A 222696-nucleotide genomic window follows, 5' to 3' on the forward strand; every position below is an offset into this window, starting at 1 on the left:
GCTTTTCCCTCACCGATCTCCGGGTAGACCCCCTTTGTCTGGATTGCTCACCGCGACGAGACTCTTGACGCCGCCACTCGCGCGGCGGAAGAGGAGGGAGGCTACTTTGCACCGGAAACCACGGCTAGGCCTTCGCCTCCTTCGCCGCTGCCTTCGCCGCACGCTTGGTTTCACGCACCTTCGTGAGGGATTCGGGGTCCACGATGTCGGCGACTGAGCGGTAACTGCCCTCCTCGCCGTACGCGCCCGCGCTCTCACGCCAGCCGTCGCCGTCGTACCCGTATTGCTTGCCCAACAGTGCAAGGAAGATTCGGGCCTTCTGTTCCCCAAAACCGGGCAGTGCCTTGAGCCGCTTATAGACCTCGGCACCGTCGGGGTTGTCCCTCCTCCAGATTTGGGACGCGTCGCCATCCCAGTCGTCGAGCAAAGTGGCGCACAGCGTCTGGATTCGCGCGGCCATGTTCCCCGGGTAGCGGTGCACGGCGGGCGGCGTGCGGCAGAGTTCAACGAATTCGTCGGGATCCTTGTGGGCGATCGTCTCCGCGTTGAACGCGCCCAGCCGGTCCTTGATCTTGGCCGGGCCAGCGAAAGCCGTTTCCATCGCCACCTGCTGGTCCAGCAGCATCCCGATCAGCAGGGCTAGAGGCTCCTCGGAGAGCAACCTGTCGGCGGCGGGATCGTCGGTGATGTTCAGGTGCGCAGTCATAGCCCCGAGTTTAACGCGAGAACCCCCGGCAGGAGTAGCTCCTGCCGGGGGTTCACTAACGCGAAACGCTAGTTCAGCGTTGAGGTGTCGATGACGAAGCGGTAGCGGACGTCCGAGGCGAGGACGCGCTCGTAGGCTTCGTTGATCTTGTCTGCGGAGATGACCTCCACCTCGGCGCCCAGGTGGTGCTCGGCGCAGAAGTCCAGCATTTCCTGGGTTTCCCGGATGCCACCGATCAGGGAGCCGGCGAACGAACGGCGGCCACCGATCAGGGCGAATGCGTTGACGGGCAGCGGCTCGGCCGGCGCTCCAACGTTGACGAGCGCGCCGTCGAGAGCCAGCAGACCCAGGTAGTCACTGATGGGGAGGGTGGCACTCACCGTGTTGATGATCAGGTCGAAGGAGCCGGCGAGGTCGGAGAAGGTGTTCTCGTCACTGGTGGCGTAGTAGTGCTTGGCCCCCAGACGCAGCCCGTCTTCCTGCTTCTTCAGTGACTGCGAAAGCACCGTTACCTCGGCGCCCATCGCTGCGGCCAGCTTCACGGCCATGTGGCCGAGTCCGCCCAGGCCTACGATTGCAACCTTCTTGCCTGGTCCGGCGCCCCAGCGTTTCAGAGGCGAGAACGTGGTGATGCCAGCGCACAGGAGCGGTGCGGCGACGTCGAGGTCGATACCTTCGGGAATCCGGATAACGAAGTCCTCGGTGACGACAATGTGGGTGGAGTAGCCACCCTGGGTGATGGAGCCGTCGCGGTCCTTGGCGCCGTAGGTGCCGGTGTTGCCCTTGAGGCAGTACTGCTCCTCGCCGGCTTCACAGTTCTTGCACTCGCCGCAGGAGTTGACCATGCAGCCGACGCCCACGCGGTCGCCGACGGAGTGCTTGGTGACGTTGGAGCCGACCTCGGTGACGATCCCGGCGATCTCGTGTCCTGGCGCCAACGGGTAGGTCTGGGGTCCCCAGTCACCGCGGACGGTGTGGATGTCGGAGTGGCAGATTCCTGCGAACTTGATGTCGATCAGCACATCGTCGGGGCCGACGTCGCGGCGCTCGATGGTGGTGGCGATGAGGTCCTCGGACTCGGATGGCGCGGCGTAAGCGTTGACGGTCGTAGGCATAGATAAGCTCCTGCAGAATTGGTTGCGGAAAAATTTGGTCCCCCTCACCCAACGCCAGTGGACGGCGACGTATTCCTCAGCGGTGGCGTGAAACGATCAGGGCAACCGTGAAGGACGCCGGATCGTGGCCTCCCCAGCGCGGTCCGGTTCCAGTAAAACCGGGCTCACCAGTACCGCCGGACCGCGGTGCAGCGCCCCGTCCGCCAGCACCTGACAGCGCACTCCGCCTCGGCCGCGCATCGCCGCGTGGGCTCCCGGCGCCAGCATACGATCCATCCACACGCATGGATGCGCGGGCCGTCCGGCTTTCAACCGCACGACGTCGCCGGCGGACTCCAGCTCAAACTCCAGACCCAGCAGCGGATGCAGTTGGGCACCCCGCAGAATCACGTTCCGCCGGGCCAGCAACGGATCAAAAGGTTCAGCGGCCAGGCCACTGGCAATATCCTCGAGCGCTTCCACCGCCATCACCGTCACCGCGGCGTCCATGTGTGCGGCCTTGCCGAAGAACCGGTCCCCGACGATTCCCTTCCCGGCTACCAGGGCTACCCGGTCGGCGTCGGTCGTGGGCACGTCGGCGGCACCGTCGCGGGCGCGGCCAAAGTAGGCGTGGGCCGGTGAGACGAGCAGGTGCAGCACCTCGACGTCGTACCGGTAACGTTCAGTCATTGTCCAAGGCTACCGCGGAGTTGTTTTGACCTAATCAAAACAACTCCGTACAGTAGAGGTATGCCACAAGGTACCGCCTCGCAGACCCAACCCGATGCTCTTCGGGCCATTATCAGCGAGTCGGGACTGAAGGTGACTGCGCCTCGAGTGGCGGTGTTGGAGATTCTCCAGAGCGCACCCCATTCAAGTGCTGATCAGGTTTTTAATGAAGCACGAAAGAGCCTGAGCAAAATATCGGCCCAAACTATCTACGGGATTCTGGCGTCGTTCACCGGTGCCGGATTGGTCAGACGATTCGACCCGCCCAATTCTCCCGCCCTGTTCGAGTGCAGGGTGGGCGACAACCATCACCATCTGTCATGCGTTGGCTGCGGGTTGGTGCAGGATGTTGACTGCGTGATCGGCGAGGCACCATGCCTCACCCCCTCCGATGATTCAGGTTTCACCATTTACTCGGCCGAGGTCACTTTCAACGGCCTGTGTCGCACTTGCCAGACCAACGGCTCACCCGAAACCGGCTAAGCCACTTCTCATTCTCACGGCCCGCTGACGCGGCATTCCGTGATCAGTTCTGCCCAAAATCACCACTTCAACGCTGAACCGTTCGGCAATTTCGCCGCGCCCAAAAATAGGAGCTTCACCATGTCATTGATGAACCGCACCACCACCACACGCCCGGCCGCCGCCCATCGGGCAGCAGTCACCCCCGCCCGCCCGATGCCCCTGCTCGGTGGGCGCTACGTGACGACGCCGACCTCCGGCACCCCAGCCGAGGGAACCTACGTCACTACCCGTAGCGGCGGGACGGTCCAGGTCCGCGGCACCTACGTAACCTCATCAAACCGGTCCATTCAGGAACATTCAGAGGGCCGCTACACCGACCGCGGCTAAGAGCCAGGCTCGGGAGGCTCACCCCCTACCACCTAACCCTTCAACAATCCTCGGATGATACTGCTCTATCAGGCATCATCCGAGGATTACTGGTTTCAGCGGACCCCCGAGTGGCCGTCGTCCGCGCCGTCGACGACGGCCACCTCGCCATCGTCACTGCCCGGCGCCACTACTTGCCCAAAGGTCCCCTCCGCCGGAAGCATGCTAGCCTGACTGCGTTGCAGGACGCCTGCCCGCGAGTAACCGTTCCCCCATTATTGGGATTGATCAGCGGCGAAGATTGCAGAGCACCTGCCCCCGTATGGGTACAAAACACCCACGAATCGGTTGGCCGCGCGCCGCCGAAAGACATAGCTATGCGCTCTGTTTGATTGCCTCAGGTAATTTTCTACGGGATTGACGCGCTTGCGCCCTCATTCGGGGCTCGGTCTCCGCGCCTGGAACGCTTGCGGAGGGGACGGCCCACAGGAGGCCAGCGTGATGACGATGTCGAGTTGCAAGCGTTGCTCGTCGTGACGAAGGGATCACAGTGCCTAACGATGCTGAGTTGTATCAACTAAGTGGATGGATGGTGATTCTGCTTCTTGTACTCCTCTACGGTGGCACCCTGCTGGTGTCCGCCTACATTGGTAAAAAGAAGGAGAACGCCGACGGCTACATGACCGCCGGCAACAAGGTGGGTTTCGGTATCTCCGCTGCGAGCATGACTGCCACCTGGATCTGGGCGGCTTCAATGTACGCATCCGCCACCTCGGGCTACACCTACGGCATCTCCGGGCCAATCCACTACGGGCTGTGGGGTGCCTGATGATCCTGTTCATCTACCCTTTCGGGAAACGCATCCGCGCAGTAGCGCCGAAAGCCCACACTCTGGCCGAGGTGATGCACGCCCGCCACGGCCGGTCCAGCCAGTTGATGCTCGCCGGCTCCAACATCGTTGGCAGCGTGATCAGCCTGACCTCCAACTTTATTGCCGGAGGCGCCCTCGTAGCATTGCTCTCCCCCTTCAGCTTCGGGCAGGGTGTACTCGCCGTCGCCGTCGGCGTCCTCATGTACACGCTGTGGTCCGGCTTCCGCGCCTCGGTACTGACCGACTTTGCGCAGGTGGTCGCCATGCTGGGCGCCGTCGCGATCATCATCCCGGTGGTGTTCTTCGCTGCCGGAGGTCCCGGCATGTTCACCCAGGGGGCCGGTAACCTGACCCCCGAGCAGTCCAACTTCTTCTCGAGTGACGCGTTCCTGAACCAGGGTGCTCCCTATATCGCTGCTGTGCTGGCCTACGCCATCGGCAACCAGACCATCGCGCAGCGGCTGTTCGCTGTCCGCGAGGACCTGATCAAGAAGACCTTCGTCACCGCGACAGTTGGTTACGGTGCCACCGTGATCGGCATCGGCATGATCGGGGTGATGGCCCTGTACCTGGGTATCAGCCCCACCGGCGGCGACGTCAACAACCTGATCCCGCAGATGGCATCCACCTACCTGGGCCCCGTACTGCTGAGCCTGTTCTTTGTGATGATCCTCGGCGCGCTGTCCTCCACCGCCGATTCGGACTTGTCCGCACTGTCCTCGATCATGATGGCCGACGTTTACGGCAAGAACATTGCGACGAAACCCAACCCCAAAACCATGCTGCTGGTCGGCCGGATCACCATGATCGTGGCGACTGCCGCGGCCTTGATCTTCGCCAGTCAACAAATGGACATCCTCGACCTGCTGGTCTTCGTGGGAGCCCTGTGGGGGGCCCTCGTGTTCCCGGTCATCGCCAGCTTCTACTGGAACAAGGTGACCAACAGGGCGTTTACGACGTCGGTGGTCGTGGCCTTGGCCGTCTTCATCCCCGTCAGGTTCTCCTGGTTCTCGATGGACGGCGTCACCGGGATCCTGTTCGACATCCTGTCGGCTGCCGGAATTGGCATTGTCCTGGGCCTGATGGTGTTTGGCTTCTTCGGCCTGAAACCAGCAAAAATCGCTGGCGCCGTCGCCGCGCTTGCCTCGGCCCCCTTCGTCATCGGGTTCCTGCACGATTACACGGTCCTCACCGGTTCGCTGGTGGCCTACGCCGTGAGCACCATCGTCTGCTATCTGATGTCCGTCAGGAGCAAACAGGACTTCGACTTCGCCCTGATCAAACAGCGCATCGGCGACTATGACCCCGTGGCCGACGACGCCAGCAACACCCCTGACGACGACCTGGACGGCGCCACGCTGTCCGCCCGAAAGTAGGAGATCACCATGGAAACAATCCTTCTCACCGTGTATGTGCTGATCTGGCCGGTCATCGTTGCAGGGGTCCTCTGGACCGTCTGCCGTGGCTTCTTCAAGGACTGGTCTGAATCCCGGAAGGCCGGTCGAAACATCATCTAGTCGCTCGGTCGGGGCGATCCCTCTGGACGAGCAGCGGGAATGCGTCGGGACCGCAACGGGTTGATCCGGGTATGAAGCGAATAGGTTTTCTATCCTTTGGTAACTGGTCCTCCGCGCAGGGATCGCGAACCCGCACCGGAGGTGAGGCGCTGCTGCAGGCCATCGACCTGGCGGTGGCCGCGGAGGAGATCGGCATTGATGGGGCATCGTTCAGGGTGCACCATTTTGCCCGGCAGCACGCTTCGCCGTTTCCGCTGCTCGCCGCCGTCGCCGCCCGCACCAGCCGTATCGAGATCGGCACCGGCGTCATTGACATGCGGTACGAGAACCCGCTCTACATGGCGGAGGAAGCGGCCGCGGCGGACCTGATCAGCCGCGGCCGGCTGCAGTTGGGCATCAGCCGGGGATCGCCCGAGCCAGCTGTTAATGGCGCCGCGACCTTCGGCTACGTTCCGGTCGACGGCGAGGAGTACGCCGACCTGGCACGCCGCCATACCGAGGTGTTCCGCTACGGAATCAGCGGTGCCGGCATTGCCGAGGCCGATCCTCGGATGGGCAGCGGTCTGCTGCCCATCCAGCCGCAGTCTCCTGGTCTGAGTCAACGGATCTGGTGGGGCGCCGGCACCCGGAAGACCGCTGTCTGGGCGGCCGAACAGGGCATGAACCTGATGAGCTCCACCCTGTTGACCGAGGACACTGGCGTGCCGTTCGACGAACTGCAGGCCGAGCAGATCCAGATGTTCCGTGACACCTGGGCCGAACAGGGCCACACCTTTGAGCCCAGGGTGTCGGTCAGCCGCAGCGTCATTCCGCTGGTCAGCGACGAGGATCGCCAATACTTTGCGCTGAGCGCCCTGCGGGAAACCCGCGATCAGGTCGGAGTGCTCGACGGCGCCCTGTCCCGGTTCGGGAAGAGTTACATCGGGGAGCCGGACGTCATCGCTGAACAGCTCGCCAACGACGCCGCCGTCCAGTCGGCAGACACGCTGATGCTCACCGTCCCCAACCAGTTGGGCGTGGACTACAACGCGAAGCTGTTGGAGAACGTTGCAGCGCATGTGGCCCCAGCTATCGGGTGGCGGCGCTCCTCACCTCTTGAAGCTGCCGCCCGCCGCTAGCTCAGGGGATGAGCTTGTCCGCACGGTAGCGCTCGAAGAGGTCGGTGAACGCGTCGAGCGTGCGGCGGTAGCCGGTAAAACCGGCGATGCGGCTCTTGCTCATATCGGCGACTACCTCTAGGTTCCTGCCGAGGTCGCCGTCGGTGTGCCACCAGGAGGCCACCCGGTCCAGGCGCGGTTCCGCCAGCCCGTGAGCCGTGACGAGTTCCTGCCACTGCGCGTCGGCTCCGGCCATCTGGACCTCGAGTGGCCGTGGCTGGTCTCGGAACCCTTCGGCTTCGACCCCAAAGTGTGCAGCGAGTTGCTGCCACATCCAACGCCACCTGAACACGTCGCCGTTGACCACGTTGAAGGCTTCGTTGGCCCCGTTAGGCGACGTGGCTGCCCAGACCATGTGGTCGGCGAGGAGTCCGGCGTCGGTCATGTCAGTCAGGGAATTCCACTGGGTTTCAGAGCCCGGGAAAATGAAGGGGCGGCCGGACTCCTTACACAGCGCCGCATAGGCTGCGAGGGTCAATCCCATGTTCATCGCGTTGCCAACAGCGTGCCCGATAACCGTGTGCGCGCGGTGCACCGACCAGGTGAAGCCCTGCGCCGCAGCGGCGGCCCACAGCTCGTCCTCCTGCGCGTAGTAGAAGTTGTTGACCGGCAACCGTGGCTCTTCTTCGTGGAACGGCGTGTCCGGCATCTCGCCCTCGCCGTAGGCTTCGAACGGCCCGAGATAGTGCTTCAGCCCGGTCATCAACGCCACGTGCGCCACCGGCTTTCCGGCCAGAGCCTCCAGGAGGTTGCGCAGCATCGCGGCGTTCACCCGGATGTTCGCTTCCTCGGTGTCCTGGCGGGCCCAGGCGGTAAAGAACACCTGGGTGGGTGCAACATCAGCGAGCGCGTCCTTCAGCGACTGGGGCGAGGATAGGTCGGCCGGAACGTACCGCACGTTGGCTTTCGGGGTTCCTTCGCTCCGAGACATGGCGAGCACCTGCCATCCCTCGCCAGCGAGTTTCTCTACCAGGGCTGACCCAGCAATGCCGGAGGCGCCGACCACCAATGCGATACCGCCTGTTTGCGTGTCGGACAGGGGCGCCTGTTCGTTGTGACTCATCGGGTCTCCTTGTGGTGCAATTTGTGTGACAGCACCCGCTCGAGTGAACTGTCCTATCTACGGCAAGCCAGTGGTCCACCGAATAATTCCGCACCCATTCCCGGTGGTCGGGTCTTATGGCACTGCTGTTCGAGAGTGTCGCCACCGATGATTGAACAACTGACCGATGATGAAAGACGATGATGACGCTAGAAACGCCCGAGCCAACCCGACCGGTCACGGTCTTCCTTCTGGATGACCATGAACTGGTCCGACGTGGGCTTCGGGATCTCCTGGAGGGCGAAGGGTTTGCTGTCATAGGCGAAACCGGGTCTGCTGCTGAGGCAGTTCGCCACATTCCAGCCCTGGCACCCGATGTGACCATTCTGGATGCCCGCCTCGCCGACGGAAACGGGATCGAGGTGTGCCGTGATGTCCGGTCAGTGGACCCGTCGCTGCAGTGCGTGATCCTCACCAGTTACGACGACGACGACGCCGTACGGGGCGCCATCCTGGCTGGCGCTGCCGGCTACATTCTCAAGGAAATTGTCGGATCGGACCTTCTGGAGAAGGTGCGTCGTGCAGCCAACGGGGAGTCGCTGTTCGATGAGGACGTCAAGGCACGGGTTATTGCCGGTTTCACCGCCGTGCAGCCCGAGGACCCGCGCCTCGCGGGCCTGACCGTCCAGGAGAAGAAGGTGCTGGCGCTGATCGGGGCCGGGATGACCAACCGGGAAATTGGCGCCGAACTGTTCCTGGCCGAGAAGACCATCAAGAACTACGTGTCCTCCGTGCTGGCAAAACTCGGGTTCCAGCGCCGGACACAGGCGGCCGTCTACATTTCGCGCCCGCGCACCTAGCCCGCCCGGCCCTCCAGTCCCGGTCAGCCCGACTGTTCCGCGCGCCGCGGTCCTCTAACCCGTTCCGGTGGGCAACCTGGACATCGGTGCCCACAATCTCCACCCAAAACGCCCAGGTTGACGCGGTCTGTCCAGGTTGCTCACCGGATCGTCAGCTCAGGGGCAGTATCACGTCGATGGTGGTGCCGTGGCCCAGGGAGGATTCGATCCTGACCTCTCCGCCGAGTTCCTCAGCCCGCTGCTGCATGTTCCGCAGCCCACTGCGACGCCCGGTCTGCTCGAATCCCTGGCCGTTGTCAGCGATCCGCAGGTTGACTGAATCCGTGCTCGCAGACAGCGTCACCATGATGGTGGTGGCCTGAGAATGTTGCAGCGCGTTGGAGAGTGCTTCCCGAAGGATTGCTTCCACATGGGCCGCCGTCGCCACCCGGACCACGGTGTCGAGTGGTCCGGAGAAGTGGATGACCGGTTCGACGTCGGAACCGTCGAGGGACCGGCGGACAAGCGCGAGGATCCGTGAGCTCAGACTGTCCTCGCTGTTCGTCACCGATTGCAGCGAGTAGATCGTGGCCCTCAGTTCACCGATGGTCGCGTCGAGCTCAGTAGTGACGGAAGCGATCCGGGCGAGGGGCTCATCCCCGACCACATGCTTTCGAAGACTCTGGATACTGAGTCCGGCGGCGAACATCCGCTGAATGACCAGGTCGTGGAGGTCCCGGGCAATCCGGTCCCGGTCTCCGAAGACGGCGTCCTGTTCGCGCTGGATCTGCATCTGGGTCAGTTCCAGGGCCGTGGAAATCTGGGAGGCGAACGCGGCAACCATTCGCTGATCCACGGGCGAAAACGGCGGATCATCCTTGGTGCGGGCAATGACCAGGAACCGGGCGTGGCTGCCCCGGTCGGTGATCCGGGTGTACATGGCGGCGTCGAACACATCGGGCTCTGAATTGGGCAGCACGTCCTGGAGGTCGCGCCCGTTGAGAACTGCTGTATCCCTGAACGGAAGCGTTACCTTGCGGAGGGCCGTCCCGTCACCCACAAGCCGCCCGCGAAAACTGTCGCCGTGCAGGCCGAGAGCCACCTCGCAATACAAGGCCTCGTCGGGCGCCATCCGGGTAAGGATGAGGATTAGGGATGCGCCGGAGGCAGCCTTCGCGTGTTCGGCAACGATCTCCACATCGCTGAGGTTCAGCTCCGAGGAGGAGTTCAGGAGCGCCTGAACCGCATCCTGTCCGCATTCCAACCATCGGGAACGTCTCGTCTCAGCTTCGAAGAGGCGCATGTTTTCGATGGCCACCCCGGCCGCCGCCGCGAGGGCAACCGTCAGATCCTCATCGGACTGGGAGAAGTCCCCACCGCCGTTCTTTTCGGTCAGATACAGGTTGCCGAAGACCGTGTCGCGCACCCTGATCGGCACACCGAGGAAGGACGTCATCTGGGGATGACCCGCTGGGAACCCGAAGGATGCGGGGTGTTGGCGGAGGTCTTCGAGGCGAAGTGGTTTCGGCTCGCTGATAAGCAGCCCGAGCACCCCGTGTCCTACGGGCAGTGCACCGATCTGGCTGATCTGGTCCCCGTCGAGGCCCACGGTGATGAAATGACTCAGTACTCCGTCCGGACCGATAACACCAAGGGCCGCGTACTTCGCGTCCACCAGCCGGCAGGCCGCCTCCACCACCCGTTCCAGCACGGTCTGCAGACCCTGGTTTTCCGCGATGGCAGCGAATCCTGCCAGCAGATGGTCAATTTCCCCCGCGGACTTCAGCGGAGGGGGCACGTCATCGGGATCTGTGACTGGGGTGGTTCGGATGGGACTCATTGTGCGACTCCAGTGAGTTGAACCCTGGCCTTCGATTCGTTGTCGTGGTGAAAATGAAGGAGCATACGGAGGCTGACCCGGCGGATTAGGTCTTCCGGCCCTAGTGGTGCGGGGCGTCCGACCTTACTGTCGGGCTATGGACTCCGAGAATACACCCACATCCGTTTTACCGGCCCACACCTGTTGGGAGCTATTGCGCGGCACCGCCTACGGTCGGATGGCCCTGTGCGTCGACGGACAGCCCGAAATTTTCCCCATCAATGCGCAGGTAGACCACGGAACGCTGGTGTTCCGTACCTCTGAGGGATCAAAACAGCGGGCAGCCGAAGGCGCTCCGGTGGCGTTCGAGGCCGATGGTGTCCTGCAGGACGGGTCACGAGCCTGGAGCGTGGTCATCAAAGGGAATGCATCAACCATTCAACGCACCGCCGAACTGATGTCCACGATCCACCTTCCTCTACACCCGTGGGAGCCCGGGCGGAAGGACCGCTTTATGCGGATAGTGCCCACGAGTGTCACCGGTCGGAGCTTCGACGTTACGCCTGCCCCCCAGCTGCAGGAGATGCCGGTAGCGAGCGAAGAGTAACTACCAGGGTGGGGCACGGTGGAGCTAGCAGCAGCGTGTGAGTCACTGAGCCCAGCATAATTCCCGGTCGGGCACCCCGACCGTGCCGCCCAATCACCAGCAGGAACGCGTCAGCGGCGTGGAACAGGAGGGACTCCACGGGTGGCCGCTCGTCATCGAGAACCCTTGTTACGGTGAGCGACGGATAGGTTACCTTCAGTTGCGCGAGCACCGAAGCGGTTCCGCTGACCTCCGGAGCTGTGGTATCTGTCGCTGAGGTGACGACTTTGAGCCCGTGACCCGACCGGCTGGCTTCGGCCGCTGCCACGCGCAACGCGTCGTGCGATTCCGCCGAGCCATCGACACCCACCACCACGTCGCCGTCGTTGTCGGAGCCGGCGCTGGGGTCACGCGGGATCACTGCTACCGGAGAGGTGCTGCCGAGGGCTACCTGCTGCCCGACGGATCCGAGGTATTCGCCCGTCTTTCCGTCCAGCCGGTCAGCACCAACAACGAGGAGCGATGCATCCTCGGAGAGGCTGACCAGGGCGTCCACGATGTCGCCGCAATGCACGTTGGCGGTGACGTGTGCGTCGGGATAGTCGGCGCACACCTTCCGGGACTCCTCATCGAGCGCCTGGCGAGCCGCAGCGATCAGGCTGCCGTACGGTGTCCCACCCGCTGCCACGGGGAGCATGAGTGACGGGTCGGGAAGGGCATGCAGCATCGTAATGTGCTGCCCGGTTTGGTGGCCGCGCCGCACGGCCCAGCGCAGAAGCGCCGGGCCGGTCAGCCCGTCCCGGAAGGCGACGACGATGGGCCGGTCCTCGGCGAAGTCAGCGCCTGCTGTGTCGCTCACGAGGTGGTGCTTTCGGGGACGATGACCGCGCGGCCGCGAAGCGTTCCGGCCCGGAGCCGCTCATAGGCCGTAGGTCCATCGGACAAAGAAAACTGCTCGTACTCGACGTGGATTTTCCCCACTCGAGCCAGTTCCACCACTTCCATCAGCTCTGCTCTGGATCCCCAGTAGGGGGCACGTGCCTGGGCGTCCCACGGCGTGGAGAAGAAACCGACGTCGACGGTGCCCACTCCAACCCCCACAACGGCAATGTCCCCACCGATTCCGACCACCCGGGACGCGAACCCCGTGGTGACGGGAGTACCCACAAAGTCGAAGACCGCGGTGGCACCCTTGCCGCCGGTAAGAGTCCGGATCTGCGCCTCGGCCTCCTCCCCGGGGGCCAGCACATGGTCGGCGCCGACGTCGAGCGCGAGAGCACGTTTCTGCTCTGAGGTGTCAATGGCGATGATGGTCGCCGCGCTCAGCGCCTGAAGGATCTGGACACCGACGTGGCCGAGCCCGCCTACGCCGATGACCACCGCCGTCGAGCCTGGGACCAGTTTCGGCAGGCTCTGCTTGATGGCGTGGTACGGGGTCAACCCGGCATCGGTGAGTGACACGCTGGCCACCGGGTCGAGGTCGCCGAGGGGCACCAGATGCCGGGGGTCGTCGACCAGGATGAACTCGGCCATGGCGCCCGGCGCGCCGAGGCCCGGGGGTGCGATCCCCTGCTCTGCCGCTACCTCGCAGTAGTTCTCGTTGCCTTGGGCGCAGGTATAGCAGCGCCCGCAACCCCACGGACCGTAGACGAGCATGGAGTCACCCACCTGGAGCCCGGTTACCCCGGCACCCCAGGATTCGACGGTGCCTGCGCCCTCGTGGCCAAGCGTGAGCGGCAGACCATAGATGTACTGGTCCGCGGGAAGATCCATGATGAATTGGTCGGAATGGCAGACACCGGCCGCGGTTACGCGCAGCAGGACTTGTCCGGGTCCGGGGACTGGGGTGGGAATGTCAACGAGTTCAGGGGCCGATCCGACTGTGCGATAATGCAGCGCCCTCACGCGTGATCCTCGGGCATTTCCCCTGTTGAACCCTCGACCACGAGGACAGGGCATTTTGCGTGGGCCACGCAGGCGCCACTGACCGATCCCATGAGCAGGCCTCTGAAAGTACCGTGCCCACGGCGTCCCAGGACGAGCATCACCGCTCCCTCAGCCGCCTTGACCAGCCCTTTGGACGGGTGGGAAAAGAGTACGACCTTCTCCAACCCCTCAGGCGGGTCATCCCCGAACGCTGATTGCACAGCAGTATCGAGGTGTTTGTGGGTGATTTCCTCGAAGTTGTCGCTACCGATCGGCACATAGCCTGCGTACTCTGGCGGGTAATCCCAGGTGCTGACCGCCTGGATCACCGCGTTGAATGGTGGTGCAAGTTTCCGGGCGAAACGCAGTGCGGCAATCGATTGCTCGGAGCCGTCAACTCCGACGACGATGCGGGGTGAGGTAGATGCTTCCATGATGTGCCTCCCGTGTCAGCGCGGCAAGGTTGCAGCTGCTTCCTTCAGTCTCACCCGCACTTGCTCGTGAGCGTTAGGGTCTTAGGGCCCGTTCTGGGGTGTCATCGGGCGCGGCGAGGAGCCGCCGGTGGTGCCGGAACAGGATTTCAATAGCTATTCCACCCAGCAGTGCGACGACGCCCGACGCCACGAGATGGTTCCACCCCGGCACGGTGAAGTCGAAGAAGTCGCTGAGCAGGGGCACCGTCAGCACCAGCCCCAGCCCCACGAACATCGCCCCGATGATCAGCACCCGCCAGCGGTTCAGCGGACGTGACAGGACAACCAACACCCATAGTGCGATCAACGCCAAAACCAGAGCGGCGGCGGTCCGCACCTCAGCGGTGGTGCCGGTGTCTGTCCACCGCGAATAAGTGTTGATGGCGACGACGGCGAGCGCAATGATGAGCCCCGCCGGTATGGCAAAGGACAGGGAACGCTTCAAGAATCCGCTGCGGTAGCGGCGGGTGTTGGGCATCAACGCCAGGAAGAACGCAGGAATACCAATGGTGATTCCATCAGTGGCCGACAGCTGCCGGGGCAGGAAGGGGAAGTCCCAGAGCAGCGCTCCGAAGGTTATCGAGAGAATGACCGCGTAGGCCGTTTTGGCCAAAAACAGCATCGATACGCGTTCAATGTTGGCGATCACCCGGCGCCCCTCGGCGACGACGCCCGGGAGCCGGTCGAACCGACCATCCAGCAGCACCAGCCGTGAGACGGCCTTTGTGGCGGCGGCGGCCGAGTCCATGGCAATACCAATGTCGGCTTCCTTCAGGGCGAGCGCGTCGTTGACGCCGTCGCCGGTCATCGCCACAACGTGCCCGCGACGTTGCAGGGCAATGACCATGCCCTTCTTCTGGGCCGGCGTCACCCGGCCAAAGACCGTGTGGTGCTGCATCACTTCGGCCAACTCTTCGGGATCTTCGGGAAGCTCCCGGGCGTCGAAGCCTGCGTCCGTGGCCACGCCCACCTCCCGTGCGACCGCTGCGACGGTTCGGGGGTCGTCACCGGAGATGATCCTCAGCGAGACGCCCTGCTCCGTGAAGTAGGCGAGCGTCTGGGCGGCGTCTGACCGGACCTGCTCACGAAAGGTCAACAGGGCCACCGGGGCGGGGTCGGCTGGAAGCACCGCTTCATCATCATTCTGGACCGCTGGTGGAGTGGGTGCATAAGCCAGAACGAGGGTGCGCAGACCGGAACCAGCAAGACGCGAGGCGGCGTCCAGCGCTTCCCGTGCCGCCGGGGTGCTCGACGTGCTCGACTCCAGCACGATCTCCGGGGCGCCCAGGAGCCACGTTCCGGCTGCTGGTGTGCCGTCGGGAAAACTGACCGCACTCCATTTCCGTGCAGAGGAGAACGGCACCGATGCGACCGGGCTGAGCGAACCGTCGTCGTCGAAGGCGTCGGCCAGACACCGGGCGGTGGCGTTGGCGTTCGGGTCTGCCCCGAACCAGCCAAGAGCCTGTTTCCATCCCTCTTGGGGGGCGGTCCCAATTTTGTGAACCTCGTCGAAGACGATCTTCCCCGCGGTCAACGTTCCTGTCTTGTCGAGGCATAGGACGTCCACCCGGGCCAGTCCCTCGACAGCCGCCAGTTCCTGAATGAGCACGTTCTGCTGGGCCAGGCGCACGGCTCCCACGGCAAAGGCGACGCTTGTCATGAGCACCAGCCCCAAGGGGATCATGGCGATGACGCTGGCGACGGCACCCACCGCGCCTGTTCTCCAGGCGCCGGTGGTGATCGCCTGTTCCCATCCGCCCTGGCTTTGCATCTGACCGTTGACCACAATGGCCATCACGGGCAGCAGCGCGAAGGTGATCCAACGCAGGACCTGGTTCAGGCCCTGCCTGATTTCTGAGTGAACCAGGGAGAAGCGTTTGGCTTCGGCGGTCAGACGGCTGGAGAAGGAGTCAGCGCCGACTCGGTTGACTATCGCCCAAGCCTGCCCGCTCACAACGCTGGAGCCCGACAACACCTCATCATCGATCACCTTGTCGACAGGTTCTGATTCTCCGGTCAGCAAAGATTCGTCGATCTCAAGACCCTCGGCCTCCAGGATCACCGCATCGGCGGGGACCTGATCCCCGGCGCGGAGTACCAGAATGTCGTCCTTGACGACGTCTTTGACGTCGACGTCCTGGACCGTGCTGTCCCTGAGGACCCTTGCCCGTGGGGCGTTCAGAACCGCGAGACGGTCAAGGGATTTCTTGGCTTTGAACTCCTGCACGACGCCGATCAGCGCGTTGCCGACTGCAGCGAACCCGAACAGCGCATCCCGCCACTGTCCGAGGAAGAGGAGCAGTAAAAAGCTGCCCGCAACAATGGCGTTGAAGAGCGTCAGGACGTTGGCCCTGAAGATGTCCCAAAGGCTACGGCTCGATTGGTCCGGGACGTTGTTGGTCTGACCGGATTCGACACGGACAGCGACGTCGGCGGCGGAGAGCCCTGTTCGTTCGGCGACCTGCGCCAAGTGTTTGGGGCCCGATTGGCCCTTGTGGCGTTGATCCACTGCTTCAGCTGCTTCCATGGGGTACCTCTCTCGTCAGCACGGCAGGATTGCAGCAGCTTTCTCCAGTGTGCACTCTGACTGCCTCGCTGAGTAAGGGTCTTTGTACCCCTCTTGAATGATAGAATCATCAAATAGTCAATTAGTTGGAGTGAAGGTCAATGAAGGATTCACCACCGGAGTACGCCGACTTCCGCGCACCCCTCTACGAAGTAAAGGCGAACCTCTTCAAGGGACTCGCCCATCCCGTCCGGATCCGCGTCCTGGAACTTCTCTCAGCCGCACCCGAGGTCTCGGTCTCGGATCTGTTGACGGCGACAGGCTTGGAGGCCTCTCATCTCTCCCAGCACCTATCGGTGCTGCGACGCTACCGACTGGTGAAGTCGGAGCGGCGCGGACTCCAGCAGTTCTACACCCTTGCCGATCCGCTGGCGGCGGAACTGCTCGCGGTAGCCCGGGGACTCCTCCAGAACGTGCTCAACGCCACGAAGGAAGACCTTGAGTACTCGACGGCCACCGGATCCACCACTGTCGACGGAGACAACAGATGAGGATCCTCCCGACAGTCCGGGCACTGCTCCCTTCGGTCCGGGACTACGCCCAGCTGCCCCGGACCTGGCGGGGTGACCTCATCGCTGGCCTGACGGTCGGAATTGTGGCACTGCCGTTGGCGCTCGCGTTCGGGGTCAGCTCCGGCGCGGGCGCCGCCAGTGGCCTCATCACCGCAGTGGTAGCGGGTCTGGTGGCGGCAATCTTCGGAGGCTCCCACGTTCAGGTGTCCGGTCCTACCGGTGCGATGGTCGTGGTGTTGGGTCCAGTCATCGCCTCGCATGGGATCGAGGCGCTGGCCTTGGTGAGCGTCCTCGCCGGCGTGATGGTGGTCGCGGCGGGTGTGTTGAAGCTGGGACGGGTGGTCTCGTTCTTGCCGTGGCCCGTCATTGAGGGCTTCACCCTCGGCATCGCCATCATTATCTTCCTGCAGCAGGTGCCAGCCGCCATCGGTGAGGATGCGGGGCCAAGCAGCAATGCGGCCGTTTCTGCACTTCAGGCCGCAGGGACCGCCTCAACGGCCGAGTTTCTGGCAGCCGGGGCGCTCGTTGCGGTGGTGGCTCTCATCATGATCGGCGCACCGCGGCTCCACCATCGCCTTCCGGGCTCCCTTATCGCCATCATCGCAGCGAGTGTGATGGCTGAACTGCTGGCGATGCCGGTCGCGCGGATCGGGGCCCTCCCCGATTCCCTGCCGGCACCCACGGTGCCGGGCTGGGACTGGGAATTGGTGATTGTACTGACCGGACCGGCAGCAACCATCGCCATTCTCGCGGCGATCGAGTCCTTGCTTTCCGCCCGGGTTGCCACCTCGATCTCCGACACCGGCTCCTATGACGCGGACCGGGAGCTTTTCGGCCAGGGCCTGGCATCGGTGGCGTCCGGGTTTTTCGGCGGCATGCCCGCCACCGGTGCGATTGCCCGCACAGCCGTGAATATCCGCTCGGGAGGGCGCACCCGGTTTGCGGCAATCACGCACGCCTTCGTTTTGCTCTTTGTGGTCTATCTGGCGACCGGCCCCGTGGCGCGCATCCCCCTGGCTGCCCTGGCTGGAGTGCTGATGGTGACGGCCGTCCGGATGGTCTCACTTTCCACCCTGCGCAGCGTGGTGGGCTCAACCCGCGGAGACACTGTGGTCCTGATCGTGACAGCAGTCGTCACGGTTTCCTTCGATCTGATCCAGGCGGTGGGAATCGGCGTGCTGGTGGCCGCGTTCTTCGCCCTACGTGCCCTGGTCAAGTCCGGCGGGGTGCACCGGGAGGAAATCTCCGGTCCAGTCCAGGACGGCGACTCAAGGATCGCCGTCTACCGGATCGAGGGAGCTCTTTTCTTTGCTGCCGCCGAGCGGGTCCTGGAACGGGTCAGCGACATCGAAAATGTTGAGGTGGTGATCATTCGAATGTCTCAGCTGCAGTCGCTGGATGCGACCGGCGCAAGGGTGATCGCGGATCTCGTCAATACCCTGGAGCGCCGCGGCATTACAGTTCTGGTCAAGGGAGTCCAGGATCGTCATCTGCGACTCATTACCCGGGTTGGCGTCCTTGAATCTCTTCGTCACCACAACCACCTCTTTACCGCCCTGGAACCCGCCGTGGAACATGCCCGCAGCCACGTCGCCCGAAACCGGGAGGCGCCGGACACCACCCCCTGAGGCAGCGTCCCTCTGAGGCAGCGTCCCGCAGTATTGAAGGCCGGGACCAAAGCCTCTGGCCCCGGCCGGCTTCCTGATGCATGGTGGGAGGACAACAAGAGGGGGCAACCATGGAAGACAAGTACATCGTCGTCGGGGTCGACGGCTCACCATCGTCAGTTCTCGCACTGCAGTGGGCGGAGCGGCTTGTACCAACCGTCGCCACCTCGATCCGGGCTATTGCCGCCTGGCAGGTCCCCTTCACCTACTACGAATTCCCGGTCTCCGGGTGGGATCCAAAGAGCGTTGCCAAAACCATCCTGTCCAATGCGTTGGAGAAAGCGTTCGACGGCGAACCGCCCGCCCATGTCACGGCACTGACCCGGCAGGGCCCACCAGCCGGAGTGCTGATTGACGAGAGTCGTGCCGCGCAGATGCTGATCGTCGGGAGTCGGGGACACGGCGGTTTCGTCGGACTGCTTCTGGGATCCGTGAGTTCGGCCGTTGCCGAGCATGCATCCTGTCCGGTACTGATCGCCCATGGCCCGGAAACATCACCCCCTAATGAAAGTAGTAATGAATGAAGAACAGCATCGTTGTTGGCTACGACGGTTCAGCTCAGTCCCGCACAGCACTCGAGTGGGCGGTGGCGCAGGCGATGCTGGAACACCGCACCCTCCATCTGGTGCACTGCTGGATCTGGCCCCTGTTCACTGACGATCTGGGGCCGGTCGAGGGCGTCGCCGACAGCGGATTGCGGCATGCGGCGGAGGCGATCGTCGCAGAGGGGGAAGCCGAAGCGCGACGGCTCGCTCCCGAGCTGGACCTGAAGGCGAGCCTCATCTCGGGGGTTTCATCGGCAATCCTGGACCGGATGTCACGCAACGCCCACCTGGTGGTGGTCGGAAGCCGCGGACTGGGTGGGTTCATGGGCCTGCTGGTCGGTTCGGTCAGCCTCAAACTCGCTAATACGGCGTCCTGTCCTGTGGTGGTGGTGCGTCAGCAAACCGATGCAACCGGATCAGTGCTGATCGGCCTTGATGGCTCCCCGAAAAGCGATACTGCACTGGACGACGCCATCGCCCTCGCCGCCCTATGGAAAGCTCCGCTCAAGCTCATACACGTGCGCGACGACATCCGCCTGTTCGGACGGAATCACTCCTACCCCGGCTCGGATGTGAGAGCTATGCAGATCCTCGCCGCCGCCGCGCTTCGAGCCCGCGCCGCCGCCCCGGGCGTGGAGATCGAATCCGTGCTGGTGACTGGCCATTCGGTGGCCGGCACAATCCTGGAAGCCGCCGAGTCCGCGCGCATTGTGGTGGTAGGCGAGACGGGGCAGGGCAATTTTATGGGTGCTGTCGGTTCGACGGCCCAAGCCATTCTTCATCATGCCAAGGGGAACATTCTGATCTCCCGGCGCCCCCGGACCTAGGGCGACGGGAGATGGCCCACCCTAGCCAGGGTGGGCATGGTCCACCCTGACTAGGAACCAGCCGTCCACTGCCAGTTCCTGACCTCCGGCAGATCCTCACCAGCCGTCCTGATGTACTGATGGTGCTGGATCAATTTGTCCTTCAGCTCTTCCCTGACATGGGAGGAAACGTCCCGGAGCCGGGGCACCCGGTCGATGACGTCGATGGCCAGATTGAACCGGTCAATCTGGTTCATCACGCACATATCGAATGGCGTGGTCGTGGTGCCCTCTTCTTTGTAGCCGCGCACGTGGAAGTTGTTGTGGTTCGTGTGGCGGTAGGTCAGTCGATGGATCAGCCAGGGGTAGCCGTGGTAGGCGAAGATGACAGGTTTATCCTGGGTGAATACGGCATCGAACTCCACGCTGGAGAGCCCATGCGGATGGCTGCTCTGGTCCTGGAGCCGCATCAGGTCCACCACATTGACCACCCTGATCCGCAGGTCAGGGAAGTGGTGTTGCAGGATCTCGACGGCGGCAAGGGTCTCCATCGTCGGCACATCCCCGGCGCAACCCATGACGACGTCGGGTTCCTGCCCTGCGTCGGAGCTCGCCCACTCCCAGATACCGACGCCCTTGATGCAGTGCTGGATTGCTGACTCCATGTCCAGATACTGCAGTTGAGGCTGCTTGCCTGCCACGATGATGTTCACGTACTGGCGGCTGCGCAGGCAGTGGTCGGCGACGGACAGCAGGGTGTTGGCGTCCGGTGGAAGGTACACGCGGATCACGTCGGCTTTCTTGTTGACCGCATGGTCAATGAAGCCGGGGTCCTGGTGCGAGAAACCGTTGTGGTCCTGACGCCAGACGTGGGACGTCAGCAGGTAATTCAACGAGGCGACGGGCCGGCGCCACGGGATGTCGTTGGTGGTGCTCAGCCATTTGGCGTGCTGGTTGAACATCGAATCGACCACGTGGATGAATGCTTCATAGCAGGAGAAGAAGCCGTGCCTGCCGGAGAGGAGATACCCTTCCAGCCAGCCCTGGCACGTGTGTTCGGACAGGATTTCCATCACCCTGCCGTCCGGCGCGAGATGGTCATCCCCGGGGACGACGTCGGCGTTCCAGGTCCTGTCCGTGGCTTCGAGCACGTTGTCCAACCGGTTGGAGTTGTTTTCGTCCGGGGCGAAGACCCTGAAGGACTCCATGTTGCCGGTCATGACGTCCCGGAGGAAAGTTCCGAGCACCCTCGTCGATTCGACGGCCCCGGTTCCCGGCGATCCGATGGAAACCGCGTAATCACGGAAGTCTGGCATCTGCAGGTCCCGGAGCAGAATCCCCCCGTTGGCGTGGGGATTGGCGCTCATCCGTCGCGCGCCTTCTGGGTGAAGGCCGCGGATGGCGGGAACCGGCACGCCGTCGTCGTCGAACAGTTCCTCCGGCCGGTAGCTGCGCAGCCACTTCTCCAGGATCTCGCGGTGCGCCGGGTTTTCGCGGGCGCCGCTGAAGGGCACCTGGTGTGCACGCCAGGTGCCTTCCACCTTGACGCCGTCGACGTCGGCGGGTCCGGTCCAGCCCTTCGGCGAGCGCAGCACGATCATGGGCCACAGCGGGCGCTCGGTTTCACCCTCGGTGCGTGCCCGGCTCTGAATGTCCCGGATCTCATCAAGGCAGGTATCCAGCACGCGGGCAAAGTCCTGGTGCATTTGTTCCGGGTCGGAGCCTTCCACGTAGTACGGGGTGTGGCCGTAGCCGCGCAGCAATCCGTCCAGTTCTGCATGGCTGATTCTGGCCAGAATCGTGGGGTTGGCAATCTTGTAGCCGTTCAGGTGCAGGATCGGCAGCACCGCCCCATCCCGTCGGGGATCGACGAACTTGTTGGAGTGCCAGCTGGCCGCGAGCGGGCCGGTCTCCGCTTCGCCGTCGCCGATGATCGCCGCGACCGTGAGGTCCGGGTTGTCGAATGCGGCTCCGTAGGCGTGGGACAGGGCGTAACCCAGCTCGCCGCCCTCGTGGATTGAGCCAGGGGTTTCCGGAGCCACGTGGCTGGGGATCCCACCGGGGAAGGAGAACTGGTGGAAGAGGCGCCGCATCCCGGCCCCGTCCCAGGAAATATCCGGGTACGTTTCGCTGTACGTCCCCTCAAGCCAGGCCGATCCGACAGCCGCAGGACCGCCGTGGCCTGGCCCCATGATGTAGATCATGTCCAGATCCCGGGCCATGATGGCCCGGTTCAGGTGCGCGTAAATGAAGTTCAACCCCGGGGTGGTCCCCCAGTGGCCGAGCAACCGGGGCTTGATGTGTTCGGGCTGCAGTGGCTCCCTCAGGAGCGGGTTGTCCATCAGGTAGATCTGCCCCACCGAAAGATAGTTGGCTGCACGCCACCAGGCGTGGATGTTCGATAATTGGGCAGGATTCAGGACCGGCTGCTGGCTCATGAATTTAAGCCTGCGCCCCCGAATGGCACCTGATCCAGTGCCGAAAGACCCTTATCCGTTGGTAGTCCCTGAGACTACGGTGGGCAGATGGATACCAAGCACAAAGGTAAGAAGTCCCGGAAGTGGAGCGACCTCACCGCCCGGCAGCAGACGGTCACCCTGGTGATGGGTTCCATCCAGCTTTCACTCGCGGCCACCGCGTGGACTGACCTGGCCAAACGGCCAGCAGCTCAGGTGAACGGGCCCAAGCTGATGTGGACTGCGATCATCGCGATCAACTTCATCGGCCCGGTCCTCTACTTCCTCAAAGGGATCCGCCGCTAATTCCTGAACCCGATCAGCCCTCGCGAAAGAAGGCCCTCATGAGCATGCCCACCGTTAACGACGAGTTCTGGGACACCCCCGGCCTCTTGCGTGCGTCCGAGCAGCTGAACGCCGACGAATGCTGGGCGTTGATGGCGGGGCAGACAACCGGGCGGATCGGGTTCCTGCATGACGGGTTGGTCACCATTTTTCCGTTGAACTGCATCATTCATGACCGCGCCGTGTACTTTCGTACCGCCGAGGAGGGGGTCATTGCCACCAGTCAGCTGGAGCGGGCGGCATTCCAGCTGGACCACATTGATACCGTCACGCGCCGCGGCTGGACCATTCTGGTCAACGGCACTCTGGAACGCATCAACGATCCGGAGCTGCTGAAGACCCTTTGGGGCAGCCGGGCCGACGAGCCCTGGGCGCCCGGCCAACGGAACGTGTTCTTCGGCATCACCGCGCAAAAGGTTAGTGGGCGGCGGGTCCACCCGGCCCACTAGCTAGTCAGCGGTCCTCGCGGGGTCCAGCAACTGCGCCAGGTGGATGCCGCGGCGCTCGCTGAGGTCCTCCAGCTGGGTCCGGCAGGAATAGCCGTCAGCCAGCACGACGGCGTCGTCCGCTGAGGCCCGCACGGCAGGCAGGAGTTGCTGCTCCGCCACGGCCACCGAAATCTCGTAATGCCCCCGCTCCACACCGAAGTTGCCTGCCAGCCCGCAGCACCCGCCGAGTTTCTGAACCGTGGCACCGGCACCTTCAAGGAGTGCTGCGTCGGGGCTCCAGCCCATCACCGCATGGTGATGGCAGTGCGGCTGCGCAACAACAGTGGTTCCTTCCAATGACGGTGGGGTGTAGTCGGGGGTCTTCGCGAGGAATTCTGCGAGGGTGTGGGTGGCGGCGGCCACCCGGCCGGCCGCCGCCTGCCCGAGCAGCTCGACGGCGTCGGACCTAAGTACGCCAGTGCAGGACGGTTCAAGACCCACGATCGGAATCCCCTGGTCCACCGACGCTCCAAGCACGGTGACACTTGACCGCAGGATCTTCCGGGCCGAGTCGAGCTGGCCGGTCGAAATCCAGGTGAGGCCGCAGCACACCGGTGCGTCGGGGATCCTGACCTGGTAGCCGGCGGCTTCCAGGACGCGTACCGCGGCCTGTCCCACTTCCGGGGAGAAGTTGTTGGTGAACGAATCCGCCCAGAGGAGCACCGGTGGCCGGTCACCAGACGGAGCGGCGGGACGCGCGTTGAACCAGGAGTGAAAGGTCTGCGGTGCGAACGCTGGGATGGACCGCCGCTGGTCGACGCCCGCCAGCCGGAGCCCCAGCTGGCGGGCACCGGGCAACCGGACCAGAGCGTTTACCAGGCGCGGGGCGAGTGATGCCAGTTTCGCCCACCGGGGCAGCCAACCCAACGAGTAGTGCGAGGCCGGCCGGATCCGACCCTGGTAGCTCTGATGCAGCACCTCGGCCTTGTAGGCGGCCATGTCGATACCGGTGGGACAGTCCGAGGCGCAGCCCTTGCAGGAGAGGCAGAGGTCCAGGGCATCGTGCACCTCTGGCGCACGCCAGTTCGGTGCCCCGCCCTTGGCGCCACCCGTGACTGACCCGTTGATCATTTCCTGCAGCACCCGTGCCCGGCCGCGGGTGGAATCCTTTTCCTCACGCGTCGCGAGATATGACGGGCACATCACCGAGCTGTTGTCCGCGTGCGAGGCCCGGCACAGCCCCACCCCGGTGCAGCGGTGCACCGCCTGGCTGAAATCGCCGTCGTCGTGCAGGTAACCAAAACCGAGCCTCGAGCGTAACGGCCCCGCTTCCGCCACCCGCACGTTCGCGTCGAGTGGCTCAGGGTTGACGAGGATCCCGGGGTTGAGGATGTTGTCCGGGTCGAGAATGCCCTTGACCTTCCCGAAGAGCGCGATGGCGGCGGGCGAATACATGTAGGACAGGAGTTCGCTGCGGGCACGGCCGTCGCCGTGTTCCCCGGAGAGCGAGCCGCCGTAGCGGGCCACCAGCTTCGCCGCGTCGGTGAGGAACTCCCGGAACACCGTGGTGCCATGGCGTGCCAGCGGGAAGTCGAGACGGATGTGGACGCAGCCGTCGCCGAAATGCCCGAACGGGAACCCGGTGAGGTGGTGGGTCAGCAGCAGTTCGTCGAATTCGCGGAGGTAATCACCCAGCCGTTCAGGCGGGACGGCTGCGTCTTCCCACCCGGCGTGGGCGGGGGCGCCCGCCGGTGAGCGGCCGGCGAGTCCGCCGCCGTCCTCGCGGATCCGCCACAGCGCCAGCGCCTCCCGCGGGTCGGTGATGATGCGGGCATGTTTAGCCTGCGCAATGGCGCTGAGGCGACCCGCGCGGTCGGCGACGTCGACGGCGTCGTCCCCGGAGATTTCGACGAACAGCCAGGCCGCGCCGCCGGGCAGTTCGGGCACCGCCTGCGGGCCCTTTCGGGTGCGAACCACGTCGACGATCCGCGAGTCCAGGCCCTCGCAGGCGGTGGGCTTGAAGGGTAGGACGCTGGTGACGGCGTCGCCGGCGTCGCCAATGGTCTCGAACCCGAGCACCACCATGGTCTTGTGCGGTGCGTCAGCGACCAGCCGCACTCCCGCTTCAAGCACGACGGCGAGCGTCCCTTCGCTGCCGACCAGCGCCCGGCGGAGATCGAACCCACGTTCCGGGAGCAGGTGTTCGAGGGAGTACCCGGAGACCTGCCGGCCGAAGCGGCCGAGTTCAGTTCTGATGGTGCCCAGTTCTGCGGCCACCAGCGAGCGCAGCGCGTCGGTCTCCGACGACGACGGCGTGCCCTGCGCGCCGAGATAAAGCCTGGCGCCGGACCCGGTAACCACGTCGAGGTGGGTCACGTTGTCGGCGGTGCGTCCGTAGGCGAGCGCGCGGGACCCGCAGGCGTTGTTGCCGATCATCCCGCCGACGGTGCAGCGGGTGTGGGTGGACGGGTCGGGGCCGAAGCGCAACCCGTTCGCTAGGGCCACCTTCTGTAGTGTGGCGTGGACGGCGCCGGGTTCGACGACGGCGGTGCGGGTTTCGGCGTCGAACTCCAGGACTCTATTGAGGTGGCGGCTGAAGTCGATGACCACTCCGGTGCCAATGGAGTTGCCAGCCAGGGATGTGCCGGCGCCGCGGGAGGTGAAGGGGATGCCGCGCTCCCGGCAGACCTCGAGCGTCGCGAGGACCTCGTCGAGGTGCCGGGGAAAGACCACCGCCGTCGGCTGCACCCGGTACAGGGACGCGTCGGACGAGTAGGTCGCCCGGGACGTTGCGTCGATCCGCACGTCGGAGACTCCCCTGGACTGAAGTTCAACGACCAGGGAGGTGGGTGCTGTGAGCGTCATTGCCATGAGTAACATGTTACTCATCATTCAGGGTCCCATGATTCATGGCGTAGAAGTTCTCACAAAGCCATTCCAGTCCGGATAGGTGAACGTCACGGAGCGTTTACGTGGCACGCCATGAGTGGAAACGCGGGCTCCGTATCGTCAGGGGAAGTAGGAACACCAACCCTGGAGGTCTCCGTGAGCATTGACGAAGCAGCACCGGCGGACCTGAGTGCTCGACCCGCCACGACCGCGCCAACACTCCTGCACCGGCCCGGCCGGTGGATCGACAACTGGGACGCCGAGGACACCACGCAGTGGAACACTGTGGGCAAGTCCATTGCCAAGCGCAACCTGCAGTGGTCCATCATGTGCGAATTCCTCGGGTTCGTGGTGTGGCAACTGTGGTCGATCGTTGTCGTGTACCTACCGGCAGCCGGTTTCACCCTCTCGACCTCGCAGATCTTCTGGTTGATCTCCATGCCGTCTCTCGTCGGGGCGACCCTCCGGATCCCCTATACCTTTATGGTGCCGCGATTTGGCGGCAGGAACTGGACGGTTATCTCCGCCCTGCTTCTCCTGATTCCCACCATCGGGTTGGCTGTCTGCGTCTCGAACCCGGACACGCCCTTCGGCGTGCTGCTCGCTGTCGCAGCACTGGCAGGGTTTGGTGGTGGCAACTTCGCCAGCTCGATGGCGAACATCACCTATTTCTACCCTGCCCGTGAAAAGGGCTGGGCGCTCGGCCTGAACGCCGCCGGAGGAAACCTGGGTGCCGCCGTCGCACAGCTGGTGGTACCGATCGCCGTCGCGCTGGGCGCTGCCGCTACCCTGAACCTTCCGCTGGCCGGCTGGCTCTGGGTGCCGCTAATTCTCATCGCGGCCTTCTGCGCCTGGAAGTACATGGACAACCTATCCAACGCGAAAAGCGACATTGCGGGTTCCCTCGCGGCCCTTCGCGAACCGCACTTCTGGATCATGTCCCTGCTCTACATCGGCACCTTCGGATCCTTCATCGGGTTCGCTGGGGTGTTCCCGAAACTGATCGTCGACTCGTTCCCCGCCTTTTCCACCCTCGCGATGGGACCGGTGACCCTGTCTCTGGCGTTCCTCGGACCGCTGGTTGGATCCCTCGCCCGGCCCTTCGGCGGCCGCCTCGCCGATCGTTTCGGCGGAGCATTGATCACCGTCGCAGCCTTCGCCGTCATGGCCGCGGTCGCCCTCACGGTTGTCTGGACTCTTCCGCTCGCCAACTTCTGGCTCTTCCTCGGCCTCTTCCTCGTCCTCTTCGCCGCTGCTGGAACCGGCAATGGCGCCACCTACCGGATGATCCCCATAATTTTCGCGGTGAGGGGAGCCGTGGCAGGACAGACAGACCTGCGCGAATCAGTCAGCACCGCGCGCAAATCCGCGGCAGCACTCGGCCTCATCTCGGCGATCGGCGCCTACGGAGGCTTCCTCATCCCGCAGGTCCTCAACGCATCGAAGGGTGCCTCCGGCAGTTACGACTTCGCCTTTTACGGTTTCGTCGGCGGGTATGTGCTGATGCTCGTCGTCACCTGGTTCTTCTACCTTCGCCGCTCCTCGACCCTCGGCAAGGTTTGACCACCATGGAGCAAACCGGCCCCGGACAGCAAACGCACTGCCCCTACTGCGCACTGCAATGCGCGATGACTGTCAGCGCGTCCACCGCCGGCGGTGGGGCTACGGTCGCCGGCCGCGATTTTCCCACCAACAGGGGCGGCCTGTGCCGGAAGGGCTGGTCGGCAGCCGACCTGCTCCGCCACCCGGATCGCCTGACCGCGCCGCTGCTCCGCGGCAGCGACGGCGTCCTGCGGGAGGCCCCCTGGGATGACGTCCTGCAGCTCATCAGCAACCGCGTCCGCACCATCCAGGCTGCTCATGGACGGGACGCCGTCGCGGTGTTCGGCGGCGGAGGCCTCACCAACGAGAAGGCCTACACGCTCGGCAAGTTCGCCCGCCTCGCCCTGCGCACCTCCCGCATCGACTACAACGGTCGGTTCTGCATGTCGTCCGCTGCGGCAGCCGGGAACCGGGCGTTCGGCGTCGACCGCGGCCTCCCCTTCCCTCTCGAGGACCTCGACGCTGCCTCGGTGATCCTCCTCCTCGGTTCGAATGCAGCTGACACGATGCCGCCCTTTGTGCAGCACCTCCGCGGCGCCCGGGGTGCGGGCGGGCTCGTTGTCGTCGACCCCCGACGGTCCGCGACGGCCCGCCTCGCTGACCAGGGCAAGGGCATCCACCTGCAGCCCACCCCCGGCACTGACCTCGCCCTCCTCCTCGGACTCGCCCACGTGGTGGTCGCCGAGGGCCTGGAGGACCGCGCGTTCCTTGAGGAACGGACCATTGGGTACGACGACGTCGCCCGCGGGCTCGCGCGCTGGTGGCCCGAGCGCGTTCAGAGCCTCACGGGCGTTCCTGCTGCGTCCATCCGGGCGACTGCACGGCTGCTGGCGCGCGGCGCACGCAGCGGAGCCGACGGCGGTCCGGGCGCCTACATTCTCACCGGCAGGGGCATCGAACAACACGCTGATGGCACGGACACCACGACGGCGGCCATCAACCTCGCCCTACTCCTCGGGCTGCCCGGCACCTCCCACAGCGGCTACGGGACGCTGACCGGGCAGGGCAACGGCCAGGGCGGTCGCGAGCACGGCCAGAAAGCCGACCAGTTGCCCGGCTACCGGAAGATCACCGACCCGGCCGGCCGCGCCCACATCGCCAACGTGTGGGGAGTGCCCGAGGATGCGATCCCCGGGCCGGGACTTCCCGCCGTCGAACTCCTCGCTGCACTGGGCCGCCCGGACGGCGTCAGGTGCCTCTTCGTGCACGGGGCAAACATTGCCGTCTCGGCGCCGAACGCGACGACGGTCATCGACGGTCTGCGCTCACTGGACCTGCTCGTCGTTTCCGACTTTTTCCTGTCCGAGACCGCCGCGCTGGCCGACGTCGTCCTTCCGGTCCTGCAGTGGGCCGAGGAAGAGGGCACTATCACCAATCTTGAGGGCCGCGTCCTCCGCCGCAGGGCGGCCGTGGCACCTCCGGAAAGTGCCCGCAGTGAGCTCTGGATCATGCAGGAACTCGCGCGGCTCCTGGAGGCCCCTTCGCTGTTCAGTGAGGACCCCGAGACGATGTTCAACGAGCTCGCCCGTGCCAGCGCCGGTGGCTTGGCCGACTACTCAGGGCTTGACTACGATCTGCTCGACGGCGGGACAGCTGCCTACTGGCCCTACCCGATGGGGGGCACCGGCACGCCCCGGCTCTTCCTCGATGCATTCGCGCATCCGGGCGGCCGCGCCGCCCTGGTCCGGGTCGCTCCGCAGGCCGCAACGATCGGCTCCAATGTTCCCGCGCCGCTGCTCCTCGCGACCGGCCGTCTCCTTGAGCACTACCAGTCCGGCACCCAGACGCGGCGGGTGTCCGAGTTGCTGTCGGCGCAGCCCGAGCCGCGGCTGCAACTTCATCCCGTCACGGCTGATGGCCTCGGTATTGCCCAGGATGATCGTGTGGTCGTCACGAGTGAGAACGGCGAAGCCCACGCTCTGGCCGATCTGACGGCCGACATCCGGCAGGACACAGTGTTCCTCGCGTTCCACTACGCGGAGGCAGGCAGCGCGAACCGACTCACGGGCAGCGCGACCGACCCCATCTCCGGCATGCCGGAGTTCAAGACAACCCCGGTACGAGTAGCGGCTCTGTCCGCCCACCCGTCCCGGTCATTGGCAGACAAGCTGGAGGTCAACGCATGAGTAACCCTGAGTCCGGCGCTCCGGAGCGGATTGTCATCGTGGGTTTCGGCCCGGTCGCGGCCCGGCTCGTTGAACATCTTGAGCCTCTCGTCGCCGCTGGAAAGGTCGCCGTAACGGTCATCGGCCAGGAGAAGGAGGCCGCCTACAACCGGGTGCTCGTCGCCGATGTGGCCGTCGGCCGTAGCCGTGAGGCCGCCATCGGGTTGGCCGACCCGGCGGCGTTGATGGCCCTGGGCGTCGATGTTCGTCTCGACACCCGGGTAGCTCAGGTGGACCGCCCCGCCCGGCAGGTACTGCTCGACGACGGAGAGGTGATCACCTATCACCGGCTGGTTTTCGCGACCGGTTCGCGGCCCATCCTGCCGTGCCTCGAGGGCATGGACGACGGCGGATCACAGGCGTTACCCGCAGGGGTCGGTTTCCTGCGCGACCTCGACGATGCCCGCGCCGTGGCAACCGCTCTGGCCTCCCGGGAACGCATCGTGGTGCTGGGCGGCGGTATCCTCGGCATCGAGGCGGCGATTGCCGCCGCCGAGGAGGGCGGCCGGGTCACCCTCGTGCATCATGGCCGCTCCCCGATGGAACGGCTTCTGGGTGAAGGGGCTTTGGTTCTCGCGGCGGCGCTGCGTAACGCAGGCATCGCCGTCGTCGCCGGCACCTCGACCGGGGTACACCTCGCGGACGGCCGATTCGCTGGCCTGGACCTCGCGGACGGGACGAGGATCGACGGTGGCAGACTGGTCCTCGCGTGTGGTGTGCGGCCGCGGACCGAACTCGCCGAGGAGTGTGGCCTCGACGTCGCCGATGGCGTGCTGGTCGATCACACGTTGCGCGCGGTCAATGCGGAGGGTATCTGGGCGATCGGGGATTGCGCCGAGGTGCGCTGCCGGGACAGTTCCTGCCCCGCCTGCACGGAGGACACCGCCCCACAGGGGTTGATCGGTCCCGGCTGGCAGCAGGCGGACTACCTCGGCATGGCGTGGGCTGCTGAATTCGCTGGTGTTCCAGCCTCCGTTGTCGGGCTTCCCGAGCGACGCGACGCCGTCCTGGTGTTGAAGGCCCGCGGCGTGGACGCCGTGACGGCGGGCGAGACGGACGCGGATCCCTGGGCCGTTCAGCCGGGGCTGGCCGTGGCCGTCTGGGCAGACCCGGGGCACGGACGCTACGTGAAAATAGTTACCCGCGACGGTGTCCTGACGGGTCTGGTCTGCGTGGGGATGCCACGAACCGGCGCGGAACTGGTCCTGCTTTTTGAACGCGGTAGTGAGCTCCCGGCCGACCGCTCCAGCCTGCTGCGGCTCGACAGCGCCGAGGGAGTTGTGGCGGCGATTCCTTCCGGACCCGACGCGACACTCTGCCGTTGTGCGGGCGTCACCCGGGGCGCGGTGGCGGATTCAGTGGTGAACGGCTGCACGTCTGTCCCCGATGTCTCGGCCAGCACCAGGGCGGGAACGGGATGCGGCGGATGCCACGAAGACATCAAGGCCGTGATCGAGCAGCACTTCGCCGTGGCGGTCTAGATGTGTAACCGGTACCCGCGTTTGACCACTGTTTCGATCAGGGCAGGATCGGGCAGGGATTTCCGCAGGCGGTTCACATTCATGTCCAGTGCGTGGCTGGCGCCGGTTCGGGCCAGGAGTTCCACCAGGGCGTCACGGCCGAGGACAGCACCTCGCGCGGAAACGAGGGCCTTGAAGAGGACGAGTTGCGCCGGGGCGAGGTCCACCTCCACCTCATCCACCCGGACGGCCCGGCCCCGCACCTCGACGCACCCGGACGAGGTGCTCAGCTGTTCCACGTAATTTTCCGAAAGGTGGTCGCAGACCAGGCGGATCAGTGCACCCATCCGGAAGCGTTCCGGCACGAGCGGCTCAATTCCCGCCTCGATCAGCGGCTGCGCGGTGACCGGTCCCACGGCGGCAGTCAGGACGGTGGTGCGAAATCGCTGCACCAGTTCCGCCTGAAGGCCCTGCTCCGCGGCCGTGCTGAACAAGGCGTCAACGGCCGGCGCGCTGGTGAAGGTTACACAATCCAGCTGGCCGGTGCAGATGGCCTCAATCAGGCGGGGCAACCGTTCGGAGCCCTCGGGTTTAACCCAGCGATAGGGCGTGACCGTCAGCAGGGTAGCGCCGGCGGCCTGCAGCCGGTCCAGCTGATGGGCGTCGGCATACGCGTGCAGTTGAACGCCAATGGTCAGTCCCGAGAGATCCTGCTCCAGCAACTGGTCGACGAGGGTCGCCGTGGTCTCATCGGAACTGATGCCCTCGTCATCCAGCCCCGCTGCGCGCACCGCTCCCCTGGCTTTGGGCCCGCGGACGTAGATACGGCCATCCCCCAGCACCTCAAGGAGGTCGTCGCCCAGCCCGGCGGCGTCCGCGGCCTCGAACCAGCGGCGCATCCCGTAGGCGGTTGTGATGATGAACAGGTCAGGGCGCGCGGCCACCATGGCTGCGGTGTCCGTCAGTAACGCCAAATCCTCAGCGATCGGAGCGATCTTCAGCGCCGGGGCATGGAACACCGTAGCGCCGCGTCGTTCGAGGGCATCGATGAGGTCACCCGAGCGGCGGTCGGAGGTCACCCCGATGCGGAAGCCCGCGAGTTGTTTGCTGGCTCCATCCATGCGGATCGCCCCGGTCACGATGCCAGGGATTCGGTCAGGTGCGCCAGGTGCGCGGCGCCGCCCTGCAGTTCGAGTCCGACACGCACCACCTCACCGATCACAAGGACTGCGGGTGACTGGCACCGGCTGACGCCAGCGGCCGTGACGATCGTTGAGAGGGTACCCGCCGTCGTCCGCTGGGATGGGCTATACCCGCGTTCGACGACGGCTACCGGCATGTCCTGCCGCATTCCGGCCCGGTCGAGTCCGGCCACCAGCTGCGGAAGCGTCGAGACCCCCATGAGGACCACAATCGTGCCGCCCAGCCCCGCGAGATGCTCATGTTCCTCATCAGTCAAGGGAGCGTGCCCGGACACCACAGTGAACAGGTGGCTGACCCCGCGATGTGTGACCGGGATGCCCGCGGCGGCGGGCACCGAAATCGCCGAGCTCACGCCGGGGACCACCCGGCAGAGGATCTGCGCCTCAAGGCAGGCCGCCAGCTCTTCGCTGCCGCGCCCAAACACGAAAGGGTCGCCGCCCTTTAACCGGACCACGTGCCGTCCCGCACGGGCACGACTGACGAGGAGGTCGTTGATCTCGGTCTGCGGCACCCGGTGATGGCCTGGCAGTTTCCCGACGTCGAGCAGTTCCGCGGCCGGAGCAAACTCGGCGAGGGCCTCGGCGGGAGCCAGCCGGTCGTACAGCACCACGTCGGCCTCCCGGAGCTGCCGCGGCGTCGAGCGTCAGCAGCCCCAACGCGCCGGGTCCACCACCGATCAAAGTCACATGGCCGGTATCCGACGGTGCTGCCTCCCGGGTGAGGAGCGCGCCAGCGCTGCGGCACCGCACCCGGAGTGCATCGCCGCACGGGTTCGGGCCAGCGGTGGGCGCCGCGGCTGCGGGCGCCCCCTCCACGACAACGACGAGTGCAACACCCTCGAGCACGGGTGCTGTGCAGTCGCCAGGATTGGGATACCGCTCGACGACGGCACCCGCGGACCGGTACCGCGCGAGGGCCCGGCGGGCGGCCCGCTCACTTCCGATGACCACCACGCGGCGTCCAGACAGATCAATATCGAGATGCACGGCTCAGCCCTCCACGGTTTCTGCTGCGGCGCGGACGGGGATCTCCGCCCCGAGGCTGACGCGTCCTGCGCCGGCCTCAATCTCTGCCGGGGTGGCCGGGCGCCGCTGGCCGCGCTCCTCGACGAGGACGATCGACTGGTCTGCGGCGTCCGGCGCGTTGACGAAGGACCTGAAACGCCGGAGCCGGTCAGGGTTGTTAAGCGTCGCCGCCCACTCGTCTTCGTAGTGCTCCACATGGCGGGCCATCGCGGTTTCGAGGTCGGCGGCGATGCCGAGGGAATCGTTGATGACGACGTCGCGCACGTGCTCGAGACCGCCGTCGAGATCGTCCATCCAGCGGGCAGTCCGCTGCATGCGGTCCGCGGTGCGAATATAGTACATGAGGTAACGGTCGATGTACTGGATCAACGTTGCGTCGTCAAGGTCCTGGGCGAGCAATTGGGCGTGGGCGGGCTGGAAGCCGCCGTTGCCGCCGACGTAGAGGTTCCACCCCTGGTCGGTCGCAATGACACCCACGTCCTTGCCGCGGGCTTCGGCGCACTCGCGGGCGCACCCGGAGACCCCCATCTTGAACTTGTGCGGCGCGCGTAGCCCGCGGTACCGGAGTTCGAGGTTGATCGCCATGGCCACCGAGTCCTGCACCCCGAACCGGCACCAGGTGGACCCGACGCAGGACTTCACGTTCCGCAGGGCCTTGCCGTAGGCCTGCCCGGACTCGAACCCCGCCTCCACGAGAATCTTCCAGATCTCCGGTAGCTGCTCCAGCCGGGCCCCAAACAGGTCGATCCGCAGGGCGCCGGTGAGCTTGACGTACAGACCGAACTGCTCGGCGACCTGCGCGATGACGGCGAGCTTCTGCGGCGTGATTTCTCCGCCGGGAATCCGCGGCACCACCGAGTAGGTGCCGTTACGCTGCATGTTGGCGAGTGCACGGTCGTTGGTATCCTGCAGGGTGCCGCGGCCGCCGTCGAGCACGTACTCCCCGCGCTGTGTGGCGAGGATGGAACCGATGGCCGGTTTGCAGATGTCGCAGCCGTGCCCGGTTTTCGCCTCGTCGGTCGCCCCAAAGCGGAGGATGATGTCCTGGAAAGACGCCAGATCAAGAGCCTGGATGGCTTCGAACAGCTCGGGCCGCGACATCGCGAAATGTTCGCAGATGCCCTTCGAAACGGTACGGCCCGCCTTGGTGAGCTCGGCGTCGAGCAGCTTTTTGAGCATTGGCACGCAGGATCCGCACTGGGTTCCTGCACGGGAACACGCTTTGAGTGAGGGCATGTCCAGCGCTGGGTCGGTCGCCTCACCGTTGGCGTCCAGACCGTGCACCGCTGAGCGGCACGTCCCTGCGGTGATGTTGTTGCAGGAGCAGAGGACGACGTCGTCGGGCAGCTCCGACGGTGGGGCGTCGCCCGTGCCGGCCGAGGAAAGATAGGCGCCCGGCTCGGCGGGGAGTTCGCGGCCAAGCAGCGGCCGAAGCGCCGAGTAGGGTGCCGCGTCCCCTACAAAGATGCCGCCGAGCAGGGTCCGGGCATCGTCGGTGACCACGAGCTTCTGGTAGAGACCCCGGGCGGGGTCGGCGTAAACAATTTCGAGGCTGCCTTCCGACTCCGCGAGCGCGTCCCCGAAACTCGCGACCTCGACGCCGGAGAGCTTCAGCTTGGTGGCGGTGTCGAAACCGGGGAAGGTGGACAGCCCGCCCAGGATGCCGTCCGCGCAGACCTCGGCCATCGCGTTCGCTGGCGCGACCAGCCCCATGCTGACCCCCTCGTAGCTCGCCACCTCACCGATCGCCCAGACTCCAGGCCGGGCCGTCTTGCAGGCGTCGCTGATGACGATTCCGCCGCGGGGTGCCACGTCGAGGCCGGCCTCCCGAGCAAGCTCATCACGGGGCCGGATGCCGACCGAGAAAACCACGAGATCGGCGGGGAGGGCGGTGCCGTCGCTCAGGGTCACGCCGGTGACGCGGCCGTCGTCGGTGGTGATGCCGGTCGGCGCGCCACCGCAGTTGATCCCCAACCCCTTTCCCGCGATGAGGCGACCGAGCGCCTGGCCCCCGCCCTGATCGAGTTGCGCGTTCATCAGCCACCCCGCCCTGTTGACGACGGTCGACTCAGCGCCGAGTTGCTGAAGGCCTCCCGCAGCTTCAAGGCCGAGAAGGCCGCCGCCAATGACGACGGCGCGCGGCGCCCTCCCGAGATCGGCGGCGAGCCGTGCCGTCTCCGAGCGGAGCCAGTGCATGTCATCGACCGTGCGGTACACCGCTGCGTGCTCGCCGCCCGGCAGAGGCAGCCGGACGGCTTCCGATCCGGTGGCGAGGACAACGTCGTCGTAGGGGTAGCGCGTGCCGGAGGCACTCATCACGCTTTGGGCGTCAAGGTCCAGGTGGATGGCGCGCTCGCCGGTGACGAGGTCGATGGCGGGTTCACGCCACATGATGGACTCGCCGAGGCTGAGGTCGACGTCGTCGATCAGTCGCCGGCTCAGCGCCACCCGGTCATACGGAGCATGGGCCTCCTCCGTCAGGACAGTGAGGTGCAGGCCGTCAGTGCCACGTCGCCAGAGCGCTTCGACGAAGCGGTGCGCCGCTGGCCCACCGCCGATGACGACAACGCGCCGCTCCTGCGGTGTGGTGGCATCCTCAGCGGGCCGGGATGATCGGGTCTCGCTCATGTGGTGCCTCCCGTCAGGACCAGGCGGTCCCGTCTTTCGCTCCACAGTATGAGGGGGGAGTGTCGCTTATGTGTCGTGAATGTATCGCAACGTTAACAATCGACTCACGGAGCGGCCGCTGACCTGTGAGGTGGTCGTTACGCGGGCGCAACGAACCCGGGACGTGGGCGACATGTCCGCAGCCTAGCGTTGTCCCCAGTGCACCATCCGCGATCGAGGAGAACGTCATGACCGAGCTCATCCTGCACCGTCCCGCCATCTCGGAGGCCGCCGTCGAGCTGGCCTGGGAACAGGTCTGCCGTCTCGACGACCTTGAGGAATGCTGGGGGGAGGCGGCGCTGGTCGGAACGGTCCAGGTTGCCCTGTTCCGGCTGCCTGGTGACCGGCTCCACGCCGTCGGAAATATCGATCCACGAACTGGCGCAGCCGTGATGGCCCGCGGCATCATAGGGTCTCGCGGTGCCGCACCGACGGTCGCCTCGCCTCTTCACAAGGAGGTGTACGACCTGGCCACCGGTGCCTCGATCTCCGGCGGCCAGGGGCTCAGGACGTATCCGGTGCGGTGCGTCGATGGGGTGGTGGAACTCTTCATCGAGGTCGGGTTTCGCGCCTGAGCGGGCGGTAAGAGTTCAATCAGTGCTTCAATGGCTGGCATGACTTCGCATCTGACGGACGTGGGCGCACCGGTCCTCATCGCCTGCGCGCACGGCACGGACAACGCCCAGGGGCGCCGCGAGATCAACGCGGTCCGGGCCGAGATCTCTGCACTGCGTCCTGAGCTTGACGTTCTTGAGGCCTACGTCGACGTGCAGGATCCCGATCTGGTGGACGTAGTCGCCGCGCTTCCACCGAACCGTCCCGCCGTGATCGTGCCGTTGCTGCTGTCGGTCGGCTATCACGTGAAGGTGGACATTGCCCGGGCGGCGGCGAGCCGACCGGGGACCGTATCGGCGCTTCCGCTCGGCCCGGATCCACGCCTGGCGCGGGTGCTGCAGCAGCGATTGGTGGAAGCCGGTGTGGCCGAGGGCGACGACGTCGTCCTGTCCGCAGCAGGCTCCTCCGATGCCTGCGCTGCCGAGGACGTCGCCGAAGTTCAGGCGAGCCTCGCGGAACTCAGGACCGGCCCGGTGCGCCCCGGGTTCGGCGCGAAAGCCTCGCCCTCCGTGCCTGACGCCGTCGCGGCCTGCCGCGAAGGCACCCCCTCTTCGCCGGTTGCGCTGGCGTCCTACCTCCTCGCGCCCGGGTTCTTCCATGACCAGCTCGCGAAGGCCGGGGCCGACGTCGTCAGCGCTCCCCTGCTCCCGAGCCCCGCGATCGCTGAGATCGCGCTATCGCGGTACGACGACGCCGTCGCCCGCCTGCTGAGTGGGTCGCGGCCGGACGCCGGCCCGTGCCTCCGCCCGTGTCGGGCGCGCGTGGCGACGTGTGTCAGGAGCGGGCTGGCACAGCCGGTCTGACGCTGCCTAATCCGTGAACTGACCACCCCCTGCAACTCGCACTACTCTTGGAGTCATGTCACCCGCCGTCGACGACGCCCACGTCCCCGCCGCCCGGCCGCCGTCCCTGACCGAGCGGACCATTGAGGCCGTGCGGGAGGGGATCCGGAACGGCAGCTTCGTCCCCGGTGAGCTGTATTCCGTCTACCGGTTGGCGGATGAGTTGGGCGTCTCCCGCAGCCCGGTCCGCGATGCGCTGCTCCGGTTGGCGGAAACCGGGATGGTGGCCTTCGAACGCAACCGTGGTTTCCGCGTGGTGCTGCCGGGAGCGCGGGAGCTGACCGAGATCATCGCCGTCCGGCTTGCCCTGGAGGTCCCCGCAGCGGAGCGGGCGGCGGTCCGGGCCACCGACGCCGACCGCTCCGCGTTGCATGACGAACACTCGGCAATGCAGGCGGCTGTCCTCGCGGGCGACGAATCCGCGTTCATGCTGCATGATCAGCGGCTGCATGGGTTGCTGCTGGATCTCGCCGGCAATGCCCACGCCGCCCGGATTATCGAGAACCTGCGCGACGCCACCCGGCTGGTTGGCGCTTCCACGATCAAGAAATCCCGTTCCCTGGAGGATGTCTACCGGGAGCACCGGCCCATTCTGGACGCCATCGACGACGGCGACCCCGTGGCCGCAGGTTCCGCGATGCGCCGCCACCTTGAATCCACCGGAAGGCTCCTGCTGCGGGAGGCACCCGATGGCAGCGGCACCTCTCTCTGGGCGGACCTGATCGAACCAGTGGCCGACGAGCGCGGCGGGTAGCCCGGTGACGCAGGAGACAGAAAACCGCCCCCGGGGTGGGCTTGCCGCAATGTGTATCGCTCAGACCACGAGTTGGGGGCTGTTGTACTATTCATTGCCCGTGGCAGTGGTACCCATCGCTCGGGACACCGGGTGGAGTGCTGCGGCGATCACCGCCGCCTTCTCCGCCGGTCTGATCGTTTCAGCGGTGGTGGGGATCTGGGTGGGTCGGTTGCTGGACCAGACGGGGCCGCGGCGCCTGATGGTGACCGGCAGTCTGATCGGCGTCGCGGCGTTGCTGCTGGTAGCGGCAGCCCCTAATCTGCCGGTGTTTGTCGCCGCTTGGCTGGTGGCAGGTCTGGCCCAGGCTGCGGTGTTCTATCAGCCGGCGTTCGTGGTTTTGACCCGCTGGTATGGACCGGCCCGAGTGAAAGCCTTGACCACCCTGACACTCGTCGCCGGGTTCGCGTCCCCCATCTATGCCCCCCTTACGGCACTGCTGATCGAGAGCATCGGCTGGCGGTCCGCCTATCTAGCGCTCGCGGGTGTCCTGGCGGTGGTCACCCTCCCGCTCCACTGGTTTTTCCTGAATGCCCACTGGACGGTTCCGTCACCGGCGCAATCACGGCAGGCGGTCACGAAAAACGTCCGTACGACAACCCGCAGCCGCCGGTTCATCATGCTGCAGGTGGCGGTTGCCGCGGCGACCCTCGCCCTATTCGCGGTGACCTTCAACCTGATTCCCCTACTGCTGGAGCTGGGTTTTGATTACCGGACCGCGGTACTCGCCTTCAGCCTGATCGGCGTGGGCCAGGTGATCGGCCGGTTGTTCTTTGCTGTGCTGCCTGGCCGGTCCAACCCGGTGCGGCGGGCTGTGCTCCTGTTGGCGGCGGGGGCTACCTGCCTCTGGTTGCTGGGGTTGCTGCCCGGTCCGGCGTTCGTCCTCATCGGGGTTACAGTCCTGACCGGCGCGGTCCGCGGGTGTATCACCCTGCTGCAAGCGACAGCCGTCGCGGACCGGTGGGGCACGTCGAACTTCGGGGCGGTGCAGGGCGTATTTGTGGCGCCGGTGACAGCCGTCGGTGCCCTGGCTCCTGCGGCTGGACCTCTCCTTGCAGGGCTCCTCGGAGGGTATCCGGCAATGGCACTGGCCATGGCCGGGGTGGCGACGCTGGGAGTGCTGGCTGCGGCACGCTCCTGATTGACACCCGTCAGACCGGGAGGTCGGGCCAGGTGACTATCAGGTCTGGTTCGCCACTTCGGCGGACAACCGCGACCGGTTCAGACAGGCTGACCCGGATAAGCGATCCTGCAGTTCGGACTTCTTGCCACCCCATTGGTTCCTGTGTCATGGGCCCAGTGTTACAGACAAGCCGCCATCCGGCCGGATACTTAAGCCACGCGGCGCCTCACACTCGTCGGCCTGCGGCGCGACTTCTGACACCATGGGGTGGTGGAATCTCAATCTGTTGACCCCATCGACACGCATGCAGGCATTCGGATGTGGCAGGACTATTCCGCCGCTCATCCCGAGGCAGTAGCAGCGTCGCCCGAATACACTGTCGAACACTTCGGTGACACCCGTCGACTAGCGGATGAGCTGCTAGCCCTCGTCCTCAGCGGACGGAAGCGGGCGACGGCGGAGCTGGTTCGTGATTTCATCTCTCGAGGTGATCAGGTGCCCCGCATCGGATCCCATTGGATTGCCTGCGCTGGAGATGGAACTCCTCGCATCATCATTCGCAGCCTGGAACTCCGCATCGGTGATTTCGCCAGTGCAGATGCCGCGTTCGCCATCGACGAAGGCGAGGACGATCTAAGCCTGGAGAGTTGGCGGCGTGAACACCGCCGGTACTGGACCCGGGTAGCAGCAGCCCAGGGTCGGCGCTGGTCGGAAAGCGAAGAGATCGTGTTCGAGCGTTTCGGTGTCGTGTGGCCGCCAGAATATGCGGACTCGGCCCTAGGCTAGCCAGCTGGCAGCCTCTGCCAGGTACAACTCACACATTGCGTTGTAATAGTCTTTCGTTGCCCCCTGATGCTTCATCCCGATACGCCTACACACGCTTTGAGATGCTGTGTTCGCAGCCGAGGTTACTGCGATCACCCGGTCCAGGCCTGCGCTGAAACCATGTGCCAGCACAGCTGACGCTGCTTCGGTTGCGTATCCCTTCCCCCAATAATCCGGATGGAAATGCCACCCAATTTCCGTGTCACCTGATAGTTGGAGCGGCGCCTCACCCGATGCAGGAATCCCCTTCAACAGGATGGTCCCAACCAATTGGGAATCCTTTACTCGCTCCACCGCCCAAAACCCCTGGACAGGATGGTGGAAGCCCCGGCATTTCTCGATCAGCCTGTCAGCCTCGGATCGGCCCTCCATTACCCGTGGAACCAACCCGATAAAGCGTTGGACCTCCCAACGGGAGTAAAGGTCGTAAACAAATTCAGCGTCGGTTGGCTCCCACATTCGGAGCAGCAAACGGTCGGTCGCTAAAGGCCGCACGTGGCCCCCTTGTGCCGAAGCCATCGGTTGACCTGCACTGAGACTCCTCCCTGAGATCCCCGGTAAGAGGCCGTCTGCCGAAATCCCGCACGCTCGGCGACTCTTTCACTTGCGGTGTTGCCTGAGACAATTTCCAAAGCCACCGTTGGAAAGCCATTGTCGAAAAGCCAAGTTGCCACGAGTTGAACAGATTCGGTCGCTGTCCCACAGCCTCGGGCGACGGGCTTCAGGGCATAGAAGACTTCCGGTTCGCCGCCATCGCACCATCCCATCCCAACCGTCCCCACCGCCGAGCCATCGATTACTATCGCATACCGGGCAGCAAGCTGACTCCTGTGACGTTCCTGGGTTCGGACTATCCGGCTGCGGGCAGCTTGTTCCTCGAGATTCAGCGGATAGTAGGTCCACTGGGGAACATCTGAAACCCGGCTCAAGTCGTATTCCAACTGCCAGTCTTCTTCTGTCAGGCATCGGAGCAAGAGATATTCGCTGCGGAGCTCTTGCGGGAATGGGATAGGAAACGCCATCACCTGATGATGGCATAGGAATCAGGACAAAAGGCCGCGCTTCACCACCCGAAGAGGATTCCAGGAGTGACCGCCGCTATTGCCGTTCCCACGACCCACACCGCGCCGTTTCGAAATCTTGCCCCTCCGACAGGGTTACAGTCGGTCTCCCGCCTCCAGGAATATCATTTGCCTGAATGTCATCGCCGTTGGTCCCCGAGGTGTAAATACCCCAGTAGCACTTCGAGCCAACGTTCTCGGTTGTTCGATAGGCACCCGGCTCCACGTCAACGCCGACCGTCCACGTACCTTCCGCAATCGTGTTTGCCGCCTTTTCTTCCTCCGCGCCGGACACAGCGTCTTCCCGCGCCTTAACCGCGTCAGCTGCAACTTCCACCTCGCCCCGCAGGGTCTCAACTTCGGCCTCGCGCTGCTCAACTGCCGTCAAGGCTTCCTGCAACTCTGCGTCGTTGCCCTCTACTTCACTAGACAACTTCTCGAACCCGGTCTTCATGTCCGAATACCGCGACTGCAACGAGTCCCGTTCAGCTTCCAACTCTTCGGACTGCAGCGCCAGAGAAAGGTAATCGTCACTCGATTTTGGGTCGGGCAGGACCGTGCCTAGTGCGATCCCTCCCCCAAAGAGACCTACACCCAATACTCCCGCGGCAATCCGTGTGGTGCGGCGAGATAGATTCAGAGGACTCTTCGTCCGCTTCGCTTCGCTGATGGACATTGACTGTGATTCTCCCAAGTTAGCGTTGGTCAGCTATTTCAATGACGACATTCATGCCGCTGTCGGGGTGGTACCCCCAGGACGCCGAAAAGTCGCCCCACTCCCCAGATAGATTGCCGTCGAGTGCGCGGGTGCTGTCCATCCGAGACACGATGCTGTCCGAAACTTCAAGTTCATCCAGGACACAAACGAGCGCAGCATAGGGTGCCCCCGAAGACTCAGCGCCTTCGGTACTTATCGAGATACTCCGTCCCTCATCTCCGACTTGCACGCCTTCAGTTCCATCGACTCCGCACGCTGACACCGCATCGTCGATCGGGCTTGAAGCAAAGGTCTCGGCGGGTTCGGCGCTTGGGCTGGAAGGCAGCGACAGAACGCCGTAGGACAGGACCGAGCCGATTGCCATGCCAATCACCAATCCAGTGAGACCGAAGACAAGCGGTTTCCGGTCCGGTGCCGGCGATCGGTTGGGCCCGGACTTCGACACCCCTGGAGGTGCATCCGGGGGTGGAAGCATGGGTTTCACTGCGGGTTGGACTGACCCCGGTACTTGGTCGTGCGGCATTACTGGGTCCTGTCTGTGGCGTCGATGTCGGGTATGACTATCGGCCGATTCGTTTCCTGCGTTAGAGCTTGGCGATGGACCAACAGATCGGGCGCCCAATCCGCAGCTGCGTCCTTCCCTGTCCGCCGAATTCGTCGCCGGGTGACCGTATGATCAGTTGGTCATAGGTGGTAACGGTCTTAGTAATTTGGGGAATCAATGCAGGAAACCAGCCCGTCGTCGGGATTTTTCGCTCGGAAGCGTCGTCGTTATTCAACAGCAGTCATCCTGGCGGTGTCTGTCGTTGCAGGAGTGGCGGGGTGCGGTACCGCGAGCGCAGACGCCCAAACCGGCGAGGTGGTCCGGGTCATCGACGGTGACACATTGGTCATCAACTTCGAAGGTGAAGACCAGAGGGTCCGGCTCCTCAACGTAGACACCCCTGAGACAAAGCACCCAGATAAGGCGATAGAGTGTCTCGGCCCTGAAGCGACGGCCTTCCTGGAGAGCATGTTGCCACCTGGCACCACGGTGGGCCTGGACTTCGACGTCGAAAGGACCGACCAATACGACCGTGTGCTAGCTGCCGTCGCCTTAGAGGACGGCACATTGGTCAATGCGGAGATTGCCCGTCAGGGGCTGGGCATAGCAGTCCTCTTCGAACCGAACAGCAAGTATTTCGACGTCGTTCGGGACGCTCAGGCTGAGGCCACCGCCAACGAAACGGGTCTTTATGATCCTTCGGCGGAGTGCACTGTCCCGGCCGAAATTGAGCAGGCTGCGGCGGCCGTCACCGAGGCCATGGAGCAGCCCGCCGGGGCAACAGCCGCGGCAGCCGCGGCGACGGTCGGGAGCCTGGCTGCGGCCCTGGTCGCAGCCAAGGCCCTGCATAGCGCTCTGAAAGCGGGTGAACAATCAGTTCGCTGGCTCGCGCATTCGACGGCCGCCGGAGTTTCTCTCCTGTCCGGGCTGTCGGCAACGATCGATTCCGGGGAATCGAGGCTTGCCTCAATTGAAGCGGAGGCCGAGACGCTTAAGTCTGAGGAAGCACAGGCCAGGGCAGACGCTGCAGCGAAGAAGGCGGAGGCAGCCCGTGTGGCGGCGGAGCAGAAAGAACGGGCAGCAGCTGCAGCAGTGGCTGAGCAGGAACGAAAAGAGGCGGCCGAGCGGGCCGAAGCGGATCGTCTGGCAGCCGAGGCTGCCGCTTTGGAAGCTGAAAGGCTCGCCGAAGCCGAACGGGAGCGCGTCCGAAACCTTCCCGCGCCCTACGTTCCGCCAGCTCCGCAACCCGCCCCTCCGGTCGTGCAGCCTCCACCGCCGGCGCAGGAGCCCTTCCCGGGTTATACCGGTCCCCGGTGTTACGCCCCCGGTGGGAAGACCTGGAAGCCCTGCCCCTAACGGGTCAGGTGGTTGGGCAGCCGGTTCCCCGGCGCGCGCCCCCGGATTTCCAGCAGCTCCCGCGCATGCGCCTCAAGTCGGCGGTCCTCTTCGGACCGGGGTATCCACCCCGGGACGGCGACAGCTGTGCCGTTCGCATCCCTGGCCACCATCACGGTGAGGCAGTAGGTGGTCAGATTCATGTCCTCGTCGGTCGGTTTTCCGGACCTGACGTGGACGGCGATGTGCATTCCCTTGTTGCCCGTATAGACCAGGCGGGCTTCCACCTCCACCACGTCCCCGATCAGCAGCGGCCGATAGAACCGCACCCCACCGGAGAACACCGCCACGGTGTCCTGGCCGCAGTACCGGGCCGAACAGACGTAGGCGGCCTCATCGATCCAATCCATCACCGTGCCGCCGTGCACTTTGCCACCCCAGTTCACGTCGGTCGGCGCCGCGAGGAACCGCAGGGTAACTTTTTCGGCGGTCCCTTCGTCGGTGTAGACCTGTCCGCGCATTGCCTCGACAATTTCCTCGCGCACAGCGATCCGGGCCTTCGCCGCGTCCCGGCGGCTGACCTCTTCGGGGGTTGACGGTTCGAACGGTGGTACTGGAACAGGCTTGCCATCCGGTCCGACCGCTACGAAAATCACCAGGCATTGGCTGCGCATTGACGCGTCGCCGCCTTTGACGTCACCGGAGGACACCACGGTCTGGATGTGCAGCGACGACCGCCCGGTGTACACAATGGTTGCCTCGACCTCCACCATGTCGCCCACATTCACCGGATCAGCGAAGTGGATATTGCCGACGTACGCGGTGACGCAGTAACTTTTCGCCCACCCGACGGCGGCAGCGTAGGCTGCCTTATCCACCCATTCCAGCACCGTCCCGGCGTCGACGGAACCACTGTGTCCTAGGTCGGTGGGAGCAGCGAGGAAGCGCAGGGTTACCGAGTTGGTCTGATTCATTGAGTCAGTATTGCGCATCTGGAACTGGCGCTCATCGGTGCAGGACCGAACCTAGTCAAATCAGGTGGTCTCAACGGGGCACAGATCCGGGCCGCCGCTCGGGTGGTTGGCGTCAGCACCCTGCTCCGGCCCGTCACTTCGCTGATTCAGCCAGCTATCTTGGCGCAAGCCGCGGACATTATGCGCGCTCAGATGTCCGCTTTGGATTGCCCCACACATCGGTGTGGAACAGCGGTCCGAGCAGGCAAAAGTTGACCACCCCAGCCGCGATCATTACGAAACCGACCAGCACCAGGGCTATCCCGCCGGCACCCTCCACGGCAAAAACACCCACCAGGGCCAGTACCACTCCAGCCGTGATGCGCAGGATCCGACCGCTGCTGCTGCGCATAAACTTCACGAATTCCATCGTCTTTCCTTTCCTCTGTCCTTCGCGGATACTCTGTTAGACGGTTCACCGAGCGGAACTGGACGTAGGAGCGTGCGGCAATGCTGTCATCCGAAGAATTTCTTACCGCGCTTAGCGCCGAAATGCCGCGACTTCGACGATTGGCGCAACGGACTGCGCCGAAAGGCATCGACGCCGACGACCTGGTTCAGGACACTCTCGAACGGGCGTGGCGTGCCCAGGGCACGTACCGCGGCGACGCCTCGTTGGCCACGTGGCTGCACCGCATCCTGATCAACCGTAGTAAAGACCTTGCGGGGCGGAACGCACCCCTGACTGTGCCAGCCAATGAGGATCTTCGGGCAATGACGGTCCCAGATCCGCTCGCCGTGATTGAACAGGCAGAGGACGAACAACATCTCCGCGCCGGACTGGCGCAACTCCCCGTACAGGACAGGATGATGCTCGTTCTGCATGACAGTCTGGATTGGAGCGCAGCTGAGATCGCCGATCTAGGAGGCTTTTCTGAAGCAGCCGCACATAAACGCCTGCAGCGGGCGCGATTACGCATGGTCCAAATCCTGGCAAAGACCAGCGGGACGATCGAACGACAAACCGCCGACTGCCGGCAGGCCCGGGACTCCCTAGCCCCTTACCTTGAGGGGACCCTCGCCGACGAAACTCAGCGGCATATCGAAGCGCACCTCAGACACTGTCCGCACTGCCCACCCCTGGCCCAGGCCCTCGTTGGCTTACGCTCAGCCCTGTCCCACCCATCCCCCAAGTCCACGCCAGCGCCTCGACTGATCAAAGCACTCGCTTCTTTCCGTCAGGAAGTCGACGAATACGACCGTACGTCCGAAAGGTGAAGCCCTCGGCCGTCGCCGCATGGGACAGGGGTCGCTTCATGGCTCCAGCATGCGCGCTGGCTGTTTCGGCTGCGTTGCGTCGCCGTGACCATTTACCGCCAATCGGTGTCGGGACGATATTCTTGACCTATCACCCGCGCACCATCCCCGCCCCCGACGCCGTCGTCCGGGCGGCCGCGCGCATGAGCCAGCCGCGCCAGACCTATTCGACCAGGTCCGCGGCGGGCCGCACACAACGCTGGAGAACCCAGCGGCAGGAAGGGATTGACAGTGCACCGCGACCCATCGGAATGCCTTGACACATGGATGAGCCGAGAGGCTCTTGCGGAGGGAATGATCCCCGTCATCGGGCGGCTGTACCGCGAAAACAACGTGGTGATCAGCATCCACGGCCGCAGCCTCATCAATAAGTCGGCCATGAACATCCTCAAAGCCCACCGGTTTGCCCGCCGGATCAGCAAGGAAGAGTTGTTCCTCGAGGAAACCGCGCCGCTCCTGCGCACCCTGGTGGACCTTGATCTGGGCGCCGCGGCCATCGATATTGCCCGGCTGACCCAGAAGTTCAAGGCCGACGGCGGTGGCGCCTCCCTGGAGGACTTCCTCCGCGCGGAGCTGGCCGACGTCGTCGACAAGCGCGGGGCCGACGAACGCACCAGCACCGACGTCGTGCTCTATGGTTTCGGGCGCATCGGCCGCCTGGTGGCACGGCTCCTGATCGAGAAGGCCGGCGGTGGCCACGGGCTGCGGTTGCGCGCCATTGTGGTCCGTAAGGGCGCCGACAACGACCTGATGAAGCGGGCCAGCCTGCTCCGCCGCGACTCGGTGCATGGCAGCTTTGAGGGCACCATCCGGATCGACGAAGAAGCCAACACGATTACCGCCAACGGCGTGCACATCCAGGTGATCTACTCGAACGACCCGTCCACCGTCGACTACACCGCCTACGGCATCAAGGACGCCCTGCTGGTCGACAACACCGGACGCTGGCGCGACGAGGAAGGGCTGTCCAAGCACCTGCAGAGCAAGGGCATTGCCCGGGTGCTTTTGACGGCGCCGGGCAAGGGTGCGCTGAAGAACATTGTGCATGGCATCAACCACAACACCATTCTGCCCACGGACCAGATCGTCACCGCCGCGTCCTGCACCACCAACGCCATCACCCCCGTGTTGAAGGCCATCAATGACCGGTTCGGTGTGGTGCACGGGCATGTGGAGACGGTGCACTCGTTCACTAATGACCAGAACCTGATCGACAACTTCCACCAGGGTGACCGGCGTGGCCGTTCAGCGGCGCTGAACATGGTCATCACCGAGACCGGTGCGGCGAAGGCCGTCGCGAAGGCGCTCCCCGAGCTCGAGGGCAAACTGACCGGCAGCTCCATCCGCGTGCCGACCCCCGATGTCTCGATCGCAATCCTCAACCTGACCCTGGCCGACGGGACCAGTAAGGACGAGGTCAACACCTACCTGCGCGAAACGTCGCTGCACTCCGATTTGCGCAAACAGGTCGACTACATCGACTCGCCCGACGTCGTCTCCACCGACTTTGTCGGCTCCCGCCGGGCCGGGATTGTCGATGGACTGGCGACCATCGCGAACGGCACCAACCTGGTGCTCTATGTCTGGTACGACAACGAGTTCGGCTACAGCTGCCAGGTGGTCCGGGTGATGGAAGAGATGGCCGGCGTGAACCCGCCGTCGTTCCCGGCCAAGGAACCCGTCGCCGCGACAGTGCGGTCCTCGGCCTCGGCGGGCTGAAACACGCCGCCCGCACGAAGGCGCCCCTCGAGGCGACCTGTGGGGGCGACCATAGAACCGCCGGTTGGGCACAGAGTCGCCGCTTGCAAGCGGCGACTCTGGACCTAACCGGCGGTTCTGTGTGGAGGGGCGCCCTGGTGCTGCGTACCCCCGGCGTGTTTGCGTGCAGGTCCGTACGCTGTGCGAGCGCCGTCGGGACATGACCGGGATGTCTGGCCTCATCAGACCGAGCGCAGGCGCAGCCAGGCCTCGAAGGTCAAGCCGTTGACGGCCGAGTCGCGGGCAAGATTCTCGCCGCTACTGAAGAACTTCCCGAGAGCACCCGGCAGCGGCAGGGTGATCTGGCGGCCGGTTGCTCCTGTGACGTCGCGGTAGATGCGAGCCAGCTCGGCCATTTCCAGCACTTGTGGGCCGCCGACGTTGATGGTCCCCTGGGGTATCGGCTGATGGGTTGCCGCGTCGGCCAGCGCACCTGCCACATCCTGAACGGCGATCGGCTGAAACACGGCGTTCTTCAGGACAGGAAGTACTCCGGCCTTGCGCCCGCCGTCGAACACTACCGTCAGAAAGTTGTGGAACTGGGTAGCCCGGACCACCACTGATGGAATCGACGAATTCTGGTAGATCTTCTCCTGGCGCACCTTGGCCCGATAGTAGGAGAACGCCGCCAGGTCACAGTTGACAATCGAGAGCACCACAGCCCGCGCGATTCCTGCCTCTCGGGCTGCGGTAAGCAGGTTCAGAGCGCCGTCGTCGAGCGCCCGCTGACCTTTTCCGAACTGTCCGTCGAGGACGTCAATCAGGACATCGGCCTCGGCCAGCGCATCCGTCAGGCCCTCCCCGGTGGTCACATCGGCTGCCATGTGCTCGGCACCGGCGACCCACCGCGGCGAGTGGTGGGCGGGAAGGTGACGGCTGACCGACCGCGTTTGGTGGCCTCGTCTCACGCATTCGTCCACCAGATGGTGTCCCACCAGACCAGTACCCCCGACCACAACCACTCTCATCATGGCCCCTAGGCTACGCCTGCCCGCTCCGACGGACCAGAGCGCAGCGGACCGGAATCCGGGGATTGCCGCGCCAGACGCTCGGCTGGCTAGAGTCAGTGGATGGAACAACGAACTCTTGGTAAGACCGCACGCTCCGTTTCGACCGTAGGGCTGGGCACCTGGCAGCTCGGCGCCGACTGGGGAGACGTAGACCCCAACGATGCCACGGCCATCCTCCACGCCGCCGTGGATTCCGGCATCACCTTCTTCGACACCGCCGACGTGTACGGCGATGGCCGCAGCGAACAGACCATCGGCGCCTTCCTGGCGGATAACCCCGGCCTGGACATCACCGTCGCCACCAAGATGGGCCGCAGGGTGGAGCAGAGGCCGGAGAACTCCACGCTGGCAAACTTCCGCCAGTGGATCGACCGGTCCCGCACCAACCTCCGTGTGGACACTCTTGACCTGGTGCAGCTGCACTGTCCGCCGTCGTCGGTCTATTCCGACGCCGAGGTCTACGATGCCCTCGGCACGCTGGTCAGCGAAGGCGCCATCCGCAACTACGGGGTCAGCGTCGAACGCACTGATGAGGCCCTGGCCGCCCTCAAACACGGCAACATTGCGACCATCCAGATCATCCTCAACGCCTTCCGCCTCAAACCACTGGACGAGGTGCTGCCCGCGGCCAAGGAGGCTGGCGTCGGAATCATCGTGAGGGTTCCGCTCGCCTCGGGGCTGCTCTCCGGCAAGTATTCAAAGGACACGACGTTCGCCGAGAACGACCACCGGAACTACAACATCAGCGGTTCAGCGTTCGACGTCGGAGAGACCTTCTCAGGCGTTGACTTCAATACCGGCTTGACGGCCGTCAAGGAGTTCGAGGGCTTGGTTCCCGACGGCGTGACCACCGCCCAGGCCGCGATCGCCTGGATTGTGGCGCAGGACGGCGTCAGCACCGTCATCCCCGGCGCCCGCACCGTGGAGCAGGCGCGCGCCAACGCAGCAGCAGCGGACACCGGGGATCTTGGGGCCCGGTTGAACGACGGCGTCCGTGATATCTACGACCGCCACTTCCGTGAAGCGATCCACCCCCGCTGGTAAACGGCACACCGGCCCTTTGGTCGGAGAGCTGGTCGACCGACGACGACGGCTCGTTAACGACGGCGCCCCACCCTGCAAGGGGTGGGGGCCGCCGTCGTTGGTGCAGCACTACAAGCTGCGGGTGGTTAGCCGCCGAACAGTGCTGACACGCGGGTCATGGTCTGGAAGATCCCATATGCCAAGGGAACGGTCACAAGGGCCCATACGAACGTGGTGCTTGCTACCTTCATCTCATGCCTCCATAGCGGATTCTTTGGTGGACGTCCCGGATTCGGGAGCCGCCTTTGGTTCGTGGAACTTCGAGTCGACCGGCTTGATCATCAGGTTGGCGATGAAACCGATAACCAGCAGACCCACCATGGTGAGCAGTGCCGGCTGGTAGGCGGCTGCGGTGAGCTCGCCTGGTGTGCCCTGAGCATCGAGGAAACCGTTGACGATCAGTGGTCCGGCGATACCCGCGGCTGACCAGGCGGTCAGCAACCGGCCGTGAATGGCGCCGACCTGGTAGGTGCCGAAGAGGTCACGCAGGTAGGCAGGAACGGTAGCGAAGCCGCCGCCGTAGAAGGAAATGATGAAGAAGGCCAGGAACACGAAGAGGATCGTGGTGCCCGCGCCGGCGAGCGCCAGCGTGGTGTACAGCAATGCGCCAACACCCAAATAGATCATGTAGATCCGCTTGCGACCAATGATGTCTGAGGTGGAGGACCAGACGAAGCGACCGGCCATGTTTCCAATCGACAACAACCCAACGAACCCACCGGCGACAGCAACGGTGACCGCGGTGGAGCCGTCTGCCTCGCGGAAGAAGTCCTGGATCATTGGGGACGCCTGCTCAAGGATGCCGATACCTGCCGTGACGTTGCAGAAGAGCACGATCCAGACCAGCCAGAACTGCTTGGTCTTGATGGAGTTCTTGGCCGAGACGTTATCGGAGGTTACGAGCGCTTTGGTCTTGATTGTTGAGGGGTCGAAGCCTTCTGGCTTCCAGTCAGCTGCGGGGACCTTGATGGTGAACGCACCGAACATCATGTACACGAGGTAAATGGCTGCGAGGGTGAGGAAGAGCATGCCCACCGAATCGCCGCTGGCTACCCAGCCCTCGACGTCGGAGTTCGGGTCATACATCCGCAACAGCTGGGTGGAGAGGGGGCTGGCGATCAGGGCGCCGCCACCGAAGCCCATGATGGCCATACCGGTAGCCAGCCCTGGCCTGTCCGGGAACCATTTGATCAGGGTCGAAACCGGGGAGATGTAACCGATGCCAAGACCGATGCCACCGATGAAGCCGTAGCCCAGGTAGACGAGCCACAGCTGGTTGGTGAAGATTCCGAGTGAGCCGACAAGGAAACCACCGGTCCAGAAAAGAGCCGAGGTGAACATGGCCATGCGGGGGCCGTTCTTATCTACCCAGGTGCCCATCACTGCGGCCGACAGGCCCAGCATCACGATGGCGATCGAGAAGATCACGCCGATCTGCGTCAGGCTCGCATCGAAGTGCTCAACCAGGGCGTTCTTGTACACGCTGGTGGCGTATGCCTGGCCGATACAGAGATGCACCGCCAGGGCTGCGGGGGGGATCAACCAACGGTTAAACCCGGGCGGGGCGATGGTGTGTTCGCGGGCAAGCCAACTCATCAATGTCTCCTTCGTGCTGGAACGGTGGGTACTGTCAGGACCGCGGGCGCTGACGCTGCGTGAAATTGTTCAATATTCAACCTCACTAAGGGTAGACGAAGATCACATAATAGTTTGAACGGGCAACCGATGAGTTTTGACGACCTGGTCGACTCAGGAACGGGGCGCGAGCGCTGCGTAGTAGCCCGGGATCTGCTCCGGCTCGCCCTTCGCCCGCATGGCAACAGCGTTAATGGTCACCGGACCGTCCTCGAGCACAGCCCAGGACTCGTCGTCGAAGGCTGACTGACGTTCGGCGGGGCCGAAATGACCGGGTTTCGGCAGACCGCCGATGGCGAGCTCCAACGGTTTGGGAATCCTGCCGGGCGAGGCGCCAAGGCGCGAAATGTAGCTGAGCGCGTCGCCTCGATAGTTGGTTTCCACCAGAAAAACCCGCCCCTGGGGCCCGACCAAGGATTTGAGCGTGGCGGCCAGGGCAGTGCGGGCCGCCGGGTCGAGGACGTGGAAGACGCCCCGGACGAAGACGTTCGAGTGGCCAAAGTCGGCTGCCAGGAGCTCGCCGGCCCCCGGAGCGGTGCAGTCGGCGGTGCGATAGTCCACGTTGCTGAGGTGAGCCGATTCGGTCAGCGCACGGGACGTGGCACTCGAGGCGACGTCCACCCCTACAGCCAGGGGGAAGTGGGCGGCCAGCAACCGGGTGAATGCACCGTTGCCGCAGCCGATATCAATGACCGGCAGCGCAGGGTTCAGGGTGCGGCTGAGGCCGGGAAGGTAGCTATTGAACTCCTGGTCCCCGCCAGCGTCCCACAACACGTCGCCGTCGGACCCTGTGCTTTGAATCCGGTGCCAATAGTTTTCCCAGGCGACATTACGATCCCTGGGCACCCCTGAGGAGAGCCTGATGACCGCAGGCAGCAGGAGGTATTTCTTCGGGAATGTCGGCACGCGTCAACACTAAACCCTCAGCGAGGGCAATCCTTTACCGATTAGCCCTGCCATTACTGCCGCCTCTGCCGCCGGCCGAAAAAGTAACCCTGACCGTAATCGCAGCCCATTCGGTTCAGTAGCCTGGCCTGGTCAGCCGTCTCAATTCCCTCCGCGACCGAGAGGAGACCAGCCGCTTCGATCAGTTGCAGGACGGCAGCGACAAACTTCAACCTCGGATCATCGACAATGTCTTCGATCAGCGAGCTGTCCATTTTCACCGCCTGGGCGGGAAGTTTCCTGAGGTAGCTGATGGACGAGTAGCCGGTACCGAAGTCATCGATTTCGACACCGACGCCAAGCTCCCGCAGCCCGAGCAAATTGGCGGAGCTCGCCTCCGGATCAGTCATCAGGGAAGTCTCAGTAATCTCGACGATAAACCGATCGGTGGGAACAGCATGCCTGGCGAGGGCCCGATCGATGAGGTCAGCCAGACCGGGGGCCCTGCTTTCAGCGGCGGACAAGTTGATTCGGACGGCAAAGTCCCGACCATCCAACACATCCCCCCAGTCTCCGAGCTGAGCAGCGACCGCGTTAATCATCCATTCACCGATATCGACGACCAGTCCACTCTCCTCCGCTATCCCAATGAAATGGTCCGGATAGAGCAGCCCACGGTCCGGGTGCTGCCAGCGCACCAGAGCCTCGGCGCCAATAATCGTGGAGGTCTGAAGGGAGACCAGCGGCTGGTAATGAACTCTGAGCTGGCCTGCTGGGATGGCCTGACGCAGCTCCTCGAGAATGGTGAAACGCTCGTGCGTCGCTTGCAGCATGGCTGGGTGAAACACCTGGACATTGCTGCGGCCAAGGTTCTTCGCCACATACATTGCAGTATCGGCGTCGCGCATCATGTCTTCGCCCGACTGCCCGGCTTCACCGCACCGGACACCGATACTCGCCAGGATGCGGATGCTGGTTTCGGAAACGATCATCGCCGGCCGCAACGCGTAAAGGATACGCTCAGCGATTTCACAGGCGATCTCGTCGGCAGTTTGCGGCAACAAGACCGCAAACTCGTCGCCGCCCAGCCGTGCCACAGTATCGGATTCCCGGACGGTCGATTCAAGACGACGTCCCACTTCGATCAGCACCTGGTCGCCGGCAGAATGGCCGAGGCTATCGTTCACCGCTTTGAACGCGTCAAGATCCAGCAGAATCAATGCCGCAGGTTGCACCCCTGCGGCCGCGGCCAGCGTTTCGTCGTCAATCCGTCGGCGCAGCAAGGTTCGGTTCGGGAGACCGGTGAGACTGTCATACATAGCCATTCGTTCCAACTCGACCTGGGCCGCGTGCAAGCGGGCGGTCCGGTCACGGACCCGCTGCTCCAGGTCTTCATAGAGAACTTCGAGTTCCTCGGCCAGGAGATTCACACCGCTGATCACGGCGTCCATTGAATCCCGGGCGGGAGAAACTTCCATCCTGGCTGACAGGTCTCCGGAGGAGAGCCGGACAATTCCCTCCACCAAGGCGTCGAGCCGCTTGTCCACAAACTCTTCCGCCACTTACCTCTCCTTCAGCCAGCCAAGCGCGGCCGGTTCGGAGGTGAAGAATTTTGTGGGGCACGGTAGCGAGCTCACGCCCAGAATGAAGTTGGCAATGACCTTATCCACCTGCGAGGAGCCCAGGAGCGCAATCCGCGAGGCCGAGCACGGCAGACCGAACACCGTTCGCGCTCCCCGGCTGACGGCCTTCGTTGTCGCCATGTCAACGAGCATGGGGAGGCTTTCCCCAGCGCACAGCTTGTTCACCTGATCCATTGCCAGGCGGGCGTCGGCTTCAGTGATTGAGATGCCTCGCGCCCACCGCAGCCTCAGGATGTTGTCCGCACCGCGACTGAGGGTGGCGTCAATCCCCTGCACGCCGTCCGGCGGGAGCTCACCCACAACGGATCCTTCGGTAGCCCAACGCGCGCGACCAGGCGGAGGGGAGAGGGAAATATAATTCGGCGGGGGCCATGGTTACAGCATAGAACCTTCGGGGCGCCGCCCCGGAATGAGTCGGTCCCCCCGGATCAACCCGCCATCACCCGCGCCAGGGCGGCAAACCGCTCATTGTCCGGCAGGTCCTCGAGGAGCACTGACTGGCCGTCAGATCCGGCGAGGGGGATCCGCCAGTTGGGGTACTCGTCCTTGGTCCCCGGTTGGTTCTGGGTGCGCCGCTCCCCCACCGCATCCGTCAGCGCGACGCCGAGCAGCACCGAAGGAGTTCGCACAATGAACCGGTGCAGCGCTTCTACAGTTGATTCCACCGTGTCGGCGGCGCCTCCGGCAGTTGGTCCCGTCACTGCACGGACCAGTGCCAGCACCGAGTCCTGGGCGGCCTGGTCGGCCGAGCGTTCTTCCTCAACCGGTCGGTTCAGCAACCCAAGTGACTCCCGCAGGTCAACGTGTTCGCCCGCCAGGTACCCGGCGGACGGCGGCAGGTCGTGGGTGGTGACGCTGGTCAGGCATGCCTGGCGGTAGCTTTCGGGACGGCGCGGGCCGTCGTCGTCGTGCTCGAACCAGAGGATCGAGGTGCCCAGGATGCCGCGCTCGGCCAGGTAGTCCTGCACCCCGGGCTCAAACACGCCGAGATCTTCGCCGATGACGACGGCGCCGGCCCGCTGCGCTTCGAGGGCCAGGATGCCGATGAGCGCCTCGTGGTCGTAATAGACGTAGGTGCCGTCGCCGGACCCGCCGCCGGCGGGGATCCACCAGAGGCGAAACAGGCCGAGGATGTGGTCCACGCGGATACCACCGGCGTGTTTGAGGACCGTGCGCAGCATGTCCCGATAGGCGGTGTACCCGGATTCGGCCAGGCGGCCAGGATGCCACGGCGGCTGGCTCCAGTCCTGGCCCTGCTGGTTGAACATGTCTGGTGGTGCGCCGACGCTAATCCCTTCCGCGAGGACGCTGCGCAGGGACCACGCGTCGGACCCGTGGGAGTGCACGCCGACGGCCAGGTCATGGATGATACCGATGGTCATCCCGGCGTCGAGCGCGCCCTGCTGCGTTGCGGCAAGCTGCTCATCGCAGAGCCATTGCAGCCAGAGGTAGAACCCGATCCGGTCCGCCAGGGCTACGCGCCGGGTGTCGAGGTAGGACTGGTCGTCCCATTCGGGTGCTCCCGCGGGCAGGGTTTCTGCGAGCGCGCACCAGAGGGCGAAGCTTTCCAGGCCCTCACCTTCCTGCGCCCGAAACTCATCGAAGGAACGTTGTCTTTCGTCGCTCAGTGGCACCTGGTGGATGCTCTCCAGCGCGCTGAGCTTCGCGGCGTAGCTGCTGTCCCGGTCCAGAATGTCAGCGTCGCTGTTGGCCTGCCGCAGGGTCACAGCATCGTGTTCGATGGCATCCCGCGCCCCGGCAGTCAACGCCGCGTACTCGGGGACGTTCTCCACCCGAAGATAAAGCGGGTTGAAGAAGCGCCGGGTAGACGGCAGATACGGTGAGGGTTCGACAGGAGGAGCGGGTTCGGCGGCATGCAAGGGGTTAATCAGCACAAACCCCGCCCCCCTGCTCGCCGAGAAGGCTGCCAGCTGACCCAAGTCAGCGATGTCCCCGACCCCCCACGAGTCCTTGGACCGCACCGAGTACAGCTGGGCCATCAGCCCCCAGGTTCGGTTGAGCCGCGCCGTGGTGTTCAGCCGCTGTGGAGTCACAACCAGTGTGCACTCTGCGACGGCGCCATCGGCCTGGACCGCGTGCAGGGTATGCCACCCGAGCGGCAAATCACCCGGGAGGGTGAGGTGCAGGCGTTCCAGGGGGACGCCGTCGATCTCTGACTGCTCAACGGCGCTGCCGGACAGCTCCAGTTCCCTCAGCTGTCCGTCTTCGAGCAAGAGGCGAATGGTCGGCCGGCTTCCCGCTGGGGTAATAATCGGAACGTCCTGGACCACCGTTTCCCGGCCGACGACGACGGGAGGGAGCGTCCGCCGCCAGGGAGCCGTTTCGGCGTCGTGCAGCGCCCGGACGGCGTCGTCGTTCGTTTCGCAGGCAACACCGAGCGCGCTCAGCACTTTCGTCAGGGTCTGCGGGCTGACACTCTTTTCCTGGCCGTCCCAGCCCCGGAACGCTGTGCCCACGCGGTGAGCCTCGGCGAGGCGGATCAGGAGGTCTGGCTCGGGTGGTCTGGACGTGCTGGATGTTTCGGTTGCAGGCATACCCTCAAACCTAGGGGGTTGAGAGGTGGTTCGCTACGCTGAACCGATGAATGAACAGCAGCAAACCCGGCTCACAGCGACCGTGACCGGAACCGTGCAGGGTGTCGGGTTCCGCTATTACACCCGCAAACGGGCTCTGGCGCTGGGGCTCTCAGGCATCGCCTCGAACCGGGCAGACGGGTCAGTGCTGATCGTGGCCGAGGGCGCCGACCGGGCGGTCCATGAACTGGCCTCCTGGCTTGGCTCCGCCGCCGCTCCCGGACGGGTGAACGACGTCGACGGGTCCTACGGTGCTCCGACCGGCGAGTTCACTGATTTCTCAACCGAATAAGTCCCGCTGGGCGGCCGGCTGGCACCTTCCGCGTGCGGGAAACTCGAACCAGGCCTACCGGACCCAGACGTGCGGGGCGGGGCGCCTGGTGCTGGGCAATGAGTTGTTCAGGCGCCACTCGTGGATCCATTCCGGCAGGACCAGGGCGGCAGGGGGCTGCCCCAGGGCGGCGAAAATGTCTTCGTTGCTGACCGGGCCGTTCTTGGAGACCAGCCGGGTGGCGATGACCGCCTTGGCGTAGATTTCGCCACCACTGACCATCCGCTGCTCGAAGTAGATGGCACGCTCGTCGAACCCGACAATGCGGGTCTCGATGGTGTACTGCTGACCCAGGGTCAGGGATTTGCGGAAGCTGATGGTCTCGCCGTTGGCTACCGGGCTCCAGCCCCTACGCCGCATCATTGACCAGGTGCCGCTGCGGATCATCAGGTCGAACCGGCCCAGGTCCATGAGGGAGAAATACATGCCGTTGTTGACATGCATTGCGATGTCAATGTCCGTGGGCAGGACGCGGAGCGGCAATGAAGACTCTCCCCAGATACTCAACTTTGGGCGGCGTCTGGAGGTGAACAGGGTCAGCAGGGTCCGAAACAGAAGGTGCATGAACCTATATTACCGGCCAGTAACATTCGGGATGCAAGCACGCGATGAGTCTTTGCGGCCGGACGAGCCCCGCACCGGTTCCTGGCCGCCGGGCTCACGGCCTTCCGCCGGCATTGTGCCTAGACTCGGGTAATGACAGCTCCGTATCCGTACGCCCTTCCCTTCGACCGGTACCGTGCGCTGCTGGCCCGCGACCACTCCCGGATGGTTGAGTTGGCACCCTCGGCCCTGATCTCTGCGGTATCCGCCTGCCCGGGCTGGACCGGGGAGGACCTGATTCGCCACACGGCGATGGTGTACCTTCACAAGTCCGAGTCCATCCGGACCGGTGCCAGGCCGACCGGGACCTGGCCGCCACCAGAGCTGGACCAGATGCAGCCGATCCCCGCGCTGCAACAGTGCTACGCGCGGCTGATGGACCAGTTCGATGCCCACGCACCAACGGATCCGGCTTTCACCTGGGTCAAGGACGACCAGACGGTCGGCTTCTGGATCCGCAGGCTCGCCCACGAAACGTCCATCCACCGCTATGACCTCGAATCCGCGCTGGGCCATCCCCACCCAATCGACCCCGACCTTGCGGTGGACGGCATCGATGAAATCCTCACCGTGATGCTCGTCCGGAGCAAGCCCGACGACGACGCCAGCGGCGCCACCATCACCCTGCGGAGCGCAGGACTAGCCTGGACCCTGGCTATCGCCCCGGACGTCGTCACCCTTGAACGCCAGGTCAGTGACCGGGCTGATGCCCAGATCAGCGGCAGGCCCGCCGAGTTGCTGCTCTGGCTCTGGGGCCGTGGACCACTGCCGGAAGGAAACCCGCAGAGCGGCGCGGCGGACGAACTCCGACGACGTCTGGCTTCAGCCACCTAGGGCAGCGACCCTGGGCCGCCACCTCACCGTAGTGATGCCGGAGGACGACCTGACAACGGCAACACCCCGACGGCTACCCCGGGTTCCGCCGCGACCGCGAACAACGTCAGACCCTGATGTCCTCTGACTGGAAGAGGGCGCTCACCGATTCTCCGGTGTGGATACGGCGGATCGCTTCGGCGAAGGCGTTGGCCACCGAAATGACTTTCAGTTTCGGATGAGCCTTGTCTTCCCCGATGGGAACGGTGTCGGTGCAGAGCACCTCAATGACGTCGTCGCGCTCGGCGATCCGCTCGACGGCTCCGTTGGAGAAGATGCCATGGGTGCAGACCACCCGCGCCTTCCGTGCTCCCATTTTCGCCAGGTGATCCAGCAACTCCAGAACGGTGCTGCCGTTGGCGATCTCGTCGTCAAGCACCACGATGTCTTTGTCTCTGACGTCGCCGATGATGGAGGTGATTCGGACTTGGTCATTCTCAAACCGTTCCTTGGCCCCGGCGGCGACCGGCGTGCCCAGCAGTCGGGAGAACGCGGTCGCGGCCTTCGCGTTGCCCAGATCAGGAGACACCACGATGGCGTTACTCAGGTCCAGGTCCTTGAAATGGGCGGCGAGTTCCCGCAGGGCGTGCAGCTGATCCACGGGAACGCCGAAGAACGCCTGCACCTGCGGCGCGTGCAGGGTCATGGTGAGGACCCGGGATGCGCCAGCGGTGGTGAGAAGATCCGCCACCAGCTTGCCGCCGATGGAGATGCGCGGTGCGTCCTTCTTGTCGGAACGCGCGTACGAATAGTGTGGCATCACGGCCGTGATGCGTCCCGCGGAGGCCCCGCGGGCGGCGTCGATCATCATGAGCAGCTCCATCAGGTTCTCCTGCACTGGCTTGACCAGCGGCTGCACAATGAATACGTCCCGTTCACGGCAGTTTTCCAGCAACTGCACTTCCAGGCAGTCGTTCGCGAAGCGCTGCAGCCGTGACGGGAGCAGCGGCACACCCAGGTGCCCGCAGATCTCCTCGGCGAATCCCCCACTTGCTTGTCCACTGAAAACGGCGATCTCTTTGATCAACGGCTTACCTTTCCACGGCAGTTGGTGGGGATGATGCTGTGGACACCATTGTCGTACAGATTGACCCGCGGCGGTTGCCGGTGAAGTAACGTTGGTGCCGGATCGGAGCCCTACCGAACCGACAATGACGTCTATTCACAGGAGAACCCAGCCATGCCGACCTCCGGTCCCCCAGCAAAACAAAAAACATCAGCGGTGTCGGCTGCGATGCGTCCGATCAACTCGGTGGTTGAACGCTTCCTCCCCAGCGCGCTGGTGTTCGCCGTCGTACTCAGCCTCGTCGTCGCTGTCGCCGCGCTGATTTTCACGGATGCGGGGCCGGTTGACGTCCTCAACGGGTGGGGCGACGGCCTGTCAGGGTTGCTCGCCTTTATGACCCAGATGGCTCTCATCCTGTTGCTCGGCCACGCGCTGGCCCACACCGGGCCGGTCCGGAAACTGCTGGCCCGTCTCGGCGGGATCCCCCGAAGCCCGATGCAGGCCTATGTTTTCGTGTTCGTGGTTGCCGCCACGGCGTCGCTGATCACCTGGGGGCTGGGCCTCGTCGTCGGCGGCCTGCTCGCCAAAGAGGTTGCCGCGCAGGCCCGCGAGCGCGGCATGGCACTGCATTTCCCGATGCTGGTCGCAGCAGGGTTCTCCGGTTTCGTGGTGTGGCATATGGGCTACTCGGGGTCCGGCCCCTTGACCGCGGCGACCGAGGGTTCATTCATCGCCGAGCAGCTCGGCACCACCATCCCCATCACCGAAACCACCTTCTCCTGGTGGAACATCACTGCCGCCATCGCCACGATTGTCCTGGTGAGCGCGGCCCTGGCACTGGTGTCTCCCCGCTCCGGGGACAGGATTTCCGAGCTGCAGGTCGACGCCCGGCACACCGATGACGTCGCGCTGAACGACGACGTCGTCACCCCCGCCGACCGCATCGACGCCAGCCGTATCCTCACCACGTTGTTGGGCATGGCGCTGGTTGCCTACCTGGTGGTCCACTATGTGCAGGGCGGCACCGCCACCCTGGACATCGTCAATTGGACGTTCCTCGCCCTGCTATTCCTCCTGGTCCGCAGCCCCTTCGAGCTGATCGCGCTGACCAAGAACGCTGCGTCAAACGTCGGCGAAATTCTTCTCCAGTTCCCTCTCTACGCCGGAATCATGGGCATCATGACGACGACGGGCCTCATCAACGTGGTTTCGGACGCGTTCGTGAGCATCGCCAACCCCACCACGTTTGGTTTGTTCGCCCTGCTCTCCGCAGGGTTGGTGAACTTTTTCGTACCATCAGGTGGCGGACAGTTCGCGGTGCAGGCACCGATCATGCTCGACGCAGCCGAACGGCTGGGCGTAGACCCCGCAGTAGCGATCATGGCCGTGTCCTACGGCGACCAGTGGACCAATATGATCCAGCCCTTCTGGGCCCTGCCGCTGCTGGCGATCGCTGGCCTGAAGATGCGCGACATCCTGGGCTACACCATGGTTACCCTGATCGTCTCAGGTGTGGTGTTCGCCGGGATCCTGCTGATTGTGGGGGCAAGCTAGGGCACGCCGGGACCGCCCAGCACCGCAGGCAGGCCCTGGTCCTTCACGAGGCGGCGAAGCCCGCCTTTCGGTGGCACCACCACCGGGGTGGGCCAGCGCGGGGGCAGGTTGTCCCCGAGGGTGACCCGGCGGATCTTGCGCCCCGCCAATGGCAGCACCCAGTCGTGGATCCATCGGCGCTGGGCGCGTTCCCACTCCCTGAATGTCCTTGGGACCGCTGGCTCCCAGTCCTTCAGTTTCACTGAGTGCTGCACCTCCAGGAGGTCCAGCACTCGGGTGGCCATGTATTTGTGGCCAGCCTTCGACATGTGCAGCCGATCCGGCCCCCACATGCGCCGGTCCTCATAGGCTTCGAAGCCCCAGTAATCCACCAGGTCCGCGCCGTACCGGTCCGCGATCTGGCGGACGCCGTCGTTATAGAGCTGGTGGCGCTTGCGCAGCAGCCGGAGCGCGGGGGACACATCGACGTCGTACCCCGTGAACAGGAGCACCCTGGCCCCGGTCGCCGCCAACGGTGCCACCAGCTCCTCGTACGCCGTGAGGAGGAGCGGCACCGAGGTTCCGGCGTCGAGAATGTCATTGCCTCCGGCGTAGAGGGTGATCAAGGTGGGGCGCAGTGCCAGCGCTGGTTCCAGTTGCTCGGCGGTGATGTGGCGCAGTCGTTTGCTGCGCACCGCCAGGTTTGCGTATTCCCATCCCGGCTGGTCCTTCGCCAGCCGTTCGGCCACCCGGTCGGCCCAGCCGCGGACGCCGTTGGGCAGGTGTTTGCTCGGATCCCCCACCCCCTCGGTGAAGGAATCGCCGAGCGCCACGTACCGCCGTGTGCGCTCGCTCATACCGCGGTGGCGGCTACACCGCCCTGTGCCTCAGAGACGAAGCAGCGCATGTTCCTCCATGACCTCTTCATAGTGCTGGACCAACAGCTCGCAGAGCACCGGCCAGGTGCGGCCCTGCACGCTCGCGAAGGCGGCCTCCGCGAACGCCTGACGTTTCGCGTCATCCCCGATCAGGTCCATCACCTGGCCGCGCATCTGGTCCAGGTTGCCGGCCGTATAGAGCCAACCGGTACGGGAGATATCGACGAGGTCCAGGGGTCCGCCCCGGCCGGTGGCAACGACCGGCACGCCGGAGGCCATGGCCTCCTGGATGGTCTGGCAGAAGGTTTCGAGTTCGCCGGGGTGCACAAAGAGGTCAAGGCTGGCGACGGCTGCTGCCAGTTCCTCCCCACCGAGGAACCCCGTGAAGACCGCGTTCGGGAGGGCCTCCTCCAGGGCGCCCCGCAGGGGGCCATCGCCGATGATCACCAGTCGGGTGTTTTCGATATCAGCCAGGACCCGCAGATCCTCAACCTGCTTCTCGGCGGCGAGCCGGCCAACGTACCCGATCAGGCGTTCCCCTCCGGGGGCGAGCACCGACCGCAGTTTGTGGTCCCGCCGACCGGGGTGGAACCGTCGCGTATCGACCCCCCTCCGCCACAGATGCACCCGCGGAATACCGTGCCCGCGCAGCTGGTCGACAGCTGAGGTGGACGGCGCCAGGGTGCGGGCGGCGCCTGAGTGAATGTTCTCCACCCGCTGCCACGCCCAATTGGCGAGGAATGGGACACCGTAGCGGGCGGCGTAGCCGGGGACATCAGTCTGGTAGACGGCAACCACGGGAATGCCAAGCTGCTCGGCAGCACGCACCGCCCGCCACCCCAGCTCAAAGGGCGAAGCGAGGTGGATGATGTCCGGTGCGAAGTCCGCCAGAATATTGCGTACCCGGGTGACACCGCCCAGCGCCACCCGAACGCTCCCGTACCCGGCCAGGGGCACGGCGGGCAGCCGGTGGATGCGGACCGTCCGTCCACGGTTAGGCTCAGCCCCGCCGGCCCCGGAGGGGGCGATCACCAGCACCTCGTCGCCTCGCGCCGCGAAATGCTCGAGCATTTTCTGGACGGAATGGGTTACCCCGTTCACGGCGGGCAGGAATGTTTCAGCAACAATCACGATCCTCACACCCCCACGGTGCCACCGCCGGATTGGTCAGAGGTGACGGGCGGGTGTCCCCGATCCGAAGGGTCGGTGAACAGCAGGCGACGACGACGACGGGTAGCGGCGGCCCGACCGACCCTACGGCCAGAGCAGGGCCCGTGACCAGCCGTCGCCGTCACTGGCATAGCGCAACCGCAGGTGCCGACGTTCGGGGTCGGCCTGCCAAAACTCGACGGTGTCCGGGACCACCGTGTAAACCGTCCAGGTGGCCGACCCGGGAGCGGCAGCTTCACCGTCGAGGGCGTCGAACCGATCCAGCTGGGCAGCGACGGCGGCGTCGAGTTCCTCCCGATCGCGCAGGCGGCTGCTCTGCTCACCGGCGAGCACCAGCGCTCGCGCCACCGGGTGGCGGCGGCGGAAGTCGGCGTCGTTCTCCTCGACGCCCGCGGGGCGAACCTTGCCCCTGATGCGGATCTGACGGCCCATCGTGGGCCAGAACAGGGCCAGGGCGGCCGCCGGGGAACCCTGCAGTTGGCGGCCTTTGGGACTGTCGCTGCTGCTGGCGAAGGAAAACCCCTGCTCAGTCACGTCTTTCAGGATCACCACTCTGGCGTCGGGGAGGCCGTCCCGATCCACCGTTGCAACGGTGACTGAATGCGGTGCCATCACCGCGGCATCGACAGCAGCCGCCAGCCATTCATGGAAGAGGTGCACCGGCGAATCCGGCACGGCTGCAGGATCGAAGTGAGGCAGCTCATCGGGGAAGACCGCGACCCCGTGCACCAGGTCGCGCAGTGATTGGTGATCATTCATCCCCTCAGCCTAGGCCCCGCCGTCGCGTTAGAGTCGACCAATGACATCCGACAAGGACCATTTCGTTGGCGGCAGGGATTACACCCGCTGGACCACCCCGGTGGGACGGGTCACAGTGCGCTGGGTGCGTGCCCTGGCCCGCTGGGTCGGACCGCGCTGGGCCATGCTGCTGATCCTGGCGGTCGGCGTCGGCATCGCGGTGTCCCTGGCCCTCGCGTCGGCCGAAGTGTATGAGGCGGTCGCGGAAACGGATGGGATTGCCGTCCTGGACCAGCCGGCCCTTGATGCGTCAGTGCAGCTACGTAATCCGGTCCTCGTGGCGCTGGCGAGCGGTTTCACGTTCCTTGGCGGTCCGATCATGATGCCGCTGCTTACCGCCGCCGCGATCGCCGGCCTGTGTTTTCGACGCCGGTCCCTGACACCGCTGGTCCTCGTGGCGGTCGCAGCCTCCGGGTCGCTGCTGATGACCGTGCTGGGGAAAAATGCGATCGGACGGCTGCGCCCACCGCTTGAGTTTGCGGTCCCACCGTACGAATCGTCGCCGTCGTTCCCGAGCGGACACACGCTGAACGCCATGGTGATCAGCGGCATCATCGCGTACCTGCTCGTGCTGGGGGCGCACCGCAATCGCTCACGCGCCCTGATCATCGCTGGCGCTCTGATATTCACCCTTTTGATGGCCGCCACCCGGGTCTATCTGGGCCACCATTGGGTCACGGATGTGGTGGTTGCTGCCACGCTCGGCCTCGGGTGGCTGGCAGTGGTGATCACCACGCATCGGCTCTGGCTCACAATCTCCGACCCGCGTGAGCCCACCTAGCCGGACCGCTACGGGGTGGTTGGTCCGAGTGGCCAGCGCAGGAGTGCTGCAATCCGGTGCGGGTCGAGCGCCCCGGGCGGGAACAGCACGACGTCGGCGTCGGTGAGCGCGGCGGCGCGAAGGAGAGCCGAGGGCGCTGAAAGGGTACCGATCAGACGGGCGCCGGAAATCTCGTTCGTCGAAGCCGCGATCCAGGGTTCGGCGGCGAGCGCCAGCAACCGCTGCTCGTCCCAGGCGGAACGCTCAATCAGGAGAGTCCCCACCTGACCCTGCTGAAGCGCATGAACCACAGCACCCAGTCCTGCCACAGACTCGGGATGCTCCCTTCCCTGCTGGTTCTCGAAACGCTCCAGCAGTTGCTGCTGCTCTCCAGCGACACAGGCAGCCACCCGCGACGACACCTCCCGGGCAAACGCATCCCGGTCAGCCCCATCCGTCCGGGTGTGGCTCTCTACCACGCTCAGGATGGCCCGGCTCGCCTCCGACAGCTGTTCTGCCACGAGGTTCCGCGCCCGGATATCGCCGGCGAGGATCAGCAGTTTCGCGCGGCTATTCCGCACCACCCGATCAATTTCATCGGCAATTTCCCCCGCGTTGGCGCGCCAGATGTTTTCGGTCCGGTGCAGATACCCACCCTGTGACGTGCCACCGCCCGGGATCTTCTTGAGGTTTTCGGTGGACCCTTCCACCTCGGTGCTTTCGTCGTCGGACCTGTTGACCCGATGCAGGTGGATGGTTCCGCCGTCGCGGCCCGCCTCCGCCACCACATAGGCAAACTCCTGGGGGCGGTGCCGGACCAGGGGCACCAGGTTGGGGACGGGGCCGACGTCGTGCACCTCCTGCATCACCAGCCGGCCTGGGAGGAACTCGTCAAATGCCACCTCGCCGTCGTTGACCAAGAGGAATCGCGCCACGGGGTCTGGCAGACCCTTTGCCGAGCTGCCGAGCGCGGCGCCGACCGCCTGGATATCCTGCCGGCCTGCACCGGCCTTGTGGAGGGCCGCGGCGATCGCGTCGGGGCGTGCGTCATCGGCGTGGAGGGAGTCCCCGGACCCGGTACTGGCGTCCATATAGATGGTGCACCATGGGCCGGGTCGTTTGTACAGGGCGCTATGGGAATGCAGTGCTGCAGTCATCTCACCCCACCCGATTTCCACTCGCGACGGCCGCGCTGCGGCTCCCATGACGGTCTTCCTGTGGTGTCCCGCAGCTTCATGGCGGGCCTCCTGGTTCCTCCGGTGATCGACTTTGACCTCGCCGGAAATGTAGGGTTGCATTCGGTTTACCACTCTTCGCCTCTGATGAACAGACCCAGACGATGCGCAGCAAGTCCGCAACACCCCGAAAGTTCGACGACAGGCAGGACGCCGGCCGCCAACTCGCCCACGCTCTCCTGCCGTTCGCCGGTTCCCCCGGGCTGCTGGTCCTTGGGCTTCCCCGCGGAGGCGTGCCGGTCGCCGCCGAGATTTCGGCGGCGCTGAGCTGCCCGCTCGACGTCGTTCTGGTCCGCAAGATCGGAGTGCCGGGGTTCGACGAGCTGGCCATGGGTGCTGTCGCAACCGCCGGCGGTAGCCTCAGCACCGTCCGCAACGAACGAGTCATTGCGGGCCTGACCGGTGACGGCAACGCAGCCTTCGAGGCGGCGATCGCCCCCGAACTGGTTGAACTGGCACGCCGGGAGGAACTGTATCGGGCCGGGTTGCCGCCGCTGGAGATCGCTGGGCGGACCATCGTCATCGTCGACGACGGCGTGGCCACCGGCGCCACCCTCCGCGCTGCCCTCCACGCCGTCCGACAGCTCCGCCCAGCCCAACTGTGGGTGGCAGCCCCGGTCTTCCTCGGACACTCCCTTGCCGGAATCCGTCCGCTGGCCGATCAGACGTTCTGGCTGTGGGACGCGGCGTCGCTCGGATCCGTCGGGCAGGCGTACCACCAGTTCGGGCAGGTGCCCGACGACGAGGTGCAACGACTCCTGCTGCGGCCCCCGGAATAAAAACTACCCATCGAGGGGTTGACATAACTAGATTGCTGGCAGTGGCCAGCCCCCTCCCGCACGTCACAACCTAAAGGACCAGCATGCCCACGGCCAGCATCAACGCCGAACCCTGCCGCACCGACCCCACCCCCGGCGGTGGCAGCCGCATCCGCAGCCTGCGTTCCCTGAAGCGGGGTGACCGCATCGAGGCCCGGCTCCAGCGCGAGGTGCTCTACCGCGGGCAGGTCGAGGAAACCGCCCCCGGACTGGGGACCGTCTGGATGCGCGACGACGCAGTGGATACCCGGTTGGCGCTCAGCCAGGACGACTTCACCTTCTGGACCACCTAACCCGCCACCTTCCTCGGCGCCCCGTTGCCCGGAGCCCGTTACCCAGCCCGTTGCAGAAACGGCCGAAAGGCCAAGACCTGCCGCTTGCACACTGCGGTTTCTGGTCCTCCGGGCCGTTTCTGCTAATGATCGGCCACAATTGAGGCATGGATTCCTTACTGCCGCGGGAACGAATCGAACCCGCTCCGGGCGCCGTCCACCTACCCGGCTGGCTCAGCCTCGAGCAGCAACGCGAACTGGTTGTCGCGTGCCGCGGGTGGGCGGCAGGGCCCGTCCCGATGCGGGCCGCCCGCATGCCCAACGGATCGATGATGTCGGTCAAGACCGTGTGCCTGGGCTGGCACTGGCAGCCCTACCGGTACACCAAGACCGCCGACGACGCCGGTGGCGGCCAGGTGGCCGAGTTCCCGGAGTGGTTGGCCCAGCTGGGCCGCGATGCAGTGACCGCTGCCTACGGCGGTCCGAACAGTTACGCACCCGACGCCGCCCTGGTGAATTTCTACGATGATGGGGCGGCGATGGGAATGCACCAGGACAAGGATGAGCGGTCCCCCGCCCCAGTGGTTTCCCTGAGCATCGGCGACTCCTGCGTCTTCCGCTTCGGCAACACCGAGACCCGAAACAAGCCCTGGACCGACCTTGCCCTCGAATCAGGTGACCTGTTCGTCTTCGGAGGCCCTTCCCGTTTTGCCTACCACGGTGTACTGAAAACCCAGCCGGGAACCAGCGATCCGGCACTTGGCCTCAAAGGCAGGCTGAACATTACGCTCCGCGAAACCGGGCTCACCGCACCCCGCGCCTAGTCCGGATCCAGACCCTAGTTCTCGTCCTGGGTCAGCAAACCCCGCACATAGGCCGCCTGTCCGACGTGCTGCATGCAGTCTTCGATCACGCTGACCAGTCGGACCTGAAGCGTCACGGGAGGGTTCCAGGAAGTGTCGACGATCCGGCTCAGGTCCGCCTCGTCGAGCCCGGTAACAAACTCCAGCGTGCGTGCGTGCACGGCGTCGAAATAGTCGACCAATAGGTCAGCACTGGCGGGGCGAACTTTACTGACCTGTGCCGAGGAATGTCCGTACCCCGTGTCCGATTCATCGAGGTCCAGGGCGAAACGTCCAGCCCAACCGCCGACGACCCATAATTCCGGGAGCGCTGCGGCGTCGGCAATGTGGTTGTCCTGGACCCGCGCCAGATGCCAGACCAACCAGGCGATTGAATTTCCTGCCGCGCTGCCGGGGCCGGCGGGTCTGAACGCCAGTTGACTCGGGTCCAGACCGGTGACGGCCCTGCGCACAGCGTCCGGAATTCTTCCGTAGGCCTCTTCAAGGGTTGCCGTTGCACTCATCGTGTTGCCTCCGTCTATTCGTCGCGTCGTCCCTGAGTTATAAACCCGCTTCGCGGTAGAAGCCAGCGATATGGTCGGCGATCAGGACTGAGGCATCCGGCCCCGGCGAGCGGGCGGCGTCGTCGTTGTCGTCGTCGTCGGCGGCGTTGTTGCTGTTGTTCCCGTCGGCGATCGCCTGAAAGATGGCCCGATGCTCGGCTCGCAAGCGTTCAACAGTGCGGGTCCAGTCCGGCAGGCGGCTGGTTAACTCCAGCGTGTAGGACTCGATCGACCCGCGAAGCGAGGACATCATCGCGCCGATCAGCACATTCCCGGCCGCTTCGGCGAGCGCCACATGAAACAGGGCATCGAGGCGGAGGAATTCGGCGGCCGCCAACCCGGGATTGTCCATCTCATCCAGGAGGTCCTCGGCGACAGCATGGAGGGCGCGGTGGCTTGTGCCTGCCCGACGGCCCAGGTTTCGAGCAGCAAACGCGTTTGGACTATGTCTTCCACTGGAAGATGCGAACTGGCCACGTGGAAGCGAAGAGCTGCGCCGAGCGCCACGGCAGGGTTTGCGGTGATCACTGTGCCAGCACCAGGGCCTGACCCTACCCCTGCCCGCACCACCCCCATCGCCTCAAGGACACGGATGCCTTCCCTGGCCGATGCGCGGGACACGTTCAATTGCTCAGCAACCGCGCGCTCGCCTGGCAGCCGCTGGCCAACGGCCAGCCGACCCGCAGCCAACTCGGCTTCAATCCACGACAGCACGAGCTCATGGTTACGCATGCACCAATAGTAGTCAGCGGTCGGACCACAGGGACAAAGCACGAAGGCGCAACGCAACCGCTGGCAGCTATCAATGCTTGCGTGGCTGGGCCGGGTGACGGTAGAGTCCACCAAAAGCCCTGTGGTCCGACCACACCGGATTGAAGCGAGGTCAGCATGCCATCCCAGATTCCCCCAGCACTCAAACGACGCATCCCGAAAGTCAAGGACCTCGCCCCCCTGATGCAGTTCAAGAAACCTGAACTGGGCGCTGCTGCCCGGTTGAGGCGCGCCAGCACTATCTGGGATCTCCGTGATCAGGCCAAGCGGCGCACTCCTACCGCCCCCTTTGACTACACGGATGGCGCGGCGGAAGCGGAAATTACCTTACGGCGGGCCAGGGGCGCATTCCTCGACCTGGAATTTCGGCCCGGCATCCTCCGCAATGTGGAGACGGTTGACACCTCGGTGTCCGTGTTGGGTCAGCCATCCGCCCAGCCCTTCGGCATTGCCCCCACCGGTTTCACCCGGATGATGCAGTCTGAAGGCGAATATGCCGGTTCGCAGGCGGCCGAGGCCGCTGGCATCCCTTACACGCTGTCCACCATGGGCACCGCCTCCATCGAGGATGTGGCTACGGCAGCCCCGAATGGGCGGAACTGGTTCCAGCTCTACCTGTGGACCGACCGGGACCGGTCAATGGAATTGATCAGCCGCGCCGCCAAGGCGGGCAATGACACCCTTATGGTCACCGTCGATACTGCGGTGGCCGGGTCGCGGCTTCGTGATGTGCGCAATGGCCTCACCATCCCGCCAGCACTCACCGCGAAGACGGTACTGGACGCGTCCTACCGGCCGGCCTGGTGGTTCAATTTCCTCACCCATGAGCCGTTGGCTTTCGCCTCGTTGTCCCGCTATTCGGGAACCGTGGCCGACCTCATCAATTCCATGTTCGATCCCACCCTCACCTACGAGGACCTTGACTGGCTCCGTGAGGTCTGGAAGGGCAACCTGGTGGTGAAGGGCATTCAGACAGTCGACGACGCCAAGAAGGCCGTTGACCACGGAGTGGACGGAATTGTGCTGTCCAATCACGGCGGTCGCCAACTGGACCGGGCACCAATCCCTTTGCATCTGCTCCCGGACGTCGCGGCCGCACTGAAGGGCAAGACGAACATCATGCTCGATACCGGCATCATGAGCGGCGGCGACATTGTGGCGGCACTGGCTCTCGGCGCCGACTTCACCCTGATTGGGCGGGCCTACCTGTACGGGCTGATGGCAGGCGGACGAGCCGGTGTGGACCGGACCATTGAGATCCTCAGCAAGGAGACCGCGCGGACCATGCAACTGCTCGGCGTAAACCGCGTGGAAGACCTCAACCCCGACCACGTGCGACTGCTCTAGCGGCTCACGCTGCTCACGGGCGGCTAGTCTCGCGGGAGCTTGCGGTGCGCTTCAGCCTGCTGGTTCTTGCCGTCGTTGTGCGCCTTCGACCCCCTCTTGACGAGGTCGGCGTATTCCCTCATCGACCGACCACTGCGATTGTGCGGTGCACCCCCGAACCCTGGAAGGTCCAGCGCACACACTGGCCCGGACCGCTCCAGGTGCGGAGCAAGCTGTTCGAAGTAATAGGATGAGACGCCAATACCGCAGACGAGTACGAACGGGTGCCGACCCCGAGCGCCGACGGAATTCACTCGGGTCCAGAGTTTCCCGCTATACACGCGGTCGACGCGAATTCTTTCGTCTTTATTTCTGGTCACGTCCTATTAACGACGATAAAACGTTCAAGTGACAGATTTGGGGCTAGTATCAATCTTGAAACCCGCTTTTTGCGGGTTTCATCGACTACTGGGACCAAGCGAATGGAGCACCAGCGGATGAATTATCCGTTGCAGTACCGGCGTGCTCGTGCGCTGGTTTACGCGGTACTCCTGTTCTGGGTGTGGGCCTGGCTCGGCAGCAGCTTCTTCATCGCCAGCCTCTTCGGATCCCCTGTTCACGCGCTGCTGGCAATGTATGCCCTCAGCGTCGCGGTCCTGGTCTCAATTCCCGCATTACTGCTGGCCGTAGCCCGCATGCTTCTCACTCGGACGCGCGCGCAGACAGGCAACAGAGTTAGCCCCGTGGTGACCGATCTGAGTGCGCGGCGCTCCTCTGAACCAGCTCCCACCCACGAGCCTGACTGGTGGTTCTCGGACAAAGCGTCCTGAGTTTGGCAAAACCTGCGGGAATCCTTCGGGTATTTCGGAAAGACTTTGCCAAATTGGGGCGGTCCTCGTAGTAATAACAAACCATACTTTTGAGGTGACCTTTAGAGGTTCGGCGCTTGTGCGTGCCGAACCTGTTTTGTGTGTAGGACCTCCCGGGATCTGCCGCAAAGCGGTCAAGTCTCTCGCCCCGGTTGAGTTAGGAACAAACATATGCGCGTCTTCAGGCGATCCGCCGCGGCTCTGACCGCCCTGATCCTCTTGGCATCAACACTGCCCACCATGACCGCAGAGTCCGCCACGGCCGCCCCTCTCGCGCCAGCGGAAACCTCGGTCGTTGAGCCGGCGCCAGCAGATCCCGCGGAAACCGCGTTGGTTGAACCGACCGCGCCGGCGGCAACCGCGTCCGAAGAACCAGCTGAATCGACGTCAGTCACGCCCGAAGAGCCTGCAATCGTCGAACCGGTCGAACCAGTCGACTTGACGTCAGTTGACCCGAACAGCAAAGACATCTTCGACCAGGTAGGCGGCGCCCCGCGCTCCATACACACCTACGAACCCGGCTATGACTTCGAAACCAACGGACAGCCCCTCGGACTCCAGCGTGAAGGCGCCGCCACCGCGGAGCCGCAGGATGTTCCAGCCAACATCGTCCCCGCACAACGCCAGGGCACCATCAAAGTCAAGCTGGTCACCGTCAAGCTGGCCGACAGTTCGAGCACGGTCTCGATGCCACACGCCATCAATTCGGTGAATGTTTCAAGCAACTATTGGAAGTCGATGTCCAACAACCGGCTGTCGATGGCGGTCACCTCCCAGGTGGCGGGACACAAGACCAAGGCACGCTCCACCTGGTCCTACAACGACATCATGAACCAGGTCACCAACGAACTCCGCTGGACCTACAGCCCGTACACCGCACTCGTTGTCTTCATCCCGACAGCCCTGCAGGGCGGGATTCTGGGTTACGGCTGGAGCAGCAATGGCACCAGCGGACGAATTCTGATGCCGCAGTACAGCAACTTCACCACCAACGTGGTGACCCACGAATTTGGGCACGTCCTAGGGCTCATGCACGCCGACGCACTGCAGTGCCCCAATGGCCAGAGTGACGTCCCCTCCTTCACAGGAACCGGCTGCTACATCCGCGAATACGCCGACACCATGGACCTGATGGGCTCCGCCCAGTGGTTCCAGACCCCGGCGATCAGCTCCAGTTTCTGGGATTACGGAAAGTTCGGCCGGGGAGACGAAATCCGCAATGTCGGCGTGGCAACAGGTCGTAAGAGCTACACACTGACACCGTGGGCGGGCACCGCCTCAAACCGGGCCGTGAAGTTCACTGATCCCCGATCCCGGGAGGTCTACTATCTCGAATTCCGGGCACCGGTGGGCTACGACAAAGCGCTGGCCGTCAACGGAAACTTCGGAGTGAAAATTGTCCAGCTAGGCGGTGCTGCTCCGAATGCATCGTTGGTCCTGATGCCTTCCACCAAACCGTTCGCCGGCTACTACGCTCCTAACCACGCCTGGAAAGCTGGCAGGACCTTCACCACTCACGCCGGAACCTCTGTCACCATCAACGCGCTGTCCACCTCCTCTGCCACGGTAACCATTGATGCGGGGTTGCCGTTCAAGGACCTTTCGAAGACCGGATTCCGCACCCAAATTGAATGGCTCCACGCCAGGAAGCTGGCCACGGGTTGGGCCGACGGCACCTACCGGCCCTCCGCCACCATGAACCGTGACGCCATGGCAGCGTACATCTACCGGCACGCGGGCAGCCCATCCTTCACCGCACCGGCACGAAGCCCGTTCAAGGACGTTCCGACCACCAGCCTGTACTACAAGGAAATCGCCTGGATGGAAGCCGTGGGCCTCACCACCGGGTGGGGCGACGGCACCTATCGTCCGCTGCAGCCCATCAGCCGGGACGCAATGGCCGCGTTTATGTACAGGTACACGGCAGACGCCTGCAATTTGGGTGGTGCCGCCGGGTTCACGACCCCCTCGACCGCGCCCTTCGCAGATGTCCCACGGGGCACCGAGTTCTACCGGGAGATCGCCTGGATGAAGCAGTCCGGCGTTTCCACTGGCTGGAACGACAGGACCTTCCGCCCGCTGGAAAACATCACCCGCGAAGCGATGGCTGCTTTCGTCCACCGGGTCGACGGCGTGCAGCGCCAGCTCGGCGGCTGCCGACTCTGACGGCTCCCCCCGAAGTTCCGATTTTTCCCGAGGGAGGCAGGTCTCAGGCCTCCCTCGGGGAGTACGTTTAGGTCATGGCCCCCTTGAAACCGGCAGACCCGCAACTATCTGAACTCATTGCACTGATCGAACTCGAGATTGCCGAACTCCAGTTTCCCCATTTCACCCTCGAGGACGCGCTTTCTCTGGGCCTGCGTCTGGTGAAGCTCGGCACCGACCGAGGTCTTCCGATCGCCATCGACATCAGCCGACCCGACCAGGTGTTGTTCCATGTGGCGCTGCCGGGCGCCACCCCCGACAACGAACTGTGGGCCAGGGCCAAGGCCCGTACCGCCGCGCGATATCAGGAACCGTCATACCTGGTTGGTCTGCGTGCCCTGGATAGCGGGGCCCGGATGGAAGACAATCCGCTCTTCGACACCACAGTCTTCGCGGCCCACGGCGGGTCATTTCCCCTCTATGTGCGGGGCGTGGGAGCCGTGGCAACGGTGACCGTATCGGGACTCCCCCAACGTGATGACCACGATCTGGTGGTCGAAGCTCTCCAAGGACACCTCCGGCACTAAATACGGCTGGGTAGCTGTCCGTCCAGTAAGGTAAATAAGTGGACTTCTCCCTCGACATTTCGGCAAGCCGCCTCGCCGCTTGCAAAATGACTCCGCGGCGCGTGCCGCGGTCGCCCGCGAGGTCCACCTATGGCGTTGTAGTGGGAGTCTCCCGCTACCCGGTGATCGGCAGTGTTGCTGGCACCAATGAGGAAGATCAGATTTCGGCCAGTAACGGCCACCTGGCGGCGACCCGCTGCTCGCACATATCAATTGAAAACGAGTCAATACTGTGAATACCAACAAGACCACCCTGAACGCTCCGCCAGCCTTGGCGAAGGGCAGCATGCGCATCGTCGCCCTGGGAGGGATCGGCGAAATCGGTCGCAACATGACCGTGTTCGAATTCAACGGCAAACTGCTGATCGTGGACTGCGGGGTCCTCTTCCCCGAGGAAGTTCACCCCGGCGTCAACCTGATCCTGCCTGATTTCTCAGCGATCCGCGACCGGCTGCAGGACGTCGTCGGCGTCGTCCTGACCCACGGACACGAAGACCACATCGGTGGTATCCCGTATCTTCTGAAGGAACGGGCCGACATCCCCCTGATCGGGTCCCGCCTGACGCTCGCGTTCATCAAGGCCAAACTCAAGGAACACCGCATCAACCCGAAGACCATTCAGGTCGAAGAGGGCACCAGGAAGCCGATGGGTCCGTTCGACCTTGAGTTCCTGGCCGTGAACCACTCCATCCCTGACAGCCTCGCCGTCGCCATCCGTACCAGCGCCGGAACGATCCTGCACACCGGCGACTTCAAGATGGACCAGTTCCCCCTTGACCGTCGGATCACCGACCTCGTGGGGTTTGCCCGGCTGGGGTCCGAAGGCGTTGACCTGTTCCTCACCGACTCCACCAACGCGGACGTCCCCGGTTTCACCACGTCGGAAAAGGACTTGCTGCCAGCGATCGACACGGTCTTCCGGACCGCTCCCCGCCGCATCATCGTCTCCAGCTTCGCCAGCCACATCCACCGCATCCAGCAGGTCATCGACACCGCGCACCGGCACCACCGCAAGGTGGCGTTCGTGGGCCGATCGATGGTCCGCAACATGACCATCGCCCGGGAACTGGGCTACCTCACCATCCCTCGCGGCATCCTGGTGGACTTCAAGAAGCTGCAGCAGTCCGATGACCACAAGGTGGTCCTCATCTGCACCGGGTCGCAGGGCGAACCGCTCGCGGCTCTGTCCCGGATGGCCGGAGGCGACCACGCCATCCGCATCGGCGAAGGCGACACAGTGTTGCTCGCCAGCTCACTGATTCCTGGCAACGAGAACGCCATCTACGGCGTTATCAACGCCCTGACCCAGCTCGGCGCCAATGTGGTCCACAAGGGCAACGCGAAGGTACACGTCTCGGGCCACGCCAGTGCCGGGGAGCTTGCGTACGTCTACAACATCGTCAAGCCCCGCAACGTCATGCCGGTACACGGCGAATGGCGCCACCTCAAGGCCAACGAGGCGATCGCCGTCGCCACCGGCGTCGACCCGAAGTCGGTGCTGATCGCCGAAGACGGCGTGACAGTTGATCTGGTCGACGGTAAAGCCACCATCTCAGGGAAAATTCCGGCTGGGCTGGTCTTCGTCGATGGTGACAGCGTGGGCCACACCACCGAGGACACCCTTGAGGAACGTCGCCGCCTTGCCGAAGAGGGCGCAGTCACCGTGCTTGCCATCATTGATGCGAAGACCGGCGAAATGGCTGAGCCGCTCGAGTTCTTCACCAAGGGCTTCGAGTGCAGCCAGGAGGACCTTGACAAGGCGTCCGATGCCATCGAGAAGTCGCTGGCGAATCCAGGCGGCCGACGTGGCGGCGGGAACAACGATCCTGAGGAAGTCATTGAACGGGCCACCGCTTCGTGGATGCGCCGGTTCTACAACCGGACTCCAGTGGTGACCGCGATCGTCGTCGACGCCTAAGCACCGGTCCCAGGCGACCGAACGACCCGGAAGCAGTCCCAGCCCGGCCTCGCCGCGCTATGGTGTCGACCTTTCGGGTGTGCTTCGTGCGCGGCAGTCTGGTTCGGTCCTTTCCTTGTGGTCGCCGGGCTCACCCCGGCGGCCTTGGGGGCTTTGGGGGCCCTGGGTGCCTTGGCGGAGAAGCTGAGTTACACGACGTTTCACCATCGGTGGGTTTTCGGGCCGCCGGAGGGCCTGCCAGGCCAGCCTTTGTGCGGCGCGCCGTCTCGATGACGCTCGTTGCCTGGGGTGGGTATAGCTGCCGACGCGCTTCTACAGATCCTCCGGGTCCCGACCGTACGGCGCCATAGTTCGTTCTTCGAACTCGGCTCGCCGTGCGGCAGACTCCGCGAGCCGCCGTCGTTCCTGTTTTCGATGCCGCAGGAACACGAACGCCGCGTAGCAGCCGAGGCCTAGAAAGTAGACGGCAGCGATCGCTCGCCACCACGTAAAGGGGTCCCAGGCTGCAAATAGGGCCGCCGAGAAGAAGAACGAAACGATGTATAACGGGTGTGGTGCGTCCTTGGCCATGCTGTCACCTTTCGGGCGATGTGCGTGGAACCAAGCACACTATCAGGCGCTCCTACCGCAGGGGCAGGGAAGGCCTTCGTCGTTGCTGGCTGCCTCGATCCAGTCGATGACCTCATCTGGGTAATAGCCGTCCGAGGCCTGACCTTCATCGGTCGGTCCAGTCTCAGAGGGGATCGGCCCTCCCGCCTGCCGGATCTCTTCAATAATGTGCGCGGGCACCCTGTCACCGTTGTTCGCGATCAGCCAGTCTCGCGTCGAGGGCAGCAGCTTCGACCACCACTGTGCGTTTTCCATATCGGAAGTGTGGCAGTTCCACCGCTGCAAGCAAAGAGTGCCTGTCCAGCACCCGCCCCATCAGCGTTAGACCGGTCCGGTCAAAATCACTCATGCGGTCGATTTTGGGGATCCGACTCGCTCCCGGCGAGGGCGATTATCCGCTCGGCGGCACGCACCATTGCGACGTCAAGGAAAGTGCCATCCTGCAGCACGAAGGCTCCGGTCCCGTCAGCGGCGGCGTCGCGCACGCGATCCACGATGTTTTTTGCTCGAGCCACCTCCGAGGCATCCGGGGTGAAGACGCGGCGGATGACGTCAAGCTGCCGTGGATGCACCGCGGTGCGTCCAGAAAAGCCGAGGGCGCGCCCTGCGCGGCAACTAGCCTCCAGTCCGTCGACGTCGACGACATCGGCGTAGACGGCCATCAGAGGCGAGGGGAGGCCTGCTGCGGCTGCCGCATTCACGACGCGACTGCGTGACCAGGCAAGCCCCGCTTCTCCGGCGGGGCCGGCGGGAACCCCGAGCGCGGCACGCAGGTCCGCCTCACCGGTTGCAATAGTGGAAACTCCTGAGCCGGCGATCTCGAACGCCCGCTCGATCGACAGCGCAGTCTCGAGAAGTGCATGCACCTGGCGCCCAGGCATTGCTGTGCGGAGGGCGGTGATGTCCTCCGCCGTCTGCGTCTTCGGTAACCGCACCCCGAATGCCAGCGGAAGCGCGTCGACCGCGCTAAGGTCGGCTTCGTGCGCCGAAGATCCGACAGCATTCAGCCGCACCTGCACGGCGGGGGCCTGATCGCCGCAGGCCTCCCAATGCGCCGCGAATTCTGTCAGCGCCGCACGGGCACCCGCCTTGCGCGATGCGGTGACGGCGTCTTCGAGGTCGACAATGACCGCATCCGCTCCCGCGCGCAGCGCCTTGCCGAACCGTTCGGGCCTGTCGGCCGGCGCGTAGAGCGCGACAATGATTGGTTGGCTCATCGGATGCTTCCGTCCTCGCGCAGCGCCGTGAGTTCGCTGGCGGTGTAACCCAGCTCGGTCAGCACAGCCTCCGTATCGGCGCCATGAGCCCTCCCTGTAAATGCAATCGTCGCTTCATCTCGAGACATCCGAAACAGCGGTCCCTGCATGGCCATATCGCCGAGGTCGGCGTCGTTGATGCGGTGGATCGTTCCGAGGGCGTTGAACTGCGGATCGGCAACGATCTCGGAGGGGTCGTAGATAGGAGCCACCGCGGCCTCTGCGGCCTCGAACGCAGCGATGACCTCGTCTCGCGAGTGTCGGGCGATCCATGAGCCGACGGCGTCATCGAGAATGTCGGCGTGCTCGGCACGGGTCGCGCCGGCGGCGAACCACGCCTCGTCGGCGAGTTCGGGTCGGCCGACGAGAGCTACGACGCGCTCAGCGATTGACTGCGCACTTGTCGACACAGCGACCCATGACCCGTCCTTGGTTCGATACGCGTTGCGCGGCGCGTTGTTCACTGAGCGATTTCCCGTGCGCGGTTGCGCGGTTCCCAATTGATCCCACCGCGTGATCTGCGGGCCGAGCATCGCGAGGATCGGTTCGATGATTGCGACGTCGACCTCCTGGCCTTTGCCGTCGCGATCACGGGCGTGAAGGGCGACCATGATCGCATAAGCGGTCGCGAGGGAAGCGACGCCATCCGCGAGCCCAAACGGTGGAAGCGTTGGCGGCCCGTCCGGTTCCCCGGTGGACGATGCGAATCCGCTCATCGCCTCAGCGAGGGTCCCGAACCCCGGCCTGCTCTTGTACGGACCGATCTGCCCGAACCCGGTGACGCGGGCCAGGACAAGCCCCGGATTATCCGCAGACAGCGTGGCGTAATCCAGCCCCCAGCGCTCGAGCGTGCCGGGACGGAAGTTCTCGATCACGACGTCCGCGGTCCGAGCGAGGCGCAGAAAAGCGTCACGCCCGCCCGCCGTATGCAGGTCGATTGCCACAGTGCGCTTGTTGCGGCCCAGCGTCTTCCACCACAGGTTTTGCCCGTCCTTACTCGGTCCATGACCGCGTGCTGGATCCGGCCTGTTCGGATGCTCGACCTTGACGACGTCGGCACCCATATCGCCCAGGTGCATCGCTGCCATCGGACCGGCAAAGAGCGTGGAGGCATCCACGATTCGCAAGCCGTTAAGAGGGCTCATCGAGTTCCCTCCTGGCCTGCGGCTTGGCCGTCGGCCACCTGATCGGTGCAGATGCGGAAGCCAATGGAGTTGGAAGCATCCTGGCCAAGCCCTGCCAGAAGGAGCTTCGCACTGAACTCCGGATGCTGGACCCCGCCGTCGAAGTACCAGTCCGAGCCCTCGCTGCGGTGGGCGCTCCCACCCTTGAGCATGACGAAGCGGGTACGGCCATCGGAGTGCTCAGACTCGGTCCAGTTCCATACTTCAGGAGTCCGGCGGAGAAAGCCCACCTGAGTGGCAGCCAGCTGCCACTCGTCTTCGGAGGGGAGACGCCCACCAGCCCAGGCTGCGTATTCGCGGGCCCGTGAAAACGTCACATTGGTGACGGGACGCTCGGGGTCCCGAGCAGTAGCATGCTCGCCGATCGCATCGAGGAAGCTGGCATATTCTGCCTCACTCACCTCAGCCACAGCGACCTGCACCGGAAGCGCGACGACGACGGAGCGTTCCAGCGTGCGAGGGTCGTGGAGTCGAGGAGGAAGAGGCTTCCACTCGTCGACGTAGGGTGCGCCGTTGTACATTCCCGTCTCTCGCATCCGGAACCGAACGGTCAGCGTGTGCTCGCCGGCAGGAACCGTGACAGTGGGCACGGATGCCGGTGTAACCGGACCATTCCAGCGAGGTGCGCTCATGCGTCGCGCGGTGCGGTGCCGGAAGGACGCGTCACGCTCCCCGGTTTCGCCGCTGAGAGCGGAGCGGACGGTGGCGAGCTCTTTGGGGACCCCGGCATCAGCGCTGATTTGCAGCGCGGCGGCTATTCCCCTCGCGGGCACGGTGATCGTGTCGGCGGTGTCACCGGTGTGCAGCGCCAACCAGCCGCGGCCGGCCAAACGATACTCGGTATCCGCGGCCGACGTGTTCGCCAGGAGCAGCAGCGTCACACCGTCGAGTTCGAAGGTCGACCCGACGGTCGGGCCGTCGACAACCGTCAGTGGCGTCCACTCGCCCTCGACGAGCCAGCGATGGAATCCCCGCTGGACAGGAAGCATACGGCGCAACGTCGCAGCATCCCGGTCATTCCACCCGACCCACGCCCCAAAAACGACCTCCCAGACCATGATTCCGACACCGTTGAGCCAGGCCGAGCGTAGCTCCTCGGCGTGGTCCCGGTGCCACCGACGGATGTGGTGCTGCATGTGGCGGCGCTCAAACCATCGCGCGCGAAGGACGCCCGGAGTCTCGGAGTCGGCGAACCATTGGGCCCAGGACAGCGTGTGGTCGGCGATTCGCTCGGTCGCGAGCTTCGACTCACCCTCAAGGCCGATGCCGGGGCGCGCTGCATCCAGGGCCGCGACAAGCGCTGGGTCCGCCTTCTTCAGCGTGTCGAGGAAGACGCCGTCCGCCCCCAGGCGGCGTACTGCGTCTGCGAGCTCGTCCGCGTCGTCGCCAGCTCGGCGCGTTCCCGTGTCCCAGGGGTTGTAGTCCAGGAACACGGCGACCCCCGCGGCGCGCAGGACCGCTGCTGCTTCGGCAAGACCGGGCACATTGTAGAAGTCCCATTGGTTGCGGTCATCGATGCCGATCACGGGATACGCGTGCCACAAGACCAGGCCATCAAGGCCACCGAACCGCTCGCGGCCGTCGGCCAGGAAACGCTCGGGCGTGAACCGCTGCGACTCGAAGTCGAAGAACAATTCGTCCCACAGCCAGACCTGCGCCACGGTGAAGCACCGGCTCGCCCAAGCTGAGGCGTCGTCGTCGTACCGGGTGGGCTCGCCGTGTCGCTCCCGCGCTCCGTCTCGCCACGCAGTGAGCTGGGTTCTCCACTGAGTCAGATTGTCTGGATCGGCCGGGGCCGCGAATATCTTCGCGTCGTCGAGCGCAATTGCTGCGTCTCCACTCAACAGGTCCGTATCCAGCGGCACCCGACTGGGCAGATCCAGTTCGCGGGGATGCAATGGGTCGAAACCGCCGCTCATGCGTTGGTCCTTTCGATGAAGGCTGACACTTCGCTCGCCGTCGGTACCGCGTCCTGAGCTCCGGATCGGGCAACGGCAAGCGCTGCGGCAGCCGCTCCGCCGCGAGCGGCTTGCAGGAGCAGGGGGATGTCCACGGTCCCCGGTGAACGGCCAGAGGCGTCGAGGGTCGCTGCGAACACTCCACAGAAGGTGTCGCCAGCACCGGTCGTGTCGATGGGGTCAGCGGCGAATGCGGGCACGTCCGCGCGTTCGTCCCCGCAGACAACGAGCGAGCCGTGTCGGCCGAGCGTCACAACGAGTGCGCGCACCCGCGACGCGAGTGCCGTGACAGCGGTGTCGAGGTCATCTACTCCGGCGGCGTCGAGGGCCTCGTGCTCGTTCACGATCAGCACGTCGACCGACAGCAGCAGTGCAGCACCGTCGGTGACGAACGGTGCTGATGGTGCTGCATTGAGAAGGTGCCAGGCCTGGTTGTTACGGGCGGCCGCAGCATCCAGCACCAGCGCAGTCGGAACTTCCAGCTGCGTCAACACGACGTTTGCGGCGTTCACGAGGTCGCGTTGCGCCGTGGTGAGGGAAGTAGGCACAGCATTTGCACCGGGCACGACGACGATGGTGTTCTCTGCTGCCGCGTCGACTGAAATCAGTGCCGTACCGCTGGGCCCGTCGACCTGTGACAGGCCGGAGACGTCAATATCGTCTGCGAGGAGGGCCTCTCGGAGCATCTCTCCGTCAGGGTCCGTGCCGACGGCGCCGACGAAAGCGACGGATGCGCCGCCCGCGCGGCGGGCGGCTACCGCCTGGTTGGCACCCTTACCGCCGCCGGTGCGCACCAGTGTTGATGCGAGGACGGTCTCCCCCGGCCGGGGGATCCGGTTGCGCGCGCGACGATGTCCTGGTTGATGCTGCCGACGATGACGACACTCATGATGTTCCCTTCGACAACTGGTAGGTACGCTCAGCGAGCTGACGAATGGATCGCTCCGCATCACCGGGGAGAGAGGTAGCTATGCGGTCCTTGAGCGGCGCGGTCCAGGCCTCACCTATTGCATCGGCCCCGATCAGCCCGCCGACGACTGAACCGACGGTCGCGCCGACCGAGTCGGTGTCCCATCCGCCTGCGACGGCGAGCGAGATGGCGGCACCGAAGTCGTCGCCGTAGGCCTGGATGGCGCACGCCGTGAGCGCGGCGTTGTTGAGGGTGTGCACCCAGTGCATGCCCTTGAACTCCGTATGGAGTGCATTGAGTGCCGCATCGACGGTCAGCGAACCGTTGGCGAGGGCGCGGCCGGTCTTCCGGCCGACATGCACCGCGGCGGCGAGACGCGATGCTGGTGGCACAACCGTATCGGCAGCATCCAGCACGTGATCGGCCGAGGCCTCGGTGAGCGATGCGGAACACAGCGCAGCGGCCCACATCTCGCCGTAGATACCGTTGCGGGAATGGCTGAGCCGCGCGTCGGTCCAAGCCGATGCAGCGGCGGCGCGCACATCTCCGGGATGCACCCAGCCGTGCACGTCGGCCCGGATGAGAGCACCAATCCATTCCCGAAACGGATTGTGATGCCGTGCGGTGTCCGGCACAGTCCGAGCGTCGAGGAGGTTCCGGTAAGCCGCGCGTTCGGCGGTGAAGACCCTGCCTGCGGGCAGTGCCGCCAGCCACGCCCCCGCGATGTGCTCGGTCGTCAGGTTCTGGCCGTGAGCCTCAACCAGATCAAGCATAAGGATGGGGAAGTTCAGGTCGTCGTCTTCGGGCATCCCGTCGATGTTCTCCACGAGCGATGTCGGCGCGGAGCGGCGGTTCCATGGCCAGCGCTCCGCGATATTTCCGGGGAGCCCCACTGCGGTGAAATAGGTCTGGATCGGCCAGTTCCCGGTTGCTCGTGCGATCTCCTCAATGCCTTCGCGGGGGATCTTCTCCACGGGCTTACCCAGCAGGCATCCCGCCGAGCGGCCCAGCCACGCTCCGTGCACCCGCGCGGACGCCACGGACGCGCTCGGGACCGGCACGACCGGCGGGAGTAGCGCGACGATATCGACCCATTCGTCCGGTTCTTTGGCACTCGGCGCCTGCAGGGTCTGCAGCTCATCGAGCACCGTCCGGGCAAAGGCTCGCACCTCTGGTGGAGCGGCTTCGTTACTTGCCCCCGATGGCGCAAGTCGAGTCGACCCCCCGGCCTTCGCCCATCGCTGCTCGATCGGAGCGATGTCGTTCTCCGCGACACCCTGTTCCCGAAGAGCGACGAGCTCAGCCGCGACTAGGTCCTCCGGCTGCGCCCAGGTCAGTCTCACGCCGCGTTGTCCGGGCCGAGCAAGGATTCCAACGCCGCAGCCCGCTGTGCGGCGCGGTCGGCATCTGCCCGCGCGACATCGCGCACCACTTCCGTCATCGAAGCCACCACTCCGTCGAGATCCAGGCGGCTGGCGGTGGTGACATCCGCGACCCAGTCGGTGGGCACGGCGCCGATGCCGTGGAGGCCACCGCAGATAGCGCCGGCCATCGTCGCAATTGAGTCGGAGTCACGGCCGTAGTTGACGGCGTCGAGCACCGCTGCACGAAGGTCGCCGTCTCGGGCGACAACGAAACCGAGAGCGACGGGCAGCTCTTCGATTGACTTGGTACGCGAAGGTAGACGTGCATCCATCGCCGGAGCACGGTACTGGTCGCCCACCGTGTCGAATGGCGCAACAGCGGCACGCACAATCCGTGCGAGGTCGCGCGGATCATCCGATCCTCCGTCTGCAATGAAGGCGTCTACCGCATCAAACACGGCGCGGATCGCTGCGGCGGTTCCGTCGTGAGCGACAGACAGCACAGCTTCCCTCACCTCGGCGACGGTCGCACCGGGGGCCGCGGATGCTGCCACAGCTGCTGCGAACACACCTGCGGCCTCGCGTCCGTAAGATGACTGGTGCGCTCCGGCGATGTCGATGGCCTCCGCGTAAGCGCTGCGCGGGTCGCCAATGTGCACGAGCCCGACGGGAGCCATGTACATGGTGGCGCCACAGTTGACGATGTTGCCAACGCCCGCCTCGCGGGGGTCGGCGTGGCCGTAGTGCAGTTTCGCAACGATCCACTTCTCGGCGAGAAAGACGCGCTGCAGGATGAGGGCCTGATCCTCGAGCTCGGGAACCCATCGACGCTCACCGATCATCAGCGGTACCAGATCGCCCGCGACGTCGTAGGCGTCGAGGTGACGGCGCCGTTTGGCGTACACCTCTACGAGTGCGTGGGTCATGAGGGTGTCGTCAGTGATATGCCCATCACCCTTGTGGTACGGCGCGATCGGTCGCGCGGTCCTCCAGTCGGCGAGGAAGGGACCAACGATGCCCTCGACCCGGCCGCCGTGTCGCTCCTCGATCTGTTCGGGGGTCCAGCCCTCCGTCGCACCACCCAGCGCGTCTCCCACGGCAGCGCCCGCGAGTACCCCGGCCACTCGATCCTGTAACACGTTCATTCTCTCTCCTTGATTGCCTCTGATAGCGACGACGTGGCGGGGGTGAACCGGTGGCTCACCCCCGCGCATCATCAGTCGGCGATGTCAGTCCAGCCGTCGGTCAGCTGGGTGGCCAGCTCTTCGCGGGTGATCTGGTCGGCCAGGTACTGCTGGAAGGCGGGCGTGGCGATGGTGTCCTTCCACTCCGTGTACTTCTCCACCTTGAGGAACGGGGGTCCCTCGAGGCCGTCTCCGGATGCCAGCACCTGGGTCCAGGCGGGGTTGTCCGCTGCCAGCGTTTCAACCTCGGCCCGGGCCGAGTCGGACGACGGGATGAGCGCATCGGCGTAGGCAATCTGAGCCAGGTTCTCGCCGCTTGTGAAGAAGTTGAGGAACTCGGCCGACTCCTCCACATACTCCGAATCGATATTCACCGAATAGGTCTGCGGATTCGCGGCCTGGATGGCACCGGCTGAACCCTCAAGCGGAGGCAACGCGACCCAGTTAAGACCCTCCGGGGCGTCGTTGGCGATGTTCGTGGCCTGGAACGAGCCCTGCACGGTCATCGCCACCTTGCCGCCGTAGAACGACGCCAGCACCTCCGATCCGGACTGCGTTAGCGACGTGGGCTCGACTGATTCGTCGGTGTAGGTCATCTCATGGATGAGCTCCGGTACAGCGAGCTCGGCGTCACCGACCTCGATAGATGCATCGGTGCCTTCGCCCTCGAAGTAGCCGCCGTCGAAGCCGAGCGAGAGACTCATCATCGTCGCCGTCGGCGATCCAAGACCCCATCCGAGGCCGTAGTTGCCGCCCGTGGTCGTCGCTTGGGCGATCTCCCGCAGTTCCTCCCACGTCATGGTGTCGCCGCTGGGCATCTCCACACCCGCGGCCTCGAGAAGGTCGGCGTTGGCGAAGACCATGTATGACTGCAGTGTCGACGGGTACGCGATAATCTCGCCGTCCTGGGTAACGGAATCCCAGATGCCCTCTGAGATGTCGGCCTTCAGATCGTCGTCGATGTGGTCGGTCAGATCGGCAAGGTAGCCGTCGGACGCGAAGGAGACTATGGAGCTCGCCTCGTAGTGAATGATGTCTGGCGCCGTTCCGCCGGTGAACTGGGTGATGAGCTTGTCGAATGTCCCGTCCCATCCGGCCTGGACGATCTCGACCTGAACATCTTCATTCTCCCCGTTCCACTCGTCGACGATCGACTTCACGGCGTCCTGAGTAGCGGGCTGGTCGGACAGCGACTGGAACTGGAGTGTGACTGCGCCACCTTCGTCCCCGTCCGATCCATTGCTTGCACTGCCCTGCTGGCAACCGCTCAGGGCGAGAGCGGCTACGCCCGCGAACGCGACGACGCCTATGCCTCGGATTTTTTTCATGATGCTCGCCTTTCTAGTTGTGATGCGCTTGGTGATTCTCTAATGGGCAGGTTCAGCCTTTGACTGCACCGGCGAGCATTCCGCCGGTCAGCTTCTTCTGCAGGATGGTGAAAATGATGAGCGACGGAATCGTCGCGAGGATCGCCCCGGCGGCCAGTGGGCCTAGCTGCGTCTGTCCTTCGGCGCCCAGGAACGAACGCAGGGCGATTGGAAGCGTATAGAGCTCCGGACTCTGCAATAGGACGAGCGCGAGGAAAAACTCGTTCCAGGCCGAGACGAAGGTGAACATGGCCGTCGCAACAAGTCCCGGTGCCAGCAGCGGGAGGATGATCGTCCGCAGGATCGTGATGCGGGAGGCCCCATCCATTTCACCGGCTTCCTCAAGTTCGACCGGGATCGCCGCCACATAGCCCTGCAGCATCCACAGGGTGAAGGGCAAGGTGAAGGTGACATACACCAGGATCAGACCTAGCAAAGTGTCGTTGAGGCCGATCGAACGCAGCACCAGAAACAACGGGATGATGATGAGGATCGATGGGAATACCTGGCTGGTAAGGATCCAGATTGTGCCAGCGGCGCGCAGCCGCCCCTTGAGGCGAGCGAGGGCGTAAGCCATCGGCATCGACAGCAGCACCGTGATTATCATCGTTGCAAGCGACACCATCAAGGAGTTGCCAGCCGCTGGCAATAGGTTCTGGCGCTCCAAAGCGGAACCGTAATTGCTGAAGTCCCATACGGCCGGCAAGAGGTTGACGGCGAGCGAGTTCAGTTCCGCCGACGACTTGAACGAGGCGGACAGCAGCCACAGCAGCGGGAAGCCGAGAAAGAGGAGAAACGCCGTCAAGGCGGTGTACATCAGCACGGTCGCGTACCAGGGACGCTTGAAATTCATGAGCGTGCTCCCTTCGTCTGGCGGAACTGATTGACGAGGTAAAGCGACAGGATCAGCATGATCGCGATCACGAGTACGTCGCCCATCGCCGAGGCGTATCCGATTTCACGGTTACGGAAGGCTTCCAGATAGGTGAACAGTGGTGGAATCATCGTGCGACCTCCGGGACCGCCCTCGGTGAGGACATAGATGAGGCCAAAGGAGTTGAACTGCCAGATAAAGTCGAGGGCTGTCACCGCAAAAATGATGGGGCGAAGGGAGGGGAGGGTGATGTGCCAAAACCGGCGGAACGCGCCGGCGCCGTCGACCGCCGCAGCCTCATGCTGCTCGGATGAGACCGACTGCATCCCCGCCAGCAGCAGCACGGTTGTTTGCGGGATGCCCGCCCAGACACCAACGACGATCACTGCGGGCAACGCCGTCGAGAAGTCACCGAGCCAGTTGACGCCCGGGATGCCGACCGATTCGAGCACTCCGTTGAGTGGACCCGAATTGGGGTTGTAGATCATCCGCCACACGATCGCAATGACCACCGGCGGCATCGCCCAAGGGATCAGGGCCAGCACCCTGGTGAGACCCTTCAGGCGCAAATCGCTGTTTAGCAGGAGGGCCAGACCCATCGCGCAGATGAGGGTGAGGAGCGCGACCGACCCTGCCCAGACAATGCCGATTCCAAACGATCCCCAGAAGCGGTGATCGCCGAGGAGTTCGATGAAGTTTCCGAAACCGATGAAGTTAATCTCGGCATTCCGCCTCAGCGTGGCATCGGTGAAGCCGAGAGCTACACCGCTCACCAGCGGGATGACGGAGAAAATGATGATTGGAAGGAGCGCCGGAACCACCAGGCCGATGGCTTCTCGACGTTGCGCGCGAGCGCGGTAACCGACCCGGTTCACTGCGCGCGGTGTCTTCTTCACCTCGCGCGGGGCCTTTGTGGCGCTAGTGCTCATCGGGCGGCCCTCTCGTCGTTGAAATCAATGGCTTCGGTGCGGTGGCTGGGAGGTGATGCGGCGGGGTCCTGACTGCGCGCGAGGGATGATCCGCGGACGACCAGCGAAGGTGCGACGGTAACTGTATGTGCTGGACGATTCGGTTCCACGATCCGCGCGAGCAGCAACTGCGCCGCGACGCGACCACGTTCTTCTGCGCCGAGGTCGACGCTGGTGAGACCTGGGCGAATAACTCCTGCTAGTTCGGTGTTGTCGACGCCGGTGATCGCAATATCGCCGGGGACGGTCAGCCCGAGGTCTGTAGCTGCTTGGATTGAGCCGATGCCGATCAGGTCATTCGCCGCGACGATAGCGTCAGGACGCGGGCGTTCCTGTAGGACCTGGAGCGCTGCGGCGTAGCCCGCCGCGATAGTGAAGTCGTCCGCGCCGACGCTGCGCGCCGAGATGGCCGGGTGCGCAGCGACCGCAGCAGCAAACCCATCGCGTCGGAGGGCGCCCGGGGTGGTGTCGCTGGGACCGTTCACGAACACGACATCCCCCCGACCCTCCTCGACGAGGTGGTCTACGAGAAGGCGCATAGCTGTGATCGAATCGGCGCGCACGGTGTCCAATTTGGCGCTGTCAGGCAACCGTCCGAGGACGACGACCGGCGTCGGTGTTTTTGCGAGTGCTGCGAGGAGTTCATCCGTGACGCGTAGTGGCGAGAGGATCATGCCGTCGACATATCCTCTGCCGAGGTCCCGCACCACGTCGACGGATGAGGAGGACGTGCCCGTCGATGACAGCACCAGCCGGTAGCCGGAAGCGGAGACGACGCGTTCGATCGCGGTCATCATCTCGACGTAGACGGGGTTGCCGATGTCGGCGACAGCGTAGGCGAGCTGGTTCGTGCGACCCAGCTTCAGCGACTGCGCCGTCGCGTCGGCAACATACCCGAGTTCTTCGGCGGCTTGCTGCACCTTGGCTATGGTCTTGGCGCTCGCGATTTGACCGTTCAACGCCCGTGAAGCAGACGCAACGGACACACCGGCATGTACGGCAACCTGCGTGATAGTGACCCGGACCAACGCTCTCCCTCGAGTGTTGTAAACGTTTACAGTGAATGCACGAGATAATTCCATTGACGCGCGCTGGTGTCAAGAAAAGCGCCCTTGGACGTCCGGATAGTGTTTACTGATTCCCCTCGAGGCCGTGCGTGAGACCACCCGAATCGACTGGTTTCTGCCAAGTGCCACGATCGATGCCCCAGCTGGCCAGTCCTGAACACCAAGACCGTGGCCATGCCCGGTTCTAACCGGAACTTGGGCATCGACACGATCGTTGGAAAGGCATGAACAGACGCATTGTTGTTCCGATTGTGGTCCTGTTGGCCTTCGCGGTTGTTGCCGTCGGGTTGTATCTGTTCCAGCCGTGGCGGATATTCACAAGTTCAACCGTGACCGAGGACATTCCTTCCGTTACGGAGACTTTCACCTCTGCGCCCGCCCAATCCGGGCAGCCATCGGTTGAGCCCTCCCAGCCATCGGTTGAGCCCTCCCCGATCGCTCCTCGTGAACTTCTTACGGGTGACCTGATCAGTCACGAACATGCCAGCACCGGTACCGCGAAGATCATTGAACTCGCCGACGGGAGCCAGATCCTGAGGTTCGAAGGCCTGGACACCTCCGACGGCCCGGACCTTCGGGTGTGGCTTACCGACGCCCCCGTAATCGAGGGAGTTGACGGGTGGCATGTCTTTGACGACGGTGCCTACCTTGACCTGGGTGCTCTCAAAGCCAACAAAGGCAACCACAACTACGCCATCCCGTCCGGGGTAGATCTGGCCGCCTATAGCTCGGTCAGTATCTGGTGCGAACGCTTCGCTGTCTCCTTCGCCGCCGCCGAATTGAGGGGATAAGTTTCGTCCTGGGCCAAGGACAGGCGGGGCGGCCGCGTCGTTGACCGCGCGTGGCATTCCTCCGGCACAGCTACTGGGATGAAGATCCTTGAAAGTGGAGCTTAGGGGAATTGAACCGCTGACCTTTTTTCAGGGGACGGCCTATTTCTATGCCTGCCAAAACCTCGCATTGTGCCAAAAATCCGCGGAATCTAGACGGTTTTGTCGATTTGCAAAAACCATGACATGTCACCGTATTTCATCGTTTCCGTGTGGTAAACGTGTGGTGAATATCGTCCTCGCCGATGTACCTTCCAAACGGCCACGGCCGAGACCGACACCCCAGTCTGCCTCCTGAGAGGCCTTGACCCGTGGGTCAAGATGGACCATCCCAACACGCTCGCGGCACTCGAAAGACTGGCCCCCACGATGGCGGGGATGACCGAGGTACTGCAAGTACTTACAGCCGGGTCCATTAGTGCCGGGAACCGGGCTGTAACGACACTTCTTGCCAAGGTGATTAGGCAGCAGCTGCTCGATGACGGTTCCGAGGCGTTGGGCATCTCATTCGCGTCTAAAACGCTTTTCGGCCGTTGCTGGGCATATTGGGACCGCCGCTTCGATAACGGGTTGCCTCCTGGGTCCAACGATCTGCGCCAGCTGTCATCCGAGAACCTAGGCCCTGATCCGGACTTCGCCCATGTCGCAGCGCACTACGATCTTCCACTAGTGGGCCGCCACACCTAGCACCCTGCGCTAAGGAACCGCTTGTTGAAGGTCCGTCACCGCCCATCCAGACATGCAAAGCCAGGATCCCGACGACGAGGGCGATGAGTCCTAAGAAGGTCACGCCAGCGCGCGGCAAGGCACAGAACGTCCATGCCTTTTCCCTGCTGCTCATCACCGCTGCCTTTCGTCCATCGATTCCAATGACCGATTACTAGGTTCCCTCACCCACGCCTGAGCAGGCCGCCGGCGCCCGCGAAATCTGTCGTCTTCTGGACTGAGGTTCCTCGTATATTCACCGAATCGATTGGGGCTTTAGGTGCGGGGGCGCTGTCCGTGTTCGGTAGCGTACGCGTCGAAGATCTCTTCGAGGTTGTTCCCGGTGTGCAGGAAACTCTCCTTGAGTTCAGCCCCGAGCTGGTCAAGCGCCAGAGACAGTCGCAGGGCGCTCAGCCGCACCACTGCCTCCTGCCGCTCCAAAGCCGCATCACGCAGACGTAGCACATACGGTAGTTGACGGGACAGGGCGAGTTCGGGGCTCTGCTCTTGGAAGTAGAATCCCTCGGTGTGATGCATGTAGTCCAGACGGACCTTCACTACCTCAGCAGTGAGGGAGTCCAGGACCCGGGAGACGGTGGCTGCGTCCATCTCCCTGATCGCCTCGGCGTAACCCGTATCAGCCAGGCCTTTAATCTCCAGTGCCAAAGCTCGACGTCGGGACAGCGGCGGATAGATCTGAATGAACCAGGTCAAGGCTGCGGTAAGTAGGGCGAAGCCGGTCAACGCCTCCAGAGGAGAGGCCACTCGGATCCATGTATCAGTAGCCACGACATCCCCGTAGCCCAAGGTGGACAGAGTAACGAAGGATACGTAGAGCGCTTCGTTAAAGTCAGGGTAAGACGCCTGGTCCACACCCGGTGAGTACATGAACCCGTCCGGAATATGGGGGTAGTAAATCAGAGCCCAGCCGACACTTTGGAGCATCACCCACAACAGAATCACGGCGACCATCGCCACCGGACCCACGACCGAGCCCAGACGGTGCCCCATCAGCTTCGAAAGACGCCACGCCCCGGAGAGCACCAACCCACTGAGGCGTCCCTGGCCGCTGGGATGCAGCAAGGTATGGAACATGTCCATCAGCCCAAACAGGATGATCGCGACCCCCACCACCGTCAGCACTACACCCATTCCAAGGTTCCTCTCTCAATGATCACTGATACTTCACTCATTCACTCGCTATTGCGGCCCGCCAAAACCCATCAGACTGCCGTTGAACCGCCCCGGCCTACTTAGCGGAAAAGATGCCAATAGTGACGCGGGCGGAGCCTAGAAGGATAGCGGGTGGCAGCGCGCCCGCGGGACAGGAACACTCTCACCTCCTGCTTCGCCACGCGCTGGCCAGTGGCCCGACGCGTTACCCGCTTCCAGGGTGTCTAGGTGCTGATGCGTTCTGGCTTGAGGTCGATCCTGCGCAGTAACTGTGCATTCAAAGCGACCACGATGGTTGAAACACTCATCAGCACTGCTCCGGCCGCGGGCGAGAGAACGAAACCGGCGAAGGCCAGCACGCCGGCGGCCAGCGGCACAGCGATCAGGTTGTATCCGGTGGCCCAGACGAGGTTCTGGATCATCTTCCGATAACTGGCTCTGGATAGGTCGATCATCGCCAGGACTGATCGTGGATCGTTGCCCGCCAGGACTACGCCGGCGGATTCCATTGCGACGTCGGTCCCAGCACCGATGGCGATGCCGACCTCAGCACGGGCCAGCGCGGGGGCGTCATTCACGCCGTCGCCGACCATCGCCACTTTCAGTCCGCGGTTCTGCAGTTCGGCGACCTTGGAGTCCTTGTCCTGAGGCAACACGTCAGCGAAGATTTCATCAATGCCGAGCTCGGTCCCGACGGCGTCCGCGACCTGGCGTGCGTCCCCGGTGATCATCGCAACTTTCACGCCCCGGTCTTGCAGCGCTTTCACAGCTGCCCGGGACTCATCCCTGACCCGGTCCTCGAGTCGCACGGCACCAATGACAGCTCCGTCGCGAACCACATGCAGTACAGAGGCGCCGCGACCGACCCATTCCTGAATGGTGACCATCATGTCCGAGGGGGTCTCCAAACCAAGTTCCTTGAGCATGTTCGGCCCGCCAACGGTGATCTCGGACCCGTTGACCGTCGCCCGGACACCGCGCCCGGTCATGGATGAAAACCCGCTGCCTCGGTAGCCGAACGCCGTCGATTCCTGATTATGCTCGGCAGCCTGAACGATGGCCCGAGCGACCGGATGCTCGCTGTCGGACTCCGCGGCTGACGCTAGAGCCAATAGCTCCCCCTCAGTCATTTCTCCGGAGGTGACGGTAGCAGTAACTGCGTGTTGGCCTTCGGTGAGGGTTCCGGTCTTGTCGAACAGGACGACGTCGACGGTGCGCATGCGCTCCAGGGCCATCCTGTTCTTGATCAGAACCCCGGACTTCGCCGCGCGTTCGGTCGAAATGGCGATCACGAGTGGGATGGCCAGCCCGAGGGCGTGCGGGCAGGCGATGACCAGCACCGTGACGGTACGGATCACCGCATCATCGGGGCTTCCCAGCAGAAACCAGGCGATGAACGTGATGATGCCAGCGCCTAGAGCGAAGTAAAACAGCAGTGCTGCCGCCCTGTCGGCCAGCGCTTGGGCCTTCGACGAGGATGCCTGCGCCTCAGCGACCAGACGCTGGATTCCTGCCAGGGTGGTGTCCGATCCGACGGCTGTCACCTTAACCCGCACCGCGTTGTCAGTTGCTACCGTCCCGGCCACCACTGTCTCACCAACTGTCCGTTGGACGGTGCGGGATTCACCGGTGATCATCGCCTCATCGAACTCGGCTGTCCCGTCGACGATCTCACCGTCTGCTGGTACCCGGGCCCCCGACCGGACCAGGACGACATCTCCAGTGGCCAGCGAGCTCACCGGGACGGTTTCAATTCCCGCGTCGGTGACTTTGTCTGCCTCATCCGGTAGGAGCGCGGCCAACGCGTCAAGGGCACCGGCGGCGGAGCCGAGGGCACGCATTTCCATCCAATGCCCCAACAGCATGATGACGACCAGCAGAGCGAGTTCCCACCAGAAGTCGAGGTTGAAATCTCCAATCCCGAGGGTCGTGATCCAGGACGCGATGAACGCGACGCTGATGGCCATCGCGATCAGCAACATCATGCCCGGTTGCCGGGATTTGAGCTCCGTTACTCCGCCTTTGAGGAACGGAGCGCCGCCGTAGAAGAAAATGATGGTGCCCAGGACTGGTGAGATCCACATGGCACCGGGGAAGTCCGGTGGCGTGTAGCCGACGATCGTGGCGAACATGTGGCTGAACAGCACCACGGGAACGGCAAGGATCAGGCTCAACCAGAACTTGTTTTTGAACATTGCGGTGGAGTGTCCCGCATGCTCGCCGTGGGAGTGCACCTCATGGTCCGCATCCGCCGCGGGCGTTTGGTGACCGTGGTCTTCGTGTTGGTCGGCATCCAGCGCGGAGGTCGGTTCCGTCGTGGGCATGGCCTGGCCGTGCGTCTCGTCGTTCGCGGGGGTCTGGCGTTTCATGGTGGTTTCCTTCAGTCAAACGGGATCGTGTCCCGGACCCGAGAAAAGATCAGGCGTTAGAAAGCTGGTACCCGGCGTGCTCGACTGCGGAGCGTACTGCTGCCGCGGGAACAGTCTGGTTGCTGAGGACGGTGACCGTGGAGGTCCCGCCGGACACGAGATCAATCTGGACATCGGTGACGTCATCGATCGCGCCGACTGCAGAGGTCACCCGGGACGCGCACGAACCGCAGGTCAACCCGGCGACACCGAAACTCGCGCTGATGTTGCCAGTTGCAGGAGCGGTCTTAGTTTTGCTGTCCTGCGGGGCGCAGCAGGCGCATCCGGAAGATGATGTATCAGTCAGAGTTAGATCCGGAGAAGTGCCGCACATGATGGGTCTCCAAAATACGAGGAATGGTTATTCGAGAATCAGCGGGTGCAGTCACCCCGGGGTCATCCACGCTGGCTGCAGTCGCAGTGAGGGACCTTCAAGGAGTAAGCGGTCCATTTGTGGGCTCGGACTTCCCGCTCGGTTACCACAAAGTATACCCCCTAGGGGTATATGTCAAAATCAGTTTTTACCGCATCGTTACTCACCGCGACCGGGGTGAGTAGACAGGGGCGCCCTCACTTCAGAGAGCGCCCCAACTTCTTGTGTTCCTTGTCAGTCGGATGCGTATCGATCGAGGATCGATTGCATTTGGCTGATTTCCTCCCGCTGGGTCTCCACAATCGCGTCACACAGTTCCACTATTTCCGGATCCGTGATGTTCGACTCCTGGCAGACCAGGATGGCGCGGGAGTGGTGCGGAATCATTGACTTCAGGAATTCTTCGTTGCCGACGAAGGTTTCCGTCCGCCCCAGGGAGAAAGCGCCCACGAAGAGCACGGCGAATCCGACCAGCATGGCGATGTTCGCCTTTTTGTTCTTGAACATCGACCACATGCCCACGACCATGACGATTGCCATCGCCCCAACCATTAACAACGCCATCCAGAAGTTGCTTAGGTTGAAGTAGAAGTGATCGATGGACCGGACCATCGACATTGATAGCACCCACATCAGTCCGAGACTGATCAGGAGGATGACGCCAAACTTTAGATACATCTTGCCTGAACCGCCGCCCTTGGAGTGGTCCTGGCCGTCCCGGGCATTGTCTTTAGCGGAAGATGTTTCCTGTTGGCCGGGTTCGGTTTGCTGATGCTCGCACCCGGAGTCTCTTACTGGGTGACTACCTGGCGTGTTTTCTGCTGAATTCATCAAGTGCTCCTTGGATCGCCGTTAGGGAAAAGGTGTCTAACCGAGCGAAGACAACAATTCCTCGCACGCCTTCTCACAGCGCCGGCAGGCCTCAGCACAGACCCGACAGTGATCGTGCATCTCGGCGTGCTGTTCACACTCGTCCGCGCAGGCTCTGCATGCCGTACGGCAGGCCTCGAGCACGGCTCGGGTAAGTTCCGCGTCGTACCCGGTGCGACGGGTCAGGACAGCGCCGGTGGCCGCACAAATATCGGCACAGTCCAGGTTGGTGCGGATGCACTTCGTTAGATCGGCGACCATGTCCTCGCTCAGGCAGGCATCCGCGCACGCGGTGCAGGTCTGGGCACATTCGAAGCAAGCCTCGATGCATTCAGCGAGCTTTTCCTTATCCACTCCCCCGAGGTCCTTGGGGAAGGTATCTAGCATTGACCTCACGTGATGTGTCATTGGTTTCTCCTCAGTCAGGGTGCAGCTGAGCTACGTCAGCTGCTGGTCATTTTGTTGTTGTCGAACGGGGCGCCGATGGGCGACCGGGAGCCGATGCTATCGGCTAGAGACAGGCGACATGGCGGGCCGGTGGGGACCGGCATGCCAGGGAAGAGGGGTTTATGTACGACTGATCGATAGAGCCGTCAACGACGGCCGAAGATGATCGCGCCTCTCAAGAGTCGGATCAAACAATCCCGGCGGCATGTACCTGTGATCAGCAGGAAGCAGTTCCAGCCGCGCTGGAAAGGCCACGCCCTGCTCCGCCGGTAGCGCACGCTGCGGCGCTGTGACTCTTTCGGTCGCACTGACCTGTTGATGGCAGCACGTTTGTGCCGACGGGGAATGCGTGGGTGTCACGGCCCTGACTGTCGTACTAGCGCCGCTAGCCTGCCCCGGTAAATCCATACCCACCGCATGGTCCGCCATCGCGGGGGACTTGTGTTGTTCCATCGGAAGGCACAAAGCCGCGGTGCCTGAAGAGGTAAACGCGACAAGGAGCGAAAAGCTCAACACGAGGCGCACCACCGTCTGCACAGTGATGCCCGTTCTGCCCAGCGCTGAAACTGTGATGGGTCCTCCCGTCTTGTTCACCTGACGACCACCCTAGTAAAACGTAAGCTAACTGACCAGAGACATTCCAACCACTGTTCGGCCTGGTCCACCGTATGCCGCTTCCTACCAATGCCTCCGGATCAAGTAAAAATCTGTCGGTGATGTGGATATTAAGCAGGCGACCCAGACCGTGTCGAGGGTTTCCACATGCCCAGGCGTGAAGCGTAGCGCAACCACAAAGAGGTATAGGCGGCAGTCAAGCTACTAGCTCTTCCCCGTTCGGCTGCTCAAATTATTCGCGTACTAAAACATGTCCGCGGCGCTTGCTCTCTTGAAAAGCATCACGTAACTCGCTCTGTACCACGCCGCTCAAATTTGCCGGAACTGTCCAGCCACCGACGGCATCACCCGCACCGCTGAAGTCTGGGGAACCGGTGGAGCCGCCGCCGAACGAAACCTTGTCACTTCGTTCCAAGACCGGCGAGCCCCTGCCACAAGTGATATTTCCAGAGATACTCGGCTATCCGAGCTCAGCGATCTGTGGTTCGAAGAAATTGAGAACAATGGTCGCGCCAGCAGAAGGACCATCGATGGCTACCGCGACACCTACAGTCGCGTCATCGAACCCGCACTGGCCGGACTCCGGCTGCACGAACTGAGCACCGGCCGTATTGACCGGTTCCTCAAAAACGTCGCTGCAGACCACCCTGCCACCGCACGTCATTCCAAAATCGTTCTGACCGGCATGATCGGTCTCGCACTCCGGCACGATGCCCTGCGCAGCAATCCAGTTCGGGATGTCGGAGCCATCAAATTCGCCAGGAAAGACGTCAAGGCACTGTCAGTCGAAGACGTTCAGAAGCTCCGGGCTGTCATTGCCGGGTGGCAAAAGGACCCCGCACACCAGGGACGGCCACGCGCACTAGACCTGCTGGATGTTCTCGACATTTTCCTCCCCACGCGCCCGAATTGGTGAAGTCCTGGCCATCCGTTGGAAGGACGTCAATTTTGAAACAGAACCGCCGACCATCACGATCTCGGGAACCGTCATCATGGAGAAAGGCCGCGGTGCCTACCGGCAAGACCACCCGAAGACAAAAGCCGGCTTCCGCACGATGAAGGTCCCGCCGTTTGCCGTGCAAACACTTCAGCGCAGGTATTCAGCCAAGCAGCCCAAACCCGAAGACATGCTGTTCCCGTCTTCCACGGGAACTGTGCGCAGCCCGCACAACTTCCGCAGGCAATGGCGGGACGCCCGCGCTGGATCACCCTTCGAATGGGTAACCCCGCATGTTTTCCGGAAATCCGTTGCCACTCTCATCGACCAGGAATACAGTTCCAAGCAAGCCGCCGCACAGCTGGGTCACTCTGGAACTGCAATCACAGAGAAGCACTACATCGCCAAGGCAACCCAGTCACCGGACCTCACAGCGGTCCTCCAAAAGTTTGGGACCGCATCATTATCCGGACCGGAGGGCATGTCTATGTGAATACCACCCACCGTCGCTGAGGCCCAGACGGACGGAATGCAACACCCAAGGCTGATCCGGAATAGTCCGAAAGCGTGTGGTTTCCGTGTGGTTGAGCCGTCGCAGGACAGAAACGAGGCCCTCCCACCCAACGTTTCCGCAGGTCAGAGGGCCTTCAGAGTGGAGCTTAGGGGAATCGAACCCCTGACCTTTTCATTGCGAACGAAACGCTCTACCAACTGAGCTAAAGCCCCGCAAAAAGTACTGTAGCAAATCGGTGCCCGCAGCCGGAGTAACCTCGGAGAATGACCGCACAACGCTCCGCCGAGGAGCAGACCGAGATCAACGCCTGGCCTGCACTTTGGGCCCTGGTCATCGGATTCTTCATGATTCTCGTTGACTCGACCATCGTCTCCGTGGCCATCCCGGCAATCATGAACGGACTAGGAGCCGACCTCGACAGCGTGGTCTGGGTCAACAGCGCCTACCTTCTGGCGTTCGCCGTCCCGCTGCTGATCACCGGACGCCTCGGCGACCGGTTCGGCCCTCGCCGAATCTACCTCGCCGGCCTGACGGTGTTCACCCTGGCCAGCGTGTGGTGCGGGATGGCCGGGTCAGTGGAGATGCTCATCCTGGCCCGGGTCCTTCAAGGACTCGGCGCGGCGCTGATGACACCCCAGACCATGGCCGTCATCACCCGCATTTTCCCACCGGAACGCCGGGGTGCTGCGATGGGACTGTGGGGATCCGTGGCAGGCGTCGCCACCCTCATCGGCCCGGTGCTTGGCGGCCTGCTGGTCGACTCGCTGGGCTGGGAGTGGATCTTCTTCGTCAACGCACCGGTCGGCGTCGTCGGCCTGATCCTCGCCTACCGCCTGGTCCCCCGGCTTCCGACCAACAGCCACAGCTTCGACTTCCTCGGCGTGGTCCTGAGCGCCGCGGGTATGTTCTGCCTGGTGTTTGGTATTCAGGAGGGCGAGACCTATGACTGGGGTACCATCGCCGGACCCATTTCGGTCTGGTCGCTGATCATCACCGGCGTCGTCCTGCTCGCGACCTTCATCCTCTGGCAGCGCTATAACCGCAAGGAGCCCCTGGTGCCGCTGGGGCTGTTCAAGGACCGCAACTTCTCGCTCGGCAACACCTCGATCTTCGCGATGGGCTTCGCCATCACCACTGTTGCTATCCCCCTGATGTTGTACGCCCAAAACGTTCGCGGCTTTTCCCCCACTGAAGGCGCCCTGCTGCTGACCCCCATGGCGATCATCTCCGGCTCGCTCGCCCCGCTGGTGGGGCGACTGGTCCAGCGCGGCAACCCCAAATACATGGCTGTCTTCGGATTCTCGGCCATGTCGGTGTCACTGTTCTGGCTAGGCGCCATCATGACTCCCGACATGCCCGTCTGGGCGTTGCTGCTCCCCATCTCGCTGCTCGGCCTGGCGAGTGCCGGCATCTGGGCTCCGGTTTCCCTGACGGCTACCCGCAACCTGCCTCGGTCCTCCGCGGGCGCCGGCTCCGGCGTTTACAACACCACCCGGCAGGTGGGGGCCGTCCTGGGGAGCTCTGCCATTGCGGCGATGATGCTCACCCGCCTGGCTGCCAACATTGGCGACGGCGGAGCCGAAGCCGTGCCCGGACAGCAGCTCTCCGAAGCACTACAGCCCGGATATGCGGCGGCCATGGGCCAGTCCCTTTTCCTGCCGGCCACGGTGATCCTCATCGGACTCGGCGCCGCCCTGTTCTTTGCCCGCCCCCAGCTCCGGACCGGCTGGGCAGACGACGAATCGCCGTCGAGCGTCCCGACGTCGCCAAACGCAGCAAAGTAGCCACTTCGGGGCGGCCCCTTGGTGAGCAACCCGGACACGCGGGGCCAACCTGGACATCGGGATGGCCGACGACGGCGGACACCACGGAGTGGTTGCCTCTGGGAACTACCTGTACGCTCTAGTCATGGCTGACGACACCGCAGAAACTATCGAAGACTCCGCAACCTCCGAGAAGGTCAAAGAAGTCAAGGAAGTCACCGACGACTTCGCCATCCGGCAGCACACCACAGCGTCGGGCCTGAAGTACACGAGCACTACCGGCCGACTGGTCCTGCGCCGGGAGGAAACGAAGGACGGGAAGTCCGACGGGTTCAAGCCCAAGGCCGAAATCTTCATCGTGGCCTACACCAAGGACACCGAGCCCGACGACGACGGCCAGACTCCCACTCGACCGGTCACCTTCGCATTCAACGGCGGTCCCGGCTCGGCGTCAATCTGGCTTCACCTGGGTTTGCTCGGCCCACGTCGGGTCGATTCCGGCGATACCGGAGCCATGACTCCCGCACCGTTCGGGCTGGTGGACAACCCCGAGACACTCCTTGAACACAGCGACCTGGTCATGATCGACCCCGTCAACACCGGCTTCTCCCGCGTCGTCGAAGGCGAGAAGTCGGACGAGTTCCACGCGTTCATCGAAGACCGCGATCTGGTGGCCGAGGTCATCCGGCTCTGGACCACCCGCAACAACCGCTGGCTCGCACCGAAGTACCTCGTCGGCGAATCCTACGGAACCCTCCGGGCCGTCGCCGTCGCCGGCCGGCTGTTCGACGCCTACGGCATGGCTGTGAACGGCCTGGGCCTCATCTCCACGGTCCTGAACATGTCGACGCTGCGGTTCTTTCCCGGCAGTGACCTCCCGTACGCCCTGCACATCCCCACCTACGCGGCCATCGCCCACTTCCACGGCCGCCACCCGGGGCGCGACCTCGCCGACGTCGTCAGTGAAGCCGAAACCTTTGCCGCCCGCGACTACGGGTACGCCCTGACGCAGGGCAGCCGACTCAGCGCTGAGGAGTACGACGACGTCGTCGCCCGACTGGCCGCGATTACCACCCTCGACGAGGCCTTTGTCCGCCGCACCAACCTGCGGTGGCAGTACGGTGAGTTTGCCGCGGAACTGCTCCGCGCGGATGGGCTTGCGGTCGGCCGGATTGACGGGCGGTTCACGGCGCAGCCGCCAGCCTGCAGAGCTCCACTATGACCGATGACCCGAGCATCCGCGCCATCACCGGTCCGTACGCGGCAGCCATGAACCACTACGTGCGCGCCGAACTTGGCTACGAAAATGACCTGCCCTACGAGGTGCTCACTGCCCGGGTGCACCCGTGGAGTTACAAGACCTTCGAGGGGGCACCCGTGGATGTGAGTCACACCCTTGAGCGGCTCCTGGTGCACAACCCCTCCCTCCGCGTCCACGTGGATTACGGCTATCAGGACGGCGCCACTCCGCATTTCGCGGCCGAATACGTGTTCGCCCACATGAATCTGACGGACCAGATGAAAGACCGATTCACGCACCACTATCACGAGGCCGGTCACATGATGTACCTGAAGCCTGAGTGCCGGTTGACGCAGTTGGCGGCGCTGAAGGAGTTCGTGACGCACGCCGGCTAGCCGCTATGCGGGCCGTTCCCAGTTTCCTTCAAGCCAAACTATAAGTAGACTTAGGTTTCCCGTGGAAACCCTCGGTCCTCCAATAGATAAGGAACATGTCGTGCTGATGAAGAGAATCCTGTGGACCCTCGTCCCCGTCATTGCCTCCAAGCTGCTCAAAAATCGACGTGGCAATAACGAGAACACCCGCGCCAACAAGACCCGGTACAACAAAAATCAGGGCCACTAGCCCACTGGATGATTGATCCGAATGAGCTAGCCGACCGCCGAGACGGCTACGTTGACCTGCGTTCCTATGCAGCAATCGGCGACGGGCGAACGGTTGCCCTGATCGCCCACGATGGATCGATCGATTGGTACCCCACCCCCGACCTCGACTCCACCCCTGCGTTCGCCCGGCTGCTGGACGCCGACGACGGCGGCGCGCTGGAGTTGTGCCCGGCTGAACCGTTCACCGCCACACGGGCTTATGTGGACGGCACCAACGTCCTGGCCACCATCTACACCACCAGGTCCGGCACCGTCCAGGTCACCGATTCCCTGAACACGGGCGTGGCAGGTCGACTGCCCTGGGGCGAGTTGGCCCGGCGAATCGAGGGCCTGACCGGGAACGTGCCGATGCGCTGGGCAGTCCGGCCCGGCAACTGCTTCCAGACCGCCTCACCCTGGGTCCAGTCCACCGACCACGGCGCAGTACTGATGGTCGACGGCACCGCGCTGGGCGTCCGCGGCATCAACGAAGGCGATGTGACCATCGAGGGTCAGGCAATTTCCGGGGCCCTCACCACCGATCCCGGCTCACGCCACCTCATCGCTGTCATCTCCACCCACGACGAGCCCCTGCCACTCCCCGATCCCCAATCAGTGGACGCCGGCATCGAACGAACCATCTCCAACTGGCAGACCTGGTCCAGAGAGTTCAGCTACGACGGACCCTACGCCGACCAGGTGCTCCGGAGCGCCCTGGCCCTGAAGCTGCTGATCCACAGCCCCTCCGGTTCAATAGCCGCAGCCGCGACCACGTCGCTACCCGAGAGCAGGGCTGGCGGCAAGAACTGGGACTACCGGTACACCTGGCTGCGGGACACCGCCTACACCCTTCATGCGCTGGTCCGGACCGGAGTGCGCGAGGAAGTCCACGCCGCGGTGTCCTGGATGCTCAAAAACCTTCGCACCCAGGGCAGGGACCTGCAGGTCTTCACCCGCCTCAACGGAGAGATCCCCGCAGGCACACGCACCCCGGATCTTTCCGGCTGGCGAGGAATCGGCCCGGTGGTCGACGGGAACCCTGCAGCTGGCCAACTTCAGCTGGGCGTCTTCGGGGACCTGTTCGACATTGTGCGACTGTACGTCGAGGCCGGGCACGTCTTGGACCCCACCACGTCCCGCCAGCTCGCGGACATAGCGGATCTTGCGTGCGATACCTGGCAACAGCGCGACGCCGGCATCTGGGAACTCCCCGAGGAGCGGCACTACACCACCTCGAAGCTGGGCTGCTGGCATGCACTGGATAGTGCTGTGAAACTCTCCGAAGCCGGGCAACTGCAACGACCCGCCGAGCGCTGGCGGGCCGAGCGCGATCGGATCCGGGACTGGGTCGAAGCGAACTGCTGGTCGGAAGACCGCCAGAGCTACGTCTGGTATCCCGGTTCCCAGGAGTTGGACGCCTCGATCCTGCTGCACGCCATCAGCGGCTACGAGCGCGGACCGCGAATGTCCTCAACCATTGATGCCCTGCGGGGCGAGCTTGGAGCTGGCCCCCTCCTCTACCGGTACAGCGGCATGCAGGACGAGGAATCCACCTTTGTCGCCTGCGCCTACTGGATGGTGGCTGCCCTGGCCCTGGTCGGACGCAAGGAAGAGGCACGCTCCCAGATGGACGAACTGCTACCTCTGGCGAACGACGTCGGCCTGCTGGCCGAAATGATCGACGCCGATGACCGGCACGAGTTCATGGGTAACCTGCCGCAGGGTCTGAGTCACCTGGCCTTGATCACCGCCGCGCTATCCCTGTCCGACGGCGAGTAGCGCCACCCACTCACAGCTGGTGGTGGGTAAACCGACCACCCAGCAGGGTGGCCAGAACCGGGATGTCGGCGATGTCACCGGTCGGAACCTCCAGCGGCGATGCCTCGAGGACAGCGCAGTCAGCAAGCATCCCGGCGGCCAGCCGGCCCTTGATCCCACCGAATCCGGTAGCGTCCGCGGATCCGACCGTATAGATGCGGAGGGCTTCCGCAGCGGTGAGCCGTTCGGATGCGGCACCGAAAATGGCGCCGCCGGAGGTCAGGCGGTCCACGTAGGACTGGATGGAGCGCAGCGCTGTCCCATCAGCACAAGGCCGATCGGAGCTACCTGCCATCCGGATGCCCGCGTCGAGGAAGGACTTGGCCCGGTAGGTGAATGCCGCCCGGCGCGCCCCCAAGGACAGCGCCATCGCGTCGCCTATCGGGCGGAAGAAGGAGGCTTGAGGCGCCACCGCTACCTCCAGGGCGGCGAGTGCTGACAGCTGGTCCGGTCGGACCACCGCCGCGTGCTCGATCCGATGCGGCAGGCTCCCGTTGGGTCGGTCAGGAAACTGGCGGAACGTGTCAATTGCCAGGTCCATGGCAGCGTCGCCGATCGCATGCGCGGCGATGGACCAGCCGGCACGGTGCGCGTCAACCATCTGCCGCCGCAGGGCCAACGGATCATCCAGCAGGTAACCCTTGTTCACGCTGCCGGTGGAGTAAGGCTCGGTCTGCGCAGCAGTCTCGCTGGAGAGCGCGCCATCCAGGAAGATCTTCGCCGGGCCCAACGACAGCATGTTATCGCCGAACCCGCTGTACATCCCCAGGCCCAGACCGGCTCCCGTATCTGACTGCAGCGTCTCGATGGCGGGCATCAGCTGCGCCCGGGCGTGCAGCTTCCCCGCTGTCCGGGCGTCCTGGAACGCGCCCAGTTCGTCTGGTGCATGACCAATCCAGCCGCCCCCGATGCCGGCATCGGTGAAGCTGGTGATCCCCTCACTCGCGTACCGGGCGCTCGCCCGGTCGATGGCCGCGACCAGGGTTTCACGGGCGTAGGGGCGGAGCAGGTCAAGGACCAGGGCCTGGGCGGTTTCCTGCAGCAGGCCCGTCGGTTCCCCCGAGCCGTCCCGCACAACCCTCCCGCCGACCGGATCGCTGAAGTCCTGGGCAAGAACTCCCGCCCGCCGGAGGGCCTCCGTGTTGGCGATTCCACCATGGCCTGAAGTCCGTCTGATGAACAGTGGTCGCCCTCCACTAACCCGGTCCAGGGCACCCCGGTTGGGGAACTGACCGCCGAACCGGTGGTGGTCGAACCCGCTGGCAACCAGCCAACCGCCGTCGTCGTCCGCCGGAGCCTGCGCCGCCGCATGGAGGCGGGCATACACCTGCTCCAGATCGGTGAGATGGGACAGGTCCACCTCACCGAGGGTGAGCCCGAACCAGGCGGTGTGGCAGTGCGCGTCATTCAGCCCCGGAATAAGGACCCTGCCCCGCAGGTCAATAACCTCTCTGGCGCTAAGGCCCGCCAGCTCGGTGTCGAAGCCGACGATCCGCCCGTTCAGGATGCCAACGCTCCCCGCTGCCGGACGCTGGGCGTCCATGGTGATGATACGGGCGTTGGTGAGGATGAGATCCAGCAACATGGTCAGCTCCCGAGCGACAATTTTCAGACGATAGTGGTGTTCAGCGATCCTTAGACGGTGGCAAAGTGCACCCACACGCCGATGACCCAGACGCTTCCTGCGAGCAGTGCGAGCCCAAGTTCGACCAGAATTCCGATGCCGGTTGCCTTCAACGCAGCCCCGCTGGACGATAGCGCCGGGCCGACTTGCCGCTGCCGGGCGAATTCGCTCGCGAACAGACCAGCGGCGAAGCCCACGAAGAGCCCGACCACGGGGATCAGGAACATTCCCAGCACGCCAGTGACCAACCCGATCACGACCGATCTGCCCGGAATCTGGCGCTGCTGGAGTTTCCGGCCAGTCAGGACCGCGCCGGCGAGCAGGCCAGCGACAGCCAGCGCCGCTCCGACGCCAAATGCCATCCAGCCCGCGGTGCTGGACACCACCAGCGCCCACATCAGGAGGGAACCGATGATGAGAATGCTGCCCGGGAGGATTGGCACAATGACTCCCGCGACGCCAACCACGATCAGCAGGCCGGTCAGCACGGTCATCAGGATCTGAAATTCCATAGGAAAAGTCTCTCACTGCGCTGGCTCCCATCCGGCCACTCTTGTCCCCCACCGGCAGTAATAGTAAGGTTGCTGAGGAAGCCGTACGGCACCGATAGTAGGAGGCACCATGAGCACGCAAGGAACAGGGAACGACCCGGCAGAGGGCAACTCTCCCCGGGAGAACACCCCCAAACATTCTGACGGCACTGCGGATTGGCGTGATTCCTCTTCGGCCAGCGCCAACGACGGCGACGCCACCCAGGTGCACGACTACACCGACTCGCGCCGCTCCGACCGCGACGGTGACGCCACCGAGGTGCACCGCACCACCGACTCGCGCCGCTCCGCCCGCGACAGTGACGCCACCCAGGTGCACCGCACCACCGACGGCGAGACCACCCGCGAACACCAGACACAGTCCGGCGGCTCAACAGGCGCAGTAGCTACCGGCGCCGGGGCGGGTGCCGTAGCGGCGTCGCCGTCTACCCGTACCCAGCCCGTCGCTGCGCAGCCGGTCAGTCATACCGCTGATCCGGATGACGACCGGTACCGCGACACCCACGACGACCGTCCGGCGCTACCGGCGTCGGCCGAACGGGCAGCCCTCCTGCAGCACGAGAAGGACACCTTTGGTGGCATGAAGTTTGGGTCGGCGTTCTTCGGCTGGCTCACCGCCACCGGGATGGCAGTGCTGCTCACGGCGCTCGTCGCCGCGGCTGGAGCAGTCTTCGGGCTCTCCACCAACACTGACCTGACCGATGCCGCCGACCAGGTGGCCGCAGATCCGCAGACCGTCGGCATCACGGGAGCAATTGTCCTGCTGGTGATCCTGCTCCTCTCCTACTTTGCCGGTGGTTACGTCGCCGGACGGATGGCGCGGTTCAACGGAGCGAAGCAGGGGGTTGCCGTGTGGCTTTGGGCACTCATCATCGCGGTACTGGTGGCGGTGCTCGGCTTGATCTTCGGAAGGCAGTTCGACATTTTCGCGAATCTCAACAGTTTCCCGCGGATCCCCCTCAATGAAGGGAACCTCACGACCGCGGGCATTATTGCTGTCATCGTGGCGCTGGTCGCAGCCCTCGTCGGAGCCGTCCTGGGTGGTCTCACCGGCATGCGCTACCACCGCAAGATCGACCGAGCGGACTACGACAACACGCCGACCCGATAGCCCTCAGCAACTGCGCCCCACCCGTGTCAGCTCATGGGTGGGGCGCAGTCGTGTGTGGTCAACGTCCCGGCGACCTCCGCTGCAGGCTTTCAAGATGCTGGTTGTAGGCGGTGAGTTTGGCGTCGTCGTCCCGGTCAGCGGCGCGGTCCTCGCGAACCGCTGTCCGTTCGTCGTCCTTCCGCCACGCCATGGCGACGCCTAACGCGAGGAGTACCGTCGGGATCTCCCCAATTCCCCACGCGATCGCGCCGCCTCGCTGCTGGTCAGCCAGCAGAGCTGCCTGGTCGGTGAGCTGCAGGTTAGCCCACCAGGTGGGTGCCAGGATCTCTGTGCCGCCCAGGAGCGACAGGCCGAAGAAGGCGTGGAACGCCATGGTCGCGAGCAGGATGATCAGCCTGAACGGGTACGGCGATCGGGCTGGCCCCGGATCGATCCCGATGAGCACCCAGGCGAAAAGATATCCGGTAATAAGGAAGTGCACGATCATGAACACGTGTCCCACATGGGTGGACAGGGCCAGTTCGAAAACGGGTGAATAGTAGAACCCCACCATGCTGCCCACGAAAATCAGCCCAGCAACCGGGGGGCGGGTGAGGAAGTGACTGAAGCGTGAGCGGAAGAGCCAGAGCACCCACTCGCGGAGGCCTCGGCTGCCGTCGGTGCGCGGACGTGTCGACTTGAGAAGCAACAGGATCGGCGCCCCCAGCACAAAGAGCACCGGTGCGTACATCATCAGGCCCATATGCTGGATCATGTGCCCCGAAAAACTGGTCCTCCCATAGACGGCGGGCCCGCCGCTGGTTAGCCAAATCAGCAGGGCGCACCCTGCGAGGAAGGCCAGCGAGCGGGGAATGGACCAGCGATCGCCGCGACGCCGGACCCTGATGACCGCAGCCACGTAGGCTCCGGCGGCAACCAGAACCAGGAGCCCAATCGTCCAGTCGGGGTGCCACGAAGTTAGGAAGCTGGGGACAGTGAGCGGCTCCGGGTACGGGTAGCCGAGGAGGGAACGGCGCAGGTCGACGTCGGCGATTGACCCCTGCGGAACGGGCGGCGGACTCGCGGCAAGACCGGCGGACACGCCGATGGTAACAATCATCAGCGCTGCTTCGGACACACCAAAGGTAACGAACGCCCGTCGGTCCTCCGGGTCGCGGTCCAGGCGCGGCAGAATCCTGCGGCGCTGATACCACCCAGCGAGCCCGAGCAGGGTCAGGCTACCCATCTTCACCACCACGAGCAGACCGTAGGGTGTGGCCAGGTCCGCCAGGGACCCGAGGCGGAGGCTGGCGTTGATAATCCCAGAGAAGGCCACAGCCCCGAACGCCCACGCAGCCAGTGCTGAGTAGCGGCGAAGGACCCGCCCCGTGTCCTTGCCCAGCCGGGATCCCAGCAGCAGCACCGCCGCGAGCCCGCCGACCCACACGCATACGCCGACCAGGTGGAGCGCCAGGGAGTTGACGGCGTTGCCGTGGTCATCCGACCCGGCAGCATGCCCGGCCAGGGCCAATGGCAGGATCCCCATCGCTGCGATGGCCAGCGCAATACCAGCCCCAGTGGTCGACCGGACCATTGGCAGCATCACGACCAGAACCAGGACCGCTGACAGCGCCACCAGCAGGATCTGCCCGAGCTCCAGTTCAGTGGCGAAGAACAGGAAAATCGACGCAAACCCCGGACTGTTGATCGGTTGGCCCGCAGTGTCAGCGGCAATCAGCACCAGCGAGGCGACCGAGGCGACAAACCAGACACCCGCCGAGATCCAGGCCCAATTGAGAGCCTTCCATTGGGCGAACCCAATGATCGACTTGTTCCGGTCGGACGCCGGCAGGAGACTGGCGCAGAGCACCAGGAAGCCGATTGTCATGGCAGCGCTGAGATCCTGGATTACCCGCGCGACTGGCCGAGCATGCACCACAAAGTCGCCGGGATCCGCCATGGTGGTTCGGTACGTGGTGAGCGCTTCGCTGAAGTACATCGACAGGATCGCGACCGCCAGGCTGACCGGCACTGCGATACCGAAAACTACCCGCACAATGCTGCGCTCCGGGATCCGCTCCCCCGATACTGGCCGCTCATCCCTCACGGCGGCCAGCTCAGCAGGATCCTGCAATGGGCCGCCTTTAGGCACCTCGGGCCTCAATTGCGGCTTCGACGCCGGTCACGAAATCGGCAGGCGACGCGAGTGGCTCACCATCGATGTACACGGTCGGCGTGCCTGAGATGCCCGAGGAGGATGCTGCGTTGGTGGTGAAGTCCACCCAGGGGCGGAAGGTACCTTCAGCAACGCAGGTGGAGATGTCCCCTGCGCCCGACGCTTCAGCAAGGTCGCTGAGCTCGTCATCGCTCAGTTCCCCAGTGGGGAAATTCCCGAATAGCGCTTGAGTGAATGGCAGGTATGCCTGCGGGGCCGTGTCAGCCACGCACGCTAGCGCGTTGGCTGCCCGGGAGGAGTACGCGCTGGTCGAGTTCCGGTCGAGGAAGGCAACGGTTCGGTACTCCAGGGTGACGTCGCCGTCGTCGAGCCACTGCTTAATTTGGGCTGAGTAGGTTGTTTCGAAGTCCGCGCAATGCACGCAGTTGACGTCGACCCACGCGACCACCCGGACCGGCCCGGGCCCAGCGTCGGCCTCCACCCCCGCCGGTGTTTCGCGTGTCTCCAGCGCCGCCTCGGCGTCGACCGTCCTGGCAGCGGTGGCCGCCAGGTCGGTGGGAGAGGCAAGCGTGATCCCGCCATACTCATTGCCGTGGGCTGGCGCGGGACCGGCAGCCGGAACATCCGGACGAATCGAGGACACAATCACCACAGCGATCACCGCGAGGACAGCCAGGACTCCGCCAATGATTCCCCACCTCATCAACAGGCGTGAGCGCTTTTCCCGCCGCTCGTGGTCCAGCCGAAGTTGCTGGGCTGATTCGCGGGAGGAGCCGGCGGATTTAGTGTTTGGTGCGGGCATTTTGGGGTTTCCTTTGAGTGGGAGGATGCGTGTTCGGGGTCAGATAGCGAAGAGCGAGTCTCCGATGAACCCGCCTTCGGCGCAGCCCGGCGGGATGGCGAACACTGCAGAACCGATGGGCGTGGTCCATTGGTTCAGGAGGTCCAGTTCGTCCAGTCGTTGCTGCAACGGGACGAATTGACGGTCGACGTCGGCCTGATAGCTGAGGAAGAGCAGGCCGGCGTCAGAAACAGGCCCTCCAGTTGGTGTCGTGTTGTAGTTATACGCACGACGGAATATCTTTTCGCCAGGCACGCTGGACCGGGCCCTGCGCGTGTGCGCGAACTCGGCGATGACCGGAAATCCCAAGGGGGTGGTCTTCTCGAAATCTGGCTCGTCCTTCTCATTGTGTCCGGTCAGCGGAGCGCCGTTCGTCAGGTAGCGACCGACTGACTCTTCACGGCCCGGACGGTCCAGCTCATCCCACGTGTCCAGGTCCATGGCAATTTTGCGGATCACCATCGACGTTCCGTTGAAAAGCCAGGCAGGAGAAGCGGAGCTGTCCCAGACCACCGTCTCGAGGTCGTCCGAGCCAAGTCGGGGGTTTGCTGTCCCATCGACCTGGCCAAACAGATTGCGCATCGTCACGGAGGCCTCTTCCGAACCGAACGCCCGCCGGAATCCTTCCGTCGACCAGCGGACCTGGCCGAAAGACCGGGTGTCCTTGAGGAGCATCCGCTGCGCATGCGACACCGTGACGAGATCTTCAGAGGCGACGTGAATCAGGAGATCGCCTCCGCACTGATCCTCGTCGAGATCGTCAATGGAGAAGGCGGGGAGCGGCCTAAGCCAGGAGGGTGCACTGTTGTCACCAGCGAGCCGCACAATGCGTTCCCCGAACCCGAAGGTCACTGTGAGACGGGCTGGAACGATGGCCAGCTCCGGTTCCGGATCTGCCAGGGCCGCCGCGCCCTGTGTCAGACGGGCCGCATCGTCGGTAAGGAGCCGCATCAGTCGAACCACCTGTTCCGCTGTCTGTACCTGAACCAGATCCACAGCGGTAATCACTGTGTGAGACTGGGCTGGAGTATCAATACCCGCCTGGCGCGCCCCGTAGAACGGGACGGTTAGTGCGCCGTGGATCGCCGATCTGGCGTCCTCGGCGTGGCCTGCAGCAGCAGTTGACGAGGCGTCCCTCCAGGAGGAACCGATCAGGGCGGCGGTGGCCGCACCCACACCGGTGGCGGCGCCTCCCCACAGGAAACGCCGACGATTCAGCCCCGGCAGGGCATCATTGGTATCCGATTGAGTCACTGGTCGGGTGCCCCTTCATCGGCGGACCCGGAGCGAGTATCCGAGCCCCTGTCATCAGCTGAGCCGGAGGCGGAATCCGTTTCGATATCCACGGACTCGTCGCCGTTGTAGGTTTCATTCGCCCCCGAGTAGTCCTTGACAGGTGCATCGAAGCTGAAGATCGAGCCATCCTCCATGGTCAGCTCGAAGCCAACAGTGTCACCTGCCAGCAGCGGTGCAGTGAGGCCCATCAACATCAGGTGGTCGCCTCCTGGCGCCAGGATCATTTCGACTTTGGAGACGACAAATCCCCCGTCTTTCTCCTGCATCATCATCTGACCGTCGTCCCCTGCGACTGTCTCGTGCAGCTCTATCATTGGGGACGCTGCGGTGGAGGCCGAGATGACTGTCACCTCGGCGCCGTCCGTCGACAGGATCCCGAAGGCAGCGCTCATGCCTTCTTCGGCTGATTTCACCCAGGCATCCTCGATGGACACGGAATCCGCCTGTGCTGCCACGGCAGTACTGGGAGCGGTTTCGGAAGCTGTTGCTGCGCAGCCCACGAGGGCGGTGATTGTTCCCAGGGCAACAAACCCGGTGGCGAACTTGGTGGAGAGTTTCATGGTGATTCCTTAGCTAAGTAGTGGCGGTGACGGCGCTCTTGATCAGCGGGCACGTCGGAGACGCAGAACCAGCGCGAACATGCCGAGGCCGCCGGCGGCTCCTATCAGGGCGTACTGCCAGACCGGCAGCATGGCCCAAAAGCCAGCCGATGGTTCCGGTTGTCCGGCGAGGTTGCCGGGCGCAGCATCAGGAGTTGCGGTTTCGACCGACGGCGCGCTTGCGGCGGCCGTGATGGGTTCTGCGGAGGCTGGGTCGCCGACAATGAAGTCGAAGGACCCAGCAATGGGATGTCCGTCGCCCGAGACCACGCGCCATCGCACCTGATAGGCGCCGTCGTCGAGGTCGGCGACTGTCTGAGTCAGAGTATTGCCGGCTAGTTCGGGAACTCCGATGGTGCGATCTGTGGAGGTGGAATCAACCACCAGCACCGCTGCGCCCAGATCCAGGATGTCCGCGCTGAAAGCGAGGTCAATGGATTCTGGAGCTGTCGCCAACTCGTCCCCCTGTTGGGGGTTGCTGGAAACTAGCTCATCGTGTGCACTAGCGCTGGGCAAAGAGACGAATCCACTACCTAAAGTGATTCCGCCCAGCGCTAATGTCACGAGAGCTGCACGTCGGAAAATGCGAACCAACCCGCCAGAACGCGGGGTGGGCAAAGGGTTCTCCTACCTTTGTGAGGTACGCGAAGTCAGGCGGTGATTCTCGGTGCCGCAGCTGACTGGGTCAGGCGAAGGACAGCTGCTGGACCGGGGGCCCTCGAAGGCGACGCCTTGAGTCGGCATGCAGGAGATCGTGCATACCCAGGGTTGCCGGACGGACAGGAAGGGAGCGCAGCTCCTCGGAGACCGGGCAGGAGCCAACCCAACGGATCATCGCCGTCAAGGATGCAGCCAGGGCGCCAACCAAGGCCCACCACAGCGCTTCGCCGTGACGCACCAGAGCAATCGTCAGTAGACCAGCCGCGAAGTGGGACACGATCATCAGGATGCCCGGATGCTCAGTACCGGTCAGAGCAGCCGATGGGACCGGCAAAAATAGCTCATGGCCGTGGCCGGTACTCGATCCGGTCGGTGCCGTCGAACCGCTAGTGAACAAGGCGAAGAGCGAGTGAAAAATCACCTGGCTGATCGCTACCCCAACGGTTGTTCTCGCAAGGGTCAGTCGACGCCCGGCAAGAATGACGCATACGAGCGTCCCGAAGGTCAGCGCAACGACAACCGCGATCGTTGGAACGCCACCGCCAGCGATAGCATGTGAGGCACCGGCGAGGGAGGTCGATGCGGCAGCAGCGAGTAGCCCACGGGTTAGGCGGGCGGCTGGTGTCACACTGGTCCTGCCAGACATTGTTCCTCCCTCCTGAAAATTGTAACCTCTTCTACGGAGAGTAGAAAAAGTTGCACCACGACCACCAAGGCTTCGAGAAAGTCACCATGGACACCGCTACGCCACGATTCGCGCAGGACAGGCCTTTCGGTCTGATCCTGGTCATCTCAGGGGTGGTGGGGTGGTTGGCATCTGGTCAGTTGGTCCTTGAACGGCTGGCTGTCTACGCGGACCCCAACTACGTCACCAGCTGCGACGTCAACGCCTTCGTTTCCTGCGGTGAAGTCTTCAAGACCTGGCAAGCGAGTCTCTTCGGCTTCCCCAACCCCCTGCTGGGTATTGTCGCGTTCTCCGTCGTCATCACCACGGGGGCCATGCTTCTCGCCGGGGCAAACGTAGCTCGCTGGTACTGGCGCGCATTGCAGGTGGGTGTGACTCTGGGGATGGTCTTCACCATCTGGCTATGGAGCCAGGCCCTCTTTGCGATCGGGATCCTCTGCATCTACTGCATGATCGTGTGGGCTGCGATGATCGTGCTCACCATTTTCCTCACTTCACGCAATTTTGTTTGCGGCGTGTTTCCGGCGAGCGAGCGAGTGCGCCAGTTCCTCAGCGGATGGACGGGGACCACGGCGGCACTGTTGGTGATTGCGACGGCGGCCACCGTATTCTTCCGGTTCATCGGCGTATTTGCCGGCTGACTTTCAGGCTGGCCGGCCCGTCCAGCCTGCACGGAAGGGCTCCAACCATTGATCCACGTCCCGCAGGGGCCCGGCCTCTACGGCATACAGGCGCCGGGTACCGTCCCCACGGACGCGAGCAAAACCGTTCTCGCGTAACACCCGAAGGTGCTGCGAGACGGCAGGCTGGGAGATCCCAAATTCGGTGCGAATGACCCGGGCAATATCGCCAGCCGCCCATTCCTCATCGAGGAGAAGCTCAAGAATCCGGCGGCGAACCGGGTCGCCGAGGACGTCAAAAGCATGCATAAGCAGAACCTATCAAAAAGTGCTTATATTCGTCTAGATTTATATACGCGACATCCCCTGCCACCGGGCCGAAGCGGCCCGCCAGCAGGGGACAATCAAGATCTTTCACCTCAACAACACGGGCTAGGGCGAAGGCTTTCCGCCGTTGACATTCAAGGTTTCGCCCACCACATAGCTTGACTCGGAGGACGCAAGGAAGACGTAGGCCGGGGCCAGCTCGGTGGGCTGTCCTGCGCGACCTAAGGGGGTGTCCTTGCCAAACTCCGGCAGCTTGTCCTTTGGCTGTCCATCCGAAACCTGCAATGGGGTCCAGATCGGGCCTGGAGCAACGGCGTTGACCCGAATACCCTTGGGTGCCAACTGCTCGGCGAGGCCCTTGGTGAAATTGTTGATCGCAGCCTTGGTGCTCGCATAGTCCAGCAGAGTCGACGACGGGCTGTAAGCCTGAATCGATGTCGAGTTCACGATGCTCGATCCGGGCTTCAGATGCTTCAGCGCTTCACGGGTGATCCAGAAGAACGAATAGATGTTCGTCTTGAAAGTTTCATCCAACTGCTCATCGGTGAGGTCCTCAAGACGCTCGACCGCAATCTGCTTGCCGGCATTATTCACAAGGATATCTAGGCCACCCAGCTGTTCGGCGGCATCGTTCACGAGTGAACGGCAGAAAGCCGCATCGGTCAGGTCGCCCGGAAGCTTGACAGCCTTCTGGCCGCTCTCTTCGATGAGGCGCGCCACCTCGACGGCGTCGGGCTCCTCGACGGGGAGGTAGGACAACGCGACGTCGGCACCTTCGCGGGCGAAAGCGATAGCGACGGCAGCGCCGATACCGGAGTCCGCTCCGGTGATAAGAGCCTTGCGCCCCTTGAGGCGGCCGGTGCCACGATAAGAGGTCTCGCCGCGGTCCGTTTGTGGTTCCAGATCCCGATCCAACCCGGGTTCGGGCTGGTCCTGCTTGGGGGCCGAGATGCTCGGGAAACGAGTCACCGGATCCTGGAAGGTGTACTGGTCAGTCGTTGAAGTCTTATCAGTCATGCGTTCCTCACTAGCCGTGCGTACGTACGATACGGTCTGTGCAGGCCAACCGGGAGACGGATCGAATACCGCCCTCCCCGAAAGCTAAGCCTACTGACTATCCTAGGACGTACCCACCCATCAGACAAGGCAGTGCGGGGAAGCTAGAAGATCTGAGCGAAGAATCCCGCACCAATACTCGCCACGAGAGCGATAATGAGAAGCCAGACGATGGGCACACGGTATTTGTTGATGTAGCGCATGGTCCCCCAGTCTAGGCGAGCCTGGCAGCTTGCCGCCGAGCGGAAATAATTCACCACCTCCCCACGCTGCAAAGGGGTATGGACAAGCTGATAGCAGTTACTGGATCGACCGGGGCCATCGGCGGCGCTACGGCACGCATTCTTGCTGCGTCCGGGCTCGCACTTCGCCTGCCGGTCCGAGACCTCGGCCGCGCACCGGCGCTGCCGGGCGCAACCGCCGCTGAGTGCAGCTACGCGGACCGTTCGGCAGCCGTGACAGCTCTTGAGGGTGTCCACACCCTCTTCATGGTCTCAGCAAGCGAATCCAAAGATCGCGTGGAGCAGCATCTGACCTTCGTCGACGCGGCCAGTGAAGCCGGTGTGCAGCACATCGTGTACACCTCATTTTTTGGTGCCGCCCCGGACGCCACCTTCACCCTCGGGCGCGACCATTGGGCCACCGAGGAACACATCCGCCGTTCCGGGATCGCCTACACCTTCCTCCGCAACAATCTGTATCTGGACGTCCTACAACATTTCGCCGACGACGACGGCGTCATTCGCGGCCCCGCTGGCAACGGGCGATTGGCCGCGGTGGCCCGGGCGGACGTGGTGCAGGTGGCCGCCGTTGTCCTTAGGGATGCCGCCGCCCATGCGGGCAACACCTATGAGCTGACCGGCCCCACGGCGCTAACCCTGGCGGAGGCTGCAGCGATCATTTCGCAGGAAACCGGCCGGGAGGTCACTTACCGGGCCGAATCGGTCGGTGAAGCGTACGGTTCCCGGCAGCACTTCGGCGCGCCCGACTGGCAGCTCGATGCCTGGGTCAGCACCTACACAGCAATTGCCGAAGGAGGGCTGGCCCGGACCACCACCACGGTGCAGGATCTGACGGGTCAACCAGCACTGGATCTCGCTCAAGTCCTCCACGGCGACCGCTAGGCTCAAAGGATGCGCAGAGACTTCAGCAGAGACAACACCTCGACGCGTGACTTTTACCGGCTGCTCACCTCGACGGTGGTACCCCGCCCGATCGCCTGGGTGTCGTCCCGGTCAGCGGCAGGCGAGGACAACCTGGCGCCGCACTCATTTTTCACCATTGCGTCGGTGGACCCCCCGATGGTCGCTTTCACATCGGTAGGGCGGAAGGACACCCTGCGCAACATTGAGGAAACCGGCGAGTTTGTCGTCAATCTCGCGCCAGAGCAGCTGTTCGAGCAGATCAACGCCACCGCCACGAATTTTGACCGGGAAGTCAGCGAGTTCGACGCCGCCGGTCTCACCCGGGAGCCGAGCCACACGGTGACGCCCCCACGACTGCGGGAGTCTCCGGTCGCCCTGGAGTGCAAGCTACATCTGGTGCAGCCCATCGGGGATTGCTTTGTGGTTTTCGGCGAGGTGACCCATGCAGCCATTTCCGAGGACGTCCTGGACGGGACCCACCCACTGATGGACCGCCTCAAACCACTGTCCCGGCTAGGCCGCGATGAGTGGGGTACCACCGGAGTCGTTCACACGATCAAGCGCATTCCCGTGGAGGAGTGGCCGGGGCACTTCCGCGGCTGAACGGGTACCGCGGAAGCGCCCCGGCCACTCCTCCTCCCGGGTTTCACCTTCCAAACAGTCGACCAAACCAACCTGGCTGAGCCTGCCCCTCAGACCGCGCACGCTTCGGCTCGACGGTCGGATTGCAGGAGCACTGATCCTTCTTTGGTACCGACCGCATTACCTGATCGACGTGATTTCCACAGCCGGCCCAGGTGGTTTTCCGGCAGCGCATACAGGTGGTTGTCCGGCACATGCGAACTCTCTTTCATTAGGGTCCAGGCTGGAATCGTGGACGGCGTTCACTCAAGTATGCAAATACCCCTAGGGGTATGTCAAATACAGGCCACGCCGAGACTGACCCTCCTTCGCCCACGAAAGGTCAAGGAAGCTTGACATGATGGCAGAAGTCAAGGAAGCTTGACCCCATGACAAGCTTCCTTGACCACTTTGGTTTCCAGTGAGGAACGATCTCAGTACGCTCCGCCGCGCGGCTGGCATCTCCCAACGTGAACTCGCAGAAGTCCTCGACGTTTCGCGTCAGACCATCAATTCCATTGAGACCGGCCGCTACGATCCGTCGCTCCCACTGGCCATAGCTATCGCCCGACACTTTCGCAGCACCGTAGAGGAGATCTTCCATGTCGACTAGCACCTATACCTCAAAGCAAAAGGCCGCGGTCCTCGGGCTGGTACTGGCAGGGCTGACTGGTCTCATCCTGACAGGGCTGTTGCTTCAGGAGTACGGGCCGGGAAATATGGGGGCTGGCCTTCTGGCGGGCGGCGCCGTCGGCCTGGTCGCCGCCCTGATTGGCCTGTGGCGCATCACCAAGACCCCCTCACGAGTGAGCACCTTCGAACGCGCCTGGACCCAGACGGGCGATGAACGGGACAACGCCGTCCTCACCAGATCGCTGGCAATCCTAGGACTCCTAGCGGTCCCGCTGACCGCCATCGCGGCAATAGCCGTGGGCTTTGGGGCTGCCGTGGAGATGGTTCTGGCTTTGCTGCTGCTGGCACAAGCTTTGGTGGGAGCCGTCGCGTTCGTTGCGATCAACCGTAAGAGCTGACGCCTCTTTGGGCGTCCATCCTCACAGATCACTAACTATGCCGTAGGGCGCATACTTACAGGCGGCATACATCTAACTCACATAAACTACGTATATCCGCGGGTTTAGCATCCCTTCGTCTGCTGGGGACAGAATCTAACGCAGGGACACTTATGAGTACTACAACCTCCGGCCGTAGCGTGCGCGTTGCTAAGCCGAACGACGTCGTCGCCTCCTATGCGACGCTGCTGAAGCAGGTACGCAAAGAAGGTCTGCTGAACCGTCGCCGCCGCTTTTACGTTTCCGTCTTCGCTGCACTGGCGTTGACCATGGGTGCCGCCTGGACCGGTTTCGCCCTGCTGGGCGATACCTGGTTCCAGTTATTGATCGCCGCCGTGCTCGGCGTCGTCTTCACGCAGATCGCGTTCCTGGCCCACGAGGCCTCCCACCGGCAGATTTTCAAGACCCGCGGGGCCAACGACTGGTCCGGACGGATCCTGGCCGCCGGCGTCGTCGGCATCAGCTACCAGTGGTGGATGAATAAACACACCCGCCATCACAACGACCCCAACGTGGTGGGCAAGGACCCGGACATTGAGATCGATACCATTTCCTTCATTGAGGAAGACGCAGCCAAAGCCAAGGGACTCCACGCCTGGATCACCCGCCGCCAGGGCTACCTCTTCTTCCCGCTGCTGACCTTCGAAGGTTTGAACCTGCACGCCAAGTCGATCGGCACCCTGTTCCGGCCGGGGGCTGTCCAGGGCCGCTGGATCGAACTGGCTCTCCTCGCGATCCGGTTCGGCGCCTATCTCGGCGTCCTGTTCTGGTTCCTGCCCGTCGGCATGGCGTTTGCCTTCATCGGCGTTCAGATGGCCGTGTTCGGCATCTACATGGGAGCCTCCTTCGCCCCCAACCACAAGGGCATGCCGATCATCCCCAAGAACAGCAAACTGGACTTCTTCCAGAAACAGGTCCTCACCTCACGCAACATTCGCGGCGGCAACTTCGTCAACAACGCCTTCGGCGGCCTGAACTTCCAGATCGAGCACCACCTGTTCCCGGACATGCCCCGCCCACACCTGCGCAAGGCCGCCCTGATCGTCCGCGAGCATTGCGAACGCCTCAAAGTCCCCTACACCGAGGTCGGCGTCGCAGCCTCCTACGGCGCAGTAGTGTCCTACCTCAACCGGGTAGGCCTCGCCGCACGCGACCCCTTCGACTGCCCCATGGTCAACAAATACCGGCACCAATAGCCCGACACATAAAAACTGCCCTGCGGGTCAGATCTGCCGCTAGCGGCGGACCTGACGGGCAGGGCAGTTTCTATGTCCGAGGTGGGTGTTTAGGCGTTCCACAGTCCGTAGGAATCGGCCAGTGAAGAGATTTTCTGGGCTCGGGCCAGACGGGGAAGATAGGATCCGTCACCGACGACGGCCCCAGCCTCATGCGCAACGAGAAGTTCATGCGCCCACATAATCTCGGACTCGCTCGGCGAGAGACCCTTGTTGATGGTGTCGGTGGCGTCAGGTAGCAGGCAGAGCTTGCCGGTCATGCCCATCGAGGCGGTCACCTTGCAGGCCTCCAGCAGGGTGTCCCCCAGCGCTCCAACGGTTGGACCATCGATAGGGCCGGGCAGCTGACCCACCCGCGAAGCAACCACCAGTTTGGCGCGGGCGTAGGCCAAGGCCATCGGCTCGTCGGAGGCTCCGGTATCTCGCCGGAAGTCACCGACGCCAAACGCGAGTCGGAACGTGCCCGGTGCGCTGGCAATCGATGTGGCGTTCTCAATACCCAGCGCCGACTCGATCAGGGCCAGCACCGGAGTGCCCGCCTGAAGTCGCATGGCGGTGTGGGTGACCTGCTCGGGCTTCTCCGTCATGGCCAGCATGACCCCGCGTAGTCCGGGAGCCTTGGAGAGTGCCGCGAGGTCGTCGGCCCAGAAATCGGTTTCGATGCCGTTGACTCGCACCCAGGCCGTCATCCCGGTGGAGAGTGCCTCCACCACCCGCTCCCGCGCCTCGGCTTTGCCATCGGCGGGAACGGCGTCTTCCATGTCGAACACTACGGAGTCCGCCTCGGAGGTGAGGGCAGGCGCGAAGTTGGCCTCAGACGCCGCGGAGGCAAGGAGCCAGGAACGGGAGAGCTTGGCGGGGAGCGCAGCTGCGCGGCTGTTTCTTAAGGAGGCCATATATGAACACTACTGAACGGTCGGAGCCATAATCCACCGCAGCACCGAAGCTGACCCAAACACTACGAACAAAACCAGCCCCAATCCCCGGCCTAAGCGCTCAGATGCTGGTAGACATGGTCAGCAGTTAGGTGAGTTGCCCTGAACATTGGTGGCTTGGCCTAGCGGGCGCACTGCTGGGTAAGACCAACATAAGCAGCGATCTCCTTGCCCACTTCCTCCAGCAGACTGGCAGCGTTGGCAATACACAGCTCGACGTCGGGTTCCCGGTCCGTCAGCGCGAAGGTGCGCTCAAACCCGGCCGTGGATAACTGGTCGGGCGTCAGGACGGTGCGCCCGCAGACGGCGATAGCCCTGACGTTCGCCACCGCCGCTGCGGTCGCCACTCCCATGGGGGTCTTTCCGCCCAGGCTCTGTTCATCGAGGCTGCCCTCTCCCGTGATCACCAGGTCTGCGTCGCGCAGCTTCTCGGCCAGGCCCGTCAACTCCAGGACGACGTCGATGCCCGGCCGTCGCCGCGCGTTCAACACGGCGAGCGCAGCGAACCCCACCCCACCGGCGGCACCGGCACCCGGCGCGGTGGCCGCCTCATCGATCGCGGGGCCGGCTACTGTCGCCAGAACGCTCACGAACCGTCCGAGGGCGGTATCGAGATTGTCGACATCACTGGCGGTGGCGCCCTTTTGCGGGCCGAACACTGCAGCGGCGCCGTTGGGGCCCAGGAGTGGGTTGTCGACGTCGGAGGCGAGAGTGATCGAAGCTGTCGACAGGCGTTGGTCAAGACCAGTCAGGTCGATTGATGCGAGGTGGACGAGCGCTGCACCACCGGGCGGAAGGTCACCGCCGTCGTCGTCGAGCAATCGTGCGCCCAGTCCGGCCAGCAGGCCCGCCCCGCCGTCGGTGCTGGCGCTGCCGCCCACCCCGAGCACGATGTCGGTGCAGCCGTGGTCGAGCGCGAAGCGAATGAGGTCACCGGTGCCTCGGCTGGTGGCGCCGCCCGCATCGAGCGTGCTGTTCGGCAATACGGCCAGGCCCGACGCGAGGGCCATTTCAATCACTGCCTGCGAACCGCGGATCGCAATCGGCGCTTCCAGCGGCTCACCCGTGGGGCCGGTGACCGTGGTGATCAGGAGGGAAAATCCGGCGGCGGCGGCCGCATCGAGAGTCCCTTCGCCGCCGTCGGCCGCTGGCACCTGCTCAATGTTGAGGATCGAATCGGGTCCCAGCGCGCCGCGCAGCCCCGCGGCCACTGCCTCGGCGACCTCGGGGGCGGAGAGTGAACCCTTGAACTTGTCCGGTGCAATCACTATGCGCATACCGCCATTAGATCATTGGTGGGCCGGCTGCGGCCTCGGGACAGCCCGGTGCAGCAGGTGAAACGCCACCACCGAACGGATTGCCGAGGGTGTCCAATGGTGGCCGTTGGTGTTCTACATCCTGTGAAGGAGTGTTCCTGCCAGTCGTCACGTCGACGCAAGCGGTCAACCGATGCGGCTTTCACCTGACAGCTGCCGGCCAAGCCAGGTGAACGCCTGCTCCGGGGGGCTCTTGTATTCGAGGCCGATCGGGCCCTGATATCCGAGGGTTCGACTGCGATCGATCCAGTCGGCAAGCGGAAGGTCACCGCTGCCGGGTGCGCCGCGCCCTGGTGCATCGGCGATCTGGATATGTCCAAAGTCCTCGGCGTGTGCTTCGATGACTCCGCCGACGTCGTCGCCATTCACTGACAGGTGGTAGAAATCAGCGAGCAGTTTGATGTTGGTGGCGCCGTGGGCGTGGACATTGGCGATGACGCTGAGCGCGTCCTGGGCGGTCTTGAGTGGGTAACGGTCTGCACCGCTGATTGGCTCCAGGAGGACCGTCCCGCCAATTGCTGCGACAGCGTTGGCGGCCAGGACCAGATTGTCGACGGCCAGCGTGTCCTGTTCCTGCGCGCTCACGCCCTCCACCCGGTTCCCGTACAGGGCGTTGAAGTGCTTACAACCCAGCCGCTCGCCAATACCGACGACGACCGGAACGTTGGCTCGGAATTCCTCGCTGCGGGCCGGCCATGAGACCAGACCTCGATCCCCGCCCGGCATATCACCGCCATTAAAGTTCAAGCCCGTCAGCTGGACTCCCGCATTCGTGATGGCGTCTTCGAAGTCTTGAACTTCGGCTGCGGTGGGCGTTGAAGTGGGGAATGGCCACCAAAACTCGACCGCATCGAAGCCGGCGGCCTTCGCGGCAGCTGGCCTGTCCCATAGCGGCAGCTCGGTGAAGAGGATTGAACAGTTCACGGTGTACGTCATATGGATTCTCTCATCGGTGATTCCGCATCTCGGAAGTATTCTTCGCCTTGCGAAATGCTAGGAGGATCACGGAAGTGCGTCAACCAGTTCCCCCCATCTACACCCCGGGAACAAACCCGTGGGTCCATGCGTTTGCATCTACATACCGGCGTCGAGCGCTGGATCTATCGAGGAGGAAGTTGTGACCGCACAGACCGAAGGGCTCCACCACGTCACCGCAATTGCTGGTGACCCCCAGAAGAACATCGACTTCTACATCAAGGGTCTAGGCCTGCGGCTCGTGAAGAAGACAGTGAATTTCGATGATCCCGGCACCTACCACCTCTACTACGGGGACGAAGCGGGCAATCCCGGCTCCCTCCTCACCTTCTTCCCCTGGCAGGGCATTCGCAGCGGCAAGGTCGGCAGTGGACAGTCCACCACCACTGCATTCTCTGTCCCGCAGGGCAGCCTCGGCTGGTGGCAGGACCACTTCAAAGCTATCGGGGTCGACTCGGTGATTGCTCGCGCCTCCTCCGAGGAAGAACGCCTGTCACTGCGTGACCCTGACGGCCTGCAGATTGACCTCGTGGCATCGTCGCTCTCTGACCCCCGCAACCCCTGGGACTCCGCCTCGGTGCCAGCCGAATACGCGGTCCGCGGGCAGCACTCCTCAGTGCTCACCGTCGAGGACCCCACCGCCAGCCTCGAAACGTTCACCCGCGACCTCGGCATGAACATCCTCAGCGAGACCGATGGCAGGTACCGGCTCAGCACACACAATGGCGAGCCCGGAACAGTTGTTGACATCGTCACCGACCGCCGCGGCGAGCGTGGCCTCGTAGCCGGCGGCACCGTGCACCATATCGCCTTCCGGGTGCCCGACCAGGCCACTCAGGAGCTCTGGCGCCAGGACCTGGCCGACCGCGGGTACGCCGTGACAGCCATCCTCGACCGCCAGTACTTCACCTCGATCTACTTCCGGGAGCCCGGCGGAACCCTCCTGGAAATCGCCACCGACACCCCAGGCTTCGACATCGACGAGCCGCTGCTCGAACTGGGCCGCTCCCTGAAGCTGCCACCATGGCTCGAGCCGAACCGTGACGCCATCTCCAACGCGGTCGCGAAGATCGACGTGCCAGCGGAGAACAATCCGTCAATCGCTACTTTCCTGAGTTAGGAATCGAGATGACCAACGTTGAGAACTGGCCGCACCTGTATCACGCAGGAACCCCGGCTAGCCCGGTCCTGCTGTTGCTCCACGGCACAGGTGGGACTGAGCACGACCTCCTGCCGCTCGCCGAACGCCTCGCACCCGGCGCCGGCTATCTTTCCCCTCGTGGCCCGGTGCAGGAACAGGGCATGAACCGGTGGTTCCGGCGGTTCGGCGAAGGCCAGTTCGACGTCGACGACGTCGTCCGGCGCGCGGGCGAGCTTACCGACTTCATCGGTTGGGCGCGGGAACATCACGGCCTTGGGGGCCGGAAGATCATCGCCGTCGGGTTCTCGAACGGCGCGAATATCGCGCTCGCTACGGTGCTGCTGCACCCCGAGGTGCTGACTGACGTCGTCGCCTTCTCCGGCATGTACCCGTTGGGTGACCGGACGGTCGACGGCGGCCTGGCGGGCACCGCCGTCGCCCTCTTCAACGGGGAGGCGGATGCGATGGCGCCACTAACCAGCGTGATGCAGCTGAAGTCGGTGCTCGACGCCGCCGGCGCCGACGTTCACCAGAGCGTCCGCGAGGGCGGGCACGGGGTACACGCCTCGGAGGTGGAGGGCGCGGCAGCATGGGTCAGCTCCCGAACGGCCACGACGACGAGCTGATCCCTCCGGCCAGCCTCCCACCAAGCCAGGCAGACCACGCGGCCCCACGGCCCCACTACCGAGCGCCCGCACCATCGAGCGATCGAGTCCTAGGTCGAGTTCACTTGATCCTGGGCGGGGCCAGAGGTGCGGGAGCACGTGCTGCGCCCAGTGGGATTTCACCGTTTCGACGCCGCCAGCCCCGGGCTGTCCCAGATGGCGTGGTTGAAGAATTTGACCTCCTTCATACCGGAGCTGCGCAGGGCCGGCCCTAGTTCAAGGAACCGGCGTACCTGAGTCTGACACCCACGGATCGGGATGGGGGCGGGCTGCTACGCATCCTTGACGGTGCCGCACCCTTGTCAGTGCCCAACCACCGGCATAGCATCCAGTAATGGATGCCGTTGAATACACTCCAGCCCGAGATCAGCTCGTCTACACGTTCGGCGGCGCAGCGCCAGTCATGACGATCCAGCCCGGAACGGTATTGAAGCTGTGGTCTGAGGACGCCTTCAACCACGCCCTGACCAGCGTCGATGATCTGTCCAGTGAGAAGGTGGACCTCCGGTTTGTGAACCCCCAAACCGGACCGTTTACGTAGCTGGCGCGGAACCCGGAGACACTCTAGCCATTCATATTGTGGACCTGACGCCCGCCCGTTCCTGGGGTGCATCGGCCACCATTCCCTTCTTCGGCGGACTCACCAGCACCGATCGCACTGCTCTACTGCAGGAACCGCTCCCGGATACCACCTGGATCTACCACGTTGACACTGCGCGGCAGACCGTTGGATTCCAAGCCCGGCATACCGAATTCGAGGTCGCGCTGCCTCTCGAACCAATGCTTGGCACCATTGGGGTCGCTCCGCCCGGCGGCGAAGTGCGGTCATCGCTGGTCCCGGAGCGTTTCGGCGGCAACATGGATTCCCCCGAAGTCAAAGCCGGAACCACGGTCTATTTAGGGGTGAACGTCGAGGGAGCCTTGTTCTCCATTGGAGATGGCCATTACCGGCAGGGCGAGGGCGAAGCATGCGGAACGGCCGTGGAGGGAGCGATGAATTCAACCATTATCGTCGAGCTTATAAAGGGTGGAGCTCCGGCCTGGCCTCGGCTCGAAAGCGACAGTCACTGGATGGCCGTTGGTTCTTCACGACCCATGGAAGACTCCTGGCGAATCGGTCAGGTGGAGATGGTGAGGTGGTTTGAGGAGCTCTTCGGACTGCATCAGATGGACGCTTACCAGTTACTCACCCAGACGGCGCTGGCGCCCATCGCCAACGCCGTCGATGCCAATTACAGCGTGGTGGTGAAGGCCGCAAAGAAGCTATTCCCCCGAGTGCATGCTTTTGACGGATTACACGATGACCTGCGTCACCGCAGCAAGAACCTCTAGGAGAGACCATGGACCTGCAATTGGCTGGACTGACCGCACTGGTAACCGGCGGTACTAAAGGTATTGGCCGGGCAATCGTCGAATCCTTCGCGGCAGAGGGTGCCAACGTGGGGTTCTGCGCTCGGAACCCCGCCGAGATCGAAGCTAGTGAAGCCGCACTGGTTGGCAGCCGCGGTCGCATCTCTGGTACGGCGATGGACATGGGCGACGCCGCCGCGGTGGCACGATGGGTCGGTGATTCAGCGTCGATGTTCGGCGGGATCGACATAGTGGTCAGTAACGTGAGCGCCCTCGCCATCCCCGACACTGACGAAAACTGGGAAGCATCCCTCAGGGTAGACCTCATGGGTACGGTCAGGCTGGTCAAGGCGGCGCTGCCCCACCTGCAGCAGAGCAGCGCTGCGTCAATCATTGCCATCTCCAGCGTCTCCGGACGGGAAGTGGACTTCGCCTCCGGGCCCTACGGGACCGTCAAGTCGGCTCTCATCGCCTACATGGCAGGGCTGGCTTTTCAACTGGCCGAGCAAGGCATCCGCGCCAACACGGTCTCCCCCGGCAATACCTTTCACGAGGGCGGCGTGTGGCAGAACATCGAACAAGGCGACCCCGAGCTGTTCAGCATGGCGATGGGACTGAACCCAACACACCGGATGGGCACGCCGCAAGAAGTTGCCGATACCGTGGTATTCGTTGCCAGTCCGCGGTCCAGCCGAACCACTGGAGCCAACATCCTGGTCGACGGCGGGCTGTCCCGGGGCATCCAGTTCTAGGCCAGGTGAAAAGTGCTACATCCGGCCGAACCTGGCACGGATGATGGCGAAAGCGCCGTAGAAGATCAGCCCCACAGCGATGGCGATCAGGATCCCATTCCCAAACGGGTGGTCCTGGAGCGCCTTGAGGCTCCCATCCAGACCCGTCGATTGGGACGGTTGGTTGGTGATGGCAGCAACCACAAAGAGCAATCCCATGAGGATGAGCGCCACCCCCTTCGCGACGTGGCCCAGCACCCCCAGTGCGTCGACCACGGCACCCCGCCGCAAATCAACAAAGTGCTCCAGTTCGGGTCTGAACGTTCGACGCAGCCCTTTGACGATGAAGTAGACGCCAATCCCTAGCACCGTGCCGCCCACCACGAGCACGATGAAGGATCCCAGCGGGTAGGCCATCATCGTCCTGGTGAAATCCCTGGTGAACTCACTCGAGTCCGGGCCATCGCCCAGTGCGAATCGTGCCATGGTCACCGCCATGATCCCGTAGGTGACGGCCAGGGACCCCGACGAGACGGCTTTCTCAAGCCGCTTCCCCACTGGCTTCCGCCGATACCGCAGGGTGGACTCGCTGAGCTGCCACAGGGCAAGCCCCAAACAACCAATCGCACACGCCCACATGGTCCACGGTCCAGCAGATCCTGAAGCCAACTGCTCCAGCGCCCCCGTGGGCTCCGCCTGCCCGTCCCCACCGGACGCGACCTGCAATGCGATGACCCCGATCAGGATGTGCACCACCCCGAGCACCGCAAACCCAAAACGAGCGGTGACGTCCAATGCCAACCCGTCCGAGATACTTTCAGCCGTATCCGCTATTCCGGACCTGTTGCTTCCCCCCGCGGACATCCACGCTCCCCCATTAGCCAGAGCTTCTACCCTATCCGGGCGGGGGAGCGACCCGGAAAACTTCGGAAGCGGCCCGTCGTCAGCTCCTGAAGGGACCCTCGCCCACGCTAGTGGTTGACGAAACGTCAGTAGGAGGGATGCCTTCGCAGCAGGGCGCCCTTTCGGCCACGGAAAGCGCGGTGCTACAGTTCGAACGAAACCAACGGCGGGCGTCCCGGCTGGGATAGCTATCTACCAGGTGGACCTGCACATTGATGACCCGCAGTTGCCCGGAAGCGCCCGCCGGGAGGATTCCCCGGCCAGGGCTCGACGGCGGCTGCCCACCCGGGAGACAACACCTGTGAACACTGAAGACGAAGCGCGGTTCCTCGACGAGACCGTCGCGTTGGCGGTCGCAAATGTCCACAACGACGGCGGTCCATTCGGGGCGCTAATCGTCACCAGCGATGGTCGTAGCTTCGCGGGCGTCAATCGTGTCACCGCGTCCAATGACCCGACCGCGCATGCCGAAGTGATGGCCATCCGCAACGCCTGCACCGCACTGGAAACCTTCGAACTCTCTGGAAGCACGCTCTACACGAGCTGCGAGCCCTGCCCACTTTGCGTCTCCGCCGCGCTCTGGGCGCGAGTCGAATCGGTGGTTTACGCGGCCGACCGGTTCGACGCGGAGAAAGCCGGCTTTGATGACGCGGTCTTCTACGACTACTTCAACACCCCGGATGAAGAACGGTCGATGCCGGTACGGCAGGTGGCCCCACTCGCGGAAGCGGAACTCCCAGCCTCGGCTCCGTTTGCCGCCTGGCGTACCCTGGCCGCGAGGGTCGACTACTGAGCAGTCATGAACCGCGGCAGCAGTTCGACCGCCACCAGGGCCAGCCCAGCAGTAACCGTCGTCCACAGTACAACGGCCGCCGTCGGCTGCTGCCACAGCACCAACACGACCATTGCGACGACGATGACGGCGGCTTGGGCCGCACGTTTGTGCCGCCCCAGGCTGTGCTGCCAGGGCTCTGGGTCGCTGTCGCCGCGGGCGTATCCGGCATCCGGGGTATTGCCGCGCCGCTGCCCCACAGCCACACTGGACCGTCTCACCAGGAACGCAACCAGCATGGTCAGCAACGCAACCACGAAGACGCTCCTCAAGCTGACCTGCAGTGGGGCAAGTAGACGATCGATGAGACTCTGCGCTGCCGCTGGGGTAATCCGGTCGGACGGGATCGCGTTGAGGTAATACGCCCGCCCCAGTCCCACTGCGACCGCTAGCAGTGCCATGGCAAGCGCAGTCCCAAAGCCCAGCGTCCCAATCGCTCGCAGCCTCGAGCCGGTGGGTGCCACCGCGATCGCAGCGACTGACCCTAGCGCGGCGAGCCATGTCAGGGTCACTGCACCACGGTCAAGGACATTGATCGTTCGCCCAGCCCGGACCAGCTCTGGCGACTGGAAAAGGGTGACCTCGGCGTCGATCTCTGGAATTCTTGCCGCGATCGTCACATCTTCTCGGATCAGCCGCTCCTTGACCTGCGCGATGATCTCCCCGGTGGAAATAGTTACAGCACCGCTCTCGTCGAGGCTGGCCGCACCGGTGGGTTCGCCCGTGATCAGACCAATGAGCCGCTGGTGCGCCTCGCGGTTCGCCGCGATCCACAGGACCTGAAACTCCGGGGCGGTGACCACCCGGGAAGCGACAGCCTCAATTCTGGCGTGGGTTTGTTCAACGATCACCGGCACCAGGTCCGCGATCAGGGGTTCTGCCAACGGTGCCGACCGGGTCAGCTCGGTCAATGCATCCCGGGCGCGTCCCTCAACGTCAATTGACGCAACAATTCGCTCGGTCACGTGTTCGGCCACCTCTGCCTGAATCGCTGGGTCGGCCGCCAGCGGAGCGACTGTTGCCACATATCGATCGGTGGCAAGAATGTGGGTGCGCAGGCATAGAGCCGGAACCGTGGCGAAGACCAGTCCGGCGGTGAGGACTACCAGGATCACTGACGTGACCCAACGTTTCCTGGGCATGGCCGCGCTCCGGCTAGGCCAGCAATCTGGATTTCGCGGCCGCGAATTCCGCGGCGGTCAGCACCCCGGCCGAGTGAAGGTTGGCGAGCCGGGCCAGTTGGTCAACCAACTGATCTCCGCCTGTCATCGGCGGTGGCGGGCTCGACGCCGGATGGGGGCGAACCTGTCGGTCATGCATCCGATGGTTGATAGCCGCGGCGGTCATCTGTGCTGTGCCTGAGATGACTGCTGTTCGGGCCACGGATCCAAGGAGGCCCGGTCTGCCCTGTCTGCCGAATGGCATTTCGTGTCCTTCGAACGGATTTTGGGGATGAGTCGATTAGCTTGCAGCGACACCATCGGCCTGAAAAGCGTCGACCACTGTGTCGTGCGGAATGTGGACGTGCAGCGCGGTTGTCCCGCCCGCGGCCCGCACGTCTTCAGACAAGCGCCGAGCCCACCGATGCTCCAGCGTGACGATCACCGAGGACTCGTTGTCCCCGACTGACTCCGCCACCACCTCAATGTCGGTTTCGCTGAGCAACGTCAGTGGCCGCGGATCGACAATCAATCGCGACCAGACGGCCGGCAGATCGTCCCCCAGATCCCTGACGTTGAGCGTGCCCAGCCCATCCCTGGCAACAACAACTACGTCGAGGAGGGCGACTGCCCCCGACTCAACTGCCTCGCTCAATGAGAAAGCAACACTCTGGTCAATCTCCGGGCTGGGAAACGTGCAGATGATCACTTCGACTGGGCCGACTCGCATGTGGCTCCTCTTCAACACCTACGCTCAGGTTCAAAGCTCAATTTTCCACAAACCACACGAACTGAAATCACCCGGTCCGGGTGATCTGCCAACCACGTCCCGAACGACACAGTTAGATGGTCACCACTGGCACCTCGGCACTCTTCCTGCTGACGAGTGGGGCAATCGTCGACCGGGTCAGTGAAGCCTTCGCCGGGACCAGGATGGTGCTCCTCGGACCTAACCTGGGCTGGGAAGCAGCGGATGCGCTCCGCAACACTTTTTCGGCGACCGACCACGCCTCTCGGGAAACGCTCTTGTGCTCAAAGCCAGGAACTCCCACGATTGGTATCAGCTGACGGGTTCTGCTGCAAGGATGCATGAGACCGCCCGATAGTCCATCGTGAGGACGTGTTGATCCATGGTCACATATGGAGCAGTTGCCGCGACAAAGGTCAGGCCGCCACGGCCGGACCAGTCTGCTTTGCTGCGTCCACGTCTCTTGCAGGCGGTGGACGCCGTGCTTCAGCCCTGCTCCCGACTTGCCTCGATCACCGGTGGGATGGGCTATGGCAAAACGACGCTCGCTGTTCAGTGGGTTTCCAGGCGGAAAGCTCAGGGCCGCCCCGTCGTCTGGCTCACCATCGACCCGGCCGACGACCAACCCGCACGGTTCTGGTCACTGGTGGTGAGTGCCATCGAGCTGGCAATTCCCACGCTGGGGGATGGCCGCCTGCGCAGACACCCAGCGCCGGAGACATCCGGGGACAACGCATTCATCGACAGCATCATCACGACCATCGCTGAGGTAAAGGGACAGGTTATTTTCGTCCTGGATGACTGCCACGCGCTGAGGGATCGTCGGGTCCTTCAGGACCTCGACTATTTTGTTCTGCGCTCCGCATCGAACGTGCGCTTCATTCTGATCGGTCGATCCCTACCGAGGCTCAGTGCGTTGTATCAGGTCAACCTTGACGACGCTCTCATCGAGGTCGACGGCGGATCGCTCGCCTTCACCAGGCGTGAGTTGGTTCGGCTGGTGAGGGGTTCCCCCCTGGACGTTGACCGCTTACTTGATCTGACCGAGGGGTGGCCTGCGGCGACCAGACTGGCGTCCCGCCACGCAGAGTCGGTCAGTTCCCAGAACCCACCAGATGCGACCTCAGACCCTTTGCATCGCCAGCTTATGCGGCCTCTCTTCGACTCCTACAGGCCCGAACTGCAACAACTACTGCTCTCCGTGTCGACGCTTGCCACCTGGACTGTCGAGGATCTCAACCATGTTCTGGGCCGAACCAATGGCGCGCAGGTCCTCGACCGCCTCCGCGCCGAAACGGGTCTGATCATGGACGTCAGCAGCGAGCCATTGGCGATCAGACATTTTCGATGCCACCGGTTGCTGCGGCGCTTCCTCGACGCTCACGCTGCGGCGAATCCTACAGATTCCTTGGCTGCCGCCCACGCCCGGATGGCCGCCTGGTTACCGGAGCAGGGACGACACGCGGAGGCTCTGGTTCATGCGGTGCAGTCAGGAAACCCCGATGTATTGCGAACCACCGTGGCCACCTCTGGTCTTGAACTCCTGTGGGGCGGCGAAGCCAACCTTATTCTCGAAATATCCGCCAGCCAAAAGCGTCACTCCTTCCAGGAGCTGACGCTCCTGGAAGGGGTGATCGCGTTGCGGGCGGGCGACCCGACCGTAGCCTCCGAAGGCCTCGATCGCCTCAAACGCAGCGGCGCTGGGCAGCACCTACCGGCGGCATTTGTCCTGCTGGCAACCGCTCTCCAGGCTCAGTTGGATATGTCGCGAGGCTCATTCACTGACGCTGTGGACTTGCTTGAAAAGGTCGTTGAACAACCTCCCCTCGACGACCTCGACCTGTACCTGACGAATGTCCTGGCCGCAGCGATGGTTGGGGTGGGGCGGTTTGAAGACGCGCTGGCCCTATCGCTGCAGGCATCCCGGCTTGCCCGTAACCGCGGGAACCAGACCGCTCTGGTTGATGCCCGATCGGTTGCTGCCGCTGTCCATGTCTCCCGTGAAGAATTCAGGCTGGCCCGGGCAGAAGCCTCCTGGGCTATCCGGCGCGCCGGTGAAACCGAACTACGCTACGGCCCCAGCCTGAGGCCGGCGCACCTGATCGCCGCGTGGTGCGCCTATCACGCCTTGGACGATTCGTCGGCCCGGCTCCACAACGCCTACGTCAGACGCGCCGATTCGGCCGTCCCAGTAATCGCCCGTTCGAACTCAAAGCTATCCCTGATCCTGCAATTTCAAAGCGGGAGCAACCGGCATGAGGCTGCTGCCGGGCTGTTGAACCGGGTGCGACACGACCTTATCCACGGTGCGTTCCCACCAGACCTCGCTATTTGCTCCCTCCAAACGGCGTCAATGCTGCTCCAGCTGAGACACGGCGACGCATTGGAGACGCTCAAGTCGGAACTCAGGCAGCATCAAGGGGTGAGCGGAGAACTGCACACCATCTCCGCGTGGGAGCTCCTCGCCGCCGGGCATCTGAATGCCGCCCGGAAGCTCCTGTCAGCAGTCACCGCTGGCTACGTTGAAAGCCAAAGCCGGTGCTCCATTCTGACCGCGTGGGCTCTGACCTGCCGCATAGCGCTCGAAGAGGACCGGACCTACGAGGCTCGAACCGCGTTGGGGGAAGCTCTTCAACTGGGGGCCAAAAGCGGCACGCTACGCGCGTTCGCGTTTGCCGGGGCCGAAGTCCGAGCTGCTGTGGTTCATGAACAACTCTACTTTCCCGCGTTCGGCCACATCATCGCACGCATCACCCGTTTCCGGGGTAACGGGCAAAGCTCGTTCTACCCGCCCCTCACCCATCGTGAATTGGATCTCCTCACCCTGCTGCCCACCTTCGCGACCGTCGACGAGATCGCGGAGCGGCTGTTGATCTCAACAAACACCGTAAAGACACATGTCCGGGGCATTTACCGGAAGCTGGGGGCGACTTCCCGCCGGGAAGCGATCGCCATTGCCCAGGACCTTGGGCTGTTGCCGGCAACCGCCAGCACACCAGCCAGTTCCGCCGTTGTGCTCAACGGCGCGCGTAAATCCCTTACCCCGCGCTACGACAACTAGTCGTAGCACCCGACCCTAGGAGGTGCTCTGTGAGCATCAACTTCTGGGACTTCTTTTGGGCAACGCTGGTCTTTTTCCTGCTCGTGTCCTATTTGTCGCTCCTCTTCTTTGTACTGGCCGACATCTTCCGCAGCCCGGAAATGGGTAGATGGGTCAAGTTCGTCTGGGTTCTTCTCCTCATCTTCCTTCCCTTCTTCACAGCATTGGCCTACCTCGTAGCCCACGGACAGGCGATGGCCCTGCGCAGCTACGGAATGATTGAGTCTTCTCGCACCGCAGCAGCAGCCACCGCGGGCAACGAAGAGGCGACGGCCGTGAACCAGATCAAGACCGCGAAGGCCCTGTTGGATGACAACGCAATTTCTGAAGCCGAGTTCCAACGGCTCAAGGAGAGCATCCTGGTCGATCTGCCCTTCAGCACAGGCCGCTCACCTGGAGCGGGCACCCAACCTCGATGACACCAGACAGGCGGAACAGCAAAAACCGGCCGGCGTCCTTTCTTGAACTCGATCAACGACGACGACGCCGGGTCGTTGTCGTCGCCGTGATCCGTTCGATCGTGACTCTCGCAGTGATACTTGCCGTCTACTTCCAGTTCCCCGTTTCCGGATTCGCATCAGGCACTGCGGCAGCCGCCTGGATACGGCTCATCGCGCTGTTGCTCATTTTCCTGATCGCCATGGCCCTTCAGATCCAGCTGGTCCTCACCTCCGGGGTCCCCCAGGTGCGTGCCGCCGAGGCGGTTGTCCAGAGTGTTGCCCTCTTCCTCTGCCTGTTCGCCCTGCTCTACGTGTCCATTTCTGTGACGGATCCCCAGTCATTCAGCGAGCCCCTGAGCCGGGTGGACGCGCTATACCTCACCACAGCTACATTTGCGACCGTCGGCTTCGGCGACGTCGTGCCCATCGACACTCTCGCGCGGGTCGCGGTGACCATCCAGATGATCACCGGTTTGGGGTTGTTGATCCTGATCGTAAAAGTGGTGTTCTTCGCGGCGCGTCAGGGGCTACTTCGGCGAAGTTAGCGCTGCCCGCTGCCACTCCTGACCGGGGTGGTGGACGGATCGCGCTGCTCTTGCCGTTCGAAGTCGGTTTCACCCCGGCTCGGTGGTCTGGCCGGGGACGCCCAGGTAATCCAGCTGAGCTGCCACCGACGCCTCGGCTGCCCGCCGGACTGACCCGTCGACGTCGGCGTAGACCACGTCGGTAACGTTCTGTACCGTTGCGCCAGCACCAATATCCGCGAGCGCAGCGCGGATTTGATCCAACCGTTCTCCCCGGTGCCGTAAATAGTGGCGTGAGATGGCTGTCAGATCCGGGAGGATCGGGCCGTGGGCGGGAAGGACCCTGGCCGGTCCGAGCGCGCTGAGCTTCGCCAGCGAGTCCAGGTAAGGACCCAGCCGGCCATCGGGGTAGTCGATGATGGTGGTGCCGCGGCCCAGGATTGTGTCGCCCGTCAGGATTGAACCGGTAGCGCCGTCGTCGGGCAGGAGAAAACAGACCGAGTCAGAGGTGTGCCCGGGGGTGGCTAAAACCCGGATGGTCACCCCCGCCGCGAAAATTTCTTCACCGTCGACCAGCTGAGATCCCCCGTGGCAGTGGTCCGGATCCATTGCCCGTACCGGCGCTCCGGTCAGCTGATGGAAGCGTTCGCTGGCTTCGGTGTGGTCGCGGTGCCGATGGGTAATCAGGACCAGTTCAACTTTCCCTGCGCCGGCCAGCGCCGCCAGGTGTTCCTCATCCAACGGGCCGGGATCCACGACGACAACCGGGCGTTGCCCCGTCTCCACCGCTGCGACACCGGCTGCTTCACCGGGCACTTCACCGGGCACTTCGCCCTCCGGGGCTGCAATGAGATACGAGTTGGTGCCCTCCAGGCTCATCGGCCCCGGATTTGGGGCAAGCCGATACCGGGTGAGGTCGCTGCTGGAAACCAGACCTGGCGTGTGCAATTGAACCATGCATCTACCCTAGCGATCCCGGTCCCTGCGCCGACCCCCGTATCGGATAAAGTGCGCAGCATGAGAACATCCCACAACGACGCGCCGGCGGTGGTTCCCCGCCTGGCCGTCAGCGTCCTGATGGTCCGTGGGGATGAGGTTTTCATCCAGAACCGCTCGCTCACGATGGACTTTGCTGCAGGGGTTGTCGTCTTCCCAGGGGGCCGCGTGGACGCCGTCGACCATGTTACCGCCGTCGCCCACCCCGCCCCGGCGCACCTCCTGGCCAATCATGCGCGGAGCTGGGCGGCGACCAGCATTGCCTCCGGCCGGGGGCCCGGCTCGATTGAGGTGTCCCCGGCTGAGGCATCCGGCGTGTTACTCGCCGCAGCGGTGCGCGAAGTGCAGGAGGAAACGGGGGCTGTGTTGGCGCCCGAGGATCTGACCCCGTGGGCCAACTGGATTACGCCTGCCAGTTACGGCAAGCGCTTCGACACCTTCTTCTACCTGACCGTGCTTGCTCCGACCGTGGATCCGCGGCACCAGACCACCGAGGCCGATTCGTCGCACTGGGCAACAGCCCGGTGGATTCTCGCGGGCGCCGCCGATGGGCAGCTGAACCTGATGCGCCCCACGGAGGCGCTCCTAACGGAACTGGCCGGCCTCCCGGGACGCCTGGCGGCAGCGCTGGAGCCGATCCTGCAGGCGCCCCGCTGCATTTCGCCGGTGGGCCGACCGTAGCCCACCTCAAACCCCACCCAGCACCCCGCGACCGGATCGTCCGGGGTCCTCAACCTTCCGCGATCCGCCGGAGGTAATCCCGCCGTTCCCCACCACGATTCCCTGGCGCACCCATCACGGCGTAGTCTCTGGAGCAGGTCGCCGCTGCCGCGGCGCGTCGATGGGGGAAACATTGAACTGGATCCGCACACACAGGGTATTCGCGGGAGGACTGGGCGCCGCCGTCGTCGGGCTGGCCATGATCATTACAGCAGCGATGACCAGGCCGCCCCTGGAGTTTGGCTGGTTTGCCTACGCGCCGCTGTCAAACTCCGTGCTCCTGCCCGGTCCGACCGCTGGTGAAATCTTCGGGCTGGGTCTTGCTGCGCTCGGGCTGATAATTATCGCCTGGGCACTTGGCAACTTTCGCGGGTGGCGGGCACCATGACCACTTTCACTCTAAAGCCGGTGGCCGTCTGGCTTGTCGCGCTCTCATTTGTGGTGACGCTCGGTGGGGTGTCACTCCTGTTCGGCGCCGCCCCCACCACGCTGCCCCTGCCCACCGGCGTCGGCGAGCAGAGCATCGCCTATTCCTCCGAGTTGGTCATAGCGGTCGACGACGACGCCTCCTCCTTTTCCGACCTGCTCGCCGTGTGCGGTCAAGTGCTGCTGGTCGGTGGGCTGATGGCCAGCGCCGCAGCCGCCGGCCGCCGGCTGGGGAAAGGTCAGCGGGTCATGACTGGGACAAACCCGAGGAAGCCCAGCTCACCGGTGGTGGTGCTGTGGGTGGGCGCCGGTCTACTTCTGGCCGGAGTCCTCATTGCGGTGGGATCGGGACTCGTGCCTGCCCCTCTGGCCTCGCATCCGGGTGCCGTCCACACGCCCTTCGGCAGTGGACTCCCGATCCGGCCGATCGGCACCGCCCTGTTGACCAGCGGGGTCGCCCTCGGCGCCGCGGTCGGCGGCTACCTTTTCGGTTCACGCCGCCGTTAGGTGCTTACTTTCCCCCGGCCAGACCGTTCGCTTCCCTAGCGGACAGGGGCGGGAAACTCAGATCAAACTCTCAGGAAACCGGAGTAACGTCCAAACATAACCGTTGTGGTTGCGGAACTTGTGATCAAGGGAGATGGACCATGAACCGTAAGTGGCGAAACTGGGCGCCGGCCGTAGCAGTGACAGCTGTCATGGGCGCCGGGGTCATCCTGGTCCCACTCACGGCTAACGCCGCGGTCGACCTGCCGGACCTGACCGCCGCCGAGGTACTCGAACTAGCTGCCGGCCACTCGGTGGATGCACTTTCGGGCACCGTGGAGCAGACGTCCGACCTCGGGCTGCCTGACCTCTCCCTGATCAATGGTGCGGGCGGAGGCGGTATGGGGCCCAGCACAGCCCCTGGAACTGATCCCGGCGCGACGGGGGGTCGGTTCCGACTGCCGAGGGCGCCATGCTGGAAATGCTCACTGCCCCACACACCGCACGGGTCTTCCTTGACGGCCCAACCCAGGCTCGAATCCAGATCCAGGACGAGATGGCCGAACGAAACCTCATCCTCAACGGCGATAAGCTCTGGTTCTACGACTCCGAAGAAAATTCCGCAGTACATTCGGTAATCAAGTCGGCAGACGGAGTGCCGGCTGACCTCCCCGGGGTGCAGACCCCGGACCAGCTCGCCACACTCCTCCTCGAGAAGGCCGACCCGACCACCGAAGTTTCAGTTGGCCCCGACCGGATGGTCGCCGGCCGTGCCGCCTACCAGCTGATCATGACCCCCCGCAGCAACGAAACTCTGGTGGGTTCGATCACGGTCGACGTCGACGCCGAGACGGGCCTCCCGCTCGCGGTCAGCGTCGCTGCCAGTAGCGGAACCACCCCGGCGTTCAGTGCCGCATACACCGAGATCAGTTTCGAGGCGCCCGCTCCCGAGATATTCGACTTCACGCCCCCGGCTGGTGCCACCATCACTGAGGCTCCGGAACACGGCGAATACCGCGAACACGACGACAAACGCGATCATAGCGATGGCAAGCCCGAAGCCACCGACGAGTCAACCGAACCGACTGTCACCGGCACCGGCTGGGGAACCGTGGTGGAGTTTTCCGCCGGGGACTTCCCGACCGGAGACCCCGAGTTGACCGGAATGATCGATCAGCTAAGCACACCGGTCGACGGCGGCCGCCTGATGCAGACCCGACTGCTTAACGTTCTGCTCACCGATGATGGGCGGGTTCTGGTGGGTTCCGTGCCCGCCGATCGTCTCCAGGCAGTTGCCGACGACGAGTGAGCGACGAAACGTTACCGGAGGGCCCTGCCGTTCAGACCAGGGGGCTCTCGAAGCGATTCGGTGGGCAAACAGTCCTGGACGGTATCGACCTGTCAGTACCACGGGGGTCGGTTTTCGGCTTCCTCGGCCCCAATGGGTCAGGCAAAACTACAACGATCCGTATCCTGCTAGGCCTGGCGAGCGCGACATCGGGCGACGTGGAGGTACTCGGGCGCAAGATCCCCAGGTTTCTTCCCGAGGTACTGCCCAGGGTGGGAGCCCTCGTGGAAGGACCTGGGTTTTACCCTTTCCTCTCGGGGCGGGCCAACCTGCACCGCCTCGACGCCGCAGACCGCTTCGTTGACCCGTCGACCCGCCGCGCCCGCACCGCGCAGGCACTGGAACGGGTAGGCCTTTCACAGGCGGCCGACAAAAAGGTGGGGGCCTACTCTCTGGGAATGAAGCAACGGCTAGGGATCGCCAACGCACTGCTGACACATCGGGACCTGATCGTCCTGGACGAGCCGACCAACGGCCTCGATCCCCAGGGCACCCGCGAGGTACGTCATCTGGTCCATTCCCTCACCGCAGAAGGCACCACGGTCTTCGTCTCCAGTCACCTGTTGGCCGAGGTGGAACAGATCTGCTCCCACGTGGCGGTCCTCCGAGCGGGCAAGCTGGTGGCGCAGGGCGAGCTGAGTGAGCTGCGCGCCGCCGGCCAGACCCGGGTGGAGGTACTTACCCCCGACGGCGCGGACTGCCGACAGGTGTTGACCCGGCTGGGATTGACCCCGCAAGAGCCGACACCCAGCCACCACACCCCGGGCGGTTCCGATGTTGCGGTGGGCGCCCCGCTACCCGAGCATTTCCCACCCGAGACCATCGTCGCCGCTCTCGTGGCCGCCGGGGTCCGAGTGAAGGGCTTTACCGTCGATCAGGTGGGGCTTGAGGAACTTTTTGTGTCGCTCACCGGGGAAGGGTTTGACGTTGTCCAATAACGATCCGGCGCACAGCATCGGGCGGCGGCCCGCAACGGGGCTGGTGTTTATGGCTTCGGAACTTTCAATCCTGTTCAGACGACGGCGCACCTGGGCCCTGCTTCTTGCGCTGGCGGCCATCCCGGTTCTGATTGCGGTGGCTGTCCGGCTGACCTCCGGTCCGCCTACGGGGCGCGGCCCGGCCTTCCTTGACCAGATCACCCAGAACGGGTTGTTCGTGGCCGTCGCAGCGATCACTGTCGCTATTCCGCTGTTTCTGCCGCTCACTGTCGGGGTAGTGGCTGGCGATACCATCGCCGGCGAAGCCAGCACCGGAACGCTACGCTACCTCCTGGTGGCACCCGTGGGCCGGGGCCGGCTGCTCGCCGTGAAATTCGCCGGTGCTGTGGTGTTCTGCCTGGCAGCGACACTCGCCGTCGTCCTGGCCGGAACGCTGATTGGCGCTGTCCTGTTCCCAGTGGGGCCGGTGACCCTCCTGTCCGGTGACACCGTGAGCATCGGCGAGTCTCTGCTGCGGTCGGCGTTGATCTGCGCCTACGTCACCGTGTCGCTTACCGGGCTCTGCGCCGTCGGCCTGTTCATCTCGACCCTCACGGATGTGCCGGTCGGCGCGATGGCCGCGACGGTGGTCATCTCGGTCGTCTCCCAAGTGGTGGGTCAGCTTCCCCAGCTGGAACTCTTGCACCCCTGGCTCCTGAGCCACTACTGGTTTGGCTTCGTGGATCTGCTCCGGCAGCCGATCGAGTGGTCCTCCTTCGCCGCGAATGCCCTCCTACAATCGGGTTATGTGCTGGTCTTCGGCGCGCTCGCCTACGGCCGGTTCACCACGCGCGATGTCCTCGCCTGACGGCTGCCCTCATCTTGCTGGATTCCCGATTCCACTGAGTGGAAAGTACGATAGCCTCTAGAAAGTTTCCACCTCGCGGATCAAACCTGTCAGTGGGAGCTCGAGAATTGGGAGTGTCACATGGCTGAGAAAGCAGCAGGCGGCGGGGTACAGTCCGTCGAGCGGGTCTTCGAACTGCTCGAGCTCATCACCGACGCCGGCGGGGAAGTCTCCCTCAGCGAACTTTCCTCCTCGACCGATCTTCCCTTGCCGACCATCCACCGCCTGCTGCGCACCCTGGTCGCCAAGGGTTATGCCCGCCAGCTACCAAACCGCCGTTACGCGCTGGGCCCGCGGCTAATCCGGCTGGGCGAAGGCGCCAACAAACAGCTCGGAGCTCTTGCCCGTCCCCAGCTGAAGAACCTGGTTGACAGTCTGGGCGAGACGTCCAATATGGCAGTCCTGGATTCGGACATGGTCATCTACATCGCTCAGGTGCCCTCCCCCCACTCGATGCGCATGTTCACCGAGGTGGGCCGCCGCGCCCACACCCACGACACCGGCGTGGGGAAAGCCATCCTTGCGCAGTTGAGCAACGATGCGGTGCGCAGCATCGTCGGCCGCGCGGGCATGCCCACGCCGACCGACAGGAGCCTGAAAAACATCGACGAGTTGCTGGCCGAACTGGAGCTCATCCGCGAGCGCGGTTACTCAGTCGATGAGCAGGAGCAGGAACTCGGCGTCAGGTGTTTCGCCATGGCCGTCCCCGACGCGCCGACCCCCAGCGCCATTTCAGTATCCGGGCCGGTCTCCCGCGTCGATGAACGGTTCGCCGAGAAGGCCGTCCCTCTGCTCCGCGAGGCGGTCCGATCAATCGCCGCGGAACTGAATCTGAAGGCCTGACCCGGTGTTTCGGCGACTTCAGACCGGGTTATTTGTAGGGTGAAGCATGGACGCCGTAGCTGCGCTTAATGAAATTGCCTTCTGGCTCGAACGCAAGGCAGCGCCAACCTTCAAAATCAAGGCATTCCGGAACGCCGCCGATCTTCTCGGTGAGCTGTCTTTCGACGAGCTGCTGGCCAGGACCAGAGATGGTCGACTCAAAAGGATGAAGGGCATCGGGGCGCGCACCTTCGAGGTGGTCTCCCAGTCCGTCAGCGGAGAGATCCCCGATTACCTCGCTGAACTCCGCGAACAGTCGGCCATGCCCCTGGTGGAAGGCGGACACTCGCTCAGGGCCGCCCTACGAGGCGACCTGCATAGCCATAGCAACTGGTCCGACGGCGGTAGCCCCATCGAACTGATGGTCCAGGCCGCACAAACCCTCGGCCATCAGTATCTGGCCCTCACTGATCATTCGCCCAACCTCACTATCGCCAATGGGCTCAGCGCCGAACGACTCGCTGAGCAGCTCGATATTGTGGAGCAGATCAACGCCAGCGCCGCCGGGTTCCGGCTGCTGGCCGGCATCGAGGTCGACATTCTTGAGGACGGCACCCTCGACCAGACGCCAGCGCTGCTGGACCGGCTCGACGTCGTCGTCGCCAGCGTGCACTCCAAGCTTCGCTCTGACCGTTCCACTATGACCCGGCGGATGCTCGGCGGGATCCGGAACCCACAGACCAACGTCCTGGGACACTGCACCGGCCGTCTCGTGCAGGGGGCCCGGGGGACTCGCCCGCCGTCGGAGTTCGACGCCGTCCAAGTCTTCGCGGCCTGCGCCGAAAACAACGTTGCCGTGGAGATCAACTCCCGACCGGAACGCCAGGATCCTCCCGATGAACTGATTCGCCTGGCACTGGATGCTGGCTGCCTTTTCAGCATCGACAGCGACGCGCATGCGCCCGGCCAGCTGGATTTCCTGCAGTACGGGGCGGAACGGGCCGAAGCCAATGGCGTTCCAGCTGAGCGCATCATCACTACCTGGCCGGAGGAGCAACTGCTCAGCTGGCTCAACGGCGACTAGGTGAGCCAGCATCGCGGAATGAACCAACCGACAGCACCAGAACTAGCCCAGGGGAAACAGATGGACGTAACACCCAGTACGCCCACCGCAGTCGTGACAGGCGCCGGCTCGGGCATTGGGCGTGCCGTGGCCCGAGAGTTTCTCACCGCCGGGTTCGACGTCGTCCTGGCGGGCCGGAGACAAGCTGCCCTTGAAGAGACCGCAGACGGGCATCCCCGCGCCCATGTGGTGTCCACCGATGTTACCCGGCCCGACGATGTCGACCGACTTTTTTACTACGTCCAGCAGGAGTTCGGGGCCCTGTCGGTGCTTTTCAATAATGCGGGCGTGTTCGGTCCTACGGGCGCCGTTGACGAGATTCAGCTGGCAGAGTGGGCCGACACCGTTGCGGTCAATATCACCGGCGCGTTCCTGTGTGCCGCAGCCGCTGTTCGACTGATGAAGAGCCAGCAGCCACCGGGTGGGCGGATCATCAACAACGGGTCCATTTCGGCTCATTCACCCCGCCCATTGTCGGTCGCCTATACAACCACCAAGCATGCGATTACTGGCTTGACCAAGTCGATCGAGCTGGATGGACGCCCCTTCGGCATCACCTGCGGCCAAATCGACATCGGGAACGCCCACACCCAACTCATGGACACCATCGGCGTCAACGGCGGCGCGTTACAAGCAGACGGCTCCCGCCGACCGGAGCCCACCTTCCCCGTGGCAGAGGCAGCCCGGGCGGTCCTTTTGATGGCTCAACTGCCGGCCTCTGCATCGGTCGGGTCGTTGCTCATCACCGCGAGCGGGATGCCCTTCGTCGGCCGCGGCTGACCCGGGCGCCTTTTGGCCTCTGGGCGGTGCGGCTATGCCAGGAGGTGCAGCGCCGTCAGGAGTACCAGAACCAGTTGGGCGGGTTCCAGGAGTCCGGCACCTCGTGCCCGTTAAACCTCCCGCAAACAGAGCAGGAGTAATTGACGCTCGCTGCAACCAGGTGACCGCCCCCCGCGGGACGACGCGCCGGGACGAAATCCTCATACATCAGGAACTCGTCGGTGTCGCATTCGGAGCACCAGGGCAGGCCCGGGTCACGTTCCCTGACATCGCCTGCGGGCACTCGGGTCCGCTCGGACTCGTATGGATTGAATATTGCCATGGGAATCACCACTCCAGCCAGTGAATAATTGTGCTCCGGTTAATTCCGCCCCTTATGAGTGGACCCCACCCTAGTCCTCTCACGACATTTGGGGAAGAGCCTGTCGTCACCACTGGATTAAAGACTTCTGTTGAAACTTTCACTTTTGACAGGCCTTGGCAGAATAGAGGAATGGTCATCCGCAGCCCCCACACCACCGAGGCCCTTCGCCCAGCCGATGCAGCACCGTTGAACCGTGCCCTCGCCGAAACTGCTGACGTCACCGTATTTGTTGACGGCACCGCGGTGAAACTGCCACCTGCCGCCCGGGATGCTGTCGTCGACGTCCTGCGCCGGCTTGCTGCCGGTGACGCCGTCACCACCACCTCCACTGCCGAGACCCTGACCACTTCACAGGCCGCGGCGGCAGCTGGAATTTCACACACCTATTTACGAAATCTCACTGATGCAGGGATTATTCCGGTCGAATATCGCGGCACCCATCGACGAATTAGATCCCAGGACATTACCAAGTGGCTGGCCACGCAGAAATCAGACAAACGCGGAGAGTCGCCGCGATCAATTACGGGCAGCTAACAGACTGCCAGTACGGGATTAGATCCTGGGACGCCGTGACCATTTCCGCGCCTTGAGGGCTAAATGGAGTTCCAGCCGCACGTGACCGTTCAGCGGGTCCGCGCCGATGATCGACCGGATTCGCGCCAGCCGGTTGTAGACACTACTGCGGTGTAGGTGCAGTTGCGCGGCTACATCCTGAACCGACCCGTTCTTGTCGTAAAGCAACTCCAGGACGGGCAGTAGTTCAGAGTTTTTATCCTGCTCCTCAATTTCGGCGAAGTGGACCGATTTGGCGGATGTCAGCTGCCATCCTCCGGCGGCTAGGAACTGATAGCACCCGGTGGCCCGGTATTCAGTGATCAGACCGAGCCCTCCATCGACCGCCGACGCCTGGACGGCGCGGCGTGCCTGGCTGAAAGCCTTTGGCAGCTCCCGTAGATCAAGCACCCGTTCGCTCAGCCCCAGCAGGGCGCGCCCCACAGCACCGCCTTCACGCTTGGCTTGTTCCTGATCGTATCGGCGAAGGATCTCAGCGTATTCGCCGCCGCCCACGTCACCGGTGAGGAGCAGCACAGCGATGGCCGGAGTCCCGGCGCTGAACAGCACCGACCTCACACCCACGGTGGCCTGCAGGGCGGCGGTGCGGTGGGTCAGCAGGCTCGCGTGGGGGTCGACTGGTTCGGGCAGATCGTTCTGGGCGTAGAGCACCGCTACCTGCCAGGGAGCAGTGTTGTGAAGCTCGGGCCAACCAGCCAGCTCGTCGGTACCAGCCTCGGTCCCGTCACAGGCCGCCAGAAAGATGCTTTCCCTCTTGCGACGGTGTTCGGAGGCTGCCGTGTTGCCTTCCAGTAGTAGTGATGCAAGTCGATCCATGTCAGCACGCACATCCGGGAGCTGGTCGAGAATTGCCTCGGGGGTCGTCTCGTTTGCCTCCTGCTGCACCCAGAGGTAGCCCACCCGGAACCCTCGGACCAGCAAGGGAACGCAGACTCGTCCGAGCATCCCTAGCGACGGGTTGGCTGGCAGCACCACTGGACGGACTGCCGATGAGATGCCGTGCTGCAGTTGCCATTGGCTGACGTCGGCAGGCACCTTCTTGCTCAGCAGGAAATTGACCCTGACCCGGTCAGCGGCGGATTGGTGGCTGCTGTACGCCAGCAGCACGCCGTCGAGATCTTCAAGAGACAGGCCGCGGTTCAGCCGGGCGGCTATCGATTCGACGGCCGCGTCGACCCCGTCTGGCTGCATTGCCTCATGCTACTGGGCGGCGTCACCAAGGAGACAATTGATGCGCAAAAGGTCGACACTTGTCGACGTCGTTAGCTGCTGTTCGTATGGTAGTGAACCAGGTCACATTCCGCACCGGGCCCGCATCCACAGGGATCGTTGACCCAGTCGGGCCATCATCCGTCCCCGGGCGACGATCTAACACGACCGGGGGGCTGCCCGAAGGCTCCTGGTTGTCCGTAGGCTAGGGACCTGGCTATAAGCCACCTCACCGCACCTTGAGAGTGAACGGAGAATCCCGTGATCGTCGGCGTTCCTAAAGAAGTCAAAAACAACGAGTTCCGCGTGGCCATCACCGCCTCAGGGGTGCATGAGTTCCGTACCAACGGGCATACAGTCCTGATTGAAAAAGACGCTGGAGTCGGTTCATACATTACCGACGATGAGTACTCTGCAGCCGGCGCGGAGATTGTCACCTCTGCCGACGAATTGTGGTCCCGGGCGGACCTGGTGCTCAAGGTCAAGGAGCCGATCGCCGAGGAGTATCACCGGTTCCGCGAGGGTCTGATTCTCTTCACCTACCTCCACCTCGCGGCGGAACCCGAGCTGACCCGGGCACTGCTGGACGCGGGCGTAACGGCGATTGCCTACGAAACGGTTCAGGACGGGCGCGCGCTGCCCCTGCTGGCACCGATGTCCGAGGTTGCCGGTCGACTGTCGGTACAGGTGGGAGCTCAGGTCCTGACCGCTCCTGCTGGTGGCCCCGGTCTACTCCTCGGAGGGGTCCCCGGAGTACGCCCAGCGAAGGTAGTTGTCCTCGGCGCCGGCGTAGCCGGCACAAATGCGGCAGCGATGGCGGTGGGCACTGGCGCTGAAGTCACCATTCTCGACATCAACATTGGCCGGTTGCGCGAGTTGGACGCCCTCTACGCGGGCCGGGTCAAGACCGTCGCCTCAAATGCCTTTGAAATCGAGCGAGCAGTGTTGGACGCTGATCTGGTGATTGGTTCTGTCCTGATCCCCGGTGCCCGTGCTCCGAAGCTCGTGACGAACCAAATGGTTTCCCGGATGAAACCGGGAAGCGTCCTTGTGGATATCGCTGTGGACCAGGGTGGTTGCTTCGAGGATTCACATGTGACCACGCACGAGAATCCCACCTTCACCGTGCACAACTCGCTGTTCTACTGTGTGGGGAACATGCCGGGCGCAGTGCCCAACACCTCAACCTACGCACTCACCAATGTGACGCTCCGCTATGCGGTCGCACTGGCGAACCGCGGGGTCCGGGCTGCGTTTGAGTCCGACGCTGCACTGGCGCATGGCCTGAATATTGCCGGTGGACGGGTTGCACACCATTCTGTTTCCGAAGCTCACGGCCTCGACCTTGCCGCTGACTGGCGAGAACTGGTCTGACTCAGCGGAGGTGGGTTGCCTCAATGATCCGCAGGGCAGCAATGCTGTCCTGCGGATCTACGGGCACCGGTGCACCATCGAGCACGGCTGAGGCCATCAGCTCGTAAAACCGCGGGTAAGCGCCCTTCTCCGTGCGCACCTTGGTAGCGTCGGCGTCGAACCCCAGGAGCCCCCAGGCGAGTTCATCCTCGACTCCATAAAGGGAATCTGTGGGCAGCATTCCCGCGATGATCGACGGTTCCTGCACGTCAACACCCCACTTCGAATAGGCCGACTGGGATCCAACGATACGGAACCGGGGGGCAGCCTGTGGTGCCAGGGCGTTCATCCACAGGTGGCTGATGGTCCCGCTGGTGTGCCGCAGGGCGAGGAACGCATCGTCATCCGGCCCACCGTCGCCGCGGTGCGCGGCAAGCTCGGCGTATTGCAGCTCCGCGGGCCCGAATAGCTGCAACGCCTGGTCGATCAGGTGCGGTCCCAGATCGTAGAGTATGCCGCCGCCCTCCCCGGCGACCGCCCCCTTCCACGGTTTGGACACCACAGGTTTGAAGGACTCCATGCGGGACTCGAAGCGGCGTACCGTCCCGAGGGCGCCGTCGTCGATGAGCTTCCGGGCGGTCAGGAAATCGCCATCCCACCTTCGGTTCTGAAAAACGCTCAGCACCGTCCCACGAGACCGCGCCAGTTCGATGAGCCGCAGACCATCCGCCGTGTCGACGACGAAGGGCTTGTCGACGACGACAGCGAGCCCAGCCTCCAAAGCCGCTTGAGCCAGCGGAACGTGAGTGGCCGGCGGAGTGCTGATCACGGCCAGATCGAGCTGACCAGCCAGGGCGAAGGCGTCCGCGGCAGTCGGTACTACGCGGACACCCGGATACCGCACCTCGGCTTCGGCTTTCCTGGCTGGGTCGGAAGTGACGATGATATCGAGTGAGTACCGCGGGTCAGCGTGGATGAAAGGGGCATGAAACACGCGTCCACCAAGGCCGTAGCCGAAGACTGCTGTTCGGATTGTCGTCATGGGCTCAGCCTACCGGGCGGAGTTAAACCCTTCGATCCTCGACTGTTCGATAAACCTCAGCCGCAATGAACACCGCCCGCAGTGAGAATCAGAGGCAGTCAGAACCAGAGGCAGTCAGGACCAGAGGCTGTCCGCCCAGGCGGCATCGCGCAGGTAGTCCCTGGCCGGTCCAACCTCCCACAATTCGCCACGGGAAGCGAGCACACCCTGCACCAGCATGTCCTCAAGGGTGTCCGGTGAGCACCCCAGAGCCTCACTGAGTTCCCGCACATCGGTTGCCAGGATGACATCATTGCTAATCGCCATGGTGCTCTAATCCTTCCGTGGTGCCCTGCTGGTCGGGTCTGGGTCTGGCCTAATTCTGTCGGTAAGTGGGTGACTCGCGTTCGATGCCCCATGACCGGGCGTACAGACCGAGGACTGCCTCTTCACGGGTAGAAAAGCCCAGCCGATTCAGCGTCAGGTGCGCCTGGTAAACGGTCAGGTGCTGAGCGCTGCGGCTCACCTGGGCCTTGTCGGCGCGGTAAAGATAATTGTCGATCCCGCGGGACCATCTGCGACGCCAGTTATGCGCCGCAGATTCGGCAGCGGTGGCCGCCATCAAGCCGTGGAAGGCTGAAGCCCGGACCTCCACCTGTGCCGCCAGGGCCTCACGGACGCCCACCGCGCGGGGGCCCAGGTCAGCGGTGCAGGTTCTGAGGTGACTGTTCCAATAAAAGTCCCAGCTGATTCGCCGCCGGTCAGGCCAACCAGCAGATCGTGGGCCTTTCATCATGCTCCGTGCAGAGTCGAAAAGGATCAGCGCACCGAACGCCGATCGGTTGTGCATCTTGGGGAAACGTCGGCTGGCCCATGAGGCCAGCTCGGAGGAGAGTTCGAAGACCTCTTCAGCAAGTTGGAGACCTGCAACCCCACCGTATTTCTCGAGGTCGGCTTCCAGCTTCCTTCTGATCTCATTGCCACTGGATTTATCGGAGCCCGGGGGCAGCTGGCTGCCCGCTGGTGAGGAGAGGTACTGCCGGACGTGCAACCCAGCCACAGCGCTGGGGTTTGCGCCGCCAAGGTCCCCCGCGGTGGCCCGGGCCCGGAAGGTGGCAAGCGAGGTCTGAAGACTGGCAATTGCGGCGGGACTGGCAAGAACGTGAAGCCGCACCTGAGGCACCGTTGGTTCCTCACCCCGGGTGAAGAACCAACGGCTGGCCCCCAAAAGCTGAGCCTGCGCCGCCAGTGGGGTGACCAGATCTTCAATGATGCCGTCCGCTACATCGAAGCCACCGGTAAAGAGCGAGAGATGCCACCATTGAGTGCTGTTGGCGGTTCGTGAGGCGTTTCGAACTGCAACCAGCTGACTCATAGCTCTCTCCTTCCGGATGTTGGTCACCGCCACTGGGGCGAGTCTAAGTGCTGCCATCCCGACGGGAATCGGTCAAAACAACCTGCTATTTCGGCCACTCCCAGTTGTCTGCCATCACCGTTTTAGGCCATTCCCAGTTCGCCGCGCTGAGCTCGGGACTGGTAGAGGCAACGACACTCATGACGACTAGAAGACCGGCTACTGTGCCGACAATCTTTTTCACGAGAACCCCCCTTGAGTGGCCACATGTGGTGGTGCGTCGGCGGAAGTGATGCCGATACCCACAACCATGAGCCGCTGGCTCTATCGATGTCCAGCCAGATAACCACCCTGTTCTGGACATGGCCTAAAGATGACTAAATGGCAGATTTCTGCCGGCGCAACCAACGCTCGCAAGACCCCAATACCCGCACCCGTCCAAGGGAAATCCGCTCCTGGGGCGGAACCGCGACAGGCATCAAGCACTGTGTCATAAAGTGGACATGTCATGTTTTACAGCGCCATGATCGACCTATCAGGCGGCGCTGCACAACCGAATCGCCCCGCGAGGAAACAGGTCGGTAGGCTACAGGCAGGTGTGCCGCCATACCGGGGAGGAATGTTCATGCTCGACGGACTAGGTCTAGAGCTCTACCGCTACGCCGTCGCCCACCCCGGATGGACGCGTCAGGGTGCCTCGGAGGCCCTTGGTTACACCCTGAGGGACATTGATTCCGCGACGAACCAGCTCAGTGAGCGGAAGCTGCTCAGCTCACATGCAGCGGATTCGGACGCGTTCGTCGCGATTTCGCCCGACGTCGCGCTGGCCGATCTGGTTGACGCTGACGAGCGCCTCGTCCAGGACTTGAAGAGTCGGATCAACACCAGGCGCCTCGAGCTATCCGGCCTGGTTCCCCTCTACCTCGAAGCCCGCAGGGACGTCCTCTCCAGCGCATCGGTTGAGGTGCTCGAGGACCCGCACCTGATTCAACGGGTGTTGATCGAGTATGGTCGGGACGTTTCCGAGCACGTGTTGATGGCTGTCCCCGGCCAGGGCGCGAATGCAGATTTCCAGGAGGAGAACGTCAGGAAGGACGTCGACCTGCTGAAGCAGGGCGTGAACCGCAGGAACCTCTACGACCTCAGTACCCGCGACCACATGCCGACCCGCAAGGCGGTGAAAGCGATTGCTGCGGAGGGCGGCGAGTTCCGCACTTTGCCGTCGGTGCCATTCAGGATGCTGATTTTCGACCGGAAACTCGCTGTGGTGGCTCGGCAGCTGACGAGCGACGACAAGGCCGCGATGATGATCCGCGACCCTAACCTGGTGAACGTCTTCATTCGGTTCTTCAACTTCACCTGGGAGTTCGCCGAGCCGTTTCCAACGGAGGAGGATACGGTGTCGCCGCTCAATGGAACCCAGCAGGCAATTCTTGCGGGCCTCGCTGCCGGCTACTCGGATGAGGTTATTGCCCGGCGCCTCGATCTCAGTGTACGCACGTGCAGACGGCACATTGCCTGGATGCTCGAGGCATTGAAGGCTGACAGTCGATTCCAGGCGGGCGCGAAGGCCCGCGATGCGGGCTGGATCTGACCACAGGGAGAATACCTACAACAGGCAACACCCGTTGCTCATTAGTTAACCCCTGCCTTAGACTGCGTGAGTGAACTCACAGGCAAAACTTGACCCAACGACCATGCCGGCCGAAACCGAAGCAGCGCTGGTCCGCGCAGTTGATTCAGCTCATCGACACGAGGCTCTATTCTCCGATCGGGCTGCGAACATCAAACAGTCTGCGGTGCGCGATGTCTTCGACATTTCAATCCAACCCGGGCTGGTGTCGCTCGCCGGAGGAAGCCCCTACCTGCGTTCGCTTCCCCTGAAGGAGCTTGGCGACACTGCCCAACGGATCATCGCCGAGCACGGCCTGGAGGCGCTGCAATACGGCGGTGGCCAGGGGATGGAAAAGCTTCGCCAACAGATCTGCGAGGTCATGGCGGCCGAGGGAATTACCGACGCCGACCCGGCAGACCTCGTGGTCACAACCGGATCGCAGTCAGCGCAGGACGTCGCCGCCAAGGTTTTCTGCAACCCAGGCGATGTGATCCTGTGTGAGGACCCCACATATGTCGGAGCGCTCAACACCTTCGAGGCATACCAGGTGGATGTCCAGGCGGTGGCCATGGACGACGACGGCCTGATCCCCGAAGCCCTCGAACAGCGGATCACCGAACTACAGTCGGAGGGCCGAACCATCAAGGCCCTCTACACCATCCCCAGCTTCAACAACCCGAGCGGGATTACCCTGAAGGCCAGTCGCCGTCAGGTCATTGTCGACATCTGCAAAAAACACAACATCCTCGTGCTGGAGGACAACCCGTACGGCCTGCTGCGCTTTGATGGCAAGCCGCTGACCCCGCTGCGCGAAGGCAACCCCGACGACGTCATTTATCTGGGGTCCTTCTCCAAAATTTTCGCCCCCGGGGTGCGGCTCGGCTGGGCGTTGGTGCCCAGGCACCTGCATCGTCGGTTCTATCTGGCGTGCGAAGCTGTGGTGCTTTGTCCATCCCCGCTGACCCAGATGCTGGTTTCGGCCTATCTCAGCGATTACGACTGGCTGGGTCATCTTGAGACCACGCGAGCCTTGTACAGCGAGAGGTGTTCGACCATGCTGAGTGCCCTGGCGCAGCACCTACCAGCGTCGGTGTCGTGGACGCGTCCCGATGGGGGCTTCTTTATCTGGGTAACCCTGCCCGAAGGGATCGACACCTACCCCCTGCTGTACAAGGCAATCGACGCGGGGGTGGTGTTCATTCCCGGTGCCGCTTTCACCCCCTCCGATGCCCCGTCGAACAAGCTGCGGCTTGCCTTCAGCGCAGTCTCCAGCGAGGACATCGTCACGGGAATCGAGCGTCTTGCCCCGATCCTCCAGGAAGCGATCGCATCGAATCATGCGTAAGCGGAGGCTACCTGTTGCGGGAACGCAACCGGTCCAGGACAACCGAGACCGCCAGCAGCAGGACGGCAAGAATCAGCAACCGGACCACGAAGTTCAGTTCCGGGAAGAGCCACTGCAGCACGGTTGAGCCGATGAACGCGGCGAGCAGCATGGGCAACAGCCGCTTGAGGTAGGAACCGGTGGGCGACGGCGCCCCCGAATTTTCTCGGTCGGGGCGCTGGCTCGGACTGGGGTTATTTGGCATCGGAAACCAGCCTAGGGCACAACCTCAGTCGAGCAGCAGCGCAGGCTCCTCCAGGATGGAGGCGACGTCGGCCATGAAGCGTGCGCTGAGGTCGCCATCCACCACCCGGTGGTCGAACGATCCCCCCAATGTGGTGATCCACCGTGGGATAACTTCTCCGTCGAGCACCCACGGTTTCTGTTTGATCGTGCCGAAGGCCACGATTGCAACCTCTCCCGGGTTGATGATTGGCGTCCCTGTATCGATCCCGAGTGCGCCGATGTTCGTGACTGTGAGAGATCCGCCCTGCATCTGGGCTGGTTGCGTCTTTCCCGCACGAGCAGTGGTCGCCAGCTCATTGAGGGCGATCGCGAGTTCCTTCAACGTCAGGTCCTGCGCATCCTTGATGTTCGGAACCATCAGTCCGCGAGGAGTAGCGGCAGCGATGCCCAGGTTCATGAAGTGCTTGACGAGGATCTCGTCACCGGCCCAGGTCGCATTGACCGACGGGTTGCGGGCGGCGGCCCAGATGACTGCCTTGCACAGAATGAGCAGGGGCGACACCTTGATTCCCTCGAAGTCCCGGGAAGCCTTGAGCCGCTTCACGAACTCCATGGTGCGGGAGGCGTCCACGTCCACGAAGATGCTGACGTGCGGCGCCGAGAAGGCGCTGTCCACCATCGCCTTGGCGGTCGCCTTGCGGACACCTCTGACGGGCACGCGTTCAATCCGCTGGTCCTGAGGCTTTTGGGTCGCTTCCCAGAAGGTATTGGCGCCGTCCTGTTCGGCGTCGCGCTGCGCCTGGTAGCTCATGAGATCCCGCTTGGTCACCTCGCCCGAGCGGCCAGTCCCTTCGACATCGGACAGGTTGATTCCGAGATCGCGGGCCGCCTTCCGAACCGGCGGTTTGGCCAGCACCCGGTTGGCTGGCTGCGCCCCGTCAGCCGGCGGGGCGGACTGCGGAGTTGGAGCCTGCATTGGCGCTGCGTCAGCCCGTCGAGGCCGCCGCTTCACCGCATCAGCTTTCGGGCCGGTTCCCACCAGTGGGCCGGCCTCCGGTGGCTCCTGGGCGCCCGGAGGCTGTCCGCTGTCGGCTGCGAAGCCGCTGGTGGCTGACGCGTCCGTCGCGGCTGATGGATGAGTGGTCGCCGGCGGGGTGGATAACTCGCCGGGCATCTGGGGAGCCGGTGCGTCGTCGTCGCCGTCCGCTACAGAGATGATCGGCGAGCCGACGTCGATGGTCTCACCCTCCGTGGCTAGAAGCTCCGCGACGACGCCCGCGTACGGGGAGGACAGCTCTACCAGGGATTTGGCAGTCTCGATCTCGACGATGATGTCATTGATCGCGACGACGCTGCCTGGCTGGACCTTCCACTGAACTATCTCTGCCTCGGTGAGCCCTTCCCCGACGTCGGGGAGATTAAACGTATTGAGTGTCATGGGGTTCCTCTAGTAGGCCAGGGCCCGGTCGACGGATTCGAGGATCCGATCAATATCTGGCAGGTAGTGCTCTTCCATGCGCGCCACGGGATACGGCAGATGGAAGCCTCCTACCCGCATCACGGGGGCCTGTAGCGAAAGGAAGGCGCGTTCGGTCACGCGGGCCGCAAGCTCACCGCCGATCCCGCCGAACGTGGGCGCTTCATGGGCGACAACCAGCCGTCCCGTCTTTTGGACTGATGCCGTCACCGTGTCGAAATCCATCGGTGACACCGACCGAAGGTCGATTACTTCGATACTGTGTCCATCCTCCGCTGCAGCCGCTGCGGCGGCGAGCGCAACGGGCACCAGCGGGCCGTACGCCACCACTGTCGCGTCCGTGCCTTCACGCAGCACGTGGGCGGTGAACGGGTCCCCGGAGGGGGAGGTTAGGTCCACCTCCCCCTTGAGCCAGTAGCGTCGTTTCGGTTCGAAGACGATCACCGGGTCGTCGCACTCGATGGCCTGCTGGATCATCCAATAGGCATCCTGGGGGTTGGAGGGCGTGATGATGCGCAGTCCTGCGGTGTGCGCAAACAACGCCTCGGGTGACTCGGAGTGGTGTTCAACGCTACCGATCCCGCCCCCATAAGGGATCCGGATGACCACCGGAACTCGGAGCATTCCGTCGCTGCGGGCATGCATCTTCGCCAATTGGGTGGTGATCTGGTTAAACCCCGGGAAGACAAACCCGTCGAACTGAATCTCGCAGACGGGTCGATAGCCGCGCAAGGCCAACCCGATGGCTGTCCCGATGATGCCTGACTCGCCAAGCGGCGTATCGACTACGCGATCTGCACCAAACTCGGCTTTCAGGCCCTCGGTCACGCGGTAGACGCCCCCGAGAGCGCCGATATCTTCGCCCATCAGCAGCGTCGTCGGGGAAGCCTCCAGCGAGGCGCGGAGCCCCTCGTTGATCGCTTTGGCGATGGTCATGACCGGCATCTAGCGACCTCCATCCTTCTCTGGCGCGAATCCAGCCTCGTAGTCCTGCCAGAACCGCAGTTCCTCCTGCACCAGGGGGTGCGGCTCGGCATAAGCCGTGCCGAAACGCTGGCTAAGATCGGGTGCTTCCATGGCGAGGACCGCGCGGCGGAGCCGGCCGGCCTGCTCCGCCGCCTCCGCCTCAAGTCGTTCGAAAAACGAGTCGGCGGTGCCGTTGGCTCGGAGATAAGTTTCCAACCGGAGTAGAGGATCACGCGCCAGCCATGATTCTTCGTCAGCGGAGGCACGATACTTGGTCGGGTCGTCGGCTGTCGTGTGGGCACTCATCCGGTAGGTGAACGCCTCGATGAGCACCGGCCCCTTGCCCTGCCGGGCATGTTCCAGCGCCCAGGCGGTGACCGCACTGACTGCCAGGACATCGTTGCCGTCGACGCGGATGCCGGGGAACCCGTAGCCCGCGGCGCGCTGGGCCAGGGGTACCCGGGTCTGGACGTCCGAGGGCACCGAGATGGCCCAGTGGTTGTTCTGGCAGAAGAACACCACCGGGGCGTTGAACGAGGCGGCGAAGACCATCGCTTCGTGAACGTCACCCTCGGAGCTGGCCCCATCCCCGAAATAGGCGACCGATGCCGCCGCGGGGACGGCAGGATCGGCGGTACGGTCCCGCTGAATCCCCATCGCGTAGCCGACAGCGTGCAGGGTCTGGGCAGCCAGCACCAGGGTGTAGAGCTGGAAGTTGTGCTTCCGGGGATCCCAGCCACCGTTCGTGATCCCGCGGAACAGCTTGAGGATGTCCGGTAAGTCGACTCCCCTGGTCAGTGCCACGCCGTGCTCCCGGTAGGTGGGGAAGGCATAGTCCTGTGGCTGCATTGCGCGACCCGAGCCGATCTGCGCGGCTTCCTGGCCGGTCAGTGGCACCCAGAGGGCTAGCTGGCCCTGCCGCTGGAGCGCAGTCGACTCCTGATCGAACCGACGGATCAGGAACATGTCCCGGTACAGGCCCTGATAGGTGTCCGGATCGGGGGCATAGTCGCTGAACCGAGCATCGTCCCGCAGATCGCCGTCTGCGGTCATCAGCTGGACCATGTCCGGGGTGTCCAATCCAGCAGCGGCCGGACTCACGCCGTTTCCGTTGCTGTCCAGCCCGGCTGCGGTCGATTGCACAACGTCCATACGTGCTCCCTCCCCGTCCTTATATACCTTGAATGGAATGTATCGCTGGGACATACGCTCATGCGCATGTACCTCGTCCACACTAGTCACGAGATCGTGCTCAACCCATTTATGACGCTCTACGAAAGGCCGGGCCCATGTGGGTAAGCAGCGCAAAGGTCAAGGAAACGGGTGTTGGCTTCGGGCTCGCCAATACTCACCCGGGCCCCCTCGGTGCCGAAGGCGCGGACCGACAAGGCCCGCTGTTCAGCGAGTCCCGCGAATTCCGGCGTGTTGTCGCCAAGCGCGAGCCAGACGAAGTTTCCCTCGGCGTTGGGCACAGTCCAGCCCAGCTCCCGCAGGCCCTCGACCACCCGGGTCCGCTCATCGACAATCCCCTGGACGCGCTCCCTCACCTCGTCGAAATGCTCCAGGGAGGTCACCGCAGCCTGTTCAGCGATCTGGGAGACTGCAAACGGCACGGCGCTCACCCTGAGATGTTGAGTCAGTTCCGGCTGCGAGACGGAGTACCCCACGCGAAGCCCAGCGAGGCCATGCGCCTTGGAGAACGTGCGCAACACCACAACGTTCTGGTGCTCCCGGTACATCGCGAGCCCGTCCACTGCCTCGGCGTCCCTGACAAACTCCTGGTAAGCCTCGTCGATGACGACGACGATATGCGCCGGCACCCGCTGCAGGAACGAGGCGACCTCGGCCGCCTTAAGGATCGGTCCGGTGGGGTTGTTGGGCGTGCACAACAGGATGACGCGGGTCCTGTCAGTAATTGCCGCAAGCATTGCCTCGAGGTCGTGGGTTCCATCCTGGTTTAGTGGAATCTGCACACCGGCCGCCCCGGCCAGCCCAACGCAAATCGGGTACGCCTCGAATGAGCGCCACGGATAGATCACTTCATCGGCCGCGTCGTAGTCGTTTTGCCCCGCAAACGTGGCCAGGACCTGGTTCAACGCGCCCAGGCTTCCTGCGCCGGCAACAATGTCATCGGCGGGGACGGCGAGGAACGACGCGAGCGCCGTCCGGAGCGCGGTGGTCATCGGGTCTGGATAGCGGTTGATGTGCGTCTGCGACGCGATCGCCGCTAGCACCGACGGTAGCGGTGGGAGGGGGTTCTCATTGGAGGAAAGTTTGTAGCTCTGCAGGCCCTCGACAACGACCGGCGGCTTGCCGGCCGCATAGCGTGGCAGGCGGCCCAACACGCTGCGGGGATGGATTGAAGGTTCCTGTGCCCCGGCGTCGTCGCCCTGGCGCTCTGGTGTAGTCATAGGTCCAGCTTATCGCTGGGCATGGGTTGAGCCTTATGACAGCATTGGGTCATGCTGAAGTTCATTGTGCGTATCCTCATTAATGCGCTGGCGCTTTTCGTCGCGGCCTGGCTTCTTCCAGGCATCGAGGTGGGAGGAGCGGCGTCCAGTGGGGATACCACCGGAGTCGTGTTGTCTTACCTGTTCGTAGGGTTGGTTTTCGGTATCGTCAATGCGCTGGTCCGGCCAATCGTTGCATTGCTGTCCCTCCCGCTCACCATCCTGACGCTCGGTTTGTTCACCGTCATCATCAACGCAGGCATGCTGATGCTCACCGCGTGGCTGACCTCTTTCACCCCAATCCTGTTCTCGGTTGACGATTTCTTCTGGACCGCAGTCCTCGGCTCACTCATCATCAGCGTGGTCTCGATGGTGGCAGGGTCACTCACTGGCACTCGCAGGTAGCTGGGGTCCACCCACCGAGCGGCCCGGCTCAGGGGCCGGACCAGGCGTGAACCGATGTCCCCGTCGCCGCTGGTCAGTCGAGGAGGTACGCCCCTCAACCGATGGGCGGTGGGCTATGAACACATGCCGTTCGGCCGGGACCCGGGTACCGATCGCAGCCCTGAGTGTGGCGACGGTCGCTACCACTGAGGGGTGGCTGCTGGCCTCGACCGCTTCGGCCCCGGCCAGATAGGTGCCCAGCTTGTGCGCTGCGCCCAACCCTTTGTCGCCGTCGGGAATCCCTGCGACCGGATCCCGCAGGGTCACCGTCACCCGGTCGCGTTCGTCGGGATTCGAGGTGCCATCCACCTGATGGACCCAATCGTCGGCATGCTCCAGGTGCAGGTATTGAGCCCCACCGGAGGGTTCCCGGCCGGTGGGAGATCCCGCGGTCAACACGAGCTCAAGCTGGTAGGTTTCAGCGAAGCCCGGGTTCTGGGCAATGTTCGCTGCGTGCATTCCGCCCTGGCTGTAACCGACGACCATCACCCGGTCCCCCGGGACGGCTCCAGATTCGGCGAGCGCCGCTCCCACTGCCTCGGTGACAAACATGCTGTCGTACTGGACCGCCTCGACGATTCCGGTCGGATCGAAGGGCTGGGTGCTGGCGGTGATGGACGACCCCTGGGTGCCTGGCAGCACTACGACAAACACCGACCCCTCCGGTCCCTGCACTTTCAGCACCTCGAAGGCTCCTGGTCCGTCTGCATTGACCGCCTGGACCCGATCCAATAACGCGGGCACTGAGCCGTCGAGTGTCAGCCCGGCAACAGGCGATAGCCGTTCCACGCTCAACGCACTGGGTTCGGCCAGGTCGCCACCATTGGCGAGGCTGATGGCTCGAGCCAGGTCCCGTTCGACCTCTCCCAGAGCGGTCCTTGCTGCGGCCGAAGCCAGGCGAGCCATAGCCTCGGCCGCTTCGTAGGCCAGTCGGCACGCTTCAACCCGCTGGGCTGTGTCCCGCAGTTCGTCTTCGGCTGCCGCCAGCGCGGTCCGCGCATCGTCAAGGCCGGTGACGGCGCCGACCCCCGCGCCCCGCACGGTCGGGTCCTGCTCTTTGAGAAGCATTTGGAGCCGCCATTGGAGCTCCCCGCACTGCTGGAGGATATCGCTGATGCTGTCGGCCAGGAGCCCGAGCCGTACCGTTCCCTGCCGTAGCTCCGACCATTGGAACCTGATGCTTCCTACTCCACCGTTGACGACGATGCCGGACTCCAGCGGTTCCGGTGGTGGGTTGACTGGCAAAAGGTCGCCCGTTGCCCTCATGGCAGCTGCTGCACCAGGTACCGGTTGTACTCGAAGCTTCTGAGCGTGGCGGCGAACGATTCGACACCGATCGCGGCGTCTCGCAACAGTGCACCGCACAGGCGCACTCCTCCCGCCTGGACCAGAACGTAATCCCGATAGTTCCGGCCCGCCGGTGATTCCCACTCAAGGTCGGCAACCTCCACCATCCGGGACGCTACGTTATCCACCGCGTCAGCCTGGAGCAGGACCAGGGCGCTGAGCGCTACTGCGGTGCCACTGTCGGTCGCCCAGGGCTCGCACGGTAACCCAGCCGCACCGTTCATTGAATCTCCCTGTCTGTCCTAACCGGGGCTGTATCACTCGAACGGTACCCCCGCAGCAGGGCAGCCGTGGGCGAAAGCGTTGCTATGTGAGCTGGCGCAGTGCGTTGGCTGGAGGCGGGGGCAAGTCACACGACAGCAGGCACCCTCCAGATCGTGAAATGATCTGGGTATGGCTGATACTTCCCGAGTAAACCTCGCATCGACTTCAACCCAGTCGGGCGTTCCGCTGGCTCTCGGTCCGCTGGACGGTCGGTACAGCGGTGCCGTGGCGGCCCTGGTCGACTATCTCTCAGAGGCAGCATTGAACCGGGACCGCGTCCATGTGGAGGTGGAGTGGTTGATCCACCTCACCCGCAATGCCGTCCTGCCGGGAACCGCACCCCTGACGTCCGATCAGGAGGCGGCACTCCGGGAGATCGTGACCGGTTTCGACGGAGAATCGGTCGCCGAGCTCGCCGAACTGGAACGGGTGACAGTCCACGACGTCAAAGCGGTGGAGTACTTCATCGGACGCCGGCTCCCCGAGATCGGAATATCGGCCCTCAAACCTCTGGTCCACTTCGGCTGCACCTCGGAGGACATCAACAACCTTTCCTACGCCGTGGGAATCAAGGGTGCCGTCGAGAACGTCTGGCTACCCGCCGCCCGGGCCCTGACTGCCCAGATCTCTGGAATGGCACGCGAGTCGGCAGCCGTACCCATGCTCTCGCGCACCCACGGTCAACCAGCAACTCCGACCACGCTGGGCAAGGAGCTCGCCGTCGTCGCGCACCGGTTGGACCGCCAGCTCAAACGGATCGAACGCACTGAGTACCTTGGCAAGATCAACGGTGCGACCGGCACCTTCGCCGCCCACTACGCCTCCGTTCCCGGTGCCGATTGGCAGCGGGTGTCACGGGATTTCGTCGAGGGGCTGGGGCTGACCTGGAACCCGCTGACCACCCAGATTGAATCCCACGACTGGCAGGCTGAGCTCTACGCGGATGTGGCTCGTTTCAACAGGATCCTTCACAACTTCTGCACCGATGTGTGGAGCTACATTTCGATCGGGTATTTCGCCCAGGTTCCGGTGGAAGGCGCCACCGGGTCCTCCACGATGCCGCACAAGGTGAACCCGATCCGATTCGAGAACGCCGAAGCGAACCTCGAAATCTCCTGTTCCCTGTTGGACGTACTGGGGGCCACCCTGGTCACCTCACGGTGGCAGCGTGACCTCACCGACTCATCCTCGCAGCGGAACATTGGTGTCGCGTTCGGTCACTCGCTGTTGGCACTGTCGAATGTGGCGAAGGGCCTGGAGCGGCTCGACGTCGCTGGTCCAGTGCTGGCCGCTGATCTCGACTCCAACTGGGAAGTACTCGGTGAAGCCGTTCAGATGGTCATGCGGGCCGAGGGCATCGCCGGTGTCCCGGGTATGGATGACCCCTACGAGCGCCTGAAGGAGCTGACCCGTGGACAGCGTGTCGATGGCGCCCGGATGCAGGAGTTCGTTTCCGGCCTGGGGCTTTCAGCCGAGGCGGAGACCCGACTGATGGCATTGACTCCCGCCACCTACACGGGGATCGCTGAACAGCTCGTCGGCCACCTCAGGTAGTACCGACCGAACGACCCCCACAGCGACGGGACGGATGCACCCCGAGGCCCCGGGTCTCATCCGAACTTTCCCCATCATCAACTGCGGTCGGAGGGCCTTTGAGCGGCGTACTGGCGGGCTTCGCGATTGTCGGAGCGGTGATCCTGGCGGGCTATATTGCTGCCCGCCTGCGGATCGGTGGGCCCGAGACCGTAAAGGCTCTCACCCAGACGGCCTTTTTCATCACCAATCCGGCCCTGCTGTTCACCATTCTCGCGGACGCTGACCTTACGTCGGTCCTGTCCGCCTACCTGCCAATCGCGCTTATCACTGCCGTGGTCGCGGCGCTCCTGTATGTAGTGGTGAGCCGGATCTGGTTCCGGCGCCCAGCGGCCGAAACAGTCATCGGTGCGATGGCAGGCTCCTACGTCAACGCCAATAACATCGGCATCCCGATCGCTGTCTACGCGCTGGGCAACGCGACGGCCGTCGCCCCGGTGTTGCTGGTGCAGTTGCTTCTGTTGACTCCGCTCTATCTCACCATTCTTGACCTCTCCTCGGGACGGAAGCCCTCGGTCAAAAACGTTCTGACCCAGCCATTTCGCAACCCGATGATCGTTGCCTCATTCATTGGTTTGGCCGTCGGATGGGCTGACCTCGACGTGCCCCAACTGATCTGGGAACCGCTGGCGCTGCTGGGCGGGGCGGCGGTCCCGCTCGTACTGTTGGCGTTCGGCATGTCGCTGCGGGGGAGCCGCCCGCTGCGTGCCAGCGAGGGCCGCACCGAGGTCATCGTGGCGACCCTCATTAAAACCTTCGTCATGCCCGCGACTGCCTACCTGCTCAGCAACTTCCTGTTTCAGCTGGATGATGAGCTGGTGTTTGGCGCGGTGGTCATGGCCGCCCTGCCCGCCGCCCAGAACGTGTTCCTGTTCGCTGGCCGATACAACCGCGGAATCACTGTCGCGAGGGACGTCATCCTGATTTCGTCGATGCTGTCGGTGCCAGCCCTGATTGTGATTGCCTGGTTGTTGACCTAGCCGCTCGTCGCGTTGGTGAGATGAGCCAGTGAGGTGATGGTCTTGGCCTGGCTGTCCCAGCGCCGTGCCCCCACCACGCTGCCCTCGGGCATGGGTGCGCCGACGACGTCGAGCGCTGCTGCCAGCTGCTCTCCCGGCACCGCGTTCGCGAGCGTAATGTGCGGGATCCACCTGCCGGGCAGCGAGGTGTGCGCCGCGCCAGCCACCGCACCGGCGTCGTGCACTCCGCGATGGAGCATCAGCAGTTCGGCGGTGCAGATCACCTGCCGTGCCAGCACGTAGCCCTTCCGCCCGGCGTTGAACAGCAACATCCCACCGCAGGTGAACGCCAGGGGCAGGTTCAGACCTGCCCCCGTTTGCTCATCCCGATTGCCGGTGATGGCTGGTGCGGCTACGAGGGTGATGTGCGGACGGTTATGTGGAGAACGGTGGGAAGCCCTGCTGGGCAGTCCAGCCGCCTGAAGCGCCTCCCACTCGCGCAGGATGAATTGCTCGGATCCCTCATCGAGCAGCAGTTCAATGCTGTCCACCGCGCGGTTTAGCGCGGCCGGCGGCGGAAGTCCCCGACGCCTTCTGAGCCGTCACCCTCGGTCCTGCCGGTGCGCGGATCGAACTGCGGTCGCTGGTATGCCAGTTCCCCTCCGCTGCGACCGCCGAATGGCCGCCCATGATCGGCGTACTCCTCACGGAAATAGGCGAGGCACCACTGACCCAGTTGGATGCGCGCCCCGGTCCGGAGCACCGACGGCCCCGAGGGGTTGACGCTGCCGCTGACCGGTCCATGCGGGATGAGTACGTACTCGTCGGCGTCGTTATGCACCACTTCGGCGTGCACGGCGTCCAGGCCGGGCAATACCAGATCGACACCGTCTCCGCTGCCGATCGTGGTGGACACCGGCCCCAGGTTGAACTCCCGTGGCACCTGCCCATTCCAGGTCGCCGAATCCTGGACGAAGATCAGCCGGGCACGCCCGCTGCCGGGCGTGTGGTGGGTGGTGGTCACCCGCCGACGGATCTTCCGGTTCACCGTGGGCACCAGGGGAAACGGGGTCGACGGCGGCAGCAGGTTGGTGGCGTCGGACTTCCCTGAGGCCCGCACGCTTTTGGCCATGGGTTTGAGTGCGCTGAGGGATCCCAGCCGGATGTGGGGTGACCGGGTCAGGAGCCGCTGCGCCCGCGAGACCTTGACGGCGCCGAGGCTTACGAGGTTCCCCTTGGGGCCGGACACCGATACGGCAACGCCCTGGTCAGCGAACGCTTTGGCCAACTCCCGGACGGCGTCGAGGCTGGGAAGGGTAGACCCGCCAAAAGCCTCGGGCGTATCGAGATACACCTCGACGGTCGATCCGTCCGCCTTGACGGTCCCGTTGATCGTTGAGGGGGAGCGGTCCGGCGTTGCTGGTTCGGTCACCGAAAATTCGAGATCGATCTCCAACCGGATCTTTGCGGTCATGGCTCAGCTGCGGTGGGTGTCTGAGCCCGCTGCATCGTTGTCACTGGTTGTGACCCGCAACGTTCCGTTCAGCTTCCATGTGGCGCGAGGGGCGTCGGGACCAATATCCCGAGGTACCTCGACGGTCATGTCGATGAAGCTGTAATTTACGGCTGCGCCCTTGCCGGTGAGGTACGTCCACATTTCCTCGGCAAGATCTGCCCAGTCCCGGATGTTGTGGTGGTCCTGGCTAGCGGGGGAAATGTTTTCGGTCATGAGTGATTCCTTCGTTGGAGCGTGCACTATGACAGACGCCCTCTACCCGTCTGACGCTAACAATCCAACCTTAGTACGACACCCCGAGCGGCAACACCCCCCAAAATCCAATAGCTCACCAAGCTACTGACCACAGTCTGCACTTCCCGCGTTTCCCCTGAAATCGCGACATCACCGGTCATTCCGCTATTGAGTTTCAGCTTTGCGCCGTGCGCTCCTGTTCTTGAGAAAGATCGCTCCGAGGATCCAGCCTCCTAGCGCGGTGACAATCCACACGATCAGAGTTGCGAGCACCCAGGCGGAGACACCTCGAATCTCCAGCCCTCCCTGAAAGAAGGAGGCGACGAAAAGGGCGATCAGCGTGGTCACCAGCCCTATCCCACCCAGGATGGGCGACGCGTACTGTCGCGCGACGTTGAAAACAAATGGCCCCAGGATGCCCTGCGCGAAGGCAAATACCAGAGTGGCGACGATGAAACCCGCAAGCTGCAGAGTCACACCGGGGACAAGCCACGCGGCCAGAAGTAGACCGACGGCCGCAGTAACCAAATTGATGAGGACATGGAACAGAAACCGGATCATGAGCATTTCACTTTCTCTCAGGCTTCTTACCCGCTTCGGTGAGGCCCATCCTGCCACCAAGGTCTCCTTCAAGGCTCACCCGTATCGGGTGGTCTCGTCACGACCCGTACGCGATGCAGCCCGCAGCGGTGATGCGCCTATTTGCCCTGCAACCACCGCGCTGCCTCGTTCTGCAGGCGCACCTTCTTGTCGTCGTCGAACTTGTCATAGAGGCTCACCATCATGGAGGACCGTGGATTCCGGCTAAACATCTCGCGGTGATCACTCACGAACTGCCAGTAGAGGGCATCCCAGCTGTCCTGCCACGGGCCCGGTGGAAAATTGCTCATCTTCTTCAGGTAATTGCTGCCGCTCACGTAAGGCTTGGTCGTGATCATGTTGCCGGCCGCGAACTGGCTCATCGCGTAAACGTTAGGGACCATCACCCAGTCGTAGGCGTCGATGAACATCGCCATGAACCATTCGTAGACGTCGTCCGGGTGCATCCGCAACAGGGCCATTGCGTTGCCGAGCACCATCAGTCGCTCAATATGATGCGCGTAGCTGGTGGCGTCTACTCGCTTGATGACGACGTCGACCGGCTCCAGCCCGGTCTCCCCGGTCCACCAGCCGTCGTCGAGGCGACGCTCAAACCCGAGGGTATTGATGGTGCGCATTTCACGGCCACGCAGCAGGTAGGAGGCGCGCATGTATTCGCGCCACCCGATGACCTGACGGATGAAGCCCTCGACGCTGGCAAGTGGTGTGTCATGCCGCGCGGCATGATCCAGGGTCACGTCAACCACTTCCAAGGGGCTGAGCAGACCCAGGTTCAGGCTTGAGCTCAGCACCGAATGGAACAGGAAGGAATCAGGGGCCGAGATGGCGTCCTCATAGGGGCCGAACTTCGTAAACCGGTCATTCAGGAACGCTTCCAGGGCAGCGGCCGCTTCCTGGTGGGTAACAGGCCAGTTGAACCCGGCCGCTGCTCCTGGGTTGTCGGGGAATTCCTGAGCCACCCACTCCAGCGCACTCAGCACCTCATCCGAACGGTCAAACACGGGAAGGTCCGGCAGCGTCATCCCTTTCGGAAGCTTCTTGCGGTTCTCCGAGTCGAAGCTCCAACGCCCACCAATCGGGCTGCCATCGGGCTCGACCAGGATGCCCAGCCGGCGGCGCTGCCACTCGTAGAAGTTCTGCATGCGCCAACCGTTGTCCCTGAAGTAGCCGCTGATGTCTTCACCACTGAGCAGGAAACCGGGGCTGGTTTCGATCTGAGCAGGCAGACCAAGGTCACCGAGGGTCGTGGCGAGCCGCTGGTTCAGCCAGTCGTCGACGACTTCATAGTAGGTACACCGTGTGGCGCCAAGTTCGCCCAGAAGGGCGCCCAGCCGGTCCTGACTCGCCTGGGTTGCTGACGTTTCAAGGTAATCCACAGCGTGACCTGAATCCTTCAGGCGTTGTGCAAAAAGGCGCATGCTCGCCCGGTGCAGGACCAGTTTCTGCTGGTGGAAGCGGTACTGGCGGAAGAAGAGGTCGTCTTCAACCAGAATGAACCGGTGCGACGAGGGGGCCTCCAGGTGCTCTTCGAAGAGCTGGTGGGGGAATACCAACTGAACGTGCATTGCAACTCCTTCGTCCCGCCTGACGTGCATCTGCACCGCTGCAATGCTCGCACATCCGGGGAGTCCTGCGGCTCGGTTGCTAGGCTGAGCCATATGACTCGATTCGCCGTACATGTTGCCTGCGCCGACGGCCGGAGCATCGATACTTTCCAGCTGGACACAACCTCCGGAACGTTGACGACCGGCCAGTCCTTGCCGCTGGGCGTGAAGGTTCAATGCCTCGCGATGCACCCCTCCAGCCGAGTGCTCTACGCCGCTCTCGCCACCTCCCCGCCCTCGGTCACCGCGTTATCCATCGACTCAAGCTCAGGCAGCCTCGCCACGGCTCATAACGCCGATCTGGTTGCCGGGATGGCCTATCTGGGTGTCGACCCATCGGGCAGCCACCTGCTGGGCGCTTCCTACACTGACCACCTGGTCAGTGTGATGAAGCTCGACGGCGACGGCGGGATGGTGCCGGACACTGCCACCTCCGAGGCTCCCGGGGCCCACGCCCACGCCGTCGTCACGAGCCCCGATGGCCGGTTTGCCTACGCCACCGCCCTGGGTGATGACCTCATTGCCTGGTGGGCATTGGACTCGGCCACGGGCACGCTGACTGATCACGGCCAGATTGCCACCCCTGCCGGGAGCGGCCCGCGTCATCTCCGCTTCTCACCGTCGGGCGCGACGCTCTACGCGCTCCACGAAATGTCCGGGGAGATCGCGGCGCTCGCCCGGGACCCCGAGTCTGGCGACTTGACCGAGCAGCAGCGGATCTCCTCGATTTCCCCCTCACTGAATCTGGTGCCCGGACGGGTCCGGGACGGGTCCGGGCCCGAACCGGCAGCCAACGCCATCTGGTGCGCTGAGCTGCAGGTGTCCCCCGACGGTCGCTTCCTGTACAGCACCGAGCGCACCAGCAGCACCATCGCCGTCGTCGCCGTGGCACCCGATGGCACGCTCTCGCTGGTCGACACGACCCCCACGCAATCCCAGCCTCGCGGGATGAACATCGACCCTACCGGTGGGTTTCTGCTGGCATGCGGGGAGGCCTCGGACGGGATAACCCTGTACGCGATCGACCCGCAGAGCGGACTGCTGCACGAACGCGGGAGCCATGGCTGCTCCCCGGGGCCGCGGTGGATCGAGTTCTCACCGCTGGACTAGCTCCTTCTCGGCCCAGAAAAGTACTGGACCCGCAGCTTCGTGGTGGCGACACCACTTGGCTGCGGCCCGGCCACTTTTCTGAGTCCGTGCCGGGTGTTTTTGAGCCGTGCCGGGCCGATACTCACGATGTGCTGCCTGCTGGACCGGTCACCCGGTAACGGGACTGGACGGCACCGCCGGTCAGGACTTTGGTCTCCTCGTGGGTCAACTGGATGTCGGCGGGAACTGAGCCGAAGAGGGGCTTACCGTCACCGATCAGCACCGGCACCCGAGTGAGCGTCAAAGTGGAAATGAGGCCCTCCGCCAGGAACGTCCGCACCGTTCTGCCGCCGTCAACGTAGACATGCCGGGCGCCGCCGTCGTCGAGCCTCGCCAGTGCCTCGGTGAGGGACCGCACCACCTCGATCCGGGGATCGTCGGACTCAAGGGTGGTGCTGAGCACCAGAACCTTGGTGTCACCGTAGGGCCACTCGCCGAAGGAATTGACGATGTCATAGGTGCTGCGGCCCATCACCATGTGATCGACCAGTTGCATGAAGTCCGAGAACCCTGCCTCCTCCGGATCTGCAGCGTCGCTGGGGCTGCCGGTAAGCCAGTCGAGGTCGTCATCTGTGCGGGCGATCATCCCGTCGACGCTCATTCCGATAAAGACGTGCCCCTGCCACTTTCCTCTTTGCATCAGCTGCTCCCATCGTCAGTTGTCCGGCAGTTTAGTCCTGTCGGCGTTTCACCGTTCCACGACAAAGCGAGCAGGACCTCTTGACGCCCACGCCGGGCAGGCGGGAAATAGCTCCGCTCTAAGGACGGCTAGTGAGCACTCCCGCGAGGCTGTCCAGCGCCCCCGGCACGAGCGAATAGTAGGCCCACACACCGCGCTTCTCGCGCGTCAGGACGCCGGCATCCACAAGGATCTTCAGGTGATGCGACACGGTCGACTGCCCAAGGTTCAACGGCTCGGTAATATCGCAGACGCACGCCTCGGCGTTCTCGCTCGAGGAGATGATCGACACCATCCGTAGCCGGTTGGGATCAGCGATCGCCTTGAACTGGGCAGCCAACGACGACGCCGTCTCCTCCGACATTGCAGGCTCACCCGTGGGTGTGCAGCAGGCGGTGAGCGCCTCCGGCGTTGTGCTCATGGCTGTAGTCATCCATCTATTATGCACTGACATTGACATTCGTCGATGTCCTGGGAAATACTTCAGGCATCGAAGACCATCGATCCATGCGACCGTCATTCACCACAGTTCAACGGAGCCCCTTGAGTACTCACACCCTTCCCGCCGAAGAAACGGCCGGCAAACTGTCCACCCTAGATCGGCTGCTTCCGGTGTGGATCATTGCCGCCATGGTGGTGGGCATAGCGCTCGGCCAGTTCATCCCCGGCATGGCCGGTGCCCTTGATTCCCTGGCTGTCGGCTCAGTGTCCCTGCCCATCGCCCTCGGCCTCCTGGTGATGATGTATCCGGTGCTGGCAAAGGTTCGCTACGACCAAACCGGCGCCGTGATCAAGGACCGGAAGCTCATGATCACTTCCCTGGTGATCAACTGGGTCGCGGCCCCCGCCTTCATGTTCATCCTGGCCTGGGTCTTCGTCCCCGATCTGCCCGAGTACCGCACCGGCCTGATTATTGTCGGCCTGGCCCGCTGTATCGCCATGGTGATGATCTGGAACGACCTCGCCTGCGGTGACCGTGAGGCGGCGGCCGTTCTCGTCGCCATCAACTCGGTCTTCCAGGTCTTCGCGTTCGGAGCACTGGGCTGGTTCTACCTGCAGGGGCTGCCGAGCCTGCTTGGCCTCCCAACCACCAGCGCAGACTTTTCCTTCTGGGCCATCACCATCAGCGTCCTCATCTTCCTCGGGATACCACTTCTGGCCGGATTCCTGACCCGCACCATCGGCGAGCGCACCAAAGGCCGCGACTGGTACGAAGGGAAGTTCCTCCCCAAGCTTGGACCGTGGGCACTCTACGGTCTCCTGTTCACCATCGTGATCCTCTTCGCCCTCCAGGGCGATGAAATCCTCGCCCGGCCGCTCGACGTCGCCCGTATTGCCTTGCCCCTCCTGATCTACTTCCTGGTGGTCTTCGCAGCAGGAATGGTGATCGGCAAGCTCCTGAACCTTGGCTACGCCAAAACCACCACCCTCGCCTTCACCGCCGCTGGCAACAACTTCGAGTTGGCCATCGCCGTCGCCATTGGCACCTACGGGGTCACCAGCGGTCAGGCCCTCGCCGGCGTCGTCGGACCCTTGATTGAAGTTCCAGTTCTTGTTGCACTGGTCTATGTGGCCCTGTGGGCGCGGAAGCGCTTCTTCTCCACCGACTCCCTGACACCATCAAAGGAAACCTCTCATGTCTGATTCATCGACAAAACCCTCAGTCCTCTTCGTCTGCGTCCACAATGCCGGACGGTCACAGATGGCGGCTGCCTTCCTGACCACACTTTCCGAAGGCCGGATTGAGGTCCGATCGGCAGGCTCGCAGCCAGCCGATTCCATCAACCCGTCCGCAGTCGAGGCCATGCGTGAACTGGGCATCGACATGTCAGCCGAGATCCCCAAGGTCCTGACCGACGACGCCGTCAAGGACTCCGATGTAGTGATCACCATGGGCTGCGGCGACGAATGCCCTTATTTCCCCGGGAAACGGTATGAAGACTGGGTACTGGAAGACCCGGCGGGTAAGGGCGTCGAATCGGTTCGCCCCATCCGCGACACCATCAAGGGCCGCGTCGAAGCGCTGATCGCAGAGCTGATCCCCGCATGAGCGGACTCCCAGTCGTCATCATCGGCGCCGGACCGATCGGTCTCGCCGCTGCGGCTCACCTGTTGGAGCGCGGACTGACCCCCCTCATCTTCGAGGCCGGCACGACGCCGGGCGCAGCCATCAGCGACTGGGGCCACATCCGCTTATTCTCACCGTGGCAGTTCAACGTCGACGCCGCCGCCCGACGCCTGCTGGAGCCCACCGGCTGGACCTCGCCGCGGGGAACGGCGCTGCCCTACGGGTCCGAACTGGTCGCCGACTACGTGGCGCCGCTCGCCGCCGTCCCGGCCATCGCCGAGGCACTGCACCTGAACTCCCGCGTCGTCGCCGTGACCCGTCAGGGCATGGACAAAACCCGCACCAAGGGCCGCGACACCCAGCCGTTCCTGGTTCGCGTGCAAGGCCCTTACGGGGTCGAGGATCATCTTGCTCACGCCGTCATCGATGCGTCCGGCACCTGGGACCAACCCAACCCTCTCGGCCAGAGTGGACTCCCCGCCCATGGGGAGGCAGAGGCGGCACGGTTCATCACGCACCCCCTCCCCGACGTCACAGGGTCCGAGCGGGCACAGTTCGAAGGCAAACGGGTCATGGTGGTCGGTGCCGGTCATTCCGCAGCGAACACCCTGATCGCATTGGGACAGGTGGCCCGGGCATCCGAGTCCACCACCCTCATCTGGGCAGTCCGCGGCACCGGCTCCGCTGAACGGCTCTACGGGGGCGGCGACCTTGACGGCCTCCCAGCCCGCGGCCAGCTCGGCTCCCGGCTGCGCAAACTGGTCGACGACGGCGTAGTGGAGCTCAAAACGAACTTCACCATCAGCAGCTTCTCAACCGGTGACACCCTGACTGTCCACACCATCGATGACTCAGTCGAGGTGGACCTGCTGATTCCAGCGACCGGCTTCCGGCCAGATCTCGGCATCCTCCGCGAACTTCGTCTGGAATTGGACCCAGCGGTCGAGGCACCGCGCGCATTGGGGCCACTGATTGATCCCGAGTTCCACAGCTGCGGAACGGTCCCCGCTCACGGCGCCAAGGAGCTCGCCCACCCCGACAAGGACTTCTATCTGGTCGGGATGAAAAGCTACGGCCGTGCTCCCACTTTCCTGCTGGCCACCGGCTACGAGCAGGTGCGGTCAGTGGTCGCAGCAATCGCAGGAGATACGGCAGCCTCGGCGGATGTCCAACTGGAACTGCCGGAAACGGGAGTGTGCAGCACCGACCTGGGGGGCTCCTGTGATGCCCCCGCCCCCGCTGCTGAAGCAGCGGCAGACAGCTGCTGCAGCACACCGCAGCTCGTGACCGTAGGAGTTCCTACTGGAACGGCGCACGGCCGCTCCAACGATCCTGACTACTGACCACCAAGGAGCAATGATGTCCACCAAGCCCGACCCGATGCCCGGATTGATCAACGACGAACACGTCCTACACCGGATTAGCGGTGAACTGGCTGGCAGGTTTGATGGCGTCTTCACCCCGGAGATGGTGGATCGGTACGTCTTCGAGTCCTACACAGCTCTCGCCCGCACGGCAAAGATCAAAACCTATCTCGCCTCCATCACCAAGCACTTCGCTGAGGACCGACTCAACGCCCTCGCCCATTCCCAGGGCATTCGTCCCAGCGGAAAAGCCGAGGTGCTGTTCGTCTGTGTGCAGAATGCCGGACGCTCACAAATGGCGGCTGGGCTGCTCAGACATTACGGAGAAGGTCGGATCAATGTCCGTTCCGCGGGATCCATGCCCGCCGAACAGCTCAACGTCAACGTGGTCAATTCCATGAAGGAACTCGGTATAGATCTCGGTGCCGACTTCCCCAAGCCCCTCACCGATGACGTGGTGCGTGCAGCCGACGTCGTTATCACCATGGGCTGCGGCGATACCTGCCCTATCTACCCCGGAAAACGCTATGAGGACTGGCAGGTTGAGGATCCCGCTGATCTCGATGCGACGGGTGTTGAACGGGTACGGAACGACCTGGACGAGCGGGTCCGGAAACTCGCCGCCGAACTGTTGGACCAGTAGGCCAGGTCAGGCGCCCCGACGCTGGGGCGCCTGAAGAAGGTCAACCAGCTCCAGGAGTTGCTCCATTTCATCCGCGGATCGTTGATCCGCGCCGCTGCCCGCAAAGAAGGCCGCGTCATAGTAGAGGCCGTCACCCATCAGCTTCACTGCACGGGCCACCGGATGGCTCCCTAGTGCTAACTCAAGTGCCTTGAGCCACAAGGACTGGATCTGGGCGAAGTTTTGCTGTGCCTTCGGGTGCCCCTGCTGGGCCAGTCGCGCCATCGCCACAAGCGCGCGATCCAAAGCGCTGTCTTCATAGACAGAGGTCCGGACGTAGTAGCGTGCCGCACCGTCGGGGTCGGCGGCCATCAGCTCCCGGTCCCGTGCGGAAAGAGCGAGTAGCCGCTCCCCCAACGCATCGACCAACGCCTCCTTCGACGGAAAGTGGTATAGCAGACCGCCCTTGGACACGTCAGCTGAGGCGGCCACCGCCTCCATGGTGGCAGCCCGCTCCCCGTCGCGGATAAGGATGTTTTCGAAACTGTCGAGGATGCGCTCTTTGGAACTGGCCATGCATTCATCGTAACGGTGCTTCAAATTTTACTGTACCGGCTGGACGGTATAGCCTCGAGTGATGAGCACATCGACCTACTTCACCGAGCCGTCAACCGGAGCGGCAGCACAGCACCCCGCTCCCGGCCGGGCGGGGAGGCGCGAGTGGACCGCCCTTGTTGTTCTAATGCTGCCCGTCCTGTTGGTTGCGGTAGACAACACGGTGCTCGCTTTCGCGACCCCCGCCATCTCCCTGGCCTTCAACACCAGCGGCACCACCCTGCTGTGGATCATCGATAGCTATCCCCTGGTCCTGGCGGGGCTACTGGTCGCAATGGGCAGCTTCGGCGACCGTTTCGGCCGCCGAAAGCTCCTCATCATCGGCGCCATTGGCTTTGCCGTCTTCTCGGTCGCCGCCGCCTACTCGCCCACGGCAGAACTACTCGTCGCATCCCGGGTGGGCCTTGGCGTCTTCGGCGCCATGCTGATGCCCTCGACCCTCTCCTTGCTGCGGAACATCTTCACCGATCGCAACCAGCGCCGTCTAGCTATCGCTATCTGGGCCGCCGGGTTCTCGGCCGGCGCAGCCATGGGACCGCTAGTCGGCGGCGCACTTCTTGAACACTTCTGGTGGGGGTCGGTATTCCTACTGGCCGTCCCGGTACTGGTGCTGATGCTGGCGCTCACCCCGGCGCTGGTTCCGGAATCGAAGGACCCCAACCCGGGGCGGGTGGACTACTTGAGCATCGTTCTCTCCGTGACCACCATGCTGCCCATCGTCTTCGCGATCAAAAACTTCGCGAAGGGGGACTCGGTGACGGTCACCGTCGCCGCCGTCGTCATCGGACTTACGGCGGGCACGCTGTTCACCAGGCGCCAGCTCAGCCGATCGAACCCCATGCTCGACGTGCGGCTGTTCACGGTGCGCGCCTTCACGGGGGCGGTGCTGGTAAATCTGCTGGCGATCTTCTCCCTGGTGGGGTTCATCTACTTCGTGTCGCAGCACCTGCAGCTGGTCCTTGGGCTGAGCCCCTTGAACGCGGGCCTGGTTCTGGTTCCCGGCCTGGTAATGACGATCATTGCGGGACTCACGGTGGTTCCCATCGTCCGCCGGGTGCCGCCGCGCGTAGTTGTCCCCATCGCCTTGCTGCTATCCGCCGCAGCGTACGCCTTCGTGGCGGTCACCGGTCAGGGTGGGTCGGCCGCCATCTTGTTGTTCGCGTTCATGCTGCTTGGTGTGGGTGTCGGTGCATCCGAGACGGTGTCCAACGACCTGATCCTCGCAACGGTGCCCGCAGAAAAGGCCGGAGCGGCGTCAGCAGTATCCGAAACCGCCTACGAGGTTGGTTCGGTATTCGGCACGGCCCTGCTGGGTAGCGTGCTGCTCGCGTCCTACCAGCGCAACCTGGTCCTACCGGAGGGCTTGAGCCCGGACCAGGTGACCACCGCGACCGAAACACTGGGCGGCGCGGTGAATGTGGCCGCCGCGCTACCGGCCGACGGCGGCAGTCGGCTGCTCGATTCGGCTTTCCACGCCTTCGACAGCGGAGTGGTGCTCACCTCAAGTATTGGGGCAGCGCTCATGCTGTTCGCAGCCGCGTTGGCCCTGTGGAGCCTGCGGCGCGCTTAGGAAACCGCGGGCGTACGTGGGGAGCATGGCTTCCCACGTACGCCCGGCAGATTCGTTCCCGGCAACCCTAGGCCGAAGGGGTGATGCCACCGGAGCAGGCAGCGCCCGGCTCAAGGGTCTGCTCGCCCTGAATGTACCGCTCCAGGAAGACCGCGAGACGGTCGTCGTCGGCCGTGTCAACGCCGAGCTGTAGGCCCCAGGCACTCGCGGCAATGGGCGACTCCTGATCGGCGTAGGGGCTGAGCAGGACGTACCCACTGGACCCCACGAGGTCGGTCAGGGCATCAATTTCGTCCTGAGGCAGATCGGGCTGATAGGTGATCCATACGGCACCGTGCTCCATCGAGTGGACGGTGTTCTCGTTGGGAAGCTCCGAGGTGTAGACGCCGCAGTTGGTCCAGACGGCGTTGTGATCTCCGCCCACGGGTGGAGACTGCTCGTACTCAACAGGGGCGTCGACGTGGTTGTTCGTCAGGCCATCAAATTCCTGGAGGCCTTCGATGGGCTGGCTGGCGAGCGCTTCGATGCGTTGGTTCTCCTGCACCTGACCCACAATCACAATGGTTACCGCGACAATGATCGCCACGACCACCGCGCCGATGCCACCAAGGATCAAAGTGGTGCGCTTGCGGTCGCTGGCGCGCTGCTTGGACTGGATGGCAGCCAACCGCGCCTGGCGGTCGGCATTGTCCTGGGCTCGCTTCTTGTTCAACGCGTAAATCCTTTTTCCTTGAGTGTGTTTGAAACAAATGTACCGTCGGTGCTGCTAGAGCTTGTCCAGCATGTCTTCCATTGCAGTGATTTCGGCGACCTGGGCTACAGCCATCTTCTCGGCAGCACCTTTCACCCGGGGCTCCTGGGCAAGTTCCGCGCCTGCCTGCGCCATCTCGGCGCCTGCCTCATGGTGGGTGATCATCAGCGTCAGGAAAATCCGCTCTGCCTCGACTCCCGAAGCATCAGCAAGTTCCTGCAGCTGCTCGGCGGTAGCCATCCCAGGCATCAGGCCGTTCGGCTCCAACATGCTTCCACCGGTGTGATGATCCATTGACCCTGCCATCCAGGCCATATTGGGCGCGGAGGAACTTTGGGGCAGCCCCCACTCTTCCAGCCAGGCATACATCTGACCGATCTGGTGCTGCTGCGTCATCGCAATGTCATACGCAATGGTGCGCACCACCTCGTCATCGGTCCGGTCTCGCACCAACCGCGACATCTCGACCGCCTGGGTGTGATGAATCTGCATGTCGCGGGCAAAACCAGCATCGGCGCTGGTGCCGGACGGATGGTCGGTGCCGGTACCGATCTGGCCAGCAACAAAAGCAAGGACAAATAGCGAGACCAGCAGCGCTCCGGCCAGAACAATGAGCAGGCGCTTCTGCCAGGTCTCGAGGTGCAGGGTCATCTATCTTTTTTCCTTGTTTTCCAGGTGCTGGCGGTGGTTCCTTCTTCTCTAACGTATTGCATCAGGCTCGACGTTCCCTGAACGAACATGAAGATACCCCCCTAGGGTACTTGAAATATACCGGTAGGGGGTATATGTTCGATGAAGAACGAGGAGGACCAATGAGTGACACCACCATCGAACACGGCTATACAGCGGACAAGGACGCCTATCTTCGGCGCCTGAGGCGGATCGAGGGCCAGGTCCGCGGGATCGCCCGGATGATCGAGGAAGACAAGTACTGCATTGACGTCCTCACCCAGGTGTCGGCGATCAACAAGGCCCTCCATGCGGTCAGCATGGGGCTCCTTGAGGAGCATATTGCCCATTGCGTGGTGGGCGCCGCCAACGAGTCCCAACTCACGGGCAACCCCGAAATTGTCCAGGAAAAAGTCCAGGAAGCCTCGGCAGCGATCAGTCGCCTGCTGAGGTAGCAAACCCCCAACACCCAAGGAGTACACCCATGAGCACCACCACCGTCAGCATTTCAGGCATGACCTGCGGCCACTGCGTTGATTCGGTCAGCGAAGAAATCAGCGCCCTCGACGGCGTCCAGAGCGTCACCGTCGACCTCAACAAGGGTGGCGTCTCCACCGCCACCGTGACCTCCGACGGCGACCTCGACCCCGACCAGATCGGCGAAGCGGTAGCCGAAGCGGCTACCTCGTTGTCGCCAACGACGCCTAGGCTCAACAGCGCCTAACTCCAGCAGTTCGACTTACTAGCATCACCAAGGACCCCCATGAGCACCGATCAGCTGTCCACCTCTCCACCGACCAGGATTGTCGAACTCGATATCCAGGGCATGACCTGCGCGTCCTGTGTGGGACGGGTGGAGCGCAAACTCGGGAAGCTTGAAGGAGTCCAGGCGAGTGTGAATCTGCCGCTGGAGTCCGCCACCGTCACAGTCCCCGAGAACATATCGGATCAGGACATCGTGGACACGGTCCATGCGACCGGGTACACCGCCCAACTGAAGCGGCCGGCCCACAGCTCCCCTGGCGACCCAGCACTGGACGGCACGGACCCGGTGCACTCCGATCACGTGTCACACGGGGGGACCGCCGCGCAATTGCGGCCGCGGCTAATTGTTGCGGCGCTGCTCACGGTGCCGGTCGCCGTCATTTCCATGGTGCCCGCGGCGCAGTTCCCGCACTGGGGGTGGCTGGTTTTCGCTCTCACCCTGCCCGTGGTCACCTGGTCTGCCTGGTCATTCCACCGGGCGGCCGCCATCAACGCCCGCCATCTCTCTTCCACAATGGACACCCTGGTCTCGATCGGCGTCACGGCCGCGTTCCTCTTCTCGGCCTGGCAGCTCCTGGCCGACCCCTCGATCACCGAACACGCCGGTATGGCCATGAGTGATCACGCCCTGTACTTCGAGGTGGCGGCCGTCGTCGTCACTTTCCTGCTGCTGGGCCGCTACCTGGAAGCGAACGCCAAGCAGCGCGCAGGGGAGGCCCTCAAAGCGCTCCTCAGCCTCGGAGCCAAGGAGGCGACAGTGCTCCGCGATCAGGATGGGCGTCGCGTGGAGGTCAAAGTGCCCGCCGACTCCCTCGTGCACGGCGACCAGTTCGTTGTGCGGCCCGGAGAGAAAATCGCCACCGACGGCGTCGTGATCGATGGGGCGAGTGCTGTTGACACCTCGCTGATCACGGGCGAGTCAATGCCGGTGGATGTCGGTGTTGACGACGTCGTCACCGGCGCCACCATCAACACTTCGGGACGCCTGATTATCCGGGCCACCCGGGTAGGCAGCGAAACCACCCTCGCCCAAATGGGACGGCTGGTCAGCCAGGCGCAAAGCGGCAAGGCACCGATTGCCCGCCTGGCGGACCGGATCAGCGCCGTATTCGTGCCGATTGTGTTGGTTATTGCCGTCCTGACCTTTGTCGGGTGGATGGTCCTTACCGGCGACCTTCAATCGGCTTTCACTGCCGCGGTCGCCGTCCTTGTGATCGCCTGCCCGTGTGCGCTTGGCCTGGCCACACCGACGGCCCTGCTGACCGGTTCGGGTCGCGGCGCCCAGCTGGGCATCCTGATTCGCGGCCCTCAGGTCCTGGAAGACACCCGGACCGTCGACACCATCGTGCTGGACAAGACCGGCACCGTCACCACGGGCAAACTGGCCGTGACCGACGTCGTCGTGCTTGGGGCACTCGACCGCACGCGTGTCCTGGCCCTGGCTGGCGCCGTCGAGGCGGCCAGCGAGCACCCGATTGCCCAGGCGATCGCGGCTGTTGCCCCTGGGCATCCTTCGGTGACGGGGTTCAGCAGTTCAGCGGGCGGCGGAGTCCGGGGCACCGTCGACGACGGCGGACGGGAGGTCACGGTGGTTGCTGGGCGCTCGGGCTGGTTGGAGGAGAACGGCGTCGTCATCAGCGAGGAGCATCTGGCCGAACTGCAGAACCAGCAGGATGCAGGTTCCACCGCCATCTGGGTGGCAGTGGACGGCCGCGTCGCCGGGCTGGTGTCCCTGAAGGATACGGTCAAGGAATCGTCGGCGGCCGCCATCACACGGCTCAAGGAACTGGGTCTCCGGCCCATCCTGCTGACCGGCGACAACGCTGCAGTTGCCCGGAGGGTGGCCGAGCAGGTCGGCATTGCCCCCGACGACGTCCTCGCCGGGATACTGCCCGAGGGGAAGGTCCAGGCGATCCAGAAACTTCAGGCCGAGGGGGCCACGGTGGCCATGGCCGGCGACGGAGTCAACGACGCCGCAGCGCTGGCCCAGGCCGATCTTGGCATCGCGATGGGCTCCGGCACTGACGTGGCTATCGAGGCAGCCGACCTGACCGTGATGGGGAACAGCCTGGAGCAGGTGGCCCAGGCCATCGAGCTCTCACGGATCACCCTGCGCACCATCAAGACCAACCTGTTCTGGGCTTTCTTCTACAACACCATTGGAATCCCGGTGGCGGCCCTCGGCTTCCTCAACCCCATGGTCGCCGGCGCGGCGATGGCCGCGAGTTCGGTGCTGGTAGTGGCCAACTCGCTCCGGCTGCGCAGGTTCGGCAAGTAACGGTCGGCGGGGATGGTTCTAGGGCAGCGGAACAGGTTCGACGTCGTTCGCCCGCTCCAGGGGCTGGATCCCATCAGCTGGCGTGCGTAGCTCATCGATGCGAACCATCACCACTCCGCCGACAATCAGCAGACCGCCCAGCAGCTGGATGGGTCCCGGCAGCTCACCGAGCATCAGCCAGGACGCGAGCACCGCAAACATCACCTCGGTGAGCCCCACAAAGGAAGCCACCTTCGAGCCGAGCTGACGGGCGGCAAGGATCCCGGTGAAGTAGGACACCACGGTCGAGATCAGGACCAGGCCGAAGACGGGGACCAGCCAGCTCGTCTCCCAACCAGCCAGTGTCACATCCCGAAATTCAAAGGTGAACGGCATGATGCCCACCAGCCCCATGACCCCGATCGCCACGGCGCCCACCACCATGCCGCCCCCTGCCATCACCAGCGGCGGCAGGCCGTCGTCGGCCTTGGCTGACATGAGGAAGAAGACCGCCAGGCAGACCGCCGCCGCAAGCCCGTAAATGACTCCAATCGGGTCCAGCCGCTCGTCCGAGGTGAGATCCAGCACCAGGAGCAAACCCAGCATCGCCGTCACCGAACCAGCGGCGGTGAGGCGGCGTGGTGCCCGGCGGCTTCGCGCCCACAGCCATCCGACAATCAGTATCGGCGCCAGGTATTCCAGCAACAGGGATACGCCCACTGACATCCGCTGCACAGCGTTGAAATAGAAGAACTGGCAGAGCGCGATGGCAGTGACACCGTAGATGATGAGGGTCAGTGCACTGCCGCGAAGTGCGGTCCAGCGCCCGCGGAGCGCAAACAGGACCGGAATCAGCAAGACCAGGGCGGCACCACCAATGCGCACACCGACGGCAGCGCCGGGGCTCCAGCCGATTTCCAGCAGCGATTTGGCAAACGGCCCGGACACGCCGAATGCCGCCGCCGAGATGACCGCCCACCACAGACCCGCCGCTGCGCCGTTTTTCATGCTGAACCTCATTAGTGTCATGACCAAAAGTTGATTATGGTAGTGACAGTAGACCCCAACAATGTCAGGAGTCAATGTGACCTTTGCTAATGACACAGAGGTTGCGTTGATCTCTGCGGCAGCGCTCATCAACACGGGCAAGGAGGAAACCGACCAGCTGACAACACTGGCGGACCTCGACCGATTCCTGGCGGAACAGGACTTCTCCGGCTCGCGCGCCCATACTGCCAACGAGTTGGCTGCGGTGGTGCAGCTCAGGGCAGAGCTGGAGGAGGTATGGACGTCAACGGAGGACGACGCCGTCGCGCACGTCAACCGGATGCTGAGCGACGCCCGCGCCCTTCCCCAACTGGTACGTCATGATCACTGGGACTGGCACCTGCATGCCACCGGGCCCGAGGCTCCGCTGGAGGACCGAATGGCAACCGAAGCGGCGATGGCGCTGGTCGATGTCATCCGGACCCACGAAATGGAGCGGCTACGGATCTGCGCGGCCGACGACTGCAGCGCCGTGGTGCTGGACCTGAGCCGAAACCGCTCGAAACGGTACTGCGACACCGGAAATTGCGCGAATCGCGCCCACGTCAAGGCCTACCGGGCCCGAAAATCGGCTACGGGATAACCCCTCGGGGCCAGAAAAGTCCCGCACCCGCATACCAGTGGTTGCCCAACAGCGCACCTGCAGTGCCACCACTTTTCTAGGCTTGGGCGCCTCAGTGCAGCGCAACCGGAACGACGGGCCAGCGGGCAGGGTCAGCGAGGGCTGTCCGGGCCGCCGCGCGGCGTCCCTTTGATGTTTCCGTCCTTATCGAGGTTGCCTGCGCCGCCCTGGATTTTCGACGATGACCGATTGATGCCGGTTCCCTTGCCCAGGTGATCAGCGTTGGGCTTCTCCGTCATCAGGAGCAGCGCACAGACCACCAGCGCCGCAATGAACGCGATACCGGCAGCGGTGAGGCCGATATCAACCCTGAGTTCCCTCGTTCCACCACCGGTGGAGACAACCATCGCGACGATACCGGCCACCGCCCCGAGGACAGCAGAGAAGATGAGAGGGCCTTTGACACCCTTGACCGATTTGGACACTGTTACTCCTTGAGAAATTGCCGCCACACATTCTTCTACGAAGGGTAGAAAGACTGCCGTGTCTAGTTTACGCGGTTGACGGGGACGCCTTATCCGCGTGACGTACATCATGCCGGAAGCCGAACGACGCGATCGCCAGAACGACAGCGATGATGATCGCCCCGCCTCCCGTGACGCCGAGCAGCGCGTGCGCCCCAGCGTCCTGGAAAAGCGGAAGCAACAATCCCGAGGTCATTCCCACTGCACCGACCACGATGAGATCTTTCCCAACGACGTTGAAGCGGCGTTGGCGGATTCCCACAAACAGGTCAACAGCCCCGGAAATCACCAGAACGAGCGCAACAACCTGGGCAAACATCGCATCGGTATGAACCCACAGGTTGAGCACGCCACCCACCAGGAGGAACCCCGGCCCGATCCCGGCCACCCACCGGTCGCCGCTGGTCTTCACCCCGGCAGCCCGCTCCAACCAGGCCGCCGAAACTGCGAGCGCCAACAGGTACAGTCCACCGGCCACTGACGCGACATGAACCGATGGTTGAACCCAGAAAATCGTCAGGGCCCCGAAGGCCGCGGACACAATCGCGCGAAAGAGCAACGGCCGCCAGACCGCCGCCGCTTGATCGAGCGGAGTGCGTGGCGGTTGGACCGTCGCATCCTGGGGTGCGGCACCCATTGCGGAGACCTCCGGTAGACACAGGGCTGATCACTTCAGTCCAGAAGTCCTAGTTTATCCCCGAGTGGACCCCATAAAGTCTGTCGGGGACCCATGCCTAGTGGGCGCCGGTTACCATCCAACGGTCGTTGCGGACCCGCCAGGCCAGGGTCAGGGCACGAGCAGCCATGTACCCCACACCGAACGCCACCCACAGCCAGACGATACCGGCGGGTCCGGTCAATTCGGCGTTGAAGACCCAGATCAGCAGCGGCAGGTAGAGCAAAAGATTGACGACGCCGGCGATCGCCAGATACTTCGCGTCTCCGGCTCCGATCAGCACCCCGTCAAGCACAAACACCAGCCCACAGATGGGTTGTGACGCGGCGAGGACAAAGAGCCCCGCCGCGAGCGCCGACTGGACTGACTCGTCAGTGGTGAAGATCCACCCGACAAACGGCGCGGCCACCGCAAGGAGCGCACCGGTAATGACCCCAAATCCCAACCCCCAGCCGATCATTCTGCGGGTCAACGCGTGCGCGAGCGGCTTGTCGCCGGCACCCAGTTCCTTGCCGATCAGGGCCTGCGCAGCGATGGCGATCGCATCGAGCGCAAACGCAAGGAAGATGAAGATGGTCATCACTAGCTGATGTGCGGCGAGGGAAACCGACCCCTGCGCCGTCGCGACGTAGACCGTGGCGAGGATTGCCGCCCGCAGGCTCATGGTGCGCAACATGAGCCACGAGCCGACCCGCGCCGTCGCCCGTAGTCCAAGCCAGGACAGGCGCAGCGGGACCCGGTTCTTTCGGGACAGCCGGTAGACGATGGTCAGGTACACGGCGGCCATCCCCCACTGCGTGATGCTGGTCCCGAGCGCCGACCCGGCGACCGAGAGCCCCAGCCCGTACACCAGGAGGAAATTGAGGCCGATATTCACCGTGAAACCGATGCCCGCCACCAGCAGCGGCGTTTTGGTGTCCTGCAGGCCACGGAGCACGCCGGTTGCCGCGAGCACCACCAGCATCGCGGTCAGGCCAGGCATCGAATACCGCAGGTAGTCGACGGCGAAGTCATGCACCTGCCCCTCGGCGCCCATCAGAGAGGACAGCCCGGGCGCCAGCACCCAGCCCGCGGTGGACAACACCATGCCCAGCACCAGCGCCAGTCCAATCCCGTCCCGGCCCGCTGCCACCGCATCCTGCATCCGCCCCGCGCCCAGGAACCGTGCGACGGCGGGCGTGGTCGAGTAGGCGAGGAAGACCATCAGCCCGACCGCGGTGTGCAGCACGGTGGACGCCAGCCCAACGCCCGCAAGTTCGTCGACACCCAGGTGCCCCACAATGGCTGAATCGGCCAACAGGAACAACGGCTCCGCGATGAGCGCACCCAACGCTGGCACGGCAAGGTGAAGGATCCGGCGGCTCAGCTCGCGGGTGTCAGGCAGTGCGGTGGTCACAGTGCCACCTTAATGCCTTGCTCCGAACCGTCTCCTACCCGAGTGGAAGCGGTCAAGGGACGTTGGTCGGCTAGGCTTAATGCCGGGGCACGACGGCGCACAGGAGAGTTCAATGCAAAAACAGGTCTGGTTCTTCATCGGCGGTCTGGTGGCCTTCTTCCTGAGCACTCTCTTCATCCCGCAGGGCATCTCCGATTTCGCCAGGGCCGCTGCGCTCAATGAGGCGGTGCCCGCAGGTGCCGGGCTGAACCTCGGGATCGGTGCGCTCCTGATCGCGATAGCGATCGCCTCTCTTGCGACCGGCTATGTCGTCCGCCGCAAACACCACTCCAGCCTCGACCAGGACTAGATCCCCTTCTCCACCATTTCCAGCAGGCGCCCCGCGGCACTCAACCGCTGATCGGCGTCCAACCCGCGCAGCGGGCCGTCGATCACCAGCATGGCCAGCCCATGCACCGCCGACCAGGCAACAAATTCCGCACCCGGCCGCCGGTCAACCGGCAACACCCCGGCGTCAACGAGCGCATCCAGGGCGTCGGACAGCAGCTGGAACGGGGTCCTGCCGTGCGGCCCGGCAGAGTCTTCAATCGCGGCGTCCCGCAGGTCGATATGGTTGGCGAATGCGGTTCTGAACAACCCCGGCTCGGTTTGGGCGAAGCGCAGGTACCCGGCCCCGACCGCGCGTAGTTTCGCGCGCGCGAGCCCGACATTGCCGAGACGAGCGCCGTCGTCGTCGTCGATCGCTGACTGCTCCTCCTCCATAGCTGCCGCCAGTCTCGACTGTGCGGCAAGGGATACAGCCCACAACAGCGCGCTCTTGTCAGCAAAGTGCCGATAGGCGGCGTTCGGGGTCACACCGGCGCGGCGGGTCACCTCCCGAAGGACGACGGCGTCGGGTCCACCCTCACGCGCCAGTTCGGTTCCCGCTGCGATCAGCGCCCGCCGCAAGTCACCGTGCCGGTACGTGGTGCGCGGATTCGACTGCTGGGTCACAGGCCCTCAACCTAACTTCGGACAGATAAAAGTAAACAGTGTCAACAATTGTGGCACGAGGCATCAACCGTCCTGCAGCGAAACCCCGGAGGAAGGATCAGGACCGCAGCTCGTTCAGCAGATTGGCGCGAGCGGCTTCCAGCCACAGTCGTTGCGCCGGGACGGTGCGGAACAGTCGGTCCATGGCGAGGAGCCGCCGCACGACGTCGCTGCGGCCGACAGTGAAGTCGTGGTCCGACACATGGGCATATTCCTGGCGTACCGCCGCGACATACTGCCCGTATTGGTGCTCCGGCCTCCCCAGGACGGCCAGATCCGCGTCGCACAGCAGCTCGCCAGCGCGGTCGCCGGGTATCGGGTCGTGTGACGCGGTCAGGTGCACCAGTCTGGCCACCTCCGCCACCTCAGCTGCCGGCACAACCCCTGACAGCCAATCCTGGGCCAAGGCAGCAGACGCTCGCTCGTCCGCTCCGGCGGCGCCCTCGTAGACGGCATCGTGAAACCACGCGCCAAGCCGGACCCGGCGGCGCAGGTGCTCGTCGTCGGACGGCAGGAAAATCACATCGAGCGCCTCCAGCACCTCGAGGAGATGGGAGGGTGTGTGGTAGCGGCGATGCGCCTCGGACCATCGGCCCAGCAGGCTCTCACCCAACTGTGGAGCCTGCGGCGCCACCGCACCCCACCGCACCAGCAGGGCACGCCGTAACCTCGGCGCGCGCTGCCGGGCCGGGATGCGCAAACCACTGGAGATCAGGATCCGGGTCAGGGTTCCGCAATCCACCTCCCTCGCCCCCAAGGCCACGAGTGTGCGGTAGCGGCGGGCCGGAACATCGTAGTGATCGCCGTCGAAGGCCCGTTCGGCAATCCCGGCGACGGCAGCAAAAGCGTGAAGCTCGGCGACGGAGGTATCCGAGATCAGGTGGGAAAATTCGGTCCCGTGGGCCGGCCATAGCGGGGGGTCTATGAAGATGGCCATTGCTCCAGCTTACCGGGGGCAGCGCGGGCCACTCAGGGCCTTTTCACGATCCGCTGACCCGTAGTGGCCCTACCCTTCAGTGTGTTTGTTTTCGTCGGCACCCTCGGGGCTGGCTGCCCGGCGTGGACCCGGACGCGGGTCGGGATGCGCCTTTCTCCTACCTGCCACCGCTTCTCCCGGCAACCATCGCGGGCAGCGCCGGGACGCGGTGATCATCGCCGTCGACTACGCCTGGTCGATGGCAATCTACGAACGGAAGTCGGTGCGCTGACCCAAGCCTGCCACGTCGCCGACGACGACGCGGCGTCCGATCGGCCTATGTACAGGACACGGCGCCTATGCCATTGTTTACAGTGTTCACATCAGTTACCCACTGAACCGAGGACCCCATGACAACAACTCTCCTGGCCATCGGCACGAAGAAGGGCCTCTGGCTTGCGACCAGCACCGACCGGCTGACCTGGACGCTCTCCGACCCACACTTTTTGATGCAGGAGGTGGCGAGCGTGGGCATCGATACCCGTGAGGGCCGAACCCGGGTCATGGCGGGCGTGCTGTCCTACCACTGGGGCCCGACGGTGGTCTACTCCGACGATCTCGGCGCCACCTGGTCTGAACCCGAACACGGTGCCATCAAGTTCGCGGCGGACGACGACGCTGCCGTCGAACGGATCTGGCAGCTCCATCCCGATTCCGCCGACCGCCCGGGAGTGGTTTGGGCCGGTTGCCAGCCCATCTCGGTGTGGAAGTCGACCGACTACGGCGAGCACTTCGAACTGAATCGCGGCTTATGGGATCACCCTCACCGCCCCGAATGGGGTGCCGGTTTCGGTGGCGCCGCAGCGCACTCGGTGGCTCCGAGCCCGGTCGACGACACAGTCCACGTGGCGATGAGCACTGGCGGGGTGTATCGCTCCGACGACGGTGGAACGTCCTGGACGCCGCGGAACAAGGGCATTTCGGCATACTTCATGCCCGACCCCAACCCCGAATTCGGTCAGTGCGTGCACAAGATAGCCCGCGACGCGGTGGAGCCCACGAGACTGTATGCGCAGAACCACCACGGGGTCTATCGGTCGGACGACAGCGCCGAAACCTGGGAATCAATTGCCGAGGGCCTGCCCGCGGACTTCGGATTTGTGATGCTCGCGCATCCGCATCGTGCTGGAACGGCGTGGGTGATCCCGCTGAAGGCCGACGGCGAACGCATCCCGCCAGCTGCCAGGCTCGCAGTGCACCGCACCGACGACGCCGGATCCTCCTGGACGCGGCTGGACCAGGGGTTACCGGAGAAGGAATATAACGCGGTACTGCGGGACGCCGCCGGCGTGGACACGCTGGACCCGGTGGGCGTGTACTTCGGCACCCGGGGCGGCACCGTGTACGCGAGCGCCGACGAGGGCGCAACGTTCACCGAAGTGGTCTCCCACCTGCCCGACGTCCTGTGTGTCCGCGCCTCAGCTGTCGTCGGCTCCTAGGTGGGCGCCACCTCGGGAGGTGTGACGGTCCTGATTCCGACCCTCTTGCGGCCCTTGATCGGCGACCGGTCATCGGTGCCTGTCGCCGTTGAATCGCCGGTCCCCCTCGCTCAGCTACTCGACACCCTGCACGAGGGTTATCCGGTGTTCGCCCGGCGCATTCGTGACGAGACGGGCGCCCTGCGCCGGTACGTCAACGTGTACGTCGATGGTGAGGACGTGCGGCGCCTGGCGGGGCTTTCGACACCAGTCCCGCCAGGCGCCGAGGTGATGATCATCCAGTCCGTGGCCGGCGGCTAGCCGGATACACCGATGGATTCACTTGATGAGGCAGTGGCGGCGTTGGGTCAACCCGAGCGTGAGTGCCTGGAACGGCTTATCGCTCTCGCTCGCGCAGCGGCACCCGACGCCGTCGCCGGGGTGAGCTACGGAATACCCGTATTGAAAGTCGGGGGCAAACCGCTGATCGGTGTCACGGCCAGCGCCCGGCACCTTGCGGTCCACCCCTTCTCACCGGCAGTAGTCGACCAGGTCCGGGGAAGGCTCGGCGACTATTCACTTTCCACCGGCACGATCAGGTTCACGCCGGAACACCCCCTTCCTGCGACGGTAGTTGTTGAGATTGTGCGGGCACGGCGAGCTGAGATCACGGGTTCCGCCTAATTTGGGGTTGCTCACGGTAATCCACGGCGGCCTGGTCTACGCTTTGCAGGTACCTGTAACACCAACAAGGAGCCCTACCGCCGATGGCTATGACTTCAGGCCCAACCAGCCGGATCGGCGATAAGTTTCGCGCTGCGGGCGATGCCCTGCGCACGCAGCTCTGGCCGCTGCCGGTCTTTGCCGTACTGGTGGCAATCGGACTGGGCGTGTGGCTCCCTCTCCTGGATGCCGCGATTGGCGAGGACATGCCGTCGGCGGTTTCCTATCTCCTCATCAACGGTGGTCCCGATGCTGGCCGTGCCATCCTTGAGGCGACGGCCGGTTCGCTGATCACTGCGACGTCATTGACCTTCTCCCTGACGGTCGTAACGCTGCAACTGGCCAGCAGCCAGTTTTCTCCGCGGCTCCTGAGAACCTTCACCGGGGACCGGGTGGTGCACGCGACGTTGGCCCTGTTCCTGGGCACCTTCGCCTATGCGCTGACCGTCCTGCGGACAGTTCGTTCCGGTGAGGACGGCGAGGAAGCGTTTGTCCCACACATTGCGGTGACTTTCGCCTTCCTGCTTGCGATTGCCAGCGTCATCGGGCTGGTGTTTTTCCTGGCCCATCTGGCCCGGGAGATCAGAGTGGAAACCATTATGCGTAAGGTCCACGGCGAAACGGCGGCGACCGTTGAACGGGTATTCCCCGATCGACGGGGTTCAGCAAGCCCGGTGCTGCCGGTAGCGCCAGACTCCGCGGCCCTGATAGTCGCGGCGAAGTCCGGGTTCCTGACCGGGGTTGATGAGGAACGGATCCTTGCCGCAGCGGTGAAGCACCATGCGATCGTGAGAGTTGATTGCCGCGTCGGTTCGTCCCTTGTGAAAGGCGTACCCATGGCCGTCGGCTGGGCGCGCAGCGGGGAGCCGAGTATGGATGATGAGGCACTGAAGGCATTCCGCCACGACGTGGTAGCCGCTTTCAACTACGGATTCGAACGGACCGCGGTGCAGGATGTCGCCTTCGGGTTCCGACAGCTTATTGATGTAGCGGCCAAGGCGCTATCGCCCGGCATCAACGACCCAACAACCGCGATCCACGTACTTGGGCACACTTCAGCGTTGTTGTGTGATCTCACGCAACGGGAGCTGGGAGAGCGCGTACTGCGCGACGACGACGGGTTGGTTCGGGTCATTCTCCACCGCCCCGACTTCGCCGCGTTCCTGAACATCACCCTCGACCAGCCAGTGCTTTACGGGAGTTCCGACCCGGCGGTGGTCGATCGGGTCCTGAGTCTGCTGCAGGAGGTCGCCTGGCACGCGGCTGATGAGGACAAGTCGGCGGTCCGCGAACAGCTACAGCGAGTCGCTGCAGCTATCCGGCAGGAATCGCACCCGCCAGCAGTGCAGGAACACCTGCAGGGCCGGCTGGACGAGGTGAATCAGGCCCTTGACGGCGTCTGGTCACCACGCGGCCCGGTGGCAGGCGGCCGGGTCTGATCACCAGGGTCCGGTAATCCGGTCAGAACCCGCCGCCGCCACCGTCCACAGCCATGTTGTTGAACCGGGAATAGTGGCCCTGAAACCCGACCACTATGGTTTTGGTGGGGCCGTTACGGTGCTTGGCGACGATCACGTCCGCCTCACCGGCCCGGGGGGATTCCTTGTCGTAGACGTCATCGCGATGCAGGAGGATCACCATGTCGGCGTCCTGCTCGATCGAACCACTCTCGCGAAGGTCGGAAACCATCGGGCGCTTGTCGGTGCGCTGCTCGGAGCCACGGTTCAGCTGGGAGAGCGCCACCACCGGTACGTTCAGCTCCTTGGCAAGCAGCTTCAGCGCGCGGGAGAACTCGGAGACCTCTTGCTGACGCGACTCGACCCGCTTGCCCGATGACATCAGCTGCAGATAGTCGAGGACCACCAGTTTCAGGTCATGGCGCTGCTTCAGCCGCCGGCACTTCGCCCTGATTTCCATCAGGGACATATTGGGGCTGTCATCGATGAAGAGCGGCGCATCGTTCATCCGCCCCATGGTGGTGGCGATCTTGCCCCACTGTTCGTCCTTGATCGTGCCCTTGCGCAGGTCCTGCAGCCCGATGGTGGCTTCGGCTGACAACAGGCGCATGGCAATCTCGTTGCGCCCCATTTCCAGGGAAAAGAAGACGGTGGTCATGTTGTGCTTGATCGCTGCGGAGCGAGCCCAATCCAGGGCGAAGGTCGACTTACCCATCGCAGGCCGCGCCGCCACCACAATCATCTGTCCGCCATGGAGTCCCTGGGTTAGTTCATCCAGTTCAAAAAAGCCGGTCGGGACCCCGGTCATACCCTCACCGCGGTGTCCGGCCGATTCAATCTCGTCGACGGTGCTTTCGATGATGTCTTTCAGCGCGACATAGTCCTCGGCACTTCGCCGCTCGGCCACCGCATACACCTCGGCCTGGGCGGCGTTGACAATGTCATCCACCTCGCCGTCGTTGGAGTAACCCAGCTGCACAATTTTGGTCCCGGCATTCACGAGCCGCCGCAGCACTGCGCGTTCCCGCACAATCTCCGCGTAGAATCCGGCGTTCGCGGCCGTCGGGACTGACTGGATCAGCGTGTGAAGGTAGGCGGGTCCTCCGATGCGGGAAATTTCGCCGCGTTTTGTCAGCTCATCGGAGACGGTGACGGCGTCGGCGGGTTCCCCGCGGCCATAGAGATCAATCACGGCCTCGTAGATGCTTTCGTGGGCCGGACGATAGAAGTCCACCCCGCGCAGTACCTCGACGCAGTCGGCGATGGCGTCCTTGGACAGCATCATTCCGCCGAGAACTGACTGCTCAGCAACCAGGTCCTGAGGCGGGGTTCTGGTGAACTCCGGGGACCGGGTGTCCTCTGATGAATCAACGCGCGTGAGGGACACCGCTGCACTCTCTCTTCCAGTTACCTACCCCGGGAACCACTCCGACGGATCGTCGGGGGTGGTCGTATCCGGTCTGATAACTGAGTCTTATCACCCGGTACGGACAGTTTTAGCGTCTGGGATACTCCGCAACGGTAGTGCCGAAGCACCATCCTGCCAAGCGAGTAATCCACAGGCCCTGTGGATTGACTGTGGATTACGCGGCGTGTCTTGTGCACAGGATGGGGACAACAGTGTGGATAACTAAATACTTATCCACCCAATATGTCTCTGACAAGGCCAAACACCCTCCCGCACCTGTGGAGTAAATGTTTCAGTCACCCAACGTTCATCCCCTACTTGCGTGTTGACAGATGCGCTCACAGCGCCTACGGGGCGAGTTATTCACCAGCTATCCACAGCTTTGTGGGTTGCCAGTGTGAGTCGGACCACAGTTAAAACGACGTCCCACTGGCCTATATACCGGTCGCCGCACCCGAATGCCGCGCTCCCACCTGAGATATGACCTTTCCGGCATACTTCCACCAGCGATGTACCCCGAGCGGTGCGATACTTTGAAATGGACACCACCCCGGGGTGAAGGGAACAGGTCGATGGAACTACAGCTGATCAGCGCCGTGCTGCTCGCAGCGCTCCTCCTGACCGGCGGGTTGATCAGTTACGTGGGTCGCCGTGATCGAGGGGCGGACCCGGCCTCCGGCCCGGCGCCCGGATCGTCTGGTGAATCGCACCGCCGTCGGGCTAACATTGACTATCCCGCGCCGCGGCCGGGGACTGGGCAACGGACCGCATCACTTCCTACCGATTCGAAAACCCGCCAGGCTCACGACGCGCCAGGCTCCACCCGACGGTCGTCGCCGCCCCGCTGGGGCCCGGGCAGTCGGGGAATGAGGATGACGGCGTGCTGGCTACCCGGCAGGCTCTCGCTGCCAACCAGGCGGCCATGGGCGATCCACGCGTCAGCACCCTGGACCGGGTGCAGGCGCTGATGAGCAGCCCCGCCTTCGCCCTGCACCTGCAGGGCCTGGGGCTGGAACAGGCCGGTGGGCCGACCGAGGACGACAAAAGGGACCCCCGCGGTAAGCGGGAGCCCCTGGAGCCGTCCTGAATGATGTGCGCCGGAACTAGCTGGCGACAACGTTCAGGTCGATAACTGCTGCGACATCGTCATGCAGGCGGACGTTCGCCTGGTAGGTGCCAACCGACTTGATGTGGGCGGGCAGTTCTACCTTGCGCTTGTCGATGGTGCCAAGGCCTGCGGCCTCGACTGCCTTCGCAACGTCGTCAGCCTTGACGGTGCCGAACAGACGTCCGGACTCACCGGCCTTCACGGTCAGCTTGACCGGCTTGGCGGAGAGAGCAGCTGCCTGCTTCTGGGCGTCCTCGAGCGTGGAGTGCTCGCGAGCGAGGCGGGCAGCCTTGATCGACTCGACCTGCTTCTCGCCGCCCTTGGTCCAGGTGAGGGCGAAGCCGCGGGGCAGAAGAAAGTTACGTGCGTAACCGTTCTTTACCTCGACAATGTCGCCTGCAGCACCAAGACCGGTTACTTCATGGGTCAAAATGAGCTTTGCCATTGGGTTGGGTTCCTTTCCTTAACCGCGGCCTGCGCCGGAGTACGGCAGGAGGGCAACTTCACGGGCATTCTTGATTGCCTGCGCAATTTTGCGCTGCTCCTGAACGGTGACGCCGGTAACGCGGCGTGCACGGATCTTTCCGCGGTCGGAAATGAACTTACGCAGCAAGGCTACGTCCTTGTAGTCGATGACGGTGACGTCAGCGGCCTTCAAGGGATTGGACTTTGGTTTGGGCTTACGAAGTTCAGCCTTTGCCATCGTGGTGCTCCTTATGTCTGGTGGAGCCCGCAGAACGATTCTGCGGGATGGGAACTACTTGGCGGGTGGCCGCTGCCAACAGCGGAGCGGTCCTGCCGGTAAAGAAGGGTTAGAAGGGAGGCTCGGACGAATCCGGGCCGTTGCCCCAACCGGAGGAGTTACCTCCGGAGGAGTTGCCCCCAGCGGGTGCGCCCCATGGGTCATCAGCTGGCTGTTGCGCCTGCTGACCACCCTGCTGGCCGCCGCCCCAACCTGAGTTGGAGTTGTTTCCGCCGCCACTGTTCCCGCCGCTGTTGCCGCCGAAACCACCACCGCCACCACCGCCTGAGCGCTGGGTGCGGGTGACCTTGGCTGACGCGTAGCGCAGGGATGGACCAATCTCGTCCACCTCAAGTTCCATGACGGTGCGCTTTTCGCCTTCTTTGGTGTCGTACGAGCGTGACTTGAGGCGGCCCTGAGCGACGACGCGGGTTCCCTTGGTCAGGGTCTCCGCAACGTTCTCTGCCGCTTCACGCCATACCGACGCACGGAGGAACAGCGTTTCGCCGTCCTTCCACTCGTTGGACTGGCGGTCGAAGGTCCGCGGCGTCGACGCAATGGTGAAATTTGCCACTGCTGAGCCTGACGGGGTGAAACGAAGTTCGGGATCGCTGGTGAGATTACCGACGACCGTAATTAGTGTCTCGCCTGCCATGGTGCCTCCTACTGTCACAGCCCACTGTGGTGGGCCTGTCCTAATCTGTGAAGCTAAGCCGAAATTATTCGGCTGAAACCTTCTGCTCCTCGGGACGGATGATCTTGGTACGCATGATCGTCTCGTTGAGGCTCAGCTGGCGGTCAAGCTCGGCAGCGATTGCTGGAGTGGCGGTGAAGTTGACTACAGCGTAGAAACCCTCAGCCTTTTTCTTGATTTCGTAGGCCAGGCGACGACGTCCCCACAGGTCTACCTTGTCTACGGTGCCGCCGCCGTTGCGGACGACATTCAGGAACTTCTCGAGCGAAGGCTCAACGGTACGTTCCTCGACATCGGGGTCGATGATTACCATCAATTCATATGCACGCATTTGTGAACCCACCTCCTCTGGGCTAAACGGTCACGGTCTTTCCGTAACAGGAGGTTCTATTTGCGTTGGCCTGCCTGACACCTGATTCCCAGTTCGGGCCGGTGCCAGCGCAGACTTACCAATGTTACCGGAGATTCGCCGGCCCACCGAACCGCGTGTGGATAACCGGTCCCCGGCTTCGTCGCTACCTGATGGAGGTGAAGAACAGTTCGGTGGCTGTGGCCAGGTGGTGCGGATCTTCAACGCCGCACAGTTCCCGGGCGGAGTGCATGGACAACAGTGGGGTCCCGACGTCGATCGTCCGGATCCCGAGCCGGGTGGCGGTCAGCGGACCAATGGTTGAGCCGCAGGGCATCACGTTGTTGGAGACAAACTCCTGATACGGTACCCGCGCTTCGCGGCACAGCCGGGCCCAATATGCGGCGCCTGGGGCGTCGGTGGTGTAACGCTGGTTGGCGTTGATTTTCAGCAGCGGGCCACCACCGAGGATGGGGCGGTTCACGGGATCGTGGCGTTCGGCATAGTTGGGGTGCACCGCGTGACCGGCATCCGCTGAAACGCAGAACGAGGCGGCCAGCGCGCGCCGGCGTTCCTCGGACTCCGCTCCCAGCCCACCCGAAATGCGGTGCAGTACATCCTCAAGGAAGGGCCCACTCGCCCCGGAGCGGGAGGCGCTGCCCACCTCCTCGTGGTCAAAGGCGGCGAGAACGGCGATCGGCCCATCCGGCGCCGCTGTGGCACCCGCCGCGATCAGGGCAACCAGTCCGGCGTGCACCGAGGAAAGGTTATCCAGCCGACCGGCGGCGAAGAACGCACCGTCCGCCCCGAAGACGCTGCCTGGCTGGGTGTCCGCGACGACGACGTCGTAGCCGCCAACGTTCACCGGGGCAATCCCTGCTGAGTCGGCCAGAAGCTCGAGGAGGTCGGCGTCGCGTGGGTCGCCAACTCCCCAGACCGGATTCATATGCTGTTGCTTGTCCAGCGCGAGTCCGTCGTTGACTGCCCGATCGAGGTGGATCGCGAGTTGGGGGAACCGCAGCAGGGGGGCCGTGGACACCAGGTGCTCGACGCCGTCGTGGGTGACGAGCCTGCCCGCGAGCGCCAGCTCGCGATCCAGCCAGGAGTTGAGCAGCGGGCCACCGTAGACTTCGACGCCCGCCTGAAGCCAGCCGTGCCGACCGGTGGTGGGCTTGGGTTTCAGTTTGAAGCCCGGCGAATCGGTGTGGGCGCCCAGGATGCGGAACCCAGTGACGGGGGTGGCTTTGGCCGGGGTTACCCAGGCGATCAGGGCACCATCACGGACCACCAGGAATTTGCCCTCCCGTGCTGTCCACGCGTCGGCTTCCTGCAACCGGACAAACCCGGCGGCCTCCAGCCGGGCTGCGCCCTCAGCTGCGGCGTGGAAGCTGGAGGGTGAGGCACCAATGTAGGCGCCGAGATCGGTGATGTGCTGGAGGGCGGTCATGGAAGTGAGCCTACCAAGCTCAGTAGTCCTGTCCCTGGCTGGGGACCACCAGACCCGACTCGTAGGCGTACACAACTGCCTGCACCCGGTCCCTGAGGTGAAGCTTGGTGAAAATCCGCCGCACATGGGTTTTCACGGTGGCTTCGGAGAGAAAGAACTTGTGGGCCAGTTCCGCATTGGAGAGTCCCTCGGCGATGGCCTCCAAAACCTCCCGTTCACGGGGGGTCAGGTCCTCCAGCAATGGATCGACGGGCCGTGGAGTCGCAAGGGGTGGCAGCGATCGCACGTAGGTTTCAAGGAGGCGGCGGGTCACCCGCGGAGCGACAACCGCGTCTCCGCTGGCAACCACCCGGACGGCATTCACCAGCTCATCGGGTCCCACATCCTTCAGGAGGAAAGCAGACGCTCCAGCCTGGAGGCCTGCGAAGGCGTACTCGTCCAGGTCAAAGGTGGTCAGGATGATGATGCGTGAACACGATCCAGACTGGGTGATCAGGCGGGTTGCCTCGATCCCGTCCATGATCGGCATTCTGACGTCCATCAACACGACGTCCGGCTTCAGGGCGGCCGCCATCCGCGCTCCTTCGGCGCCGTTGGACGCTTCACCGACGATGACCACCCCGTCCTCACCCTCGAGGATGAGCCGGAACCCCATCCGCAGCAGCGGCTGGTCGTCAACCAGTAGGACCCTGATGGTCTCCCCGGCCAGCGTTTCGGGCACGGCTGTCTCGTTGAGCGCTAACCCCTCAGGCACTTCGGACACTTGGTGCTCCCCTGTTGGTGGATTGTTGCTCCTCGGGGATGACCAGTCGAGCGTCCACGACCCAGCCACCGTCCGGGCCCGGACCGCAATCAACCGTCCCCGAATAGATGGCGGCGCGCTCCTGCATTCCAGCGATCCCCTGCCCGGAACCCACCGACACCACCGGCCCCATACTGCCGCGGCCGTCGTCGGACACCCTCACCCGGACCAGGGTTCCGGTGCGCGCAATAGCTACATCAACAGTCGTGACGCTCTTGCCGTACCGCAGGACGTTGGTCAGGGATTCCTGAATAATCCGGTAGATGGTCAGCTGGAAGGCTGGGTCCTCGGGCAATCCCGGACCCGAGAGTCCCAGTCGGATGGAGAGTCCCGCCGCCCGGAAGCCGTCAAGCAGTGTGGAAAGCGAGCCGGCCGCTGGGAGGGGTTCGCGGGGTGCGGCGTCGGGGTTTTCCCGCAGGACGCCGAGCACCCGGCGCATGTCGGCCAGGGCCGTGCGTCCGCTGGTCGAGAGCTCATCGAGGACCTCTCGGGCACGGTCCTGGTCCCGCTTCATCACGACGGCGGCGCCGTCGGAGAGGGCGATCATCACCGACAGGGAGTGCGCGACGACGTCGTGCATCTCCCGGGCAATGCGGTTGCGCTCGGTGGCGGACGCCAGTTCGGCGTTGCGGATGGCCCAGTCGCGGAGGGCTGTTTCATGCTCCCGATCCTTCCGGGTGGTAACCCCAAATCCGACGGCAAGGAAATACCACATGAGGACAAAGCCGGTCACGATCCAGATGAGGTATGGCGCCTCATCGACAAACAGTGCGTCGACAAACCAGAGGGGGGTGATCGTCAGCAGTGCTGCTCCGGCGAGCGCCCAGAGGGCGCTGCGGAAGGGATGCTGGACGGCCACAGCGTACAGAGCAAACCAGACGCCAAACCCGACACTCGCCTCACCGTCGGAGGCCATGAGGCTCGCCCATTCGAGTGCCATCAAAATGCCAAGGACAATCAGTGGGCGGTCCCGGCGCCAGAAGAGGACGATCCCTGCTGCAACGACGGGGATCAAGGCCAACCATCGATCGGCCAGCACGGTTCCGACGATCGCCTGTGGCAGGCTCGCGGCGAGGTAGAGGACTACTATCAGCGCGTCGGTTACCCGCGGGTGGCTCCTGAAATAGCGCCGGAACGGGCCTAGCCGTCGTGCATTGAGCTCAGTGAAGGAGGCGGCGGCCGTTCGCTCCGCCGCCCCCTCCACCGAGGCTTTTTCACTCATTGAGTGAGCCTATCGATCCGCTGTTGACCCGCTGGGTTACACGTCCCGCTTCTTGGTGACCAGCAAGGAGGCAACCAGCAGTACGAGGGCCCAGGCGCCCAGTACCAGCGCGCCCTGCCACTGGTTCAGTGCGCCGTCGGCGATGGTAATGGCCACCATCTGCTCCCCCGCGCTGCTGGGAAGGAAACGAGCAGCGTCGGGAACCCAGTCGGCGATCCCTGCCAGCAACGTGGCTACCAGGATTGGCAGGATCAGGAGTAGGCCGATCGTGGTGACCACGCCTCCGGCCGTGTTGCGCAGTAGGGTACCAATCGACATCGCGATGATAGCCATTAGGGCGAGCACCGAACCGGTGTTGATGATGTGCATCAGCACCCCCTCGTCACCGAGTCCGAATTCGAGTTCCGACGGGGTCAGGATAGGTTGTGCGATGAGGTAGCTGACCAGGGCTGAGCCGGCGCCAACAACGAAGGCCACCACTGCGAACACGGCCTGCTTGGCGAGGAGTGCTGGAATACGTTTTGGCACTGCCACCATCGTGGAGCGGATCATCCCGGTGCCCCATTCAGACGCGATCAGGACGACTCCCAGCGACCCAATCAGCAGTTGGCCAAAGATCAGTCCCGAACCCGGGATGGTGTTGGTAATGGAGGTGGCGTCCGGGGCGCCCTGCATCTGGGCGGCCATCTCCGGGTCTCCCTGTAGATCGAGCAAAACCGTCGTTTGCCACGCAAAGAGAGCTGCCAGACCAATCATCACGATGACCGTGATCGACAGCATGATCACGGTGGAGGGCACCGTGATCAACTTGATCCATTCGGACTTCAGGATCCGCATGAAGTTCACGCCACTACCCTGGGTGGTGCCGCGCGTAGGCGCTGCGACTGCTGTGTGAGACATGGCTAGTTTCCTTCCCCGACGCCGGCGGCCTGGGTTGCCTGCGGGAGATCGGCCGAGTGGTATTCGACCGAATCGTTGGTGAGCTGCATGTACGCCTCTTCAAGGGACGCCTGCAGCGGTGTGAGCTCGTAGACCAGCACCCGGTTGTCCAGGGCGGTGCGGGCGATCCGGTGAGAGTCGGCGCCGGTGATCTCGAGCATCTCGGGCTCCAGCTGCTTCGAGGTCACACCGTCACCGGCAAGCGCCCGGATGAGTTCGCTTGGGTTGTCGGTGCGTACCCGGGTGCGCGCCTGTCCCTGATCCGAGATGATTTGCTCGATGGGGGCGTCGGCAATAATCCGTCCGCGGCCAATCACAATCAGGTGGTCGGCGGTCAATGCCATCTCCGACATCAAGTGGGAGGACAGGAAAACTGTGCGCCCTTCAGCGGCGAGCCCCTTGGCAAGGTGGCGCACCCACTGGACGCCCTCGGGGTCCAGTCCGTTGACTGGCTCATCGAGGATGACAGTGTGGGGATCACCCAGGAGCGCTGCGGCGATGCCGAGGCGCTGGCCCATGCCGAGGGAGAAGCCGCCGACCCGCTTCTTGGCAACGGGGCCCAGCCCGGTCATTTCGATGACTTCCTTGACCCTGCTATTGGGGATGCCGTGGGTCGCTGCCATGGCTCGCAGGTGGTTGTAGGCGCTGCGCTTGGTGTGGACTGCTTTCGCGTCCAGGAGGGCGCCGACCTCGCGGAGGGGCGCCCGGTGCTCGGCGTAACGCCGGCCGTTGACTGTCACGTTGCCGGAGGATGGGTTATCCAACCCGACGATCATCCGCATCGTGGTGGACTTGCCGGCGCCATTGGGGCCGAGGAAGCCGGTGACCTTACCGGGGTGGACCGTGAATGACACGTTATCCACTGCTGTCTTGGAGCCATAGCGCTTCGCCAGGCCTTGTGCCTCAATCATGGCTGCGTCCTTAAGATTGCTGTGGTGCCCACGGTGCTGGGCCTACCTCTACCCTACGGATTGTCCCTCGCCCGGTCGCCGCTCCTTGGGATGATGTTTGGCGGCCTTCGCCTACACCTTTCGGATGAGTAGGCTGCGTGCCCCCGAACCTCCTGACGCAGAAACGGCCCCCGGGGTCAGGAGTGCCGGGTGCAACCGGCGAACCTGACCCCAAGAGCCGTTTCTGGGTATCCGACGTGGGTCTACCGTGAGCTGATGGACTCAAACTTCCTGATGCAGAGCGGCACGAAGATGAGCAGCATCAGCGCGATCCCCACGAAGATCGTGATGAACGGGTTCTGAAGGGTCCACGCCGTGGGTTCCGGGAAGTCCGGATTGGTGTTGCCGAACAACTGCCGGGCCGATTCGACCAGGGCCGAAACCGGATTCCACTCGGCGATGTTCTTCAGCACCTCGGGCATGGTGTGGATTGGCACGAAAGCGTTGGAGATGAAGGTCAGCGGGAACAGGATCATGAAGGACGCGTTATTGATGACCTCCGGGCTCCTGACGCTCATACCCAGCAACGCCATCACCCAGCTGAAGGAGTAGCTGAACAGCAGCAGGATGGCCACGCCGCCCAGGAATCCCCAGACGGAGGTGGTGACGCGCCAGCCGACGATCCAGCCGGTGCCCATCATGATCAGCATCGAAATACTGTTGATGACCAGGTCCCCGTTGGTGCGACCAATCAGCACCGCCGCGGGGTTCATCGGCAGGGTGCGGAACCGGTCAATGATGCCGTCCTTGAGGTCCTGGGCCATAGCGGCGCCGGAGAAGGTCGACCCGAAGATCACCGTCTGGGCGAAGATTCCAGCCATCAGGAAGTTGGTGTAGTCGGAGACGTTCATTGCCCCGCCGTAGACCTGGCTGAACAGCAACACGAACATGATCGGCTGCAGGATAGTGAAGACCAGGATCTCCGGCACCCGTTTGATCTTGATCAGGTTCCGGCGGGTCGCGATCCATCCATCCGAGAGGAGCTGCCCCGCGGGGGTGCCGACACTCTCGTAGGTCGTCTGCTTGGTGAGGACACTCATTTGGCTTGCTCCATTTCGGATTTCTCGGTGTCCTGCTCATTTTCCGCGGTGTGGCCGGTGAGCTTGAGGAACACATCATCGAGGGTGGGGCGGCGCATACCGGCGTCGTGCAACCCGACGTTGGCCTGCCCCAGGTCCGCGAGGATGTATTGCAACGCGCGTGGTCCTTCGGTGACAGCAACCTCGACGCTGCGCCGGTCACTGGAAACCCTTGCCTCACCCTCGCCATGGCGGGCAAGGATCTCACTGGCCGCGCCGGCATCGGACTCGTCGACGAGGGCCACCACCACGCGATGCCCGCCAATTCGGGCTTTCAGTTGGTCGGAGGTGCCCTCAGCTATCACCTTGCCGCCGTCGATCACCGCGATGTCGTCGGCCAGGTGGTCTGCCTCCTCAAGATACTGGGTGGTGAGCAGCAACGTAGTGCCGTCATGGACCAGGTTCTTGATGATCTGCCACAGGGCCAGCCGGCTCCGCGGGTCAAGGCCCGTGGTGGGCTCGTCAAGGAACAGGATCTTCGGGTTGATGACGAGCGCCCCGGCAAGGTCGATCCTGCGGCGCATACCGCCGGAAAAACCCTTCACCGGGCGGTTGCCGGCCTCGGTGAGCTCGAACTGGTCGATCAGCTCCTGGGCACGACGCCTCGCCGTCTTGGCTCCGAGATGGTAAAGACGGCCCACCATTTCCAGGTTTTCAAACCCGGTCAGGTTCTCGTCAACTGCCGCATACTGTCCGGATGCCCCGATGATCCGACGGGCTGCCCGGGGGTTCGAGAGCACATCGATGCCGTCAACGAACGCCGTGCCCTCCGTGGGCTGGATCAGCGTTGTCAAGACCTTCACAACGGTGGTCTTGCCCGCACCGTTGGGACCGAGCAGCGCCTTGACGGTGCCCTGGGGCACCAGCAAGTCCAACCCGTCCAGCGCGTGAACGGGGCCACTCTTCGATTTGTAGGTCTTTTTCAGACCTCTGGCCTCAATAATTGTCATGCGTCCAATCTTAAGGTTCGGAGCAGCCCGCAGGTAATCATTGAGGACAGTTTTTGTCCGCGAGGGAAGCGGTCAGAGTGGGCCCGGTTGATCCAGTTTCTGGGGGACGGGTGTGCCCAGGGGATCGGCGTCGGTCCGGCGTTCGGCGGCAGCGGGTGCGACCAGGAATGAGGCGAGGACCGCCACCCCCACGACGAGCAGTGCGTTGCGGATGCCGACCACATCGCCGAGGAATCCAAGGAGGGGCGGTCCGGCCAGGAACGCCAGGTAGCCGATGGTGGAAACCACAGATACCCGGGCCGCCGCATGACGCGGTTCGTCGGCGGCCGCCGACATTCCCATCGGGAAGCCCAGCGCTGCGCCGGCACCCCAGAGCACCGCTCCCACCCCCGCAAGCGGCACGGTGGGCGCAAAAACGAAGATGATGAGCCCCACCAGCGACGACCCGAGGCTGATCTGCAGCACCCTGACCCGGCCATACCGGTCAATCAATCCGCCGCCCACAAACCGAAACAGGGTCATCGCAGCCACAAACACGCCGAATATGAGCGCGCCAGTCGCTTCGCTGGCCCCCAAGCCGTCGACGGTGGCCTTGGCCACCCAGTCGTTGGCCGCACCCTCGGTCAGGGCAGCGCCCAGCACCACCAACCCAATGAGCAGTGTCCTTGGCTCCAGCCAGGCAGCGAACCGGCTGGGCTGGGGAGTATCCGGGTACGCGTCGGCGTGGGAGATGTCCGGCAGGAAGTAGCGGGGCACCCAGAGGGAAACCACGAGGACGACGGCGGCAACCCCCAGCAGGTGGTAGGACAGGTCGACGTCGAGGTGTGACAGACCGGCGCCGACCATTGCACCAACGAAGGCGCCGCCGCTGAACGCCGCGTGGAACTTGGGCATGATGGTGCGGCGGAGGCGGTGCTCGACGTCGGCACCCTCAATGTTTTGGGCCACATCCCAGAGGGCAACGCCCACGCCGAAGAGAAATAGCCCGATCGCGGTGAGGGAGACCGACGTCGTCGTCAATCCGCCGGCAATGGTCACCGCCGCGAGGGCAGACACCACGCCGCCGATCCTGACCGTATTGGCGACCCCCACCCGGCCTGAGATCCCGCCCGCGAGGGGGAGGGCAATCACCGATCCGGCGGCAGCAGCCAACAACAGGGCGCCCGTCTCCCCCGAGCCGAGGCCCAGCACTGAGGACGCGGACGGGATCCGGGCAGCCCAACTCGCGAAGACCAGGCCGTTAAGGCCGAAGACGGCGAACGTCGCCCACATGGCCGACAAGACATTTGTTTGCACCAGTAAACCGTATGCGCAATTTTCGGAGCCGGTCTACTGCCTCAGCCGACCGTTTGGGTCAGCGGTCGCGCTGCACCCGGCCCTCATCCCAGACCGGCTCCTCAGTTTCGTACACCAAGCCGTCCGACCCGAAAACCATGAACCGGTCAAAACTACGCGCGAACCATCGGTCGTGGGTGACAGCCAGCACGGTACCCTCGAACGCGTCGATGGCCTTCTCCAGCGCCTCGGCCGAGTGCAGGTCGAGGTTGTCGGTGGGCTCATCGAGCAGCAGGAGCGTGGCACCCGAGAGTTCCAGCAACAGGATCTGCAGCCGCGCCTGCTGCCCACCCGAGAGGGAGTCGTACAGTTGCTCCGCCTGACCCGCCAGACCGTAACGGTCCAGAACTCCTGACGCCGCTTCGCGCGGCAATCCCGACCGGTGATCATCGCCGCGGTGCAGAATGTCGAGCAGGGTGCGTCCCAGCAGGTCGGGTCGCACGTGGGTCTGCGCGAAGAAGCCAGGTCGGATCCGCGCACCGAGCTTCACTGTTCCCTCGTGTGGGACGGGCTGGATGCTGACCTCGGAGACCGGTTCGTGTTCCTTCTCCGGATCGGTGCCGCCACTGGCAAGCAGTCGCAGGAAGTGGGACTTGCCGGAACCGTTGGAGCCCAGCACTCCCACCCGGTCGCCGAACCAGATCTCGGTGCTGAACGGCTTCATCAGCCCAGTGAGTTCGAGTTTCTGGGCGACGACTGCCCGCTTGGCCGTGCGACCACCCTTGAGCCGTATGGTGACGTTCTGCTCTATCGGGATCGCTTCCGGCGGCCCGGCCTCAAGGAACTTCGCGAGCCGGGTCTGGGCGGCGTGGTACCGGTTGGCCATGTCGGACCGGAACGCCGCCTTGTTCTTGTACATGTTGACCAGCTCTTTGAGCTTGAGGTGCTCCTCGTCCCACCGGCGCCGCAGTTCCTCGAACCTCAGGTTGCGGTCGGTGCGGGCCTGCAGGTAGGTTTCGAAGCCGCCACCGTGGATCCAGCTGGACGCGCCGAGCGCCCCAGGCTCCAGCGTGATGATGCGGGTGGCGGCGTTGGCGAGCAGTTCCCGGTCGTGGCTGACGAACAGCACCGATTTCTTGGACTCGTTCAGCTTCGCCTCCAGCCACCGCTTCCCGGGAACGTCGAGGTAGTTGTCGGGTTCGTCGAGGAGCAGCAGCTCGTCCGGTCCGGAGAACAGCGCCTCGAGGACCAGCCGTTTCTGCTCGCCGCCGGACAACGACGACGACGCCCGGTACTGTGCCCGGGCGTAAGGCACCCCGAGTGCAGCCATGGTGACTTCGTCCCACGTGGTTTCCAGTTCGTAGCCACCGGCGTCACCCCACTCGGTAATCGCGTGGGCGTAGCGCATTTGGGTGGGTTCGTCGTCGTTCTCCATCATGGCGAGCTCGGCGTCGTCGACCGCTTTCGCGGCCTTGGCGAGGGCTGGCGGCGCGGCGGAGACCAACAGGTCCCGGACCGTCGTCTCATCCCTGACCTGGCCGACGAACTGGCGCATGATTCCCATGTTGCCGGAGCGGGTGACGGCGCCTTCATCGGCGGTGACATCGCCGGCGATGATGCGCAGCAGTGTGGTTTTGCCCGTGCCATTGGGGCCGATCAGGGCCGTCTTGTGCCCGTCGCCGACCTTGAAGCTGACGGCGTTGAGCAACTGCCGCCCGTCGGAGAGGAAGTAGTCAATGTTGGAAACGTCTAGATGAGCCACACTTTAAGTTTGTCACCCGGAGGCAAACCGGCCCCCGCCTGCCACCTGGGGTGTTTGTCGCCGATGCGGGCTGCCCAGCAGCGAGAAACGGCGCTTGGGGTCAGGATTGCCGGTTGCAACCGGCGATCCTGACCCTTGGGGCCGTTTCCGTGCGGAATTGGCTACTGGGCAGCTCTGTGCGGAATTGGCTACGGGGCAGCGTCAGCCGGCTCCAGCAGCGAGTTCGCCGCGGCCACCCTCCCGAGCCAGCCGAGGCTTGGCTTGGGGTGCCGCTCGAACGTCTTGGCGTCCCAGCCGATCAGGCCGAAGGTTGGCTTGAAGCTGCCCCACTCGTAGTTGTCCAATGCGCTCCAGTGCAGGTAACCGCGGACCTCGATTCCGTCGTCGATGCACCGGGCAACGGCTTCCAGGGCGCCGCGCGTGTAGTCGATTCGACGAGTGTCATCGCCGGTAGCAATCCCGTTTTCCGTGATGTAGATCGGCACGCTATTGCGCTGCCAGGAATTTCGGATGCCGTCCTCGATGGCTGCGGGGTAGTATTCCCAACCGGTGAGCGTTCGCTCGGCGTCGTCGTCAATCGGCAGCGGACCGTCAACGCCCACCTTGGTTCGGGTGTAGGCCTGGACCCCCACCCAGTCGTCACCGACGCAGGCCTCCAAGAAGACGTGCTCCCGTGTTCGGCCGTATTCTTCCGTGACATCCTCGGCCCCCGGTTCAGCCTGGTAGGCCTGGGTTGCGACCGACCAACCGGCTTGCTTGCCCGCGGCCTGCAATATATCGACGGCACGGCGATGCGCGGCGATGAGGTTCGTAGTGACCTCGGGGTTGCCTGCGGGAAGTCCGATCGAGGGGAAACCCTGCTCTGGGTCAGCAAGAACAGCGACCATGTTCGGCTCGTTGATGGTGCAGACCAGGTCGACCCCCTCGAGCACAGGCAGAGCGTGCTGAACGTAGCGGGCAAACCGCTCCACCGACCCAGCGTCCTTCCACCCACCGGCCCGGGCGAACCAGATGGGATTCGTGAAATGGTGCAGGGTCACCATTGGGGTGAGACCGAGTTCGACGGCGGTCGCCACCATCCGACGGTAGTGATCCACGGCGGCGCGGGAGACAAAACCCTCTTCCGGTTCGATCCGCGCCCATTCGATGCTGAAGCGGTAGGACGTCAGGCCGGCGTCGGCCAGCAATGTCATGTCCTCGCGATACCGATGGTAGCTGTCAGCAGCGTCACCGCTCGGGGCCTCGACTGGAGCGCCGGGGAAATGACCGTGCTCCCGCTGCCACCAATCAGAATTGACGTTGCCGCCCTCAATCTGGTGCGCCGCCGTAGACGCACCCCACAGAAATCCGTTTGGGAAGTTCATAGTCGACTACTTTCTGCCGGCGGAAGCCAGCTATTTGATGCCTGTCAGCGCGATGCCCTGCACAAAGTACTTCTGCAGCAGGACGAAAATGAGGAGGATTGGCAGGACCACGACGACGGCGCCAGCATCATGAGGCCGTACTCCGCTGCATTCTGACCAACCGAGTACAACGCCAGGGCGACGGGCAGCGTGTAGCGGTCCTCGCTGGTGGCCACCACGAGGGGCCAGAGAAAGTTATTCCAGGACGCAAGGAACGTGAGGATGGTCAGGGTGGCGACGGCGGGCCCACACAACGGCATGATCACCCGGAGGAAGATTCGCCATTCACTGGCGCCATCAATGCGAGCCGCCTCAATGAGGTCATCCGGGAGGCCCAACATGAATTGCCGCATGAGAAAGACGCCCAGCGGTGCGATCAGGAAGGGCAGAATCAGCCCCGGATAGGAATTCACCAAACCAAGGTTGGCGGTCAGCACAAACAGTGGGACGAAGGTCACCACTCCAGGCACCATCAGCGTGCCAAGGACCAACATGAACAGGATCTTTTTCCCTGCGAAGTCCAGCTTCGCCAGGGCATATCCCACCATTGACGAGAAGATGATGTTGCCGGCTGTGACGAAAACCGCCACCACCAGGCTGTTGGTGAAGAAGGTGGCGAAGTCCAGCCGGACAAACAACTCGGTGTAGTTGTCGAGAGTTGGCTCCATGGGCCAGAAGTTCAGCGGGTACTGCCGAATCTCGGCCGTCGTCTTGAAGGATCCAAGGATCATCCACACGAATGGCAGGATCATCGCAATCATGCCGACTGCCAGCACAACGTACAGCCACAGCCTGGGGCGCTGCTGAAGGTGTGAGCGCTTACGGCTGGCGGGAACCGCAACGACCGGTGGTGCAACGGAGGTAGCCATGTCAGTCCTTCTTTCCAAGGATTCGGAACTGGATGAGGGACAGGATCACAATGGCGAGGAACAGGACGTAGCTCGCCGCTGAGGCGTAGGAATAGTTACCGAACCCAAACTGGTCATACGTGTACATGGCGGTCGAAAGGGTCGCATCGAGCGGGCCGCCACCAGTCATCACATACGGTTCCTCGAAAAACTGCAGGAACCCGATGCCGGTGATCACTGCCGCGAACAGGATCGGCGGCCGCATAGCGGGAAGGGTGACATTCCAAAACCGCTGCACGGCGGTTGCCCCGTCCATCATGGCCGCTTCGTGGTGCTCCCGTGGAACTCCCTGCAACCCGGCCAGAAAGATCACCATCAGGGTTCCGATATTGCGCCAGACCGCCATGAAAATAAGGGACGGCAGGGCCGTCAACTCATTTTCGAGCCAGTTAGGACCAGCGATGCCGAATACCCCCAGTAAGCCGTTCAGGAGTCCGTCCGGCTGCAGGATGAACCGCCAGACGATCGCGACCGCAACAATGCTGGTCACTACCGGGGCGTAGAAGCCCACCCTGAAAAGCGTGCGGAACCGGGTGATCCCGTTGTTGAGCGCCAGCGCCACCAGGAGGGCCACGGTCATGGTGAGTGGCACACCAACCAACACAAACGCTGCGGTGTTGACCAGGGAGCGGACGAACCGGGTGTCGTTGAACAGGGCGATGTAGTTCTCGAATCCCACGAAATTCACCCCGAACGGGCTTCGCAGGTCCCGGGTGGTCAGATCAGTGAAGCTCATGGCGAGGGATGCCACGATGGGCCCCGCCATGAAGATCACAAAAAGAATCAGGAACGGCGCAGCGAAACTCCAGGCGACGACAGTCTGCCGGCTCCGACGCGAGCGCGGTTTGCGCGACCGCGCCGGAGCTGGTTTTCCCGTTTGGGCGAGTGCCACTGTTACAGACCTGTCCCTATGCTTTCGGCCTGTCCCTGAATAGCGGCCAGCGCCTCATCGACTGTGGTGTCGCCGCGGGTGACCTTTTCAAGCTCCTGATCGATGACCGCCGACACCTGAGCCCAGGTCGGAATGGCGGGCGGTGCCTTGGAGTCCTCGAGCTGATCGGCAAAGACGCTCAGGTTGGGGTCCTCGGCGAAAGTGGGATCGTCGTAGGCAGCCTGGACGCTGGGCAGCGTGGTCGAAATGTCGTACCAGGCGATCTGCGTTTCGGGTTCACTGAGCCACCTCACGAATTTCCAGCTGGCGTCGCGGTTCTCGCTGTCATTGAACACAGCAAGGTTGCCGCCGCCGGTGAAACTGGTCCGCGCATCAGTGCCTGGGACCATCGCTACGTCGAACTGGTCGGCGAATCCTTCGCCGCCCTGCTCTTCAAGGAGACCAACGTGGAAGGGGCCGCTGAAGAAGGAGCCCACCTCACCGGAAATAAACTTCTGTTCAATCTCACCTGTCTCCAGCCGCACCGGATCTGAGATTCCCTCGGAGAAGAAGCTCGAGTAGTACTCGAATGCTGCCTTCCACTCAGGGGTCTCGAAGGTGAACTCGGAGCCGTCCTCGTTCATGATGTCCCCACCCTCCTGCCACACGAACGGTGCCAGGTACTGCCAGGAATCAAAGCCGCCCGGTGGCAGGGAGATGCCTGCCTCGGCGCCCTCCGCCTGGAGGCCTTCCGTGAAGGTCTTGAACTCGTCCCAGGTGGTTGGCGGTTCAACGCCGGCCGCCTCAGCCATGTCGGTCCGGTAGTAGAGGGCACGCGTGTCCACGTACCACGGGACCCCGTAGGCCACGTCGTCGACCACTGCCGTGCCCCAGGATCCTTCGAAGAAGTCGCCCTCATCGACGAGACCCTCGGGCGTCGGTTCCAGAGCCCCGGTTGCCGCAAACTCACCCACCCAGGTGGTGCCCAGCATTGAAATGTCAGGGGTCTCTCCGCCCGCGATGGAAGTGGCGATGCGGTCATGCGCGCTCTCCCAAGGGACCGGAGTGACGTTGATGGTTACGTCAGGGTTCTCAGACTCGAAGTCGGCGGCCAACTGGTCGAGAATCTCACCCTCATTGCCCATCGCCCAGATGGTGACCTCTCCGGTTGCGGGAGCGTCGTCGATGGGGCCACCGCCCTCGGGTCCGGACGCACTTCCCTCTTCGCGTCCGCAGCCTGTCAGTGCGAGTGCGCCGATGACGGCCACCGCGCTCCATGATCGCCATTGATTCATAGTCTTGCCTCCAGTAGGTGTGGTGAACACTCCGCAGGACACGGCTTTCGCCGTCGGAGTTCGTTGTCAAGCTACCACAAAAACCTTACATGCGGAAGGTTTTTATTTCCGGTCATGCGATAGGTTTTTGTCTATGACTATGCCCCCCGACCGAAAACGCGGCAGTTATGCCAAAGGCCAGGCAAAGCGCCAGGAAATTCTGGACGCTGCGCTTGTGGTCTTCGGGCGCAGCGGATTCCACAGCGGGTCCCTGCGGGAGATCGCCAAGCGGGTTGCACTCACACCGGCCGGGTTGATGCACCACTTTGCGACGAAGGAAGAACTCTTCACTGAAGTGCTGCGCCAACGTGACGAGCGCGTCAAGGATGCTGCCGGCGATGTTGCCGAAGACACCCTGCTACAACAGATGCGCCGGGTGGTCTCCTACAACCAGACCACCCCGGGGCTCACCTCGTTGTACACGGTGATTGCGGCCGAAGCCACCAACGCAGACCATCCGGCTCACGAGTATTTTGCTGCCCGGTACGCCGATCGGGCACAGCAGACGGCGAAGATCCTCGCCGACGCACAGCGCGATGGCCTGGTGCGTAGTGACCTCGACGTCCACCATGCGTCGCGGTTAATCGCTGCGGTGATGGATGGCCTGCAGCAACAGTGGCTGCTCGATGACACCGTCGACATGACCGCGGTCTTCGACGAGTTTGTCAGGGGATACTTTCTGATTCCGGCACCCGCTGGGGTGCCGGAATCAGAAGAGCGCTAGTTTTCGCCGAGGTTGGTGCCAAAGATTTGAGCCTCGACCAGCGGCCGGACAGCCTTCTCGAAGCCACGGTCTACAAAGTAGTCCTTCAGCCTGTCCTTTTTCTGCTCATTGAGGATCGCACCCATGATCATTGACTGGTCCAGGCTGAGATAGCGCTCGGCTGCGGTGCCACTGCCCACCGCGACCGAGTCATAGAATCCGCCGGGCCCGTAGGCGCCGAGATTGTTCTTGATGCCATCGAGGTTTTCCAGTACCGCCGTGCGATCGTACGGTAGGGCGAGGAATGCCGCGTGCGGCGTCACGACCCCGTCGCCAAATTCTGGCTCCGGGTTCGCGGCTTCCCGGCAGCCCTCGTACCCCTTGTCGACGTCGGTGCTCTCGACGTCGCTCGCGTAGCCGGTGCTGCTGATTCCGATCTCCTCGACCCCGTACTCGCGGTAGGAGGCGAACGGATCACTGGCGGGCGAGAAACCCCAGTACCCATAGCCGGCCTCCTCCAGGCCATGCTCAATGTGAGCCCGCACTGTCGCTGCATGGTTCGGCGCCCAGGAACGCTCGCCCCAGTCCGCCTCGGGGACGAAGAGGTCGGGCATCAGGGCTTCGAACATACTTCCGCCCCACGCCGGGACAAGTTGCATGCCGCGGTAGGAATATACCCCCTCAAAGACACTCACGCCAAGGTATTCACGGGTCTCACCGGTCGGCTTCTGCTCCTGCCAACCGAAGTCGCAGCCCCGATCCGGCATGGTGCGATAGGTCCCATAGTAGGCGGACGGCGGAATCTGGCCGTTGGCAATACCGAGATAGGTGGCTATGCGCGCCTCACTCACCGATGTGTCGTACCAGTGGCACGTGTAATAGACGTCGGGACCCTCGTCACCGTAGTTGTCGGGAACCGCACACCCGTCCCCGGGCGGCGCATCCCAAAACCCACCGCGGTTGAGGCTGACGCCCTCCCGGGCATTGAGGTCGTGATAAAAGCCGAAATCCATGCTGTCATAAAGTGCATCGGCCTGCCTGGCGAGGCGTGGTTCGGCCTCGGCCACCACCCTGAGTGCTGCGGCGAGCCAGCCGTTATCAACGGTGCTCAGGAATGGGTGAACGACGTCGCCGCTATCCGGCCAGGTCGTCAGCTTGCTGCCGTCGGTGGGTGAGTACCAGTTGTAGTACATCCCGCTAGGCTCGTGCACTTCGAGGGTTTCAAGGGTGTCGAGGGTGGTTGCCAGCCGGGCACTCGCCTCCTTCCGATCAATGATCTTGAGATCCCGGGCCGCAATGGTCGACCACAGATAGCCACCAATGTTCGTGGGGCTCGTGTACTCGCTTGGCGTGGTGAGATCGCCCTCGATATTGTCGGCGGGCAGTCCGGTCGCATCATCGGTCATCGCTGCGAGTGACAGCCAGGTGTCGGCGGCGTACTGATTCAACGGGTCGGCTTTTTTGCCCACATCGGGTCCACCTGCAGGGCCGGCGACAGCGGCCGAGGGAACAACGAGGGACAGGACCGCTGCGGTTACTCCCGCCGCGAGTGCCGCCCTACGTCTGACTTTGGGACTGGGGTCAAGCTGGTTGCGGTGGCTGGGCTGCATGGGCATTGGCATGGGAACTCCTTCGTTCATCCGATGAGGAACAGGGTTCCATAGAAACCTTACACGCGCAAGGTTTCTGCGTGGCTCTGCCGTTTTCCGGTCAGGAACGGCCGCGCGGGTCAGGTTGGCCGGTTGCAATCGGCCAACCTGACGCCGAGGGCCTTTTCTGGATCGGGTCACCGGTGATCAGCCGTGGGTCAGGTCGCTGGCGGACCGCCTCCCGGTGGGATAGGCAGTGGTCAGCCGACGGTGAAGATCCGACTGATCGGCGCAAGGTTGTTGAAGCTGTAAACGTGGAGGCCCGCGAAACCACCCGAGTCGAGGACTGACCGGACCAGCGGCGAGGGGTCGTACGACGACGGCGCCAGCACGCTGCGCACGAGCGACCCACCCCCGGTGCCGGTCAGGGACCGCCTGGCAAACTTCAGCGATGGACCTACACCGATGCGTGCGGCGAGTGAGATCAGCCTGGCACGGCCAACGGCGCCCGGCACCCCAGCCCAGAGAGGCAGGGTAATTCCAGCGGTGCGCAGCTCGGCCACATAGGCTGCGAGTACTGGTCCGGAGAAGCAAAGCTGAGTGACCGCCCAGGAACATAGCTCCTGTTTGGCCAGCAGCAAATCGGTGAGCTCCCCGGCCGATGCTCCCGGCCTGCCCTCCGGGTAGGCGGCAGCTCCCAGGACGAAGGACCCGCCGCCGATCGAGGCGATGTCCTCCATCAGGGCCCCGCTCCAGGCATAGGGGCCCGCGGCCGAGCCGCCGTCGCCCGCTATCACGAAGATGTCAGAAACGCCGGCCGCCTGCAGCCGGCTCAGGAAGCCAGTGAGCTGCCCGCGCGACGCGATGGATCGGGCCGCCAGGTGCGGGACGGCCTGATACCCGAGGCCGGCCAGGCGCACGGCAAGATCTACAGTTTCCTCGGCTCCGTGGTGCGGGAGGCAGGTGATCGTCACCACCGCGGGCGGCGGCAGGTGTTCCTTGAGCGCCTCGACGACCCCGCTACCCGGGATGATTTCCACCCGGAGCGGAAGACCCCCAGGGTGGTCAACCATGGTTCAGCACTCCACCACGTTCAGCGCCAGGCCCCCGCGGGCTGTTTCCTTGTACTTGTCCATCATGTCGGCGCCGGTGTCCCGCATCGTCTTGATCGCGACGTCGAGCGAAACGTGGTGCTTGCCATCGCCCCGGACCGCCATCCGGGCCGCAGTGATGGCCTTCATGGCGCCGACCGCATTGCGTTCAATGCACGGGATCTGCACCAGACCGCCCACCGGGTCGCAGGTCAGGCCCAGGTTGTGTTCGATGCCAATCTCGGCAGCGTTCTCCACCTGCTCAGGGGTCCCGCCGAGCGCCTCAGCCAGTGCGCCGGCAGCCATCGCGCAAGCCGACCCCACTTCGCCCTGACAGCCGACCTCGGCACCGGAAATGGAGGCGTTCCGCTTGAACAGGGCACCAACGGCTGTCGCCGCGAGCAGGAACCGGACGACGCCGTCGTCGTTGGCTCCCGGAACGAAGTCCACATAATATTTCAGGACCGCAGGGATGATCCCCGCGGCACCGTTGGTCGGTGCCGTGACCACACGGCCACCAGCCGCGTTTTCCTCATTGACGGCGAGTGCAAAGAGCGTGACCCACTCCATGGTGCTCAACTTGTCGTTGGGATCCTCGGCTTTTTGCTGCAGCCTGAGCTGGGTGGCTGCCCGACGTCGGACGTTCAACCCGCCGGGCAGGATTCCGTCGGTGGTGGATCCGCGGCGGATGGTGTCCTGCATGACGTCCCAGATTTCGAGCAGGCCGGCACGCACCTCGGCTTCGGTGCGCCAGGACAACTCGTTGGCCATCACGATCTCGGAGAACGATTTGCCGGTCGCGGCGCAGACCTCAAGGAGCTGTTCGCCGGTATCAAAGGGGTGCTGCACCGGGGCGGTCGCCTCGGCGGCGGGGTCCGCGCCGATCTGGTCCTCGTCCAGCACAAACCCGCCGCCCACCGAGAAGTAGTCCCGGACCAGCAGTTCCGACCCATCGGCTCCGTAGGCGTGGAACCGCATGCCATTGGTGTGGAAGTCCAGCCGCTTCCGGCGATGCATGATCAGGTCGACTTCCGGATCGAAGTCAATCTCACGCCGCCCAGCGAACCGCAGCCGGCGGGTCTCACCCACCTCATCCACGCGTGGACCGGCCGTGATGGGGTCAACCAGTTGCGGCTGCTCACCCTCCAGGCCCAGGATTACCGCCTTGACGGTGCCGTGCCCGTGACCGGTTACCCCCAGCGACCCGAACAGTTCCACCTCGACCCGCTGCACCGCATCCACCATACCCCGCTGCTCCACCAGCTCCGTGTAAAGGAATGCAGCCGTCATCGGCCCCCCGGTGTGGGAGCTGGAGGGGCCGATTCCAATTTTGAACAAGTCAAAGGCGCTAATAGGCATGGGGTTCCTTAGCTGTGATTCTGAGTGCCCGCACCGAAAGGCACGACGTCGGCATACAGCGGGTGTTGGGCGGCCAGCGCCTGAACCCGCTGGGTGAGTGACGTGAGGTCGGCATCGGCGGGAGCGATGAGGGCCTCAGCAATGATGTTGGCCACCTCGGTGAACGCTGCGGCCTCAAATCCGCGGCTCGCGAGTGCTGGCGTGCCGATGCGCAGCCCCGACGTGACCATGGGTGGGCGGGGATCGAAGGGCACCGCATTGCGGTTCACGGTGATGTCGATCTGCGCCAACCGGTCTTCGGCCTGCTGGCCGTCGAGCTCGCAGTCACGCAGGTCCACGAGCACCAGGTGTACGTCGGTACCTCCGCTGACCACTGAGATGCCGTGCGCGGCGACGTCCGGCTGAGTGAGCCGGTCGGCAAGGATCCGGGCGCCGTCCAGGATGCGCTGCTGGCGTTCCTTGAACTCGGCTGATGCCGCGATCTTGAAGGCGACGGCCTTACCCGCGATGACATGCTCGAGGGGTCCGCCCTGCTGTCCCGGGAAGACCGCTGAGTTGATCTTCTTCGCAATATCAGCATCGTTGCTGAGGATGATTCCACCGCGCGGGCCAGCGAGGGTCTTGTGCGTGGTCGAGGTGGTGACGTGGGCGTGCTGCACGGGGCTGGGGTGGAGTCCCGCCGCGACCAGACCGGCGAAATGCGCCATGTCGACCATGAGGTAGGCGCCCACCTCGTCGGCGATGCTCCTGAACCGTTCAAAGTCGAGCTGCCGTGCGTAGGCGGACCAGCCGGCCACAATGAGCTGCGGCTTGTGCTCGCGGGCCAGGCGTTCGACGTCGTCCATGTCCACCCGGTAGTCATCGGCCCGCACCTGGTACGGGACCACGTTGTAGAGCCGGCCGGAGAAATTGATCCGCATGCCGTGGGTCAGGTGGCCGCCGTGGGCCAGGTTCAGGCCCATGATGGTGTCGCCGGGCTTGATCAGGGCGTGCATGACGGCGGCATTCGCCTGTGCTCCGGAGTGGGGCTGGACGTTGGCGAATGCCGCGCCGAAGAGGGCCTTTGCCCGGTCGATGGCAAGCTGCTCGAGCACGTCGACGTGCTCGCAGCCACCGTAATAGCGACGGCCCGGGTAGCCCTCGGCGTACTTGTTGGTCAGCACCGAGCCCTGCGCCTGCATCACCGCGACCGAGGTGTGGTTTTCGGAGGCGATCATCTCCAGTCCGTTGCGCTGCCGGGTGAGCTCAGCGTCGATGCTGCGCGCCACCTCCGGATCCAGATCGGCGAGATTCGCGTTCAGGTGGCCAATGGTGTCCAGCTCGGTCAGGGTGCTCATGCGTCTATCCCGTTCTTCGTGGCGTATTCCTCGGCGGACAGCAGGGGGCCCTCGCTGGCGACGGTGACCTTGAACAACCAGCCAGCTCCGTAGGGATCCTCGTTCAGAATGCCCGGGTTGTCGACGGCGTCCTGGTTGATCTCGGTGACCTCTCCCGTCACGGGAGCGTAAAGGTCGGAGACGGATTTGGTCGACTCAACTTCGCCGCAACTTTCGCCAGCGGTCACCGTGTCGCCCACCTCGGGGAGGCTGACATAGACAACGTCGCCGAGCGCGTCGGCGGCGATGGCTGACACGCCGACGGTGGCCGCGCCGTCTGCTGGGGTGTGGATCCATTCGTGCTCGGCTGAGTAGCGGAGACCTGATTTAATGATGCTCACGTGGGTATATACCTTTCAGGGTATGTAAAGTCTGGCTATTTTTGGCGGCGGTAGAACGGCGTGGCAACCACCGTGAACGGTTCTGGCTTCCCTCGGAGATCAACCTGTACCTCGGTGCCCGGCTCGGCCAGTTCGGTCTTCACATAAGCCATCGCCACAGGGTAGCCAAGGGTGGGGCTGGGCAGGCCCGACGTCACGGTCCCCACGACCGAGCCGTCGACGACGACGTCGTACCCGGCGCGGGCCGACCGGCGTCCGGCGCCCTGCAGACCGACCAGTTTCCGTTCCAGCGTGGCTTCTTTAAGAGGCTCCAGCACCGACCTCCCGACGAAGTCCTCGGTCTTTTTGAGGCTGACCACTCCGCCGAGTCCTGCTTCGAACGGGTTGGTGTCCAGGCCGAGCTCGTTGCCGTAGAGCGGCATGCCCGCTTCCAGGCGTAGCGAATCCCGTGAGGCGAGACCGCAGGGTGCCAGCTGATGCTGGGCTCCGGCCGCGGCGACCGCTTTCCACAGCTGTACTGCCTCGGGGTTGCCGATGAATAGTTCGAAGCCGTCTTCGCCGGTGTATCCGGTGCGGGCCAGGAGGACCTGCAGACCCGCCAGCTCCACCTCGACGGCCGCGTAATACAACAGGTCAGTGATCAGTTGACGTGACCCAGTAGCGGCGATCTCCAGCAGGATTGCTTCGGCTGCGGGACCCTGAACGGCAATCAGTGCCGTGCTCTCGGAAACGTCCTCCACTGTCACATCGAAGGTGGCGGCCCGTTCCTGCAGGGCGGCAGCGACCGTGTCGGCGTTGCTGGCGTTGGGAACCACGAGGTACCGGTCGTCTGCCCGACGGTAGACGATCAGGTCATCGATCACGCCACCATCCTCGGTGCAGATCAGCGAGTACTTGGCTTTGCCGACGGCGATGGCGGCGAAGTTGCCCACCAGCGCATAGTTCAGGAACTCGGCGGCCTGTGCTCCCGAGACCCAGATTTCGCCCATGTGGGAGAGGTCGAAAAGTCCTGCGGCGCGCCGGACCGTGTGGTGTTCCTCGAGCTCGCTGCGGTACTTCAGGGGCATCTGCCAGCCACCGAAGTCGGTGAAACTGGCTCCGAGCAATTCATGTTCGGCGTACAGGGCTGTCTGCTTGGTCATGGTGATCCTTCCAATCGAGCGTGTGGGTCAACCCGGACAGCCGGCGGCTGCGCGGGGACTAGCTTCAGTCTTCGAAGTCCTCGATGGGCGGGCAGGAGCACACCAGATTGCGGTCGCCGTGCGCGCCGTCAATGCGTCGGACCGGCGGGAAGTACTTGTTGTGCTTCAGCGCGCGGACCGGGTACGCGGCCAACTCCCGGGGGTACGCCTGGTCCCAGGTGTCGCTGATCAGGGCGAATGCCGTATGCGGTGCCTGCCGGAGCGGGCTCTGCTCCAGCGAGTACTTGCCCGCCTGCACCTGGTCGATCTCACCCTTGATCGCGATCATGGCGTCGATGAACCGGTCCAGTTCGCCAATGTCCTCGGACTCCGTGGGCTCGACCATCAGGGTTCCGGCCACGGGGAAGCTCAGGGTCGGAGCGTGGAATCCGTAGTCGATGAGCCGCTTGGCGACGTCTTCGGCGGTCACTCCGGTGGCAGCGGTCAGGGGCCGCAGGTCCAGGATGCATTCGTGCGCGACCAGACCCTTCTCGCCCGAGTAAAGCACGGGGAAGTGTTCAGTCAGGCGAGCCGCAACATAGTTGGCGGCCAGCAGCGCATGCCCGGTCGCTGAGGTGAGGCCCTCGGCTCCCATCAGAGCCACATAGGCCCAGGAAATCGGCAGCACCCCGGCGGAACCGTACCGTGAGGCGGAGATCGGAACCCCCGCATCCCCGCTCTCGGGTGCTGCGGCGTCGCCGGGCAGGAACGGTGCCAGGTGCTCGGCAACAGCCACCGGGCCCACGCCCGGTCCGCCGCCACCGTGGGGGATGCAGAAGGTCTTGTGCAGGTTCAGGTGCGACACGTCGCCGCCGAACTCACCGGGCTTCGCGAGGCCCACCAGGGCGTTGAGGTTGGCGCCGTCGATGTAGACCTGGCCGCCGGCGTCGTGCACCTGCGAGCAGACCCACCTGACGTCTTCCTCAAACACACCGTGCGTGGAGGGGTAGGTGATCATGATGGCCGAGAGCTGCTCGGCGTGCTGGGCGATCTTCGCCTTGAGGTCGTCGTGGTCGATATTGCCGTTGTTGGCTGTCTTGACCACCACAACCTTCATCCCGGACAGCACTGCCGAGGCCGCGTTGGTGCCGTGGGCGGAGGAAGGGATCAGGCAAACGTTGCGATCCTGGTCCCCGCGCGAGAGGTGGTAGCCACGGATGGCAAGCAGCCCCGCCAGTTCGCCCTGCGAGCCGGCGTTGGGTTGGATGGACACCTTGGCGTAGCCGGTGATTTCGGCGAGCTTGTCCTCAAGATCCTCGATCAGCCACCGCCAGCCTTCGGTCTGGTGCGCGGGGGCGAACGGGTGGATGGTGGCGAATTCAGGCCAGGAGATCGGCTCCATCTCCACTGTGGCGTTGAGCTTCATGGTGCATGAACCCAGTGGAATCATGGTGCGGTCCAGCGCCAGGTCCTTGTCGGAGAGGCGGCGCAGGTACCGCAGTAGCTGGGTTTCCGAGCGGTGGCTGGAGAAGACCGGGTGCGTCAGATAGGTCGAGGTGCGGACCAGGTCGGCTGGGACCCCGGCGTGCCCGTGGATCTCGGCAAGTTGTTCGACGCCGAACACGCCCGCAAGGGTTGCGAGGTGCTCGTCGGTGGTGGTCTCGTCGCAGGAGACGCCGAGGTGATCCTCGTCTACCAGGCGAAGGTTGATGCCCGCAGCCTCGGCTTTGACCTGGAACTCCTTGGCCCTGCCAGGGACGTTGATCAGGATGGTGTCGAAGAAGTCGGCGTGGACAACTGTGACGGTATCGGCGAGCGTCGCAGCCAACCGGGCGGCGTGTGAGTGCACGCGCGCGGCAATCGCCTTCAGTCCATCGGGGCCGTGATAGACCGCGTACATGCTGGCGACGATAGCCAGCAGCGCCTGAGCGGTACAGATGTTCGACGTCGCCTTCTCCCGCCTGATGTGCTGCTCACGGGTCTGCAGCGCGAGGCGGTAGGCGGGTGCGCCGTCGGCGTCCTTCGACACCCCGACCAGCCGCCCGGGAAGCATCCGCTCAAGGCCCTTACGGACCGCCATGTACGCGGCGTGGGGGCCGCCGAAGAAGAGGGGTACACCGAATCGCTGGGCCGACCCGACGGCGATGTCGGCGTCCTGCTCGCCCGGAGGTGTGATCAGGGTCAGCGCCAGCAGGTCGGCCGCCACGGTGACGAGGGCGCCGCCGTCGTGCGCTGCGGCGATCACTGACCGGTGGTCACGGAGGGCACCCGAGGCGCCGGGCTGCTGCAGGATGACGCCGTTGATATCACCGTCGGGCAGTCCCTGGCTGAGATCCGCCACCTCCACCTCGAAGCCGAGTGCTTCGGCGCGGCCGCGGACGACGGCGATCGTCTGCGGCAGGCAGTCGGCGTCGAGCACCGTCTTGCCCTTGTTTTTGCCGGACCGGCGCATCAGGAGCGCAGCTTCAGCGACGGCTGAGGCTTCGTCGAGGAGTGAAGCGTTGGCGATGGGCAGGGCGGTGAGGTCCTGCACCATGGTCTGGAAGTTCAGCAGGGCTTCCAACCGGCCCTGGGAAATCTCCGGCTGGTACGGGGTGTACGCGGTGTACCAGGCGGGGGCCTCGAGGACGTTCCGGCGGATGACCGGTGGCGTCACGGTGTCGAAGTAGCCCTGGCCGATCATCTGGACGGCAGTCGTGTTCTGACCGGCGATGTCGCGCAGCTGCGCCAGAACCTGGGACTCACTCAGCGCGGCTGGGAGGTTCAGCGGCTCGGCCGAGCGGATATTGGCGGGGACCGCAACCTCCACCAGTTTGTCGAGACTGGGGTAGCCGAGCAGGCTGAGCATCTGGGCGGCGTCGGTGGAGCGTGGGCCGATATGGCGATCGGCGAAGGTTGATTCGGTGAGGGGCTGAGCGGTCATGGGAACTCCCTTGATGAGGTCCGGGCGTCGGCGTCTGCCCGGATTATGGTGAGTTCCTCCCCGCTCTGTATGGGACCTGAGAGATTCCGCAGAACTACACGCCTGCTTGCACCGTCGGTGAGGTGGACGTGGATCCGTCCGCCTGCTTTCCAGAGTTGCCTAGCCGCAGCGGTACTGGGCCTGAGAGATTCCTGGGGAGGATTTGCTCCTACGGCGCCTGCCGGAGTGTGTGTCTACGGAAGTACTCTCCCGCTGCAGATCAAGGGCTATGAAATTATGATAATCGTGATCTAGCTTACTAGGCCGCGGACAGGAGTGCCAAAAACTCCGGTCAGGTGAATCGGTGGTCAATCTGGAGATTGGGGGTGGAAATCTTGACCCCCAATGTCCTGATTGACCCCACCGACGGTTCTAGGCGCCAAAGAGGCTACTTGTCACCCTTGAAGACGTCCTTGATGTTTTCACCGGCCTGCTTGGTGTGGGCCGACCCCTGATCGACCTGGCCGTCACGCGACAGGTCCTGGTTGTCAGTGGCATCACCGACGGCTTCCTTTGCCTTGCCGGTAAGTTCTTCGGCCTTGTTTTTCGCCTTATCAATGAAGCTCATGGACATCCTTCTCTATTGGTAGGTGATAGCTCGATAGGTCAGCTCTCACAAAGTACCTACAGGAGTAGGACGTGCCGCTCCGAGAATCCTCACGGTAAAGTTCGCCGATCCGCTTGGAGACCCACGCCGAGCGGCGGAACCGCCAGCCCGAACACCTGCTTCAGGGCCAGCCGTGCCGCATGGTAGCCGCCCATTCCGTGGACTCCCGGCCCGGGCGGTGTCGACGCCGAACACAGGAACACACCATCCAGCGGCGTCCGCCAGGGAGCGGGAGACAACACCGGCCGCGCCAGCATCTGCGAAAGGGTCACTGCTCCTCCCCCGAAGTCGCCCCCCACATAGTTGGCGTTTGACGTAGCCAGCTCGGCCGCCGTCGTCGTGAACGAGCTGACGACGACGTCGCGGAAGCCCGGTGCGAAGCGTTCGATCTGCGCGGTAATGGCATCGGCCATGTCATGGGTGGAACCACTGGGGACGTGGCAGTAGGTCCACAGGACATGTCGGCCCTTGGGGGCACGGGACGGGTCAAACAGCGACGGCTGGGAGAGCAGAACGTACGGGTTATCGGCGTGTTTACCGGCGGCCACCTGGGCTTCGGAGGCGACAATTTCGTCGCGGGTACCGCCCAGATGAACGGTTCCGGCGTGTGCAACATCCTCGTTGCTCCACGGCACTGGACCGGACAGGATGTATTCCACCTTGCAGGCGCCATCACCAAACCGGAATCGTTCGAGGGCTCGTTCGTAGCTGCGCGGAAGCCTGCCGTCCGCTAGCTCGAGCAGCCCGGGCGGGGCAACATCCAGCAGGACCAGCGGAACGCCCCTCAGTTCGGACAGGGACTGCACTGCGTGGTCGGCAACAATGTTCCCGCCGTGCGCCCGAATGTCATCGGCCATGGCGTTGGCGATTGACTGGGACCCACCCAGTGGGATTGGCCAGCCGCCGGCATGTGCCAGCGCGCCCAGAGTCAGTCCGGCTCCGGCAGCGGGGAGGGACGGCAGGGTGCCCACCGGGTGGGCCGCGACTCCGGTGAACAGTGCTGCGGCTGCGTCAGTGCTGAACCGCCGGTTCCAGAGCGGTGTCCCTTGATCGAGGGCGGCCAGGCCAAACCGCACCGCCGCAATGGGGTGGCGTGGCACCCGCAGCAGGTGATTCAGCGCTACATCGAGGGTGCCTTCGATGTTCCGTACGAGGGGCTCCATGAGCCTGCGGTAGGCGGGGCCGTCGCGCCCCAGCCCGTCGGTGGTACGCGCAAGGTCGCGGAACGCAACCCCGGCCCGACCGCCGTCGAGTGGGTGAGCGTAGGAAATATCCGGCACAGCGAAGTCGATTCGCCGCTGCAGTTCGAATTGGGAGAAGAACGGGGAGGCAAGAGCCATTGGATGCACGGCCGAACAGAGATCGTGCAGGTGGCCCGGCTCAAGTTCACCGGTGCGGGCTCCGCCGCCAATCGTCGTCGCTGCCTCGTAAACCGTGACGCTGAGGCCCGCGCGGGCAAGGACAACTGCTGCAGCAAGCCCGTTGGGGCCCGACCCGACTACTGCTGCGTCAGTCATCGCTGGGCCGCCGTCGCAACAGGGACCCGGTGCGGGTCTTGGCTGATGCGGTGAGCGATCGTACGGCTAACGGCAACGTGCGCCGCGCCTTGAGCGCTAGGGCAACCGCGCGGTAGCGAAGCGGGTCCAGGGGCACATCGTAGGTGGTCGGAACATCGACGATGTTCTTGGAGAAGTTCCGTTTAAAGGTGGTTACGTTGCTGAGCTGTGGGTAGTTCTCGCTGACGATGCCAGTCAACCCACAGCTACGATTGCCTGCCGCTTTGAGCTCCTTGAAAGCGTGCCACAGGAGGAGATAGGGGGCGAATAACTTCCGGGCCGCCTGGGTACTCGCCGCGAAGTAGTACACCGAATAGCCACGGTACTCGGTGGTGATGAGCCAGCTGATCGCCTGACCGTCGAGGTAGGCGACCATGAGGCGGAGATGATCACCGAGTTGCTCCAGGAGTTGCTCGTAATAGGCTGACTCGAAACTGGTGAAGCCATCGCGGGCGGCGGTCTCTTCCAAGATGGGGAACAGTTCGGAGCTGAAGACAGCCGACCAGTCGGCTCGCTCGATGCTGCGGATCTCGACGCCGGCCCGTTCAGCCCGACGGATGCTGTTGCGTGCATTTGGTTTGAACGCCTTGTAGATATCGGCTTCGCTGGGGGTGAGGTCAACGACGATCTCCCGCTCGTACCAGCCATGCTCGATTGGTCCAGTCGCCGGATCCTGCAGATGCTGGACCTGGAGCCGAACATAGAGGGGCTTGACGGCCGGGTCCGCCCCGAACTGCTCCCTGACGGTCTGCAGCAGGCGTGCTTCGGTGTCAGATGTGCGCTCGGTGAACCAGACTGGCCCATTCACCGCGACCAGCGACTTCCTGAACCGCCTGCTGCTCCAGAGGTAGCTGGCGACGGCGACCAGGGTGACGCCGTCGTAGTAGGCCCAGATGCCATAGGGAGTGCGCCCCCGGCTGGATTCGAATGCCGCCCACTGGGGGGTCTGTTCGAGCGGGATCAGCACTGCCGGGTGGGCCGACGACAGGGCTTCGAAGCCTTCCGTGCTGAGTTTCTCAAAGCGAAGGGCAACTGCGGTCACGGATGATCTTTCGGTTCAGGGGCGGGTCGGCTCAAGCGTACCCGAGTGCCGATTGATGCGACGTGGCGACGGCCGGATCGCCGATGGTCAGGTGCGTGATCGAAAGGGCCACCCTGGGGATCGTCAATGTCGAGGCGCCGTACGGGATCCTGACGGGGGTCGATAATGCCCTCAATCACGCGGTACATAATATATGCCGTTGCCAGCATATGTCCCATGACGGCCAGTAGGTAGTACGGCAAATCAATGTTGTTCTGCTGATCGCCGCCGCTGGCCTCCTGCGCGAGGTACATCATCAGAGCCCACCAGTGGGCCGCTTCAAAGAGTTGCCAGGTCAGAAAGGTCCGCCACTTCGGATAGGCAAGCGCCACCAGTGGTACCAGCCAGAGCGCGTACTGGGGCGAGTATTCCTTGCCGGTCAGAATCAGCGCTCCCACCAGGAGCAGCGCCAGCTGGGCCAGTCGTGGCCGCCGGGGCGCCATCAGCGCAAGCGCAGCGATACCGACCCCGAGAAGAGTGAACGCCACGGCCGCCAGCACCGTGGTTGTGGCAGCACTCATTTCCCAGCCACCCACACGGGCGATCATCGAATTGTAGGCAAACCAGACTGATGAAGGTCCGGCCTCCGCGGTCAACGCCTCCGCGACGTGGGTTGTCCACCCCCGCGGGTCGTACAAAGCAAAGGGAAGATTGGCCGCCAACCAGGTTGCAGCCAGCACGGTTCCCGTCAGTGCAGCGCCCCTGAAGAGGCGGGTGCGCCGCGCCAGCAGTGAGACTGCGGCGAAGATCAGCAACGGGTAGCCTGCAGCGGCCGTGCCGAGCCCGAGGAAGATTCCGGCCAGGACGAAGCTCCCACGCGCAAAGCCCAACATTCCCAGCGCGGCAAACATCACCGCCCAGAGATCCCAGCCGAGGAACCCGGTCAACACAATCATTGGTGCGACGGCGACCATCGCCGCATCCCACGGCCGCCGGTTGGTCATTCGCACGGTCGCGTAGACGGTGACCAGCCACGCTGCAACCGCCAGCACCGAATGCAGGTCGTAATACCTCAACGTGGTTCCTGCGGGAACGAGGTGAGCGGTCACTCCCGCAAAGGCTCCCGTCAGCGCGGAGTGACCCAGCTGCAGGAAGGATGCCCCATCACCGAGAGCCTCAAAGGCGTCGGGCCACTGCGAATGGCAGGCCATGTAATAGCGGTCCGGGCCCAACCATCCCTCGACCCGGCAGGGGTTCCTAATCAGAGCGGCAAGCACCGCCGCCGTCGTCGTCAGCAGGATCAGCACGCGTTCCACCGTGAATGTCCCGGGATCAATCGTGCCCGGGCTGGTTTTCCGGCCCAGCGGGCCACCGATCAGTTCAGTGAATTCCCGCAACAGTGCATCGGCACGCGACGGCGCCGAGATGCGCACCGGCCGCCGCCGGGACTGACCGGTTCCCATGCCTGAAGCCTACCGATCAAGTACGTCATTCACAGCGAATTTGGCCTATATATCAGGATGCTGGAATGCTTCGGGAAGATCGGGTGTTAGGAATAAGAAGTAGACTGGATTAGCTGTTCGATCTGTTACGGGAGAAATCCGGCGGGTCGGCATAAGAAGTGATTCAAGAGGAGAACAGTGGGAACTAACCCCATTAGGGTGGCAATCGTTGGTGTCGGCAACTGCGCGGCGTCACTGGTGCAGGGCGTACGTTATTACCAGGATGCGGACGCTACGGCGTCGATACCAGGACTGATGCACGTCGAATTCGGTAAGTACCACGTCAATGACGTTGAGTTCGTTGCCGCATTCGACGTCGATGGCAAGAAGGTGGGGCTGGACCTCGCCGACGCCATTGGTGCCAGCGAGAACAACACCATCAAGATCGCCGATGTACCGACAACCGGCATCAAGGTACAGCGGGGCCACACCCTCGATGGTCTGGGCAAGTACTACCGCGAGACCATCGTGGAATCCGACGCGGAGCCAGTCGACATCGTCGCCGAGCTCAAGGCCAACAAGGTCGACGTCATGGTTTGCTACCTGCCCGTCGGGTCCGAAGACGCGGCACGGTTCTACGCACAGTGCGCCATCGACGCGAAGGTGGCCTTTGTCAACGCGCTGCCCGTCTTCATTGCCGGCACCAAGGAGTGGGCTGACAAGTTCACTGCCGCCGGTGTTCCCATCGTTGGCGACGACATCAAGAGCCAGATCGGTGCAACGATCACCCACCGTGTGATGGCAAAGCTCTTCGAGGACCGGGGCGTCACCCTGGACCGCACGTACCAGCTCAATGTCGGCGGCAACATGGACTTCAAGAACATGCTGGAACGCGACCGGTTGGAGTCCAAGAAAGTTTCCAAGACACAGGCTGTCACGTCCAATGTGCAGGCTGATCTGGGCGAGCGGAACGTCCACATCGGTCCGTCCGACTACGTAGCCTGGCTGGATGACCGCAAATGGGCGTTCGTCCGTCTCGAAGGACGCAACTTTGGCGACGCGCCCGTCTCCCTGGAGTACAAGCTCGAGGTATGGGATTCGCCGAACTCTGCCGGTGTGATCATCGACGCCATCCGTGCGGCGAAGATCGCCCTCGATCGCGGGATTGGTGGTCCACTGCTTTCGGCGTCGAGCTACTTCATGAAGTCGCCACCGGAACAGTACGCCGACGATATCGCCCACGAGAAGGTTGAAGCCTTCATCCGTGGAGAGCTTGACCGCTAGGCTGCGGGTCTAGCTACCGCAGCCTTCGACCGCCTGCGTGGGCGCGGTGGACCTGTGGGGTGGTAATTTTCCGCCCCATGCCCACCGCGCCCACGGGCGTCCGGTGACTGTGCGCCGCCAGGGCACACCACAAGATGGGCGCCGCGAGGGCC

Annotated in this window: 219 protein-coding genes, 1 tRNA gene, 6 pseudogenes and 1 riboswitch; of the genes and pseudogenes, 98 read left to right on the top strand and 128 right to left on the bottom strand. The window is 63.8% G+C overall.

The features are described from left to right. Positions 1–124: 124 nt before the first annotated feature. The 3 genes from DDA93_RS01855 to DDA93_RS01865 form a co-directional block, all read right to left on the bottom strand. Positions 125–706, bottom strand: coding sequence for an HhH-GPD-type base excision DNA repair protein (locus tag DDA93_RS01855; protein WP_019484167.1), 582 nt, complete (start codon positions 704–706; stop codon positions 125–127). 68 nt (positions 707–774) lie between these two features. Next, entirely contained in the window at positions 775–1821 is a 1047-nt protein-coding gene (locus DDA93_RS01860; RefSeq protein WP_019484166.1) for an NAD(P)-dependent alcohol dehydrogenase, read from the bottom strand. A 96-nt stretch (positions 1822–1917) separates the two neighbouring features. Further along, complete coding sequence (locus tag DDA93_RS01865; protein ID WP_019484165.1) at positions 1918–2490, bottom strand: hypothetical protein; 573 nt, start codon at positions 2488–2490, stop codon at positions 1918–1920. Positions 2491–2550: 60 nt separating this feature from the next. Here DDA93_RS01865 and DDA93_RS01870 point away from each other — a divergent pair, with 60 nt between their 5' ends. The 5 genes and pseudogenes from DDA93_RS01870 (at position 2551) to DDA93_RS01885 (ending at position 6866) form a co-directional block, all read left to right on the top strand. Then, entirely contained in the window at positions 2551–3012 is a 462-nt protein-coding gene (locus DDA93_RS01870; RefSeq protein WP_024475884.1) for a Fur family transcriptional regulator, read from the top strand. A 120-nt stretch (positions 3013–3132) separates the two neighbouring features. Beyond that, positions 3133–3381, top strand: a complete 249-nt coding sequence (locus DDA93_RS01875) for a hypothetical protein (RefSeq protein WP_019484163.1) — start codon at positions 3133–3135, stop codon at positions 3379–3381. A 568-nt stretch (positions 3382–3949) separates the two neighbouring features. Then, positions 3950–5607 (top strand): annotated as a pseudogene (locus DDA93_RS01880) (sodium:solute symporter family protein). A 9-nt stretch (positions 5608–5616) separates the two neighbouring features. Next, on the top strand, positions 5617–5748 hold the full coding sequence (locus DDA93_RS16600; RefSeq protein WP_019484161.1) for a putative transporter small subunit: 132 nt from the start codon (positions 5617–5619) through the stop codon (positions 5746–5748). Positions 5749–5819: 71 nt separating this feature from the next. Beyond that, the gene (locus tag DDA93_RS01885; protein ID WP_116777949.1) at positions 5820–6866 is read left to right on the top strand and encodes an LLM class flavin-dependent oxidoreductase; all 1047 of its coding nucleotides are present in this window, start codon (positions 5820–5822) and stop codon (positions 6864–6866) included. Position 6867: 1 nt separating this feature from the next. Here DDA93_RS01885 and DDA93_RS01890 read toward each other — a convergent pair whose 3' ends face one another. Further along, positions 6868–7968, bottom strand: coding sequence for an SDR family oxidoreductase (locus DDA93_RS01890; RefSeq protein ID WP_116777950.1), 1101 nt, complete (start codon positions 7966–7968; stop codon positions 6868–6870). A 179-nt stretch (positions 7969–8147) separates the two neighbouring features. On the opposite strand from DDA93_RS01890, the gene DDA93_RS01895 reads away from it, so the two are divergent. Next, a complete protein-coding gene (locus tag DDA93_RS01895) occupies positions 8148–8807 on the top strand; it encodes a response regulator transcription factor (RefSeq protein ID WP_116777951.1) in 660 nt (219 codons plus the stop codon). Between the two features lie 151 nt (positions 8808–8958). Here DDA93_RS01895 and DDA93_RS01900 read toward each other — a convergent pair whose 3' ends face one another. Then, positions 8959–10626 (bottom strand): GAF domain-containing sensor histidine kinase, encoded by a 1668-nt coding sequence (locus DDA93_RS01900; protein ID WP_116777952.1) that lies wholly within the window; start codon positions 10624–10626, stop codon positions 8959–8961. 136 nt (positions 10627–10762) lie between these two features. Between DDA93_RS01900 and DDA93_RS01905 the strand changes: the two genes are divergently transcribed. Then, on the top strand, positions 10763–11212 hold the full coding sequence (locus tag DDA93_RS01905; protein ID WP_116777953.1) for a pyridoxamine 5'-phosphate oxidase family protein: 450 nt from the start codon (positions 10763–10765) through the stop codon (positions 11210–11212). On the opposite strand, the gene DDA93_RS01910 is transcribed toward DDA93_RS01905, so the two are convergent. The 4 genes from DDA93_RS01910 to DDA93_RS01925 all read right to left on the bottom strand — a co-directional run bounded on the left by DDA93_RS01910 (position 11163) and on the right by DDA93_RS01925 (position 16117). Beyond that, positions 11163–12050, bottom strand: coding sequence for a universal stress protein (locus DDA93_RS01910; RefSeq protein ID WP_019484156.1), 888 nt, complete (start codon positions 12048–12050; stop codon positions 11163–11165). The two genes, DDA93_RS01905 and DDA93_RS01910, sit on opposite strands and share 50 nt — an antisense overlap. Beyond that, positions 12047–13096 (bottom strand): NAD(P)-dependent alcohol dehydrogenase, encoded by a 1050-nt coding sequence (locus DDA93_RS01915; protein ID WP_019484155.1) that lies wholly within the window; start codon positions 13094–13096, stop codon positions 12047–12049. The genes DDA93_RS01910 and DDA93_RS01915 overlap by 4 nt, the downstream gene beginning before the upstream one ends. Then, a complete protein-coding gene (locus DDA93_RS01920) occupies positions 13093–13551 on the bottom strand; it encodes a universal stress protein (protein ID WP_019484154.1) in 459 nt (152 codons plus the stop codon). Before DDA93_RS01920 ends, DDA93_RS01915 begins: the two co-directional genes overlap by 4 nt. A gap of 73 nt (positions 13552–13624) precedes the next feature. Further along, entirely contained in the window at positions 13625–16117 is a 2493-nt protein-coding gene (locus DDA93_RS01925) for an HAD-IC family P-type ATPase (RefSeq protein ID WP_116777954.1), read from the bottom strand. A 140-nt stretch (positions 16118–16257) separates the two neighbouring features. Between DDA93_RS01925 and DDA93_RS01930 the strand changes: the two genes are divergently transcribed. The 4 genes from DDA93_RS01930 (at position 16258) to DDA93_RS01945 (ending at position 19707) form a co-directional block, all read left to right on the top strand. Next, a complete protein-coding gene (locus DDA93_RS01930) occupies positions 16258–16647 on the top strand; it encodes a metalloregulator ArsR/SmtB family transcription factor (protein ID WP_024475887.1) in 390 nt (129 codons plus the stop codon). Then, the gene (locus tag DDA93_RS01935) at positions 16644–18296 is read left to right on the top strand and encodes a SulP family inorganic anion transporter (protein WP_024475888.1); all 1653 of its coding nucleotides are present in this window, start codon (positions 16644–16646) and stop codon (positions 18294–18296) included. Before DDA93_RS01930 ends, DDA93_RS01935 begins: the two co-directional genes overlap by 4 nt. Positions 18297–18406: 110 nt before the next feature. Next, the gene (locus DDA93_RS01940) at positions 18407–18859 is read left to right on the top strand and encodes a universal stress protein (protein WP_019484150.1); all 453 of its coding nucleotides are present in this window, start codon (positions 18407–18409) and stop codon (positions 18857–18859) included. Further along, positions 18856–19707 (top strand): universal stress protein, encoded by an 852-nt coding sequence (locus DDA93_RS01945; protein ID WP_024475889.1) that lies wholly within the window; start codon positions 18856–18858, stop codon positions 19705–19707. Before DDA93_RS01940 ends, DDA93_RS01945 begins: the two co-directional genes overlap by 4 nt. Before the next feature lie 50 nt (positions 19708–19757). On the opposite strand, the gene DDA93_RS01950 is transcribed toward DDA93_RS01945, so the two are convergent. Next, positions 19758–22124, bottom strand: coding sequence for a phosphoketolase family protein (locus DDA93_RS01950; RefSeq protein ID WP_035747026.1), 2367 nt, complete (start codon positions 22122–22124; stop codon positions 19758–19760). 87 nt (positions 22125–22211) lie between these two features. Between DDA93_RS01950 and DDA93_RS01955 the strand changes: the two genes are divergently transcribed. Together DDA93_RS01955 and DDA93_RS01960 are read left to right on the top strand one after the other, a co-directional pair. Beyond that, positions 22212–22448: a PLDc N-terminal domain-containing protein gene (locus DDA93_RS01955; RefSeq protein ID WP_019484147.1), complete on the top strand. Its 237-nt coding sequence runs from the start codon at positions 22212–22214 to the stop codon at positions 22446–22448. Positions 22449–22486: 38 nt separating this feature from the next. Then, positions 22487–22936 (top strand): pyridoxamine 5'-phosphate oxidase family protein, encoded by a 450-nt coding sequence (locus tag DDA93_RS01960; protein ID WP_024475891.1) that lies wholly within the window; start codon positions 22487–22489, stop codon positions 22934–22936. Here the strand turns inward: DDA93_RS01960 and DDA93_RS01965 are convergent, their stop codons facing one another. After that, a complete protein-coding gene (locus tag DDA93_RS01965) occupies positions 22937–25786 on the bottom strand; it encodes an FAD-binding and (Fe-S)-binding domain-containing protein (protein WP_116778053.1) in 2850 nt (949 codons plus the stop codon). A 174-nt stretch (positions 25787–25960) separates the two neighbouring features. On the opposite strand from DDA93_RS01965, the gene DDA93_RS01970 reads away from it, so the two are divergent. The 3 genes from DDA93_RS01970 to DDA93_RS01980 are packed head-to-tail and all read left to right on the top strand — an operon-like array spanning position 25961 to position 31052. Continuing rightward, complete coding sequence (locus DDA93_RS01970; RefSeq protein ID WP_019484144.1) at positions 25961–27367, top strand: MFS transporter; 1407 nt, start codon at positions 25961–25963, stop codon at positions 27365–27367. A gap of 5 nt (positions 27368–27372) precedes the next feature. Further along, the gene (locus tag DDA93_RS01975; protein WP_116777955.1) at positions 27373–29532 is read left to right on the top strand and encodes a molybdopterin oxidoreductase family protein; all 2160 of its coding nucleotides are present in this window, start codon (positions 27373–27375) and stop codon (positions 29530–29532) included. Then, positions 29529–31052: an FAD-dependent oxidoreductase gene (locus DDA93_RS01980; RefSeq protein WP_019484143.1), complete on the top strand. Its 1524-nt coding sequence runs from the start codon at positions 29529–29531 to the stop codon at positions 31050–31052. Before DDA93_RS01975 ends, DDA93_RS01980 begins: the two co-directional genes overlap by 4 nt. Here the strand turns inward: DDA93_RS01980 and DDA93_RS01985 are convergent. The 3 genes and pseudogenes from DDA93_RS01985 to nirB form a co-directional block, all read right to left on the bottom strand. Then, a complete protein-coding gene (locus DDA93_RS01985) occupies positions 31049–32152 on the bottom strand; it encodes a uroporphyrinogen-III synthase (protein ID WP_083850981.1) in 1104 nt (367 codons plus the stop codon). The genes DDA93_RS01980 and DDA93_RS01985 overlap by 4 nt on opposite strands. A 14-nt stretch (positions 32153–32166) precedes the next feature. Further along, positions 32167–33220: pseudogene (gene cobA / locus DDA93_RS01990) on the bottom strand (uroporphyrinogen-III C-methyltransferase). Between the two features lie 3 nt (positions 33221–33223). After that, positions 33224–35887, bottom strand: coding sequence for a nitrite reductase large subunit NirB (gene nirB / locus DDA93_RS01995; protein ID WP_116777956.1), 2664 nt, complete (start codon positions 35885–35887; stop codon positions 33224–33226). Between the two features lie 227 nt (positions 35888–36114). On the opposite strand from nirB, the gene nirD reads away from it, so the two are divergent. The 5 genes from nirD to DDA93_RS02020 all read left to right on the top strand — a co-directional run bounded on the left by nirD (position 36115) and on the right by DDA93_RS02020 (position 40085). Next, entirely contained in the window at positions 36115–36501 is a 387-nt protein-coding gene (gene nirD / locus DDA93_RS02000; RefSeq protein ID WP_019484140.1) for a nitrite reductase small subunit NirD, read from the top strand. Between the two features lie 39 nt (positions 36502–36540). Continuing rightward, positions 36541–37344, top strand: a complete 804-nt coding sequence (locus tag DDA93_RS02005; RefSeq protein WP_237715345.1) for a CbiX/SirB N-terminal domain-containing protein — start codon at positions 36541–36543, stop codon at positions 37342–37344. A 55-nt stretch (positions 37345–37399) separates the two neighbouring features. Beyond that, entirely contained in the window at positions 37400–38137 is a 738-nt protein-coding gene (locus DDA93_RS02010; protein WP_019484138.1) for a GntR family transcriptional regulator, read from the top strand. Positions 38138–38186: 49 nt separating this feature from the next. Then, positions 38187–39317, top strand: a complete 1131-nt coding sequence (locus DDA93_RS02015; RefSeq protein WP_019484137.1) for an MFS transporter — start codon at positions 38187–38189, stop codon at positions 39315–39317. A gap of 300 nt (positions 39318–39617) precedes the next feature. Then, on the top strand, positions 39618–40085 hold the full coding sequence (locus tag DDA93_RS02020; protein WP_019484136.1) for an ASCH domain-containing protein: 468 nt from the start codon (positions 39618–39620) through the stop codon (positions 40083–40085). On the opposite strand, the gene DDA93_RS02025 is transcribed toward DDA93_RS02020, so the two are convergent. From DDA93_RS02025 to DDA93_RS02040, 3 genes are all read right to left on the bottom strand, one after another. Beyond that, entirely contained in the window at positions 40077–40643 is a 567-nt protein-coding gene (locus DDA93_RS02025; RefSeq protein WP_019484135.1) for a GNAT family N-acetyltransferase, read from the bottom strand. The two genes, DDA93_RS02020 and DDA93_RS02025, sit on opposite strands and share 9 nt — an antisense overlap. Positions 40644–41222: 579 nt before the next feature. Beyond that, positions 41223–41861, bottom strand: coding sequence for a hypothetical protein (locus DDA93_RS02035; protein WP_019484134.1), 639 nt, complete (start codon positions 41859–41861; stop codon positions 41223–41225). A 19-nt stretch (positions 41862–41880) separates the two neighbouring features. Beyond that, positions 41881–42267: a hypothetical protein gene (locus tag DDA93_RS02040; RefSeq protein WP_202802726.1), complete on the bottom strand. Its 387-nt coding sequence runs from the start codon at positions 42265–42267 to the stop codon at positions 41881–41883. A 357-nt stretch (positions 42268–42624) separates the two neighbouring features. Here DDA93_RS02040 and DDA93_RS02045 point away from each other — a divergent pair, with 357 nt between their 5' ends. After that, positions 42625–43803 carry a thermonuclease family protein gene (locus tag DDA93_RS02045; protein WP_116777957.1) on the top strand — a complete coding sequence of 393 codons (1179 nt, stop codon included), beginning with the start codon at positions 42625–42627 and terminating at the stop codon, positions 43801–43803. Here DDA93_RS02045 and DDA93_RS02050 read toward each other — a convergent pair. Together DDA93_RS02050 and DDA93_RS02055 are read right to left on the bottom strand one after the other, a co-directional pair. Beyond that, positions 43800–44756: an acyl-CoA thioesterase gene (locus tag DDA93_RS02050; protein ID WP_116777958.1), complete on the bottom strand. Its 957-nt coding sequence runs from the start codon at positions 44754–44756 to the stop codon at positions 43800–43802. The two genes, DDA93_RS02045 and DDA93_RS02050, sit on opposite strands and share 4 nt — an antisense overlap. Positions 44757–44934: 178 nt before the next feature. Next, on the bottom strand, positions 44935–45165 hold the full coding sequence (locus DDA93_RS02055; protein WP_019484130.1) for a DUF2892 domain-containing protein: 231 nt from the start codon (positions 45163–45165) through the stop codon (positions 44935–44937). Between the two features lie 80 nt (positions 45166–45245). Between DDA93_RS02055 and DDA93_RS02060 the strand changes: the two genes are divergently transcribed. From DDA93_RS02060 to DDA93_RS02065, 3 genes are read left to right on the top strand one after another with little or no spacing between them, the layout of a single operon-like run. Then, positions 45246–46013, top strand: a complete 768-nt coding sequence (locus DDA93_RS02060) for a sigma-70 family RNA polymerase sigma factor (protein ID WP_116777959.1) — start codon at positions 45246–45248, stop codon at positions 46011–46013. 38 nt (positions 46014–46051) lie between these two features. After that, positions 46052–46312, top strand: coding sequence for a hypothetical protein (locus tag DDA93_RS16145; RefSeq protein ID WP_133185398.1), 261 nt, complete (start codon positions 46052–46054; stop codon positions 46310–46312). A 7-nt stretch (positions 46313–46319) separates the two neighbouring features. Next, a complete protein-coding gene (locus tag DDA93_RS02065) occupies positions 46320–47771 on the top strand; it encodes a glyceraldehyde-3-phosphate dehydrogenase (RefSeq protein WP_024476899.1) in 1452 nt (483 codons plus the stop codon). 221 nt (positions 47772–47992) lie between these two features. Here DDA93_RS02065 and DDA93_RS02070 read toward each other — a convergent pair whose 3' ends face one another. Continuing rightward, entirely contained in the window at positions 47993–48781 is a 789-nt protein-coding gene (locus DDA93_RS02070; protein WP_116777960.1) for an NAD(P)H-binding protein, read from the bottom strand. Positions 48782–48880: 99 nt separating this feature from the next. On the opposite strand from DDA93_RS02070, the gene DDA93_RS02075 reads away from it, so the two are divergent. Next, a complete protein-coding gene (locus tag DDA93_RS02075; protein WP_116777961.1) occupies positions 48881–49864 on the top strand; it encodes an aldo/keto reductase in 984 nt (327 codons plus the stop codon). 231 nt (positions 49865–50095) lie between these two features. On the opposite strand, the gene DDA93_RS02080 is transcribed toward DDA93_RS02075, so the two are convergent. The 5 genes from DDA93_RS02080 to malQ all read right to left on the bottom strand — a co-directional run bounded on the left by DDA93_RS02080 (position 50096) and on the right by malQ (position 56621). Further along, on the bottom strand, positions 50096–51499 hold the full coding sequence (locus tag DDA93_RS02080; RefSeq protein WP_116777962.1) for an OFA family MFS transporter: 1404 nt from the start codon (positions 51497–51499) through the stop codon (positions 50096–50098). Between the two features lie 153 nt (positions 51500–51652). After that, on the bottom strand, positions 51653–52444 hold the full coding sequence (locus DDA93_RS02085; RefSeq protein ID WP_116777963.1) for a class I SAM-dependent methyltransferase: 792 nt from the start codon (positions 52442–52444) through the stop codon (positions 51653–51655). A gap of 53 nt (positions 52445–52497) precedes the next feature. Then, positions 52498–53985: an EAL domain-containing protein gene (locus tag DDA93_RS02090; protein WP_243400486.1), complete on the bottom strand. Its 1488-nt coding sequence runs from the start codon at positions 53983–53985 to the stop codon at positions 52498–52500. After that, the gene (locus DDA93_RS02095; RefSeq protein WP_237715341.1) at positions 53986–54342 is read right to left on the bottom strand and encodes an STAS/SEC14 domain-containing protein; all 357 of its coding nucleotides are present in this window, start codon (positions 54340–54342) and stop codon (positions 53986–53988) included. Between the two features lie 152 nt (positions 54343–54494). Further along, the gene (gene malQ, locus DDA93_RS02100) at positions 54495–56621 is read right to left on the bottom strand and encodes a 4-alpha-glucanotransferase (RefSeq protein ID WP_116777964.1); all 2127 of its coding nucleotides are present in this window, start codon (positions 56619–56621) and stop codon (positions 54495–54497) included. A gap of 46 nt (positions 56622–56667) precedes the next feature. Between malQ and DDA93_RS02105 the strand changes: the two genes are divergently transcribed. Further along, on the top strand, positions 56668–56952 hold the full coding sequence (locus DDA93_RS02105) for an acylphosphatase (protein ID WP_024476314.1): 285 nt from the start codon (positions 56668–56670) through the stop codon (positions 56950–56952). A gap of 54 nt (positions 56953–57006) precedes the next feature. Here DDA93_RS02105 and DDA93_RS02110 read toward each other — a convergent pair whose 3' ends face one another. After that, a complete protein-coding gene (locus DDA93_RS02110; protein ID WP_019484118.1) occupies positions 57007–57555 on the bottom strand; it encodes an acyl-CoA thioesterase in 549 nt (182 codons plus the stop codon). Between the two features lie 132 nt (positions 57556–57687). Between DDA93_RS02110 and DDA93_RS02115 the strand changes: the two genes are divergently transcribed. Then, positions 57688–58428, top strand: coding sequence for a maleylpyruvate isomerase family mycothiol-dependent enzyme (locus DDA93_RS02115; RefSeq protein ID WP_019484117.1), 741 nt, complete (start codon positions 57688–57690; stop codon positions 58426–58428). Positions 58429–58534: 106 nt separating this feature from the next. Here the strand turns inward: DDA93_RS02115 and DDA93_RS02120 are convergent, their stop codons facing one another. Continuing rightward, complete coding sequence (locus DDA93_RS02120; RefSeq protein ID WP_024476315.1) at positions 58535–59491, bottom strand: ribose-phosphate pyrophosphokinase; 957 nt, start codon at positions 59489–59491, stop codon at positions 58535–58537. Between the two features lie 156 nt (positions 59492–59647). Between DDA93_RS02120 and DDA93_RS02125 the strand changes: the two genes are divergently transcribed. Continuing rightward, entirely contained in the window at positions 59648–61027 is a 1380-nt protein-coding gene (locus tag DDA93_RS02125; RefSeq protein WP_019484115.1) for a TIGR00366 family protein, read from the top strand. Here the strand turns inward: DDA93_RS02125 and DDA93_RS02130 are convergent. The 3 genes from DDA93_RS02130 to DDA93_RS02140 form a co-directional block, all read right to left on the bottom strand. Beyond that, the gene (locus DDA93_RS02130; protein ID WP_019484114.1) at positions 61024–61863 is read right to left on the bottom strand and encodes an SGNH/GDSL hydrolase family protein; all 840 of its coding nucleotides are present in this window, start codon (positions 61861–61863) and stop codon (positions 61024–61026) included. The genes DDA93_RS02125 and DDA93_RS02130 overlap by 4 nt on opposite strands. Before the next feature lie 30 nt (positions 61864–61893). Beyond that, on the bottom strand, positions 61894–63024 hold the full coding sequence (locus DDA93_RS02135; protein WP_019484113.1) for a glycosyltransferase family 1 protein: 1131 nt from the start codon (positions 63022–63024) through the stop codon (positions 61894–61896). A gap of 114 nt (positions 63025–63138) precedes the next feature. Further along, positions 63139–63813 carry a pyridoxal 5'-phosphate synthase gene (locus DDA93_RS02140; RefSeq protein WP_019484112.1) on the bottom strand — a complete coding sequence of 225 codons (675 nt, stop codon included), beginning with the start codon at positions 63811–63813 and terminating at the stop codon, positions 63139–63141. A gap of 40 nt (positions 63814–63853) precedes the next feature. Here DDA93_RS02140 and DDA93_RS02145 point away from each other — a divergent pair, with 40 nt between their 5' ends. Then, entirely contained in the window at positions 63854–64633 is a 780-nt protein-coding gene (locus DDA93_RS02145; RefSeq protein ID WP_019484111.1) for a phosphatase PAP2 family protein, read from the top strand. Between the two features lie 8 nt (positions 64634–64641). Here DDA93_RS02145 and DDA93_RS02150 read toward each other — a convergent pair whose 3' ends face one another. Further along, positions 64642–65910, bottom strand: a complete 1269-nt coding sequence (locus tag DDA93_RS02150) for a Vms1/Ankzf1 family peptidyl-tRNA hydrolase (protein WP_019484110.1) — start codon at positions 65908–65910, stop codon at positions 64642–64644. 41 nt (positions 65911–65951) lie between these two features. Here DDA93_RS02150 and DDA93_RS02155 point away from each other — a divergent pair, with 41 nt between their 5' ends. The 3 genes from DDA93_RS02155 (at position 65952) to DDA93_RS02165 (ending at position 67761) form a co-directional block, all read left to right on the top strand. Beyond that, positions 65952–66626 carry a phosphoribosyltransferase family protein gene (locus DDA93_RS02155; protein ID WP_019484109.1) on the top strand — a complete coding sequence of 225 codons (675 nt, stop codon included), beginning with the start codon at positions 65952–65954 and terminating at the stop codon, positions 66624–66626. 83 nt (positions 66627–66709) lie between these two features. Continuing rightward, positions 66710–66958 (top strand): hypothetical protein, encoded by a 249-nt coding sequence (locus tag DDA93_RS02160; RefSeq protein ID WP_019484108.1) that lies wholly within the window; start codon positions 66710–66712, stop codon positions 66956–66958. 146 nt (positions 66959–67104) lie between these two features. Continuing rightward, positions 67105–67761, top strand: a complete 657-nt coding sequence (locus tag DDA93_RS02165) for an alpha-ketoglutarate-dependent dioxygenase AlkB (protein WP_019484107.1) — start codon at positions 67105–67107, stop codon at positions 67759–67761. A gap of 14 nt (positions 67762–67775) precedes the next feature. Here the strand turns inward: DDA93_RS02165 and DDA93_RS02170 are convergent, their stop codons facing one another. Beyond that, positions 67776–68303 (bottom strand): DUF664 domain-containing protein, encoded by a 528-nt coding sequence (locus DDA93_RS02170; protein ID WP_019484106.1) that lies wholly within the window; start codon positions 68301–68303, stop codon positions 67776–67778. Between the two features lie 37 nt (positions 68304–68340). After that, a pseudogene (locus DDA93_RS02175) lies at positions 68341–69074 on the bottom strand (FCD domain-containing protein). 156 nt (positions 69075–69230) lie between these two features. Between DDA93_RS02175 and DDA93_RS02180 the strand changes: the two are divergent. The 5 genes from DDA93_RS02180 (at position 69231) to DDA93_RS02200 (ending at position 75997) form a co-directional block, all read left to right on the top strand. Continuing rightward, positions 69231–70460, top strand: a complete 1230-nt coding sequence (locus DDA93_RS02180) for an alpha-hydroxy acid oxidase (protein ID WP_116777965.1) — start codon at positions 69231–69233, stop codon at positions 70458–70460. 476 nt (positions 70461–70936) lie between these two features. Then, positions 70937–71269, top strand: coding sequence for a hypothetical protein (locus tag DDA93_RS02185; RefSeq protein WP_035747490.1), 333 nt, complete (start codon positions 70937–70939; stop codon positions 71267–71269). A gap of 279 nt (positions 71270–71548) precedes the next feature. Further along, on the top strand, positions 71549–73474 hold the full coding sequence (locus DDA93_RS02190; protein WP_162148035.1) for an S-layer homology domain-containing protein: 1926 nt from the start codon (positions 71549–71551) through the stop codon (positions 73472–73474). 74 nt (positions 73475–73548) lie between these two features. Continuing rightward, positions 73549–74040 (top strand): heme-degrading domain-containing protein, encoded by a 492-nt coding sequence (locus DDA93_RS02195; RefSeq protein WP_019484100.1) that lies wholly within the window; start codon positions 73549–73551, stop codon positions 74038–74040. Positions 74041–74365: 325 nt separating this feature from the next. After that, entirely contained in the window at positions 74366–75997 is a 1632-nt protein-coding gene (locus DDA93_RS02200; protein ID WP_083850977.1) for a ribonuclease J, read from the top strand. 312 nt (positions 75998–76309) lie between these two features. Here DDA93_RS02200 and DDA93_RS02205 read toward each other — a convergent pair whose 3' ends face one another. The 12 genes from DDA93_RS02205 to DDA93_RS02260 all read right to left on the bottom strand — a co-directional run bounded on the left by DDA93_RS02205 (position 76310) and on the right by DDA93_RS02260 (position 88699). Continuing rightward, the gene (locus tag DDA93_RS02205) at positions 76310–76567 is read right to left on the bottom strand and encodes a hypothetical protein (protein WP_116777966.1); all 258 of its coding nucleotides are present in this window, start codon (positions 76565–76567) and stop codon (positions 76310–76312) included. 42 nt (positions 76568–76609) lie between these two features. Then, complete coding sequence (locus tag DDA93_RS02210) at positions 76610–76861, bottom strand: hypothetical protein (RefSeq protein WP_019484097.1); 252 nt, start codon at positions 76859–76861, stop codon at positions 76610–76612. 86 nt (positions 76862–76947) lie between these two features. Continuing rightward, entirely contained in the window at positions 76948–77823 is an 876-nt protein-coding gene (locus DDA93_RS02215) for a CoA ester lyase (protein ID WP_019484096.1), read from the bottom strand. Continuing rightward, entirely contained in the window at positions 77820–79007 is a 1188-nt protein-coding gene (locus DDA93_RS02220) for a CoA transferase (protein ID WP_116777967.1), read from the bottom strand. Before DDA93_RS02220 ends, DDA93_RS02215 begins: the two co-directional genes overlap by 4 nt. Continuing rightward, complete coding sequence (locus DDA93_RS02225; protein WP_116777968.1) at positions 79004–80965, bottom strand: SUMF1/EgtB/PvdO family nonheme iron enzyme; 1962 nt, start codon at positions 80963–80965, stop codon at positions 79004–79006. The genes DDA93_RS02220 and DDA93_RS02225 overlap by 4 nt, the downstream gene beginning before the upstream one ends. Beyond that, positions 80962–81798, bottom strand: a complete 837-nt coding sequence (locus tag DDA93_RS02230) for a PfkB family carbohydrate kinase (RefSeq protein WP_243400487.1) — start codon at positions 81796–81798, stop codon at positions 80962–80964. Before DDA93_RS02230 ends, DDA93_RS02225 begins: the two co-directional genes overlap by 4 nt. A 91-nt stretch (positions 81799–81889) precedes the next feature. Next, positions 81890–83257 carry an ADP-ribosylglycohydrolase family protein gene (locus DDA93_RS02235; RefSeq protein ID WP_019484092.1) on the bottom strand — a complete coding sequence of 456 codons (1368 nt, stop codon included), beginning with the start codon at positions 83255–83257 and terminating at the stop codon, positions 81890–81892. Next, a complete protein-coding gene (locus tag DDA93_RS02240) occupies positions 83254–84423 on the bottom strand; it encodes an ADP-ribosylglycohydrolase family protein (RefSeq protein ID WP_019484091.1) in 1170 nt (389 codons plus the stop codon). Before DDA93_RS02240 ends, DDA93_RS02235 begins: the two co-directional genes overlap by 4 nt. Positions 84424–84494: 71 nt before the next feature. Then, positions 84495–85790 carry a sugar ABC transporter substrate-binding protein gene (locus tag DDA93_RS02245; protein WP_019484090.1) on the bottom strand — a complete coding sequence of 432 codons (1296 nt, stop codon included), beginning with the start codon at positions 85788–85790 and terminating at the stop codon, positions 84495–84497. Between the two features lie 52 nt (positions 85791–85842). Continuing rightward, on the bottom strand, positions 85843–86682 hold the full coding sequence (locus DDA93_RS02250; RefSeq protein WP_019484089.1) for a carbohydrate ABC transporter permease: 840 nt from the start codon (positions 86680–86682) through the stop codon (positions 85843–85845). Further along, a complete protein-coding gene (locus DDA93_RS02255; protein ID WP_024476320.1) occupies positions 86679–87632 on the bottom strand; it encodes a sugar ABC transporter permease in 954 nt (317 codons plus the stop codon). The genes DDA93_RS02250 and DDA93_RS02255 overlap by 4 nt, the downstream gene beginning before the upstream one ends. Further along, on the bottom strand, positions 87629–88699 hold the full coding sequence (locus tag DDA93_RS02260; protein WP_019484087.1) for a LacI family DNA-binding transcriptional regulator: 1071 nt from the start codon (positions 88697–88699) through the stop codon (positions 87629–87631). Before DDA93_RS02260 ends, DDA93_RS02255 begins: the two co-directional genes overlap by 4 nt. A 263-nt stretch (positions 88700–88962) precedes the next feature. On the opposite strand from DDA93_RS02260, the gene DDA93_RS02265 reads away from it, so the two are divergent. Next, positions 88963–89529: a DM13 domain-containing protein gene (locus tag DDA93_RS02265; RefSeq protein WP_019484086.1), complete on the top strand. Its 567-nt coding sequence runs from the start codon at positions 88963–88965 to the stop codon at positions 89527–89529. A gap of 360 nt (positions 89530–89889) precedes the next feature. After that, positions 89890–90255: a hypothetical protein gene (locus DDA93_RS02270; RefSeq protein ID WP_019484085.1), complete on the top strand. Its 366-nt coding sequence runs from the start codon at positions 89890–89892 to the stop codon at positions 90253–90255. A gap of 294 nt (positions 90256–90549) precedes the next feature. Here the strand turns inward: DDA93_RS02270 and DDA93_RS02275 are convergent, their stop codons facing one another. From DDA93_RS02275 to DDA93_RS02300, 6 genes are all read right to left on the bottom strand, one after another. Beyond that, positions 90550–91425, bottom strand: coding sequence for a potassium channel family protein (locus DDA93_RS02275; protein WP_019484084.1), 876 nt, complete (start codon positions 91423–91425; stop codon positions 90550–90552). Positions 91426–91670: 245 nt separating this feature from the next. Then, positions 91671–93641 carry a heavy metal translocating P-type ATPase gene (locus DDA93_RS02280; protein ID WP_116778056.1) on the bottom strand — a complete coding sequence of 657 codons (1971 nt, stop codon included), beginning with the start codon at positions 93639–93641 and terminating at the stop codon, positions 91671–91673. A gap of 223 nt (positions 93642–93864) precedes the next feature. Continuing rightward, positions 93865–94188, bottom strand: coding sequence for a heavy metal-associated domain-containing protein (locus DDA93_RS16960; protein WP_024476321.1), 324 nt, complete (start codon positions 94186–94188; stop codon positions 93865–93867). A 273-nt stretch (positions 94189–94461) separates the two neighbouring features. Then, positions 94462–95058, bottom strand: a complete 597-nt coding sequence (locus DDA93_RS02290) for a DUF305 domain-containing protein (protein WP_116777970.1) — start codon at positions 95056–95058, stop codon at positions 94462–94464. A 36-nt stretch (positions 95059–95094) separates the two neighbouring features. Beyond that, positions 95095–95505 (bottom strand): four-helix bundle copper-binding protein, encoded by a 411-nt coding sequence (locus tag DDA93_RS02295; protein ID WP_024476322.1) that lies wholly within the window; start codon positions 95503–95505, stop codon positions 95095–95097. 1114 nt (positions 95506–96619) lie between these two features. Continuing rightward, positions 96620–96823 carry a hypothetical protein gene (locus tag DDA93_RS02300; protein ID WP_133185400.1) on the bottom strand — a complete coding sequence of 68 codons (204 nt, stop codon included), beginning with the start codon at positions 96821–96823 and terminating at the stop codon, positions 96620–96622. A gap of 21 nt (positions 96824–96844) precedes the next feature. Here DDA93_RS02300 and DDA93_RS16155 point away from each other — a divergent pair, with 21 nt between their 5' ends. Beyond that, the gene (locus DDA93_RS16155; protein ID WP_133185402.1) at positions 96845–97075 is read left to right on the top strand and encodes a hypothetical protein; all 231 of its coding nucleotides are present in this window, start codon (positions 96845–96847) and stop codon (positions 97073–97075) included. Continuing rightward, a complete protein-coding gene (locus DDA93_RS02305; protein WP_116777972.1) occupies positions 97035–97589 on the top strand; it encodes a site-specific integrase in 555 nt (184 codons plus the stop codon). The genes DDA93_RS16155 and DDA93_RS02305 overlap by 41 nt, the downstream gene beginning before the upstream one ends. A gap of 160 nt (positions 97590–97749) precedes the next feature. On the opposite strand, the gene DDA93_RS02310 is transcribed toward DDA93_RS02305, so the two are convergent. Continuing rightward, positions 97750–97822, bottom strand: a tRNA-Ala gene (locus DDA93_RS02310). A 51-nt stretch (positions 97823–97873) separates the two neighbouring features. On the opposite strand from DDA93_RS02310, the gene DDA93_RS02315 reads away from it, so the two are divergent. From DDA93_RS02315 to DDA93_RS02325, 5 genes are all read left to right on the top strand, one after another. Continuing rightward, the gene (locus DDA93_RS02315; RefSeq protein ID WP_019484077.1) at positions 97874–99394 is read left to right on the top strand and encodes a DHA2 family efflux MFS transporter permease subunit; all 1521 of its coding nucleotides are present in this window, start codon (positions 97874–97876) and stop codon (positions 99392–99394) included. 124 nt (positions 99395–99518) lie between these two features. Then, complete coding sequence (locus DDA93_RS02320; RefSeq protein WP_243400488.1) at positions 99519–100595, top strand: hypothetical protein; 1077 nt, start codon at positions 99519–99521, stop codon at positions 100593–100595. Then, positions 100592–101008: a hypothetical protein gene (locus tag DDA93_RS16610; RefSeq protein WP_243400489.1), complete on the top strand. Its 417-nt coding sequence runs from the start codon at positions 100592–100594 to the stop codon at positions 101006–101008. The genes DDA93_RS02320 and DDA93_RS16610 overlap by 4 nt, the downstream gene beginning before the upstream one ends. A 100-nt stretch (positions 101009–101108) precedes the next feature. Then, entirely contained in the window at positions 101109–101237 is a 129-nt protein-coding gene (locus tag DDA93_RS16965; RefSeq protein WP_019484075.1) for a hypothetical protein, read from the top strand. Between the two features lie 8 nt (positions 101238–101245). After that, positions 101246–103036: a glycoside hydrolase family 15 protein gene (locus tag DDA93_RS02325; protein ID WP_019484074.1), complete on the top strand. Its 1791-nt coding sequence runs from the start codon at positions 101246–101248 to the stop codon at positions 103034–103036. A gap of 10 nt (positions 103037–103046) precedes the next feature. Here the strand turns inward: DDA93_RS02325 and DDA93_RS02330 are convergent, their stop codons facing one another. Together DDA93_RS02330 and DDA93_RS02335 are read right to left on the bottom strand one after the other, a co-directional pair. Then, positions 103047–104660, bottom strand: a complete 1614-nt coding sequence (locus tag DDA93_RS02330; RefSeq protein WP_019484073.1) for an amidohydrolase — start codon at positions 104658–104660, stop codon at positions 103047–103049. Positions 104661–104710: 50 nt separating this feature from the next. Next, positions 104711–105211, bottom strand: coding sequence for a DUF456 domain-containing protein (locus tag DDA93_RS02335; RefSeq protein WP_019484072.1), 501 nt, complete (start codon positions 105209–105211; stop codon positions 104711–104713). 109 nt (positions 105212–105320) lie between these two features. Between DDA93_RS02335 and DDA93_RS16615 the strand changes: the two genes are divergently transcribed. Continuing rightward, positions 105321–106361, top strand: a complete 1041-nt coding sequence (locus DDA93_RS16615) for a YrzE family protein (protein WP_019484071.1) — start codon at positions 105321–105323, stop codon at positions 106359–106361. Between the two features lie 58 nt (positions 106362–106419). Here DDA93_RS16615 and DDA93_RS02345 read toward each other — a convergent pair whose 3' ends face one another. From DDA93_RS02345 to DDA93_RS02370, 6 genes are all read right to left on the bottom strand, one after another. Continuing rightward, positions 106420–108474: a cytochrome c oxidase assembly protein gene (locus DDA93_RS02345; protein WP_019484070.1), complete on the bottom strand. Its 2055-nt coding sequence runs from the start codon at positions 108472–108474 to the stop codon at positions 106420–106422. Between the two features lie 10 nt (positions 108475–108484). Then, the gene (locus tag DDA93_RS02350; protein ID WP_116777973.1) at positions 108485–109318 is read right to left on the bottom strand and encodes a thioredoxin domain-containing protein; all 834 of its coding nucleotides are present in this window, start codon (positions 109316–109318) and stop codon (positions 108485–108487) included. 39 nt (positions 109319–109357) lie between these two features. Beyond that, the gene (locus tag DDA93_RS02355; protein WP_024476324.1) at positions 109358–110611 is read right to left on the bottom strand and encodes a Dyp-type peroxidase; all 1254 of its coding nucleotides are present in this window, start codon (positions 110609–110611) and stop codon (positions 109358–109360) included. Next, entirely contained in the window at positions 110608–111213 is a 606-nt protein-coding gene (locus DDA93_RS02360; RefSeq protein ID WP_024476325.1) for a copper chaperone PCu(A)C, read from the bottom strand. Before DDA93_RS02360 ends, DDA93_RS02355 begins: the two co-directional genes overlap by 4 nt. 42 nt (positions 111214–111255) lie before the next feature. Further along, on the bottom strand, positions 111256–111816 hold the full coding sequence (locus DDA93_RS02365) for a copper resistance protein CopC (protein ID WP_272942582.1): 561 nt from the start codon (positions 111814–111816) through the stop codon (positions 111256–111258). Between the two features lie 121 nt (positions 111817–111937). Next, on the bottom strand, positions 111938–112558 hold the full coding sequence (locus DDA93_RS02370; protein ID WP_019484065.1) for a hypothetical protein: 621 nt from the start codon (positions 112556–112558) through the stop codon (positions 111938–111940). Positions 112559–112644: 86 nt separating this feature from the next. Between DDA93_RS02370 and DDA93_RS02375 the strand changes: the two genes are divergently transcribed. Then, positions 112645–113238, top strand: coding sequence for a vitamin K epoxide reductase family protein (locus tag DDA93_RS02375; protein WP_019484064.1), 594 nt, complete (start codon positions 112645–112647; stop codon positions 113236–113238). A gap of 63 nt (positions 113239–113301) precedes the next feature. Here the strand turns inward: DDA93_RS02375 and DDA93_RS02380 are convergent. Both DDA93_RS02380 and DDA93_RS02385 read right to left on the bottom strand, forming a co-directional pair. Next, positions 113302–113526, bottom strand: a pseudogene (locus DDA93_RS02380) (metalloregulator ArsR/SmtB family transcription factor); the annotation flags it as partial. Positions 113527–113649: 123 nt separating this feature from the next. After that, the gene (locus DDA93_RS02385; RefSeq protein WP_019484062.1) at positions 113650–114561 is read right to left on the bottom strand and encodes an SDR family oxidoreductase; all 912 of its coding nucleotides are present in this window, start codon (positions 114559–114561) and stop codon (positions 113650–113652) included. 320 nt (positions 114562–114881) lie between these two features. On the opposite strand from DDA93_RS02385, the gene DDA93_RS02390 reads away from it, so the two are divergent. Next, positions 114882–115724 (top strand): NmrA family NAD(P)-binding protein, encoded by an 843-nt coding sequence (locus DDA93_RS02390; protein ID WP_024476327.1) that lies wholly within the window; start codon positions 114882–114884, stop codon positions 115722–115724. 9 nt (positions 115725–115733) lie between these two features. Next, on the top strand, positions 115734–116348 hold the full coding sequence (locus tag DDA93_RS02395; RefSeq protein WP_116777974.1) for a flavin reductase family protein: 615 nt from the start codon (positions 115734–115736) through the stop codon (positions 116346–116348). Positions 116349–116437: 89 nt separating this feature from the next. Here the strand turns inward: DDA93_RS02395 and DDA93_RS02400 are convergent, their stop codons facing one another. Further along, positions 116438–116599, bottom strand: a complete 162-nt coding sequence (locus DDA93_RS02400; protein ID WP_165802553.1) for a hypothetical protein — start codon at positions 116597–116599, stop codon at positions 116438–116440. 188 nt (positions 116600–116787) lie between these two features. Here DDA93_RS02400 and DDA93_RS02405 point away from each other — a divergent pair, with 188 nt between their 5' ends. From DDA93_RS02405 to DDA93_RS02415, 3 genes are all read left to right on the top strand, one after another. After that, positions 116788–116979, top strand: a complete 192-nt coding sequence (locus DDA93_RS02405) for a helix-turn-helix transcriptional regulator (protein ID WP_024476534.1) — start codon at positions 116788–116790, stop codon at positions 116977–116979. Then, positions 116969–117397: a hypothetical protein gene (locus DDA93_RS02410; protein WP_024476535.1), complete on the top strand. Its 429-nt coding sequence runs from the start codon at positions 116969–116971 to the stop codon at positions 117395–117397. The genes DDA93_RS02405 and DDA93_RS02410 overlap by 11 nt, the downstream gene beginning before the upstream one ends. A gap of 152 nt (positions 117398–117549) precedes the next feature. Beyond that, complete coding sequence (locus tag DDA93_RS02415; protein ID WP_116777975.1) at positions 117550–118632, top strand: acyl-CoA desaturase; 1083 nt, start codon at positions 117550–117552, stop codon at positions 118630–118632. Positions 118633–118721: 89 nt separating this feature from the next. Here the strand turns inward: DDA93_RS02415 and DDA93_RS02420 are convergent, their stop codons facing one another. The 3 genes from DDA93_RS02420 to DDA93_RS02430 form a co-directional block, all read right to left on the bottom strand. Beyond that, positions 118722–119567, bottom strand: coding sequence for a CoA ester lyase (locus DDA93_RS02420; protein ID WP_116777976.1), 846 nt, complete (start codon positions 119565–119567; stop codon positions 118722–118724). 161 nt (positions 119568–119728) lie between these two features. After that, complete coding sequence (locus DDA93_RS02425) at positions 119729–120883, bottom strand: glycerate kinase (RefSeq protein ID WP_019482174.1); 1155 nt, start codon at positions 120881–120883, stop codon at positions 119729–119731. Positions 120884–121048: 165 nt separating this feature from the next. Beyond that, the gene (locus DDA93_RS02430; RefSeq protein WP_019482173.1) at positions 121049–121858 is read right to left on the bottom strand and encodes a TIM barrel protein; all 810 of its coding nucleotides are present in this window, start codon (positions 121856–121858) and stop codon (positions 121049–121051) included. Between the two features lie 181 nt (positions 121859–122039). Between DDA93_RS02430 and DDA93_RS02435 the strand changes: the two genes are divergently transcribed. From DDA93_RS02435 to DDA93_RS02450, 5 genes are all read left to right on the top strand, one after another. Further along, a complete protein-coding gene (locus DDA93_RS02435) occupies positions 122040–123017 on the top strand; it encodes a ring-cleaving dioxygenase (protein WP_019482172.1) in 978 nt (325 codons plus the stop codon). A gap of 8 nt (positions 123018–123025) precedes the next feature. Next, the gene (locus tag DDA93_RS02440) at positions 123026–123664 is read left to right on the top strand and encodes an alpha/beta hydrolase (RefSeq protein WP_019482171.1); all 639 of its coding nucleotides are present in this window, start codon (positions 123026–123028) and stop codon (positions 123662–123664) included. A gap of 373 nt (positions 123665–124037) precedes the next feature. Continuing rightward, positions 124038–124244 carry a hypothetical protein gene (locus DDA93_RS16620; protein WP_243400490.1) on the top strand — a complete coding sequence of 69 codons (207 nt, stop codon included), beginning with the start codon at positions 124038–124040 and terminating at the stop codon, positions 124242–124244. A 38-nt stretch (positions 124245–124282) separates the two neighbouring features. Beyond that, a complete protein-coding gene (locus tag DDA93_RS02445) occupies positions 124283–125035 on the top strand; it encodes an acetamidase/formamidase family protein (RefSeq protein WP_243400491.1) in 753 nt (250 codons plus the stop codon). Positions 125036–125043: 8 nt separating this feature from the next. Continuing rightward, positions 125044–125805 carry an SDR family oxidoreductase gene (locus DDA93_RS02450; protein ID WP_019482169.1) on the top strand — a complete coding sequence of 254 codons (762 nt, stop codon included), beginning with the start codon at positions 125044–125046 and terminating at the stop codon, positions 125803–125805. Between the two features lie 15 nt (positions 125806–125820). On the opposite strand, the gene DDA93_RS02455 is transcribed toward DDA93_RS02450, so the two are convergent. Then, complete coding sequence (locus DDA93_RS02455; RefSeq protein WP_024476015.1) at positions 125821–126648, bottom strand: DUF1206 domain-containing protein; 828 nt, start codon at positions 126646–126648, stop codon at positions 125821–125823. A gap of 340 nt (positions 126649–126988) precedes the next feature. Between DDA93_RS02455 and DDA93_RS02460 the strand changes: the two genes are divergently transcribed. Then, the gene (locus DDA93_RS02460; protein ID WP_019482167.1) at positions 126989–127480 is read left to right on the top strand and encodes a nucleoside deaminase; all 492 of its coding nucleotides are present in this window, start codon (positions 126989–126991) and stop codon (positions 127478–127480) included. Here the strand turns inward: DDA93_RS02460 and DDA93_RS02465 are convergent. The 3 genes from DDA93_RS02465 to DDA93_RS02475 are packed head-to-tail and all read right to left on the bottom strand — an operon-like array spanning position 127474 to position 129409. Beyond that, a complete protein-coding gene (locus tag DDA93_RS02465) occupies positions 127474–128661 on the bottom strand; it encodes a hypothetical protein (RefSeq protein ID WP_133185404.1) in 1188 nt (395 codons plus the stop codon). The genes DDA93_RS02460 and DDA93_RS02465 overlap by 7 nt on opposite strands. Before the next feature lie 13 nt (positions 128662–128674). Beyond that, positions 128675–128944, bottom strand: coding sequence for an SHOCT domain-containing protein (locus tag DDA93_RS02470; RefSeq protein ID WP_116777978.1), 270 nt, complete (start codon positions 128942–128944; stop codon positions 128675–128677). 36 nt (positions 128945–128980) lie between these two features. Beyond that, complete coding sequence (locus DDA93_RS02475; RefSeq protein WP_116777979.1) at positions 128981–129409, bottom strand: DUF6325 family protein; 429 nt, start codon at positions 129407–129409, stop codon at positions 128981–128983. Positions 129410–129525: 116 nt separating this feature from the next. Here DDA93_RS02475 and DDA93_RS02480 point away from each other — a divergent pair, with 116 nt between their 5' ends. From DDA93_RS02480 to DDA93_RS02495, 4 genes are all read left to right on the top strand, one after another. Continuing rightward, positions 129526–129747 carry a DUF1269 domain-containing protein gene (locus DDA93_RS02480; protein ID WP_116777980.1) on the top strand — a complete coding sequence of 74 codons (222 nt, stop codon included), beginning with the start codon at positions 129526–129528 and terminating at the stop codon, positions 129745–129747. 62 nt (positions 129748–129809) lie between these two features. Then, positions 129810–132488, top strand: a complete 2679-nt coding sequence (locus DDA93_RS02485) for a LuxR C-terminal-related transcriptional regulator (RefSeq protein ID WP_116777981.1) — start codon at positions 129810–129812, stop codon at positions 132486–132488. A gap of 29 nt (positions 132489–132517) precedes the next feature. Beyond that, positions 132518–132946, top strand: coding sequence for an SHOCT domain-containing protein (locus DDA93_RS02490; protein WP_165802554.1), 429 nt, complete (start codon positions 132518–132520; stop codon positions 132944–132946). Continuing rightward, positions 132943–133512 carry a potassium channel family protein gene (locus DDA93_RS02495; protein ID WP_019482160.1) on the top strand — a complete coding sequence of 190 codons (570 nt, stop codon included), beginning with the start codon at positions 132943–132945 and terminating at the stop codon, positions 133510–133512. The genes DDA93_RS02490 and DDA93_RS02495 overlap by 4 nt, the downstream gene beginning before the upstream one ends. 69 nt (positions 133513–133581) lie before the next feature. Here the strand turns inward: DDA93_RS02495 and DDA93_RS02500 are convergent, their stop codons facing one another. Continuing rightward, a complete protein-coding gene (locus DDA93_RS02500) occupies positions 133582–134448 on the bottom strand; it encodes an MBL fold metallo-hydrolase (protein WP_116777983.1) in 867 nt (288 codons plus the stop codon). 60 nt (positions 134449–134508) lie between these two features. Between DDA93_RS02500 and DDA93_RS02505 the strand changes: the two genes are divergently transcribed. From DDA93_RS02505 to DDA93_RS02545, 9 genes are all read left to right on the top strand, one after another. Continuing rightward, positions 134509–135168, top strand: coding sequence for an NUDIX hydrolase (locus DDA93_RS02505; RefSeq protein WP_116777984.1), 660 nt, complete (start codon positions 134509–134511; stop codon positions 135166–135168). Between the two features lie 172 nt (positions 135169–135340). Further along, entirely contained in the window at positions 135341–135595 is a 255-nt protein-coding gene (locus DDA93_RS02510; RefSeq protein ID WP_207771301.1) for a hypothetical protein, read from the top strand. Beyond that, positions 135592–136140 carry a hypothetical protein gene (locus DDA93_RS02515; protein WP_133185406.1) on the top strand — a complete coding sequence of 183 codons (549 nt, stop codon included), beginning with the start codon at positions 135592–135594 and terminating at the stop codon, positions 136138–136140. Before DDA93_RS02510 ends, DDA93_RS02515 begins: the two co-directional genes overlap by 4 nt. Positions 136141–136600: 460 nt before the next feature. Beyond that, the gene (locus DDA93_RS02520; RefSeq protein ID WP_133185408.1) at positions 136601–137428 is read left to right on the top strand and encodes a hypothetical protein; all 828 of its coding nucleotides are present in this window, start codon (positions 136601–136603) and stop codon (positions 137426–137428) included. After that, positions 137425–138405, top strand: coding sequence for an ABC transporter ATP-binding protein (locus DDA93_RS02525; protein WP_019482154.1), 981 nt, complete (start codon positions 137425–137427; stop codon positions 138403–138405). Before DDA93_RS02520 ends, DDA93_RS02525 begins: the two co-directional genes overlap by 4 nt. 49 nt (positions 138406–138454) lie before the next feature. Next, complete coding sequence (locus DDA93_RS02530) at positions 138455–139252, top strand: ABC transporter permease (protein WP_116777988.1); 798 nt, start codon at positions 138455–138457, stop codon at positions 139250–139252. Positions 139253–139372: 120 nt separating this feature from the next. Further along, positions 139373–140134: an IclR family transcriptional regulator gene (locus tag DDA93_RS02535; RefSeq protein ID WP_116777989.1), complete on the top strand. Its 762-nt coding sequence runs from the start codon at positions 139373–139375 to the stop codon at positions 140132–140134. A gap of 46 nt (positions 140135–140180) precedes the next feature. After that, positions 140181–141197, top strand: a complete 1017-nt coding sequence (locus DDA93_RS02540) for a PHP domain-containing protein (protein WP_116777990.1) — start codon at positions 140181–140183, stop codon at positions 141195–141197. A gap of 60 nt (positions 141198–141257) precedes the next feature. Then, entirely contained in the window at positions 141258–142016 is a 759-nt protein-coding gene (locus tag DDA93_RS02545) for an SDR family oxidoreductase (protein WP_116777991.1), read from the top strand. A gap of 55 nt (positions 142017–142071) precedes the next feature. On the opposite strand, the gene DDA93_RS02550 is transcribed toward DDA93_RS02545, so the two are convergent. After that, positions 142072–142338: a hypothetical protein gene (locus tag DDA93_RS02550; RefSeq protein WP_019482149.1), complete on the bottom strand. Its 267-nt coding sequence runs from the start codon at positions 142336–142338 to the stop codon at positions 142072–142074. Between the two features lie 171 nt (positions 142339–142509). Here DDA93_RS02550 and DDA93_RS02555 point away from each other — a divergent pair, with 171 nt between their 5' ends. Continuing rightward, positions 142510–142914, top strand: coding sequence for a helix-turn-helix domain-containing protein (locus tag DDA93_RS02555; protein WP_116777992.1), 405 nt, complete (start codon positions 142510–142512; stop codon positions 142912–142914). 18 nt (positions 142915–142932) lie between these two features. On the opposite strand, the gene DDA93_RS02560 is transcribed toward DDA93_RS02555, so the two are convergent. Beyond that, entirely contained in the window at positions 142933–144144 is a 1212-nt protein-coding gene (locus DDA93_RS02560) for a PucR family transcriptional regulator (RefSeq protein WP_116777993.1), read from the bottom strand. A 279-nt stretch (positions 144145–144423) separates the two neighbouring features. Between DDA93_RS02560 and ald the strand changes: the two genes are divergently transcribed. Continuing rightward, positions 144424–145536, top strand: coding sequence for an alanine dehydrogenase (ald, locus tag DDA93_RS02565; RefSeq protein ID WP_116777994.1), 1113 nt, complete (start codon positions 144424–144426; stop codon positions 145534–145536). 1 nt (position 145537) lies between these two features. Here the strand turns inward: ald and DDA93_RS02570 are convergent, their stop codons facing one another. From DDA93_RS02570 to DDA93_RS02580, 3 genes are all read right to left on the bottom strand, one after another. Further along, positions 145538–146557, bottom strand: a complete 1020-nt coding sequence (locus DDA93_RS02570; RefSeq protein ID WP_024476009.1) for a Gfo/Idh/MocA family oxidoreductase — start codon at positions 146555–146557, stop codon at positions 145538–145540. A gap of 114 nt (positions 146558–146671) precedes the next feature. Beyond that, complete coding sequence (locus tag DDA93_RS02575) at positions 146672–146863, bottom strand: hypothetical protein (RefSeq protein WP_019482144.1); 192 nt, start codon at positions 146861–146863, stop codon at positions 146672–146674. 49 nt (positions 146864–146912) lie between these two features. Beyond that, positions 146913–147911, bottom strand: a complete 999-nt coding sequence (locus DDA93_RS02580) for a lantibiotic dehydratase C-terminal domain-containing protein (RefSeq protein WP_024476008.1) — start codon at positions 147909–147911, stop codon at positions 146913–146915. Positions 147912–148515: 604 nt separating this feature from the next. On the opposite strand from DDA93_RS02580, the gene DDA93_RS02585 reads away from it, so the two are divergent. Further along, a complete protein-coding gene (locus DDA93_RS02585) occupies positions 148516–149484 on the top strand; it encodes a helix-turn-helix transcriptional regulator (RefSeq protein WP_024476007.1) in 969 nt (322 codons plus the stop codon). A 103-nt stretch (positions 149485–149587) separates the two neighbouring features. Beyond that, entirely contained in the window at positions 149588–150850 is a 1263-nt protein-coding gene (locus tag DDA93_RS02590) for a PLP-dependent aminotransferase family protein (protein WP_116777995.1), read from the top strand. 7 nt (positions 150851–150857) lie between these two features. Here DDA93_RS02590 and DDA93_RS16160 read toward each other — a convergent pair whose 3' ends face one another. From DDA93_RS16160 to DDA93_RS02610, 5 genes are all read right to left on the bottom strand, one after another. Further along, entirely contained in the window at positions 150858–151094 is a 237-nt protein-coding gene (locus tag DDA93_RS16160) for a hypothetical protein (RefSeq protein ID WP_133185410.1), read from the bottom strand. A 24-nt stretch (positions 151095–151118) separates the two neighbouring features. Next, positions 151119–152513: a dihydrolipoamide acetyltransferase family protein gene (locus DDA93_RS02595; protein ID WP_116777996.1), complete on the bottom strand. Its 1395-nt coding sequence runs from the start codon at positions 152511–152513 to the stop codon at positions 151119–151121. Between the two features lie 9 nt (positions 152514–152522). Next, entirely contained in the window at positions 152523–153497 is a 975-nt protein-coding gene (locus tag DDA93_RS02600; RefSeq protein WP_019482138.1) for a transketolase C-terminal domain-containing protein, read from the bottom strand. After that, positions 153498–154670 (bottom strand): pyruvate dehydrogenase (acetyl-transferring) E1 component subunit alpha, encoded by a 1173-nt coding sequence (gene pdhA / locus DDA93_RS02605; protein ID WP_116777997.1) that lies wholly within the window; start codon positions 154668–154670, stop codon positions 153498–153500. It lies immediately after the preceding gene. A 119-nt stretch (positions 154671–154789) separates the two neighbouring features. Then, entirely contained in the window at positions 154790–155929 is a 1140-nt protein-coding gene (locus DDA93_RS02610) for a histidinol-phosphate transaminase (RefSeq protein WP_024476003.1), read from the bottom strand. 51 nt (positions 155930–155980) lie between these two features. Between DDA93_RS02610 and DDA93_RS02615 the strand changes: the two genes are divergently transcribed. Then, entirely contained in the window at positions 155981–156373 is a 393-nt protein-coding gene (locus DDA93_RS02615) for a phage holin family protein (protein ID WP_019482135.1), read from the top strand. On the opposite strand, the gene DDA93_RS02620 is transcribed toward DDA93_RS02615, so the two are convergent. Together DDA93_RS02620 and DDA93_RS02625 are read right to left on the bottom strand one after the other, a co-directional pair. Further along, positions 156350–157678: a hypothetical protein gene (locus DDA93_RS02620; RefSeq protein ID WP_116777998.1), complete on the bottom strand. Its 1329-nt coding sequence runs from the start codon at positions 157676–157678 to the stop codon at positions 156350–156352. The genes DDA93_RS02615 and DDA93_RS02620 overlap by 24 nt on opposite strands. Beyond that, on the bottom strand, positions 157675–157983 hold the full coding sequence (locus DDA93_RS02625; RefSeq protein WP_019482133.1) for a hypothetical protein: 309 nt from the start codon (positions 157981–157983) through the stop codon (positions 157675–157677). Before DDA93_RS02625 ends, DDA93_RS02620 begins: the two co-directional genes overlap by 4 nt. Positions 157984–158152: 169 nt before the next feature. Here DDA93_RS02625 and purB point away from each other — a divergent pair, with 169 nt between their 5' ends. After that, on the top strand, positions 158153–159577 hold the full coding sequence (gene purB / locus DDA93_RS02630) for an adenylosuccinate lyase (RefSeq protein WP_019482132.1): 1425 nt from the start codon (positions 158153–158155) through the stop codon (positions 159575–159577). A gap of 98 nt (positions 159578–159675) precedes the next feature. Further along, a complete protein-coding gene (locus DDA93_RS02635) occupies positions 159676–160596 on the top strand; it encodes an AEC family transporter (RefSeq protein WP_019482131.1) in 921 nt (306 codons plus the stop codon). Here DDA93_RS02635 and DDA93_RS02640 read toward each other — a convergent pair. The 5 genes from DDA93_RS02640 to DDA93_RS02660 all read right to left on the bottom strand — a co-directional run bounded on the left by DDA93_RS02640 (position 160593) and on the right by DDA93_RS02660 (position 164490). After that, on the bottom strand, positions 160593–161126 hold the full coding sequence (locus DDA93_RS02640; RefSeq protein WP_019482130.1) for a 2'-5' RNA ligase family protein: 534 nt from the start codon (positions 161124–161126) through the stop codon (positions 160593–160595). The two genes, DDA93_RS02635 and DDA93_RS02640, sit on opposite strands and share 4 nt — an antisense overlap. An 8-nt stretch (positions 161127–161134) precedes the next feature. Then, positions 161135–162049 carry an FHA domain-containing protein gene (locus DDA93_RS02645; protein ID WP_024475998.1) on the bottom strand — a complete coding sequence of 305 codons (915 nt, stop codon included), beginning with the start codon at positions 162047–162049 and terminating at the stop codon, positions 161135–161137. A gap of 3 nt (positions 162050–162052) precedes the next feature. Beyond that, the gene (locus DDA93_RS02650; RefSeq protein ID WP_019482128.1) at positions 162053–162304 is read right to left on the bottom strand and encodes a hypothetical protein; all 252 of its coding nucleotides are present in this window, start codon (positions 162302–162304) and stop codon (positions 162053–162055) included. A gap of 186 nt (positions 162305–162490) precedes the next feature. Further along, positions 162491–162943 carry a phage holin family protein gene (locus tag DDA93_RS02655; protein WP_243400492.1) on the bottom strand — a complete coding sequence of 151 codons (453 nt, stop codon included), beginning with the start codon at positions 162941–162943 and terminating at the stop codon, positions 162491–162493. Positions 162944–163023: 80 nt separating this feature from the next. Continuing rightward, complete coding sequence (locus DDA93_RS02660; protein WP_116777999.1) at positions 163024–164490, bottom strand: cryptochrome/photolyase family protein; 1467 nt, start codon at positions 164488–164490, stop codon at positions 163024–163026. A gap of 93 nt (positions 164491–164583) precedes the next feature. Here DDA93_RS02660 and DDA93_RS02665 point away from each other — a divergent pair, with 93 nt between their 5' ends. Continuing rightward, positions 164584–165639, top strand: a complete 1056-nt coding sequence (locus DDA93_RS02665) for a lactonase family protein (protein ID WP_116778000.1) — start codon at positions 164584–164586, stop codon at positions 165637–165639. Between the two features lie 121 nt (positions 165640–165760). On the opposite strand, the gene DDA93_RS02670 is transcribed toward DDA93_RS02665, so the two are convergent. Together DDA93_RS02670 and DDA93_RS02675 are read right to left on the bottom strand one after the other, a co-directional pair. Further along, positions 165761–166318, bottom strand: a complete 558-nt coding sequence (locus DDA93_RS02670; protein ID WP_116778001.1) for a dihydrofolate reductase family protein — start codon at positions 166316–166318, stop codon at positions 165761–165763. A 118-nt stretch (positions 166319–166436) separates the two neighbouring features. Continuing rightward, on the bottom strand, positions 166437–166778 hold the full coding sequence (locus tag DDA93_RS02675) for a metalloregulator ArsR/SmtB family transcription factor (RefSeq protein ID WP_116778002.1): 342 nt from the start codon (positions 166776–166778) through the stop codon (positions 166437–166439). Between the two features lie 86 nt (positions 166779–166864). Between DDA93_RS02675 and arsB the strand changes: the two genes are divergently transcribed. The 4 genes from arsB to DDA93_RS02695 are packed head-to-tail and all read left to right on the top strand — an operon-like array spanning position 166865 to position 170432. Next, positions 166865–168001 carry an ACR3 family arsenite efflux transporter gene (gene arsB, locus DDA93_RS02680; RefSeq protein WP_279325245.1) on the top strand — a complete coding sequence of 379 codons (1137 nt, stop codon included), beginning with the start codon at positions 166865–166867 and terminating at the stop codon, positions 167999–168001. Next, positions 167994–168407, top strand: a complete 414-nt coding sequence (locus DDA93_RS02685) for an arsenate reductase ArsC (RefSeq protein WP_019482121.1) — start codon at positions 167994–167996, stop codon at positions 168405–168407. The genes arsB and DDA93_RS02685 overlap by 8 nt, the downstream gene beginning before the upstream one ends. Beyond that, the gene (locus DDA93_RS02690) at positions 168404–169768 is read left to right on the top strand and encodes an NAD(P)-binding domain-containing protein (RefSeq protein WP_024475991.1); all 1365 of its coding nucleotides are present in this window, start codon (positions 168404–168406) and stop codon (positions 169766–169768) included. The genes DDA93_RS02685 and DDA93_RS02690 overlap by 4 nt, the downstream gene beginning before the upstream one ends. 16 nt (positions 169769–169784) lie before the next feature. Beyond that, entirely contained in the window at positions 169785–170432 is a 648-nt protein-coding gene (locus DDA93_RS02695; protein WP_116778057.1) for an arsenate reductase ArsC, read from the top strand. Between the two features lie 6 nt (positions 170433–170438). Here DDA93_RS02695 and DDA93_RS02700 read toward each other — a convergent pair whose 3' ends face one another. Beyond that, the gene (locus DDA93_RS02700; protein WP_116778004.1) at positions 170439–170987 is read right to left on the bottom strand and encodes a TetR/AcrR family transcriptional regulator; all 549 of its coding nucleotides are present in this window, start codon (positions 170985–170987) and stop codon (positions 170439–170441) included. 61 nt (positions 170988–171048) lie between these two features. Between DDA93_RS02700 and DDA93_RS02705 the strand changes: the two genes are divergently transcribed. Continuing rightward, positions 171049–172596 (top strand): MFS transporter, encoded by a 1548-nt coding sequence (locus DDA93_RS02705; RefSeq protein ID WP_019482117.1) that lies wholly within the window; start codon positions 171049–171051, stop codon positions 172594–172596. Between the two features lie 67 nt (positions 172597–172663). Here the strand turns inward: DDA93_RS02705 and DDA93_RS02710 are convergent, their stop codons facing one another. Further along, positions 172664–173308 carry a DUF3105 domain-containing protein gene (locus DDA93_RS02710; RefSeq protein ID WP_024475625.1) on the bottom strand — a complete coding sequence of 215 codons (645 nt, stop codon included), beginning with the start codon at positions 173306–173308 and terminating at the stop codon, positions 172664–172666. 54 nt (positions 173309–173362) lie between these two features. Then, complete coding sequence (locus DDA93_RS02715; protein WP_116778005.1) at positions 173363–173998, bottom strand: DUF305 domain-containing protein; 636 nt, start codon at positions 173996–173998, stop codon at positions 173363–173365. 161 nt (positions 173999–174159) lie between these two features. Here DDA93_RS02715 and DDA93_RS02720 point away from each other — a divergent pair, with 161 nt between their 5' ends. The 3 genes and pseudogenes from DDA93_RS02720 to DDA93_RS02730 all read left to right on the top strand — a co-directional run bounded on the left by DDA93_RS02720 (position 174160) and on the right by DDA93_RS02730 (position 177059). Beyond that, positions 174160–174471 carry a metal-sensitive transcriptional regulator gene (locus DDA93_RS02720; RefSeq protein ID WP_019482114.1) on the top strand — a complete coding sequence of 104 codons (312 nt, stop codon included), beginning with the start codon at positions 174160–174162 and terminating at the stop codon, positions 174469–174471. Positions 174472–174500: 29 nt separating this feature from the next. Then, positions 174501–174724: pseudogene (locus DDA93_RS02725) on the top strand (cation transporter). A gap of 55 nt (positions 174725–174779) precedes the next feature. Then, on the top strand, positions 174780–177059 hold the full coding sequence (locus DDA93_RS02730) for a heavy metal translocating P-type ATPase (protein ID WP_116778007.1): 2280 nt from the start codon (positions 174780–174782) through the stop codon (positions 177057–177059). Positions 177060–177077: 18 nt separating this feature from the next. On the opposite strand, the gene DDA93_RS02735 is transcribed toward DDA93_RS02730, so the two are convergent. Beyond that, complete coding sequence (locus DDA93_RS02735) at positions 177078–178046, bottom strand: EamA family transporter (protein ID WP_116778008.1); 969 nt, start codon at positions 178044–178046, stop codon at positions 177078–177080. A 76-nt stretch (positions 178047–178122) separates the two neighbouring features. On the opposite strand from DDA93_RS02735, the gene DDA93_RS02740 reads away from it, so the two are divergent. Continuing rightward, the gene (locus DDA93_RS02740) at positions 178123–178668 is read left to right on the top strand and encodes a CGNR zinc finger domain-containing protein (protein WP_019482110.1); all 546 of its coding nucleotides are present in this window, start codon (positions 178123–178125) and stop codon (positions 178666–178668) included. 131 nt (positions 178669–178799) lie between these two features. On the opposite strand, the gene DDA93_RS02745 is transcribed toward DDA93_RS02740, so the two are convergent. The 3 genes from DDA93_RS02745 to DDA93_RS02755 all read right to left on the bottom strand — a co-directional run bounded on the left by DDA93_RS02745 (position 178800) and on the right by DDA93_RS02755 (position 181243). After that, a complete protein-coding gene (locus tag DDA93_RS02745) occupies positions 178800–179132 on the bottom strand; it encodes a hypothetical protein (protein ID WP_019482109.1) in 333 nt (110 codons plus the stop codon). A gap of 67 nt (positions 179133–179199) precedes the next feature. Further along, the gene (locus DDA93_RS02750) at positions 179200–179808 is read right to left on the bottom strand and encodes a hypothetical protein (protein ID WP_019482108.1); all 609 of its coding nucleotides are present in this window, start codon (positions 179806–179808) and stop codon (positions 179200–179202) included. 97 nt (positions 179809–179905) lie between these two features. Further along, on the bottom strand, positions 179906–181243 hold the full coding sequence (locus DDA93_RS02755) for an MATE family efflux transporter (protein WP_116778009.1): 1338 nt from the start codon (positions 181241–181243) through the stop codon (positions 179906–179908). 112 nt (positions 181244–181355) lie between these two features. On the opposite strand from DDA93_RS02755, the gene DDA93_RS02760 reads away from it, so the two are divergent. Continuing rightward, on the top strand, positions 181356–181592 hold the full coding sequence (locus DDA93_RS02760) for a hypothetical protein (protein ID WP_019482106.1): 237 nt from the start codon (positions 181356–181358) through the stop codon (positions 181590–181592). On the opposite strand, the gene DDA93_RS02765 is transcribed toward DDA93_RS02760, so the two are convergent. Both DDA93_RS02765 and DDA93_RS02770 read right to left on the bottom strand, forming a co-directional pair. Continuing rightward, positions 181589–182236 carry a TetR/AcrR family transcriptional regulator gene (locus tag DDA93_RS02765; protein ID WP_019482105.1) on the bottom strand — a complete coding sequence of 216 codons (648 nt, stop codon included), beginning with the start codon at positions 182234–182236 and terminating at the stop codon, positions 181589–181591. The genes DDA93_RS02760 and DDA93_RS02765 overlap by 4 nt on opposite strands. 97 nt (positions 182237–182333) lie before the next feature. Beyond that, positions 182334–183212 (bottom strand): DUF4031 domain-containing protein, encoded by an 879-nt coding sequence (locus DDA93_RS02770; RefSeq protein ID WP_019482104.1) that lies wholly within the window; start codon positions 183210–183212, stop codon positions 182334–182336. Between the two features lie 389 nt (positions 183213–183601). Here DDA93_RS02770 and DDA93_RS02775 point away from each other — a divergent pair, with 389 nt between their 5' ends. The 4 genes from DDA93_RS02775 (at position 183602) to DDA93_RS02790 (ending at position 186831) form a co-directional block, all read left to right on the top strand. Continuing rightward, the gene (locus DDA93_RS02775; RefSeq protein ID WP_116778010.1) at positions 183602–184690 is read left to right on the top strand and encodes an exo-alpha-sialidase; all 1089 of its coding nucleotides are present in this window, start codon (positions 183602–183604) and stop codon (positions 184688–184690) included. A 21-nt stretch (positions 184691–184711) separates the two neighbouring features. After that, positions 184712–184990 carry a MoaD/ThiS family protein gene (locus tag DDA93_RS02780; RefSeq protein ID WP_243400493.1) on the top strand — a complete coding sequence of 93 codons (279 nt, stop codon included), beginning with the start codon at positions 184712–184714 and terminating at the stop codon, positions 184988–184990. A gap of 12 nt (positions 184991–185002) precedes the next feature. Further along, positions 185003–185353 (top strand): DUF1801 domain-containing protein, encoded by a 351-nt coding sequence (locus DDA93_RS02785; protein ID WP_116778012.1) that lies wholly within the window; start codon positions 185003–185005, stop codon positions 185351–185353. Between the two features lie 83 nt (positions 185354–185436). After that, complete coding sequence (locus DDA93_RS02790) at positions 185437–186831, top strand: DUF2254 domain-containing protein (RefSeq protein WP_116778013.1); 1395 nt, start codon at positions 185437–185439, stop codon at positions 186829–186831. Positions 186832–186853: 22 nt separating this feature from the next. Here the strand turns inward: DDA93_RS02790 and dnaB are convergent, their stop codons facing one another. Continuing rightward, the gene (dnaB, locus tag DDA93_RS02795) at positions 186854–188236 is read right to left on the bottom strand and encodes a replicative DNA helicase (protein ID WP_019482099.1); all 1383 of its coding nucleotides are present in this window, start codon (positions 188234–188236) and stop codon (positions 186854–186856) included. A 901-nt stretch (positions 188237–189137) separates the two neighbouring features. Here dnaB and DDA93_RS02800 point away from each other — a divergent pair. Further along, positions 189138–189344: a hypothetical protein gene (locus tag DDA93_RS02800; protein ID WP_116778014.1), complete on the top strand. Its 207-nt coding sequence runs from the start codon at positions 189138–189140 to the stop codon at positions 189342–189344. A 16-nt stretch (positions 189345–189360) separates the two neighbouring features. On the opposite strand, the gene rplI is transcribed toward DDA93_RS02800, so the two are convergent. The 17 genes and pseudogenes from rplI to DDA93_RS02885 form a co-directional block, all read right to left on the bottom strand. Then, on the bottom strand, positions 189361–189810 hold the full coding sequence (gene rplI, locus DDA93_RS02805; RefSeq protein WP_019482097.1) for a 50S ribosomal protein L9: 450 nt from the start codon (positions 189808–189810) through the stop codon (positions 189361–189363). An 18-nt stretch (positions 189811–189828) separates the two neighbouring features. Then, positions 189829–190068 carry a 30S ribosomal protein S18 gene (gene rpsR, locus DDA93_RS02810; RefSeq protein WP_005273147.1) on the bottom strand — a complete coding sequence of 80 codons (240 nt, stop codon included), beginning with the start codon at positions 190066–190068 and terminating at the stop codon, positions 189829–189831. A 109-nt stretch (positions 190069–190177) separates the two neighbouring features. After that, the gene (locus DDA93_RS02815) at positions 190178–190762 is read right to left on the bottom strand and encodes a single-stranded DNA-binding protein (protein ID WP_019482096.1); all 585 of its coding nucleotides are present in this window, start codon (positions 190760–190762) and stop codon (positions 190178–190180) included. A 64-nt stretch (positions 190763–190826) separates the two neighbouring features. After that, a complete protein-coding gene (gene rpsF / locus DDA93_RS02820) occupies positions 190827–191132 on the bottom strand; it encodes a 30S ribosomal protein S6 (RefSeq protein ID WP_019482095.1) in 306 nt (101 codons plus the stop codon). 184 nt (positions 191133–191316) lie between these two features. Then, a complete protein-coding gene (locus tag DDA93_RS02825) occupies positions 191317–192597 on the bottom strand; it encodes a M18 family aminopeptidase (protein WP_019482094.1) in 1281 nt (426 codons plus the stop codon). 19 nt (positions 192598–192616) lie between these two features. Then, positions 192617–193306, bottom strand: coding sequence for a response regulator transcription factor (locus DDA93_RS02830; protein ID WP_026040984.1), 690 nt, complete (start codon positions 193304–193306; stop codon positions 192617–192619). Positions 193307–193343: 37 nt separating this feature from the next. Further along, positions 193344–194621 (bottom strand): sensor histidine kinase, encoded by a 1278-nt coding sequence (locus DDA93_RS02835; RefSeq protein ID WP_024475641.1) that lies wholly within the window; start codon positions 194619–194621, stop codon positions 193344–193346. A 36-nt stretch (positions 194622–194657) separates the two neighbouring features. Beyond that, positions 194658–195521, bottom strand: coding sequence for an ABC transporter permease subunit (locus tag DDA93_RS02840; protein ID WP_019482091.1), 864 nt, complete (start codon positions 195519–195521; stop codon positions 194658–194660). Between the two features lie 2 nt (positions 195522–195523). Beyond that, positions 195524–196471, bottom strand: coding sequence for an ATP-binding cassette domain-containing protein (locus tag DDA93_RS02845; RefSeq protein ID WP_019482090.1), 948 nt, complete (start codon positions 196469–196471; stop codon positions 195524–195526). A gap of 242 nt (positions 196472–196713) precedes the next feature. Further along, entirely contained in the window at positions 196714–197550 is an 837-nt protein-coding gene (locus DDA93_RS02850) for an ABC transporter permease (protein WP_019482089.1), read from the bottom strand. After that, entirely contained in the window at positions 197547–198539 is a 993-nt protein-coding gene (locus tag DDA93_RS02855; RefSeq protein WP_019482088.1) for a daunorubicin resistance protein DrrA family ABC transporter ATP-binding protein, read from the bottom strand. The genes DDA93_RS02850 and DDA93_RS02855 overlap by 4 nt, the downstream gene beginning before the upstream one ends. 72 nt (positions 198540–198611) lie before the next feature. Further along, on the bottom strand, positions 198612–199811 hold the full coding sequence (locus tag DDA93_RS02860) for an MFS transporter (protein WP_116778015.1): 1200 nt from the start codon (positions 199809–199811) through the stop codon (positions 198612–198614). An 82-nt stretch (positions 199812–199893) separates the two neighbouring features. After that, positions 199894–201576 (bottom strand): ATP-binding cassette domain-containing protein, encoded by a 1683-nt coding sequence (locus tag DDA93_RS02865; protein ID WP_019482086.1) that lies wholly within the window; start codon positions 201574–201576, stop codon positions 199894–199896. 188 nt (positions 201577–201764) lie between these two features. After that, entirely contained in the window at positions 201765–202940 is a 1176-nt protein-coding gene (locus DDA93_RS02870) for a family 1 glycosylhydrolase (RefSeq protein WP_019482085.1), read from the bottom strand. A gap of 30 nt (positions 202941–202970) precedes the next feature. Continuing rightward, a pseudogene (locus tag DDA93_RS02875) lies at positions 202971–203740 on the bottom strand (carbohydrate ABC transporter permease). A 109-nt stretch (positions 203741–203849) separates the two neighbouring features. Continuing rightward, on the bottom strand, positions 203850–204779 hold the full coding sequence (locus DDA93_RS02880) for a sugar ABC transporter permease (protein ID WP_019482083.1): 930 nt from the start codon (positions 204777–204779) through the stop codon (positions 203850–203852). A 2-nt stretch (positions 204780–204781) separates the two neighbouring features. Next, on the bottom strand, positions 204782–206053 hold the full coding sequence (locus DDA93_RS02885; protein ID WP_024475643.1) for a sugar ABC transporter substrate-binding protein: 1272 nt from the start codon (positions 206051–206053) through the stop codon (positions 204782–204784). A 133-nt stretch (positions 206054–206186) separates the two neighbouring features. On the opposite strand from DDA93_RS02885, the gene DDA93_RS02890 reads away from it, so the two are divergent. Then, positions 206187–206816: a TetR/AcrR family transcriptional regulator gene (locus DDA93_RS02890; protein WP_035746769.1), complete on the top strand. Its 630-nt coding sequence runs from the start codon at positions 206187–206189 to the stop codon at positions 206814–206816. Here the strand turns inward: DDA93_RS02890 and DDA93_RS02895 are convergent. The 11 genes from DDA93_RS02895 to DDA93_RS02945 all read right to left on the bottom strand — a co-directional run bounded on the left by DDA93_RS02895 (position 206813) and on the right by DDA93_RS02945 (position 221281). Then, positions 206813–208417 carry a glucoamylase family protein gene (locus DDA93_RS02895; RefSeq protein ID WP_243400494.1) on the bottom strand — a complete coding sequence of 535 codons (1605 nt, stop codon included), beginning with the start codon at positions 208415–208417 and terminating at the stop codon, positions 206813–206815. The two genes, DDA93_RS02890 and DDA93_RS02895, sit on opposite strands and share 4 nt — an antisense overlap. 227 nt (positions 208418–208644) lie before the next feature. Further along, positions 208645–209457: a methylenetetrahydrofolate reductase gene (locus tag DDA93_RS02900; protein ID WP_019482079.1), complete on the bottom strand. Its 813-nt coding sequence runs from the start codon at positions 209455–209457 to the stop codon at positions 208645–208647. 3 nt (positions 209458–209460) lie between these two features. Then, positions 209461–210834: an L-serine ammonia-lyase gene (locus DDA93_RS02905; protein WP_019482078.1), complete on the bottom strand. Its 1374-nt coding sequence runs from the start codon at positions 210832–210834 to the stop codon at positions 209461–209463. Positions 210835–210842: 8 nt separating this feature from the next. Beyond that, positions 210843–212171: a serine hydroxymethyltransferase gene (gene glyA / locus DDA93_RS02910; RefSeq protein WP_019482077.1), complete on the bottom strand. Its 1329-nt coding sequence runs from the start codon at positions 212169–212171 to the stop codon at positions 210843–210845. Beyond that, complete coding sequence (gene gcvH / locus DDA93_RS02915) at positions 212168–212551, bottom strand: glycine cleavage system protein GcvH (protein ID WP_019482076.1); 384 nt, start codon at positions 212549–212551, stop codon at positions 212168–212170. Before gcvH ends, glyA begins: the two co-directional genes overlap by 4 nt. A gap of 35 nt (positions 212552–212586) precedes the next feature. Next, positions 212587–213693, bottom strand: a complete 1107-nt coding sequence (gene gcvT / locus DDA93_RS02920) for a glycine cleavage system aminomethyltransferase GcvT (protein WP_019482075.1) — start codon at positions 213691–213693, stop codon at positions 212587–212589. Between the two features lie 64 nt (positions 213694–213757). Beyond that, positions 213758–216595: an aminomethyl-transferring glycine dehydrogenase gene (gcvP, locus tag DDA93_RS02925; RefSeq protein WP_019482074.1), complete on the bottom strand. Its 2838-nt coding sequence runs from the start codon at positions 216593–216595 to the stop codon at positions 213758–213760. Between the two features lie 159 nt (positions 216596–216754). Continuing rightward, positions 216755–216857: riboswitch (glycine riboswitch) on the bottom strand. Positions 216858–217022: 165 nt separating this feature from the next. Continuing rightward, on the bottom strand, positions 217023–217202 hold the full coding sequence (locus tag DDA93_RS02930) for a CsbD family protein (RefSeq protein ID WP_019482073.1): 180 nt from the start codon (positions 217200–217202) through the stop codon (positions 217023–217025). Between the two features lie 89 nt (positions 217203–217291). Further along, the gene (locus DDA93_RS02935; protein WP_019482072.1) at positions 217292–218758 is read right to left on the bottom strand and encodes an NAD(P)/FAD-dependent oxidoreductase; all 1467 of its coding nucleotides are present in this window, start codon (positions 218756–218758) and stop codon (positions 217292–217294) included. After that, positions 218751–219839: a peptidoglycan bridge formation glycyltransferase FemA/FemB family protein gene (locus DDA93_RS02940; protein ID WP_116778016.1), complete on the bottom strand. Its 1089-nt coding sequence runs from the start codon at positions 219837–219839 to the stop codon at positions 218751–218753. The genes DDA93_RS02935 and DDA93_RS02940 overlap by 8 nt, the downstream gene beginning before the upstream one ends. Continuing rightward, positions 219836–221281 (bottom strand): glycosyltransferase 87 family protein, encoded by a 1446-nt coding sequence (locus DDA93_RS02945; protein WP_116778017.1) that lies wholly within the window; start codon positions 221279–221281, stop codon positions 219836–219838. Before DDA93_RS02945 ends, DDA93_RS02940 begins: the two co-directional genes overlap by 4 nt. A gap of 177 nt (positions 221282–221458) precedes the next feature. Here DDA93_RS02945 and DDA93_RS02950 point away from each other — a divergent pair, with 177 nt between their 5' ends. Further along, positions 221459–222544, top strand: a complete 1086-nt coding sequence (locus DDA93_RS02950) for an inositol-3-phosphate synthase (protein ID WP_024475646.1) — start codon at positions 221459–221461, stop codon at positions 222542–222544. Positions 222545–222696: the final 152 nt, after the last annotated feature.

It is taken from the genome of Arthrobacter sp. Bz4, assembly GCF_003075455.1.
Lineage (GTDB): Bacteria > Actinomycetota > Actinomycetes > Actinomycetales > Micrococcaceae > Arthrobacter_D.

What these genes read in the sequence shown, in the direction of transcription:
- DDA93_RS02685 (WP_019482121.1), top strand. Translation starts at nt 167,994, where the DNA reads ATGTCTGATTCATCGACAAAACCCTCAGTCCTCTTCGTCTGCGTCCAC.
- DDA93_RS02185 (WP_035747490.1), top strand. Translation starts at nt 70,937, where the DNA reads ATGAATTATCCGTTGCAGTACCGGCGTGCTCGTGCGCTGGTTTACGCG.
- DDA93_RS02590 (WP_116777995.1), top strand. Translation starts at nt 149,588, where the DNA reads ATGCCGGCCGAAACCGAAGCAGCGCTGGTCCGCGCAGTTGATTCAGCT.
- DDA93_RS01950 (WP_035747026.1), bottom strand. Translation starts at nt 22,124, where the DNA reads ATGAGCCAGCAGCCGGTCCTGAATCCTGCCCAATTATCGAACATCCAC.
- DDA93_RS02270 (WP_019484085.1), top strand. Translation starts at nt 89,890, where the DNA reads ATGGACCATCCCAACACGCTCGCGGCACTCGAAAGACTGGCCCCCACG.
- DDA93_RS02475 (WP_116777979.1), bottom strand. Translation starts at nt 129,409, where the DNA reads ATGCGAGTCGGCCCAGTCGAAGTGATCATCTGCACGTTTCCCAGCCCG.
- DDA93_RS02075 (WP_116777961.1), top strand. Translation starts at nt 48,881, where the DNA reads ATGGAACAACGAACTCTTGGTAAGACCGCACGCTCCGTTTCGACCGTA.
- DDA93_RS02430 (WP_019482173.1), bottom strand. Translation starts at nt 121,858, where the DNA reads ATGACGTACACCGTGAACTGTTCAATCCTCTTCACCGAGCTGCCGCTA.
- DDA93_RS02245 (WP_019484090.1), bottom strand. Translation starts at nt 85,790, where the DNA reads ATGAAAAAAATCCGAGGCATAGGCGTCGTCGCGTTCGCGGGCGTAGCC.
- DDA93_RS02495 (WP_019482160.1), top strand. Translation starts at nt 132,943, where the DNA reads ATGACACCAGACAGGCGGAACAGCAAAAACCGGCCGGCGTCCTTTCTT.
- DDA93_RS02670 (WP_116778001.1), bottom strand. Translation starts at nt 166,318, where the DNA reads ATGCAAAGAGGAAAGTGGCAGGGGCACGTCTTTATCGGAATGAGCGTC.
- DDA93_RS02205 (WP_116777966.1), bottom strand. Translation starts at nt 76,567, where the DNA reads ATGGCCAAGGACGCACCACACCCGTTATACATCGTTTCGTTCTTCTTC.
- DDA93_RS02775 (WP_116778010.1), top strand. Translation starts at nt 183,602, where the DNA reads ATGACAACAACTCTCCTGGCCATCGGCACGAAGAAGGGCCTCTGGCTT.
- DDA93_RS02275 (WP_019484084.1), bottom strand. Translation starts at nt 91,425, where the DNA reads ATGGGTGTAGTGCTGACGGTGGTGGGGGTCGCGATCATCCTGTTTGGG.
- DDA93_RS16615 (WP_019484071.1), top strand. Translation starts at nt 105,321, where the DNA reads ATGAGCACGCAAGGAACAGGGAACGACCCGGCAGAGGGCAACTCTCCC.
- DDA93_RS02580 (WP_024476008.1), bottom strand. Translation starts at nt 147,911, where the DNA reads ATGAGTCAGCTGGTTGCAGTTCGAAACGCCTCACGAACCGCCAACAGC.
- DDA93_RS16620 (WP_243400490.1), top strand. Translation starts at nt 124,038, where the DNA reads ATGGATGCCGTTGAATACACTCCAGCCCGAGATCAGCTCGTCTACACG.
- DDA93_RS02015 (WP_019484137.1), top strand. Translation starts at nt 38,187, where the DNA reads ATGTGTATCGCTCAGACCACGAGTTGGGGGCTGTTGTACTATTCATTG.
- DDA93_RS02115 (WP_019484117.1), top strand. Translation starts at nt 57,688, where the DNA reads ATGACAGCTCCGTATCCGTACGCCCTTCCCTTCGACCGGTACCGTGCG.
- DDA93_RS02225 (WP_116777968.1), bottom strand. Translation starts at nt 80,965, where the DNA reads ATGAGCGGCGGTTTCGACCCATTGCATCCCCGCGAACTGGATCTGCCC.
- DDA93_RS02715 (WP_116778005.1), bottom strand. Translation starts at nt 173,998, where the DNA reads ATGACCCTGCACCTCGAGACCTGGCAGAAGCGCCTGCTCATTGTTCTG.
- gcvT (WP_019482075.1), bottom strand. Translation starts at nt 213,693, where the DNA reads ATGACCAAGCAGACAGCCCTGTACGCCGAACATGAATTGCTCGGAGCC.
- DDA93_RS02035 (WP_019484134.1), bottom strand. Translation starts at nt 41,861, where the DNA reads ATGTCCATCAGCGAAGCGAAGCGGACGAAGAGTCCTCTGAATCTATCT.
- DDA93_RS02480 (WP_116777980.1), top strand. Translation starts at nt 129,526, where the DNA reads ATGGTCACCACTGGCACCTCGGCACTCTTCCTGCTGACGAGTGGGGCA.
- DDA93_RS02555 (WP_116777992.1), top strand. Translation starts at nt 142,510, where the DNA reads ATGGTCATCCGCAGCCCCCACACCACCGAGGCCCTTCGCCCAGCCGAT.
- DDA93_RS02530 (WP_116777988.1), top strand. Translation starts at nt 138,455, where the DNA reads ATGGCTTCGGAACTTTCAATCCTGTTCAGACGACGGCGCACCTGGGCC.
- DDA93_RS02385 (WP_019484062.1), bottom strand. Translation starts at nt 114,561, where the DNA reads ATGACTGATAAGACTTCAACGACTGACCAGTACACCTTCCAGGATCCG.
- DDA93_RS02005 (WP_237715345.1), top strand. Translation starts at nt 36,541, where the DNA reads ATGACTTCGCATCTGACGGACGTGGGCGCACCGGTCCTCATCGCCTGC.
- DDA93_RS02485 (WP_116777981.1), top strand. Translation starts at nt 129,810, where the DNA reads ATGGTCACATATGGAGCAGTTGCCGCGACAAAGGTCAGGCCGCCACGG.
- DDA93_RS01890 (WP_116777950.1), bottom strand. Translation starts at nt 7,968, where the DNA reads ATGAGTCACAACGAACAGGCGCCCCTGTCCGACACGCAAACAGGCGGT.
- DDA93_RS01885 (WP_116777949.1), top strand. Translation starts at nt 5,820, where the DNA reads ATGAAGCGAATAGGTTTTCTATCCTTTGGTAACTGGTCCTCCGCGCAG.
- DDA93_RS02020 (WP_019484136.1), top strand. Translation starts at nt 39,618, where the DNA reads ATGTGGCAGGACTATTCCGCCGCTCATCCCGAGGCAGTAGCAGCGTCG.
- DDA93_RS02390 (WP_024476327.1), top strand. Translation starts at nt 114,882, where the DNA reads ATGGACAAGCTGATAGCAGTTACTGGATCGACCGGGGCCATCGGCGGC.
- DDA93_RS02770 (WP_019482104.1), bottom strand. Translation starts at nt 183,212, where the DNA reads ATGGCCATCTTCATAGACCCCCCGCTATGGCCGGCCCACGGGACCGAA.
- DDA93_RS02730 (WP_116778007.1), top strand. Translation starts at nt 174,780, where the DNA reads ATGAGCACCGATCAGCTGTCCACCTCTCCACCGACCAGGATTGTCGAA.
- DDA93_RS02465 (WP_133185404.1), bottom strand. Translation starts at nt 128,661, where the DNA reads ATGCCCAGGAAACGTTGGGTCACGTCAGTGATCCTGGTAGTCCTCACC.
- DDA93_RS16960 (WP_024476321.1), bottom strand. Translation starts at nt 94,188, where the DNA reads ATGTGCGGCACTTCTCCGGATCTAACTCTGACTGATACATCATCTTCC.
- DDA93_RS02060 (WP_116777959.1), top strand. Translation starts at nt 45,246, where the DNA reads ATGCTGTCATCCGAAGAATTTCTTACCGCGCTTAGCGCCGAAATGCCG.
- purB (WP_019482132.1), top strand. Translation starts at nt 158,153, where the DNA reads ATGGCTGATACTTCCCGAGTAAACCTCGCATCGACTTCAACCCAGTCG.
- DDA93_RS02210 (WP_019484097.1), bottom strand. Translation starts at nt 76,861, where the DNA reads ATGGAAAACGCACAGTGGTGGTCGAAGCTGCTGCCCTCGACGCGAGAC.
- DDA93_RS02835 (WP_024475641.1), bottom strand. Translation starts at nt 194,621, where the DNA reads ATGAGTGAAAAAGCCTCGGTGGAGGGGGCGGCGGAGCGAACGGCCGCC.
- DDA93_RS02150 (WP_019484110.1), bottom strand. Translation starts at nt 65,910, where the DNA reads ATGCAACCCTACATTTCCGGCGAGGTCAAAGTCGATCACCGGAGGAAC.
- DDA93_RS02325 (WP_019484074.1), top strand. Translation starts at nt 101,246, where the DNA reads ATGATTGATCCGAATGAGCTAGCCGACCGCCGAGACGGCTACGTTGAC.
- DDA93_RS02250 (WP_019484089.1), bottom strand. Translation starts at nt 86,682, where the DNA reads ATGAATTTCAAGCGTCCCTGGTACGCGACCGTGCTGATGTACACCGCC.
- DDA93_RS01865 (WP_019484165.1), bottom strand. Translation starts at nt 2,490, where the DNA reads ATGACTGAACGTTACCGGTACGACGTCGAGGTGCTGCACCTGCTCGTC.
- DDA93_RS02900 (WP_019482079.1), bottom strand. Translation starts at nt 209,457, where the DNA reads ATGGTTGACCACCCTGGGGGTCTTCCGCTCCGGGTGGAAATCATCCCG.
- DDA93_RS02660 (WP_116777999.1), bottom strand. Translation starts at nt 164,490, where the DNA reads ATGCACGTTCAGTTGGTATTCCCCCACCAGCTCTTCGAAGAGCACCTG.
- rpsR (WP_005273147.1), bottom strand. Translation starts at nt 190,068, where the DNA reads ATGGCAAAGGCTGAACTTCGTAAGCCCAAACCAAAGTCCAATCCCTTG.
- DDA93_RS02570 (WP_024476009.1), bottom strand. Translation starts at nt 146,557, where the DNA reads ATGACGACAATCCGAACAGCAGTCTTCGGCTACGGCCTTGGTGGACGC.
- DDA93_RS02595 (WP_116777996.1), bottom strand. Translation starts at nt 152,513, where the DNA reads ATGACACTCAATACGTTTAATCTCCCCGACGTCGGGGAAGGGCTCACC.
- DDA93_RS02180 (WP_116777965.1), top strand. Translation starts at nt 69,231, where the DNA reads ATGCCATCCCAGATTCCCCCAGCACTCAAACGACGCATCCCGAAAGTC.
- DDA93_RS02945 (WP_116778017.1), bottom strand. Translation starts at nt 221,281, where the DNA reads ATGGGAACCGGTCAGTCCCGGCGGCGGCCGGTGCGCATCTCGGCGCCG.
- DDA93_RS02215 (WP_019484096.1), bottom strand. Translation starts at nt 77,823, where the DNA reads ATGAGCCAACCAATCATTGTCGCGCTCTACGCGCCGGCCGACAGGCCC.
- DDA93_RS16155 (WP_133185402.1), top strand. Translation starts at nt 96,845, where the DNA reads ATGATCGGTCTCGCACTCCGGCACGATGCCCTGCGCAGCAATCCAGTT.
- rpsF (WP_019482095.1), bottom strand. Translation starts at nt 191,132, where the DNA reads ATGCGTGCATATGAATTGATGGTAATCATCGACCCCGATGTCGAGGAA.
- DDA93_RS02110 (WP_019484118.1), bottom strand. Translation starts at nt 57,555, where the DNA reads ATGCACCTTCTGTTTCGGACCCTGCTGACCCTGTTCACCTCCAGACGC.
- DDA93_RS02550 (WP_019482149.1), bottom strand. Translation starts at nt 142,338, where the DNA reads ATGGCAATATTCAATCCATACGAGTCCGAGCGGACCCGAGTGCCCGCA.
- DDA93_RS02625 (WP_019482133.1), bottom strand. Translation starts at nt 157,983, where the DNA reads ATGAACGGTGCGGCTGGGTTACCGTGCGAGCCCTGGGCGACCGACAGT.
- DDA93_RS02695 (WP_116778057.1), top strand. Translation starts at nt 169,785, where the DNA reads ATGTCCACCAAGCCCGACCCGATGCCCGGATTGATCAACGACGAACAC.
- DDA93_RS01930 (WP_024475887.1), top strand. Translation starts at nt 16,258, where the DNA reads ATGAAGGATTCACCACCGGAGTACGCCGACTTCCGCGCACCCCTCTAC.
- DDA93_RS02620 (WP_116777998.1), bottom strand. Translation starts at nt 157,678, where the DNA reads ATGAGGGCAACGGGCGACCTTTTGCCAGTCAACCCACCACCGGAACCG.
- DDA93_RS02190 (WP_162148035.1), top strand. Translation starts at nt 71,549, where the DNA reads ATGACCGCAGAGTCCGCCACGGCCGCCCCTCTCGCGCCAGCGGAAACC.
- DDA93_RS01920 (WP_019484154.1), bottom strand. Translation starts at nt 13,551, where the DNA reads ATGGAAGCATCTACCTCACCCCGCATCGTCGTCGGAGTTGACGGCTCC.
- DDA93_RS02065 (WP_024476899.1), top strand. Translation starts at nt 46,320, where the DNA reads ATGAGCCGAGAGGCTCTTGCGGAGGGAATGATCCCCGTCATCGGGCGG.
- DDA93_RS02470 (WP_116777978.1), bottom strand. Translation starts at nt 128,944, where the DNA reads ATGCCATTCGGCAGACAGGGCAGACCGGGCCTCCTTGGATCCGTGGCC.
- DDA93_RS02440 (WP_019482171.1), top strand. Translation starts at nt 123,026, where the DNA reads ATGACCAACGTTGAGAACTGGCCGCACCTGTATCACGCAGGAACCCCG.
- DDA93_RS02300 (WP_133185400.1), bottom strand. Translation starts at nt 96,823, where the DNA reads ATGACGTGCGGTGGCAGGGTGGTCTGCAGCGACGTTTTTGAGGAACCG.
- DDA93_RS02395 (WP_116777974.1), top strand. Translation starts at nt 115,734, where the DNA reads ATGCGCAGAGACTTCAGCAGAGACAACACCTCGACGCGTGACTTTTAC.
- DDA93_RS02895 (WP_243400494.1), bottom strand. Translation starts at nt 208,417, where the DNA reads ATGCCAATGCCCATGCAGCCCAGCCACCGCAACCAGCTTGACCCCAGT.
- DDA93_RS02420 (WP_116777976.1), bottom strand. Translation starts at nt 119,567, where the DNA reads ATGGCCTCCTTAAGAAACAGCCGCGCAGCTGCGCTCCCCGCCAAGCTC.
- DDA93_RS01895 (WP_116777951.1), top strand. Translation starts at nt 8,148, where the DNA reads ATGATGACGCTAGAAACGCCCGAGCCAACCCGACCGGTCACGGTCTTC.
- nirB (WP_116777956.1), bottom strand. Translation starts at nt 35,887, where the DNA reads ATGAGCGAGACCCGATCATCCCGGCCCGCTGAGGATGCCACCACACCG.
- DDA93_RS02255 (WP_024476320.1), bottom strand. Translation starts at nt 87,632, where the DNA reads ATGAGCACTAGCGCCACAAAGGCCCCGCGCGAGGTGAAGAAGACACCG.
- DDA93_RS02500 (WP_116777983.1), bottom strand. Translation starts at nt 134,448, where the DNA reads ATGGTTCAATTGCACACGCCAGGTCTGGTTTCCAGCAGCGACCTCACC.
- DDA93_RS02850 (WP_019482089.1), bottom strand. Translation starts at nt 197,550, where the DNA reads ATGAGTGTCCTCACCAAGCAGACGACCTACGAGAGTGTCGGCACCCCC.
- DDA93_RS02220 (WP_116777967.1), bottom strand. Translation starts at nt 79,007, where the DNA reads ATGAGCCCTCTTAACGGCTTGCGAATCGTGGATGCCTCCACGCTCTTT.
- DDA93_RS01960 (WP_024475891.1), top strand. Translation starts at nt 22,487, where the DNA reads ATGAGCATGCCCACCGTTAACGACGAGTTCTGGGACACCCCCGGCCTC.
- DDA93_RS02825 (WP_019482094.1), bottom strand. Translation starts at nt 192,597, where the DNA reads ATGACCGCCCTCCAGCACATCACCGATCTCGGCGCCTACATTGGTGCC.
- DDA93_RS02890 (WP_035746769.1), top strand. Translation starts at nt 206,187, where the DNA reads ATGACTATGCCCCCCGACCGAAAACGCGGCAGTTATGCCAAAGGCCAG.
- DDA93_RS02845 (WP_019482090.1), bottom strand. Translation starts at nt 196,471, where the DNA reads ATGATTGAGGCACAAGGCCTGGCGAAGCGCTATGGCTCCAAGACAGCA.
- DDA93_RS02515 (WP_133185406.1), top strand. Translation starts at nt 135,592, where the DNA reads ATGACCACTTTCACTCTAAAGCCGGTGGCCGTCTGGCTTGTCGCGCTC.
- DDA93_RS02585 (WP_024476007.1), top strand. Translation starts at nt 148,516, where the DNA reads ATGCTCGACGGACTAGGTCTAGAGCTCTACCGCTACGCCGTCGCCCAC.
- DDA93_RS02410 (WP_024476535.1), top strand. Translation starts at nt 116,969, where the DNA reads ATGTCGACTAGCACCTATACCTCAAAGCAAAAGGCCGCGGTCCTCGGG.
- gcvP (WP_019482074.1), bottom strand. Translation starts at nt 216,595, where the DNA reads ATGACCGCTCAGCCCCTCACCGAATCAACCTTCGCCGATCGCCATATC.
- DDA93_RS02505 (WP_116777984.1), top strand. Translation starts at nt 134,509, where the DNA reads ATGAGAACATCCCACAACGACGCGCCGGCGGTGGTTCCCCGCCTGGCC.
- DDA93_RS02145 (WP_019484111.1), top strand. Translation starts at nt 63,854, where the DNA reads ATGACATCCGACAAGGACCATTTCGTTGGCGGCAGGGATTACACCCGC.
- DDA93_RS02320 (WP_243400488.1), top strand. Translation starts at nt 99,519, where the DNA reads ATGGCTGACGACACCGCAGAAACTATCGAAGACTCCGCAACCTCCGAG.
- malQ (WP_116777964.1), bottom strand. Translation starts at nt 56,621, where the DNA reads ATGCCTGCAACCGAAACATCCAGCACGTCCAGACCACCCGAGCCAGAC.
- DDA93_RS01905 (WP_116777953.1), top strand. Translation starts at nt 10,763, where the DNA reads ATGGACTCCGAGAATACACCCACATCCGTTTTACCGGCCCACACCTGT.
- DDA93_RS01945 (WP_024475889.1), top strand. Translation starts at nt 18,856, where the DNA reads ATGAAGAACAGCATCGTTGTTGGCTACGACGGTTCAGCTCAGTCCCGC.
- DDA93_RS02335 (WP_019484072.1), bottom strand. Translation starts at nt 105,211, where the DNA reads ATGGAATTTCAGATCCTGATGACCGTGCTGACCGGCCTGCTGATCGTG.
- DDA93_RS16600 (WP_019484161.1), top strand. Translation starts at nt 5,617, where the DNA reads ATGGAAACAATCCTTCTCACCGTGTATGTGCTGATCTGGCCGGTCATC.
- DDA93_RS02760 (WP_019482106.1), top strand. Translation starts at nt 181,356, where the DNA reads ATGCAAAAACAGGTCTGGTTCTTCATCGGCGGTCTGGTGGCCTTCTTC.
- DDA93_RS02240 (WP_019484091.1), bottom strand. Translation starts at nt 84,423, where the DNA reads ATGAACGTGTTACAGGATCGAGTGGCCGGGGTACTCGCGGGCGCTGCC.
- DDA93_RS01860 (WP_019484166.1), bottom strand. Translation starts at nt 1,821, where the DNA reads ATGCCTACGACCGTCAACGCTTACGCCGCGCCATCCGAGTCCGAGGAC.
- DDA93_RS02080 (WP_116777962.1), bottom strand. Translation starts at nt 51,499, where the DNA reads ATGAGTTGGCTTGCCCGCGAACACACCATCGCCCCGCCCGGGTTTAAC.
- DDA93_RS02885 (WP_024475643.1), bottom strand. Translation starts at nt 206,053, where the DNA reads ATGAATCAATGGCGATCATGGAGCGCGGTGGCCGTCATCGGCGCACTC.
- DDA93_RS01870 (WP_024475884.1), top strand. Translation starts at nt 2,551, where the DNA reads ATGCCACAAGGTACCGCCTCGCAGACCCAACCCGATGCTCTTCGGGCC.
- DDA93_RS02010 (WP_019484138.1), top strand. Translation starts at nt 37,400, where the DNA reads ATGTCACCCGCCGTCGACGACGCCCACGTCCCCGCCGCCCGGCCGCCG.
- DDA93_RS02750 (WP_019482108.1), bottom strand. Translation starts at nt 179,808, where the DNA reads ATGGGTGCCGCACCCCAGGATGCGACGGTCCAACCGCCACGCACTCCG.
- DDA93_RS01940 (WP_019484150.1), top strand. Translation starts at nt 18,407, where the DNA reads ATGGAAGACAAGTACATCGTCGTCGGGGTCGACGGCTCACCATCGTCA.
- DDA93_RS02450 (WP_019482169.1), top strand. Translation starts at nt 125,044, where the DNA reads ATGGACCTGCAATTGGCTGGACTGACCGCACTGGTAACCGGCGGTACT.
- DDA93_RS02735 (WP_116778008.1), bottom strand. Translation starts at nt 178,046, where the DNA reads ATGAAAAACGGCGCAGCGGCGGGTCTGTGGTGGGCGGTCATCTCGGCG.
- DDA93_RS02645 (WP_024475998.1), bottom strand. Translation starts at nt 162,049, where the DNA reads ATGACCGCAAAGATCCGGTTGGAGATCGATCTCGAATTTTCGGTGACC.
- DDA93_RS02720 (WP_019482114.1), top strand. Translation starts at nt 174,160, where the DNA reads ATGAGTGACACCACCATCGAACACGGCTATACAGCGGACAAGGACGCC.
- DDA93_RS02790 (WP_116778013.1), top strand. Translation starts at nt 185,437, where the DNA reads ATGGCTATGACTTCAGGCCCAACCAGCCGGATCGGCGATAAGTTTCGC.
- DDA93_RS02295 (WP_024476322.1), bottom strand. Translation starts at nt 95,505, where the DNA reads ATGACACATCACGTGAGGTCAATGCTAGATACCTTCCCCAAGGACCTC.
- DDA93_RS02610 (WP_024476003.1), bottom strand. Translation starts at nt 155,929, where the DNA reads ATGACTACACCAGAGCGCCAGGGCGACGACGCCGGGGCACAGGAACCT.
- DDA93_RS01935 (WP_024475888.1), top strand. Translation starts at nt 16,644, where the DNA reads ATGAGGATCCTCCCGACAGTCCGGGCACTGCTCCCTTCGGTCCGGGAC.
- DDA93_RS02545 (WP_116777991.1), top strand. Translation starts at nt 141,258, where the DNA reads ATGGACGTAACACCCAGTACGCCCACCGCAGTCGTGACAGGCGCCGGC.
- rplI (WP_019482097.1), bottom strand. Translation starts at nt 189,810, where the DNA reads ATGGCAAAGCTCATTTTGACCCATGAAGTAACCGGTCTTGGTGCTGCA.
- DDA93_RS02815 (WP_019482096.1), bottom strand. Translation starts at nt 190,762, where the DNA reads ATGGCAGGCGAGACACTAATTACGGTCGTCGGTAATCTCACCAGCGAT.
- DDA93_RS02165 (WP_019484107.1), top strand. Translation starts at nt 67,105, where the DNA reads ATGGATTCCTTACTGCCGCGGGAACGAATCGAACCCGCTCCGGGCGCC.
- DDA93_RS02360 (WP_024476325.1), bottom strand. Translation starts at nt 111,213, where the DNA reads ATGAAACTCTCCACCAAGTTCGCCACCGGGTTTGTTGCCCTGGGAACA.
- DDA93_RS02700 (WP_116778004.1), bottom strand. Translation starts at nt 170,987, where the DNA reads ATGGCCAGTTCCAAAGAGCGCATCCTCGACAGTTTCGAAAACATCCTT.
- DDA93_RS02675 (WP_116778002.1), bottom strand. Translation starts at nt 166,778, where the DNA reads ATGAGCACAACGCCGGAGGCGCTCACCGCCTGCTGCACACCCACGGGT.
- DDA93_RS16610 (WP_243400489.1), top strand. Translation starts at nt 100,592, where the DNA reads ATGACCGATGACCCGAGCATCCGCGCCATCACCGGTCCGTACGCGGCA.
- DDA93_RS02140 (WP_019484112.1), bottom strand. Translation starts at nt 63,813, where the DNA reads ATGAATGATCACCAATCACTGCGCGACCTGGTGCACGGGGTCGCGGTC.
- DDA93_RS02290 (WP_116777970.1), bottom strand. Translation starts at nt 95,058, where the DNA reads ATGAATTCAGCAGAAAACACGCCAGGTAGTCACCCAGTAAGAGACTCC.
- DDA93_RS01965 (WP_116778053.1), bottom strand. Translation starts at nt 25,786, where the DNA reads ATGGCAATGACGCTCACAGCACCCACCTCCCTGGTCGTTGAACTTCAG.
- DDA93_RS01975 (WP_116777955.1), top strand. Translation starts at nt 27,373, where the DNA reads ATGGAGCAAACCGGCCCCGGACAGCAAACGCACTGCCCCTACTGCGCA.
- DDA93_RS01985 (WP_083850981.1), bottom strand. Translation starts at nt 32,152, where the DNA reads ATGGATGGAGCCAGCAAACAACTCGCGGGCTTCCGCATCGGGGTGACC.
- DDA93_RS02535 (WP_116777989.1), top strand. Translation starts at nt 139,373, where the DNA reads ATGGCTGAGAAAGCAGCAGGCGGCGGGGTACAGTCCGTCGAGCGGGTC.
- DDA93_RS02705 (WP_019482117.1), top strand. Translation starts at nt 171,049, where the DNA reads ATGAGCACATCGACCTACTTCACCGAGCCGTCAACCGGAGCGGCAGCA.
- DDA93_RS02600 (WP_019482138.1), bottom strand. Translation starts at nt 153,497, where the DNA reads ATGCCGGTCATGACCATCGCCAAAGCGATCAACGAGGGGCTCCGCGCC.
- DDA93_RS02650 (WP_019482128.1), bottom strand. Translation starts at nt 162,304, where the DNA reads ATGACCGAAAACATTTCCCCCGCTAGCCAGGACCACCACAACATCCGG.
- DDA93_RS02400 (WP_165802553.1), bottom strand. Translation starts at nt 116,599, where the DNA reads ATGAAAGAGAGTTCGCATGTGCCGGACAACCACCTGTATGCGCTGCCG.
- DDA93_RS02155 (WP_019484109.1), top strand. Translation starts at nt 65,952, where the DNA reads ATGCGCAGCAAGTCCGCAACACCCCGAAAGTTCGACGACAGGCAGGAC.
- DDA93_RS02280 (WP_116778056.1), bottom strand. Translation starts at nt 93,641, where the DNA reads ATGTTCAAAAACAAGTTCTGGTTGAGCCTGATCCTTGCCGTTCCCGTG.
- DDA93_RS02375 (WP_019484064.1), top strand. Translation starts at nt 112,645, where the DNA reads ATGGACACCGCTACGCCACGATTCGCGCAGGACAGGCCTTTCGGTCTG.
- DDA93_RS02130 (WP_019484114.1), bottom strand. Translation starts at nt 61,863, where the DNA reads ATGAGCGAGCGCACACGGCGGTACGTGGCGCTCGGCGATTCCTTCACC.
- DDA93_RS02615 (WP_019482135.1), top strand. Translation starts at nt 155,981, where the DNA reads ATGCTGAAGTTCATTGTGCGTATCCTCATTAATGCGCTGGCGCTTTTC.
- DDA93_RS02200 (WP_083850977.1), top strand. Translation starts at nt 74,366, where the DNA reads ATGCGCATCGTCGCCCTGGGAGGGATCGGCGAAATCGGTCGCAACATG.
- DDA93_RS02045 (WP_116777957.1), top strand. Translation starts at nt 42,625, where the DNA reads ATGCAGGAAACCAGCCCGTCGTCGGGATTTTTCGCTCGGAAGCGTCGT.
- DDA93_RS02330 (WP_019484073.1), bottom strand. Translation starts at nt 104,660, where the DNA reads ATGTTGCTGGATCTCATCCTCACCAACGCCCGTATCATCACCATGGAC.
- DDA93_RS02195 (WP_019484100.1), top strand. Translation starts at nt 73,549, where the DNA reads ATGGCCCCCTTGAAACCGGCAGACCCGCAACTATCTGAACTCATTGCA.
- nirD (WP_019484140.1), top strand. Translation starts at nt 36,115, where the DNA reads ATGACCGAGCTCATCCTGCACCGTCCCGCCATCTCGGAGGCCGCCGTC.
- DDA93_RS02170 (WP_019484106.1), bottom strand. Translation starts at nt 68,303, where the DNA reads ATGAGTGCAACGGCAACCCTTGAAGAGGCCTACGGAAGAATTCCGGAC.
- DDA93_RS02415 (WP_116777975.1), top strand. Translation starts at nt 117,550, where the DNA reads ATGAGTACTACAACCTCCGGCCGTAGCGTGCGCGTTGCTAAGCCGAAC.
- DDA93_RS01925 (WP_116777954.1), bottom strand. Translation starts at nt 16,117, where the DNA reads ATGGAAGCAGCTGAAGCAGTGGATCAACGCCACAAGGGCCAATCGGGC.
- DDA93_RS01900 (WP_116777952.1), bottom strand. Translation starts at nt 10,626, where the DNA reads ATGAGTCCCATCCGAACCACCCCAGTCACAGATCCCGATGACGTGCCC.
- DDA93_RS16145 (WP_133185398.1), top strand. Translation starts at nt 46,052, where the DNA reads ATGGCTCCAGCATGCGCGCTGGCTGTTTCGGCTGCGTTGCGTCGCCGT.
- DDA93_RS01955 (WP_019484147.1), top strand. Translation starts at nt 22,212, where the DNA reads ATGGATACCAAGCACAAAGGTAAGAAGTCCCGGAAGTGGAGCGACCTC.
- DDA93_RS02560 (WP_116777993.1), bottom strand. Translation starts at nt 144,144, where the DNA reads ATGCAGCCAGACGGGGTCGACGCGGCCGTCGAATCGATAGCCGCCCGG.
- DDA93_RS02315 (WP_019484077.1), top strand. Translation starts at nt 97,874, where the DNA reads ATGACCGCACAACGCTCCGCCGAGGAGCAGACCGAGATCAACGCCTGG.
- DDA93_RS02870 (WP_019482085.1), bottom strand. Translation starts at nt 202,940, where the DNA reads ATGAACTTCCCAAACGGATTTCTGTGGGGTGCGTCTACGGCGGCGCAC.
- DDA93_RS02860 (WP_116778015.1), bottom strand. Translation starts at nt 199,811, where the DNA reads ATGTGGGCGACGTTCGCCGTCTTCGGCCTTAACGGCCTGGTCTTCGCG.
- DDA93_RS02370 (WP_019484065.1), bottom strand. Translation starts at nt 112,558, where the DNA reads ATGTCTGGCAGGACCAGTGTGACACCAGCCGCCCGCCTAACCCGTGGG.
- DDA93_RS01875 (WP_019484163.1), top strand. Translation starts at nt 3,133, where the DNA reads ATGTCATTGATGAACCGCACCACCACCACACGCCCGGCCGCCGCCCAT.
- DDA93_RS02785 (WP_116778012.1), top strand. Translation starts at nt 185,003, where the DNA reads ATGGATTCACTTGATGAGGCAGTGGCGGCGTTGGGTCAACCCGAGCGT.
- DDA93_RS02050 (WP_116777958.1), bottom strand. Translation starts at nt 44,756, where the DNA reads ATGAATCAGACCAACTCGGTAACCCTGCGCTTCCTCGCTGCTCCCACC.
- glyA (WP_019482077.1), bottom strand. Translation starts at nt 212,171, where the DNA reads ATGAGCACCCTGACCGAGCTGGACACCATTGGCCACCTGAACGCGAAT.
- DDA93_RS02520 (WP_133185408.1), top strand. Translation starts at nt 136,601, where the DNA reads ATGCTCACTGCCCCACACACCGCACGGGTCTTCCTTGACGGCCCAACC.
- DDA93_RS01980 (WP_019484143.1), top strand. Translation starts at nt 29,529, where the DNA reads ATGAGTAACCCTGAGTCCGGCGCTCCGGAGCGGATTGTCATCGTGGGT.
- arsB (WP_279325245.1), top strand. Translation starts at nt 166,865, where the DNA reads ATGCGACCGTCATTCACCACAGTTCAACGGAGCCCCTTGAGTACTCAC.
- DDA93_RS02265 (WP_019484086.1), top strand. Translation starts at nt 88,963, where the DNA reads ATGAACAGACGCATTGTTGTTCCGATTGTGGTCCTGTTGGCCTTCGCG.
- DDA93_RS02930 (WP_019482073.1), bottom strand. Translation starts at nt 217,202, where the DNA reads ATGAGCTTCATTGATAAGGCGAAAAACAAGGCCGAAGAACTTACCGGC.
- DDA93_RS02025 (WP_019484135.1), bottom strand. Translation starts at nt 40,643, where the DNA reads ATGGCTTCGGCACAAGGGGGCCACGTGCGGCCTTTAGCGACCGACCGT.
- DDA93_RS02425 (WP_019482174.1), bottom strand. Translation starts at nt 120,883, where the DNA reads ATGCGCATAGTGATTGCACCGGACAAGTTCAAGGGTTCACTCTCCGCC.
- DDA93_RS02055 (WP_019484130.1), bottom strand. Translation starts at nt 45,165, where the DNA reads ATGGAATTCGTGAAGTTTATGCGCAGCAGCAGCGGTCGGATCCTGCGC.
- DDA93_RS02690 (WP_024475991.1), top strand. Translation starts at nt 168,404, where the DNA reads ATGAGCGGACTCCCAGTCGTCATCATCGGCGCCGGACCGATCGGTCTC.
- DDA93_RS01855 (WP_019484167.1), bottom strand. Translation starts at nt 706, where the DNA reads ATGACTGCGCACCTGAACATCACCGACGATCCCGCCGCCGACAGGTTG.
- DDA93_RS02105 (WP_024476314.1), top strand. Translation starts at nt 56,668, where the DNA reads ATGAATGAACAGCAGCAAACCCGGCTCACAGCGACCGTGACCGGAACC.
- DDA93_RS02855 (WP_019482088.1), bottom strand. Translation starts at nt 198,539, where the DNA reads ATGACAATTATTGAGGCCAGAGGTCTGAAAAAGACCTACAAATCGAAG.
- DDA93_RS02070 (WP_116777960.1), bottom strand. Translation starts at nt 48,781, where the DNA reads ATGATGAGAGTGGTTGTGGTCGGGGGTACTGGTCTGGTGGGACACCAT.
- DDA93_RS02540 (WP_116777990.1), top strand. Translation starts at nt 140,181, where the DNA reads ATGGACGCCGTAGCTGCGCTTAATGAAATTGCCTTCTGGCTCGAACGC.
- DDA93_RS02305 (WP_116777972.1), top strand. Translation starts at nt 97,035, where the DNA reads ATGTTCTCGACATTTTCCTCCCCACGCGCCCGAATTGGTGAAGTCCTG.
- DDA93_RS02455 (WP_024476015.1), bottom strand. Translation starts at nt 126,648, where the DNA reads ATGTCCGCGGGGGGAAGCAACAGGTCCGGAATAGCGGATACGGCTGAA.
- pdhA (WP_116777997.1), bottom strand. Translation starts at nt 154,670, where the DNA reads ATGGACGTTGTGCAATCGACCGCAGCCGGGCTGGACAGCAACGGAAAC.
- DDA93_RS02350 (WP_116777973.1), bottom strand. Translation starts at nt 109,318, where the DNA reads ATGCCCGCACCAAACACTAAATCCGCCGGCTCCTCCCGCGAATCAGCC.
- DDA93_RS02125 (WP_019484115.1), top strand. Translation starts at nt 59,648, where the DNA reads ATGCCGACCTCCGGTCCCCCAGCAAAACAAAAAACATCAGCGGTGTCG.
- DDA93_RS02040 (WP_202802726.1), bottom strand. Translation starts at nt 42,267, where the DNA reads ATGGCAATCGGCTCGGTCCTGTCCTACGGCGTTCTGTCGCTGCCTTCC.
- DDA93_RS02935 (WP_019482072.1), bottom strand. Translation starts at nt 218,758, where the DNA reads ATGACTGACGCAGCAGTAGTCGGGTCGGGCCCCAACGGGCTTGCTGCA.
- DDA93_RS02905 (WP_019482078.1), bottom strand. Translation starts at nt 210,834, where the DNA reads ATGCCTATTAGCGCCTTTGACTTGTTCAAAATTGGAATCGGCCCCTCC.
- DDA93_RS02840 (WP_019482091.1), bottom strand. Translation starts at nt 195,521, where the DNA reads ATGTCTCACACAGCAGTCGCAGCGCCTACGCGCGGCACCACCCAGGGT.
- DDA93_RS16160 (WP_133185410.1), bottom strand. Translation starts at nt 151,094, where the DNA reads ATGCCAAATAACCCCAGTCCGAGCCAGCGCCCCGACCGAGAAAATTCG.
- DDA93_RS02575 (WP_019482144.1), bottom strand. Translation starts at nt 146,863, where the DNA reads ATGGCGATTAGCAATGATGTCATCCTGGCAACCGATGTGCGGGAACTC.
- DDA93_RS02160 (WP_019484108.1), top strand. Translation starts at nt 66,710, where the DNA reads ATGCCCACGGCCAGCATCAACGCCGAACCCTGCCGCACCGACCCCACC.
- DDA93_RS02665 (WP_116778000.1), top strand. Translation starts at nt 164,584, where the DNA reads ATGACTCGATTCGCCGTACATGTTGCCTGCGCCGACGGCCGGAGCATC.